This is a genomic window from Pseudomonas antarctica (assembly GCF_001647715.1).
Classification (GTDB): Bacteria; Pseudomonadota; Gammaproteobacteria; order Pseudomonadales; family Pseudomonadaceae; genus Aquipseudomonas; species Aquipseudomonas antarctica_A.
In genome coordinates this window covers 2,674,305-2,904,990 of sequence record NZ_CP015600.1, presented here as the reverse complement: position 1 = coordinate 2,904,990, position 230,686 = coordinate 2,674,305, and the positions used below count along the sequence as shown (strand labels likewise).

196 protein-coding genes and 2 pseudogenes (2 of these 198 only partly in view) are annotated in these 230,686 nt (G+C 59.4%); 79 read left to right on the top strand and 119 right to left on the bottom strand.

Annotation, left to right across the window (positions count from 1 at the left end; translation table 11 throughout):
* The 3 genes from glgB to A7J50_RS13190 form a co-directional block, all read right to left on the bottom strand.
* A protein-coding gene (gene glgB, locus A7J50_RS13200) for a 1,4-alpha-glucan branching protein GlgB (protein ID WP_064452194.1) crosses the window boundary here: on the bottom strand, positions 1–1,678 show its 5' portion. The gene continues 560 nt to the left of window position 1, outside the view; 1,678 of the gene's 2,238 nt are visible here — the first part of the coding sequence; the start codon lies at positions 1,676–1,678; the stop codon falls past the left edge of the window.
* Positions 1,675–5,022: a maltose alpha-D-glucosyltransferase gene (treS, locus tag A7J50_RS13195; RefSeq protein WP_064452193.1), complete on the bottom strand. Its 3,348-nt coding sequence runs from the start codon at positions 5,020–5,022 to the stop codon at positions 1,675–1,677. The genes glgB and treS overlap by 4 nt, the downstream gene beginning before the upstream one ends.
* Positions 5,023–5,182: 160 nt before the next feature.
* Positions 5,183–7,171 (bottom strand): alpha-1,4-glucan--maltose-1-phosphate maltosyltransferase, encoded by a 1,989-nt coding sequence (locus A7J50_RS13190; RefSeq protein WP_064452192.1) that lies wholly within the window; start codon positions 7,169–7,171, stop codon positions 5,183–5,185.
* 204 nt (positions 7,172–7,375) lie between these two features.
* Between A7J50_RS13190 and A7J50_RS31615 the strand changes: the two genes are divergently transcribed.
* Together A7J50_RS31615 and A7J50_RS13180 are read left to right on the top strand one after the other, a co-directional pair.
* Positions 7,376–7,534 (top strand): hypothetical protein, encoded by a 159-nt coding sequence (locus A7J50_RS31615; RefSeq protein ID WP_167353696.1) that lies wholly within the window; start codon positions 7,376–7,378, stop codon positions 7,532–7,534.
* Positions 7,535–7,766: 232 nt separating this feature from the next.
* Entirely contained in the window at positions 7,767–9,158 is a 1,392-nt protein-coding gene (locus A7J50_RS13180) for a M10 family metallopeptidase C-terminal domain-containing protein (protein ID WP_167353695.1), read from the top strand.
* Between the two features lie 7 nt (positions 9,159–9,165).
* On the opposite strand, the gene A7J50_RS13175 is transcribed toward A7J50_RS13180, so the two are convergent.
* On the bottom strand, positions 9,166–9,663 hold the full coding sequence (locus tag A7J50_RS13175; RefSeq protein ID WP_064452189.1) for an MgtC/SapB family protein: 498 nt from the start codon (positions 9,661–9,663) through the stop codon (positions 9,166–9,168).
* A gap of 134 nt (positions 9,664–9,797) precedes the next feature.
* On the opposite strand from A7J50_RS13175, the gene A7J50_RS13170 reads away from it, so the two are divergent.
* The 4 genes from A7J50_RS13170 (at position 9,798) to A7J50_RS13155 (ending at position 13,684) form a co-directional block, all read left to right on the top strand.
* Positions 9,798–10,037 (top strand): DUF3203 family protein, encoded by a 240-nt coding sequence (locus A7J50_RS13170; RefSeq protein WP_064452188.1) that lies wholly within the window; start codon positions 9,798–9,800, stop codon positions 10,035–10,037.
* A 184-nt stretch (positions 10,038–10,221) separates the two neighbouring features.
* Entirely contained in the window at positions 10,222–11,631 is a 1,410-nt protein-coding gene (gene ccoG / locus A7J50_RS13165; protein WP_064452187.1) for a cytochrome c oxidase accessory protein CcoG, read from the top strand.
* 80 nt (positions 11,632–11,711) lie between these two features.
* On the top strand, positions 11,712–13,121 hold the full coding sequence (mapR, locus tag A7J50_RS13160; RefSeq protein ID WP_064452186.1) for a GntR family transcriptional regulator MpaR: 1,410 nt from the start codon (positions 11,712–11,714) through the stop codon (positions 13,119–13,121).
* A 185-nt stretch (positions 13,122–13,306) separates the two neighbouring features.
* Positions 13,307–13,684, top strand: a complete 378-nt coding sequence (locus A7J50_RS13155; protein WP_064452185.1) for a hypothetical protein — start codon at positions 13,307–13,309, stop codon at positions 13,682–13,684.
* A gap of 12 nt (positions 13,685–13,696) precedes the next feature.
* On the opposite strand, the gene A7J50_RS13150 is transcribed toward A7J50_RS13155, so the two are convergent.
* The 7 genes from A7J50_RS13150 to tpx all read right to left on the bottom strand — a co-directional run bounded on the left by A7J50_RS13150 (position 13,697) and on the right by tpx (position 26,513).
* Positions 13,697–14,443, bottom strand: a complete 747-nt coding sequence (locus tag A7J50_RS13150; RefSeq protein WP_064452184.1) for an SDR family oxidoreductase — start codon at positions 14,441–14,443, stop codon at positions 13,697–13,699.
* Positions 14,444–14,497: 54 nt separating this feature from the next.
* On the bottom strand, positions 14,498–16,594 hold the full coding sequence (locus tag A7J50_RS13145; RefSeq protein WP_064452183.1) for a putative bifunctional diguanylate cyclase/phosphodiesterase: 2,097 nt from the start codon (positions 16,592–16,594) through the stop codon (positions 14,498–14,500).
* A gap of 208 nt (positions 16,595–16,802) precedes the next feature.
* The gene (locus tag A7J50_RS13140; RefSeq protein ID WP_064452182.1) at positions 16,803–18,278 is read right to left on the bottom strand and encodes an efflux transporter outer membrane subunit; all 1,476 of its coding nucleotides are present in this window, start codon (positions 18,276–18,278) and stop codon (positions 16,803–16,805) included.
* Positions 18,275–21,382, bottom strand: a complete 3,108-nt coding sequence (locus A7J50_RS13135) for an efflux RND transporter permease subunit (RefSeq protein ID WP_064452181.1) — start codon at positions 21,380–21,382, stop codon at positions 18,275–18,277. Before A7J50_RS13135 ends, A7J50_RS13140 begins: the two co-directional genes overlap by 4 nt.
* On the bottom strand, positions 21,379–24,480 hold the full coding sequence (locus tag A7J50_RS13130) for an MdtB/MuxB family multidrug efflux RND transporter permease subunit (RefSeq protein ID WP_064452180.1): 3,102 nt from the start codon (positions 24,478–24,480) through the stop codon (positions 21,379–21,381). Before A7J50_RS13130 ends, A7J50_RS13135 begins: the two co-directional genes overlap by 4 nt.
* A complete protein-coding gene (locus tag A7J50_RS13125) occupies positions 24,477–25,781 on the bottom strand; it encodes an MdtA/MuxA family multidrug efflux RND transporter periplasmic adaptor subunit (protein WP_064452179.1) in 1,305 nt (434 codons plus the stop codon). Before A7J50_RS13125 ends, A7J50_RS13130 begins: the two co-directional genes overlap by 4 nt.
* Before the next feature lie 231 nt (positions 25,782–26,012).
* Entirely contained in the window at positions 26,013–26,513 is a 501-nt protein-coding gene (gene tpx, locus A7J50_RS13120) for a thiol peroxidase (protein WP_064452178.1), read from the bottom strand.
* Positions 26,514–26,682: 169 nt separating this feature from the next.
* Here tpx and A7J50_RS13115 point away from each other — a divergent pair, with 169 nt between their 5' ends.
* The 12 genes from A7J50_RS13115 (at position 26,683) to A7J50_RS13060 (ending at position 43,567) form a co-directional block, all read left to right on the top strand.
* Positions 26,683–27,972, top strand: coding sequence for a glycosyltransferase (locus A7J50_RS13115; RefSeq protein WP_064452177.1), 1,290 nt, complete (start codon positions 26,683–26,685; stop codon positions 27,970–27,972).
* A gap of 72 nt (positions 27,973–28,044) precedes the next feature.
* Entirely contained in the window at positions 28,045–28,950 is a 906-nt protein-coding gene (locus A7J50_RS13110; RefSeq protein WP_064452176.1) for an AraC family transcriptional regulator, read from the top strand.
* 220 nt (positions 28,951–29,170) lie between these two features.
* Positions 29,171–33,835 (top strand): DUF6543 domain-containing protein, encoded by a 4,665-nt coding sequence (locus tag A7J50_RS13105; RefSeq protein WP_156526279.1) that lies wholly within the window; start codon positions 29,171–29,173, stop codon positions 33,833–33,835.
* A gap of 258 nt (positions 33,836–34,093) precedes the next feature.
* A complete protein-coding gene (locus tag A7J50_RS13100; protein WP_420492089.1) occupies positions 34,094–35,377 on the top strand; it encodes an ABC transporter substrate-binding protein in 1,284 nt (427 codons plus the stop codon).
* Positions 35,378–35,584: 207 nt separating this feature from the next.
* A complete protein-coding gene (locus A7J50_RS13095; RefSeq protein WP_064452173.1) occupies positions 35,585–36,511 on the top strand; it encodes a carbohydrate ABC transporter permease in 927 nt (308 codons plus the stop codon).
* A 10-nt stretch (positions 36,512–36,521) separates the two neighbouring features.
* A complete protein-coding gene (locus A7J50_RS13090) occupies positions 36,522–37,352 on the top strand; it encodes a carbohydrate ABC transporter permease (RefSeq protein ID WP_016968929.1) in 831 nt (276 codons plus the stop codon).
* A 46-nt stretch (positions 37,353–37,398) separates the two neighbouring features.
* Complete coding sequence (locus A7J50_RS13085) at positions 37,399–38,502, top strand: ABC transporter ATP-binding protein (protein WP_064452172.1); 1,104 nt, start codon at positions 37,399–37,401, stop codon at positions 38,500–38,502.
* 16 nt (positions 38,503–38,518) lie between these two features.
* Positions 38,519–40,000, top strand: a complete 1,482-nt coding sequence (locus tag A7J50_RS13080) for a mannitol dehydrogenase family protein (RefSeq protein WP_064452171.1) — start codon at positions 38,519–38,521, stop codon at positions 39,998–40,000.
* 148 nt (positions 40,001–40,148) lie between these two features.
* Positions 40,149–41,630 carry a xylulokinase gene (xylB, locus tag A7J50_RS13075; protein WP_064452170.1) on the top strand — a complete coding sequence of 494 codons (1,482 nt, stop codon included), beginning with the start codon at positions 40,149–40,151 and terminating at the stop codon, positions 41,628–41,630.
* Between the two features lie 12 nt (positions 41,631–41,642).
* Positions 41,643–42,581: a carbohydrate kinase family protein gene (locus A7J50_RS13070; RefSeq protein WP_064452169.1), complete on the top strand. Its 939-nt coding sequence runs from the start codon at positions 41,643–41,645 to the stop codon at positions 42,579–42,581.
* A 157-nt stretch (positions 42,582–42,738) separates the two neighbouring features.
* Positions 42,739–43,008: a DUF2790 domain-containing protein gene (locus A7J50_RS13065; RefSeq protein WP_064452168.1), complete on the top strand. Its 270-nt coding sequence runs from the start codon at positions 42,739–42,741 to the stop codon at positions 43,006–43,008.
* A gap of 301 nt (positions 43,009–43,309) precedes the next feature.
* Entirely contained in the window at positions 43,310–43,567 is a 258-nt protein-coding gene (locus tag A7J50_RS13060; protein WP_064452167.1) for a DUF2790 domain-containing protein, read from the top strand.
* 80 nt (positions 43,568–43,647) lie between these two features.
* On the opposite strand, the gene A7J50_RS13055 is transcribed toward A7J50_RS13060, so the two are convergent.
* Both A7J50_RS13055 and ilvA read right to left on the bottom strand, forming a co-directional pair.
* Complete coding sequence (locus A7J50_RS13055; protein WP_064452166.1) at positions 43,648–43,917, bottom strand: DUF1652 domain-containing protein; 270 nt, start codon at positions 43,915–43,917, stop codon at positions 43,648–43,650.
* A 222-nt stretch (positions 43,918–44,139) separates the two neighbouring features.
* The gene (gene ilvA, locus A7J50_RS13050; protein ID WP_082895879.1) at positions 44,140–45,162 is read right to left on the bottom strand and encodes a threonine ammonia-lyase, biosynthetic; all 1,023 of its coding nucleotides are present in this window, start codon (positions 45,160–45,162) and stop codon (positions 44,140–44,142) included.
* A 273-nt stretch (positions 45,163–45,435) separates the two neighbouring features.
* On the opposite strand from ilvA, the gene A7J50_RS13045 reads away from it, so the two are divergent.
* The 6 genes from A7J50_RS13045 to A7J50_RS13025 all read left to right on the top strand — a co-directional run bounded on the left by A7J50_RS13045 (position 45,436) and on the right by A7J50_RS13025 (position 49,988).
* Positions 45,436–45,636 carry a ParD-like family protein gene (locus A7J50_RS13045; RefSeq protein WP_053256343.1) on the top strand — a complete coding sequence of 67 codons (201 nt, stop codon included), beginning with the start codon at positions 45,436–45,438 and terminating at the stop codon, positions 45,634–45,636.
* On the top strand, positions 45,636–46,391 hold the full coding sequence (map, locus tag A7J50_RS13040) for a type I methionyl aminopeptidase (RefSeq protein WP_064452165.1): 756 nt from the start codon (positions 45,636–45,638) through the stop codon (positions 46,389–46,391). Before A7J50_RS13045 ends, map begins: the two co-directional genes overlap by 1 nt.
* Before the next feature lie 998 nt (positions 46,392–47,389).
* Positions 47,390–47,683 carry a transposase gene (locus tag A7J50_RS13035; protein ID WP_064452164.1) on the top strand — a complete coding sequence of 98 codons (294 nt, stop codon included), beginning with the start codon at positions 47,390–47,392 and terminating at the stop codon, positions 47,681–47,683.
* Entirely contained in the window at positions 47,680–48,387 is a 708-nt protein-coding gene (locus tag A7J50_RS30645; protein ID WP_156526278.1) for an IS3 family transposase, read from the top strand. Before A7J50_RS13035 ends, A7J50_RS30645 begins: the two co-directional genes overlap by 4 nt.
* Positions 48,329–49,705, top strand: coding sequence for an IS30 family transposase (locus tag A7J50_RS13030; protein WP_082895877.1), 1,377 nt, complete (start codon positions 48,329–48,331; stop codon positions 49,703–49,705). The genes A7J50_RS30645 and A7J50_RS13030 overlap by 59 nt, the downstream gene beginning before the upstream one ends.
* A gap of 34 nt (positions 49,706–49,739) precedes the next feature.
* The gene (locus tag A7J50_RS13025; protein ID WP_064452162.1) at positions 49,740–49,988 is read left to right on the top strand and encodes an integrase core domain-containing protein; all 249 of its coding nucleotides are present in this window, start codon (positions 49,740–49,742) and stop codon (positions 49,986–49,988) included.
* A 952-nt stretch (positions 49,989–50,940) separates the two neighbouring features.
* On the opposite strand, the gene A7J50_RS13020 is transcribed toward A7J50_RS13025, so the two are convergent.
* Positions 50,941–51,879, bottom strand: a complete 939-nt coding sequence (locus A7J50_RS13020) for a magnesium transporter CorA family protein (protein ID WP_064452161.1) — start codon at positions 51,877–51,879, stop codon at positions 50,941–50,943.
* 6 nt (positions 51,880–51,885) lie between these two features.
* Entirely contained in the window at positions 51,886–53,472 is a 1,587-nt protein-coding gene (locus tag A7J50_RS13015; protein ID WP_064452160.1) for a RimK family protein, read from the bottom strand.
* Between the two features lie 94 nt (positions 53,473–53,566).
* Between A7J50_RS13015 and A7J50_RS13010 the strand changes: the two genes are divergently transcribed.
* On the top strand, positions 53,567–54,667 hold the full coding sequence (locus A7J50_RS13010) for a GNAT family N-acetyltransferase/peptidase C39 family protein (protein ID WP_064452159.1): 1,101 nt from the start codon (positions 53,567–53,569) through the stop codon (positions 54,665–54,667).
* On the opposite strand, the gene sfnG is transcribed toward A7J50_RS13010, so the two are convergent.
* Positions 54,651–55,736 (bottom strand): dimethylsulfone monooxygenase SfnG, encoded by a 1,086-nt coding sequence (sfnG, locus tag A7J50_RS13005; protein WP_064452158.1) that lies wholly within the window; start codon positions 55,734–55,736, stop codon positions 54,651–54,653. The genes A7J50_RS13010 and sfnG overlap by 17 nt on opposite strands.
* Positions 55,737–56,004: 268 nt before the next feature.
* Here sfnG and A7J50_RS13000 point away from each other — a divergent pair, with 268 nt between their 5' ends.
* Positions 56,005–57,243: an acyl-CoA dehydrogenase family protein gene (locus A7J50_RS13000; protein ID WP_064452157.1), complete on the top strand. Its 1,239-nt coding sequence runs from the start codon at positions 56,005–56,007 to the stop codon at positions 57,241–57,243.
* 52 nt (positions 57,244–57,295) lie between these two features.
* Here A7J50_RS13000 and A7J50_RS12995 read toward each other — a convergent pair whose 3' ends face one another.
* Both A7J50_RS12995 and A7J50_RS12990 read right to left on the bottom strand, forming a co-directional pair.
* Entirely contained in the window at positions 57,296–58,081 is a 786-nt protein-coding gene (locus tag A7J50_RS12995) for a sulfite exporter TauE/SafE family protein (RefSeq protein ID WP_064452156.1), read from the bottom strand.
* A gap of 82 nt (positions 58,082–58,163) precedes the next feature.
* Positions 58,164–58,943: a class I SAM-dependent methyltransferase gene (locus A7J50_RS12990; protein ID WP_064452155.1), complete on the bottom strand. Its 780-nt coding sequence runs from the start codon at positions 58,941–58,943 to the stop codon at positions 58,164–58,166.
* A 137-nt stretch (positions 58,944–59,080) separates the two neighbouring features.
* Between A7J50_RS12990 and A7J50_RS12985 the strand changes: the two genes are divergently transcribed.
* The 3 genes from A7J50_RS12985 (at position 59,081) to A7J50_RS12975 (ending at position 60,891) form a co-directional block, all read left to right on the top strand.
* Positions 59,081–59,602 (top strand): DUF3455 domain-containing protein, encoded by a 522-nt coding sequence (locus A7J50_RS12985; RefSeq protein ID WP_064452154.1) that lies wholly within the window; start codon positions 59,081–59,083, stop codon positions 59,600–59,602.
* An 84-nt stretch (positions 59,603–59,686) separates the two neighbouring features.
* A complete protein-coding gene (locus A7J50_RS12980; RefSeq protein ID WP_064454926.1) occupies positions 59,687–60,220 on the top strand; it encodes a sigma-70 family RNA polymerase sigma factor in 534 nt (177 codons plus the stop codon).
* Complete coding sequence (locus A7J50_RS12975; RefSeq protein WP_064452153.1) at positions 60,217–60,891, top strand: anti-sigma factor; 675 nt, start codon at positions 60,217–60,219, stop codon at positions 60,889–60,891. The genes A7J50_RS12980 and A7J50_RS12975 overlap by 4 nt, the downstream gene beginning before the upstream one ends.
* Here the strand turns inward: A7J50_RS12975 and A7J50_RS12970 are convergent, their stop codons facing one another.
* Complete coding sequence (locus A7J50_RS12970) at positions 60,892–62,193, bottom strand: ATP-binding protein (protein WP_064452152.1); 1,302 nt, start codon at positions 62,191–62,193, stop codon at positions 60,892–60,894.
* Between the two features lie 3 nt (positions 62,194–62,196).
* On the bottom strand, positions 62,197–62,898 hold the full coding sequence (locus A7J50_RS12965) for a response regulator transcription factor (protein ID WP_053256356.1): 702 nt from the start codon (positions 62,896–62,898) through the stop codon (positions 62,197–62,199).
* 171 nt (positions 62,899–63,069) lie between these two features.
* On the opposite strand from A7J50_RS12965, the gene A7J50_RS12960 reads away from it, so the two are divergent.
* The 4 genes from A7J50_RS12960 to A7J50_RS12945 all read left to right on the top strand — a co-directional run bounded on the left by A7J50_RS12960 (position 63,070) and on the right by A7J50_RS12945 (position 68,802).
* Positions 63,070–64,224, top strand: a complete 1,155-nt coding sequence (locus A7J50_RS12960; protein ID WP_064454925.1) for an efflux RND transporter periplasmic adaptor subunit — start codon at positions 63,070–63,072, stop codon at positions 64,222–64,224.
* A gap of 6 nt (positions 64,225–64,230) precedes the next feature.
* The gene (locus tag A7J50_RS12955) at positions 64,231–67,320 is read left to right on the top strand and encodes an efflux RND transporter permease subunit (protein WP_064452151.1); all 3,090 of its coding nucleotides are present in this window, start codon (positions 64,231–64,233) and stop codon (positions 67,318–67,320) included.
* A 52-nt stretch (positions 67,321–67,372) separates the two neighbouring features.
* The gene (locus A7J50_RS12950) at positions 67,373–68,014 is read left to right on the top strand and encodes a DUF1345 domain-containing protein (protein ID WP_064452150.1); all 642 of its coding nucleotides are present in this window, start codon (positions 67,373–67,375) and stop codon (positions 68,012–68,014) included.
* 320 nt (positions 68,015–68,334) lie between these two features.
* The gene (locus tag A7J50_RS12945) at positions 68,335–68,802 is read left to right on the top strand and encodes a hypothetical protein (RefSeq protein WP_064452149.1); all 468 of its coding nucleotides are present in this window, start codon (positions 68,335–68,337) and stop codon (positions 68,800–68,802) included.
* Between the two features lie 58 nt (positions 68,803–68,860).
* Here A7J50_RS12945 and A7J50_RS12940 read toward each other — a convergent pair whose 3' ends face one another.
* The 3 genes from A7J50_RS12940 to A7J50_RS12930 form a co-directional block, all read right to left on the bottom strand.
* A complete protein-coding gene (locus tag A7J50_RS12940) occupies positions 68,861–71,125 on the bottom strand; it encodes an autotransporter outer membrane beta-barrel domain-containing protein (protein WP_064452148.1) in 2,265 nt (754 codons plus the stop codon).
* Between the two features lie 240 nt (positions 71,126–71,365).
* Complete coding sequence (locus A7J50_RS12935; protein ID WP_064452147.1) at positions 71,366–73,387, bottom strand: hypothetical protein; 2,022 nt, start codon at positions 73,385–73,387, stop codon at positions 71,366–71,368.
* A 189-nt stretch (positions 73,388–73,576) separates the two neighbouring features.
* Positions 73,577–75,550, bottom strand: a complete 1,974-nt coding sequence (locus A7J50_RS12930; protein WP_237140903.1) for a hypothetical protein — start codon at positions 75,548–75,550, stop codon at positions 73,577–73,579.
* Positions 75,551–75,785: 235 nt separating this feature from the next.
* On the opposite strand from A7J50_RS12930, the gene A7J50_RS12925 reads away from it, so the two are divergent.
* From A7J50_RS12925 to A7J50_RS12905, 5 genes are all read left to right on the top strand, one after another.
* The gene (locus A7J50_RS12925) at positions 75,786–76,844 is read left to right on the top strand and encodes a LacI family DNA-binding transcriptional regulator (protein ID WP_064452146.1); all 1,059 of its coding nucleotides are present in this window, start codon (positions 75,786–75,788) and stop codon (positions 76,842–76,844) included.
* 87 nt (positions 76,845–76,931) lie between these two features.
* Complete coding sequence (locus A7J50_RS12920) at positions 76,932–77,714, top strand: sugar phosphate isomerase/epimerase family protein (RefSeq protein ID WP_064452145.1); 783 nt, start codon at positions 76,932–76,934, stop codon at positions 77,712–77,714.
* Positions 77,707–78,648 carry a sugar kinase gene (locus A7J50_RS12915; RefSeq protein ID WP_064452144.1) on the top strand — a complete coding sequence of 314 codons (942 nt, stop codon included), beginning with the start codon at positions 77,707–77,709 and terminating at the stop codon, positions 78,646–78,648. The genes A7J50_RS12920 and A7J50_RS12915 overlap by 8 nt, the downstream gene beginning before the upstream one ends.
* A gap of 45 nt (positions 78,649–78,693) precedes the next feature.
* The gene (locus A7J50_RS12910; RefSeq protein WP_064452143.1) at positions 78,694–79,992 is read left to right on the top strand and encodes an MFS transporter; all 1,299 of its coding nucleotides are present in this window, start codon (positions 78,694–78,696) and stop codon (positions 79,990–79,992) included.
* Positions 79,989–80,966: an NAD(P)-dependent oxidoreductase gene (locus A7J50_RS12905; RefSeq protein ID WP_064452142.1), complete on the top strand. Its 978-nt coding sequence runs from the start codon at positions 79,989–79,991 to the stop codon at positions 80,964–80,966. Before A7J50_RS12910 ends, A7J50_RS12905 begins: the two co-directional genes overlap by 4 nt.
* 1,556 nt (positions 80,967–82,522) lie before the next feature.
* Here A7J50_RS12905 and A7J50_RS12900 read toward each other — a convergent pair.
* From A7J50_RS12900 to A7J50_RS12855, 10 genes are all read right to left on the bottom strand, one after another.
* Complete coding sequence (locus A7J50_RS12900) at positions 82,523–84,226, bottom strand: AMP-binding protein (RefSeq protein WP_064452141.1); 1,704 nt, start codon at positions 84,224–84,226, stop codon at positions 82,523–82,525.
* Positions 84,227–84,257: 31 nt separating this feature from the next.
* Positions 84,258–85,556 (bottom strand): acetyl-CoA C-acetyltransferase, encoded by a 1,299-nt coding sequence (locus A7J50_RS12895; RefSeq protein WP_064452140.1) that lies wholly within the window; start codon positions 85,554–85,556, stop codon positions 84,258–84,260.
* Positions 85,553–86,455, bottom strand: coding sequence for a MaoC/PaaZ C-terminal domain-containing protein (locus tag A7J50_RS12890; protein WP_064452139.1), 903 nt, complete (start codon positions 86,453–86,455; stop codon positions 85,553–85,555). Before A7J50_RS12890 ends, A7J50_RS12895 begins: the two co-directional genes overlap by 4 nt.
* A gap of 3 nt (positions 86,456–86,458) precedes the next feature.
* Positions 86,459–87,802, bottom strand: a complete 1,344-nt coding sequence (locus tag A7J50_RS12885) for a 3-oxoacyl-ACP reductase (RefSeq protein WP_064452138.1) — start codon at positions 87,800–87,802, stop codon at positions 86,459–86,461.
* 133 nt (positions 87,803–87,935) lie between these two features.
* Positions 87,936–90,461 (bottom strand): acyl-CoA dehydrogenase, encoded by a 2,526-nt coding sequence (locus tag A7J50_RS12880; protein ID WP_064452137.1) that lies wholly within the window; start codon positions 90,459–90,461, stop codon positions 87,936–87,938.
* Positions 90,462–90,696: 235 nt separating this feature from the next.
* Positions 90,697–92,148: an outer membrane protein transport protein gene (locus tag A7J50_RS12875; protein ID WP_064452136.1), complete on the bottom strand. Its 1,452-nt coding sequence runs from the start codon at positions 92,146–92,148 to the stop codon at positions 90,697–90,699.
* A 120-nt stretch (positions 92,149–92,268) separates the two neighbouring features.
* Positions 92,269–92,772: an alkane oxidation protein activator PraB gene (praB, locus tag A7J50_RS12870; RefSeq protein WP_064452135.1), complete on the bottom strand. Its 504-nt coding sequence runs from the start codon at positions 92,770–92,772 to the stop codon at positions 92,269–92,271.
* 134 nt (positions 92,773–92,906) lie between these two features.
* A complete protein-coding gene (gene praA / locus A7J50_RS12865) occupies positions 92,907–93,401 on the bottom strand; it encodes an alkane oxidation protein activator PraA (RefSeq protein ID WP_064452134.1) in 495 nt (164 codons plus the stop codon).
* A gap of 134 nt (positions 93,402–93,535) precedes the next feature.
* Complete coding sequence (locus A7J50_RS12860; protein WP_064452133.1) at positions 93,536–94,816, bottom strand: alkane 1-monooxygenase; 1,281 nt, start codon at positions 94,814–94,816, stop codon at positions 93,536–93,538.
* Between the two features lie 318 nt (positions 94,817–95,134).
* A complete protein-coding gene (locus A7J50_RS12855) occupies positions 95,135–96,133 on the bottom strand; it encodes an alpha/beta fold hydrolase (protein ID WP_064452132.1) in 999 nt (332 codons plus the stop codon).
* Between the two features lie 294 nt (positions 96,134–96,427).
* Between A7J50_RS12855 and A7J50_RS12850 the strand changes: the two genes are divergently transcribed.
* Genes A7J50_RS12850 through A7J50_RS12840 form a run of 3 tightly spaced genes read left to right on the top strand, consistent with a single transcriptional unit; the run spans position 96,428 to position 99,717 of the window.
* Positions 96,428–97,966, top strand: a complete 1,539-nt coding sequence (locus A7J50_RS12850) for a flavin-containing monooxygenase (protein WP_064452131.1) — start codon at positions 96,428–96,430, stop codon at positions 97,964–97,966.
* Positions 97,963–98,853, top strand: coding sequence for an SDR family NAD(P)-dependent oxidoreductase (locus tag A7J50_RS12845; protein WP_064452130.1), 891 nt, complete (start codon positions 97,963–97,965; stop codon positions 98,851–98,853). Before A7J50_RS12850 ends, A7J50_RS12845 begins: the two co-directional genes overlap by 4 nt.
* A gap of 15 nt (positions 98,854–98,868) precedes the next feature.
* Positions 98,869–99,717, top strand: coding sequence for a metal-dependent hydrolase (locus tag A7J50_RS12840; protein ID WP_064452129.1), 849 nt, complete (start codon positions 98,869–98,871; stop codon positions 99,715–99,717).
* Here A7J50_RS12840 and A7J50_RS12835 read toward each other — a convergent pair.
* On the bottom strand, positions 99,714–101,786 hold the full coding sequence (locus A7J50_RS12835) for an EAL domain-containing protein (protein ID WP_064452128.1): 2,073 nt from the start codon (positions 101,784–101,786) through the stop codon (positions 99,714–99,716). The two genes, A7J50_RS12840 and A7J50_RS12835, sit on opposite strands and share 4 nt — an antisense overlap.
* A 501-nt stretch (positions 101,787–102,287) precedes the next feature.
* Between A7J50_RS12835 and A7J50_RS12830 the strand changes: the two genes are divergently transcribed.
* Positions 102,288–102,617 carry a DUF6388 family protein gene (locus tag A7J50_RS12830; RefSeq protein WP_064452127.1) on the top strand — a complete coding sequence of 110 codons (330 nt, stop codon included), beginning with the start codon at positions 102,288–102,290 and terminating at the stop codon, positions 102,615–102,617.
* A gap of 10 nt (positions 102,618–102,627) precedes the next feature.
* Here A7J50_RS12830 and A7J50_RS12825 read toward each other — a convergent pair whose 3' ends face one another.
* The 21 genes from A7J50_RS12825 to tssB all read right to left on the bottom strand — a co-directional run bounded on the left by A7J50_RS12825 (position 102,628) and on the right by tssB (position 130,676).
* Complete coding sequence (locus tag A7J50_RS12825; RefSeq protein ID WP_064452126.1) at positions 102,628–103,782, bottom strand: OmpA family protein; 1,155 nt, start codon at positions 103,780–103,782, stop codon at positions 102,628–102,630.
* A 23-nt stretch (positions 103,783–103,805) separates the two neighbouring features.
* Positions 103,806–104,246 carry a type VI secretion system baseplate subunit TssE gene (tssE, locus tag A7J50_RS12820; protein ID WP_064452125.1) on the bottom strand — a complete coding sequence of 147 codons (441 nt, stop codon included), beginning with the start codon at positions 104,244–104,246 and terminating at the stop codon, positions 103,806–103,808.
* Positions 104,247–104,249: 3 nt separating this feature from the next.
* Positions 104,250–104,786, bottom strand: coding sequence for a type VI secretion system lipoprotein TssJ (gene tssJ, locus A7J50_RS12815; RefSeq protein ID WP_064452124.1), 537 nt, complete (start codon positions 104,784–104,786; stop codon positions 104,250–104,252).
* Complete coding sequence (gene tssG, locus A7J50_RS12810) at positions 104,767–105,864, bottom strand: type VI secretion system baseplate subunit TssG (RefSeq protein WP_064452123.1); 1,098 nt, start codon at positions 105,862–105,864, stop codon at positions 104,767–104,769. The genes tssJ and tssG overlap by 20 nt, the downstream gene beginning before the upstream one ends.
* Entirely contained in the window at positions 105,828–107,597 is a 1,770-nt protein-coding gene (gene tssF, locus A7J50_RS12805) for a type VI secretion system baseplate subunit TssF (protein WP_064452122.1), read from the bottom strand. Before tssF ends, tssG begins: the two co-directional genes overlap by 37 nt.
* Positions 107,598–107,621: 24 nt before the next feature.
* On the bottom strand, positions 107,622–109,208 hold the full coding sequence (gene tssA, locus A7J50_RS12800) for a type VI secretion system protein TssA (protein ID WP_064452121.1): 1,587 nt from the start codon (positions 109,206–109,208) through the stop codon (positions 107,622–107,624).
* Positions 109,205–112,249, bottom strand: a complete 3,045-nt coding sequence (locus A7J50_RS12795) for an ImcF-related family protein (protein WP_237140919.1) — start codon at positions 112,247–112,249, stop codon at positions 109,205–109,207. The genes tssA and A7J50_RS12795 overlap by 4 nt, the downstream gene beginning before the upstream one ends.
* A 333-nt stretch (positions 112,250–112,582) precedes the next feature.
* Positions 112,583–113,698 carry a hypothetical protein gene (locus A7J50_RS12790; RefSeq protein ID WP_335711411.1) on the bottom strand — a complete coding sequence of 372 codons (1,116 nt, stop codon included), beginning with the start codon at positions 113,696–113,698 and terminating at the stop codon, positions 112,583–112,585.
* A 122-nt stretch (positions 113,699–113,820) separates the two neighbouring features.
* On the bottom strand, positions 113,821–114,084 hold the full coding sequence (locus A7J50_RS30635; RefSeq protein ID WP_082895875.1) for a PAAR domain-containing protein: 264 nt from the start codon (positions 114,082–114,084) through the stop codon (positions 113,821–113,823).
* Between the two features lie 231 nt (positions 114,085–114,315).
* Positions 114,316–114,657 carry a tetratricopeptide repeat protein gene (locus A7J50_RS12785; RefSeq protein ID WP_064452119.1) on the bottom strand — a complete coding sequence of 114 codons (342 nt, stop codon included), beginning with the start codon at positions 114,655–114,657 and terminating at the stop codon, positions 114,316–114,318.
* Positions 114,644–115,201 carry a hypothetical protein gene (locus A7J50_RS12780; protein WP_064452118.1) on the bottom strand — a complete coding sequence of 186 codons (558 nt, stop codon included), beginning with the start codon at positions 115,199–115,201 and terminating at the stop codon, positions 114,644–114,646. The genes A7J50_RS12785 and A7J50_RS12780 overlap by 14 nt, the downstream gene beginning before the upstream one ends.
* A 488-nt stretch (positions 115,202–115,689) precedes the next feature.
* Positions 115,690–116,409: a hypothetical protein gene (locus A7J50_RS31390; RefSeq protein WP_156526276.1), complete on the bottom strand. Its 720-nt coding sequence runs from the start codon at positions 116,407–116,409 to the stop codon at positions 115,690–115,692.
* A gap of 1 nt (position 116,410) precedes the next feature.
* Positions 116,411–119,095 (bottom strand): hypothetical protein, encoded by a 2,685-nt coding sequence (locus tag A7J50_RS12770; protein ID WP_064452116.1) that lies wholly within the window; start codon positions 119,093–119,095, stop codon positions 116,411–116,413.
* A 31-nt stretch (positions 119,096–119,126) separates the two neighbouring features.
* A complete protein-coding gene (locus tag A7J50_RS12765; protein WP_064452115.1) occupies positions 119,127–121,502 on the bottom strand; it encodes a type VI secretion system Vgr family protein in 2,376 nt (791 codons plus the stop codon).
* 2 nt (positions 121,503–121,504) lie between these two features.
* The gene (tssH, locus tag A7J50_RS12760; RefSeq protein WP_064452114.1) at positions 121,505–124,153 is read right to left on the bottom strand and encodes a type VI secretion system ATPase TssH; all 2,649 of its coding nucleotides are present in this window, start codon (positions 124,151–124,153) and stop codon (positions 121,505–121,507) included.
* A 143-nt stretch (positions 124,154–124,296) separates the two neighbouring features.
* A complete protein-coding gene (locus A7J50_RS12755) occupies positions 124,297–124,788 on the bottom strand; it encodes an Hcp family type VI secretion system effector (protein WP_064452113.1) in 492 nt (163 codons plus the stop codon).
* Positions 124,789–124,803: 15 nt separating this feature from the next.
* Complete coding sequence (locus A7J50_RS12750) at positions 124,804–126,435, bottom strand: OmpA family protein (RefSeq protein WP_237140902.1); 1,632 nt, start codon at positions 126,433–126,435, stop codon at positions 124,804–124,806.
* A gap of 104 nt (positions 126,436–126,539) precedes the next feature.
* Positions 126,540–127,220 (bottom strand): type VI secretion system protein TssL, short form, encoded by a 681-nt coding sequence (tssL, locus tag A7J50_RS12745; RefSeq protein WP_064452111.1) that lies wholly within the window; start codon positions 127,218–127,220, stop codon positions 126,540–126,542.
* On the bottom strand, positions 127,217–128,572 hold the full coding sequence (gene tssK, locus A7J50_RS12740) for a type VI secretion system baseplate subunit TssK (RefSeq protein ID WP_064452110.1): 1,356 nt from the start codon (positions 128,570–128,572) through the stop codon (positions 127,217–127,219). The genes tssL and tssK overlap by 4 nt, the downstream gene beginning before the upstream one ends.
* Positions 128,573–128,596: 24 nt before the next feature.
* Positions 128,597–130,138, bottom strand: a complete 1,542-nt coding sequence (gene tssC / locus A7J50_RS12735; protein ID WP_064452109.1) for a type VI secretion system contractile sheath large subunit — start codon at positions 130,136–130,138, stop codon at positions 128,597–128,599.
* Positions 130,139–130,172: 34 nt separating this feature from the next.
* Positions 130,173–130,676, bottom strand: coding sequence for a type VI secretion system contractile sheath small subunit (tssB, locus tag A7J50_RS12730; RefSeq protein WP_064452108.1), 504 nt, complete (start codon positions 130,674–130,676; stop codon positions 130,173–130,175).
* Between the two features lie 319 nt (positions 130,677–130,995).
* On the opposite strand from tssB, the pseudogene tssD reads away from it, so the two are divergent.
* A pseudogene (gene tssD, locus A7J50_RS12725) lies at positions 130,996–131,316 on the top strand (type VI secretion system tube protein TssD); the annotation flags it as partial.
* Between the two features lie 57 nt (positions 131,317–131,373).
* On the opposite strand, the gene A7J50_RS12720 reads toward tssD, so the two are convergent.
* A complete protein-coding gene (locus tag A7J50_RS12720) occupies positions 131,374–132,195 on the bottom strand; it encodes an aldo/keto reductase (protein ID WP_064452107.1) in 822 nt (273 codons plus the stop codon).
* Positions 132,196–132,301: 106 nt separating this feature from the next.
* Here A7J50_RS12720 and A7J50_RS12715 point away from each other — a divergent pair, with 106 nt between their 5' ends.
* Positions 132,302–132,796 (top strand): DUF1543 domain-containing protein, encoded by a 495-nt coding sequence (locus A7J50_RS12715; protein WP_064452106.1) that lies wholly within the window; start codon positions 132,302–132,304, stop codon positions 132,794–132,796.
* 4 nt (positions 132,797–132,800) lie between these two features.
* Here the strand turns inward: A7J50_RS12715 and A7J50_RS12710 are convergent, their stop codons facing one another.
* Positions 132,801–133,346 (bottom strand): GNAT family N-acetyltransferase, encoded by a 546-nt coding sequence (locus A7J50_RS12710; RefSeq protein ID WP_064452105.1) that lies wholly within the window; start codon positions 133,344–133,346, stop codon positions 132,801–132,803.
* A gap of 122 nt (positions 133,347–133,468) precedes the next feature.
* Here A7J50_RS12710 and A7J50_RS12705 point away from each other — a divergent pair.
* Positions 133,469–133,882, top strand: a pseudogene (locus A7J50_RS12705) (hypothetical protein).
* Positions 133,883–133,887: 5 nt separating this feature from the next.
* Here the strand turns inward: A7J50_RS12705 and A7J50_RS12700 are convergent.
* Positions 133,888–135,096 carry a TPM domain-containing protein gene (locus A7J50_RS12700; RefSeq protein ID WP_064452104.1) on the bottom strand — a complete coding sequence of 403 codons (1,209 nt, stop codon included), beginning with the start codon at positions 135,094–135,096 and terminating at the stop codon, positions 133,888–133,890.
* 133 nt (positions 135,097–135,229) lie between these two features.
* Here A7J50_RS12700 and A7J50_RS12695 point away from each other — a divergent pair, with 133 nt between their 5' ends.
* Both A7J50_RS12695 and A7J50_RS12690 read left to right on the top strand, forming a co-directional pair.
* Positions 135,230–136,042 carry an alpha/beta fold hydrolase gene (locus A7J50_RS12695; RefSeq protein WP_064452103.1) on the top strand — a complete coding sequence of 271 codons (813 nt, stop codon included), beginning with the start codon at positions 135,230–135,232 and terminating at the stop codon, positions 136,040–136,042.
* Positions 136,032–137,165 (top strand): PAS domain-containing sensor histidine kinase, encoded by a 1,134-nt coding sequence (locus tag A7J50_RS12690; RefSeq protein ID WP_064452102.1) that lies wholly within the window; start codon positions 136,032–136,034, stop codon positions 137,163–137,165. Before A7J50_RS12695 ends, A7J50_RS12690 begins: the two co-directional genes overlap by 11 nt.
* Here A7J50_RS12690 and dapF read toward each other — a convergent pair.
* Entirely contained in the window at positions 137,162–137,965 is an 804-nt protein-coding gene (gene dapF, locus A7J50_RS12685) for a diaminopimelate epimerase (RefSeq protein WP_064452101.1), read from the bottom strand. The genes A7J50_RS12690 and dapF overlap by 4 nt on opposite strands.
* 109 nt (positions 137,966–138,074) lie before the next feature.
* Here dapF and A7J50_RS12680 point away from each other — a divergent pair, with 109 nt between their 5' ends.
* Both A7J50_RS12680 and A7J50_RS12675 read left to right on the top strand, forming a co-directional pair.
* Positions 138,075–139,115, top strand: a complete 1,041-nt coding sequence (locus A7J50_RS12680; RefSeq protein WP_064452100.1) for an alginate lyase family protein — start codon at positions 138,075–138,077, stop codon at positions 139,113–139,115.
* A gap of 42 nt (positions 139,116–139,157) precedes the next feature.
* On the top strand, positions 139,158–139,655 hold the full coding sequence (locus tag A7J50_RS12675; protein ID WP_064452099.1) for an AAA family ATPase: 498 nt from the start codon (positions 139,158–139,160) through the stop codon (positions 139,653–139,655).
* Here A7J50_RS12675 and A7J50_RS12670 read toward each other — a convergent pair.
* Complete coding sequence (locus tag A7J50_RS12670; protein WP_064452098.1) at positions 139,652–141,238, bottom strand: L,D-transpeptidase family protein; 1,587 nt, start codon at positions 141,236–141,238, stop codon at positions 139,652–139,654. The two genes, A7J50_RS12675 and A7J50_RS12670, sit on opposite strands and share 4 nt — an antisense overlap.
* A gap of 40 nt (positions 141,239–141,278) precedes the next feature.
* On the opposite strand from A7J50_RS12670, the gene A7J50_RS12665 reads away from it, so the two are divergent.
* The gene (locus tag A7J50_RS12665) at positions 141,279–141,992 is read left to right on the top strand and encodes a murein L,D-transpeptidase catalytic domain family protein (RefSeq protein WP_064452097.1); all 714 of its coding nucleotides are present in this window, start codon (positions 141,279–141,281) and stop codon (positions 141,990–141,992) included.
* A 30-nt stretch (positions 141,993–142,022) separates the two neighbouring features.
* Entirely contained in the window at positions 142,023–142,769 is a 747-nt protein-coding gene (locus tag A7J50_RS12660) for a creatininase family protein (RefSeq protein ID WP_064452096.1), read from the top strand.
* 66 nt (positions 142,770–142,835) lie between these two features.
* Here the strand turns inward: A7J50_RS12660 and A7J50_RS12655 are convergent, their stop codons facing one another.
* Together A7J50_RS12655 and A7J50_RS12650 are read right to left on the bottom strand one after the other, a co-directional pair.
* On the bottom strand, positions 142,836–143,177 hold the full coding sequence (locus A7J50_RS12655; RefSeq protein ID WP_064452095.1) for a hypothetical protein: 342 nt from the start codon (positions 143,175–143,177) through the stop codon (positions 142,836–142,838).
* Between the two features lie 45 nt (positions 143,178–143,222).
* The gene (locus A7J50_RS12650) at positions 143,223–143,867 is read right to left on the bottom strand and encodes a hypothetical protein (protein WP_064452094.1); all 645 of its coding nucleotides are present in this window, start codon (positions 143,865–143,867) and stop codon (positions 143,223–143,225) included.
* A 143-nt stretch (positions 143,868–144,010) separates the two neighbouring features.
* Here A7J50_RS12650 and A7J50_RS12645 point away from each other — a divergent pair, with 143 nt between their 5' ends.
* Positions 144,011–144,286: a hypothetical protein gene (locus A7J50_RS12645; protein WP_064452093.1), complete on the top strand. Its 276-nt coding sequence runs from the start codon at positions 144,011–144,013 to the stop codon at positions 144,284–144,286.
* Here the strand turns inward: A7J50_RS12645 and yfcF are convergent.
* Positions 144,261–144,893: a glutathione transferase gene (yfcF, locus tag A7J50_RS12640; RefSeq protein ID WP_064452092.1), complete on the bottom strand. Its 633-nt coding sequence runs from the start codon at positions 144,891–144,893 to the stop codon at positions 144,261–144,263. The genes A7J50_RS12645 and yfcF overlap by 26 nt on opposite strands.
* A 176-nt stretch (positions 144,894–145,069) precedes the next feature.
* On the opposite strand from yfcF, the gene A7J50_RS12635 reads away from it, so the two are divergent.
* Positions 145,070–146,509 (top strand): hypothetical protein, encoded by a 1,440-nt coding sequence (locus tag A7J50_RS12635; protein WP_064452091.1) that lies wholly within the window; start codon positions 145,070–145,072, stop codon positions 146,507–146,509.
* Here A7J50_RS12635 and A7J50_RS12630 read toward each other — a convergent pair.
* Entirely contained in the window at positions 146,506–147,048 is a 543-nt protein-coding gene (locus tag A7J50_RS12630) for a DUF924 family protein (RefSeq protein ID WP_064454922.1), read from the bottom strand. The two genes, A7J50_RS12635 and A7J50_RS12630, sit on opposite strands and share 4 nt — an antisense overlap.
* A gap of 128 nt (positions 147,049–147,176) precedes the next feature.
* Here A7J50_RS12630 and A7J50_RS31610 point away from each other — a divergent pair, with 128 nt between their 5' ends.
* On the top strand, positions 147,177–147,332 hold the full coding sequence (locus tag A7J50_RS31610; RefSeq protein ID WP_167353693.1) for a hypothetical protein: 156 nt from the start codon (positions 147,177–147,179) through the stop codon (positions 147,330–147,332).
* 28 nt (positions 147,333–147,360) lie between these two features.
* Here the strand turns inward: A7J50_RS31610 and metE are convergent, their stop codons facing one another.
* The 3 genes from metE to A7J50_RS12615 all read right to left on the bottom strand — a co-directional run bounded on the left by metE (position 147,361) and on the right by A7J50_RS12615 (position 151,300).
* The gene (metE, locus tag A7J50_RS12625; RefSeq protein ID WP_064452090.1) at positions 147,361–149,649 is read right to left on the bottom strand and encodes a 5-methyltetrahydropteroyltriglutamate--homocysteine S-methyltransferase; all 2,289 of its coding nucleotides are present in this window, start codon (positions 149,647–149,649) and stop codon (positions 147,361–147,363) included.
* 103 nt (positions 149,650–149,752) lie between these two features.
* The gene (locus A7J50_RS12620) at positions 149,753–150,352 is read right to left on the bottom strand and encodes a LysE family translocator (protein ID WP_064452089.1); all 600 of its coding nucleotides are present in this window, start codon (positions 150,350–150,352) and stop codon (positions 149,753–149,755) included.
* Between the two features lie 72 nt (positions 150,353–150,424).
* Positions 150,425–151,300, bottom strand: a complete 876-nt coding sequence (locus A7J50_RS12615; protein ID WP_064452088.1) for a LysR substrate-binding domain-containing protein — start codon at positions 151,298–151,300, stop codon at positions 150,425–150,427.
* A 116-nt stretch (positions 151,301–151,416) separates the two neighbouring features.
* Here A7J50_RS12615 and A7J50_RS12610 point away from each other — a divergent pair, with 116 nt between their 5' ends.
* From A7J50_RS12610 to A7J50_RS30630, 4 genes are all read left to right on the top strand, one after another.
* Positions 151,417–152,706, top strand: a complete 1,290-nt coding sequence (locus A7J50_RS12610; protein ID WP_064454921.1) for an NAD(P)/FAD-dependent oxidoreductase — start codon at positions 151,417–151,419, stop codon at positions 152,704–152,706.
* Positions 152,707–152,725: 19 nt separating this feature from the next.
* Positions 152,726–153,814: a polyamine ABC transporter substrate-binding protein gene (locus A7J50_RS12605; RefSeq protein ID WP_064452087.1), complete on the top strand. Its 1,089-nt coding sequence runs from the start codon at positions 152,726–152,728 to the stop codon at positions 153,812–153,814.
* A gap of 75 nt (positions 153,815–153,889) precedes the next feature.
* On the top strand, positions 153,890–155,533 hold the full coding sequence (locus tag A7J50_RS12600; protein ID WP_064452086.1) for a sensor domain-containing diguanylate cyclase: 1,644 nt from the start codon (positions 153,890–153,892) through the stop codon (positions 155,531–155,533).
* A 94-nt stretch (positions 155,534–155,627) separates the two neighbouring features.
* Complete coding sequence (locus A7J50_RS30630; protein ID WP_082895874.1) at positions 155,628–156,110, top strand: GNAT family N-acetyltransferase; 483 nt, start codon at positions 155,628–155,630, stop codon at positions 156,108–156,110.
* Positions 156,111–156,129: 19 nt separating this feature from the next.
* Here A7J50_RS30630 and A7J50_RS12590 read toward each other — a convergent pair whose 3' ends face one another.
* From A7J50_RS12590 to A7J50_RS30625, 8 genes are all read right to left on the bottom strand, one after another.
* A complete protein-coding gene (locus A7J50_RS12590) occupies positions 156,130–157,449 on the bottom strand; it encodes an OprD family porin (protein ID WP_064452084.1) in 1,320 nt (439 codons plus the stop codon).
* Positions 157,450–157,586: 137 nt separating this feature from the next.
* A complete protein-coding gene (locus tag A7J50_RS12585) occupies positions 157,587–158,420 on the bottom strand; it encodes a phosphodiesterase (protein ID WP_064452083.1) in 834 nt (277 codons plus the stop codon).
* Between the two features lie 9 nt (positions 158,421–158,429).
* Positions 158,430–159,461 carry an ABC transporter ATP-binding protein gene (locus A7J50_RS12580; RefSeq protein ID WP_064452082.1) on the bottom strand — a complete coding sequence of 344 codons (1,032 nt, stop codon included), beginning with the start codon at positions 159,459–159,461 and terminating at the stop codon, positions 158,430–158,432.
* Positions 159,458–160,252, bottom strand: coding sequence for an ABC transporter permease (locus A7J50_RS12575; protein WP_064452081.1), 795 nt, complete (start codon positions 160,250–160,252; stop codon positions 159,458–159,460). Before A7J50_RS12575 ends, A7J50_RS12580 begins: the two co-directional genes overlap by 4 nt.
* The gene (locus tag A7J50_RS12570; RefSeq protein WP_064452080.1) at positions 160,249–161,067 is read right to left on the bottom strand and encodes an ABC transporter permease; all 819 of its coding nucleotides are present in this window, start codon (positions 161,065–161,067) and stop codon (positions 160,249–160,251) included. The genes A7J50_RS12575 and A7J50_RS12570 overlap by 4 nt, the downstream gene beginning before the upstream one ends.
* Complete coding sequence (locus A7J50_RS12565) at positions 161,068–162,072, bottom strand: ABC transporter substrate-binding protein (RefSeq protein WP_064452079.1); 1,005 nt, start codon at positions 162,070–162,072, stop codon at positions 161,068–161,070. It lies immediately after the preceding gene.
* Positions 162,056–163,075: a LacI family DNA-binding transcriptional regulator gene (locus A7J50_RS12560; RefSeq protein WP_064452078.1), complete on the bottom strand. Its 1,020-nt coding sequence runs from the start codon at positions 163,073–163,075 to the stop codon at positions 162,056–162,058. Before A7J50_RS12560 ends, A7J50_RS12565 begins: the two co-directional genes overlap by 17 nt.
* A gap of 164 nt (positions 163,076–163,239) precedes the next feature.
* Positions 163,240–163,623, bottom strand: a complete 384-nt coding sequence (locus tag A7J50_RS30625; RefSeq protein WP_082895873.1) for a c-type cytochrome — start codon at positions 163,621–163,623, stop codon at positions 163,240–163,242.
* Between the two features lie 489 nt (positions 163,624–164,112).
* Between A7J50_RS30625 and A7J50_RS12555 the strand changes: the two genes are divergently transcribed.
* Both A7J50_RS12555 and A7J50_RS12550 read left to right on the top strand, forming a co-directional pair.
* Positions 164,113–165,210, top strand: coding sequence for a carboxynorspermidine decarboxylase (locus tag A7J50_RS12555; protein WP_064452077.1), 1,098 nt, complete (start codon positions 164,113–164,115; stop codon positions 165,208–165,210).
* Positions 165,211–165,238: 28 nt separating this feature from the next.
* A complete protein-coding gene (locus A7J50_RS12550) occupies positions 165,239–166,483 on the top strand; it encodes a saccharopine dehydrogenase family protein (RefSeq protein ID WP_064452076.1) in 1,245 nt (414 codons plus the stop codon).
* A gap of 416 nt (positions 166,484–166,899) precedes the next feature.
* On the opposite strand, the gene A7J50_RS30620 is transcribed toward A7J50_RS12550, so the two are convergent.
* Positions 166,900–167,592: a M24 family metallopeptidase gene (locus tag A7J50_RS30620; RefSeq protein WP_082895872.1), complete on the bottom strand. Its 693-nt coding sequence runs from the start codon at positions 167,590–167,592 to the stop codon at positions 166,900–166,902.
* A 368-nt stretch (positions 167,593–167,960) separates the two neighbouring features.
* Here A7J50_RS30620 and A7J50_RS12540 point away from each other — a divergent pair, with 368 nt between their 5' ends.
* Both A7J50_RS12540 and A7J50_RS12535 read left to right on the top strand, forming a co-directional pair.
* Complete coding sequence (locus tag A7J50_RS12540) at positions 167,961–168,296, top strand: DUF6124 family protein (RefSeq protein ID WP_064452075.1); 336 nt, start codon at positions 167,961–167,963, stop codon at positions 168,294–168,296.
* A 70-nt stretch (positions 168,297–168,366) separates the two neighbouring features.
* Complete coding sequence (locus tag A7J50_RS12535) at positions 168,367–168,870, top strand: signal peptidase II (protein ID WP_064452074.1); 504 nt, start codon at positions 168,367–168,369, stop codon at positions 168,868–168,870.
* 44 nt (positions 168,871–168,914) lie between these two features.
* On the opposite strand, the gene glsB is transcribed toward A7J50_RS12535, so the two are convergent.
* Positions 168,915–169,823 carry a glutaminase B gene (gene glsB, locus A7J50_RS12530; protein ID WP_064452073.1) on the bottom strand — a complete coding sequence of 303 codons (909 nt, stop codon included), beginning with the start codon at positions 169,821–169,823 and terminating at the stop codon, positions 168,915–168,917.
* A gap of 54 nt (positions 169,824–169,877) precedes the next feature.
* Positions 169,878–170,222, bottom strand: a complete 345-nt coding sequence (locus tag A7J50_RS12525; protein ID WP_064452072.1) for a hypothetical protein — start codon at positions 170,220–170,222, stop codon at positions 169,878–169,880.
* Between the two features lie 91 nt (positions 170,223–170,313).
* Here A7J50_RS12525 and A7J50_RS12520 point away from each other — a divergent pair, with 91 nt between their 5' ends.
* The gene (locus tag A7J50_RS12520) at positions 170,314–170,661 is read left to right on the top strand and encodes a hypothetical protein (RefSeq protein ID WP_064452071.1); all 348 of its coding nucleotides are present in this window, start codon (positions 170,314–170,316) and stop codon (positions 170,659–170,661) included.
* Positions 170,662–171,331: 670 nt separating this feature from the next.
* Here A7J50_RS12520 and A7J50_RS12515 read toward each other — a convergent pair.
* Entirely contained in the window at positions 171,332–171,742 is a 411-nt protein-coding gene (locus A7J50_RS12515; protein ID WP_064452070.1) for a hypothetical protein, read from the bottom strand.
* Positions 171,743–171,851: 109 nt separating this feature from the next.
* On the opposite strand from A7J50_RS12515, the gene A7J50_RS12510 reads away from it, so the two are divergent.
* On the top strand, positions 171,852–172,703 hold the full coding sequence (locus A7J50_RS12510; protein WP_064452069.1) for an AraC family transcriptional regulator: 852 nt from the start codon (positions 171,852–171,854) through the stop codon (positions 172,701–172,703).
* Here the strand turns inward: A7J50_RS12510 and A7J50_RS12505 are convergent, their stop codons facing one another.
* Entirely contained in the window at positions 172,704–173,345 is a 642-nt protein-coding gene (locus A7J50_RS12505) for a ribonuclease T2 family protein (RefSeq protein WP_064452068.1), read from the bottom strand.
* An 89-nt stretch (positions 173,346–173,434) separates the two neighbouring features.
* The gene (locus A7J50_RS12500; protein ID WP_064452067.1) at positions 173,435–174,415 is read right to left on the bottom strand and encodes a Gfo/Idh/MocA family protein; all 981 of its coding nucleotides are present in this window, start codon (positions 174,413–174,415) and stop codon (positions 173,435–173,437) included.
* A gap of 126 nt (positions 174,416–174,541) precedes the next feature.
* On the opposite strand from A7J50_RS12500, the gene A7J50_RS12495 reads away from it, so the two are divergent.
* On the top strand, positions 174,542–174,904 hold the full coding sequence (locus tag A7J50_RS12495; RefSeq protein ID WP_064452066.1) for an NUDIX hydrolase: 363 nt from the start codon (positions 174,542–174,544) through the stop codon (positions 174,902–174,904).
* A 302-nt stretch (positions 174,905–175,206) separates the two neighbouring features.
* Here the strand turns inward: A7J50_RS12495 and A7J50_RS12490 are convergent, their stop codons facing one another.
* The 4 genes from A7J50_RS12490 to A7J50_RS12475 are packed head-to-tail and all read right to left on the bottom strand — an operon-like array spanning position 175,207 to position 177,053.
* Complete coding sequence (locus A7J50_RS12490) at positions 175,207–175,701, bottom strand: periplasmic heavy metal sensor (protein WP_064452065.1); 495 nt, start codon at positions 175,699–175,701, stop codon at positions 175,207–175,209.
* Positions 175,698–176,129: a hypothetical protein gene (locus A7J50_RS12485; RefSeq protein ID WP_064452064.1), complete on the bottom strand. Its 432-nt coding sequence runs from the start codon at positions 176,127–176,129 to the stop codon at positions 175,698–175,700. Before A7J50_RS12485 ends, A7J50_RS12490 begins: the two co-directional genes overlap by 4 nt.
* Complete coding sequence (locus A7J50_RS12480; RefSeq protein WP_064452063.1) at positions 176,126–176,704, bottom strand: RNA polymerase sigma factor; 579 nt, start codon at positions 176,702–176,704, stop codon at positions 176,126–176,128. Before A7J50_RS12480 ends, A7J50_RS12485 begins: the two co-directional genes overlap by 4 nt.
* 37 nt (positions 176,705–176,741) lie before the next feature.
* Positions 176,742–177,053 (bottom strand): YXWGXW repeat-containing protein, encoded by a 312-nt coding sequence (locus tag A7J50_RS12475; RefSeq protein WP_064452062.1) that lies wholly within the window; start codon positions 177,051–177,053, stop codon positions 176,742–176,744.
* Between the two features lie 225 nt (positions 177,054–177,278).
* On the opposite strand from A7J50_RS12475, the gene A7J50_RS31605 reads away from it, so the two are divergent.
* On the top strand, positions 177,279–177,419 hold the full coding sequence (locus tag A7J50_RS31605; protein ID WP_167353692.1) for a hypothetical protein: 141 nt from the start codon (positions 177,279–177,281) through the stop codon (positions 177,417–177,419).
* On the opposite strand, the gene A7J50_RS12470 is transcribed toward A7J50_RS31605, so the two are convergent.
* On the bottom strand, positions 177,416–177,664 hold the full coding sequence (locus A7J50_RS12470; protein ID WP_064452061.1) for a DUF1652 domain-containing protein: 249 nt from the start codon (positions 177,662–177,664) through the stop codon (positions 177,416–177,418). The genes A7J50_RS31605 and A7J50_RS12470 overlap by 4 nt on opposite strands.
* A gap of 245 nt (positions 177,665–177,909) precedes the next feature.
* Here A7J50_RS12470 and A7J50_RS12465 point away from each other — a divergent pair, with 245 nt between their 5' ends.
* Complete coding sequence (locus tag A7J50_RS12465; RefSeq protein ID WP_064452060.1) at positions 177,910–178,854, top strand: sensor domain-containing diguanylate cyclase; 945 nt, start codon at positions 177,910–177,912, stop codon at positions 178,852–178,854.
* A 553-nt stretch (positions 178,855–179,407) separates the two neighbouring features.
* Here A7J50_RS12465 and A7J50_RS12460 read toward each other — a convergent pair.
* From A7J50_RS12460 to A7J50_RS12445, 4 genes are all read right to left on the bottom strand, one after another.
* Positions 179,408–179,854, bottom strand: a complete 447-nt coding sequence (locus A7J50_RS12460; RefSeq protein WP_064452059.1) for a GNAT family N-acetyltransferase — start codon at positions 179,852–179,854, stop codon at positions 179,408–179,410.
* Positions 179,855–179,937: 83 nt separating this feature from the next.
* The gene (locus A7J50_RS12455) at positions 179,938–180,846 is read right to left on the bottom strand and encodes a helix-turn-helix transcriptional regulator (RefSeq protein ID WP_064452058.1); all 909 of its coding nucleotides are present in this window, start codon (positions 180,844–180,846) and stop codon (positions 179,938–179,940) included.
* 36 nt (positions 180,847–180,882) lie between these two features.
* A complete protein-coding gene (locus tag A7J50_RS12450; RefSeq protein ID WP_064452057.1) occupies positions 180,883–181,578 on the bottom strand; it encodes a fumarylacetoacetate hydrolase family protein in 696 nt (231 codons plus the stop codon).
* Between the two features lie 107 nt (positions 181,579–181,685).
* Entirely contained in the window at positions 181,686–182,015 is a 330-nt protein-coding gene (locus A7J50_RS12445) for a hypothetical protein (protein WP_064454919.1), read from the bottom strand.
* 331 nt (positions 182,016–182,346) lie between these two features.
* On the opposite strand from A7J50_RS12445, the gene A7J50_RS12440 reads away from it, so the two are divergent.
* Both A7J50_RS12440 and A7J50_RS12435 read left to right on the top strand, forming a co-directional pair.
* Complete coding sequence (locus A7J50_RS12440) at positions 182,347–186,981, top strand: RHS repeat-associated core domain-containing protein (protein ID WP_064452056.1); 4,635 nt, start codon at positions 182,347–182,349, stop codon at positions 186,979–186,981.
* Entirely contained in the window at positions 186,938–187,363 is a 426-nt protein-coding gene (locus tag A7J50_RS12435) for a hypothetical protein (RefSeq protein WP_064452055.1), read from the top strand. The genes A7J50_RS12440 and A7J50_RS12435 overlap by 44 nt, the downstream gene beginning before the upstream one ends.
* 667 nt (positions 187,364–188,030) lie before the next feature.
* Here the strand turns inward: A7J50_RS12435 and A7J50_RS12430 are convergent.
* Complete coding sequence (locus A7J50_RS12430; RefSeq protein ID WP_064452054.1) at positions 188,031–188,468, bottom strand: DUF3995 domain-containing protein; 438 nt, start codon at positions 188,466–188,468, stop codon at positions 188,031–188,033.
* Between the two features lie 92 nt (positions 188,469–188,560).
* Between A7J50_RS12430 and A7J50_RS12425 the strand changes: the two genes are divergently transcribed.
* Positions 188,561–188,950 carry a DUF2946 domain-containing protein gene (locus tag A7J50_RS12425; protein ID WP_064452053.1) on the top strand — a complete coding sequence of 130 codons (390 nt, stop codon included), beginning with the start codon at positions 188,561–188,563 and terminating at the stop codon, positions 188,948–188,950.
* Positions 188,951–189,045: 95 nt separating this feature from the next.
* A complete protein-coding gene (locus A7J50_RS12420; RefSeq protein WP_064452052.1) occupies positions 189,046–191,172 on the top strand; it encodes a TonB-dependent receptor in 2,127 nt (708 codons plus the stop codon).
* A 149-nt stretch (positions 191,173–191,321) separates the two neighbouring features.
* Here A7J50_RS12420 and A7J50_RS12415 read toward each other — a convergent pair whose 3' ends face one another.
* Both A7J50_RS12415 and A7J50_RS12410 read right to left on the bottom strand, forming a co-directional pair.
* Complete coding sequence (locus A7J50_RS12415; protein WP_064452051.1) at positions 191,322–192,338, bottom strand: ABC transporter substrate-binding protein; 1,017 nt, start codon at positions 192,336–192,338, stop codon at positions 191,322–191,324.
* 131 nt (positions 192,339–192,469) lie between these two features.
* A complete protein-coding gene (locus tag A7J50_RS12410; RefSeq protein ID WP_064452050.1) occupies positions 192,470–192,919 on the bottom strand; it encodes a hypothetical protein in 450 nt (149 codons plus the stop codon).
* 813 nt (positions 192,920–193,732) lie between these two features.
* On the opposite strand from A7J50_RS12410, the gene A7J50_RS12405 reads away from it, so the two are divergent.
* Positions 193,733–193,963 (top strand): hypothetical protein, encoded by a 231-nt coding sequence (locus A7J50_RS12405; protein WP_064452049.1) that lies wholly within the window; start codon positions 193,733–193,735, stop codon positions 193,961–193,963.
* A gap of 60 nt (positions 193,964–194,023) precedes the next feature.
* On the top strand, positions 194,024–194,260 hold the full coding sequence (locus A7J50_RS12400; RefSeq protein ID WP_053256456.1) for a DUF2789 domain-containing protein: 237 nt from the start codon (positions 194,024–194,026) through the stop codon (positions 194,258–194,260).
* Between the two features lie 6 nt (positions 194,261–194,266).
* On the opposite strand, the gene A7J50_RS12395 is transcribed toward A7J50_RS12400, so the two are convergent.
* From A7J50_RS12395 to A7J50_RS12335, 14 genes are all read right to left on the bottom strand, one after another.
* Entirely contained in the window at positions 194,267–194,470 is a 204-nt protein-coding gene (locus A7J50_RS12395; protein ID WP_053256457.1) for a hypothetical protein, read from the bottom strand.
* Positions 194,471–194,584: 114 nt separating this feature from the next.
* The gene (locus tag A7J50_RS12390; protein ID WP_420492095.1) at positions 194,585–195,817 is read right to left on the bottom strand and encodes a methyl-accepting chemotaxis protein; all 1,233 of its coding nucleotides are present in this window, start codon (positions 195,815–195,817) and stop codon (positions 194,585–194,587) included.
* A 558-nt stretch (positions 195,818–196,375) separates the two neighbouring features.
* On the bottom strand, positions 196,376–196,780 hold the full coding sequence (locus A7J50_RS12385; protein WP_058411639.1) for a TraR/DksA family transcriptional regulator: 405 nt from the start codon (positions 196,778–196,780) through the stop codon (positions 196,376–196,378).
* A gap of 424 nt (positions 196,781–197,204) precedes the next feature.
* Positions 197,205–198,227 carry an ABC transporter permease gene (locus tag A7J50_RS12380; RefSeq protein WP_064452047.1) on the bottom strand — a complete coding sequence of 341 codons (1,023 nt, stop codon included), beginning with the start codon at positions 198,225–198,227 and terminating at the stop codon, positions 197,205–197,207.
* Between the two features lie 31 nt (positions 198,228–198,258).
* Positions 198,259–199,812 carry a sugar ABC transporter ATP-binding protein gene (locus tag A7J50_RS12375; protein ID WP_064452046.1) on the bottom strand — a complete coding sequence of 518 codons (1,554 nt, stop codon included), beginning with the start codon at positions 199,810–199,812 and terminating at the stop codon, positions 198,259–198,261.
* 63 nt (positions 199,813–199,875) lie between these two features.
* Entirely contained in the window at positions 199,876–200,811 is a 936-nt protein-coding gene (locus tag A7J50_RS12370; protein WP_064452045.1) for a sugar ABC transporter substrate-binding protein, read from the bottom strand.
* A gap of 48 nt (positions 200,812–200,859) precedes the next feature.
* Positions 200,860–201,045, bottom strand: coding sequence for a hypothetical protein (locus A7J50_RS30605; RefSeq protein ID WP_082895868.1), 186 nt, complete (start codon positions 201,043–201,045; stop codon positions 200,860–200,862).
* Positions 201,046–201,173: 128 nt separating this feature from the next.
* Complete coding sequence (locus tag A7J50_RS12365; protein ID WP_064452044.1) at positions 201,174–202,202, bottom strand: Gfo/Idh/MocA family oxidoreductase; 1,029 nt, start codon at positions 202,200–202,202, stop codon at positions 201,174–201,176.
* A 156-nt stretch (positions 202,203–202,358) separates the two neighbouring features.
* A complete protein-coding gene (locus A7J50_RS12360; protein WP_064452043.1) occupies positions 202,359–203,369 on the bottom strand; it encodes a Gfo/Idh/MocA family protein in 1,011 nt (336 codons plus the stop codon).
* A gap of 18 nt (positions 203,370–203,387) precedes the next feature.
* Positions 203,388–205,319, bottom strand: coding sequence for a 3D-(3,5/4)-trihydroxycyclohexane-1,2-dione acylhydrolase (decyclizing) (gene iolD, locus A7J50_RS12355; RefSeq protein WP_064452042.1), 1,932 nt, complete (start codon positions 205,317–205,319; stop codon positions 203,388–203,390).
* Positions 205,320–205,376: 57 nt separating this feature from the next.
* Positions 205,377–206,198, bottom strand: a complete 822-nt coding sequence (locus A7J50_RS12350; protein ID WP_064452041.1) for a TIM barrel protein — start codon at positions 206,196–206,198, stop codon at positions 205,377–205,379.
* Between the two features lie 25 nt (positions 206,199–206,223).
* Positions 206,224–207,012: a 5-deoxy-glucuronate isomerase gene (gene iolB, locus A7J50_RS12345; RefSeq protein WP_064452040.1), complete on the bottom strand. Its 789-nt coding sequence runs from the start codon at positions 207,010–207,012 to the stop codon at positions 206,224–206,226.
* Positions 207,012–207,902: a myo-inosose-2 dehydratase gene (gene iolE, locus A7J50_RS12340; RefSeq protein WP_064454918.1), complete on the bottom strand. Its 891-nt coding sequence runs from the start codon at positions 207,900–207,902 to the stop codon at positions 207,012–207,014. Before iolE ends, iolB begins: the two co-directional genes overlap by 1 nt.
* A gap of 115 nt (positions 207,903–208,017) precedes the next feature.
* On the bottom strand, positions 208,018–209,955 hold the full coding sequence (locus tag A7J50_RS12335; RefSeq protein ID WP_064452039.1) for a bifunctional 5-dehydro-2-deoxygluconokinase/5-dehydro-2-deoxyphosphogluconate aldolase: 1,938 nt from the start codon (positions 209,953–209,955) through the stop codon (positions 208,018–208,020).
* Between A7J50_RS12335 and A7J50_RS31385 the strand changes: the two genes are divergently transcribed.
* Together A7J50_RS31385 and A7J50_RS12330 are read left to right on the top strand one after the other, a co-directional pair.
* Positions 209,954–210,148 (top strand): hypothetical protein, encoded by a 195-nt coding sequence (locus A7J50_RS31385; RefSeq protein WP_156526274.1) that lies wholly within the window; start codon positions 209,954–209,956, stop codon positions 210,146–210,148. The genes A7J50_RS12335 and A7J50_RS31385 overlap by 2 nt on opposite strands.
* A gap of 92 nt (positions 210,149–210,240) precedes the next feature.
* Complete coding sequence (locus tag A7J50_RS12330) at positions 210,241–211,161, top strand: MurR/RpiR family transcriptional regulator (protein WP_053256468.1); 921 nt, start codon at positions 210,241–210,243, stop codon at positions 211,159–211,161.
* Positions 211,162–212,302: 1,141 nt separating this feature from the next.
* Here A7J50_RS12330 and A7J50_RS12325 read toward each other — a convergent pair.
* From A7J50_RS12325 to A7J50_RS12305, 5 genes are all read right to left on the bottom strand, one after another.
* Complete coding sequence (locus tag A7J50_RS12325; protein WP_064452038.1) at positions 212,303–215,413, bottom strand: efflux RND transporter permease subunit; 3,111 nt, start codon at positions 215,411–215,413, stop codon at positions 212,303–212,305.
* Positions 215,410–216,648 carry an efflux RND transporter periplasmic adaptor subunit gene (locus A7J50_RS12320; RefSeq protein WP_064452037.1) on the bottom strand — a complete coding sequence of 413 codons (1,239 nt, stop codon included), beginning with the start codon at positions 216,646–216,648 and terminating at the stop codon, positions 215,410–215,412. The genes A7J50_RS12325 and A7J50_RS12320 overlap by 4 nt, the downstream gene beginning before the upstream one ends.
* Entirely contained in the window at positions 216,641–217,879 is a 1,239-nt protein-coding gene (locus tag A7J50_RS12315; protein WP_064452036.1) for a TolC family protein, read from the bottom strand. The genes A7J50_RS12320 and A7J50_RS12315 overlap by 8 nt, the downstream gene beginning before the upstream one ends.
* A 95-nt stretch (positions 217,880–217,974) precedes the next feature.
* Complete coding sequence (locus tag A7J50_RS12310) at positions 217,975–218,313, bottom strand: hypothetical protein (protein ID WP_064452035.1); 339 nt, start codon at positions 218,311–218,313, stop codon at positions 217,975–217,977.
* 26 nt (positions 218,314–218,339) lie between these two features.
* Positions 218,340–219,761, bottom strand: a complete 1,422-nt coding sequence (locus A7J50_RS12305; protein ID WP_064452034.1) for a PLP-dependent aminotransferase family protein — start codon at positions 219,759–219,761, stop codon at positions 218,340–218,342.
* A gap of 92 nt (positions 219,762–219,853) precedes the next feature.
* On the opposite strand from A7J50_RS12305, the gene A7J50_RS12300 reads away from it, so the two are divergent.
* Entirely contained in the window at positions 219,854–221,083 is a 1,230-nt protein-coding gene (locus tag A7J50_RS12300; RefSeq protein ID WP_064452033.1) for a multidrug effflux MFS transporter, read from the top strand.
* A gap of 152 nt (positions 221,084–221,235) precedes the next feature.
* Here A7J50_RS12300 and A7J50_RS12295 read toward each other — a convergent pair whose 3' ends face one another.
* Complete coding sequence (locus A7J50_RS12295) at positions 221,236–222,141, bottom strand: hypothetical protein (protein ID WP_064452032.1); 906 nt, start codon at positions 222,139–222,141, stop codon at positions 221,236–221,238.
* A gap of 410 nt (positions 222,142–222,551) precedes the next feature.
* Between A7J50_RS12295 and A7J50_RS12290 the strand changes: the two genes are divergently transcribed.
* Both A7J50_RS12290 and A7J50_RS12285 read left to right on the top strand, forming a co-directional pair.
* Entirely contained in the window at positions 222,552–223,235 is a 684-nt protein-coding gene (locus A7J50_RS12290) for a response regulator transcription factor (RefSeq protein ID WP_003219726.1), read from the top strand.
* A complete protein-coding gene (locus A7J50_RS12285) occupies positions 223,213–224,607 on the top strand; it encodes a sensor histidine kinase (protein ID WP_064452031.1) in 1,395 nt (464 codons plus the stop codon). Before A7J50_RS12290 ends, A7J50_RS12285 begins: the two co-directional genes overlap by 23 nt.
* A 127-nt stretch (positions 224,608–224,734) precedes the next feature.
* Here A7J50_RS12285 and A7J50_RS12280 read toward each other — a convergent pair whose 3' ends face one another.
* From A7J50_RS12280 to A7J50_RS12270, 3 genes are read right to left on the bottom strand one after another with little or no spacing between them, the layout of a single operon-like run.
* Positions 224,735–225,145: an SRPBCC family protein gene (locus A7J50_RS12280; RefSeq protein ID WP_064452030.1), complete on the bottom strand. Its 411-nt coding sequence runs from the start codon at positions 225,143–225,145 to the stop codon at positions 224,735–224,737.
* A 27-nt stretch (positions 225,146–225,172) separates the two neighbouring features.
* Positions 225,173–225,970, bottom strand: coding sequence for an SDR family NAD(P)-dependent oxidoreductase (locus A7J50_RS12275; RefSeq protein ID WP_064452029.1), 798 nt, complete (start codon positions 225,968–225,970; stop codon positions 225,173–225,175).
* Between the two features lie 15 nt (positions 225,971–225,985).
* A complete protein-coding gene (locus tag A7J50_RS12270) occupies positions 225,986–226,990 on the bottom strand; it encodes an aldo/keto reductase (protein ID WP_064452028.1) in 1,005 nt (334 codons plus the stop codon).
* Between the two features lie 113 nt (positions 226,991–227,103).
* Between A7J50_RS12270 and A7J50_RS12265 the strand changes: the two genes are divergently transcribed.
* Complete coding sequence (locus tag A7J50_RS12265) at positions 227,104–227,997, top strand: LysR substrate-binding domain-containing protein (RefSeq protein ID WP_064452027.1); 894 nt, start codon at positions 227,104–227,106, stop codon at positions 227,995–227,997.
* A gap of 118 nt (positions 227,998–228,115) precedes the next feature.
* Here A7J50_RS12265 and A7J50_RS12260 read toward each other — a convergent pair whose 3' ends face one another.
* The 3 genes in view from A7J50_RS12260 to A7J50_RS12250 are tightly spaced (at most 22 nt apart) and all read right to left on the bottom strand, a layout consistent with a single transcriptional unit that may run on beyond the window.
* Entirely contained in the window at positions 228,116–229,411 is a 1,296-nt protein-coding gene (locus tag A7J50_RS12260) for an NAD(P)/FAD-dependent oxidoreductase (RefSeq protein WP_064452026.1), read from the bottom strand.
* The gene (locus tag A7J50_RS12255; RefSeq protein WP_064452025.1) at positions 229,408–230,496 is read right to left on the bottom strand and encodes a polyamine ABC transporter substrate-binding protein; all 1,089 of its coding nucleotides are present in this window, start codon (positions 230,494–230,496) and stop codon (positions 229,408–229,410) included. The genes A7J50_RS12260 and A7J50_RS12255 overlap by 4 nt, the downstream gene beginning before the upstream one ends.
* A 22-nt stretch (positions 230,497–230,518) precedes the next feature.
* Positions 230,519–230,686 carry the final stretch of a glutamine synthetase family protein gene (locus A7J50_RS12250; protein WP_064452024.1) on the bottom strand. It continues 1,191 nt past the right edge of the window, so only the last 168 of its 1,359 coding nucleotides appear in the window; the start codon falls outside the window, past its right edge — the gene reads right to left on this strand; the stop codon is at positions 230,519–230,521.

The window sequence follows — 230,686 nt, the reverse complement described above, 5'->3', positions numbered from 1 at the left end:
CGGGCATCTTGTCGATCAACGAGTGTTTGCCGTGCACCACTTCATCGTGAGAGATCGGCAGGATAAAACGCTCGGACCAGGCATAGACCAGGCCGAAACTCAGTTCATTGTGATGATGAGCGCGATACACCGGGTCTTGCTGGATGTAATGCAGCGAGTCGTGCATCCAGCCCATGTTCCACTTGTAGTTGAAGCCCAGGCCACCTTGCTGGGTGCTCTGGCTGACACCCGGCCACGCCGTGGATTCTTCGGCAATCACCAACGCACCCGGTGCTTCCAGCGCGACCACATCGTTCAAATGGCGCAGGAAGTCGATGGCTTCGAGGTTCTCACGTCCGCCATAGCGATTGGGCACCCACTCGCCGGCCTTGCGCGAATAGTCGCGATACAGCATCGAAGCCACCGCATCCACACGCAAGCCATCGATATGGAAGTGTTTGAGCCAGTGCAACGCCGAGGCCAGCATAAAACCGTGAACTTCCGTGCGGCCAAGGTTGTAAATCAGTGTGTCCCAATCCTGGTGGAAGCCTTCCAGCGGGTTGGCATACTCGTACAACGCGGTGCCGTCGAACTGCGCAAGGCCGTGGGTATCGGTAGGAAAATGCGCCGGGACCCAATCGAGAATGATGCCAATGTCAGCCTGATGCAGGGCGTTGACGAAAAACCCGAAATCCTCCGGTGAGCCAAAGCGTGCACTCGGTGCGAACTGCGACAACGCCTGGTAGCCCCATGAGCCGCCGAACGGGTGTTCCATGATCGGCATCAGTTCAACATGGGTGAAGCCCAATTGCTGCACATAGGGAATCAAGCGTTCAGCGAGTTCGCGCCAGCCGTACTGACGGGACACTTCACCGGCCTCATCCAGCTCGCACTGCCAGGAGCCAACGTGTAACTCATAGATCGACAACGGCGCCGTGGACTTTTGCTTATCGGCACGCGCCTGCATCCACTCGTGGTCTTGCCAGTCCACCTGCAACGGCGCGGCGACTTTCGAGGCGGTGTCGGGCGGCAATTGGGTCGCGAGTGCCATGGGGTCGGCCTTGAGCGGCAAAATCCCGTTGGCGCCAAGAATTTCATACTTGTAGGCGGCACCTGGTTGCAGGCGCGGGATAAAGATTTCCCACACGCCCGATGGGTGACGCAATCGCATCGGATGGCGGCGGCCGTCCCAGATATTGAAATCGCCTACTACCGACACACGCCGGGCATTCGGTGCCCAAACGGCGAAGCGCACACCCTGTATGCCATCGACGCTGGTTACCTGTGCGCCCAAGCAGCTGCTGAGGTCACGGTGATTACCTTCGGCAAACAGGTACAGGTCCATTTCGCCCAGGAGCAATTGGTTGAAGCTGTAAGGGTCTTCGGTGATCTGTTCACCGCCGGCCCACTGGATTTTCAGCAGGTAGCCCTGGCGAGTGTTGAAATGCCCGACGAACAAGCCCGGCACCTGGGTCGCGTCCAGGCTGCCGATCGGCTCACCGCTGTCGCGCGCCAGTACCTGGACGCTCAAGGCCTCCGGCAGAAAGGCGCGGATAAACTGGCCATCCTGCTCATCGTCGTGCGGCCCCAGAATCGAGAATGGGTCGTGGTGCTCGGCACGTACCAAGGCTTCAATGTCCTTGGGCGCCGGCATTGCGGTCACTTTTGGTTGCAGCGGTTCTCTCTGTGTAAAACTCATGACGTCTCCCCACCGCGTGCAGTTTTCGATATAGGTGTAAGCCCGCTGAGCAGGCCGTGTAAACCTTGTAACGGCACCGGCAACCAGGTCGGGCGATTTTCCGCTTCGTAAGCCACTTCGTACGCGGCCTTCTCCAGGCTGAACAACGTCAGCGCGGCGTCCTGGCCGTTGGCATCCTGCCAGTCATGCGCCAGTGTAGACGTAGCCTGATGATAAGCCTGAGTAAAAGCCGCACGCGCTTCACTCAGGTATCGATCAGTCACACGCTTGCGGGCAATGTCCGCATCGGGCGAGTGATCCACTCCTTGCACATTCAGGGCCATGGCCGCTGCATAATCAAACGAGCGCAACACGCCACTCACATCTTTATACGGGCTGTGTTTGCCGCGTCGTTCATGCAGCGGCCGCGCCGGTTCCCCTTCAAAGTCGATCAGGTAGGCATCGCCTTTCACCACCAGTACCTGGCCCAGGTGCAAGTCACCGTGGACACGAATCCGCAGCCCGCCCGCCGTGGCTTTCGCCAGGGCCTGCACGTGACTGCCAATGGCTTTTTTATGGGCCAGCAAATCACTGACCAGCGCCTGATCGGCAGGGTTCAATTGGCTTTGATGAAGCTTGAGCAATTGCAGCGCGCGGTCGATCTGCGCCCCGACATCCTTGGCCCAGGCCTGGGTATCCTTGGCCGTAGTGACTTCAGGCTTGAAGTCTTTATTGGCAGTTTTCGCCGCCAGTACCACGTGCATTTCACCCAGGCGCCGGCCGAGCAATGCGGCGAAATCGGCCAGTTCACCCAACGCGTTGTAATGCTGTTCCTGTTCGGAAATCGCTTCTGCGAGTTCGTCGCGAATCGCGCGTTCGAGGTTGTTCTGGGTCCAGCCCCAGGCATCGCCCTGGTTGCTCAGATAGCCTTGGGCGATCATCAGCAGGTTGTCTTGCCCCGCGGTGTCGTGGCGAATCATCGAGCCCAACAGCGGCGAAATATTCGGGTAACCGGCTTCGGTCAGGTAAGCGCTCATTTCCAGTTCCGGATGCACCCCGGCGCTGACTTTACGGATGAGTTTGAGCACCAGACTCTCGCCCACCACGACCGAACTGTTGGACTGCTCGGCCGCCAGGTAACGCACCTGCGGCTCCTCGCTCAATTGCAGCTTGGCCAGCTGCGACGTGGCCTCGAAGCGCAAATCGCCTTCGTGAGTATTCAATACCGTGCCGGCCTGCAGGCCGTGGATCACCGCGCGGATAAAGTGCTCAAGACTGAACGCATCGGTCACCAGGCCAACCTGACGTGCTCGCCGTACCCGGGCCAGGGCCAATTGCTGCGGCAACGCGCTGGTGAGCTGGTCTTCACCCAGAAAGCCGAACGGCAGCTGATAGCGGCTGACCTGGCCGCCGCTGCTCACCTCGATTTCACTGAGCAATACCGGATGCTCTGGGTCGCCGAAGCGCACGCCGTAGGCAATATGCACACTGTCGATGGCCGTGTCCTTACCGGCGAACCAGCGCCGCTTGGGCAGCCAGGCCGGCAGCGAAGTGTGCTCCAGGGTGGTGCGGCACGGTTCGTCGAGCAACTCTTCCATGCGTTGTTTCAACACCAGGGTGGTGAAGTCCGGGATGCTCTGGGCCGGCTCTACATGCCAGCTCGGCATCTGGTTTTCCGCTGCGAGCACGAACCAGTAGAAACCGTACGGCGCCAGGGTCAGCAAGTAATTCAGCTGGCCAATGGGCGGAAACGCGTTACCGCCCAGCATCTCCACCGGCACCATGCCCGCAAAGGCTGACAAATCCAGCTCCGCCGCCTGGGCACTGCGTGACACGTTGGCCACGCACAGGATGAGCTCATTACGCCCGTCTGCCCCGGTGTATTCGCGGGTATACGCCAGAATGCGGCGGTTGCTCGGCGAGAGCATTTTCAAGCTGCCCCGGCCAAAGGCCTTGGACTGTTTGCGCACCGCCAACATGCGGCGCGTCCAGTTCAGCAGCGAATGCGGGTCCTGGGCCTGGGTTTCGACGTTAACCGACAGGTAGCCGTACTGCGGGTCCATGATCGGTGGCAGCACCAGGCTGGCCGGATCGGCGCGGGAGAAACCGCCGTTACGGTCGATGGACCATTGCATCGGCGTGCGCACGCCGTCGCGGTCGCCCAGGTAAATGTTATCGCCCATGCCGATTTCATCGCCGTAATACAACGTCGGCGTGCCGGGCATGGACAGCAGCAGGCTGTTGAGCAGTTCAATGCGGCGGCGATCGCGCTCCATCAGCGGCGCCAGGCGCCGGCGAATGCCGAGGTTGATGCGCGCGCGGCGATCAGCGGCGTAGTAGTTCCACAGGTAGTCGCGCTCTTTGTCGGTGACCATTTCCAGGGTCAGTTCATCGTGGTTGCGCAGGAAGATCGCCCACTGGCAATTGGCGGGAATCTCCGGGGTCTGGCGCAGAATATCGGTGATGGGGAAGCGATCTTCCTGGGCCAGCGCCATGTACATGCGCGGCATCAGCGGGAAGTGAAAAGCCATATGGCACTCGTCGCCGTCATCGCCTTTTTTGTCACCAAAATACAACTGCGTGTCTTCCGGCCATTGGTTGGCTTCGGCGAGCAGCATGCGGTCGGGGTAGTGAGCGTCGATCTCGGCGCGGATCTGCTTGAGGACGTCGTGGGTTTCCGGCAGGTTTTCGTTGTTGGTGCCATCGCGTTCGATCAGGTACGGAATGGCGTCCAGACGCAGGCCGTCGATGCCCATGTCCAGCCAGTAACGCATCACCGACAGCACGGCTTTCATGACTTGCGGGTTGTCGAAGTTGAGGTCCGGCTGATGAGAATAGAAACGGTGCCAGAAGTACTGGCCGGCCACGGGGTCCCAGGTCCAGTTGGACTTTTCGGTGTCGAGGAAAATGATGCGCGTGCCATCGTATTTCTGATCGTCATCCGACCACACATAGAAGTCCCGCGCGGCCGAACCCGGCTTGGCCTTGCGCGCCCGCTGGAACCAGGGATGCTGGTCGGAGGTGTGGTTGATCACCAGTTCGGTGATAACCCGCAGCCCACGTTTGTGCGCCTCGCTGATAAAGCGTTTGGCGTCGGCCATGGTGCCGTAGTCGCTATGCACGCCACGGTACTCGGCGATGTCATAGCCGTCGTCGCGGCGTGGCGAGGGGTAAAACGGCAAGAGCCAAATGGTGTTCACGCCGAGGTCGGCGATGTAATCGAGTTTGGCAATCAGGCCGGGAAAGTCGCCGATACCGTCGTTATTGGAGTCGAAATAGGATTTGACGTGAACCTGATAGATCACCGCGTCCTTGTACCAGAGCGGGTCTTTGATAAAGGTGGCAGCCTTGGGTTTCTTCGCCATTGGAAACTCCTGAAATGCTTGAACATTTACCTGAAGGGGCGGGTTCGAGGTGGGCGCTGGCGTGCTTGCGATAGCAGATAAATGTGTGACTGATAGAACGCTATCGCAGGCAAGCCGGCTGCCACATTTGAGCTTCATCGATGTGAAGATCAGGCTCAGTTCAGGATGTGGTGATTCTCCAGATACCAAACGGCATCTGCGGGTCAAGCCGCATCCACTGGGTCTTGCCGTACCAGCTCCAGCGGTGGCCGCTCATCAAGTCTTCGCCTTGGGTCTGGGCATCGTCCGGCAAGCCCATTTCCCATAACGGCAACTCAAAATGCGCCTCTTGGGCGTTGAAGGGGTCGAGGTTGACCGCGACCAGAATGAAATTGCTGCCGTCGTCACTGCGCTTGCCGAAGTACAGGATGTTGTCGTTCCACGCGTTGTACAGCTTCAGGCCCAAGTGGGTCTGCAACGCGGGGTTCTGCCGGCGAATACGGTTGAGCTGTGCAATTTCGGCAATGATATTTCCGGGCGCCGTGTAGTCCCGTGGGCGGATCTCGTATTTCTCTGAATCCAGATACTCTTCCTTGCCCGGTACCGGCGCCGCCTCGCACAGTTCAAAGCCCGAATACATACCCCACAGGCCCGAGCCCATGGTGGCCAGCGCCGCGCGGATCAAAAAGCCCGGGCGACCGGACTCATGCAGGAAGCCTGGGTTGATGTCCGGTGTGTTGACAAAGAAGTTTGGCCGGTAGCATTCACGCCACGGCGACTCGTTCAACTGCGCGAAGTATTCGCTCAGCTCGGCCTTGGTGTTGCGCCAGGTGAAATAGGTGTAGCTCTGGGAGTAACCGACCTTGCCCAAGCGCGCCATCATCGCCGGCGTGGTGAATGCCTCGGCCAGGAAGATCACGTCAGGGTGCTTGGCGCGCACGTCGCTGATCAACCATTGCCAGAACGGCAGCGGCTTGGTGTGGGGGTTGTCGACACGGAACGTCTTCACACCCTCCTCCACCCAGCCCACCACAACGTCGCGCAACTCGGTCCACAGGCTGGGAATCGAGTCGGCCGCGTAGAAGTCGACGTTGACGATGTCCTGATACTTTTTCGGCGGGTTTTCCGCGTATTTGATCGTGCCGTCCGGACGCCAGTTGAACCAGCCCGGATGTTCTTTGAGCCACGGGTGGTCCTGGGAACACTGGATGGCAAAATCGAGCGCGATTTCCAGGCCATGGTCGGCGGCGGCCTTGACCAGGCGACGGAAGTCATCACGGCTGCCCAATTGCGGGTGGATGGCGTCGTGTCCGCCCTCCTCGCTGCCAATGGCGTAGGGGCTGCCGGGATCATCCGGGCCCGCCGTCAGGGCGTTGTTCCTGCCCTTGCGATGGCTGCGGCCAATGGGATGAATCGGCGGAAAATAGAGGACGTCGAACCCCATGTCATGGATCATCGACAACCGTGAGTGCACATCGTTGAAGGTGCCGTGGCGCGCCGGGTCGTCGGTGATCGAGCGGGGGAACAACTCGTACCAGCTGGCAAACTGTGCGGCGGTGCGCTCAACGTCAATCGGGTAGGCGGGGCTGATGCTCAAGTAGGCGCGGTGGTCGGCCTGGGTCATCAAGTGTGCACTTTCTTCGTGCAGGAACTGCGCGACCTGCTCGGTTTCCAGCCTGCCTGCGAGCTCGTGGTGCAACAACATCAGGCGATCGCGCAGCTCGTTGTCGCTGCGTTCGGCCGCCTGCAACACCAGGCTGCGACCCTCCTGCAACTCCAGGCTTACCGGTACCCCGGCCTCATGTTTCTTGCGCAGTTCGTAACAGAAGCTGGCGAAGGTATCGATCCAGGCTTCGATGCAGTATTCGTGGGGGCCTTGCTGAGTGACGGTAAACGCGCCTTCCCAGCCATTGTTACCCACATCGGTCATGACCACGCTGTGCCAGCTTTCATCCTGCAGCGGGCGCCAGCGGATCAGTACGGCGAGCTTGTCATGGCCGTCGGCGAACACCTTGCTGGTGACGGTTACCCGTTGGCCAACCACCGCTTTTACGGCGAACTCGCCGCCGTCGATAACCGGCGTGGTGCTTTCGATAGCGATCCTGGGCAACAGCAACGCCTGGGACAGCGGCAATATTGAATGGTCTGGAGCCAGTGTTTCAGCAGTCATCGAGCATCTTCCCCTTACGCCCTGTGGACGCTCTTTGCTTGATCCGAATTCTGATACGGCGGCGCTCTCCCTGAGCAGGGCCGTACTAGGTCCGAGCCTGTGCCCAGGTGAAAAGTTCAGGTGGATATGCCGCCATTGGGCGGGGAATCAATTCTCCCCTGCGGTTGTCCACCGATAGAGCAAAGCACAAAGGAGGCCACACCGATGAATATCCCGATCCCGGCTGAAACCCCTGACCCGAATATCGACAACCCGACCCTGCCGCCCAGCGAACCGCAACCGATTCCGGAGAAAGAACCACCGGAAAATGAACCGCCACCGGTGGAAGAACCGCCAACGACCCTGCCGCCGGTGATTGTTTGAAATAAACCTGGCGAACGTGCATTTGCCCGCAATCCAGCAGATTGCGGGCAAGCACTACAGAAACTTCCTACCAGCGGTAAAGAGAGCTCTTAACTCTTTCCCCTTCCTCGTTATCAGAAAATTCGCTCGCGTGGACCCAGGCCAGACAGCTGTTTTGGCTTTGGCGCGGTCCGCTTCAATCACAACGCGAGTGCTGATCATGTCGATAACATCGTTGTCCCACCAAGCTCCCATGCCCATGCTGTCAAACTCCTTCCAGGCGGGCTCGAATGATCCCTCGCAAAAGAAGCAACCCGAAGGGCTTCCCCGCGACAGCCTCGAACCACCAAAACAGCTACAAGATGAGGCGCCCGACAGCGCCTTTACCGCCGAGGCTGCAGCAACCTCTCAACCCTCGCCAGACGTCATCGCAAAGTGGAACAGAGTCGCCCAATTGTTAACTGCGGACAGCCTCATCCAGATGCTGCGCAAGCCATACTCCAAGGACACCGCGCAGAGCCTCAAGGACCTGCGTGCGCTGTTGAGCGAGGACTCACTTAACACCCTGACCAGTGATCCGGCCGTTATGTCACAACTGCGGGATAATATCGGCCGGACATTAAGCGAGAAAAACATCAAGGCCGGACAGGCTGAAGCCGCATGGATTCCAAACCCAGACCTGACCCCTGAAAGGATCCAGGAGCGCACTAGCCAGGTCGATCCCGCAGAAAGCTACGTAGCTATCAAGCAGATCGAAATCGAACGACAACAGGAGAAAGCCAATACGCTGCAGCGCACTCGCCTGAGCACCCCCCTCAGCAAAAACCTGATAGCTATTGGCAAGCCGTTTCAGCCGGCCGAGGCCGATACAACGCCCGAAAGTACACCTGCCGAGCCAGACAGCAACCCATTGGCAACGTCGAAACCTCTCCAATCTGAGGGTACCAAAAAGCCCTCCAATATCGACGAAAGCCAGGCTGATTCAAATACCGGAGCCTCAGCCGAAGCCACCGCAAAGAAGGACAGACTTGAGCAGTTGTTAAGCCGAGACAGCCTCATCCAGATGATGCGCGAACCGAATTCCAAGGAAACCGCACAGCGAGCACAAGAGCTCCGTGAACTCTTGAGCGAAGACTCACTTAAAACCCTGGAGCCTGATCCAGCAAAGCGGGAAAAGATTCAGAATATAATCCGCCAAATATTTAGTCCGGCCAACCTGGAAGCGCTGCAACGCGAAGCCGAGGCCATTCCAGAGCCAGGGAAACCGCTTGAAGACGCCCACAAGGACCAGCCCGCGCCCGACTCACCGCCCGACCGTGCGCCCACCGCGCCCGGCAATACCCCTTTGCCCCCCGCTGAAGGCACCCCGCAAATTTTCAGCTATAACGACATCAACGCGGCGCCCGGCGAGGTGATGAACTTTTCGTCAGGTACCGACAAGATCGATTTGACCGGCATTCGCACGCAACTGGGCCAACAGCCGTTGTCATTGGTCGAACGTTTCTCCGGCGTCAGTGGCGAAATGACGATTAACTACTATGCAGGCAGCAACACCAGTTTCGTGACGATTTCCCGCAACCCGGGAGAGCCGCCGTTCGAACTGAAAGTGTCTGGCGAAGTGCGATACCGAGACATCAAGGCCTGATAGGCACTCACTCGTTTTTCTCCAGCCGCTTGACGATCATCGGCATCACGCTGAAGACCGCCAGCGCCAGCAATGTACTGAGCACCGCCGTCGATTCACGCCCCATCCCCGCCGCCACACCAATGGCGGCGGTCATCCATAAGCCAGCGGCGGTGGTCAGGCCTTTGACGTGCTGGCCCTGCTCATCTTCCTTGCCCTTGAGAATGGTCCCCGCCCCGAGGAAACCAATCCCCGCAATGACGCCCTGCAGCACCCGGCTCATGGCATCCGCCTGGCTACCGGACATCTGCGGCACCAACACAAATAATGCGGCCCCCATTGCCACCAGCATATGAGTGCGCACGCCGGCCGCCTTGCCCTTCTGTTCTCGCTCAAAACCGAGGATGCCGCCCAGGATCGCGGCGATCAGCAGGCGCACGGTAATCTGGGTGAGCTGCCGTGCGTCACCGATATCGGCGAACTCGGCTTGCAGCGTTTGCAGGACTTCTTGCCACCAGGCGTCCATGGATGCGGTCCTTTGTAGGGGTTGGTAAAGATTGCCGTCAAAGCATGGACAGCAGCGACCGCCAGTCAGTTGCCTGGAACGCCTGGCAACGCACCTCACCCTAACGATCACCAGCCTTTGAAAAGGAGATCACCATGCCAGTCCGTATCGAAAATCAGACGTGCTATTTCAAAGTCAACGACGACGGCCAGGAACAGATCCTACCGGCACGTGATGTAACGGTCAGCACCGACATTGCCAAGGCCATGTCCTACGTGGCGCTGAACGGCGAGCAGATCTACATCACCGAAGCGGAGGCCGATGCGCTCACAGTGGCCGGTGCAACGGATGGGCGCCAGCACAAGAAAGTCACTGAACCTGGTTCGGCGATTTAATTGATCTGTATCAGCTCACACTCAATACTGCTGCACCCTATGTGTTACGGAGTGCAGCAGATTGTCGCAGCACCGTGTAAAAAGCCCATCTGATCCGCTTTTTATCGCCATACCTGAGTCTGTTATGCAAACAGTACGACGCTCATAGTTCATCGGCCTGATGGAGGCTGATGAGCGAACGACCATGAGCGAAAGAATCCCAACCGTGGAAACCTTTGAGCCCCTGCACCCAAAGAAGGTGAAGGCCAAATCCAGCGACAACTTGATTCATACCCGCAGCTTCACCGGCCTGTTCCGTACCTTGCGTGTGAGCGGCGCCGCTTTGCTGTTCCTGGCGTTTTTCGGCACCGTGTGGCTGAATTGGGGTGGGCGCCAAGCCGTACTCTGGGACTTGGCTGAAAGCAAATTCCACATCTTCGGCGCCACTTTCTGGCCCCAGGATTTCATCCTGCTGTCGGCGCTGCTGATCATCTGCGCTTTCGGCCTGTTTGCGATAACCGTGTTTGCCGGTCGCGTGTGGTGCGGCTACACCTGCCCGCAAAGCTCGTTTACCTGGCTGTTCATGTGGTGCGAAAAGGTCACCGAAGGCGAGCGTAACCAACGCATCAAGCTGCAAGCGGCGCCGTGGAGCCTGGCCAAGCTCGCCCGGCGTTCGGCCAAACACACGATGTGGCTGAGCATCAGCGTACTGACAGGGTTGACCTTTGTCGGCTATTTCACCCCCATCCGGCCCTTGGCCACAGAGCTGCTGACCTGGCAAATGGGCGGCGTGAGTCTGTTCTGGGTGCTGTTTTTCACCGCCGCCACTTACCTCAATGCCGGCTGGCTGCGCGAAGCGGTGTGCATGCACATGTGCCCGTATGCGCGGTTCCAAAGCGTGATGTTCGACAAGGACACCCTGACCATTTCCTACGACACGGCACGCGGCGAACAGCGCGGGCCACGCAAGCGCGAGGCCTGGCCAGCCGACGTCGGCCTGGGCGATTGCATCGACTGCCAGCTGTGTGTGCAAGTGTGTCCCACCGGTATCGATATCCGTGACGGCCTGCAAATGGAGTGCATCGGCTGCGCGGCGTGCATCGACGCCTGCGATTCGATCATGGATAAGATGGGCTACGCCCGTGGCCTGGTGAGTTATACCTCCGAACACCAACTGCAAGGTGGCAAGACGCACCTGCTCAGGCCACGGCTGATCGGCTACAGTGCCGTGCTGTTGGTGATGATCGCGGCATTGGTGGTGGCTCTGGTGCAACGTCCAATGGTGTCACTGGACGTCACCAAAGACCGAGGCATGTTCCGCGAAAACAGCCAGGGCTTGATCGAGAACATCTACAGCCTCAAGGTCATCAACAAGACCCAGCAGCGCCAGGACTATCGTCTGGAGCTGGTAGACGCCGACGGCTTCCAGTTGCAAGGCAAAACCGAGATCAGCCTGGCGCCGGGGGAAATCAGCGATGTACCGGTGTCGGTCGCCTTGCTGTCCGACCAGCCGACGAGCAGCTCGCAAACCCTGCGATTCAAGGTGACGGATGTGGATGAGCCCTGGATCTACAGTGCGGCCGATAGCCGCTTTGTAGCGCCGATTAACCGCTGATGTGTGGCTGAATATGCCGAGATCCAAAAGCGTGAGCGGGCTTGTTCGGTGTACCTACTGAAAAATTGTTTAAGGTTCCAATGAAACGCTACGAAAAATTCGCCGATGACATCGCAGAACTGATCCGCTCCGGCGTCCTCGGGCCCGGCCAGCGGGTGCCGTCGGTGCGCTATGCCAGCCAGACCTACGGCGTCAGCCCGTCCACGGTGTTCCAGGCCTACTACCTGCTGGAGCGCCGTGGCCTGATCCGCGCGCGGCCGCGTTCCGGTTACTTCGTCAACACCCATGCACCGAGCCCGTTTTCCGAGCCCGTGGTGAGTGAGCACGTGCATGAGTCCACCGAAGTGGATGTGAGTGAGTTGGTGTTTTCGGTACTCGACTCCATCAAGGACCCCAATACCGTACCTTTCGGCTCGGCCTTCCCCAGCCCGATGCTGTTCCCGCTGCCACGCCTGGCCCGTTCCCTGGCCAGCGCCAGCCGTGAGATGGACCCGCGCCTGGTGGTCACTGACATGTCGCCGGGCAACCCCCAATTGCGGCGACAGATTGCCCTGCGCTATATGGTCGGCGGCCTGATGCTGCCCATGGAGGAGCTGCTGATCACTAACGGCGCCCTGGAGGCGCTGAACTTGTGCCTGCAGGCGGTGACGGAACCGGGCGACCTGGTGGCCATTGAAGCACCGGCGTTTTATGCCTGCCTGCAAGTGCTGGAGCGCCTGAAGCTCAAGGCGGTGGAAATCCCCGTGCACCCGCGCGACGGCATCGACCTGAGCGCCTTGGCGAAAAGCCTGGAACGCTACCCGATCAAGGCTTGCTGGACCATGACCAGCTTTCAGAACCCCATGGGTGCCACCCTGCCGGAGGCGAAAAAACAGGCACTGGTGGAACTGCTGCGCAGCCATCAGGTGCCGCTGATCGAAGACGATGTGTACGCCGAGTTATACTACGGGCAACACGCGCCAAAACCGGCGAAAGCCTTCGACACCGAGGGGCTGGTGATGCATTGCGGTTCCTTCGCCAAAAGTTTGGCCCCAGGCTACCGCGTAGGCTGGGTGGCGGCCGGGCGCTTTGCGCAGAAGGTCGAGCGCTTGAAGCTGATGACCTCGTTATGCCCGTCGATGCCAGCCCAGGCGGCCATTGCCGACTACCTGCAACACGGTGGCTATGACCGGCACTTGCGCAAATTGCGCTACGCCCTGGAAGAACAGCAAAGCGCCATGCTGGCAGCAATCGCCCGCTACTTTCCGGCGCAAACACGGGTCAGCCAGCCGGCCGGAGGCTATTTCCTTTGGCTGGAATTGCCGGCGCAAACGGACTCGTTGAAGTTATTCCAGATGGCCCTGGCTCAGGGCATCAGCATTGCGCCAGGGCCGATCTTCTCGGCGACCCAGCGCTTCAGGAATTGTATTCGCTTGAACTACGGAAGCCCCTGGACCGAGGCATCGGAAAAGGCCATGGAGACATTGGGGCGGATTGTGCGCTCGTTTTAAGCCGGAACCGAGATGAAGGAAGAGCCACATACAAAGGTGCACACTTTTCCATCGAAATGTGTGTTTCCTTTGGTTCAACCTACAGGTTTCTTTCCATGTGCACGTCTGTCACTTCCGCAGTCCTGAGGCTGCCCCCCATCCCGCCCCACTACATACGCGCAGCGGAACAAAAACAAGTACGCGAGATGACGGGGCCTGTTAGCCGCCCTGCCGGAGATCATCGCTCGGCACAAAGAATCATCGAACAAAGCCTGATAACGCGGCGTTTCCTGGATGGCCGCGATCATTACCAGGTAGGCGATGACCTCAAGTTGCAGGTGGGCGACTGGACTAACGCGAATCCAGACCCGGAAGCAAGGGCCGATGCAGCCTACAATCTGGACAAAGTATTACGCTTTATCGATAACGTAGACGACCAAACCCTGCACGCGAGCGTCAGCCGCAATGGCTATATCGACGGGTTCTCCGACAGCGGTTACGCCCGCGTGGAAAACTCCGAGGCCAGCCTGCTCAGACGGTTTTCCTGGTACGGATATGAAGAGCTGCGCAACCAGCCAACCTGACGAGCCGGGACGTTAACGCCCACCGGCCAAATCCAGGAATGTTCCGGTCGTGTAGGAAGCCTTATCCGACAACAACCAGATAATCGCTTCCGCCACCTCATCCGGGCGCCCACCCCGGGCCATGGGGATGCCGGACTCGAGCTTGCTGACCCGATCCGGGTCACCGCTCAAGGCGTGGAAGTCGGTAAAGATATAGCCAGGGCGCACGGCGTTGACGCGAATCCCCTCACCCGCCACCTCTTTGGACAGGCCAATGGTGAAGCTATCCAATGCGCCCTTGGAAGCGGCATAGTCGACATATTCACCCGGCGAACCCAGGCGCGCCGCCACCGACGACACATTGACGATACTGCCGCCCTGCCCGCCATGCCTGGGCGACATGCGCAGCACCGCGTGCTTGGCACACAGGATCGGCCCCAGCACGTTGGTCTTCATGATTTTCAGGATGCGAAATTCAGACATCTCATCCACCCGCGACTTATGCCCGACAGTGCCGGCGTTGTTGACCAGCGCGGTGACACGGCCCAGTTCGGCATCCACACGGGCGAACAACGCGATCACTTCATCTTCGATGCTCACATCGGCACGCACAGCAATCGCCTGCGCACCCAGGGCACGGACCTGCTCCAGCACACGCTGGGCAGCCGCTTCATCGGACTGGTAGTTGAGGCAAATGCGATAGCCCTGGCGAGCGGCCAGCAACGCGGTCTGGGCGCCGATGCCACGACTGCCCCCGGTGATGATGACGACTTTGTCCATGCGTGCGGTCTCCTGAGTCAACCTGATGTATAGGGTTGGATCCAAGAATACCCGTCACCCACCGCGTTTGTCAGGCGTTAACGCCTCTTCGGCGCGCTGGATGTCGGCCATGAAACTGTCAGCCGGCAACGGGTGGCCCAACAAATAGCCTTGCAGCGAGTTACAACCCAGTCGAGTCAGGAAACTCTGCTGCATATCGGTCTCCACACCTTCGGCGACGATTCGCAGCCCCAGCGCCTGGCCGAGGGCAACGATGGCCGAAACGATAGCGGCATCATCACTGTCGTGTTCCAGGTCGCGCACAAAACCGCGGTCGATCTTCAGCTCGTTGGCGGGCAGGCGCTTGAGGTACATCAGGCTCGAATAACCGGTGCCGAAGTCATCAATGGACAGGTCAACGCCCATGTCCGACAGCTGCTGCAACACCGTCATGCTTGCATCGGCATCGCTCATGGCGGTGGTTTCGGTGATTTCCAGGGTCAGGCTGTTGGCCGGCAACTGGTGACGGTCCAGGGCCGCGGCGACACTTTTTACCAACCCGGCATGGCAGAACTGTAACGCCGACAGGTTCACCGCAATGCGCCAGTCTTCGTAACCCTGGACGTACCACAGGCGCATCTGGCGACAGGCTTCGTTCAGCACCCACTCACCGATGGGAATAATCAAGCCGGTCTTTTCCGCCAGTTCGATAAAGGTCGCCGGCAGCATCAACCCCTGCTGCGGATGCTCCCAGCGCAGCAAGGCTTCGGCGCCAATCGCAATACCGCTGACCGCATCGAACTTGGGCTGGTAATACAGCCGAAACTGCTCGTGCTCAACGGCGCTGCGCAGGTCCTGCAACAACTGCAGTTGCTTGCGCGCGTTCGTGTTCATCGACACATCAAAGAAGCTGTAGCCATTCTTGCCCATGCCCTTGGCGTGGTACATCGCGGCGTCGGCGTTCATCAACAGTTCTTGAGGGGTGTTGCCGTTGCCAGGGAACAGGGCAATGCCGATGCTCGCGGAAATATTCAGCTCATGTTCGGCGACCTTGAACGCACGATTGATCAGTCCGACCTGGCGTTCGGCCAGGCCCATCGCATCATCCGGCTGCATCAATTGCACCAGCAGCACAAACTCATCGCCGCCGATACGGGCCAGGGTGTCCTGACTGCGCAGGTCCTCGCGCAGACGCAGGCCCACCTCCCGCAGCAACTGGTCGCCCATGTGGTGGCCGAAGGCATCGTTGACGGGTTTGAAGCCATCCAGGTCGATAAACATCAGGGCAAAGCAACCGCCCTGCTCCGTCACTGTCTGGATGGCTTGTTGAATACGGTCGGCGAGCAAGGTGCGATTGGGCAGGCCGGTAAGCATGTCATGCAGGGCCAGGTGGGTCAGTTCCTGGTTGGCCAGGGTCAGGGAGTCCGCCAGGACGGCGGTGCGCGCTTCGAGGCGTGCATCCAGCAGCGAGGTCAGCAATGCGATGATCAACACCGCCAATGAGGTGACCAGCACCAGGTTATCCAGGCCCTTGCCGCTCAACCCGGTCAGCACGGCACCACAAAAACTGTCGTCGGCAAAGCGCGCAGCGGCCATGCCGGTGTAGTGCATGCCGACGATTGCAATGCCCATGACCACTGCCGCGCCCCCGCGTGCCAGGCGAACATAAGGGGTGTTGCGCCGCAGGTTGAAGGCGATCCACAGGGCAGCCCCCGAAGCCACCACCGCAATCAACAACGAAGCGCCAAACAAGGTAGGGTCGTAGTCGATCCCGGGAGTCATGCGCATCGCCGCCATGCCGGTGTAGTGCATGCTGCTGATGCCCGCCCCCATGATCAACGCGCCAAACGCCAGTTGCCACGCAGGCAAACGGGGTTGGCTGACCAGCCATAATGCGAAGCCGCTGGATAACACGGCGATCAGCAGCGATAGCGCGGTAATGCCCAGGTCAAACCCGAGGGCAAACGGCAGGCGCAAGGCCAACATGCCGATAAAGTGCATGGACCAGACGCCTGTGCCCATCGCCAATGCGCCACCCGCCATCCACACGTATGCGGCGCGGCCTTGGGCGGTCGCAAGGCGGCCGGCCAGGTCCAGCGCCGTGTAGGACGCCAGGATCGCGACGAACAGGGAGATCACGACCAAGGAGGGGGAATAACTACCGATCAGCATGGGGTTTCTCAAGACTGACGGGCGTGGGACGCCCGTGCCAGGTGGCAAAGCGGGCGATTGTAGCGAGAAAAAATCTTGGCGCGTTGATTAATTATCAGAATGCCAGCATCGACGTTTTGACGCCAATCCACTGGCTTTAAAGTGCCGGGCTTAATGGCGCTGGAGTCGTGTGCCTATGCGTTACCGCAAGAACGCACAGGCACCCCGGTCACTCCTTATCGGCTACCGAGGTCACCCCATCCCACCCGCCGCCCAACGCAGCAATCAACTGCACGCTCGCCACCAACCGCGTTTGCAACAGTGTCAGCACCGTGCGCTCGTTACTCAACGCCGTCGCCTGCACGGTCACCACATCCAGATAGGCAATCAACCCGGCTTTGTACTGGTTTTGCGTCAACCGCAACGATTCCCGCGCCGCGTCCAAGGCTTCATTACTGACGACGGCCTCGTCCTCCAGCACTTTCAACTGCACCATGTAGTTTTCCACTTCGCGGAAACCATCCAGCACCGTCTGGCGGTACTTCGCCACAGTCTCATCATACGAGGCCACCGTTCGGTCGACTTCCGCCGAGCGCTGCCCCCCGTCAAACAGGGTCATCGCCAACTTAGGCCCAACCGACCAGAAACGGTTCGGCAGGCTGATCCAGTTGGCGTAGGTGCTGCTGGAATAACCGCCCGCCAGACTCAAGGTCAGGTCTGGATAATAAGCAGCCTTGGCCACGCCAATATTGGCGTTGGCGGCGATTACGGAGCGTTCGGCCGAGGCGATATCCGGGCGACGTTCCAGCAATTGCGACGGCAGGCTGACTGGAATTTGCGGCAGTGTGGGAATGTCTTTGCTGACCGCCAGGTTGAAGTTGGCCGGCGCCTCGCCGATCAATACGGCGATGGCGTTTTCCAACTGGGCGCGCTGCCAGATCAGGTCGATCAAGCTGGCCTGGGTGGTCTTGAGCTGGGTTTGCGCCTGAGCGATCGCATCCTTGCCGGACACACCGGCACGGTACTGGTTTTCGGTCATTTGCAGCGAGCGCTGGTAGGTGTCCAGCGTGGCTTGCAACAGGCGGGTCTGTTCGTCCATGACGCGCAGTTGCAAGTAGTCTTGCACCAGCTCGGACTGCTGGCTCAGGCGCATCGCCGCCAGGTCCGCCGAGCTGGCCTCGGCCGTGGCTTCATTGGCTTCCAGGCCGCGGCGCAACTTGCCCCAGACATCCGCCTCCCAACTCACGCCCAATTGCGTGTTGAGGGTGTCGCGGATACCGCTGCTGGAGCTGCTCAGGCTGGCATTACTGCTGCCGGTACCCTGGCTGGCGCGGGTCTTGCCGACGCTCAGGTCCACCGTCGGGAAAAACGCCCCCCGAGCGCTGCGCACCTGGGCCTGCGCCTGACGGAAGCGCGCTTCGGCCTGGGCGACGGTCTGGTTGGCATTGTTGAGGCGTGTCACCAGATCATTGAGCTGGCGGTCGCCATACAACTCCCACCAGGCACCGCGAGCGAGGGAGTCGCTGGGCATGGCCTGACGCCAGCCCTGGGCTTCCTTGAATTGCACCGGTTCGATGACCGCCGGGCGCTTGTAATCCGGGCCGATGGCGCACGCGCTGAGCAGCGCGCCGCACAGCACCAGGCTGGCGACGCGGGAACCACGGGGCATACTCATGGCCAATTTGGCAAACGTTGAATCGGTCATAGCGCAGTGTCCAAGGCAGCATCAGTACGCACACCGCGCCAGGCATTGAAGCGGTGGCGCGCGCGGTCAAGATAGAGGTAAACCACCGGAGTGGTGTAAAGGGTCAGGATCTGGCTGAACACCAGGCCGCCAATGATGGTCAGGCCCAGCGGCTTGCGCATTTCCGCGCCATCACCGGCGCCGAGCAGCAAAGGCAAGGCGCCGAGGATGGCGGCAAGCGTGGTCATCAGGATCGGTCGCAAGCGCAACAGGCAGGCGCTGCGAATCGACTCCAGCGGGCTCATGCCCTCATGACGCTCCAGTTGCAAGGCCAGGTCGATCATCAGGATCGCGTTTTTCTTCACCACCCCGATCAGCAGGAACAGCCCCAGCAGCGAAATCAGGCTGAATTCCCCCCCCAGCAGGTAGATCGACAGCAATGCCCCTACACCGGCCGAAGGCAAGGTCGAGAGGATGGTCAGCGGGTGAATGTAGCTTTCATACAAAATGCCCAGCACCAGGTAAACCGCCACCAACGCCCCAAGGATCATGAACGGCTGGCCTTTCTGGGTCGCCGCAAACGCATCGGCGGTACCGGCCATCTTGGCGATCACATCTTCGGGCAAGCCCACCTTGGCAATGGCGCGCTCAATGGCGGCGGTGCCCTGCTCCACGGTCACCCCGGGAGACATGTCGAAGGCAATGTTTTCCGAGGCGAACTGGCCTTCATGGCTGACGCGGTCGTCTGCCAGGCTGTTTTCGTAATGGGCAATGGTCGACAACGGGACCCGCGCGCCGGTGGACGTAATCACCTGCATCTGGTTCAGGGTAATCGGGTCCTGGGCGTATTTCGGGTTGACCTCCATCACCACCTGGTACTGGTTGAGGCTGTCGTAGATGGTCGAGATCTGCCGCTGGCTGTAGGCGTTGTTCAGCACTGCCGTGACCATGTTCATGTCGATACCCAGGCGCTTGGCCTGGTCGCGGTCGACCACCAGCGTCACCTGCGCCGCACCCCGCCCTTCGCGGGCGTCGATGGCGGTCAGCTCCGGCAACTCGCGCAAGGCGGCGACCACTTTCGGGTACCACAGGCGCAGCGCGGCCAGGTCACCGCTTTGCAGGATGTAGGAGTATTGCGCACTGGTCTGATCGCGACTGCCGCCAAATTGCAGGTCCTGGTCGGCCATGAGGAACAGGCGCCCGCCCGGCACCAGCGGCACGTCCTTGCGCAAACGCTCGATCACCGCCTGGGCCGAGATCTTGCGTTCGGCGATAGGCTTGAGGCGCACCAGCATCACCGCGTTGTTGGTGCCGTTGTTGCCGCCGATAAAGCCGGCCACGCTGAGCACTGCCGGATCCTTGAGGACCGCCTTGCGGAAGGTCTCCATCTTCGGCTGCATCACATTGAATGACAGCCCATCATCGCCGCGCACAAAGCCGATCAACTGGCCGGTGTCCTGCTGAGGCATAAAGGTTTTCGGCACCACCACGTACAACGCGACGTTAACGCCCACGGTGACAAACAGGCTGAGCAGGGTCAGGCGCCGGTGGCGCAGCACCCAGTCCAGGCTGGTGGCATAGGCGGCCACCATACGGTCGTTGACCTGCTGGCTCCAGCGCTGCAAGCCGGTCATGTGGCCTTTGATATGGGGCTTGAGCCAACGGGCACAGAGCATCGGGGTCAAGGTCAGCGAAACGATCAACGAGACAATGATCGCTGCCGACAAGGTGATGGAAAACTCACGGAACAGGTTGGTGACAATGCCGCCCATAAACAGGATGGACAGGAACACCGCCACCAGCGAGACGTTCATCGACAGCAAGGTAAAGCCGACTTCCTCGGCGCCCAGGTAGGCCGCCTTCATCGGCGGCACACCGTCATCGATATGCCGGGAAATGTTCTCCAGCACCACGATGGCATCGTCCACCACCAGGCCGGTGGCCAGAATCAGCGCCATCAGCGAGAAGTTGTTCAACGAGAAGCCGAACAGGTACATCACCGCAAAGGTGCCCACCAGCGATACCGGCACCGCCAGGGTCGGAATCAACGAGGCGCGGAAGTTACCCAGGAACAGGTACACCACCAGCACCACCAGGGCCACGGCAATCAGCAAGGTCATCTCGGCTTCATGCAAGGTCGCGGTGATGACCGGCGAGCGGTCCATGGCCAGGTTGAGTTTGACGCTGGACGGCAGCACCGCCTGCAAGGCCGGCAACTGTGCCTTGATTTGCCGGACCGTCTCGATGATGTTGGCGCCGGATTGGCGGTTGATCACCAGCAGCACCGCCGAATCATTGTTGAAAAAGCCACTGTTGTAGCGGTCTTCCACACCGTCACTGATCTTGGCCACGTCGCCCAGGCGCAGGGCCGCACCGTTCTGGTAGCGAATCAGCAGCGGCTCGTAGTCCTTGGCCTTTTCCAATTGGTCGTTGGCCTGGATCTGCCAGTTGCGCTCGCTGTCTTCCAGGGAGCCCTTGGGCCGACGCTGGTTGGCATTGGCGATGGTGTTGCGCACATCGTCCAGGGCCACGCCGTACTGGTCGAGGGCCTTGGGTTCAAGTTCGATGCGCACCGCCGGCAAGGAACTGCCGCCAATCTGCACTTCACCCACACCCGGCACCTGGGACAGGCTTTGCGAGAGGATGGTCGAAGCCAGGTCGTACAACTCGCCCTTTTTCAGCACGTCGGAGGTCAGCGAGAGCACCATGATCGGTGCCTGGGACGGGTTGATCTTCTTGTAGGTCGGCATGCTGCGCATGCCGCTGGGCAACAGGTTGCGCGACGCGTTGATCGCCGCCTGCACTTCCCGTGCGGCGCCGTTGATATCACGGTCGGAATCAAACGCGAGGATCACCCGGGTGGAACCCTGGCTCGACGAACTGCTCATGGTGGTAATGCCGGCAATCGCGCCGAATGAGCGCTCCAGCGGCGTGGCCACGGTGGAGGCCATCACCTCGGGGCTGGCGCCGGGCAAGCTGGCCGACACCACGATCACCGGGAAGTCGATCTGCGGCAGCGGCGACACCGGCAGCAAGTTGAAGCTGACGCCGCCGAGCAACAGGATCGCCAGGCTCAGCAGCATGGTGGCTACCGGCCGGCGAATAAACGGTCCGGAGAGGTTCATGACTCAACCGGCTCCAGGCTTTGCGGCTCTTTGCGCCAGCGACGGCCAAGACGGTCGAAGTACAGGTAGATCACCGGCGTGGTAAACAAGGTCAAGACCTGGCTCACCAACAAGCCGCCCACCATTACCAGGCCCAGCGGCTGGCGCAGTTCAGCGCCCGAACCGGTGGCCAGCATCAAGGGCACTGCACCAAACAACGCTGCCAGCGTGGTCATCAGGATCGGCCGGAAACGCAGCAGCGCCGCTTGATAGATCGCCGTCTGCGGGTCCAGGCCCTGGTTACGTTCGGCGTCGAGGGCGAAGTCGATCATCATGATCGCGTTCTTTTTCACGATACCAATCAGCAGAATGATGCCGATGATCGCGATCATGCCCAGGTCATTGCCGCTGAGCAGCAACGCCAGCAAGGCCCCCACCGCCGCCGACGGCAAGGTCGACAGGATGGTGATCGGATGGATGTAGCTCTCGTACAGCACACCCAGCACGATATACATGGTGACCACCGCCGCCAGGATCAGCAGCAAGGTGCTCGACAGCGAGGCCTCGAATGCTTGGGCCGCACCCTGGAACTGGGTCTGCACGCCCACCGGCATGCCGATGTCTTTCTGGGTCTGGTTGATCAGTTCCACACCTTTGCCCAGCGCGACGCCGGGGGCCAGGTTGAAGGACATCATCACCGCCGGGAACTGGCCGATATGCGCGATGGCCAACTGCGCCTGGCGCTGCTCAACGTGGGCCAGGCTCGACAAGCGCACCTGGCCGCCGTCGGTGGTCTTCACATGGATCTGGTTCAACGCGGCGGGCCCGAGGGTTTCACCGGATTGAGCCTGCAGCACCACGCGGTATTGGCTGGCCTGGGTGTAGATAGTGGAAATCTGTCGCTGGCCGAAGGCGTCGTACAGCGCGTCGGTGATGGTCGATACACTCACCCCGAGGCGCGAAGCCGCATCGCGGTCGATCACCAGGTACACCTGTAAGCCTTTGTCCTGCAGGTCGCTGGCGACGTCGGTCAGTTCCGGCAACTGGCTGAGGGCGTGCACCAGCTTGTCGCTCCACAACGCCAACAGCTCGGCGTCGGGCGACGACATGCTGAACTGGTACTGGGTGCGGCTCACGCGGTCTTCGATGGTCAGGTCCTGCACCGGCTGCATGAACAGGCGGATACCCACCAGCTTGTCGATTTCAGGCTGCAAGCGCGTAATCACCTGGGCTGCGCTCAAGTCGCGCTGGCCGTGGGCCTTGAGGTTGATCAACAGGCGCCCGCTGTTGAGGGTGGCATTATCGCCATCCACACCGATGTAGGAGGACAGGCTTTCAACGGCCGGATCGGCCAGGATGACCTTCGCCAGCTGCTGTTGGCGCTGGCTCATGGCGGCAAACGAAATCGACTGTGGCGCTTCAGAAATACCCTGAATCACCCCGGTGTCCTGCACCGGGAAAAACCCCTTGGGCACCACCAGATACAGCACCACGGTCAGGCCCAGGGTGGCGATGGCCACCAGCAAGGTCAGCGGCTGGTGCTTGAGCACCCACTGCAACTTGCGGCCGTAGGCCTCGATCAACCAATCGATCCAGGCGCCGCTGGCCTTGTAGAAACGGCCTTGCTCTTCTTCCTTGGGTTCACGCTTGAGCAGACGCGCGCACATCATTGGCGTCAGGGTCAGCGAAACCACCAGGGAAATCAGGATCGCCACCGCCAGGGTGATGGCGAACTCGCGAAACAGCCGCCCGACCACATCGGCCATGAACAGCAGCGGGATCAATACCGCGATCAACGACAAGGTCAGGGAAATCAGGGTAAAGCCGATCTGTTTGGCGCCCTTGAGAGCCGCTGCCAGCGGCGTCTCGCCCTCCTCGATATAACGCGAGATGTTCTCCAGCATCACGATGGCATCGTCCACCACAAAACCGGTGGCGATGGTCAAGGCCATCAGCGTCAGGTTATTGATGGAGAACCCCGCCAGGTACATCACGCCGAAGGTGCCCACCAGCGACAGCGGAACGGCAATCGACGGAATAATGGTCGCGCTGACACGGCGCAGGAACAGGAAGGTCACCATCACCACCAGCGCAATGGCGATCAGCAATTCGTGCTGTACGTCCTTCACCGACGCGCGAATGGTTTGGGTGCGGTCGGTGAGTACCGTCACGTCCAGGCCGGCCGGCAGGTTGTCGGTGATGCTCGGCAGCAACGCCTTGATACGGTCGACCACCTCGATCACGTTGGCACCCGGCTGACGCTGGATATTGAGCAGCACCGCCTGGTTTTCGTTGGCCCAGGCGGCAAGGCGTTCGTTTTCCGCGCCGTCGACGATTTGTGCCACGTCTTTAAGGCGCAACGGTGCGCCATTGTTATAGGCCAGGATCAATTCGGCATATTGCTGGGGCGAGACCAACTGGTCGTTGGCGTCGAGCATCGACACCCGGGTCGGGCCGTCGAAGTTGCCCTTGGGCTGGTTGACGTTGGAGGCGGCGATCAGGGTGCGCACGTCCGACAGGTTCAAGCCATTGGCGGCCAAGGCCTCGGGGTTGACTTTGATACGCACGGCCTGGCGCTGGCCACCGGCGATGCTGACCATGCCGACGCCGCTGATCTGCGCAATCTTTTGCGCCATACGCGTGTCGACCAGGTCATTGAGCTTGGGCAGCAGCATGGTCTTGGAGGTAATGGCCAGGGTCAGCACCGGGGTATCCGCCGGGTTGACCTTGTTGTACACCGGCGGCGCCGGCAAATCCTTGGGCAGCAGGTTGGTGGCGGCGTTGATTGCGGCCTGCACCTGTTGCTCGGCGACATCCATATTGATGTCGAGGTTGAAGCGCAGGGTCAGCACCGACGCACCGCCGGAACTGGTGGACGCCATCTGGGTCAGGCCGGGCATTTGCCCGAACTGACGCTCCAGCGGTGCCGTGACCGCGCTGGTCATTACGTCCGGGCTGGCGCCGGGGTACAGGGTCATCACCCGGATGGTCGGGTAATCCACTTGAGGCAAGGCCGATACCGGCAGTAGTCGATACGAGATGATACCGGCCAGGACAATCGCCAGCATGCTCAGCGTGGTGGCAACCGGGCGTAGAATAAACAGCCGCGACAGGTTCATGAACCGACCTTTTGCGCCTTGCCCGTCTTATCGCCGGTCTCCCCTTTTGCTGCGGGTTTGCCTTGCAAGTGTTCGGTCGGCGTGGTCTCTACTTCGCTGCTGTCGTTGACCACTTCGATTTCGCTGCCGTCTTTCAAGCGGTCGGTGCCTTCCAGCACCACACGGTCGCCAGCCCCCAGGCCTTCCTTGATCACCGTGTTGTCGCCATCGGTGTCGCCAATCACGAGGGGCTGAACCTTGACCTTCTTGTCGCCATCGAGCTTGTAGACGAAGGTGCCATTATTGCCGAACTGAATCGCCGCGGATGGCGCCAGCACGACGTTATGCAGGGTATCGGCCAGCAGGTGCACGTTAACGAACTGGTTGGGGAAGAGTGCCTGGTCCTTGTTATCGAAACGGCCCTTGAATTTCAGGGTGCCGGTGGTGACGTCGATCTGGTTGTCCAGGCTCTGCAACACGCCGACAGCCTGCTTTTTCACATCGCCACGGTCCCAGGCTTCCACGGGCAGCTTGTTGCCGGCGTGATAACGGCTGAGGACGGTGTCCAGGGTGTTTTCCGGCAAGGTGAAGGCCACGTTGATCGGCTGGGTCTGGGTGATCACCGCGAGGAACGTGGTGTCGTTGGCGGCGACCAGGTTGCCTACGTCGACCTGACGCAAGCCGACGCGGCCGCTGATCGGTGCGCGAATCTTGGTGAATTCGAGGTTCAGCTTGGCGTCATCCACCGCGCCCTGGTTGGTCTTGACCGTGCCCTGGTACTGCATGACCAACGCTTCGGCGGTGTCCAGGGTCTGTTTGGCGATGCTGTCCTGGGCATACAGGTCGCGGTAACGCTGTACATCTACTTGCGCGTTTTTCAGCTGGGCCTGGTTCTGCAACAGCGTGCCCTGGGCCTGCAGCAAGGCGTTCTGGTAACTGCGCGGGTCGATTTCCGCCAGCAAGTCACCGGCCTTGACCATCTGCCCTTCTTCAAAGGCGATCTTCACCAACTCACCGCCCACCCGGCTGCGCACATTAATGGTATTGAGCGCAGTCACCGTGCCCAAGGCCTTGTAGTACACCGGAAACTCCCCCAGCACCGCCGGCGCCACGCGCACCGGAATCGGGCCGGTGGAACCCCCGAAGCCCGGGCGCATCATCCCCGACTTGCCGGCATGCCCGGCCGGCTTTTTCTCGGCGGCATCCTTGGTGCTGCCGGGCCAGAATTTCCAGCACAGGCCGGCGATAACCAGCAGCACGAGCAGGCCAAACAGCCAGCGGCGGGAGTTGCGGGGGGAGGATTGCATGGATTGATCAACCATTGGGCGCGAGAGCTTCTTCTTTGGGAGGCTGAAAGATAAGCACTGGAGCGCATTAAGAAAAGCGCCTTTACCGGCTATTTACCTTGGACTTACAACTTTTAACTTCTGGCCTTAGTCCGTTCGCTATTTCACTAAACTGCTGACGGGCAAATAAAAACGGCCTGGACTAGGCCAGGCCGCAAGCATGCATCAAGCGTGTTACTGCAAAACGACAGTAATGCGCTGAAACAGTTACTTCAAAACAGCCAGGGCTGCTTCGTAGTTCGGCTCTTGACCGATTTCGCTGACCAGCTCGCTGTGCAGCACGTTGTTGTTTTCATCCAGCACGACAACTGCGCGGGCGGTCAGACCTTGCAGCGGGCCGTCGGCCAGGGACACACCGTAGTCAACGGCAAAGTGGGCGTCGCGGAAATCCGACAGGCTCAGCACGTTGTCCAGGCCTTCAGTGCCGCAGAAACGCTTCTGGGCAAACGGCAGGTCAGAGGAGATGCACAGCACAACCGTGTTGCTCAGGGTGTTGGCCTCGGCATTGAACTTGCGCACCGAGGTGGCGCAGGTCGGGGTGTCGACGCTTGGGAAGATGTTCAGCACTTTGCGCTTGCCGGCGAACGTTTCCAGGGTTGCCTGCGACAGGTCAACGGCGGTCAGGCTGAACGCTGGAGCGGCGGAACCGGTTTGCGGCAATTCGCCTTCAACCTGGACAGGGTTACCACGAAGGGTGACTTGAGCCATGAACGGAATCCTTATACTGGGTTTGATTGAACGAATTCGAGAGCCCGAAGTTAACCACAAACTGAGGTGGCTACCTACCGCCAGACATAAATTCTCATGGCGCGCCAAGTACACGGGCCTATGGTTTAATTGCGCGCTTTTCGCACGCCCCTCAAGGAATCCGTTGTCGATGAATCAGCCCGCCACCAAAGTCCTGGTCATTGGTTATGTCTGGCCGGAGCCGCGCTCCTCGGCGGCCGGCGGGCATATGATGCAGATTCTGCAAAGCTTCCTGGACCAGGGCTGGGACATTACATTCAGCAGCCCGGCCACCGTAGGCGAGCACAAGGCAGACTTGCCGGCGCTGGGTATTACCGAATGCGCGATCGAACTCAATAACAGCAGTTTCGATGATTTTGTCAGCGCGTTGTCCCCGGACATCGTACTGTTCGACCGCTTCATGATGGAGGAACAGTTCGGCTGGCGCGTCGAAAAGTGTTGCCCCGATGCCCTGCGCGTATTGGAAACCTCCGACCTGCAAAGCCTGCGGGATGCCCGCCACCAGCGTCTCAAGGACCACCTCAAGGCCCACCCCGACAGCGATGATTTCAGCGCGCTGTTTGCACCGGCGCTGACGGAAGAATTCCAGTTGATGGCCAACACGGATGTCGCCAAGCGCGAGATCGCGGCCATTTACCGCTGTGATATCAGCCTGATGATTTCCGACGTGGAAATCCGCCTGCTCACCGAACAATTCAAGGTGCCCGCCGCCCTGCTCCACTGGTGCCCGTTGATGCTGCAGCCGCCGACCGAGGCCTTTGTACCGTTCGCAGACCGCGCGCACTTCCTTAGCATCGGCAACTTCCGCCACGCGCCCAATTGGGATGCGGTGCTGTGGATGAAGAACAGCCTCTGGCCCTTGATCCGCCAGCAATTGCCCGGCGCCCAACTGCATATCTATGGTTCCTACACACCGCCCAAGGCCACCGCATTGCACAACCCGGCGCAGGGTTTTCATGTGATGAACTGGGCTGAAGACGCCCTGCAAGTGATGACGGCCGCACGTATCTGCCTGGCACCATTGCGCTTTGGCGCCGGCATCAAGGGCAAACTGGCGGATGCCATGCTCTGCGGGACGCCGAATATCACCACGCCGATTGGCGCCGAGGCCATGGGGGATGAACAGCCGTGGCCGGGCGCGATTGAGCAAAGCGCGACGGGCCTGGCCGCTGCGGCCGTGGCGCTGTACCAAGACCTCGAGCGCTGGACCCAAGCCCAGGAAGACGGCCGCCAATTGCTGGCCCGTCGCTACGACCAAACCCTCCATGGCCCCGCACTGGTGGACTGCCTGGAGCGTTGCCGCAGCCAACTTGCCAGCCATCGCCGGGACAACTTCACCGGCAGCATGCTGCGCCACCACGCGCATAAAAGTACGCAGTACATGTCCCAGTGGATCGAGGCAAAAAACCGCACCGTATAAACACCGACGCTGGCGAGGTCACGCGCAAGGGGGCATTATCCCAAGCAGCAACCACAATAAAGCGACGGCAGCATGACCCGAGCAACGCGAATCACCGACCCTTCCTACGAGCTGATGGACGATCACAACGGTCTGTCCATCATCTATCGCCAACACGGCTTCCCCTGCCCGCTGGTGCGCTGGCATTTCCACAAGGAGTACGAGCTGCACCTGATCGTGGCCAGCTCCGGCAAAGTGTTTATCGGCGACTACATCGGTAATTTCTACCCGGAAAGCCTGTTCCTCACCGGCCCCAACCTGCCCCATAACTGGATCAGCCAGGTGGATGAAGACGAGGTAGTGCCCAAGCGCGACATGCTGGTGAATTTCACCGATGAACTGTTTGAGGGCGGCAGCCAGATCTTCACCGAACTCAAGACCCTGGCACCGCTGCTCGAAAGGGCGCAGTGCGGCATCGAATTTCGCTGCAAAAAGACCATCGCCCAGGCCATGACCTTGATGCAACGCATCGAGGAGGCCCAAGGCATGGCGCGCCTGGGGCACTTCTTTATCTTGCTGGAAGTGCTGAGCGCGTGTGAGGACTATCAATTGTTGTCCGGCGTGACCACGCCGCAACTGGCGGATGAGCACAGCATCGACCGCACGAACCGCGCGGTGGACTACATTTTCGCGCATTACGCCCGCGAGTTATCGCTGGAAGAAGTGGCGGACTACCTGGGAATGAAGCCCACCTATTTCTCCAGGGTATTCAAACAGGCGACGGGGCGAACGTTTATCGAGTTTGTGAACCGCCTGCGCATCAGCAAGTCCTGCGAGTTGCTGGCGGACGGCGATAAAGCCGTGACGGACGTGTGCTTTGAGTCGGGTTTCAACAACATCTCCAACTTTAACCGACGCTTCCAGCAGCTCAAGGGCATGACCCCTTCCCACTACCGCCGGCTGGCGGTGCAGCGCTTGACGGAGCAGAACCTGGGGTAGTTATTCATGTGATGAGCCCAATCCCTGCACCGCTGTGTGCCCTTCGTAAACATTGGCTGTACCGCCTCACATCCGGCAACACTGGAAGGTGAACTTCCGCTCGCTTACGACCAATAAACCTACGGTTCAAAGGTAAGTTTCCACGAGACTTATCCGCGATGTACGCATTAAATAACTACTGCGTATACCTTAGCTCTCGCACCGTTAGGAAAACGCGCTCATGAGAATCGAGCCCTTTCGCTCCAGCCTGCATCCCTCGTCTGTAACCCTCACCCCATCCCAATCCGAAGCCACCTCTACTCATCCTGCACGGATTAAGCGTTCCGGCCCAGTGGTGGACCTGACCACCACAAAGATCGCAACCCAATTGATCAGAGCAGGCGATGCAGCCCTCTCCTCCCTGCATAGCGCTGCATTGATGGATCAAGTCATTGCCGATCCCGCTGGAAAGAAGCGCTCGCGGGAGGCTACGGTGATTGCCGATATTCCTCCCTTCTCAACGTTCGGTAGAGCCTGGGCTCAACTTACCCATGCCATTCAAAGCGAACCGTTTGCAAGTTTCGCAAGCAAACACAAAATTGATACCTCAACCCTCAAACTGAACACGCAATCAGGATGGGCTATTGATTGCATTGCAAACGGCAAACTTGCCACGTTCAGTAAATATGATACTGGCTATGAGCAGGCCACCGCAGCCGTTACGGCCGCCGCTCGAGCGTTCGCCTCGCCGCCTAAAGAATTGATCAGGTATACCGGCGCACACCGTGCCTCTACCGAGGTAATAGGCGACTTCTACGCCGCGCGCCATGACGGCAGACCAGCGGACATGCTCCGATTGATCACCCTGCAGCAACACCACCACTCCTTCGACGCGCTGCGTGAGCCTGACTCAAAAGCCCGAGGGCTCAACCCGGTTTATTCGCGCATTCAAGAGCAACAACGTGAAGCGATAGAAGATTTTGCTGGGGAAATCGCATTGAAGCCCGAGCTTCTCTCCCCTTTTCAGCGCACGCTCAAGCCGTCAGTTGAGGAAGCTGACTTGGAAATGGCGAGACTGTATAGCAGCGCCTTGTTAAGTATCAGGCCGGAAATGGCGCGTTACGACAAAGGCCCGCGCACCGGCTTTTCGGTTTCTGAGATACCTGAATACTCAACCCTCGGGCAAACCCTGCGCAACACAAGCGTGCCGCCCGGCAAAGACGTGCAGATCAGCCTCTCCTGGATCAGTAAATTTTACGGCGAGCCAAACAATGACGGCACGTTGACGAGCGTACTCAAACAAGCCTCAACGCTCAGTCGCAACGGCTTTCACGCATTGAGCAAAGACACCCCTGCGACAGACACACGCTCCAGCGCAGCTCAGGCACGGCAACGCGCCGCCATCCAGAAGCTCGCAAACCCAAGCGCAACTCAACCTGAGGGGGTTGCACCAGCGGTTGAAAAGCCCATCCCGGCCCTCGACCCGGCGGCCGCGATTGCACGCCGTCAGTTTGCCGGTGAGCCCAACGTGTACTCGGTGGTCGCACGATTGCTCAGCGAGCGGATAAAGCAGGCGGCCCCGTCACTGGACGTCGACGTCAACCAGATCGCCATTGAAACATCCGTCGCGGACACCCCTGGAAAAGTTAAGCAAACACAATTGATGACATTTGCCTGGGACTACCTGGCCGGCGGTGAGGCCCCGAACTTCACCAGCACCGATAGAGCGTTTGACACTCGCCCTGACTTGCTGGCCCGCACGGGCAACGCTGCCGACGTCCCGCTCGGCCTGGATTTGACGGCCCTAAGCGATGTCATAGGTGAGCTACCGGGCCGACTCAACCAAGCCTTCGCGACTGATTCGCGCGAATACTGGAACAAGCAAGCCTTCAGCACTGCGACCCATGCCAACACCGCCTTCACCGGCAGCCGACGTACGTTGGTCAGTCATATTCTGCGCAGCAACCTGCAACTGGCCAGCATGAAACAACCCGGCCTGGATGACGAGCAACGTAAAACCGTGGACATGGTCGTGAGGCACCCCCAAGGATCGACGCGCCCCGCACCACTTGATCCCAATTCATCGGACGCTACCGTCTATACCCTGGCCGGTTCCACGCCGGGTTCCACGCCGAATTGGGTGATTCATCGCTACCTGTCGCAATCAGATCGTCAAATCCTCTTGCTGGTGGAGCCCAGTGGAAAAATCACACCGTATAACGCCTGGGACGACATCGAAAAGGCCGGGGATACCCTGGAGAAGCTCTCCGGCAATATGTTCGACGCCCAGGCCGATACCCTTATCAAACAGCATCAGAGCGACAGCCTGTTCAAACAGTTACCACCGACTGACGCAAAGGCCCCGTCGCACGCAAAAACCCGGTTGCCCGACTGGATGAGCAATGCCGGTGAAGCGGAACGTTTTGTAATGCATGAACTCAGCCAGGGGCTGGCAAGCTTCATACAGCGCAATAAAGGCGCTGCGTACAACAGCGACATCAAGGACATCCGCGCTTTTGCACAGCAGCAATTTGACCTATTGCCCGAAAGCCAAAAGCTCACGCAGCACGCCGCCGCGAATCTGGAGGTGGTCTTCAAAGTGGCTTACGGGACACTGGGTTCTGGCTTTATCGATCGCCAAACCATGAGCCTGACGGACATGCTGCTCAATAACCTGTCGGGGCTGCCTGATGGCCAAATAGAGGTCTTCTTCAAGTCAGGGCTCAAGGATGAAAACGGCGTAGAAATCAAAGTCCGGGTGCCCGCACTTGAGCAAGAGGGTGTGCTTAAAAAACTGGTTACCGACCTTGATATCGGCAAGACCTACCCCGCCTTGCTCAAGGAAAAACTCCTCGACGACCCCGCCAAAATGGCGGAACGCCGGTCACTGTTTGTCCAGCAAGTGCCCATCGAACTACAACTCAAAGCGCTGGAACTGAGCATCAAGGGAGAAGCCGGTTTCAACAACACGGGGTTCCGGTATGTCCAGGAGATACTCAAGCCGGGGCCAGGCCCCAGGACCCTGGACGGGAAGAACATCGTTATTCGACCACTGGCCTTTGACAATAAGGCGCAAGGTAAAACCGATGTGGTCGAAGGTGCCTACCTGATCGAACCCAAAGACAGCACAACCGGCCCGCATATTCTCTATCGCCCGCTGGTTGCCGATGCCCCGCTCCTGCAATTTCCTTCTCACCAGGCACTGCTGGAAGCCATACAGCAGCCAGGCAAGCTGCAAAACGATACCCTCGCCTGGTTACCCGACGAAAATACCCGACAGCTCTACCGCGGCAACGGTTTTAAACACCCCAACCTGGTGATATTCGGCTACAGCCTGGGGTCCGTTTCCGCCAACGAGACAATCCCCTTGGCCGTGGACACCCGACTGCAGCAAACGCTGCAAGACGGAAAATTGATGGAATACCTGTACGAGGCCAACGCCCACAGCTTGATCACCCTGGCCGAACAACAATCGACATCCGATGCACAAAACCGGTGGGTGTCTCTGAAAACTGGGGGTTTCCTGCTACTCAATGCAGTACTGCCAGCACTGCGCGGACCCGGCGCCGTACTCGGTTTGCTGCTGCAGGCTGAAGGCATCATCAAGGACCTGGAGGTTCTGGGTGATGAGGGCTCGAAGGGGAAAGAAGCGGCGCTGACAGATCTGCTGGTCAACCTTGCGACACTGTTGATCCATTTCAAAGCGCGATCATTGCCTGAACAATCCACCGCCCTCTCAGCAAGGCCGGCCAGCGGCACCAGCCTGTTGGTCGATGACGTGGCACCGCCCGCCTCCCCGTCGAAAAACCGCATCGTCCTGGGCGGTGCGCAGGAGATCAAACCGCTTACCGGCGACATTCAAGTCTTCGAGGACACGTACAACGGCAAGCAACGCCTCAACATCATGGGCCATGGTGAGAAACCCATAGGCGAAGAGCCTGCGTACATCTTTGGGGAAGAGGGCAAGCGTTACGCAGCGGTAGATATAGACCGCGAATTGTTGGCGCGCGGCATAGACATCCGAGACTATAGCGACGTGCGGTTATTAGCGTGCTACTCCGGTAACGGGGCTGAACAGTCCCTCGCGGCGCAACTTCATGCACTCACAGGCGTGCGCGTAAAGGGTTTTGAGCAGGAAATCATTACAGACTACCTGGGCATTGACGGTGAAGATCCATTCAAGATCTACGAAGATGCATCGGCGGGTTACCGCAGACACTATCCAACCCTCAGTGACAATGACATCCACCTCATGGCCCAAACGGAAATGAACCGCAAGCTCGCTGGGCGCGATATCGAATTTAACGTCATGAAAGATAATGGCACGGAGATTGAACTTAATATTGGCAGTGATGAAAAGCCGGTGATTTACACAACCAAGGTCGATTATCAACCGCGCACCTTTGGGGCCCCGAAGATCAAACCTCCCGTTGAAGTGCTGATGGGTTACTCGCATACCGCGGAAGACCCGCACACCCAATTGTCGACTCGCAGTCTCACAGACTGCTCTGCACTCGCCGTGCTGACTGACCTGAAGGACGGCGTGTATCAAAAACGCACATTGATGCATCTGACCGGCAGTAATCTGGAATTCGGCTTATTCGATAAAGATACTTATCACGTACTGGATGAACTGAACACGTCATTGGCGAATGGCGGCAAAGTCATATTTGTAGGCGGCATCGACTCCCAATCTGCGGTGGGCATGGGGGTTGTATTGGGACAAGAGTCCAACGGAAAAAAACCACTGCTGGCTATCCTGAAAAAGCCGGGCGTGGACACCACAATAGCCAGCTCACTGGGCGTTGATATCAACCCGGATGGCACCTTCACGTTGATCGAGGGGACTGGCAAGGGCGTTTTCAGTAAGCCCATGATCAACGATGTCTTCGACTTCGCCGATTAATCCAGGCAGCCGTCTTGCCCGCATTCGCTGCTGTGGTCGGTGCGGGAGGCGCGCTGCCTCAGGCAGTGCAAAAAAGTATCAGTCCCAGTGCGCCCAAGGATTTGTCATATCCCCATTTGAAGGCTGTAATCAACGCACACTCTTCCTGACTGCTTGTAGGAAGACACAACAACAATAACTGTCCTTCCGTAGCCCTTGGGCGCGGAAATGGAGTGCGCGATGAAGTTCACAGCAAAAGCTCTGCTTACCTGTTCTTGCATGACTGTATGCATGACCCTCAGCGCCGTCAGTCTTGGCGCGCAAACCCTGACCATTGCCACCGTCAACAACAGCGACATGATTCGCATGCAAAAGCTCTCGAAAACTTTCGAGACCGAGCATCCGGACATCAAGCTGAACTGGGTGGTGCTCGAAGAAAACGTGCTGCGCCAGCGCCTGACCACCGACATCGCCACCCAGGGCGGACAGTTCGATGTATTGACCATCGGCATGTACGAAGCTGCACTCTGGGGCGCCAAGGGCTGGCTGGAGCCGATGAAAGACCTGCCGGCGTCCTACGAACTCGACGATGTATTCCCTTCTGTGCGTGACGGCTTGTCTGAAAAAGGTTCGCTGTACGCCCTGCCGTTCTATGCCGAGAGCTCGATCACCTACTACCGCACCGACCTGTTCAAGGACGCCGGGCTGACCATGCCTGAGCACCCGACCTGGACTCAGATCGGTGAATTCGCGGCAAAACTCACCGACAAGACCAAAGAGCAATACGGCCTGTGCCTGCGCGGTAAAGCCGGTTGGGGCGAGAACATGGCGCTGATCACCACCCTGGCCAACGGCTACGGTGCGCGCTGGTTCGATGAGAAGTGGCAGCCGGAATTCAACGGCCCAGAGTGGAAGGACGCGCTGAACTTCTACGTCGACAACATGAAGAAATCCGGCCCACCGGGGGCTTCCAGCAACGGTTTCAACGAAAACCTGGCGCTGTTCAACAGCGGCAAGTGCGCGATCTGGGTCGATGCCAGCGTGGCCGGCTCGTTCGTGACCGACAAAACCCAGAGCAAGGTGTCCGACCATGTCGGCTTCACCTTCGCCCCACACGAGAAAACCGACAAGGGCACGTCGTGGCTGTACTCCTGGTCCCTGGCTATTCCGACCAGTTCCAAAGCCAAGGACGCCGCCAAGGTGTTCACCAGTTGGGCCACTTCCAAGGAATACAGCCAACTGGTCGCCAAGACCGACGGCATTGCCAACGTACCGCCAGGTACGCGCAAGTCGACCTACAGCGACGAGTACATGAAGGCGGCGCCGTTCGCCAAAGTGACCCTCGAATCGCTGAAAGTCGCCGACCCGACCAAACCGACCCTCAAGCCAGTGCCGTATATCGGTATCCAGTTGGTGACCATTCCTGAATTCCAGGCGATTGGTACCCAGGTCGGCAAGTTCTTCTCGGGCGCGCTGACCGGTCAGCAAACGGTGGATCAAGCCTTGACCGCCGCGCAGACCACCACCGAGCGTGAAATGAAGCGGGCGGGTTATCCCAAGTAAAGCAGGCTAGCCACTGTCAATGTGGGGACCCGTTTCATGTGGGAGCTGCTTTAGGTGGGCGCTGGCTTGCCTGCGATGCAGACACCTCGGTCTGTCAGTTAAGCCGAGTGGATGCCATCGCAGGCAAGCCAGCTCCCACAAAAGCCCGCTCCCACATTGACCGCGCTTCGACTCTCGTTCTGCATGTACCTGACTGGTTCTGACCCTATGAATACCAACACTGCCCAAGTGCAAACCACCACGCAGGAAAAGCCGCGCAAAAGCCGCCTGGCCAACCCCGGCTGGTTCCTCGTCAGCCCCTCGGTGGCCTTGCTGCTGCTGTGGATGATCGTGCCGCTGGGCATGACGCTGTACTTTTCGCTGATCCGCTACAACCTGCTCTACCCCGGCGAAAACCAATTCGTGGGGCTGGAGAACTTCACCTACTTCATCACCGACTCGGGCTTCCTGCCCGGCGCCACCAATACCCTGTTGCTGGTTGGCAGCGTGCTGCTGATCAGCGTGGTGTTCGGCGTGCTGATCAGTGCCCTGCTCGAGGCCAGTGAGTTTTTTGGTCGCGGGGTGGTGCGGGTGTTGTTGATTTCGCCGTTCTTCATCATGCCCACCGTCGGTGCGCTGATCTGGAAGAACCTGATTTTCCACCCGGTGTCGGGCGTGCTCGCCGCCGTGTGGAAGTTGTTCGGCGCCGAGCCCGTGGACTGGCTGGCGCACTACCCGTTGCTGTCGATCATCATCATTGTGTCGTGGCAATGGCTGCCCTTCGCCATTCTGCTGTTGATGACCGCCATGCAGTCCCTCGACCAGGAACAAAAGGAAGCCGCACGCCTGGACGGTGCCGGTGCCATCGCGATCTTCTGGCACCTGACCTTGCCCCACCTGGCCCGCCCGATTGCCGTGGTGGTGATGATCGAAACCATCTTCCTGCTCTCGGTGTTCGCCGAAATTTTCACCACCACCAACGGTGGCCCCGGCTACGCCTCGACCAACCTCGCCTACCTGATCTACAACCAGGCGCTGGTGCAGTTCGACGTGGGAATGGCCTCGGCCGGCGGCTTGATTGCCGTGGTCATCGCCAATATCGCGGCGATCATCCTGGTGCGGATGATCGGCAAAAACCTGACTGACAAGCCTTGAGGGCCGCGCCATGACGCTTCAACAATCCCGCCGCCTGCAAAGCCTGCTGCTCGGCACCCTGGCCTGGGCCATTGCGATCCTGATTTTCTTCCCGATCTTCTGGATGGTACTGACCAGCTTCAAGACCGAAATCGACGCGTTCGCCACGCCGCCGCAGTTCATCTTCACGCCGACGCTGGAGAACTACCTGCACATCAACGAGCGCAGCAACTACTTCGCCTACGCCTGGAACTCGGTGGTGATTTCGTTCAGCGCCACTGCCCTGTGCCTGCTGATCTCGGTGCCGGCCGCCTACTCCATGGCGTTCTACGAAACCCAGCGCACCAAGGGCACGCTGCTGTGGATGCTGTCGACCAAGATGCTGCCGCCGGTGGGCGTACTGATGCCGATCTACCTGCTGGCCAAGAGCTTTGGCCTGCTCGATACGCGCATTGCGCTGATCATCATCTACACCCTGATCAACCTGCCGATTGTGGTGTGGATGGTTTACACCTACTTCAAGGACATCCCCAAAGACATCCTCGAAGCCGCCCGCCTGGATGGTGCCACGCTGTGGCAGGAAATGGTCCGCGTGCTGCTGCCGATTGCCAAGGGTGGCCTGGCTTCCACCGTGTTGCTGTCGCTGATCCTGTGCTGGAACGAGGCGTTCTGGTCGTTGAACCTGACCTCGTCCAACGCCGCGCCACTGACCGCACTGATCGCCTCCTACTCCAGCCCCGAAGGTTTGTTCTGGGCCAAATTGTCTGCCGTCTCGACCCTGGCCTGTGCGCCGATCCTGATTTTTGGCTGGATCAGCCAGAAACAGCTGGTGCGCGGTTTGTCCTTCGGCGCCGTGAAATAACGGCTGCTCTCTAACAAAAACGAATTTAGACGTGGAGGCCCATCCCATGGCCAACCTGAAAATCAAGAATCTGCAAAAAGGCTTCGAAGGCTTTTCCATCATCAAGGGCATTGACCTGGAAGTGAACGACAAGGAATTCGTGGTGTTCGTCGGCCCGTCGGGCTGCGGTAAATCCACCCTGCTGCGTTTGATCGCGGGCCTTGAAGAAGTCACCGAAGGCACCATCGAACTCGATGGCCGCGACATCACCGAAGTTACCCCGGCCAAGCGCGACCTGGCGATGGTGTTCCAGACCTATGCCTTGTATCCGCATATGAGCGTGCGCAAGAACATGTCGTTTGCCCTTGACCTGGCCGGCGTCGACAAGAAGCTGGTGGAAAGCAAAGTCAGCGAAGCGGCGCGCATCCTCGAACTCGGCCCGTTGCTGGAGCGCAAGCCCAAGCAGCTGTCCGGCGGCCAGCGTCAGCGGGTGGCCATCGGCCGCGCGATTGTGCGTAACCCGAAGATCTTTCTGTTCGACGAACCGCTGTCCAACCTCGACGCCGCCCTGCGCGTGCAGATGCGCCTGGAACTGGCGCGCCTGCATAAAGAACTGCAGGCGACCATGATCTACGTGACCCACGACCAGGTCGAGGCCATGACCCTGGCGGACAAAGTCGTTGTGCTGAACAGTGGCCGTATCGAACAAGTCGGCTCGCCGCTGGAGCTGTACCACCAGCCGGCCAACCTGTTTGTGGCGGGTTTTCTCGGCACGCCGAAAATGGGCTTCCTCAAGGGCAAGGTCACCCGCGTTGAGGGCCAGGGCTGCGAAGTACAGCTGGACGCCGGCACCCGGATCAGCCTGCCGCTCAGTGGTGCCAGCTTGAGTGTGGGCAGCGCGGTGACCCTGGGCATTCGCCCGGAACACCTGGAAATTGCCTCGCCCGGCCAAACCACGCTGACCGTCACTGCCGACGTCGGCGAACGCCTGGGCAGCGACACTTTCTGCCACGTCATCACTGCCAACGGCGAGCCGTTGACGATGCGGATTCGCGGCGACATGGCCAGCCAATATGGCGAAACGCTGCACCTGCACCTGGACCCGGCGCACTGCCATCTGTTCGACACCGACGGCGTGGCCGTGGCCCGACCACTGCGCGCTGCCGCCTGATTTCGCGAGATTTGTGATGAAACTGAATAAACAGAACCTCACCCAACTGGCGCCGGAAGTGAAAATTCCGGCGTACGCGATTGCCAGCACTACGCAGGGTATCGCGCATATCGGCGTCGGTGGTTTCCACCGCGCACACCAGGCGTATTACACCGATGCCTTGATGAATACCGGCGCTGGCCTCGACTGGAGCATCTGCGGCGTCGGCCTGCGTGCCGAGGACCGCAAGGCCCGCGACGACCTGGCCGGCCAGGATTACCTGTTCACCTTGTATGAGCTGGGCGATACCGACGACACCGAGGTGCGCGTGATCGGCGCCATCAGCGACATGCTGCTGGCCGAAGACGGCGCTCAAGCACTGATCGACAAGCTGGCCAGCCCCGAGATTCGCATCGTTTCGCTGACCATCACCGAAGGCGGCTACTGCATCGACGACAGCAACGGCGAATTCATGGCCCACCTGCCGCAGATCCAGCACGACCTGGCGCACCCTGAGTCACCGAAAACCGTGTTCGGCTTTATCTGCGCGGCGCTGACCCAGCGCCGTGCGGCCGGCACTGCGGCGTTCACCGTAATGTCCTGCGATAACCTGCCGCACAATGGCGGCGTCACGCGCAAGGCACTGCTGGCCTTTGCTGCCCTGCACAACGCTGAGCTGCATGACTGGATCAAGGCCAACGTGAGCTTCCCGAACGCCATGGTCGACCGCATCACGCCCATGACCAGCACCGCCCACCGTCTGCAGTTGCATGATGACCACGGCATCGACGATGCCTGGCCAGTGGTATGCGAACCCTTTGTGCAGTGGGTGCTGGAAGACAAATTCGTCAACGGTCGCCCGGCCTGGGAAACGGTTGGCGTGCAATTCACCGACGACGTCACGCCCTACGAAGAGATGAAGATCGGCCTGCTCAATGGCAGCCACCTGGCCCTGACCTACCTGGGTTTTCTGAAGGGTTACCGGTTTGTTCACGAAACCATGAATGACCCGGTGTTTGTCGCCTACATGCGTGCCTACATGGACCTGGACGTCACACCGAACCTGGCGCCGGTGCCGGGCATCGACCTGACGGCGTACAAGCAAACCCTGGTGGATCGTTTCTCCAACCAGGCAATTGCCGACCAGTTGGAGCGCGTGTGTTCCGATGGCTCGTCGAAGTTTCCGAAATTCACTGTGCCAACCATCAATCGTTTGATCGCGGACGGGCGCGAGACGGAGCGTGCCGCACTGGTTGTGGCCGCTTGGGCGTTGTACCTCAAAGGTGTCGATGAGAATGGCGTGGCCTACACGATTCCGGACCCGCGCGCGCAGTTCTGCCAGGGCCTGGTAAGTGATGAGGCACTGATCAGCCAACGGTTACTGGGTGTTGAGGAGATTTTTGGCACGGCTATTCCCAAGTCAGCGGAGTTTGTGGCAGCGTTCGAGCGGTGTTATCAAAGCCTTCGAGATCAGGGCGTGACGAAGACCTTGGAAGGTCTGCTCGCCAAGATTAACTGACTGAACCGGATCAAAATGTGGGAGCGGGCTTGCTCGCGAATGCGGTGTTTCAGTCAATTTATTCTTCACTGACTCACCGCTTTCGCGAGCAAGCCCGCTCCCACATTGATCACATTTTCAATCCAACAATACTGCTGAGCACTCCACCATGACCCAGCAAAACCTCTACCTCGGCATCGACTGTGGCACCCAAGGTACCAAGGCCATCGTCCTCGACGCTTCCAGCGGCAAGGTGCTGGGCCTGGGCGCCGCCGCGCATACGCTGATCAGCGGCGCCAATGGCCGTCGCGAACAGCACACCCAGGAATGGCTGGACGCCTTCACCGAGGCCACTCACCGCGCCCTGCAACAGGCAGGTGTGGATGGCCCGGACATCCTCGGCATCGGCGTCTCCGGCCAGCAACACGGCCTGGTTTTGCTGGATGACCAAGGCCAGGTGCTGCGCCCGGCCAAACTCTGGTGCGATACCGAAAGCGCGCCGGAAAACGACCGCCTGCTGGCGTATTTGGGTGGCGAGAATGGCTCGCTGGAACGCCTCGGCGTGGCGATTGCACCGGGTTACACGGTGTCGAAACTGCTCTGGACCCGCGAACAACACCCGGACGTGTTCGCCCGCATCGCCCATGTCCTGCTGCCCCACGACTACCTCAACTACTGGCTGACCGGCCGTGCCGTCGCGGAGTACGGCGATGCATCAGGCACCGGCTACTTCAACGTGCGCACCCGTGAATGGGATGTGGCACTGCTCAAGCACATCGACCCGAGCGGCCGCCTGGAAGCGGCGCTGCCGGCCTTGATCGAAGCACATCAAGCGGTGGGCACGATTCTGCCCGCCATTGCCGAACGCCTGGGCATCAACCCCAACGCCGTCGTCTCCAGCGGTGGCGGCGACAATATGATGGGCGCCATCGGCACGGGCAATATCGCCCCCGGTGTCATCACTATGAGCCTGGGCTCATCCGGCACCGTGTATGCGTTTGCCGACCAGCCGAATGTGAGCCCGCAAGCCTCGGTCGCGACCTTCTGCTCCTCCAGCGGCGGTTGGCTGCCCTTGATCTGCACCATGAACCTGACCAACGCTACCGGGGTGATTCGCGAGCTGTTCGAACTGGACCTGGCGGCGTTCAACGCCTTGGTCGCCCAAGCCCCGATCGGCGCCGATGGCGTGAGCATGCTGCCCTTCCTCAACGGCGAACGTGTGCCCGCCCTGCCCCACGCCACCGGCAGTGTGCACGGCCTGACCATGACCAATCTGACCCGCCCCAACCTGTGCCGCGCGGTGGTCGAGGGCACTACCTTTGGCCTGCGTTATGGCCTGGACCTGCTGCGCCAGACCGGCGTGCAAGGCCAGAGCATCCGCCTGATCGGCGGCGGCTCGAAAAGCCCGGTGTGGCGCCAGATGGTTGCCGATATCATGAACACCGAAGTGGTCTGCACTGAACAAAGTGAAGCGGCGGCCCTGGGCGCGGCGATCCAGGCAGCCTGGAGCCAGTCCGGCGAGCCCCTGGCCAGCCTGTGCGACAAATGCGTAAGCGTCGATCCGGCCAGCCGTACGCTGCCGTCGGCCGGCAATGTAAGCGCCTATCAACACGCCTACGAGCGCTATCAACAGCTCGTGGCAACCCTTTAAGAGCGAACGACTATGTATCTGGTGTGTGGCGAAGCGCTGTTCGATTTTTTCAGTGAAGAGGATGCCAGCGGGCAGGCCTCCAAGGTCAATTACAAAGCGATTGCCGGCGGTTCGCCGTTCAACGTGGCCGTGGGTTTGCGCCGCCTGGGTATCGAGGCCGGGCTGTTCGGCGGTTTGTCCACCGACTTCCTCGGGCGCCGCTTGCTGCAAGTGCTCAGGGACGAAGGGGTGAGTGAGCAATTCCTGGTGGAGTTCGCCGCGCCGACCACACTGGCGATGGTCGCCGTGGGTGCCAATGGCACGCCGCAATACAGCTTTCGCGGCGAAGGCTGCGCTGACCGCCAGCTGGAGGTCGCGCACCTGCCCACACTAGGCGACGAGATTCGCGGGGTGCATATCGGCTCGTTTTCGCTGGTGGTGCAGCCGATTGGTGACACGTTGCTGAGCCTGGTCAAGCGCGAAAGCGGCAAGCGCCTGATCAGCCTCGATCCCAACGTACGGCTGAACCCGCAGCCGGATATCCAGCTGTGGCGTGACCGCGTGGCCGAACTGGTCAAGCACGCCGACCTGATCAAAGTCAGCGATGAAGACTTGCACCTGCTCTACCCCGATCAATCGCCGGAAAGTGTCCTGCAAGGTTGGCTGCAACACCGCTGCCAACTGGTGTTCCTCACCCGTGGCGGCGAAGGCGCTACGGTGTTCAGCCGCCAGCACGGCACATGGTCTGCGCCGGCGGTCAACGTGGTGATGGCCGATACGGTCGGGGCCGGGGACACCTTCCAGGCGGCGTTGATTGCCTGGTTGACCGAGCAGCAGCTGGATTCGGTGCAAGGCCTGCACCAGCTCACACGTGCGCAGATCGACAGTATGCTGGGCTTCGCGATCCGCGCCGCGGCGCTGACCTGCAGCAAGACCGGGCCGGATTTGCCGTATCGAAAGCAGCTCGGCTGAACACACGTTCATGAAGGTTTTGTCAGTTAGGCCACAATTAATCCAAGGTTAATCCCGCCAGCCGATCGTGAAGTTGACCGCACTCACCGCCCCCGGGCCCGTGCGGCCGCCGGTGCATCGTGTTGATGCGCCCGCGAACGACTTGCGGAGAACCCTCATGAAACTGCGTACTTTAGTTTTTACCGGCACCTTGGCCCTGGCAGCGGTCTCGGGCATGGCCCAGGCCGACACCCAGACGGCTGCCAGCAAGCCAGTGCCTTATCAATACGGCATGCCCTTGAACATCGACAAAGTGATTGCCATGCACGAGACCGACACTAATGTGTGCAAGGTCATCAACGCTGATATCAAGTTCGTCGATAAAGCCGGCAAAGTCGAAGATGTGGGCTATCGGAAGATGTCCGAAGCCTGCGATTTTCAGAATTGAGACGGTAGCGACGCTCTCCTTCAATGGCGCTCCGCCACCCGGCCCCTGAAAAGAGCCGGGGCGGGCCTGCGCCACTTCACTAAAACGAGCATATCTCCTACAAATACGTGGGTATTTTCGGCTATCCGCCAAGAAAAAACCGAATGGCATGTAGGACCTGTCTGCCAATCGTTACGTTAATCCATAGTTAATATCGGTAAACAACAGTGCGTCCTACCGCCCCTGGCAGCCTCTGCTGTTACCCGGGTCGGGCCTCCCGTTCATCACGTCGATGAACAGACCACTGTGGAAGAGAACACTGATGAAAACACAAACCCTGGTTACCCTCGCCAGCACCTTGGCGCTGGCCGCCGTATCGGCGTTCACCCAAGCCAATGAGCAACCGGTGCCTTATCACTACGGCAAGACCATGGACGTTCAAAAAGTAATTGCCATGACCGAGCCTCAGGTCACTGAATGCCAGGTGATCAATGCATCAATCAAGTTCGTGGACAAGGCCGGCGAAGTGCACTACGTGAGCTACCCGAAGATGTCCCAGGCTTGCCTGTTTCAGAGCTGAAATGCGGCGAAAAAACCCGTATTGGGCCTGGCGTTTATCCAGGCCCACAGGTCTTCGGTGACTCAACCTCAAACTACCACCTAGTAATAGCCGCGCGCTCCGACTCTTTGCAGAGCGGGTGCATGGGTGTGCTTGAGGTCTTCGCGCAACCCGCTGATGAGGTTGCAAATGGCTCGACTGCTGTCGAGTTTATCGGCGTTTATGCCTTTGACTTCCAAATCCACTCGGTCGCGGTCACGGTCGTCATAGACCCTGATCGTCAGCGAAGCATCTTCGGCTTTGGTGCATTCGCACCGTTTGGGCAGGAAACTTCCTTCAATAATGCTGCGAAGTTCTAATTCCGAAAGCATGGCCAACCTCTCCTTTTATGAGACTGCCAACAGATTATTGTGTATCCGGCAGACGCTTGCCTGCCGCGCCTTACCGACCCTGGAAGGCGCTTACCTTCATCAGCCTACTCGGCAAAATCGACTCTTGTTGTAACTTTTCCTCATAAGCGGCAGGCCCATTTATATAACTCTGTTTACGCAGCGCGAATCATCGCCGAACAGCGTCGATTAAACGTTTATGCACTAACTTGCACCTTGCGCCGCCACTCTTTCAGCAACATGTCGCAAACTATCAAAGTTGATATTGGCCCCGGAATTCACCGCCACCAGGGTCTGCCCGCGCACGCCTTTTTGGCCGACATAGCGGCGAATGCCTGCTACCGCCAGCGCGCCAGAGGGCTCGGTGATGGAGCGCGTGTCGTCGTAGATCAATTTGATGGCACTGCACAATTCGTCGTTGCTGACGGTGACGACCTCATCCACCCAGTCACGGCAGATTTCAAAACCAAAGGCGCCGATCTGCGCCACTGCGGTGCCATCGGCAAACCCGTCGACACTCGGCAGCACCACTCGCTCACCGGCGCGCAGGGCCGCCAACAGGCAACTGGAGCCTTCGGGCTCGACGCCGATGATGCGCACCTCCGGGCGCAGGTATTTCACGTAAGCGGCAATCCCGGCGATCAGGCCACCGCCGCCCACCGGCACAAAGATCGCGTCCAGCGGCCCCTGTTGCTGGCGCAAGATTTCCATTGCCACGGTGCCTTGGCCAGCGATCACGTCCGGGTCGTCAAAAGGCGAGACAAACGTGCACCCCGAGCTCTCGGCCAATTGCAACGCATGCGCCAGGGCAAACGGAAAGCTCTCCCCATACAACACCGCTTCGGCGCCCCGCGAGCGTACGCCCAGCACCTTCAACTCCGGTGTGCTGCACGGCATGACGATACGGGCCTTGATCCCCAACTCCCGCGCCGCCAGCGCCACACCTTGCGCATGGTTACCGGCCGATGCCGTCACGACACCGCGGGCTTTTTGCTCAGGCGTAAGCTGCACGAGCTTGTTGTAGGCGCCACGAATCTTGAAGGAAAAAGTCGGTTGCAGGTCTTCGCGCTTGAGCAATACCTGGTTGCCGAGCAACATCGACAGCGCAGGAGCCAGTTGCAGCGGGGTACGCACCGCCAGGTCATAGACCGGGGCGGCGAGGATCTTTTTCACGTAGTGCTCAAGCAGTCCAGGGTCGGCGGAGTGGGTCGCTGTGCAGGTGCTCATGGGTGTCTCCTGGCATTTTGTAAAGGGCACTGGAGACGGAAAAACAAAACCCGCCTCTAGGGCGGGTTTGGGTGCAGCCGTGCGCTATCCCGCCAAATGAGGAATGGCGGTAATAATGCTTGGCTGGCTGCGGAAGGCTTGAAAAGTCATGCAACGAAATTAACCGGCGATTACCGGGCAAGTCAATGCTCAACCACCTTTCAGCGCGTCGGGGTTTACGATGGACATACGAAACGTATACGCTTTGTATATCCACACAGCACAGTGAACCTCATGGGCATCGTCAAGATCACCGACCAACTGCACGAACAGCTGCGCCTGGCCAGCGCCGCCATGGACCGCTCCATCAACGCCCAGGCCGAGTTCTGGATCAAGATTGGCCTGCTCGCCGAACTCAACCCGCAGCTGCCCTACAACGAGCTGATCAACAAGCTGTTGCTGGACAAACCCGACCTGATCCGGGGGCGCGGCTGATGATCAAGACTGCCGCTCAACTGGCCGTCATGCGCGAATCCGGGCGCCTGCTGGCCCAGGTGTTCACCATGCTCGACGGGTTTGTCGCCGCCGGACGCTCCACTTTGGAGCTGGACAGCGCTGTCGAAGCCTTCATCCGCAATGACTTGAACGCCCGCCCGGCGAGCCTCGGGCAATACGACTACCCGTTTTGCATCAACACCTCGATCAATGAGGTAGTGTGCCATGGCATGCCGAGCGCCAAGGAAATCCTCAAGGACGGCGATATCATCAACATCGACATTACCCTGGAAAAAGGCGGCTTTATCGCCGACTCCAGCAAGATGTACATGATCGGCAACGTGGCGCCCAAAGCGCAGCGGCTGGTGGAAAAGACCTTCGAGGCGATGTGGGCCGGCATTCGCCAGGTTCGGCCCGGCGCGCGCCTGGGAGATATCGGCCATGCGATCCAGAGCCATGCGCAGGCCAACGGCTACAGCGTCGTGCGTGAATATTGCGGCCATGGTATCGGCCGTGAAATGCACGAAGAACCGCAGATCCTGCACTTCGGTCGGCCTGGCACCGGGCTCGAACTGCGCGAAGGCATGGTCTTTACCATTGAGCCCATGCTCAACCAGGGCAGCGCCAAAGTGCGCAGCCTCAAAGACGGCTGGACAGTGGTGACCAAGGACAACAGTCTCTCAGCGCAGTGGGAACACACGGTCGCGGTGACAGCCTCGGGATTCGAAATACTGACCCTGCAGCCAGCCGTCTGAACGGCACACACGTGTGAGAGCTGGCTTGCCTGCGATACAGGCGGCGCGGTGTTTCAGACGTTCTGCGGTGATGCCATCGCAGCCTAGGTATCTACCTATCTTTTTTACGGGTTGAGTGCTGTGGTTGTCGGGGGGCGCTGAGTGCATATCCGTTGTTTGGGTAACGGCTGATATGGGTTCCGCCCTTACGGCGGGTCACTTTGGAAAAGCCCCAAAGTAACCAAAGGGCTCTTGCCCCACCACTCGGCACCTCGCCTAGGCTCGGTGTGCCCTCACGCAGGCTTTGGACCGTGGGCCGCCGCCATGGGCCATCCTTGGCCCATCGCGGCTAACCCGGCGTCCTGCCGGGTTACCCACGCTCCAAAGCCTGCGTTCGGCCAGCGTGGTTAACGGGGCGCCTAAGATCAAAATCAACAGCAGATCAAAATCAAAAGCAAAGCACGGCGGCCTGGTAGCCGACCTGAGTGGTTAGATCAAAAGCAAAACCGAGGCGGCCTGACAGCCGACCTGATCTTGGAAACTGAACTCAATCAACTGTGGGAGCGGGCTTGCTCGCGAAAGCGGTGTGTCAGTTACAAATAAGTTGACTGACACACCGCTTTCGCGAGCAAGCCCGCTCCCACAGTGGATCTCATTACATCAGGTAGCAGTAGTGTCGCTCTGCCCAGCTATTGATCTGCTTTTGCTTCAACCACTCAGGTCGGCTACCAGGCCGCCGTGCTCTGCTTTTGATCTGCTGTTGATCTTGATCTGACAGGCCCCGTTAACCACGCTGGCCGAACGCAGGCTTGAATCCGTGGGTAACCCGGCAGGACGCCGGGTTAGCCGCGATGGGCCAAGGATGGCCCATGGCGGCGGCCCACGGTCCAAAGCCTGCGTGAGGGCACACCGAGCCTAAGCGAGGTGCCGAGTGGTGGGGCAAGAGCCCTTTTGGTGGACTTGCTCCCTCGCAGCGGACGCCAAGAAGCGATATTTTAATCGCAACCTTGGAGGCACCTATGTCACAGCAAACCCGCCGCAGTTACACCGACGACTTCAAAGCCCAAGCAGTGACACTTGCTGAAAGCATTGGTCGAGGAGAAGCTGCGCGACAGTTGGATATCTCGGTCAAAACCCTAGGGAATTGGCTGGACGCCGCACGCAACGGGCGTCCTCTCAGTTCTCCCGCTCGGCACCCGGTCTCTGACTTGGAAAGCGAACTGGCCCGGCTTCGAGCTGAAAATGCCACGCTCAAAATGGAGCGAGAAATCCTAAAAAAAGCGACGGCGTTCTTTGCCAGAGAGTCCAACTGAGATACGCCTTTGTCGCCCGTGAACGGACTCACTTTCCGGTCAGGCTGTTATGTCGAGTGATGGAGGTCTCGGTGTCGGGCTTTCACGGCTATTTGAAGCGCCAGGAGCGCCCTGATCCAGATGCGGTGATTCGCCTGGAAATTCGTGCGATTCATCATGCCAGTCGCGGCACTTATGGGCGTCCACGCATGGTTAAGGCGCTTCATAGCCGGTCATATGCGATTGGTCACAAGCGAGTAGCCCGGCTGATGCGAGAAGAAATGTTGCGAGGGAAGATCAAGGCTCGGTTCAAACACTCGACGGATAACCGGTATATCCAACCAATTTCTGACAACGTATTGAAAAGACGCTTTTCTGTGACAAGCCCAACACCCGCATGGGTGGGAGATATCACCTATATTTCGACGCGTCAGGGGTGGTTGTACTTGGCTGTGGTGCTCAGCATCCAGACGCGTCAGGTACTCGGTTATAGCCTATCGGAGCGTATGCCTGAGGGTTTGGTACAGCAGGCATTCCTGAATGCCTGGACGAAAACGCCGGTTGATCAAGGTGTGATTTTTCACTCCGATCGAGGCCGGCAGGGCGGATTCAACCGGTCGTCGCAACACCTTGATCGAGGTGTTTATGGGACGACCTGCAGGATGGATGCAAAAATTGACGGGCCGGGGAGCGATGCGTTCTCCAGGTGCACCCTCACTTCGTAATGAGATCGAACGGCTATTTTGGCTGCAGATTGCAACAGGCATCACAAGCGAAAAGGCAGCACATGCCGTTGGCGTATCAACCGCGGTAGGTACACGCTGGTTCCGTCATCGAGGCGGGATGCCATTATTCATGTCGAATCACATATCAGGACGATACTTATCGTTTGCAGAGAGAGAAGAGATTGGGCTGCTTCGAGCGCAAAGTGTTGGCGTTCGTGAGATCGCTCGTCGCCTTGGACGAAGCCCATCGACAATTTCACGGGAGCTGACACGAAATGCTGCTACCCGTTGCGGTCGGCTTGAATATCGAGCGTCAGTAGCGCAATGGAAGGCAGAACTGGTGGCCAAGAGGCCGAAACCAGCAAAACTGGTCACTAACCCGCGACTGCACCAGTACGTACGCGACCGCCTTGAGGGCAAGGTTCAAGACGCCGATGGTCGTGAGATTTCTGGGCCTCGGCAAGCACCCTTCAAAGGCCGAAATAAACCGCATCGCAGTGACCGTAAATGGGTCAATGGCTGGTCGCCTGAACAAATTGCCAACCGGCTCCAGATCGATTTTCCGGATGATGAATCCATGCGCATCTCTCATGAAGCCATATATCAGGCGCTCTACATTCAGGGTCGAGGAGCTCTCAAGCGCGAACTGGTGAGTTGCCTGCGCTCAGGACGAGCGTTACGCGTACCGAGAGCCCGATCGCAGGCCAAAGTGTGGGCACACGTCAGCGAGGACGTGATGATCTCCAGTCGTCCTGCTGAGGTAGAAGATCGGGCTGTACCCGGGCATTGGGAGGGCGACCTGATCATCGGTCTGAACCGTTCTGCGATTGGAACTCTGGTCGAGCGCTCAACTCGATTTACCATGCTCGTCCATCTGCCTCGCGAGAAAGGTTATGGGCTAATCCCCCGCACGAAGAACGGCCCGGCGCTGGCTGGCTATGGGGCTGTTAGTATGGCCAACGCATTGAAGAAGACGGTGACTGATCTTCCCATCGAGCTGTGGCGATCCTTGACCTGGGATCGTGGAAAGGAGTTGTCGGATCACGCTCGGTTTACCATCGAGTCCGGAGTAAAGGTTTTCTTTGCTGATCCACATAGTCCATGGCAGCGCGGCACAAACGAAAATACGAACGGCCTTCTACGGCAATACTTCCCGAAAGGGACTGACCTCTCTCGTTGGAGTGCCCAAGAAATACAGGCGGTAGCTCACGTACTCAATACTAGACCTCGAAAAACACTAGGCTGGAAAACACCTGCCGAAGCACTGAATGAGTATTTAAAGTCTGTACAACAATCCAGTGTTGCGACGACCGGTTGAATCCGCCCAGTACACAGGCAGCGGTTTTCGCAGCATGATCATGGAAAGAGGCTTCGTACAAAGCATGAGTCGCAAGGGTAACTGCTGGGATAACGCCGTAGCAGAGAGCTTTTTTGCCACACTTAAAAAGGAGGAAGCCACCGGTGTGTATCCCAGCAAAGCACAGGCTCACGCATCTATCGCGAGCTACATCCATGGTTTTTACAACCCGACACGGCTGCACTCGGCGCTGGGATACAGCTCACCTAATGACTACGCAAAGCAACTGAAGCAGACTGCATAACGCTCGCTTTATGGCGTACGTTTTGAGGGAGCAAGTCCACCAAAGGGCTCTTGCCCCACCACTCGGCACCTCGCCTAGGCTCGGTGTGCCCTCACGCAGGCTTTGGACCGTGGGCCGCCGCCATGGGCCATCCTTGGCCCATCGCGGCTAACCCGGCGTCCTGCCGGGTTACCCACGCTCCAAAGCCTGCGTTCGGCCAGCGTGGTTAACGGGGCGCCTAATATCAAAATCAACAGCAGATCAAAATCAAAAGCAAAGCACGGCGGCCTAGTAGCCGACCTGAGTGGTTAGATCAAAAGCAAAACCGAGGCGGCCTGACAGCCGACCTGATCTTGGAAACTGAACTCAATCAACTGTGGGAGCGGCGGTGCGACGATTCGACTTGCTCGCGAAAGCGGTGTGTCAGTTACAAATAAGTTGACTGACACACCGCTTTCGCGAGCAATCCCGCTCCCACAGTGGATCTCATTACATCAGGTAGCAGTAGTGTCGCTCTGCCCAGCTATTGATCTGCTTTTGCTTCAACCACTCAGGTCGGCTACCAGGCCGCCGTGCTCTGCTTTTGATCTGCTGTTGATCTTGATCTGACAGGCCCCGTTAACCACGCTGGCCGAACGCAGGCTTGAATCCGTGGGTAACCCGGCAGGACGCCGGGTTAGCCGCGATGGGCCAAGGATGGCCCATGGCGGCGGCCCACGGATTCAAGCCGGAGTGAGGGCATGCCGAGCCTGGGCGAGGCACCGAGTGGTGGGGCAAAGCGTTTTTTGGTTACTTTTTTAGGCGCTTTGTAAAAAAGTGACCCGCCGTAAGGGCGGAACCCTAAGCCGCCGTTACCGCAGCAACGGACATGTACTCAATCTCCCTAACCCCTCACAGGCTTAAAGCAACACAAAGAGTTGCGTAGACACCTATGGCCATCGCAGGCAAGCCAGCGCCCACAGGTGTTCAGTGCTCACACCACATTTGCGCCACCCGCGATGCGCTTGAGCCCCACCACCATCAACCCCGCCCCAACGCCCATCGCCACCATCAACAGCGGGTACGACACCCACCACGGTGTACCCGCCGTCATCATGCTGAACTCCGACATGCCGCCCACACTGGCAATCAGGTTAAGCGGCAGGAACACCACGTTGATCAACGTCAGCTTGCGCAGCAGGTTGTTCATGCTGTTGTTCATCAGGTTGCCGCGCGCGTCGATCAACCCGGAAAACACATTGGAGTAGATCTCCGCCTGCTTGTAGCACTGGTGGTTTTCAATGATCAGGTCATCGATCAGCCCCAGGATCTCGGCGCTGAAATGTTCCTTTTCCCCATGATTACGCAACCGCGACAGCACCGCGCCGTTGCTGTGCAGCGCGTTGATGTAATAGATCAGGCTCTCGCTGAGGTTGAACATTTGCATCAGGTGATGGTTGCTCATCGACGCGTTGAACTGTTGCTGCAACTCCCGCGCAACCAACTTGATCACCTTGAGGTGGCCCAAGTAGTGATGGATGTTGTTGAGCAACAGATCGAGCAGCACATCCAATGGCGTGTGCAGCGGCCGGCGAGCGCCGAGGCCGGACAGCGGGGTTTCATCGGTAGCAATCACCAGCAGGCGACCCGGCGAAAACAACAGGCCGCAGGACGCCACTTCAAACATCAGGTTGCCACCACCGGAGTATTTCTCCGGGCGTTTCCAGATCAGGAACAGGTAGTCGGGGTGAAATTCAATACGTGAGACTTCGTCCGGGTCGAGTGCCGAGGCCAGGGCGTGTTCGTCGAGTTTATGGTGGTCGCGCAGCCATTCGCGTTCGGCAACATCCGGGTTATTGAACAGCATGATCGGAGCGTCGTCCCTGTCCCCTTTGCGCAGCTTTCCGTCGGTCAGTTCAAAACGCTGGATCATGGCGCGTCACCAGACCTGGCCTTGGCGTTTCAATTCCAGGCGCCGTACAAACTCCTCCAGCACCAGCGCATACAGGTCGTCTTGCAAATAGGCATCTTCGATACCGGCATCCATATTGGGGTTGTCGTTGACCTCGATCACCACCACCTTGTCGCCGGATTGCTTGAGGTCGACGCCGTACAGGCCGTCGCCGATCAGGTTGGCGGTCTTGACCGCCAGTTCCACCACCGCCTTGGGCGCTTCGTGGACCGCCAGGGTGCGGCATTCGCCGTTGATGTCCTGGCCGATGGCCTTGTGGTTGTAGATCTGCCAATGGCCCTTGGACATGAAGTACTGGCAGGCAAAGATCGGCTTGCGGTTGAGTACGCCGATGCGCCAGTCGTACTCGGTGTAGAAAAACTCCTGGGCCAGTAACAGCACCGAGTGTTCAAACAACTCGGCGGTGGCCTTGAGCAAGGCTTCCTGGCTTTCAACCTTGATCACGCCCCGGGAGAAACAACCGTCGGGGATCTTCAACACCAGCGGGAAGCCGAGGCGTTCGCCGACCCGCTCGAAATCTTCCGGTCGCTCCTTGTAGAGAATCTCGGTGGCGGGCATACCCAGTTGGTGACTGTTGAGCAGGTCGGTGAGGTAGACCTTGTTGGTACAGCGCAGGATCGACGCCGGGTCATCCATCACCACCAGGCCTTCGCTTTCGGCTTTCTTGGCAAAACGGTAGGTGTGGTTGTCGACGCTGGTGGTCTCACGGATCAGCAAGGCGTCGTACTCGGCGAGGCGCGAGTAATCCTTGCGCTCGATCAGTTCCACATCAATGCCCAGGCCCTTGCCGACGCGCACGAAGTTCTCCAGCGCCTTGGCATTCGACGGCGGCAATTGCTCCTGGGGATCATGGAGGATGGCCAGGTCATAGCGGGCCAATCGACGTGAGCGCGGTTGGCGCCAGATCTTGCGGCTGAAGTTGTCGAGGGCGTGGGCGAACTGGTCTTCCTGGTCGTCGCGTAACTTGTGCAATACGCCGGATTTCACGCCCTCGATATGCCAGCCGTTGTTCTTGCGAAATTCAACTAACAAGATCGGACACGGGAAGGTTTCAAACAGCTGACGGGCCAACTCCTGCAACGGTTCTATATTGGTTCGGCCAAAGTACAGCGTCAGGGTAAACCCTTCGGTATTGCTGTAGAGGTGATGACTCAAGGCTTTATCGAGGGTTTTATCCAAGTCATCCAGGGACAAGCCATACAGCGACTTTTTGGTCAGTTCGCTGATGGTACGCACCGATGGAATCACCTTGTGCCCTCGTGCTTCGGCCAGCAACGAGCAGTAGTAACCGTGCCCCAGGTACTTGTAGCTACGGCACAGGTTGATGACCTGCACGCGCTTGCCCGTTTCGTTCTCGCGGGTTTGCTCGAGGTACTCCTGGGCCGTCACGATGTCTTCGCTGGGGAAGTAGGAGGCCCAATCTTCCTTGCGCTCGACAATAATCACGACTTGACTGGAACCTTTAAGAGGCGCGGAAAAATAACCGTTGGAAGTTATTGTCGCCGCGACGGTTTGCTCGGATACTTCACGCCAATGACTTTGTACCGCCGACATAATATTTGATCCGCTTTAGAGAACTCGACCTTTTCTATTAAGCACGATCTTTTAGAGAAGTCCCGTTTCGTTACGCAACTTTTACGGCGGTCATATGGCTCTTTCCTTTCGCGTTGCAACCCCCGCTGATGTGCCCGAATTGGTGGCGCTGGAACAGCATTGTTTCACCACTGACCGGCTCTCGCCGCGCAGTTTCCAGTGGATGGTCAGCCGCGCCCATGGCCAGTTGCTGGTCGCGGAAAATGAGCAGCAATTGCTCGGTTATGCGCTGGTGTTGTTCCATCGCGGCACCTCGCTGGCGCGGCTCTACTCCATCGCGATCGCCGAGCATGCACGGGGCACGGGCCTGGGCAAGCAGTTGCTGACGCGCATTGAGGCCTGCGCCGTAGCGCATGATTGCGCTTACCTGCGCCTGGAGGTGCGCACCGACAACCCCGGCGCCCTCGCCCTGTATGAACGCAATGGCTACCGCCGCTTTGCCCTGATCAACGACTATTACGAAGACCACACCGCCGCCATCCGCCTGGAAAAACGCATTCTCCAGCATCAGGTCGCGCGCCCGCAGAGCGTGCCGTACTACCAGCAGACCACCGACTTCACCTGCGGCGCCGCCTGCCTGCTGATGGCCATGGGCGCGCTGGTACCGCATCGCCTCGCCCAGCGCCGCGAAGAGCTGCAAATCTGGCGCGAGGCGACCACCGTGTTCATGACCGCAGGCCATGGCGGCTGCAGCCCGCAAGGCTTGGCCCTGGCGGCCTGGCGTCGGGGGTTCAGGGTGCGAATGCAGGTGAATGTGCGCGGGCCGCTGTTTCTCGACGGCGTGCGTGACCAGCATAAAAAGGACGTCATGCGCCTGGTCCACGAGGCGTTTGAGGAAGAGCTGGCAGGCAGCGATGTTGAGCAGGTGCTCGGCGGCGCGCTGGATTTACCTCAAGTATTGCAGGACGGCGGACAGCCGCTGGTGTTGATCAGCAGCTACCGCCTCACCCGCTCCAAATCGCCCCATTGGGTGATGGTCACCGATTGCGACGAGGACTTCGTTTACCTGCACGACCCCGATGTAGACCACAGCCAGCATCGCCAGCCCCTGGACTGCCAGCACCTGCCGGTCAGCCATGGGGAGTTCGAGCGAATGTGCCGGTTCGGCAATAACAAATTGCGTGCGGCGGTTGTGCTTTTCAAGCCACTTGCTTGATCCCGGCTTTGGCTTCCAGCTCGCGAACCAGCGGCAACACGCGTTTGCCGAAGTACTCGACTTCCTCCTGGAAGTGCAGGAAGCCGGCCAGCACCAGGTCAACGCCCACGGCCTTGAGCGCAACGATGCGCTCGGCAATCTGCTGCGGGGTGCCGATCAGGTTGGTCTTGAAGCCGTCGTTGTATTGCACCAGGTCTTCGAAGCTGGACTTGGCCCAGTTGCCCTCACCTTCCGGCGAGGCCTTGCCTGCCTGCTTGGCGGCATCACCAAACGCATTCACCGCCTCGGGGTCGGCCTTGTCGATGATTTCTGCGAGCACGGCGCGGGCTTCTTCCTCGGTGTCGCGGGCGATCACAAAGGCATTCACGCCGACTTTGACCGAATGGTTATTCGCGGCAGCCTTGGTACGAATGTCATCCACCTGGGCCTTGATGCCTTCCGGCGTGTTGCCGTTGGTGAAGTACCAGTCCGACACGCGTGCGGCCATGTCCCGCGCCGCCCGCGAGCTGCCGCCCTGGAAGACTTCCGGCTGGCCCAGCGGCTTGGGCTTGAGGGTGTAGTTGTTGAAACGGTAGAAGTCGCCCTTGAAGGTGAAATCGTCCTGGCTCCAGATGCCCTTCAGCGCGCGGATAAATTCCTCGGAGCGGCGATAGCGCTCATCGTGCTCCAGCCACGGCTCACCGATGGCCTGGAATTCGCCCTTGAACCAGCCACTGACGATATTCACCGCGATACGGCCGTTGGTGAGCTGGTCGATAGTCGCCAGTTGCTTGGCCGCCAGCGCCGGCTGCCATGGGCCGGGCAAGATCGCGGCGATGACCTTGAGCGTGGTGGTGGCCGCCAGCAGCGCATGGCTGAACGCCACGGATTCATGCTGGTTTTCGGCGCCGTAGCCTGCGGTGAAGCGAATTTGCGTCAGGCCATATTCAAAGCCTGCCGCTTCGGCCAACTGCGCCAGTTTGCGGTTGTAGTCAATACCCCAATGGGTGCGTTGTTCAATCTTGCTCACCACCAACCCACCGCTCACGTTGGGCACCCAGTAGGCAAATTTCACGGCTTGCTGACTCATCTAGCGATACCTCGCACAAAGGAATGTACCGAAGGGTTGAGCAGCAAGCGTGCCAGGCCTTGGCAAACGCCCGGGCCATGGGCATCGCGGCAAGAAACACAGCGCTGGGTCGCTGGGCGACGAATGTCAGGGATCGCGCCGGTTTGTCGAAACACTGTTGCTGGAGCAACAGTGAATTGCACCCTTTGCCCCTGAATACGGGCTGAAGAACCCGGCACGGACTGTGCAATCACCGTAACACTTGATCACTGCCCAGGAGCCGTACCCCATGACCGAGCAACACGTCATCAACCCGCTGTCCACCGGCGTCGATTACCCCACCCTGGCCGCACGTTTTCGGCCGATATTCCAGCGTATCGCCGACGGCGCACTGGCGCGTGAACAAAGCCGTACCCTGCCCCATGAGCCGATTCAATGGCTCAAGGAGGCCGGCTTTGGCGCGGTGCGGGTGCCGGTGGAATACGGCGGTGGTGGTGCGTCCCTGCCGCAGTTGTTCGAACTGCTGATTGAATTGGCCGCCGCCGACTCCAACGTGCCCCAGGCCCTGCGCGGCCACTTCGCCTTTGCCGAAGACCGCCTGAATGCACCACCGAGCGCGGGTCGCGACCTGTGGTTCAAGCGTTTTGTCGATGGCGATATCGTCGGCTGCGCCTGGACTGAAATCGGCAATGTCGCGATCGGCGACGTCGTCACCCAGGTCAGCCCCGACGGTGACCAATGGAAACTCAACGGCGAAAAGTTCTACAGCACCGGCAGCATTTTCTCCGACTGGATCGACGTATATGCCCAGCGCAGCGACACCGGTGGCGACGTGATTGCCGCCACCCGCACGCGCCAACCCGGCGTGGTGCAAAGCGATGACTGGGACGGCTTCGGCCAGCGCACCACCGGCAGCGGCACCACGCGCTTTACCGACGCCATCGTCGAAACGGAAAACCTCATCGATTTTGCCACCCGTTTCAAATACCAGACGGCGTTTTACCAGTTGGTGCTGCTGGCGAGCCTGGCCGGCATTGGTCGCGCCGCGCTCAACGACGTGGCGCATCAGGTGCGCAGTCGCAAACGCATTTACAGCCATGGCAATGCCGCCCACGTCAGCCAGGATGCGCAGGTTCAACAAGTCGTCGGTGAGGTGGCAGCACTGATCTACGCCGCCGAGGCCAGCGCGCTTAAAGCTGCAGTGCCGGCGCAACAGGCTTACTTGGCGCGATTTGCCGGGGATGACGCCGCAGAACGTGCAGCTAATGTGGCTGCCGAGATTGAATCAGCGACGGCGCAGGTGGTGGTGTCAGCGCTGATCCAGCGTGCCACCAGCGAATTGTTCAACGCACTGGGGGCCTCGGACGTGCGCCAGGGTAAAGCCCTCGACCGCCACTGGCGCAATGCGCGCACCGTGTCATCCCACAACCCGGTGATCTACAAGGCGCGCATCGTGGGTGATTGGGTGATCAACGGCACCGAGCCACCGTTTGTATGGCAGATCGGCAACGGCCCGGCCAAAATCTGACGCGGAAAACAGGTGGGAGCAGGCCCGCTCCCACACTTGAATGGCGTACGCCTTAGAACGCCAGCTTGTAGCCGATGGTCATCAACATGATCGCCAGGCATGGGCGTAATACGCCGTCCGGGACTTTGCCGGTCATGTGGCTGCCGAGGTAAATCCCCGGCAGCGACCCCATCAGCAAAAAGCCCAGCAGGTGCCAGTCCATATTACCCATGCTGGCGTGGCCCAGGCCCGCCACCAGGGTCAACGGCACGGCATGGGCGATCTCGGTGCCGACTAAACGTCGCGTCGCCAGAAACGGGTACAGGATAAACAGCGCGACGGTGCCCAGGGCGCCGGCGCCGATAGAGGTCAAGGCTACCATGGTGCCCAGGATTGCGCCGGTGACCACCGTCAGCGCGTTCAGGTTACGCGGGCTCATGTGGTAGTCATCGCCGGCATGGCGCTGGGCGAAGGCCAACAGGCTTTTCTTGAACAGGATCGCCAGGGCGGTCAACAGCAGCACCACGCCAAGGGCTTGCTTGATCACCGCGTTCATCGCGCTGGGGTCGGTGTGCAGGCTGGCGAGGAACCACAAGGTCAGCAGCACGGCGGGCACACTGCCCAGGGTCAGCCAGCCGGTGATGGTCCAGTCGATGTTCTTGTTCTTGCTGTGTACCAGCACACCACCGGACTTGGTGATGGCGGCGTACAACAGGTCGGTGCCCACGGCGGTGGCCGGGTTAATGCCGAACCACAACAGGATCGGGGTCATCAAAGAGCCCCCACCTACACCCGTCATGCCCACGATAAAACCAACGATCAGGCCAGCGATTACAAAACCAATATTACCTACATCCATTGCAGCTACCCGCGGCCTTATAAATTTCTGGCCGCAGGATAGCGATTTTTCTTATAACGACTTATATCAATATGATCTGACTTTATGCTTTTTCTGTCAGCCGATGGCAGACGTAGGCTTGAGTCTGGTACTGAAAAGCTACCGTATCGCGCCCGCGCAAAGCAGGATGGGTGTCGATCAGCGTGAGCAATTGCGCAGTCACCGTGGCCTTTTGCGCGGCAGGCAGCGCCGCGATGAAGCTCACCGACAGAAAGCGATCCATGATCACTTCCTGAGGGCTGCCCACATGTTGATAGGGAAAGCAGGTGATTTCGGGCGCGGAAAAATACTTGCCGGTGAAGGCTTCGCGCCAACGGCCGCTGTGAAAGCGCGGCGTGTCACCTTCGTATGGCGTGATGATTTCAGTCATGGCGGCGACCCAATCCACCGACTCGTCGCGCACATTCCACACCAATCCCAGGCGTCCATCCGGTTTGAGTACCCGGTGGATTTCCGCCACGGCCGCCTCGGTGGCAAACCAGTGGAAGGCTTGTGCGCACACCACCGCATCCGCAACGGCGCTTTCCAGCGGAATCGCTTCGGCGGTGCCATTGACCAGGTGCACATCCGGCAGCAGCTTGCTCAACTGCGCGCCCATTGCCGGCACCGGCTCCACGGCAATCAGCGTGGGCGCCAGGGTATTGAGCAAGCGGGTGAACTTGCCGGTGCCGGCGCCCAGGTCGATGACCGTCGACTGCGCGCTAATACCCAGTGTGTCGCTCAACCAGCCGGTGAGTTGCCGTGGATAGTCCGGTCGACCGTGGGCGTAAGCGACGGCCTGGGTAGAAAACCCTTGTTGAGCAGACGCGTGAATACCAGTCATTGCCAATCTCTCCTCGGGTAAAGCGGGTGCACAGTGTGCGCCCTTCGCATTTTATTTTCTAACCGGTGCATCCAATCAGGCGGCTCATGGGTAGTACCCACAGCAACCCTGCTGTTCTACTCAATGGAGAAGTCCCGATGAACGCTAAAGCATTGCTCTGCCTGACTGGTTTGCTCCTCGGCGCCCCCACCGCCTTTGCCCAAACCGGTTTACCCGACAGCATCAAGGTGCCGGATGGCCACAAGGTGGCGCTGGAGACCACCGGCGTCGGCGAAATCACCTACGAATGCCGCGACAAAGCTAACGCTGCCGGCCAGACCGAATGGACCTTCGTCGGCCCCAAAGCGGTACTGAATGACCGCAGCGGCAAGCCAGTGGGCACCTACTTCGGCCCGCCGGCCACCTGGCAAGCCAAGGACGGTTCAAAGGTCACCGGCACCCAATTGGCGGTGGCGCCGTCGGGTGCGGGCAACCTGCCCTATCAGTTGGTCAAGGCCAACCCGGCCGAGGGCAAGGGTGCGATGACTGGCGTAAGTTATATCCAGCGGGTCGCTCTTAAAGGGGGCGTGGCGCCGAGTACCGCGTGCACCGCCGCCAACAAGGGCAAGCAGGAAGTGGTGAAATACCAGGCCGACTACATATTCTGGGCAGCCAACTGAGCACATTCAGCTAGGCTAATGCGCTGGCGCCCCGACCTTTGGGTCGGGGCATTGATCATGTTCTTGCGGCGGAAACCCCGGTCCTTGCCTGAAGCCCCTTTTGACTACGAAGCCTGCCTTCTGGCCTGCGCGCGTGGCGATCAACGCGCCCTGCGTCGGCTGTATGAGCAGGACAGCAGCCGTCTGCTCGGCGTGGCCTTGCGCATTGCCCGCGACAAAGCCCTGGCCGAGGACATCGTGCACGACGCGTTTATCAAGATCTGGCGCGGCGCCGCCAGCTTCGACCCCGACCGCGGTTCGGCGCGTGGCTGGGTATTCAGCGTGACCCGGCACCTGGCCTTGAATTTCGTGCGCAATCATCACCGCGAGGTGCCGTTAGGCGAGGAACATGACGACCTCGCCGCCGCCGACGACGACGCCGTTGAGTTCAGCGCACGCAGCGGGCAGATTCACCATTGCCTGGAACAGCTAGACCCGGCCCGCCGCCGTTGCATCCTCCACGCCTATGTCGACGGCTATTCCCAGAGTGAAATCGCGCAGAAACTGGACACCCCGCTGGGGACCGTCAAAGCCTGGATCAAACGTAGCCTCGCCGCGCTGCGGGAGTGCATGGCATGAGTAACCCATTGGACGAACTGGCCAGCGAATACGTGCTGGGCACCCTGCCCTTTGAACAGCGCGCCGAGGTTGAACGACGCCTGCAACACGACGCCGCGTTGCGCACGGCGGTGGACGCCTGGGAACAACGCCTGTTGCCCCTGACGGCATTGGCCGAACCGGTCCCCCCGTCCGCACAGCTATGGCGGCGCATCGAACGCACTGTTGGGCGCGCCGATACCCGCGAGCCCTGGTGGAACCTGCTTGCACTCTGGCGCGGTTTGGCCGGTGCGGGGCTGGTCACCACACTGGTACTGGCCGCGCTGCTGCTGACCCGCCCGCCCAGCGCTGAACCGACCTTTGTGGTGGTGCTGGTGGCGCCTCAAAGCCAGGCACCGGGTTGGGTCATCCAGGCCAGCAATACTCAACAGATCCAGTTGATTCCGTTGGGCGTGATGGACGTGCCGGCCGACAAGGCCCTGCAATTCTGGACCAAAGGCGATGGCTGGCAAGGCCCCGTATCACTGGGCCTGGTCAAACCGGGGCAGACCCTGTCGGTGCCCTTGGACAAACTGCCACCCCTCACGCCAAACCAGCTGTTCGAGCTGACCCTGGAAGACCCGCGTGGTTCGCAGACCGGCAAGCCGACCGGGCCGATCCAGGCCATCGGCCGCGCCGTCAAGGTGCTCTGATCAGCCGACGCTGGGCAACCACACGCGAAACCGCGCACCGCCCAGCGGCGATGCCAGCGCCGTTAACGTGCCGCCCTGGGCTTCCATCGCACGCCGACTGATCGCCAAGCCCAGGCCGAAGCCGCCAGTGGCGCGGTCGCGGCTACGGTCCAGGCGGTAAAACGGCTCGAAAATACGCTCACGCTGGTCCACGGGAATGCCGATGCCATCGTCATCCACCCAGATTTCACAGCCATTGGCACAGACCTTGACGCCTACCTGGATGCGCTTGTCGCAATACCGCGTGGCATTGCGCAGCAGGTTCTGCAGGGCGCGGGCCGTGAGGCGCGGGTCGAGGCTGACGCGCTCCACGGCACAGTCGAGCGCCACATCGATGACAATCTCGGGGTTTTCCAACTCGTCATCGACGCTGCCCAGCACGCTGTCGATAAACTCGTCGAGCACCACTTCCACACGCTCCGGCAACTGCGCCGGGTTTTGCAGGCGGCTGTAGGAGAGCAATTCCAGCACTAATTCGTCCAGCTCGCGGATGTGCGCAACGAGGCTTTGCAGACGCTCGCGACTGGCCTGGGGCAAGTCTTCCGACAGGGCCAGGGCCAGGCCGAAGTCCAGGCGCGTCAGCGGTGTGCGCAGTTCGTGGGAGACCGCATTGAGCAGGTCACGCTGCTGGTTGAGCAGGCGCTCGATATCGTCGGCCATGGTGTCAAACACCGTGGCCAGGCTGCCGATGTTGGACCTGGCGGGAATGTGCGTACGCTCAGCCAGGTTGCCCCTGCCCAACTGGACGGCGGTGGTCTTCAGGCGCTCCAGGTCGCGCCAATGCGGGCGCAGCCAAAACAGCAGGCACGCCAGCAGCGCAGCACCGATCAACACGTTCATCGACCAGTACAGCAGGTTCATGTCCAGCGGGTCGGGCGGGATCGTCAGCTTGACCACAAATTGATCGTTGACCGGTGAACTGATTTGATCCATCCAGCCCCACTCTCCCAGGCGGATCACCGGTTTGCCTTGCTCCAGCAGGTGCTCTTCTTCAGGGGTGTAACTCGCGTCCTGGCGCAGCAGCAGTTGCACTTTCAGCGGCGCAAAGTCACGGCCCAGTTGCGCGGTGACCTCTGACCAGTGCTCCACCGGCACGCGCAGATAGTGTTCAACGATCAGCTTTTGCTGACCGCCACTCTGCTCGACGTTGTAGTTCATGTAGCGATGTTCGAACACCTTGATCACCAGTTTGGGAATCAGGTAGATCGCCGCACTGTAGGTGACGATGGTGATCAGGTAGAGGCGTAGCAGCGCACGAAACATGGATCAGCATTCCCACTCGGAACGGCTGAACAAGTAACCCTTGCCCCACACGGTCTTGATCTTGCGCGCTTCGCCGGCATGGTCGTCGAACTTACGGCGCAGCTTGGAAATGGCCACGTCCACCGAGCGGTCGGTACCGTTGAACTCGATACCGCGCAGGCGTTGCAGAATCTGGTCGCGGCTGAGCACTTCACCGGCATGCCGGGCCAGCACCACCAGCAGGTTGTATTCACCGCTGGACAGCTCCACCGCTTGCTCGCGCCACGTCACCGTGCGTTCGGACAGGTCGATACACAGGTTGCCCATGATGATCTGGTCGTTGGCAACCTGGGGGTCGGACAGGCTGCTGCGGCGCAACAAGGTGCGCACTCGCGCCAGCAATACGCGCGGCTCGCAGGGCTTGGTGACATAGTCGTCAGCGCCCATTTCCAGGCCCAGCACCTGATCGTGGCTGTCGTCTCGCGCGGTGAGCATCAGGATCGGCAAGCCCGCCGAGTCGGCACGCAGCAAGCGACACACCTGCAGGCCGTCAAGCCCCGGCAACATCAGGTCGAGGATCACCAGGTCCGGCGGGTTAAGGCGTGCGCGCTCGCGAACGTGATCGCCACGGCTGAGTACGCTGACGTGGTAGCCATTACGTTCCAGGTAACTGGCAATCAGCTCGGAGAGCGCGGCGTCATCTTCCACCAGAAGGATGTTGGGCATGGTGTTTCCAAATAATGCGGTTTGTTGGTGTGTTGCAGGATTGTGCAAGGATATACGCCCCCGGCGCTCAGCGCGCCGCACCTTACATTTCTTCACAGACGGGCTACAGAGCTTCACAGCACCGCGGCGCAGGTGACTTTAGGATGCGCCAGTCAATATTGGGATATGAGCATGTCGAAGAATCTGTTTGCGCCGTTTTGCCTGCTGGCCTTGACGCTGGCACTGAGTGCTTGTGGCAAGTCGGCCGATGACGCGCCGGAAATGCCCTTGGCCAAAGTCCGCATCGAAACCCTGCAGGCCAAACCCCTCTCCATCACCAGCGAACTGAGCGGGCGAATCGCCGCACCGCGCATTGCCGAAGTGCGTGCACGGGTCGCTGGCGTGGTCATGCAGCGCGTGTTCAAGGAAGGCCACGACGTGAAACAGGGCGATGTGCTGTTTCGCATTGACCCGGCCCCGTTCAAGGCTGACCTGGACAGCGCTCGGGCCAACCTGGACAAGGCCCAGGCCAATGCCTTCCAGGCACGCCTGCAAGAACAGCGCTACAGCCAGTTGGTAGAAGGCAATGCCATCAGCGGCCAGGACTACGACAATGCCCGCGCCGCCGTGCGCCAGACCAACGCCGAAGTCGCCGCTAATAAGGCTGCCGTCGAGCGTGCGAAGCTGAACCTGGGCTACGCCACCGTCACTGCGCCGATCTCCGGCCGAATCGGCCGCGCGCTGGTGACCGAGGGTGCACTGGTGGGCCAGAACGAAGCCACGCCACTGGCGATCATCCAGCAACTGGACCCGATTCACGCTGACCTGACCCAGTCGACCCGCGAGCTGAATGACCTGCGCCGCGCCTTCCGTGCCGGCAGCTTGAAGCAGGTCGGCCAGGACCAGGCCAAGGCCACGCTGATCCAGGACGACGGCAGCCTGTACCCGCTGCCGGGCAAATTGCTGTTTGCCGAGATCAGCGTCGACCCGGGCACCGGGCAGATCATCCTGCGCAGCGAGTTCCCCAACCCGGACCTCGACCTGCTGCCCGGCAGTTTTGTGCGCGTGCGCCTGGAACAAGCGGTTGATAAGCAAGGCATCAGCGTGCCGCAACGCGCCATTACGCGCGACAGCGCCGGCATCCCGATGGTGCTGCTGTTGGACGCCGAGCAGACCGTCAGCCAACAGCCGGTGGAGCTGGGCGCGGTCGTCGAGGATCGCTGGATCGTCAGCAGCGGCCTCAAGCCCGGTGATCGCATCATCGTCGAAGGCCTGCAACACGCGCGCCCCGGTGAAAAAGTCGAAGTGGACGACAGCCCGGCCCCTGGCCAGCTCGTAAAGGAATAACCCGCCATGCCGCAGTTCTTTATTGACCGCCCGATTTTCGCCTGGGTGGTCGCCCTGTTTATCTTGCTGGCCGGCGCGCTCGCCATCCCGCAGTTGCCAGTCGCGCAGTACCCCAACGTGGCGCCGCCAAAGGTGGAAATCTACGCGGTGTACCCGGGCGCTTCGGCCCAGACCCTGGATGAAAGCGTAGTCAGCCTGATTGAGCAGGAGCTCAACGGCGCCGATCACCTGCTGTATTTCGAATCCCAGAGCAGCCTGGGTTCGGCCACGATCACCGCCACCTTCCAGCCGGGCACCAACCCGGAAATGGCCCAGGTTGATGTGCAAAACCGCCTTAAAGCGGTAGAGCCGCGCTTGCCGCAAGCGGTGACCCAGCAAGGCTTGCAGGTGGAAAAGGTTTCCGCTGGCTTCCTGCTGCTGGTCACCCTGACCTCCAACGACGGCAAGCTCGATGACGTCGCGCTCAGCGATTACCTGGCACGCAACGTGATGAACGAGCTCAAGCGCCTGGACGGTGTGGGCAAAGCCCAGCTGTATGGCGCCGAGCGCGCCATGCGTATCTGGATCGACCCGCAGAAGTTGATTGGCTTCAACCTCACCCCGGCCGACGTGAACGCTGCAATCAGCGCGCAGAACGCCCAGGTCTCGGCGGGCAGCATCGGTGATTTGCCGGGTACCAAGACCCAGGAAATCACCGCCGCCATCCTGGTCAAGGGCCAACTGTCGACGCCGGCGGAATTCGCCGACATCGTGCTCAAAGCCAACCCTGACGGCTCCACCGTGCGTATCGGCGACGTGGCGCGGGTGGAGATCGGCAGCCAGGAATACCAGTTCTCCACACGCCTGAACGGCAAGCCATCCACCGCCGTCAGTGTGCAGCTGTCGCCGGGCGCCAACGCGCTGAAAACGGCGACCCTGGTGCGGGCGAAGATGGACGAGCTGTCGCGCTACTTCCCGGCCAACGTGGAGTACAAGATCCCGTACGACACCTCGCCCTTCGTCAAGGTCTCGATTACCAAAGTGGTCTACACCTTGCTCGAGGCGATGGCGCTGGTGTTTGCGGTGATGTACCTGTTCCTGCAGAACGTGCGCTATACCTTGATCCCGACGCTGGTGGTGCCCATTGCACTGATGGGCACCTTCGCCACCATGTTGTTGCTGGGCTTCTCGATCAACGTGCTGACCATGTTCGGCATGGTGCTGGCGATCGGCATCCTGGTGGACGATGCGATTGTGGTAGTGGAGAACGTCGAGCGCATCATGGTCACCGAGGGCTTGTCGCCCAAAGAGGCAACGCGCAAGGCCATGGGCCAGATTACCGGGGCCATCGTCGGTATCACCCTGGTGTTGGTCGCGGTGTTTCTGCCAATGGCGTTCATGCCGGGTTCGGTCGGGGTGATCTACCAGCAGTTCTCGCTGTCGATGGCAACCTCGATCCTGTTCTCGGCGTTCCTCGCCCTGACGTTGACCCCGGCCTTATGCGCTACCTTGCTTAAACCGATTGCCAAGGGCGAGCACCACGCCAAAAGCGGCTTTTTCGGCTGGTTCAACAAACGTTTTGAAAGCTTCACGGACCGTTATGAAGGCTGGGTGGCCTATGCCCTCAAGCGCAGCGGCCGTTACCTGCTGATCTACCTGGTATTGCTGGTGGGCCTGGGGTGGATGTTCAGCCGCCTGCCCTCTTCGTTCCTGCCGGTGGAGGACCAGGGTTACACCATTACCGATATCCAGTTGCCGCCGGGTGCGAGCAAGAACCGCACGGTGCAGGTGGCCGAGCAGATCGAAGCGCATAACGCCGAGGAGCCTGGGGTGGGCGATACCACCATGATCATGGGCTTCAGTTTTTCCGGTTCCGGGCAGAACGCGGCGCTGGCGTTTACCACGCTCAAGGATTGGTCGAAACGCAGCAGCGAGGATTCGGCCTCGGCCATTGCCGACCGCGCCAACGCCGCTTTCGGCGAGCTTAAGGATGCGATTGCCTTTGCGATCCTGCCACCGCCCGTGGACGGCCTTGGCACCTCCAGCGGTTTCGAGTTCCGCTTGCAGGACCGTGGCGGTGTCGGCCATGCCGCGTTGATGCAGGCACGTACCGAGTTGCTGGCGGCCGCCGAGAAAAGCCCGATCCTGGCCAACGTGCGCGAAAGCGCCCTGGCTGAAGCGCCGCAAGTGCAGTTGCAGGTTGACCGCAAGCAGGCCAACGCCCTTGGGGTCTCCTTCGCGGACGTGGGTAATGTGCTGTCCTCGGCCATCGGCTCAGCCTATGTCAACGACTTCCCCAACCAGGGCCGCATGCAGCGGGTGGTCGTGCAGGCCGAAGGCGACCAGCGCAGCCAGGTGGCGGACTTGATGAAGATCAACGTGCGCAACAACGCCGGGAAGATGGTGCCGTTGTCGGCATTCGTCGAAGCCAAATGGACCCAGGGCCCTGCGCAGTTGACGCGTTACAACGGCTACCCGGCCATCGCCATCAGCGGTGAAGCAGCACCGGGGCACAGCACCGGTGAGGCGATGGAAGAAATTCAGCGCCTGGTCAGCCAACTGCCGGCGGGCCTGGGCCAGGAATGGACCGGTTTGTCGTTGCAGGAACGCTTGTCCGGGTCCCAGGCGCCATTGCTGTTGGGCCTGTCGCTGTTGATCGTGTTCCTGTGCCTGGCCGCGCTGTATGAAAGCTGGTCGATTCCAACGTCGGTATTGTTGGTGGTGCCGCTGGGTGTGCTCGGCGCCGTATTGGCGGTGAGCTTGCGCGGCATGCCTAACGATGTGTTCTTCAAGGTCGGCCTGATCACCATCATTGGCTTGTCGGCGAAGAACGCGATCCTGATCATCGAGTTCGCCAAGGACTTGTATGAGCAGGGCGAAGACTTGATCGACGCCACCTTGAAAGCCGCGCGCCTGCGTTTACGGCCCATCATCATGACGTCGCTCGCCTTTATCCTCGGCGTGGTGCCGTTGGCCATTGCCACCGGTGCCAGCTCGGCCAGCCAGCAGGCGATCGGCACGGGCGTGATAGGCGGGATGATCACCGCAACACTGGCGGTGGTGTTTGTGCCGGTGTTCTTTGTGGTCGTCATGAAGCTGGTGCGCAAGCGTTCATAACCCGTTTGAAAATGCGCTATGGTGCTCACAACCTCCCCTGTTGTGAGCACCTATGGCCTTCCTCGCCCGCACCCACCCTCGCCTCTCCGCCGCCGCCGTCCTGGGCCTTGCCGTGGGCATCCTGGCGCCCGCCGACACGATCATCAGCAAAATCCTCATCGGCTGGAACGCCGGCGTCTGGACCTACCTGATACTGATGCTGTGGCTGACCAGCCGCTCGCGTGCCGACGACGTCAAACGCTTCGCCGAGATTGAGGATGAAAACGCAGGGTTGGTGCTGTTCATGGTGTGCATCGCGGCGATTGCCAGCCTGGCGACCATCACGCTGAACCTGGTGGGCAGCAAAGACCTGGACAGCACCGCGCGCCTGCTGCATTACGGTTTTACCGGTATGACGGTGATCGGTTCATGGTTGCTGACCGGCGTGATTTTCAGCGTGCATTACGCGCGGCTTTTTTATACGTGGGAAGGTGACGAGCCGGCGCTGCGCTTTGCCGAAGGTTTGCGTAACCCCAACTATTGGGACTTCCTGTACTTCTCGTTCACCATTGGCGTGGCGGTGCAGACGGCCGATGTAGGCGTTGCCACGCGCAGCATGCGTAAAGTGGTGTTGGGCCAATCGTTGATCGGCTTCTTGTTCAATACCGCCATCCTTGGCTTCTCGATCAATATCGCCGCGGGTCTGTTCAGCTGAGCTTGGCTGGCCAGACCCCTGGCCTTGTCGCCTGCACACTTAGATGAAAAAGCTATTAAAAGTCTTTTATTAGACTGTCAACTATGACAGTAGACAAGTGTGAGGAAAGGCCTCTAATAGCGTGAGCTATTCAAACATAGCGCTGTACGGGCACAGTTGAATACTGCCTTCACAAGCGGCGTAACGAAGAAGATAGACACGCATTTGTAAACTGTGAATTCTGACAGTTACATAAATATTTTATTTGTCGCTTGATACCTGCAGTCAGAAGCATCAGCGCTTCTGAATCTTGCAAAAACATCATTGATGGAGAGGCGATCATGGCAGCGACACTGAAATTGGCAACTGAAAAACCAGCCCCCCGCGACGCAACTGGCGAGGTAAAAGGAACGATTGGTGATCACTCATTTAAAACCGATATCGGTAAATGGAGCATCCATCAAGGCATTGTCAGCATGAACCTTATTCACAAACATGAAGACGGCAACGTGGCAGAAGATGTATTCATCCAATTCCCGAGCGATGTCGAATTCGGCAAAGAACTGCAACTGCGAACGCACAATCCTCCAATGGCCTGGGTTTCCTACAAGGCCGAAGACCCTGTTTTGGTCGCCCAGTGCATCAGCAGTCGCAGCGGAGATCCAGAAAACAAGCCTGGTAAAGCGATCCTGGTTATTGAAAAGCTGTCACTCAGTCCTTTTGAAGTCACCGGCAAGCTCCAGTCAACGACTAATGAGATTCGCATAGAATACGTCACCCTCAATTTTCACTTGAAACAGAGTAATTAACCAACGACAAAAAAGCCCTGATCGAAAGATCAGGGCTTTTTAATGACCGGCGCTTTAGTTAGAAGGAATAACGTACGCCAACGTTGGCACCCAGTACCTGATCGATTTTATTACTGGAGCTGGTTTCAAGGTCCGCGTGCATTTGCAGGTTCTGCGAGAGTTTCACCGCTACGCCGGCACCAAACTTGGCGCGCGAACCTGACAGGTCATTGTTGAAGGTCTGGTTGTTGACCGCAACCTTATTATTGTTGGCGAACTCGTGAACCATGGCCGCACGCAGGTACGGCTGGATAATGGTGCCACTGTCGAGCTGGATATCACGCCCTACTGTCGCGCCGGCTTCAGCGATACGTGAACGGGTACGTTCACCGTCGACTTTCAAGCCATTTTTCAGACTGTAGTTTCCACCCTGGACCACAATCGTCGACAGTCGACCATAAGGTTCAACGTACCAGCCATCATCGAGTTTGATATTGCGACCGAACTCAGCCGACAGGCTGCCACCCACGTTGTTGTAATTACCTTTGGTCGATGTAGCGTCGCTGAGGCTTACTTTGGCTTCGTTCTGGAAACGGTTGGCCTTGGCTACCGTATCAAAGTAGAACCCGCTTTCCTGGTCCATCCAGGTTGCATAAGCGCCCACGAAGTAGCTCTTGACGGTACCCGAGGAGCCGCGCGCAGGGTTAAGGTCGGAGGTACTATGACCAGCCATCACACCCACCAGCCATTGGCTGTCTACCAGCGGCATGTCCGCACCGATGGAGAAGCCGCGCTGGTTTTGCGTATACGCGGTACCCGAACTTTCGGACACGTTGTACTTGTTACCAAAACCACGAACCCAAAGACCCGCCTGGCCTGGCTCGAAACGCAACTCACCCATGCGGGCGCGCAACGAGGCCTCTTCGCCGTACATCACCGTCGGCGCGGTGTTGAAGAGTGCCGTTACCACACGGGTGCCACGGCTTTTCGTACGGGTTTCCGGGTCGAGATACCAATCAGTGCCTTCTTTTTTCAGATCGTAGGCAAAAGCACCTGCATCCACCGGGCCATTAATCAGGGAGAACTGCGCATCCCCACCGCCGGTATGGACCACGCGAACCTGATCGGGGTTGACCGGCTCAGCGCCACTGGCCGACAGCAACAGGTTGTGATTACCCGTAGCTTCGCCGGTGACATTGATGAAGTCCGTCTTGCCTTGCGCGAAATCGGTGCCCATAACAAACGTGTCATCACCGGCAAGCGTATTCAGGTTCAGTTGATAGAACGCATCCCCGGCGCCCATGGTAACCGTACCACCGGTCATGTTCAGTACACCGACCTGGCTGTCGCCCGTCATGTTCCAGTTGGAAGCATTGCCCACGTTCAAGCTGGACACATTCTGCAACTGGCCAGTCAACTCGGCGTTGTTCTGCAGGGTCAAATGGGCGGTGCTGGTGCCATCGACCACCACATTGCCGGTCAAACGGCTGTTATCAACCGTCATCGTCGCTGAACTGCCGCCCGTGACAGACAGCAGATTACCGTTACCCCCCGTGAGCGTGGAGCCGTTGCGCACCTCTATTTCTACCACCGGGGCCAGGCCTTGCGAGGCCCTGACCGAAATGGCGGAACCGGTTTTGCCCTCAACAACGGATTGGTCCAATACCAACTTGCCATCGGTCGTATCAAAACGTCCGCGGGTAAACGATACCCCGCTGCCCTGGCCGACGATCGTGGCCTGGGTGGCCGTTGCCGTGGCACCCCGCAGGGAAAGGCCAAAACTGTTCACGCCAGTACCTTGTACCAAGGTGCCTTGCTTGAAGTCCATCTGGCTACCGCTGCTGGCTTCCGCCCCGCCGGCAGTACCGCTGATAATGCTGTTGCTTACTTGTGTTGACGAGCCATCGTCGGAACTTACAGCACCAACGGCTTGCAAACCCACGCCGTTGTTGTTGGTAATCGTACTGCTATTGATAAACGCAGCGCTTTGTTCCAGGCGCACTGCGCCGAACACCGGGTTGTTCGAAGTTACATGCGCTGATTCGAGATGAACCACGGACCCGTTAGTCGCACGAACATCATTGGCCTGACTGCCGGCATTCATGTTCAGCGTAGAGGCTGCGAGTGCAATGCTGGTGGCCGTTGCGTTGTTTATGTCCAGGGTGGACTGGTTAAACAATTGCCAATCCGTAGTTTGCTCAGTGGCGTCAATGGTTTTTTGCTCACCGTTCAACTGAGCGGCTTGCGCTTGCCCATGTACCGCAGCAAACAGGCAGAACGTAATGGTTGGGACTTTCATCATCTTACTCAAGGGCTTGAGTTCGAATATATTCAGTGCCGACATGGTCAATCACTCTTTGGCAAAGCCTACGAAAACGGTTTGGCTGGTCTATAAAAAGCGAGCCTAACCTCTGAGGCACACAGACTAAGGAGTAAAAGCCCGACATTCTGTAGGAACAATCCCTTAAGTCCTTGGTAAAAACCTGTGTCTCAAGTGGCTGATTAACAGAAAAAAGTCAGTGACTTGCGTCCCCCTCCAAAAGAGGGAGACGTAGTCATACCGACTGCTTACCTACGTGGTGCCCTAAGGGTTTGTTACCAGGACAAAATCACAATATGTGTTCGCCAACGTTGTGCGCCCGGTGATGGTGTTATTGCCGCGCCCGCTGACGTTGCCTACGAGTGGTGCGATGCTGGTCACCTGTACGAGCCCCGATCGAAGCGGCCTGAGGAATGAGAACGGTACGGGGAACGTAAAGCCACTGGCTCTAACCTGAGGTGTAATAAGCTCTTCGAGGATTATGAAAGCGTCTGCCGTGGGTGACGTAATCCGGACAACCAACTGCAGCATCTGATTCAACACAAACCTCTGGTCCCCAGGCACGAAAATCCGGCCGTCATAATTAGCAGGGTTTACTTGCGGCCTTGGCCCCATCGAATCACAGGTCCAAACCCTTTTACCGACTGGGCCCTTCGCATTGACAAACTCAGGCGGTTCCAGGGAAACCATCACAGCGTCTGTCACAGTAATCTCTGTATCCGGCGCTCTATTGATGTTGTCGGTGGGCGCCGGCGTTGCCGAGGACGCGATAAAATAGTGAATGTTCTGAACACCATTAAACTTGATTAAACCTGAGTCCCATTGGATATCAAAACTGACCGTGTCACCCGGCAATTGATTGGTGATTTCATAAGGAGGCAACACTGCAATGCCATCGCTGCCTACAACGTGGATCCACTGATTGGGTCCGGGTATGTCCTCGGCCGTCCACAATACAATCTCCACGGTAATAGGTTTATTGGCATGCTCGGCTGTCAACTCATCCGCCACCAGCGAACCTTGGCCATATATATGCGCTGGATTCAAATTGGGGTTCCGGCTTCCAGGCTCGCCTGGGTTTTCCGGGCCCGGTACACTCAAGTCGACCTTGACGATCTTAGGAGGAGAATCGGTAATTGCGCCGTTTTGATTTACCCGAAATTGCATGGGGGTCGGCACAGGCCCCCTCTGCTTCCCGTATTCGATCTTTAGCAAATCGTTAAGTACTGTTCCCGAGATGACCACCGGTAAGGTGGTGAACGTAGCAGATAACGAAGTCCACGGTTGTGAGCCCACCTTCCACTGAATTTTATCCAGATTAAACTGCGGGTCCGTGTAGGTCCCCTGGAACTCGATACGTGCCAAATAGTCCGCAATATTGAGCAGATCATCGACACTGCCCCCTACCGGTGCCGGTGCCAACGGAATGAAAATATCCAGTTGCGTGGGCGTCGGCAACAGCGACACATTGAAGCGATTAACGATCGATGGCCGGCTGACGTTCCCCGCAGCGTCGGTGCAGGTGTAGAAGTAATACCAGACACCGCTGCCGGTGATAAAACGGGCAGGCACGGTAAATGTGTTGCCGGTTTGCAGCGCCAGCGTCGTCCCTACCACAAACGCAGCCAGTGGAACCGTATCTTGGCTCCAGTAATGTGTGTAGGTATCGCCGAGTGCCCATTGCCCGGCCGGATACGGGTAGGTATTGTTGGCAAGGTTGAAGGGTGCCCCCCCGTCATTGTTAATAATAGCCTGTGTCAGCGGCTGCGCCGGATCCCCAGTCCCTGTGTAAGTTGAGACAGGGGGTTGAACGCTATTTATCTGACTGGACCAGGGAGCAAACCGGTCAACCGTGAAATTCCCGGACGTTGAAAAGTTAAACTCTTCCTGCGGTCTTGCTACGTCATTCTCATCGTAATCATTCACAAACACCCTGTACTGGAACTGATACCGACCGTCCCTTATCCCTCCATCGTTTATTTCTGACTGAGTAAAAGGGACGGTCACATCAAGCGTGGCGTCTGTCGACGTTATTTCAAATTGGGCAGGGCCATACCGCGTTACCCAATTGGGCAACGGCTGGGAGAGGTCTTGCATGAGTATTTCGATCCAGTCATCGCTCAGCGTTTCACTCCCCAATTCACACCTCAGCGTGGAGGGCAGCTTGGCGGCTTCTGCTGAAATAAGGCCCGTCGCAGGATTGAGTGCGCCCAAGACCTCAGGTGCACGCAGCGTGGGCCCAGCGGCAAGTATGGCGGCAACTTTTGCAGACACAGGGGTGCTCATATATATTCTCCATCTTCATTTGATATGAATGCCGAACAAACACAGACAGTCAACGTGCATTAATGCCCTGCTGACCCTTTAGAGCGTTACTTCTTTCCGCGCCCGCCAATACAATTATTAGAGACGAAGAAGTTCGTGATGAAGAGTGCCTGTCGCCCTCTCCACCGCAACCTTATAAAACAGCCGTTCTTATTTTTCCCCAGGCCCTACACCGTTCGGCCCGCAGTATTTACCCGTGCTGTACTTACGATCAATCGGCACGTAGGCGGTTGCTGATGTCCCTTGTAAGATACCCTCACGGAATACACTGTAACGAGCGGCTCCCCCTGCATAGTCACTCAATGGCCTGATCAGCGCTTCGTAAGGCTCAATGATATATTCATGCGTCGTATCGCCCGCCACCCAAACATATTCAAAGGTGTCGGCGGTTGCAGGAAGCGGATTGCGATCCGGGTAGTTTAGATAGCCCTGCCATGACAACACGACCTGGTCTCCCGGTTGCAGAACATTCGGTGCGGGGTTGACCACCACTTTAATGCCTTCCCACACTTTCGCATCACACGCCAACCATTTATGAGGGTGTGGCGCCGTCTGGGGAAAGCTGGGTTTTGGGTAACTGATGGGCGGAGTAAGACTGACAAAAACCGTTTGATCAGGCGATAACTGTTGGTTCACACCATTATCGGTCTGGTAACTCACAAGCGTGTTCGCATTACTGCCGCCGGCCTGAATCACCTGCCAATCAATTCGATTGTCAAAGTCGACGATCTTCCCGCCGACGTCACCCGGCTTAACCAGATAAGTCGCGACCGGTGTCGCCTGGCCTGGCCAGAAAAGCAAGGCGCGCTCACCCTGCACCGGGTTGTCGAACAAGGTAAACGACGCTCTCACCGGCTGGTTGGCATCACTGCTGTCCAGACGGTTGGGAATCTGGGAGACCGCGCCATGGATGTTAACCAGGGCCAATTGACGGTTCAGCAGCGCAGGCGCCTGAGGGTTTTCCTGGCCTGCAATCGTCATGTCCACAGTGACCCGTTTCACTGGGGAGCTGATGCCTGGGCCCACCGTATCGCCTGCGCGGAGAATGGCGTAGCGCACGGGTAAGTTAATGATTCGGCGCAGGTTCGCGCCTTTGGCGATCAACACGCTCCACTCCACGCTGACCGAGAATGGCAACGCGCTGACTGGCACCGGCGGGAGCTTAATACCGTCCCACTCGACCACACACTGATCATCTGCCAACAGGTTGTCGTAGTGACGCACCCTGACCGAGACAATACGACGTGCGTCCTCCCGATTAACCAGCAAATCGGAATCATACGCCGGCACTTCAGGTACCGACAGGTTGGCGGGCGGGGCATTCAACTGCAGGCCGGTACTCGCAACGAATGAGTATTGAGCAGAGATATTCCCCGCACGGTCACGCAGACGATAAAAGAAATACAGCAGGGGCGCGCCGGCAAACTTGCGAATCTCCGCCATCGGAATATTCACACGCATAGGGCCACTCACAGCAGCAAATGATTGCTCATGGATGGCCGGGCGTGTAGGCAGTGTGTCTCGGTCACTTAAATAACATAAAACCGTGTCGAACGCTTTTCGATCAAGGTAATCGCCGGGCACGTCGACCTCAGCCGTGGCATTGCTTGAATCGTACTCTGTAATAGGATCGAGTAGAAACCTGGCGGCGTTAAGCACTTGGCCGCCCCCCGGCGCAACTCTGTCGATAATAATTGTCCTGTCGGACGAAACTTCAAAAACCTCGCTGTCAACAAACAAGTTATTAACACGGTAAGAAACACGCACCTTCGCACTGTTGAGAAAATAAGCCTGAGGTATCGTTACCTCAACAGGAAAATCATCCGCGGTAATAGGCCCTACCAACTCAATCGGTTCAAGATCAAACGCGACGCTGCCCTCGACGTGCCATATGAAGGTCACAAAGTCGCTCTCGCCGAGTTGGGGCAAAAATTGCCAAGGCTTGGTTAACTTAACGACCAAATCGTCAAATAGATATTTTATTAGAATTAATCCATCGGGCTCTACGTTGCTTATGTCAGGTGCAGGCAATGTCGGAACAGTCGCCACCCCGGCAGCCTCAGCAGCGGCAAAACCTGCGGCATTTTCTTTGTTGATAGCATCATCTGCTGAACTGTTGCCCATGGTGTTCTCCGACGCATGTGTGAATGGCTATTACCAACTACGTTAGACAGGATTGAATACTTAACGCTGCTGTTCGGATACTGTCAGAACTAACAGGTAGCGCCGCCACTCGTCGGGCCGAGCCACCGGCTGATTGCACATTTGCACTGAAATACACTTGACGTACTTTCGTTGTTGAGGTCTCCTGAAACCGGTTTCAAAGCTCCACAACCTCCAATAAGAAAGGCCTGCAACCGTGACTTCTTTTTCCGCCGCCCAGCGCAGCCGCGTGACCATGCTCGACGTCGCCGAGCGCGCCGGTGTGTCCAAAGCCAGCGTCTCGCGCTTTATCGGTGATGACCGCGCCTTGCTCTCCGACGCCATTGCCCTGCGCATCGAACAGGCGATCAGCGAACTCGGCTACCGCCCTAACCAAATGGCGCGGGGCTTGAAACGTGGGCGCACTCGCCTGATCGGCATGCTGGTGGCCGATATCCGCAACCCCTATTCCATTGCCGTGATGCACGGCGTCGAAACCGCCTGCCGTCAGCACGGCTACAGCCTGGTGGTGTGCAACACCGACCGCGATGACGAGCAGGAGCGCCAGCATCTGGCAGCATTGCGTTCGTACAACATCGAAGGGTTGATCGTGAACACCCTTGGCCATCACCTCGACCAGTTGCTGGAGTTGCAACAGGAAATGCCGCTGGTGCTGGTCGACCGCAAGGTCGAGCCGCTGCACAGCGACATGGTGGGTTTGGATAACTTCGCGGCGGTACGCATGGCCGTGGAGCATCTCGAACAGCAGGGTTATCGCGATGTGTTGCTGGTGAGCGAAGCGGCCGATGGCACCAGTTCGCGACTGGAACGCCAAACCAGCTTCAAGGCAGAGATAGCCAGTCGCCCAGGATTGACCGGCGCCGTGCTGGAACTCGATGGCGAGCTGGAAAATCGTCTGCAGGCCTTTCTTGCCAAGCCCGACCCCAAAGCCTTGTTCTGCGCCAACGGTATCGCCACGCTGGCCTGTACCCGCGCGCTCAAGTCTTTAGGCTGCAACCTGTTTAATGAGGTCGGCCTGATCGCCCTGGATGACCTGGACTGGTACCCGCTGGTAGGCAACGGCATCACCGCCCTCGCCCAGCCGACCGAAGCGATAGGCGCGAGCGCCTTCGACTGCCTGCTCAAACGCCTGCGTGGCGATGACGCACCGACGCGCACCCTGGGCTTTTTGCCGCAACTGATCATTCGGGGCTCAACTCAACCCCCTGTGGGCGCTGGCTTGCCTGCGATCGCGGGTTCTCAGCCGAAGCAGTAATCGACTGATTCACCGCCATCGCAGGCAAGCCAGCTCCCACCCCTGTTTTGTGTATAAAAATGAAACCGGTTTCAGAGGTAAACAACAATGCATAAGTACCCCGTCTCCATCAGCCTTTCCAGCTACGGCGCTGATCTGATACGCCAGCAGGGCCAATTGAGTTTTGTCTCGTTGCTCAATGCTGCCGGCGCCCAGCGCATCGAATGGCGTGAAGAATTGCTGACCACCGAACAACCCGCCGTCCTCGCCCAGGCAGCCGCTGAGCATGGCCTGGAATCGGTGTTTTCGTCGCCGCTGGAACTCTGGGTCGCCGGGCGCGCCCAGCCGAATGCCGAACTCGCCGCCACCCTGGACCGCGCGCAGGCATTCGGCGCACGCTGGCTGAAAGTCTCCCTCGGTTACTTCACCGACACCAACGACCTGCAAAGCCTGCACGCCCTGCTCAACCGCCACCCGGTCCAATTGCTGGTGGAAAACGACCAGACCCTGCACGGCGGGCGCATCGAGCCGATGCAACGGTTCTTTACCGAGGTTGAACGCCTGGGTGTGCCGGTCAAAATGACCTTCGACATCGGCAACTGGCAGTGGCAAGACCAATCCGCCCTCACCGCCGCACGCCTGCTGGGCCGGCACGTGGATTACCTGCACTGCAAGGCCGTGGCGCGTCGCCAGGACGGCAAGCTGGTGGCCTTGCCGCCCAGCGCCACCGACCTGCATCTGTGGGAACAACTGCTCAAGCATATGACTCAAGGTATTACCAGGGCCGTGGAATTCCCGTTGCAAGGTGATGACTTGACCGAAATCACCGCGCAACAGGTCGCCGCCCTCGCCCTCCTTGGCCAGCCCCGTGCGGAGAATGCCCATGTCTGAGATCGATATCCTGTCGTTTGGTGAAACCATGGCGATGTTTGTCGCCGAACAGACCGGCGACTTGGCCGAGGTGGCCCAGTTCCACAAACGCATTGCCGGGGCCGACAGCAATGTGGCTATTGGTCTGTCGCGCCTGGGTTTCAATGTCGCCTGGCTGAGCCGGGTCGGGGCTGATTCCCTCGGCCGGTTTGTCATCGACACCCTGCAAAAAGAAGGCCTGGATTGTCGCCATGTGGCGGTCGATCCGCTGCACCCCACCGGTTTTCAGTTCAAATCCCGCGAAGAGACTGGCGCAGACCCTCAAGTGGAATATTTCCGCAAAGGCTCGGCCGCCAGTCATTTGTCGATTGCCGACATTCGTCCCGCCCTGCTGCAAGCGCGGCACCTGCATGCCACCGGTATTCCGCCGGCCTTGTCCGAGGCCACCCGCGAGCTGTCCGTGACGCTGATGACGCAGATGCGCAAGGCCGGGCGCAGCGTGTCATTCGACCCGAACCTGCGCCCGTCTCTGTGGGCCAATCAGCAGCAGATGATTCGCCAGATAAACGCCCTCGCAAGCCTGGCTGACTGGGTCTTGCCCGGCTTGAGCGAGGGCCGCTTGCTCACCGGCTTCGACGACCCGGCCGACATCGCCGCCTTCTACCTCGACCAGGGTGCCGAAGCCGTGGCCATCAAGCTTGGGCCGGATGGTGCCTACTACCGCACCCAGATGGACCAGGGCTTTGTCGCCGCCGTGCCGGTGGAAAAAGTCGTGGACACCGTCGGCGCCGGTGATGGCTTTGCCGTCGGCATGATCAGCGCCTTGCTCGACAACCTCAGCTTCCCCGAGGCCGTACAGCGCGGCAACTGGATCGGCAGCCGCGCCGTGCAAAGCCGCGGAGATATGGAAGGCCTGCCCACCCGTGCGGAGTTACCCACTCGATCCATTGCATGACCCACACCCTGTTGCCACAACTACAACAAGCTCAGGAGCAACCCCATGGACACCTTGAAACTCGCCACCCGCCGCTGGTGGTACATCATGCCCATCGTGTTTATCACGTATAGCCTGGCGTACCTGGACCGCGCCAACTACGGCTTCGCCGCCGCCTCCGGGATGGCCGAAGACTTGATGATCACCCCCGGCATGTCGTCGCTGCTGGGGGCGCTGTTCTTTCTCGGCTACTTTTTTTTCCAGGTACCGGGGGCTATCTACGCGCAGAAACGCAGCGTTAAAAAACTGATTTTCGTCAGCCTGATCCTGTGGGGCGGCTTGGCCACCCTGACCGGCGTGGTGTCCAACGCCTATATGTTGATCGCGATTCGCTTCATGCTTGGGGTGGTGGAAGCGGCGGTGATGCCGGCGATGCTGGTCTACCTGTGCCACTGGTTTACCCGTGCCGAACGCTCGCGGGCCAACACGTTCCTGATCCTCGGCAACCCGGTGACCATGCTTTGGATGTCGGTGGTGTCGGGCTATCTGGTGCAGCATTTCAGTTGGCGCTGGATGTTTATCGTTGAAGGCCTGCCGGCGGTGATCTGGGCGTTTATCTGGTGGCGCCTGGCTGACGAACGGCCCAAGGATGCCAAGTGGCTGAGCGACGCACAGAAGCAGGACTTGGAAACGGCCCTGGCTGCCGAGCAAGTCGGCATCAAGGCGGTGAAAAACTACGCCGAAGCCTTTCGCTCGCCCAAGGTGATCATCCTGGCCCTGCAGTTTTTCTGCTGGAGCATCGGCGTGTACGGCTTTGTGCTGTGGCTGCCATCGATTCTCAAGGCCGGTTTGCAGATGGACATGGTCGAAGCGGGCTGGCTGTCCGCGCTGCCTTACCTGGCAGCCGTCATCGGTATGCTCGCGGTGTCCTGGGGCTCGGACAAGCTGCAAAAACGTAAACGTTTTGTGTGGCCGCCGTTGCTGATTGCGTCCATCGCTTTCTACGCGTCCTACGCCCTGGGCGCCGAGCACTTCTGGTGGTCCTACACCCTGTTGGTGATCGCCGGGGCCTGCATGTATGCGCCTTATGGCCCGTTCTTCGCCATTGTCCCGGAGATCCTGCCGGCCAACGTTGCCGGTGGCGCCATGGCGCTGATCAACAGCATGGGCGCGCTCGGCTCGTTCGGTGGTTCGTACCTGGTGGGTTACCTCAATAGCAGCACCGGTTCGCCCGGCGCCTCCTACCTGCTGATGAGCGGCGCATTGATGTTCGCGGTGGTGCTGACGATTTTCCTCAAGCCCGGCGCCAGCGACCGTAAACGCGCGCCGTCGCCTACTTTTGATTTGAAGGTTAAAACCCGATGAAGAAATCTGTCGTTTTATACAAAAAACTCTCGGCGCCATTGATGGCCCGCCTGCACGAGCACGCCGACGTCACGTTGATCGACGCGCTGGACGAACCCGGCCTGGCCAAACTGCGTGACGCCCTGCCCAGCGCCCACGGCCTGCTGGGTGCCAGCCTGCGCCTGGACGCCACGCTGCTCGATCTGGCGCCCAAACTGGAAGCGGTGGCCAGCGTCTCGGTCGGTGTCGACAACTACGACATCGACTACCTGACCCAACGCGGCATTCTGCTCAGCAACACCCCGGACGTACTCACCGAAACCACGGCGGACACCGGCTTTGCGTTGATCCTGGCCACCGCCCGCCGCGTGGTCGAACTCGCCGATATGGTGCGCGCCGGCCAATGGAACAAGAACATCGGCCCCTCGCATTTCGGCAGCGACGTGCACGGCAAGACCCTGGGCATTATCGGCATGGGCCGCATCGGTGAAGCCCTGGCCCAACGCGGGCATTTCGGTTTCGGCATGCCGGTGATCTACCACAGCCACTCGCCCAAGCCGCTGGTAGAAGAGCGCTTCGGCGCGCAGTACCGCAGCCTGGTGGCGTTGCTCAAGGAGGCCGACTTTGTCTGCCTGACACTGCCGCTCACGGCTGAAACCGAGAAATTGATTGGTGCTGAGGAATTTGCACAGATGGGCCCCGAGACGATTTTTATCAATATTTCTCGGGGCAAAGTCGTCGATGAAGCCGCGCTGGTCGAGGCACTGCAGCAACGCACGATTCGGGCGGCGGGGCTGGATGTGTTTGAGCGTGAGCCGCTGAATCACGACTCGCCGTTGTTGCGCTTGAATAACGTGGTGGCCACGCCGCATATCGGTTCGGCGACCCACGAAACGCGGGAAGCGATGGCACGCTGTGCGGTGGATAATCTGCTGGCGGCATTGTCGGGTGAACGGCCGAAAAACCTGGTGAATCCGGCGGCCTGGAAACCCTGAATCCCGAGCGCTGAATAGCTCCCACAGAAAAGCAGAGCACTGCGGTGCTGGCAGCTAAACTCAGTCAAAATTGTGGGAGCGGGCTTGCTCGCGAATGCGGTGGGTCAGGCAGCTTATTTGTAACTGACCCTACCGCATTCGCGAGCAAGTCGAATCGTCGCACCGCCGCTCCCACATTTGGAACTCATTTCATCAGGTAGAAGTGGTGTTGCCCTGCTTCTGCCCTGCTTCTGCCCTGCTTTTGCTTCAACCACTCAGGTCGGCTACCAGGCCGCCGTGCTCTGCTTTTGATCTACTGTTGATCTTGATCTGACAGGCCCCGTTAACCACATTTTGAACTCAGTACATCAGGCAGAGGGTATGCGACTCTTCAGGCTGTACTCGGTCAATGTGGGAGCTGGCTTGTCGGACCGCCGAACCGCTGCGATGGCATCAATTGGGTATGCCTGATGTACCGAGGTGTTTGCATCGCAGGCAAGCCAGCTCCCACAGAAAAGCAGTTCTGCTTCTGCTGTGCTTTTGCCCTGCTTTTGCTTCTACCACTCAGGTCGGCTACCAGGCCGCCGTGCTCTGCTTTTGATCTGCTGTTGATCTTGATCTGACAGGCCCCGTTAACCACATTTTGAACTCAGTACATCAGGCAGAGGGTATGCGACTCTTCAAGCTGTACTCGGTCAATGTGGGAGCTGGCTTGTCGGACCGCCGAACCGCTGCGATGACATCAGCTGGGTATGCCTGATGTACCGAGGTGTTTGCATCGCAGGCAAGCCAGCTCCCACAGAAAAGCAGTTCTGCTTCCGCTGTGCTTTTGCCCTGCTTTTGCTTCAACCACTCAGGTCGGCTACCAGGCCGCCGTGCTCTGCTTTTGATCTGCTGTTGATCTTGATCTGACAGGCCCTGTTAATCACATTTTGAACTCAGTACATCAGGCAGAGGGTATGCGACTCTTCAGGCTGTACTCGGTCAATGTGGGAGCTGGCTTGTCGGACCGCCGAACCGCTGCGATGGCATCAATTGGGTATGCCTGATGTACCGAGGTGCCTGCATCGCAGGCAAGCCAGCTCCCACAGAAAAGCAGTTCTGCTTCCGCTGTGCTTTTGCCCTGCTTTTGCTTCAACCACTCAGGTCGGCTACCAGGCCGCCGTGCTCTGCTTTTGATCTGCTGTTGATCTTGATCTGACAGGCCCCGTTAACCACGATGGCCGAACGCAGGCTTGAATCCGTGGGTAACCCGGCAGGACGCCGGGTTAGCCGCGATGGGCCAAGGATGGCCCATGGCGGCGGCCCACGGATTCAAGCCGGAGTGCGGGCATGCCGAGCCTAGGCGAGGCACCGAGTGGTGGGGCAAAGCGTTTTTTGGTTACTTTTTTAGGCGTTTTGTAAAAAAGTGACCCGCCGTAAGGGCGGAACCAATAGCAGCCGTTACCGCAGCAACGGATATGTACTCAATCTACTCAACCCCCTCACAGACTTAAATCGACACAAAGAGTTGCGTAGATACCTATGGTCATCGCAGGCAAGCCCGCTCCCACATTTAGATCATCAACGCTTTCCAATCAGCGCAACGCCCGGCGCAATACTTTGCCGACGGTCGTCTTGGGCAACTCGTTGCTGCGAAACTCCACATACCGCGGCACCTTGTACCCCGTCAGGTATTCCCGGCAATGGGCAAGTATCTGTTCCTGAGTAAGGTTCGGGTCTTTGCGCACCACAATGATCTTCACCTTCTCCCCTGTCACAGCATCCTCAACACCGATTGCCGCCACCTCGCCCACGCCTGGGTGCAGCGCCACCACGTCTTCGATTTCATTGGGGTACACGTTGAAACCCGAGACCAGGATCATGTCTTTTTTGCGGTCGACCAGGCGAATATAGCCACGCTCGTCCATCACGCCGATATCACCGGTCGACAACCACCCTTCGGCATCCAGCACCTCGGCGGTTTCCTTCGGGCGTTTCCAGTAGCCCTGCATCACCTGCGGGCCGCGCACTTGCAGTTCGCCCTGCTCACCGATGTCGGCCAGCTCGCCATCTTCACGAATAAAGCGCACCCAGGTCGACGGCAACGGCACGCCGATGCTGCCGGTGAACGCCATCTCGCGCATGCGTGAAATGTCGATGGGGCTGATGCTCACCACCGGCGAGCACTCGGTCAGCCCATAACCCTCGACGATCGGCAGCCCGGTGACTTCCTTCCAACGCTTGGCCACCGCCGTGTGCGTGGCCATGCCGCCAGCAATCACCATGCGCAAATCCGAGAAGTCCCGCGCGCAGAATGCCTTGTTCTCCAGCAAGCCGTTAAACAGCGTGTTGACCCCGGCAATCCCATTGAAGCGCTCCTTGCGCAGGATCATCTGCACCCGCTTCACGTCCCGAGGGTTGGCGATCAAGATATTGCGCCCGCCCAGGCACATGAACATCAGGCAGTTCACCGTGAGCGAAAAGATGTGGTACAGCGGCAGCAAGGTGACGTTGGTTTCCTGTTTGTGCTGATCGAGCTGATCACCGACCCAGGCCTTGGCTTGCAGCAGGTTGGCGATGATATTGCGGTGGCTGAGCATCACGCCCTTGGCGTCCCCCGTGGTGCCGCCGGTGTATTGCAAAAAGGCCAGCTCATCGAGGCCCATGGTGACCGGAAAGTGATGCTGCGCCCGCCCCTGTTTCAGCACCTGGTTGAAGCGTACCGAGCCCGGCAGATTAAAGACGGGCACCTGCTTTTGCACACGGCGCAGGATGAAGTTCATCGCTGCCCCCTTGAAGGTGCCCAGCAAATCGCCGATGGCCGCCACTACCACGCGCTTGACGTTGCTGCCGGCCACCACCTTTTCGAGGGTGTGGGCGAAATTTTCGAAGATCACCACGGTTTCAGCGCCGCTGTCCTTGAGCAGATGCTTGAGCTCATGGGAGGTGTACAGCGGGTTAACGTTCACCACCACCGCACCGGCCAGGATCGTGCCCAGCAGGCAAATCGGGTACTGCAAGCAGTTGGGCATCATCAGCGCCACGCGGTCGCCCTTTTTCACGCCCTGGCCCTGCAGCCACGCGGCAAACGCAATGCCTTGCACTTGCCAGTCGGCATAGGTCATTTCGGTACCGATACTGACGTAGGCAACCCGCTCGCGAAATTTCTCCAGGTGTTCCAGGAACACTTCGCGCAACGACGGGTAGGCCTCGATACCGGCCTCAATGTCCGCCGGGACGCCGGGCAGGTAAGCGTTCAACCAGATCCGTTCAGTGCGTTCCAGGCTTACAGCGTTCATGGCAGTCTCCTTGTTGTTGTTTTTGATAGCGCTACTTTTCGACGATGGCGGTGATGCCCAGCCCGCCCGCCGCACAGATCGAAATCAAGCCGCGTCCGCCGCCGTTTTCGTGAATGGTCTTGGCCAGTGCCGCCAGTTGTCGCCCACCGGTTGCGGCGAACGGGTGACCACAGCCGAGGGAGCCGCCGTTGACGTTCATCTTGCTGCGTTCGATAGCACCCAGCGGGGCATCCAAGCCGAGTCGCTCGCGGCAATAATCGGCGTCCTCCCAAGCCTTGAGGGTGCACAGTACCTGAGCGGCAAAGGCTTCGTGGATCTCGAAGAAATCAAAGTCGGCAACGCTCAGGCCTTCGCGCTTGAGCATGCGTGGTACCGCATAGGCCGGCGCCATCAACAGGCCTTCGGTACCGTCGACAAAATTCACCGCTGCCGTCTCGCCGGTGCGCAGGTAGGCCAGCACCGGTAAGCCCTGTTCAGCGGCCCAGGCTTCACTGGCCAACAGCACCACCGACGCGCCATCGGTCAACGGCGTGGAGTTGCCTGCCGTGAGGGTGCCATTTTGGCGGTCGTAGGCAGGAGCCAGGCCCGCGAGTTTTTCCAGGCTGGCATCGGCGCGCAGGTTGTTGTCGCGGGCCAGGCCGCGATGAGGGCTGATCAGGTCATCGAAAAAGCCGCGTTGGTAGGCAGCCTCCAGGCGCTGGTGACTGGTCAGGGTCAGCTCATCCTGGGCCAGGCGTTTGATCTGCCAGCGCTTGGCCATTTCTTCACAGTGTTCGCCCATGGACAGGCCGGTGCGCGGTTCGCCATTGCGCGGCAGCAACGGCTTGAAAAACATCGACGGACGCACCTTCAGTAACGCCTTCAACTTGTCGCCCATACCCTTGGCCCGATTGGCCGCCAGCAAGGTGTGGCGCAAGGCTTCGTTGATGCCGATGGGCGCGTCGGAGGTGGTGTCGGCCCCACCGGCAATGCCCACTTCGATCTGGCCCAGGGCGATTTTATTCGCCACCAGCAAGGCAGCTTCCAGGCCGGTGCCGCAGGCTTGCTGCACGTCGTACGCGGGTGTTTCGGGTGACAGCGTAGTGGAGAGCAGCGATTCACGCGCCAGGTTGAAGTCCCGCGAGTGCTTGATCACCGCGCCAGCGGCAAACTCGCCCAGGCGCTGGCCGTGCAGGTTGTAGCGGTCCACCAGGCCTTGCAAGGCGGCGACCAGCAAGTCCAGATTGCTGTCGTGGGCATACACGGTGTTCGAGCGGGCAAAGGGGATACGGTTGCCACCGATGATCGCCACGCGGCGGGTCGGGGCCGGGTTGAAGCTGTAGTCATTCATTGATGGCGCTCTTCAAAATTGGGCTGCCAAATAAAAAGCCCACGCATATGGGGTTTGTCGCCCGCGACATTGCGCACTTCGAACTCACGCCGTGGGCCGGTTACAGGGCGGTTCCACAGGGCGACCTGACCGGGCAGGAAGATGGGCAACTTGAAGTCACAATGGGCTTGCGCCTGATCCAGGCCGCCCGGCGGTTGCTGGGCGGCCAACGCGCGGCCCAGGGTCCACATGCCATGAGCGATGGCACGGCGAAAGCCAAAGATTCTGGCGCCGATCAGCGAGGTATGAATCGGGTTGAAGTCTCCCGAAACCTTGGCAAATCGTCGGCCCAGATCGGCAGGCAACACCCAGCGCTGGGTGCGTAACAGGCCCTCTTCCTGCAATGCCAGCACGTCGTCCCACGGTTCGCCCACCGGGTTATTCACGTCACGGCGCAAGTACAGGCTGTCGCTCTCCCACACCAGCCTGTCCGCGCCGTAAGCCCGGGTGGCAATGCTCAGCGCCTGGCCCTTGGGATGCGCCACCCAGCGCTCGCAAAACACCTCAAGGCGCAAGGCCTGACCTTCCTGCAAGCGTTGGTGCTGACGAATACGATTAGCCAGATGCACCATGCCGCTGGCCGGGTATGGGAAGCTGGGCCGAGTCAGCAGCATCAGGTGCAATGGGAACGCCAGCACGTGTGGATAGGACAGCGGCACGCCCTGCTCGCGCCGGAAACCACACGCGCGGCCATACGCGGCAATGCCGCTGGCCGACAGCTGCGCCGCCGAGCGCACCAGAAGCGCCGTGGGCAAGGGTGGCGCACCGTCGAGCTTGGGTTTACGCAGCGCGCGCACGCCGTCCAGCAACAACTGAGTGCGCGACGGCGGCGGGTCGATAATCTGCGTCACGTAGTCCATTCCTCAGGCTCCCAGCAGGCTTTGGCCGCACACGCGTACGACTTGGCCGTTAACCCCGCCGGATGCAGGGTGCGCCAGCCAGGCGATGGTCTCGGCCACGTCGATGGGCTGTCCGCCCTGGGACAGTGAGTTCATGCGCCGCCCCGCCTCGCGAATCATCAGCGGGATTTTTGCGGTCATCTGGGTTTCGATAAACCCGGGCGCCACCGCATTCACCGTGACCTGCTGCGCCGCCGCCAGCGGTGCAAGGCTCTGCACCAGGCCAATCACCCCGGCCTTGGAGGTGGCGTAGTTGCTTTGCCCCAGGTTGCCGGCGATGCCGGAAATCGACGACACACACACAATCCGCCCACCGGGGTTCAGCCCCTGGCCGCTGAGCAATGCCGTGCTCAACTGCAATGGCGCTTCGAGGTTGACCGCCAGCACACTGCGCCAGGCGGCTTCGGTCATCTTGGCGATGGTCTTGTCGCGGGTGATGCCGGCGTTATGGACCACCACGTCAAAAGCACCGTATTGGCTGACATGCGCCTGCAACAGCGAGGCCGCATCCGCTGCGGTGATGTCCAGCGGCAAGGCTGAGCCGTTCACACTGCTGGCGGCTTGCAGCAGCGCGTCCTGGGCCTGGGGCACATCCACGCAAACCAAATGGGCGCCGTCGCGGGCCAGCACTTGGGCGATCGCCAAACCAATGCCACGGGAAGCGCCGGTTACCAGGGCGCGCCGACCCGCGAAGGGTTTGTCCCAGTTGACGGCAACGTTGCCGTCCACCGGCGTTTCCAGGCGCACCACTTGCCCCGACACATAGGCCGAACGGCGCGACAGGAAGAACCGCAGGCTGCTGTCCAGCGCGTCTTCGGCACCCGGCGCCACATAAATCAATTGCACGGTAATTGCCCGGCGCAGCTCCTTGGCCAACGAACGTACCAGGCCTTCGAGGGCACGTTGGGCGATGGCCTGGGGCAAGTCCTGGCAATGTTCCGGCGCCGTGCCGAGCACCACCACGCGGCCGTGGTGGCCAAGGCGTTTGGCATTGGCGTGGAAGAACACGTAAAGCTCGTCGAGCTGCTGCAAATCGAGCACGCCACTGGCGTCGAACACGGCGCCCTGCACCTTGACGGTGGACGGCGCCTTGGGTGTCGCCGGGGTGGCGGCGACCGTGTCGGTGGCGGCGAAAATCGCGTGTAGCCGCGCGCAAAGCCGCCCTGCCCCGGCGACAATCACCGGGTTGACCAGGCCGTGTTGGCCACTGCGGTGACGTTGCAACGGCAAGGGTTGCGGCAGGCCGATGGCCTGGGCCAGGCGGCGGCCCCAGGGGGAATTGACGAAGGATAGGTAGCTGTCACTCATAGATAGATCCACTTACAACGCTGCGTTGCCGTGTAAACCCGATCAAATGTGGGAGCTGGCTTGCCTGCGATGGCGGTGTGTCAGGCAGACCGCTATCGCGGGCAAGCCCGCTCCCACACTGAGCGCGTTTTCCCTAGTTGACCGAGGCGTTTTCGCTTTGGCTGCTGCGGCGCTTGGCCACGGGCTCCAACGCTTGCTGACGCCGCTGCAAGGCCTCCAGCAAACCGAAATCCTGCGGGAAGTCGTCGACCTGAATACCGTGGTCGGCATATTCCACATAGCGCCCCAGCAGGCGGTCTTCGTCATCGCTGATCAGGTCCAGCGCCCGCGCCTTGACGCGCCAACCGGTAAAGGCCGTGGCGGAGATCGGCATGGGCTCGATCAAGCCTTGCTTGACCGCAGACTTGAGCCGGGCGTCGATCAATTCCACCTGCGGCAACAGACGGAAGCCCAATTCGCCATAAGCCAGCTTGTCGATTTCCGGACGCGGAATGTAGGAATTGGCCAGCAAGCGGTCGCGGGTTTCGCCCGGGGTTTGCACCACCTCGGCCACCTGGGCCAGCAAGCGGTCCGACGGTTTACGCAGGGCAATACCGAACGGGAAACTCAAGCCACGCAGCACTCGCGCAGCGGCTTTCGAAGGGTAATTATCGAGCACTTCGGCCAGGGCTTCATGGGCGCGCAATAACGCGTCCTGGGCCGACCAGTGCACCAGCGGCAGGTCCGCCTGGGGCCGACCGTCATCTTCAAAGCGCTTGAGCACGCAAGAGAGGATGTAGAGCTGCGACAGAATATCGCCCAGGCGCCCGGTGATGCTTTCCTTGCGCTTGAGGGCGCCGCCCAGCACGCCCATGGAAATATCCGAGATCAACGCCAGCACCACCGACAGCCGATTGGCCTGGCGGTAGTAGGACGCCAGCGCCGGCTCGGTCTTGGCCGGGACAGAAATCAGCCGCCCGCCCATCAGCGAATGCACGGCGGCGCGCACGGTATTGGCCAGCACAAAACTCAGATGGCCGAACATCGCGCTGTCGAAGGCTTCCAGCGCCTTGCGCCGATCCGGGTTGCGCGCCGCTTCCATCTCGCGGAACACATAGGGATGGCAACGAATCAGCCCCTGGCCAAAGATAATCAGGCAACGGGTCATGATGTTCGCGCCTTCTACCGTGATGGCAATCGGGCTTTGCTGATAGGCGCGGGCCAGGAAGTTATTGGGCCCCATACAGATGCCCTTACCCGCGACGATGTCCATGCCGTCGTTGACGATGATTCGCGCGCGCTCGGTGACGTGGTATTTGGCGATGGCGGAAATCACCGAGGGCTTTTCACCGGCATCCAGGGACGCCACCGACACCTTGCGCACCGCATCGCAGGCATACAAGTGCCCGGCCATGCGCGCCAATGGCGCCTGCACGCCTTCGAACTTGCCGATGGGCAGGCCGAACTGTTTACGCATCGCGGCATAGGCGGTGGTGCCGCGTACCGCCACTTTGCCCAGGCCGACGTTGGCCGATGGCAAGGAAATCGCCCGCCCCGCAGCCAGGCATTCCATCAACATGCGCCAGCCGTTGCCGACTTGCTCGCGGCCGCCGATGACCCACTCCAGGGGAATGAATACATCCTTGCCGGTTGTAGGGCCGTTCTGGAATACGGCATTCAGCGGCCAGTGACGGCGACCACTGTTCACACCGGGATGAGACGTCGGAATCAGCGCACAGGTAATGCCCAGCGAACCAGCCTTGCCGAGTAAACCCTGCGGGTCTTCGGCGCGAAACGCCAGGCCCAGCACCGTGGCGATCGGGCCAAGGGTGATGTAGCGCTTGTCCCAGGTCACCTTGAAGCCGAGCACTTCCTCACCCTCGTGCACGCCTTTGCAGACGATGCCCAGGTCCGGAATCGCCCCGGCGTCGGAGCCGGCATACGGGCTGGTCAGCGCAAAGCACGGAATGTCTTCACCCCGCGCCAAGCGCGGCAAGTAGTAATTACGCTGGGCATCGGTGCCGTAATGCAGCAGCAATTCTGCCGGGCCCAGGGAGTTGGGCACCATCACCGAAATCGCCGCCGCCGAGCAACGTGTCGACAACTTCATCACCACTTGCGAATGCGCATAGTGGGAGAAACCTTTGCCGCCGTACTGCTTGGGAATGATCATGCCGAGGAACCCGGCGTCTTTGGTGTACTGCCAACCTTCGGGGGACATGTCTTGCCAGACCTGAGTAGTTTCCCAATCGTTGGACATGTCGCACAGCGTCTCGACCTCATTGTCGAGGAAGGCCTGCTCTTCGGCACTGAGGCTCGCCGGAGCGGCTTTGAGCAACCGATCCCAGTTGGGTTTGCCGCTGAACAGCTCGGCGTCCCACCACACGGTGCCGGATTCGATGGCGGCGCGCTCGGTGTCGGACATCGCCGGCATGATCGTACGAAACAGGCCCAGGGCCTTGCTGGTCAACAGCGCGCGACGCAGGGGTTTGATCGTCAGCAGCAAGGCCGGCAATACCACCAACACCGCCGCGACGGTGATACCCAGGCCCGCCACCCCATTGAGCAGGTAACCAAGCGCCAGCCAGATCAGGCCAGCGCCCAACCAAAGGGCTGCGGCGGCCTGTCGATACGCCAGGGCAATCGCTGCTGCGAGACCCACCAATAACCAGATAACCATGGGGATACCTCTACTTGATTCAGGGCACGGCCAATGCGCAGGCAGATCAAAATGAACTGCGGCGTAAGGCCACACTACAAACTTGAAAAGACAAATTCAAATTTTGTTTTGAAATTTTTATTTAATGCGTTCGCGCAACAATAAAGGGCTGAACGAGTCAGCCTGCTAAAGCAGCAATTGAGGCAATTTCAGGCGCGAGCACCAAGATGCGCTGGGTGCTCGTGCCGTCGTGGTGTTAGAACTTGTAGGTGGCTGACAAGCTGACGATGTCGCCTGAAGACTCAGCCGTACCGTCGAGACGACCGCCGCCAAGACGATCAACGTTCTGGGTTCTGATGTTGACCTTCTGAACAAACTGGTGCGAATACGCGGCGTCCAGCGACAAGCCCGGTATGGCCTTGATATCGTAACCCGCACCCAGTGATGCAAAGTAACGGTCGCCGTCCGGGATACGTGGATCGCGCGTCGAGTCGCGCGTCGGGGTTTGGTCATACGCCACACCGGCCCGCAGGGTCAGTTCATCCGTGGCCCTGAAATCGCCACCCACGGAGTACATCCATGCATCCCGATAGTTGTAAGGAATGGCAACGATCGTCGAGCCCTCGGACTTGAGTGTCAGGTCCTTGAAGGACGACCATTGCGTCCACATGGCGCTGAGACCCAAGGTCCAACGGTCGTTGAACTGATGCACCCAGTCGATCGCGGCAGTCGCCGGAATATCCAGCTGAGTGCTGGCATTGGCGCCGTTGGGGTACAACTTCAGCCCAGGGTACGCCGTTTCAACCAGCGTCTTGCCGGTACCGAAGACGGTGTCGTCGGTCATCAAACCGTTGTTCAGCGCATCAGCCCGGATGTTGTATTTACCGGTCATCTTGTTTTTGATTTTGGCGTGGTAGTTAAGGCCCAACGAGTCCTGGTCAGTCGGTTTCCAGACAACGCCGGTAAACCAGCCAACGGAGACATTATCGACCTTGACGCGCATCAGTGCGGTGCCGACGCCCGACGGAAACGCCCCATTGCCCAAACCGGGAGAGACCGACGCAGCCGAAAACAGATCGATGTTCTGGCTGACAAAGCCTTGGCTGCGCTGGACGATCATGCCACCACCGATGGAGAAGTCGTCACGTACCTTGAACGATAACGACCCCGTCAGGCCGACGGTTTCGATTTTGGTGTCCACGGCAAAGTCGCGAAACTTGGAGTTTTCATTCCAGGTGGTGCGCATCCCTTGTGGCACGACCTGGCTGAGGCCGAATGCAAAACGGTCACCCATCGGGATGACCAGAAAACCGGTCGGCAACCAGGCGGTGAAACCGCCCTGGCCACCGTCATTGTTGTTGACGACTGCCGTGCTCGGATCAAAGCTGCCATCGGGCATCACGGCGGTATTGGAGACTGGATTACCGGCGTAATCGTAAGCCTGGCCGCTGTACTTAATCTTCACACGCGCATAGTCGACGGTCTGTTGAACCACGGCCTGGTCGACAAATGCCATGGCCGCCGGGTTGTTGTAAGCAGAACTTGGGTCGTTCTTGAACAGAGAACCGCCGCCGAACGCCCGCCCCCACCCAGGGGCGCCGTATGTCGGCGTGGAGAAACCACCCGCCTGCACGGGCGCTGTCGTCATCAGCCCCCCCAGTAATGCCAGCCCCAGCAGTGTTTGAGCCTGTTGTTTCTTAGTGATCATGCGGCACTCCTTATTATTATGCGCTCCCGGCATTGCCGGCTTTCCACGTCAGCCGGCACCTCTTGCGAGGCACCGGTTTTTCAACGGGTGATCAACCCTTCGTTCTGCAATGCACGCCCGTTATGGGTTAACCGTCAGGCCGGCGGCAGTCGTGGTCAGCGAGACAATGTTGCAGCCGCCGCTCAGCGCCTGGTTGGCAGCTGTCAGCGTGTGAGTCGCAGCGTTCCAGGCCACGCTGATGGTGGACGGGCCGCAGTCAGTGCCTGGAAGTACGATGGTTTTTTTGATGGTGTAACCCACGTTCTCCACTTGGCCTGCAGCGCCCGACAATGCGGTCAGCTTCCAGCCTGGCGACGGGATGCTTTTAAGGGTTGGCAACGAGCACAGGCCGCCACCGGTCAGGGCAGCATTGTTGATTGTGGCAACACCGCCACTGACATTACCGCTGAAGGTAATGCCGCAGGTCACAGAGCCCCCGAATGAAGACGGTGACTGCACGACGATGGAGCCTGCGGTGGTGGTGAAAGGACCTTCCGGGCTGATCGAAGCCGCAGTGGCCATCGAAGCAGCGCCCATGCAAACAGCCAGAGCAGTCAACGACACGAGAGTTTTCAAGCTTTTCATTGTTTTTCCTCACATGTTATGGCGAGTCATTTCGCCAGGGGTAATGGCCATGAACGAGAAGTCACGGTGAAACTGCAGAACGTCCCTTTCCAGCCAAATTTCAATTCAATTACCGCTGTAGTATTCGGGTTCTTTTATTCGACCACTTTGAAGGTGGGCGGCATCTTGATCGACACCGTCTTGATCGTGCAGTCTTCGCCAATCGGTACATTGGCGGCTTCCAACTTGCCGGTGGCGTTATCCCATGTACCGTTGGCCGTGGACGGACCACACTTGCCGCCCAGGCCAAACGCGTGAACATCCACACTGATCTTCGACATGGAGCCGCTCTTGGTATCCTTGGCAACTAACACCCAAGGCAAGTTGATTGCCTCGACACGGCTGCACTTGAGGCCGCCATCGAATTCAACTTTATCGACATTCACCGATGCCCCATCGGCGGCAACTTTGCCGGCCACCTTGATGGTGCAGTCGGCGCTGATCAGCGCGCCTTTGGAAAAGCTGATGGGGCCTTGTGCCGTAAAGGCGCTGCCGGCCGGCTCGATACGCGCCGCCTGGGCCTGTTGGTAAACAATCAGGCCCAGGGCGGCCAATACGACATGCGCGGTGAACGTGGCAGGGCTTTGCATAATGTACGTCCTTCCCTTGAAATTATTGTTGTCGGGTCAAACAACTTACTGACCACTCAATCCGTAAAACCTGGGCGATGAAAACCCGCGCGATACACAGATCCCGAGTGACACAACCCCTGTGTTACTTCACGTTAGAATGGCGTCGCACTGTGACTGTACTTCTCCAGGTACTTCAACCGTTGGGAAGGTTGAAGATTGGTCAGGGTAATATCCCCGGCATAATGATTGAGTACCCGATGGTCCATGCAGCGCCGCCACAAGTACGGTACATAGGCCCAGACAATCATGCTCGCGTACCCATAAGGCAGTTGCGGTGATTCATCGAAGTGGCGCAACGACTGATAACTACGCGTCGGGTTGGCATGGTGATCGGAATGCCGCTGAAGTTGGAACAGAAAGATATTGGTGACAATTCGGTTGCTGTTCCACGAGTGCCGCGGCGAACAACGTTCATAACGACCGTTGGGCAACTTCTGGCGTTGAAGCCCGTAGTGCTCGACGTAGTTCACCACTTCCAGCAATGAAAACCCGTAGATACCCTGGATAATCAGGAACGGAATCACGGCCGCCCCCAACCAGACAATCATCACACCCCATAACACCACGCTGTACATCCAGGCGCTGAGCACGGCGTTCTTCCAGTGCAAGGCCGGCAGGCCGAGTTTGCGCAAGCGCTCGCGCTCCAGGTTCCACGCCGACACGGCGCTGAACCACACCGAACGCGGCAGGAAAGCCCAGAAACTCTCACCCAGGCGTGAGCTGGCCGGGTCTTCCGGTGTCGCGACGCGTACGTGATGGCCACGGTTATGTTCGGTGTAGAAGTGCCCGTAGAACGTCGGCGCGAGGGTGACCTTGGCCAGGAACACTTCCAGCGGCTTGGGTTTGTGCCCCAGCTCATGCGCGGTGTTGATCGCGATGCCAGTGGCTGCCCCCGTGGACATCGCCATGCCCAAATAAGTGAACCAGCTGACCTCGCCGTGCAACTCAGTGCGCGCGGTAATGAATGCCGCGGTTTTTGCCAAGCCGCTTGCAGGGTCAAGGGTTGCGGTGGCGTGCAGCAGGCCGCCGTTGATGATCCATTCAATACCACCGGCGGCCAGCCAGCCGGTCATCACCACCGAAGTGATAACAAACAGCACACCGGTGTAGACGATCCAGCGGTAATAGCTTTGAGATTCGAGGTTGCTGACGGCGGATTCGGGTGGGTTGCTGACGTCTTCACCGAGCAGGCCGTCGATCAACGGGATCAAGCCGAAGATCACCAGTACGCCGACCCACCACAGTTGCTGTACACCGGTGGTAATTGCCAGGGCGCCGGACAGCAACGGCGTTGCCAGGGGCAGGATGCCGAGCCACCACAGGTGGCGCTTGCCGTCGGTCCAGACGTGTGGGGTTGCCAGGGTCTGATTCATGGCAGCCTCCGCACGCAGCGGCTTGGCAGGGAAAGATTCGCGGCACTCAACAGCGGCACGGAGCGCTGACGGCTCCGAGAATTCAACGATGCGATAAAAGGCGTTTTTTTCATTATTTTATTCGCTCTTAGGCATTTCAAAAACTGTTTCAAATTAGACATTGAAATAATTTTTTTAAATAAATAGCGCGGAATCGTTAGGTCGTCAACTAGTTTCTTGGACCCATCGCCACGTGACCGGGCAGTCTCTTTTTCAGCCGTTTGGTCAGGTGTCTAGGGCAAGCTTTAACGCCATTGAACCGCGAGTCGGGTAGCACAATCATTTGCTCGCCAAGGCAAAGGAAGGGCGCAGCACCGTGGCACTCAGGGCTGGCGTGGCCCGCTTGGCGACCTGATCCACCAGCGCCGCCACGCGCTCGGTGGCGGTAATCGGCAGCATATGGCCACGGCCCTCCACCACCTGCAATTTCAGCCCGGGCACCTTGCTCGCCAAGGCTTGGCCGTGCTTCTGGAAGTCCAGCACGTTGTCGCGCGCGCCATAAATCAGCCCGATCGGCAGGGTCAATTGGGGGTAGCGCTTGACCATGTCCGGCAGGTCGTCATTGACGAGATTGATCTCACTGGAGGCTGCGTAGAAGTTGTCAGGACGCATACCGAGCAGCCCGCCGCCGCGCGTGGCGAAGTCAGGCGGCGCGGCGTCTGGGGCGAATACACCTTTCACCACCGACCCTTGGGTGAGCAGGCCGACAGGCAAAGTCAGCGTGTGCGAGATCCAGCGCCGCAACCACGCCGGGCGCACCGCCAGCGACAGAAAGACCAGCGGCAACATGCGCTGGGGATGGGTCAGCGGCGCCACCAGGATCAACCCGGACACCGCATGGGGATGATCAAGCGCCAGCGCCAGGGATATCGCCCCGCCGAGGGAATGCCCCAGCACCAGCGGTTTATCCAGGTCGAGCGTCTTGATAAAGGCGGCGATTTGTCGGGCCTGGGCCGGCAGATCTGCCGCGGTGCCTGCGTGGCGGCTGGAATAGCCCGATCCCGGACGATCAACCGTGATGACGCGAAAGCGCTCACGCAACTGGCTGGACAAGGCATAGGTCAAATTGCGACTACTGCCCATCAGCCCGTGAATCATCACCAACGGTGGACCCTTACCTTCCTCTACATAGTGAAAGCGCTCGCCATCAACCTCCACGAAGCGCCCGTTGATCGGAACGGCCGCTTCAATGCGCCGCGTCATCCAGGCACTGAAACCCCACAACACAACGCTTGCGGCCACAAGCACACCCGCAGCGACAACCCATTCGACAGCCATAGCTCGGTCCTCTGCTTCCCTGCTGCTGGCGACCCGACCGTTATTGATCAAGGCCTCAGCCATCGTCCACACCCTGGACCTAAACTTCATGCATACCGTGCTCGTCCGTCGGACAAGTCGCACATGCGGAACAAGGTCCTAGCGTAGGCGATATTTTCAGGTAGATTATTTAAAATCTTTTTTAAAATAATTAATTCATTTTTCCTTTGCAATGGTGTTCTATCTAAAAGACACAACAAAAAAGACAGGAGCACACCCGATGCCCGCCCAGCGCTCCCTCTATGAGGCCTGCCTATGAATGCCCACAGTGATTCAATCGACATCGCCATTATCGGTTCAGGTTTCGCCGGCCTGTGCATGGCGATCAAACTCAAGGAAGCCGGGTTCACCGACTTCTTCATCGCCGAGCAGGCCGACACCCTCGGTGGCACGTGGCGCGACAACCATTACCCGGGTTGCGCCTGCGACGTGCAGTCCCATGTGTATTCGTTTTCGTTTGCGCCGAACCCGGACTGGACGCGGCAATTCGCCCCGCAGGCAGAGATCCGCGCGTACCTTGAGCAATGCGCACGGCGTTTCGAGCTGGCGCCTCATCTGCGCTTCGGCATGGGCCTGCAACGTGCGGTCTTTGATGATCAACAGCAACGCTGGCAACTGAGCTTCAACAATGGCCGACAGGTCAGCGCGCGGGTGCTGGTGTCGGGCATGGGCGGCTTGTCGCGCCCGGCACTGCCGGATATTCCGGGGCTGGACAGCTTCAAGGGCAAGCGCTTCCATTCCCAGCAGTGGGACCACGCCTATTCATTGAAGGGCAAACGCGTCGCCGTGATCGGCACCGGCGCGAGTGCCATCCAGTTCGTACCGCAGATCGCGCCGCAGGTGGCGCACCTGGACCTGTTCCAGCGCACGCCGCCGTGGATCATGCCCAAGCCCGACCGGGACATTTCGCGCATCGAGCGCTGGGCCTTCAAGCACTTGCCGTTCACGCAGCGCTTGGTACGCGGCGCGTTTTACTGGGCACTGGAAGGCCGCGTCGTAGGCTTTGCCCTGCACCCAAAACTGATGAAGATGGTGCAGAAAATCGCCCTGCGGCACCTGCATAAGCAAGTGGCCCGCCCTTCCCTGCGCAAAACACTTACGCCGGACTACACCATCGGCTGCAAGCGCGTGCTGATCTCCAATGACTATTACCCGGCGCTGTCGCGCAGCAATGTCGAGGTGGTAACCGACCACATACTGCGCATCGAAGCCGACGGCGTTATCACGGCCGATGGCAACAAACACCCGGCCGACTGCCTGATTTTCGGCACCGGTTTCCAGGCCACCGATCCCCTGCCCCGCGACTGTATCATCGGCCGCGACGGCATTGACCTGATGGACGCATGGCGCGACGGCGCCCATGCGTACAAAGGCACCACGGTGCCGGGGTATCCGAACCTGTTTCTGATCGTCGGGCCCAACACCGGCCTTGGGCATAACTCGATGATTCTGATGATCGAGGCCCAGGTCACCTACATCCTTGATGCGCTCCAGCACATGCAGCGCCAACGTATCGCCACGGTTGACGTCAAACCCGACGTGGAGCAGGCCTACAACCTGCAACTGCAGGACAAACTCAAACGCACCATCTGGAGTACCGGCGGTTGCCAGAGCTGGTACCTCGACCCGCGCACCGGCAAGAACACCACGTTGTGGCCCGGCTCGACCTGGCGCTTCAAGCAAGTCACCCGGCATTTCGCGCTCAAGGACTATGTGGTTGCAATGGCACCGACCCACGCCATCCCCCACGTGATAACAGCGCCAAACGCCACTGCTGAAGGAAGCCTGTCATGAAGTCATTCAACGGCCGCGTGGCGGCTATCACCGGCGCGGCGTCCGGCATGGGCCGCGCGTTGGCCCTGGCGCTGGCACGGGAAGGTTGCCACTTGGCCCTGGCGGATAAAAACAGCCAAGGGCTGGATCAAACCTTGGCGCTGATCAAAACCTCGACCCTGTCGCCGGTGAAGATCACCACGCATGTAGTGGATGTGGCAGACCGCCAGGCCATGGAAGCCTGGGCCGCACGCTGCGTGAGCGACCACGGCCAGGTCAACCTGATCTTCAACAATGCCGGCGTGGCGCTGTCGAGCACGGTCGAAGGTGTGGACTATGCCGACCTGGAATGGATCGTCGGTATCAACTTCTGGGGCGTGGTACACGGCACCAAGGCGTTTTTGCCGTACCTGAAAGCCAGCGGCAATGGGCATGTGGTCAACACCTCCAGCGTATTCGGCCTGTTTGCCCAACCGGGCATGAGCGGCTACAACGCGACCAAGTTTGCCGTACGCGGCTTTACCGAATCCCTGCGCCAGGAACTCGACCTGCAACGTTGCGGCGTGTCCGCCACCTGCGTGCACCCAGGCGGCATTCGCACCGATATCTGCCGCAGCAGCCGCATCGACGCGAACATGACCGGCTTTCTGATCCACAGTGAGCAACAGGCTCGCGCTGACTTTGAAAAGCTGTTCATCACCGATGCCGACCACGCCGCCAAAGTGATTCTGCAAGGCGTACGCAAGAACAAACGCCGTGTGCTGATCGGTCGCGACGCGTACTTCCTCGACCTGCTCGCCCGCTGCCTGCCTGCGGCTTATCAAGCCCTGGTGGTGTTCGCCAGCAAGCGCATGGCGCCCAAACAGCGCACGCCGGTGTTTGAACCCAACGACGAACCCCGTCTCTGAACAGGAGCACGCACCATGCTACCCATCCGTCGCGATATCCGTTTTGCCTTGCCCGCCGGGCGCATCAAGGACTGGCACGAACAAGGCCCGTTCATCACGCATTTCTTTAATGCGTTGTCGCTGCTGTTTCCCCAGGGCGAGCTGTTTTTCATGGACAGCGTGCGCCATTACCGCCAGCGCATTGACGACCCGGAACTGAAAAAAGAGATACAGGGTTTTATCGGGCAGGAAGCCATGCACAGCCGCGAACACGTGGCCTACAACAATCTGCTGCAAGCGGCAGGTCTGCCGGCGGATACCCTGGACCGGCGGCTTAAATTCATCCTCGACCTGCAAAAAAAACACCTGCCTGCCTCCTTCAATCTGGCGGTGACCATTGCCCTTGAACACTACACGGCGATGCTTGCGGAAATCCTGCTCAGCGATCCCACGCGCTTTGGCGACTCACTCAAGGGCTACCAGCAAATGTGGTACTGGCACGCCCTCGAAGAAACTGAACACAAAGCCGTCGCGTTCGATGTGTGGAACACCGTGATCAAGCCCGGGCCCGGGCGCTATCTGCTGCGCACCGGCACCATGCTGACCGTTACCGTGTTTTTCTGGCTGGTAGTGTTGGATTTCCACCTGCGCCTGCTGATTGCCGACCGCAAGGCCGGTGGGCACCTGAAGGGCTTCTGGCGCATGCTCAAGTTTCTGTACGGACCCAAGGGAGTTTTCCCACGCATGCTGCGGCCTTGGCTGCACTATTTCAAACCGGGCTTTCACCCCTGGGACCACGACAACCGCAAGCGCCTGGCAAGGATCGACGGGCTGGTCGAAGAGATCGAGCAGACCCAACGCGAATACGCGTCAGCCTCGGTTTAAACCTGAGTTGAGGCGCGCTCGCGGACAAAGCGTTGCAACTGATCGCCGGGCAGCGCCTTGCTGAAATACCAGCCCTGGATAAACAATTCGGGGCCGGTGCTCAGGAACGCCAACTGCTCGGCGGTCTCCACGCCTTCCACCACCACGCCGAGCTTGAGCGCCTCACAGAAACGCAGCATGCCGGTCAGCACCTGCGCCCCCTTGGGGTCGCGCTGGGCGACCACAAAACTGCGGTCGATCTTGATGAAGTCCACCGGAAACTGGTGCAGATAACTCAACGCAGAAAACCCGGTACCGAAGTCATCGATATACACCTTGGCGCCGATCGCTTGCAGTTTCTGGATGGTTTGGCGGGTCACCTGGATATCACCGACCAATGCGTCTTCGGTGATTTCCACCGACACCTGCCCATGGGCCTGCGCGAGAATTTCCACCAGGCGCTCGCCGTAGGCGGCGTCCGTCAGGGTGGAGCTCGATATGTTGATGGTCATGGGCAAGGCGAAACCGTTTTTCTTCCACTTCTGGTACTGGCGCACCGCCTGGGATGCCACCCACACATCCACATCCGGCATCAACCGCGCCTGGGCGAGCCATTGCAGGAATTCCCAGGGTGAGTGCACCGTGCCCTTGCTGTCGCGCGCGCGCATCAGCGCCTCACAGCCGGTACACAGGCCGGTGCGTGTGGAGACCTGGGGCTGGTATTCGAGATAGAACTCGTAGTCGCTGATCTGCTGGATGCGGCTCAGTTCGACGGCCTGACGGGCCAGGGTCCGGTGGGACGCCAGCACAGGGTCCAACTCCAGCAGGCGGCCCTTCTCCTCGAGGCCGCGGAAGGTCATGTCCAACGACTTGAGATACACCGTGCCGCCTTCGCTGGCCTGACGATGAATCGCGCGTACATACGGCGCATACACCAGGGTGCCCAGACACAGCAGCAGCACCTGCAACACCACGGCCGCTACGTCACCGTGCGTGCTGAGGTAGGCATTGAGCAACACCGGCGCAGTAAACGGCACGCTGGCCACCGCCGGTGACACCCAACCCAGGTGTACCACCGTCAATGCCACCATGGTGTTGAGCGCCGGCACCAGCAGAAACGGGATAAACAAGCGCGGGTTCAGGATGATCGGCAAGCCGAACAGCAAGACCTCGCTGACATTGAATAACGACAGCGGCAAACTGGCCATTGCCAGCAAACGCATGGACTTGCTTTTGGAGAACAGCAGAATCGCCAACAACAGGCATAACGCCCCGCCAGACCCGCCGATAAACGCGAAAGAACCCAGCAAGCCATTGTTGAGCAGGTACTTGATCGGCTCACCCGCCGCGAGTGCGGTGCCATTGAGCACTACGGCCTGATCCAAGACATCGAACAGCGGCTGCATGGCATACACACCGTGAATGCCGAAAAACCACAGCAGCGAATTCATCAGGGTCACAAACAACCCGCTGCCATAAGGCGATTGCAGCGCATCGAGCACCTGCGGCCCCTGGAGTTGCGCCACATAGGGAATCAGTAGCAGCAACGACAACACCACCACCAATAACAGCGCGGTAATGGCGCCCGGCACCACCATATTGATGGCACCCCGCAGGTTATGGCCGACCAGGTCCTCGTTGACCAGGCGGGTCCAACGGAAACGGTGCAGCCAGGCTATCGCCGGCACATTGAGCAGCGGCGAGGCGATGGCGATGAACAATACGAAGGTGGCCGACGCTCGGGGGTATTCCCGCAAGACAAACGTGGCGACCACCACGTGAGCCAGGCATAAAAAAGCGACAGGCAATTGTGGCAAGCGGTGCTGGATCGCCAGCATGTAACCAATGGAGGCCGCCACCAGCAGCGGAATGACCGAACTGATCTGGTTGTGCAGCCCAGACAGAAAGCCCACCACCTGCGGATCGAACCCCAGCACCCTGGCGCATTCGGACAGGATCAGGAAACCAGCCGACACCAGCAGGCACGGCAGAATCCACAGGAGCCCTTCACGTATGGCGCGCAATGATTCGGTACTGGCCAAGGCCGCCAGGCGTTGAGTAAGGAAAAGTTTGAACAGCGTTTGCACCATGCCCCGCCCCTCCGCCCATCGCCTTCTGCCGCTAGTGGCAGCCCGGAATTCTCGTGTAACGCTACACGGCCAGCTACCGAGAGCGAAAGGTTTTTGCCGCGCCACCCGCAATTATTCAGAATTAATTTCGGCCCTTGATGCTTGTCGCCGACGGTGAGTGAGCCCATGCTTTGAATGGTTACTCTCGAACGGACTCGAGCCCAGGCCTTGCTCCGTGTGTCTTACCCGACATCCAGGTGCCTGCCCATGCGACGAATACTGCCCCTTATGACCTGTGCGCTGCTGGGGTTTTCCTGCGCCGCCATCAACGCAAGCGAAGCGAGTTTTCCCGACGCCCACGCCAGCGGTCCGGCCCGCCTCCAATGGAGGGTCGTCGCCCCGACGCCACCGGACCGAACCGTGCGTGTTGAGGCGTGCGTTTTGAGACGATTGCCCGCGACCTGATTGCAAAACCAGCGGCATGCCCCCATCTAGTGACCTCACCTAATCAGGAGTAAGCCCTTGTCAGAACCCGGTGATAATCACCAGCGCGCCCTGGACCGTTTCTTGAACGAACACCCGCTGGTGGCCGCAGAACTGGACACCCTCAACCCCTTGGCGGCGCAGGCCAAAGGCGAAACCGTGGCGCAGTACCGCGCCGAACGCCTGCATGAAGCGTTCGAGGCAGAGGCGGAACGTCAGAACCTGTTTGCCTGGGAGCTGACCCTCAAACTGACGGCCGAATCCCATGCAGCCTTCGAAGCCCAGCGCCTCGAAGTGCACAAGGAGGTTGCGCAGATGGCGGGGTTGAGTTGGGATGAGTATTGTCGGCTGCATGATTTGGCGGGTTGAGCTGATGGGTCTAGGCACTCTTACTCAACGGTTCTGTAGCGACCAGCGCACACGCTTCCACTTGCGGCACCAATTGGATATCCACCCTACGGTTCGCTGCCCGTCCGGATGCAGTGTCATTGCTGGCGATCGCCTGAGCGCCAGCCGCACCATGGACGGCGAAGCAGTTATCAGGAAGGTCGCCCATGCGCTGCATCCAGTCGCGCACTGCCGAAGCACGTGCATATGACAATTGAAGATTTTGTTCGGCGTCGCCGGTAGTGTCGGTATGCCCAACGATCACAATCAGCCAGCCCGGCTGTGCTTTGATATTGACCAGAGCATTGATCAGCACCTTGGTCGAGCCCGGCTTAAGTTCGGTACTGCCAGCATCGAATAGCGACAGGCTGTCCAACCGCACCGGATCAGGCATGGCCTGTTTCGGCTGGACGCTTTGGCCAGCCATATGACTCCACCACAACAAAAACCCACTTAAAGCTAAGGTGGCGGCCAGCGCAAACAGCCACAGAGCACTACGACGCTTGCGAGTTTCGAAGGCCACAGGCGGTAGTTCCGGCATCGGATGAGATGGCAGAACAACCACCGGCATAACGAATGCCGGCTCCGGAACCCTGATCAGTATCGGCAACATTTCACCCGAAACAACATTGCTTTGCAGTCGTTGCATCAGGCTAACAACTTGGTGACGTAAAGCCTGCAAGGTGATCAAAGGTGCTTCCCCATGGCGATCCAATTGCATGGCTAGCCGCTCCAGCTCACTACTGAGGTGGTTCAGGGCAGGCAACGTTTGCGTCGTAGTGTGCTGACTACGAAGCAACGGCTGCCATTGGGCAAACAGCCAGGCCAAGATGCCCAAGCGCACCGGTGCCATCGGCGGCCACACAGTTGACCATTCGCTGCACAGCGTCTCGATCAGCGTCACACCTTGCGTCATGCCCTCCACGCCATTACGTTGGCTGCGCGCCAGCGCAAAAGAGGCTGCGGTTTGCAACTCCGCTCCGTTGTTCTGGAACAATGTCAGGCACAACTGTTCAACCTTTGCCCAGTCGACATCTGGACACGCCGGATGGCTCAGCTTGGCCAACTCGTCACGCAACATTTTAAATTCGCTAAAGCCGCGCGGATCACCACCAACTCGAATCCGCATTTCCAATAACGCTGTCATTCAGCTTCCCTTCAGTTACAGGTTTAAGGCTGCGACAGATAGTTCTGCCGCTTAAGATGACGTACCAACACTTTGCCCTCGGGTGCCAGAGTCGTGCCGAAGCTCACCCGCTCGCCGTTTTTCAGTTGCGCATCCAGGGCATATTCCAAATGACCTGGCCGGGTCTGCGGCAACAGTTCAATAGTCACTGCCTTAAGGCGCGGCTCATACTTGAGCAGAGTATTAGTCAGCGTGCCCATCAGCCCATGCGCTGAAGCGGGCAGTCCTTGCAGAATCAAGCCCATGTCCGGCAAGCCATAGTCTGGTAAATGACTAAGCGATCCCGCCCGGCTATTGAGGATGCGTTGCAGATTGTCCAGCACGGACAGTGTGTGCTGGTCCTCTTCCAATACTCGGTAAAGGTCCAGCTCGCCGTTGAAGTTCTGCAGGAGCATTTCGTACAGCGAAGGGTTCAGCTCGCTCACGGATTAGTCCTGTGCCAACGGTTGCAGGGTCAGCCGATTGTTGCCCAGTTCCATCACCCTTGCCCGGTCCGGGTCCAGGTCATCGCGGGGCAACGTCAGGCGCCAGGTATTCATTTGGGTATCGGGTGTTCGGAATAACGCCACCACCGTTACAAACTGAGCGTCTTGATCCAGCGGCACGTTCAGCTGCGCGCCCTCTCCGGGCTTGATCACCATCGCTTGCTGGTCCAGTAGGTCGGCGCGTAGCAAGTTGTCGGCCTCATTAAGCACACTGTCGTAGGTAGCTTTATCCATGATTTTGTTGTCGCGCAGTTGATACACACGCACCACCGTCGGCACCGACAAGCCACGCATGTCCGACATGTCGGTGTTCATCGCTGCCCGACCGGTGAAGTCCAAGTGCAAGGTTTTCACTTTTTTATAGAAGATGGCCTTGGCCGTGGACGAGGTTGCGTCACTCACAGTCTGAGTCAATCCACACCCGCTCAGCAGTGCTCCAAGAACCACCACTTTCAATAAATTAAAAACGGTACGCGACATGCTGTGCCTCTCTGAATAGGGGGTTGCTGTGCAGGCCTTGGTATCGGCCCAGGTTGATACTGATAGTTTCGTGCTCGCGGGCCTGCCAAGCGTCGCTGCCCAAGCCCAGAACACCGGTCATGCCCAGCAATACCGGCGTACTGCCTAGCACTGGTTTAGGCAGGCTGTGTATCGGCAGCGACAGTTGCAATTTCGCGGTGCAACGCCAGCCCAAATACACCCGCAGCAATACCAACAAGTCGTTGTGCAGCTGGTTGCCCGGCAACCAGCCACGCGCTTCGTCCAGGTCCTCGGTGAACAGCGCCAGGTGCAACTGACTGTTGGCATCAAGGCCGACACTGCCCAACGGCGTACCCTGGGACAAGCTCACCGGTCGAGTACTCGACAGGCTGGCCGGCTGAGCCAAGGACACTTTCTGCGGCCAGTGCGGCGTTACTCGGACCTGGGTGTTAGGGGCCAGCAGCTTGACCAGTGCGGTAATACCTTCGGCGTTGCGAGTGGGCAGGCGCATTACGCCGAGCAGTGCCAGAAAGCGTGAAATCGGCGTGGCAATATGCTTGGCAGGGCCCGGAACCCCGAGGCCGATCAACCCCAGCAGACATTGTGAAGTCGCATCGCTGCCGCCCGCCGCAAATGTCGCTGGGTAGGAGTACTTGCGCCAGACGCGATAAAACTGCGTAAAGATCCTGTGATTGAAAATATCAAGGAATGCCTCAAGGGCTTCATGGCCTTCACGACGCTGGGCGATATCGTCCAGGAAGGCCGTCGGCATCGGCGAGTCGACACCATAAAGACCCAGCAGGCGTGTGCGTACCGTCGCCGGACGTTCGGGATGGTCCTCGCAGGTTTCAATGGCTTTCAATTCCCCCGCAGGAAAACCCATGCCGGGGTCGGGCCGAAACCGCACCGGGTCATCCGCCGGGTGCGCGGTGCTCCCCAGCGGCGGGTGATCGGGCAACGTCTGCTCCAGCAACTGGCAGAACCGGTAGAGGTTGGCCTCGGCGATCCGCCCGTCCAGCGCTTCCAGCAACCCAACGGCTTTCAGCCGGGAATACGCTGACTGTGGTTCTCGTTCCATCGCAGGCACTTTCCAGTAGGTTGCAAGATCAGCGTGAGCTGGTTGAATAAATGAATGTCGGCGTACAGGCCAAAGAAACGATGGAGCATCTCGCCAAACAGGCTGATATCGCCCTCCCCTGAAAAACCATTGGCATCCAAGGTGATTTCGATATCCACACCCCGTAGCAGGAAGCCCTTCTCGAAGCGCTGCACCAGATGATGGCGAACCTCGACAATCGCCTCCAGGCGACGGCGGTTCAGTTCGCTGCCAGTCCAGTCGTACAGCGCAAGGGTGCCGCGCAGCACCTCGGCGCTGTCGAGCATCGGCAAGAAATTCGAGCCTAGATGGCTGAGCACTCGCCAGTGAAAACGGTCACGATTGGGTGGGTAGCACGGCAAGCTGGGGGCACACAGGTTGCGTACTCGCAACCCGGTCTGGGTAGATTGCACCACGGTGTCAAGCAAGGTGCTTTGCAAAGCCTTGCGCGGTAACAATCCGTTGGTGCCGGTCAAGCGTAACGACAGGCTTTCGCTGTTGCGCAACCGATCCTTATCGAAGCCGTCACCGCCCAGGATCAGCCAGGTATCATGCAGCCCTTTGGCAGAGCGTTTTAAACGGGTATGGAAATATCGCTCGGGAGCATCGTCGCGCAGCATGCCGCCCTTATGGCGAAAGCTGCTGAACGGCACGTAGTCATGGCGCACAGCATTTTTTGACGAGGTGACCTGGTCGACTGAGTAAATCTCAGTATGACCGTCCTGCAACCGCATAGGCCGCAGTAGGTAGTCGGTTTCTAAAGGCGCCAGCGTCAGTGGATCGGCCTCCAGCGCAAACAGATTGATCACCGGCACGGCATGCAAGCGAATGTGTTCGCTGCTCACACTGAATTCCTTTGGCCATGCTTCACGCAGCACCACGTCCAGTTCGAACCAAGGCGTACCGGCACTGAGGCTCAGGTGTTCCAGACCACAGAGGGTCACGAACATGAATTTCTCGCGAAAGGTGAAGTATTCCAGCAGCAACTGATACCCGCTGAACGCACTGTCGCCCTTGGGCCACAGACGATCCTCGTCAGCAAACCCCTTGGGCGCAAAATGGCCTTCCATTGCCTGGCGCTCCTGCTGGCCGGGCAGACGCACGTAAAGCGCCTGGGTATTGAGCGTCAGCGCCTGGTGCAAGGCGCTGGCTAGCGGCGCATCGGCACTCAGGTACAGCGGCAAGCTGCTCAGGTCGATCTGATTCCAGTCCGTCAACGCGCCGCAGGCAAAGCGCAGTCGTAATAGCGAGCGACCGTCTGGCTCGTAGGCCAGTCGCACCGACTCCAAGGCCAGCGGCTGCAACGTGAGGTCCTGAGTCGTGGTGTAACGGCAACGAGTGCGCTGTGGGCCAATGGGTTGGGATAACACCTCGAAACCCTTACCGACCAACTCGCTACGTTTCATCTGCGCAAGTTCGGGGGCCAGTTCAACAACCGACAGCGACGGAATGGTGCGTAAATAGTGAGGCCACAACAGGCTGACCAGCCCTTCGGTCAACTCCGGTAAATCATCATCGAGCTTCTCGCGCAGGCGCCCCATCAAGAACGCAAAGCCTTCGAACAGGCGCTCCACATACGGGTCTTGCGCACCCGGTTTGTCCAGGTTGAGGTGGGCCGCCCGATCCGGGAACGCTTCGGCGAACTCCTTGCCGGCTTCGCGCAGGTAACGCATTTCGGCGTCGTAATAGCGCAGGGTTAAATTGTCCATGCTCACAGATAAATTCCTGATAAATGAGGGTTAACCGCAGAGCACGGCAGCGCGTACTGGGTCAATCGCGACCAACGACGCCAACAGCGCCTCGGTGCGCCGGGCCAGGGCGGGTTTGTCGGCGTCAGTGCGCTGCGCTTTCAGACGCAACAGCTTGAGCAGGCGTGCCTTGACCTCAAAATTCAGCTCTGGCTCCCAGTCCGCCAGCGCGTGGTGCTGTGCGGTAGCGTCCAGCTCTGCCAATACGTGCATGGCCAAGTCGCCTTTGCCGTATTGCTCGGCTACTCGTGCCATCAGCAGGCGCAGTAGCCAGCGCTTGCGCCCGGTCAGCACACCCGGCCGGGCCGCCAGCCAGCCGAGCGCCACGTCCACGCCGTCTTTGTCGGCCTGCGCCAGCGCCTCGTCCTCCAGCGACAGAATCTCGGCATCGCTCGTGCTCAACACCGCCTTCGGTGCCGGGAGCCATTGCTGCGGGCGGTTGCCACTGACGTGCTGGGTGATCCAGTCGCGGGTGGTTTCGTCGGCGAAGGGCGTGCCGTCGTTCCAGTTCAACAGTTCCAGGCCCGGTAAGCGCTCGAGGAACATACCCAGGTCACGCTTGACGATGTCTGCCCAGCCGTCTTGTGGCGCGGGTTGTTTACTCAGCGCCTGGTACACGTACCACTGCAAATCCAGCCAGAAGTGGTTCACGCTCTCGGCGTACATACGCTCGACCTGATCGAGTAATTCAGTCCAGCTTTGTTGCTGGTAAAGACGCTTGAGCTGCGCCCGATAATCCCCACGGGGAGACGCCAGCCGCGTATTGCCGCTGGCTTCCTCAGGCGGCACCTGGTGCACCGTGTCCCAGCGCAAACTTTTCATCAGCCGATGCCCCGCCAGCCAGCCAAGGGGCTGTTCGCGTAAATAGCCCGCTAACGCCCTACCGCTGTCCAGCAAGTCGCGCCCAGACTTGATGGCCGCGGCGGTCGGCGCCGCCGTCTGCACATTCGATTCGTGCCGGGCACTGTGCTGCGGCACCAGCGCATCCACCCCACCAGACTGCGACAACCGAACGGACAACGCGCCGTACAGCGCACCGAGTGCCGGGCGCTGATCTTGCGGCCAGGCTTCAAGCCCACGCTCCAGCCAGGCCAGTGCCGCCACCGTGCGCTCGGCTTCGCTGCGGACCACTTCGGGGTACAGCGACAGGCTGTCCAGCACCTTGCCGCTCGCCAGCCATTCCAGCGCCATCTTGCGACTATTGGGCCGCAACGGCAGCACATCAACGGCGAAACGGTCCACCAACGAGGCGAGCAAAGTGAGGCCATCGGCCAACCCGGCCTCCCCGTCCTTCTGCACGCGCGCCCACAGGTAATACGTAGCGACGCGCAGGTCTTTACAGGTGTGGATCAGCAGCTTTTCTGCCAGTTGAGCCACACGCTCGGCATCCGCACCCGAGAGCTTGTTGACCTCCTCGCGCAGGCGTTGGAAGTCATCGTCGTAGCCTGGGTCTTCGCCTACAGGCGAGTCTTCACTGATCGGTTGAAGCCACGCTTGCCAGCACTCAGCGTGGCTGCGGGCCAGGGCCGAAGGGTCGCGCTTGCCCAGGCAATGGGTAATCAAGGTGTGCAGGCTCATTCAAAGACTCCGTTCTGCGCATACGGCACTTCTGCCGCAACCTCGTTGAGGAATATCTGTGGCGGCAACGCGAAGTTTCGTAGCTTGAGCAAGGCCAATGGCCCTGCACCCAGTTCGGTGCGCAGGTTCCAAGTCAGGTTCAAACCATCGGGGGCCTTGAGGACCATGCGGTAGCGGCTATCGCCGTCGTCCAAGGGGGTGATTCGTGCTTTTTCTAACAAGCGGATCAGGCCCCAAGTGCCTTGGTAGTCACCGAAAAGGCGCTCGCCGGTATGGATACTGGTCCAGCTCAGGCTGGCGCCGGGATGATCACTGCGCCCCGGCCAATTGAAACGCTGCCAAAGCTCTTTCTGGTTGAAGTACTGATGTTGTTCACCATTGAGGATGAAGGTGGTTTGCACCACATCGCGTACCGGTTTGCCTTGCAGCTCAAAACTCAGTCCCATGCCGCCGTCGGTGTAGATCACGTCGGCCAGATGGCTCAGTTGATTAATCGCCGCCAGAAACTGCGGATTGATGCGCAGCCCCTGGCTATGGCTTGGGTCAGCTACCCAACGGCTGCCTTCTTTACGCAACACACCGCTTAGTTGGCTGCGTAAAAATTGCTCGATACGCCCGGAGTCGGCGCGGATCATCTGCCCCAGCATCGGGAACGAGGAGTCGCTGGCGGTTTCCGCAAACGGATAGCGGCCGGCGAAAGCACTCTGCCACTCACGAACGATTGAGCGCTGCCACTGACTATTGAGTCCCGCGGCCGAGGGTTGCAAAACCCGTTGCCACGCTTCATCTAACGGCTGCACAAAAAGCGTATGGCCGACGCCATTCCACTCTGCGCCCAAGCTGGCCGCGATCAGGCTTCCGTAGGACTGAGTGTCTGTGAGATCGACGCTCTTGCCCTGAAACACCGTCTGCGCCAAAGCTTGGGTCATTTCCCTCGGATCGGGTGCATTGCTGACTTGCTGTAATTTCAGGCGCAGCCGGGTGACACGGGTCAGGAACGCTTGCAGGCTCAACCTGTCGTTATCGGCCTTGCCCTCAGGGTCTTTGCCGAGCAGGGTCAATAGCGGCCCGAAAGTGGCATCCAGCGGACTGCGCGGTGCTTGTGCCAGTTGATCAATCATTGGCACTTTGTCCTTGGCGATGAGCTTTTGCGCGGACTGTATCAACGAGTCGGCCAGGGCCTGGCTGCGAGCGCCAGCCTGCCCTTGATAAGCCAGCGTATTCATCATGGCAATCAGCGGCGATTGGCGTACATCGGTCATCAAAGTCAGTTGGTCGATCACATCGCCCAAGCTATTGGCTGGGTTCCACCGCAGGCTGTTGAGAAAGTCCAGCCAGGCACTGGCGTAGTCCTGAAAGTAACGCTCGGTCAGGCGTTCTCTGAGTTCATCCGGGGTCAACTCGGCGGCGATATCGGTGTGGTTGTCGCTGAGCACCCAGTCAATTTCTTCGCGGCGTGCCTCGGCGATATCATCAATCGCCTGGCGTACCTGACCTTCCCAGGCCTGGCGGGTGAACACGCCCGGTACACTGGCTTCGGTGTAGAACAGCGCCAGCACATCAGTTTCACCCACCATGTTCTGCACGCTCAGCTCACGGTATTGATTGGCCGCTGTGTCGAGGACCTGCTGGTACAGACTGGTTTCTGCATTGCGCTGGCCCAGTTGCCCAAGTAGAACCTGTCGGGCCTGAGCAACCAGCCTCGGGTCAGCTTTGATGGCCCAGGCCGGGTGCGCCGCCAAGTGTTCGCCATAGAACTGCCACAGGTTAGGCGCCAGACCTTGCCAGAGCCCCGGAGATACACCGTCGCGCACCGGCTCGACATTGCCCAGGGCTTTGGTCAGGAAGGTGGCGTCGGCTTTTTGCGGGCGCGCCATCATCAGGTAAGCCTTCAACTGCTCGTAGGCATCCTGGGCTCGCGCTGCTCGTTGCTCGCTGCCCGCAGGCAAACTGATCAACGCGTTTAGCTGTCGTCGCAAACTGGCCGCCGCTGGGTCACGGATCAAGCGGTTGTTGGCTTCAACATAGCGTGGCCACAACGCATCAAGCAGGCCCAGATTCTGATTCAAGCCGAAGCGCTGATACCAAAGCGCACCGTGTTCGGCGCGGTATTCCAGACGTCCCAGTTCGCGCACCAAGTCGTTGAGTGCACTCAGTTGCTCGTCACTACTGCCCGACTGCTGCAATGCCGCCAACGAAGTTTGCACTTGGGCAATTTGCACACGGTTGCTGACAAACGACCCCAACAACCCAGCGCCCAATAACGTCGCCAACCCCAGCACCAGCGCATAGCCGACTCGCGGCAAGCTCCAGCCCAGCCGACGCCCATTGGCATTATCGCTGAGCACGCCGTGCCACACCGGGGCAACCGGCCAGTCATTTTTCAAATCATATTGCGTGCGCTGCACAGGCAGGCTGAACCACAACCCACGCAATGGCACGCCACGGGAAAACTCACCGGCAAGGGGCGCCAGTGTGTGACGCCAACGGGCAATACCTTCACCGCTTAAATCGCGGGACAGGCGCAGTAGGAAGTCATGCTTCATCTCGGCGTTCATCTGCGCCAAGCCCTCGCGACGCAGAGGCTCCAGCAAGCGCGCTAGGGAGGTTTCCAATGCCGCCGCCGTGAAGCACTCGGGCAACTGGCAGCCCACCGGCTGCGCTTTGCGAGAGTCCTGCGACCATGCACTGTCGCAAACCTGCCACAGGTACAACGGCAACTGCCAGTGCAGGTCACGGGCAAGGCGCTGCACTTGGCGTACACCTTTGCCCATCGCCGCGTCATCGGCGGCCTGGGTTTTGTTCAACGCCCAAACCACCCCGTCCAGCGCATGCCAGCGGCTCAGCCCATCCCATTGGGTAGGGAATGATTGGTCCAGCGCAGCCTGGGCACTACCGCCCCACAGCAGGACTGTGCCTTGGCCTTCAAGCCAGAATTGCCCGGCCAGGGTTGGGGCGATGGCTTCGATTTCGGCAGGCTCGCCGACGACTAGCAGTAGGCGGACTTTGCGGCGCCAGAAGATACCGTGGCGGTCGCGCATATGGCTTCGAACCAAGCTCACTCGTGTTACAGCTTGAGCATCATGGGATTCAGGACGGGCAGACTGCTCCGACCGATCATCTGCCCCTATTCGCGGATAAGCCTTATACCCGAACTGATGCCCCAACAAATGGTAACCCGCGACGCACATCAACAAAACCAAGGTTGCAGCCGCTATCACCCACAACATCGTAGATTGGCGATCATCGCCGGACCGAAATCCAAACAGCTCGGGGTATTGCCAGACCAATACACCCAGGATCGTGCCGATCAGCAACAGCACGATGATCAGAACTGTCAACCACACTAAACGTCCAAACTGCATTCTAAAGTCCTACTTGGAAAGCGATAGCACAGGCGTCAAGACGGTGCTCCAGAGCCCTGCATCAACACAGTCGCCCCCGCTGAAAATGAATTGCGGCCCAGCGCCGCTCTGAATGGTCTGCGTCGCTGCGGCAATCGCCAGCCACGGTGATGCTTTGCCCGGGTGGCCAAGCACAGTGTCTAGGTTGCAAACCCCTTGGTTGTGCTTCGACTGGAGCGACACGTCAACCAAGACCTTGGTCAGCGCTGCAACACGTTGCACATCAATCCCGACCCGCCATATTTGCTCGATTGATTGCGCGTCGATTGGTACCCAGTCCAAGGCCTGCCGAGCTGCATAGAGCAAAGCCTCTGTCGTTGGCTCGCGCTCCTGCTCCGGGCGATGCAGGTAGGCCTTAGGGGGCAAGACGGTTTGCGTCAATCGGTTACCCAACAGCAATCCGACCGCAACTTCAGCCGTCCCTTCTGGCTGCTGCGGCGCAAACTGTATCGCCACTACCAACAGCAACGCCTCATCAAAAATGCGGTGATCGAGCCACTGATCCAACGCCTTTAGCCCAAAGCCCTCAATAGGCACTGTCGACTGACGGATTCCGGACTCGCTCCATGCCTGCCGCCATATCTGCTGCAACACGTTCTGCGGCAAAGCGCTATCAACTTCCAGTAGTAATGCCAACGGTCTATCGTCGGGAGCCTGTTCGAGAATTGGGACTAAATCGGCCAGTACTTGCATCACCACGCGTCGTAACGCCTGCTCAGTTTCTTCATCCGCAACGCCCGCTATACGGCTGTGACGAAACGTAGTTTGGCCGTGCCTGGGAGGTTGAGCCTTGAGCGCCTTAACGCCGCCGAGCAAAGCATTAAGTTGTGTTACTGACGGCGCCTCCGGCTCCCGCACGGCCGAGAGCAGAGCCACACCCAACACCTGCTGTACGCGCCGACCACGACGGAACTTTTGGATCAAATCCTCTTCACGTGCCTTATCCCAACCGTCAGCAACCTGCTGTTGACCGCAATACAACAAAGCACGCACGCAGGCCAACAGGCACCAACCCAGTAGCGGAACGCCCAACGCCAGCCCCCAGAAACTTACTGGTTGTTGGCGCAACGTTTGGGTGCCGAACAAAAAAGTTCCGCACAGACCCAGCAGCAGTAGCAGCAGTGGCAGTACACCTAGCCAGAGCCAAGCCCTCGGTCGTACGGGTCGTAGCGCCAGTGCTGGCACTTGATCCAATCTGACCGACATGGCTAGCTCGCGCTCGCTTGAGGCAGCGACGAAATCAGGATGCAGTTGCAAGCGCAGCGATGCCCGTGAAACGCAACTGGAATGCCATGGTCGTTAAACGTTGAGTGCCCCTCGGCAATTTCTGTTCGGCCATGGCCAGGAACGGGGCAATCAACTGGGTCGCCCTTGCGTGCCACACCAATTCCCCTGAAAACCATAACAATGGAGCCTGATAGAACAGTGCCCCCGCCGGTCGATTTGTCGCCGATACGAATGATATCTTTCATGACTTACCTAGGATTAATACCGACACAGTTATCTACGCCCCTGAGACGCGCTCTTGTCATGTGATGGACTTTCACTATCCAGCCAGACTTTATAGCGCGCACGACACCGGTGCGCGCAAACAACCTACGAGATCAGCGCCATAATTTTTATTAACTTAAGCTACGCAAAAAAAAAGCTCTAACTAGCACACCCCATGATGCGCCACGGGATTCTCTTTCCTCACATACTGATTAGTGAGAAGTTATTTTTTCAAACACACTCACCGGGACTAACTTTTCCTTTCCGGCCTTCCTCATCAGACTAATGTACTCCTCATAGTAAACTATTGCCTTTTCTTTATCGCCCCCCCATAAAACATCCGCAATATTTAGCTTTAGAACAACTCTACCCGGAGACGCTCCCTCAACGGCTCTCAGCAATTTATAGGCCCCAACTTCCTCACCCGCTTGCCATAATGCATAACCCAAATCATTGTAAGCGGCAACGGTAGAATTACTAATCGGAAATTCTTGAAGTAATTCTTCAACACGCCCAGAACCTAAATAAGATTTGATTGCCTCACCCCCCGTCATTCAAACGACTTAGAACAATAAGCTGCGCCAACTTAAGAAAATCTACGGACCTTCCACGCTCAAGTTCTAGTATTTTTTCACTCGCAATCTTACGTGATACATACCAAGCGTAGTTGCTACTTCCCTCCGACAACTTCCCCTCATAACCAGACAAAATTCTGGACAACTCCTTTTCTTTGCCGACTGAGGCCAGGTTTTTTTCGATATAAATAAAAGTCTCATACTGGACGCCACTGAGACCAATACCAGAATGCTGAACAGGCCAAGCACAAGTAAACAAAAAATAGCTTCTTTTTCCTTTTACCGTATATGCATCAGTTAGTTCAGCGTCGCCACCTTCTGGCTCGCACACATCGGGGATAGTGTAGCGAACGCCACTTTTACCTGTCAGATAGCCACTTATAGTTTGTCCACGCGCTCCGCTCGCCGACAAGAACTCAGCAACATCCACCTCATTAAAAACCGGACTCAAATTATAAAGTTTACTTTCCGCACAAACAAACATCGAATTCCCAAGCAACAGAACCAAACTCGTCCATTTCATCAACGTCTAACTCCCGCTTGACCACACCGCTCAATCAATTAAAAACAGAGTACTCCTGTGTATATTTACAGCTGTGCCTTAGTCATTTACCAGCACAACCGTACGACCTGCCTCGAAAATAAAAATATCAAAAAACAATCACCACCGTCACAAAAAACAAAATTCGCAATACTTAATCAACACCACATTAGCACTGCAAGCCTATGTCCTAAAACTTATTACACCTCCAATATCGTTGCACATCAATCACCCTCCCGTAACAGTCTTTCCTGAAAATCTAAATTCCACCCAAACTTCTTCGCGTGTCATATCGACACCAAGGAGTGCAACTTCTTATGCCCGTGTCAATTTTGTTGTCGATTTAGTCGTACCAAGAGTGGGAAAAATTCAGACCCTTAGAGACTCCAACTCGGCCTCACATACTGAACATGATCAAAGCTAACGTTATCAGGCACTAACGACCTAATTATGCATTGCCATGTTAATTATCATGAATCACACTTCTCCACAGCGATTCTTTTTAAATCCTGCTCTTGCAATCGTTGAAAAACCATAGGGCTTTCCGAACGAAGTATATCAACATATCGCGGCACTAGTTTATCCCCATGCATAAAAACCAGAAACCCTACACCCTCTCCAAAATTATAACACCCAACTCGACTTTTAATTAGTTTCTGAGGGGACGAGTTCTCTACCGACCTAATTGAAGAGTATCGATCAAAAACCTCAATCTCACCAATTTTCCCAAGTAAAAAATCATTCCCAACCCCACCTTCAAGTACCGACCTGGTATCAAAAGAGAAAACTGAGGAATTCCATTCATTTGAATAGCCCTGCGCGATCTCGTCGTAATCCTCCTTGAGTTCCATATTTAATCCACACATTCCAGCAGTCGCCCTGGCACCATTGTAATTATTCCGAACATCAGAATAAGCACAATCTATCAGCATTTCGCCTCTATTAGCCAGTAGGGTATAATAAAAATCAAACCTACCGCTCACTTGAAGTGCGGGACGGCCATCGACACTTATCAATCGCCGAGAAAAACCATCCTTACTACCAATTATATTTTGATAAATTTTCTCACCACCATTATCTAGCAATACTATACTGCCCGAACTTCTACCGACCGCTATTTCTTCGGCAGTCGCATTCGAACAAGCCAAAAGCAATAAAAACGAACCCAGTACGAGCCTCCCTTTGAACATATTAAAACCCCGCAGGCAATTGAGATGCTTGCTTTAAAATATTTTCAAATCTTTCCGCGTAGGAAGCAATCAAGGCTTGTTCGTCGATACCATTTATAATTCTTCTTGCCGACATATAGTTCACACCATTAGCATTAATATAGTTAGCTAGCTTCTTTCCAGTAAACATCCCTTCTGTCATACCTATAATCATAATAGGGATAGAGTACTCAAACTTGGCCGCTGCGTCCGGATTAGAAACAAAATCAACAGATAACAAGGCGGAAAATTTTCGATAATTATTTTTCCATGTCAGGTGGACACAACCTCGACCTCTATACTTATACCCATCTCCTCTCTCAGTATTACCATTCTCCCTAGCCCTCGTTCTATGCTCGGGGGTGGAAGCAAGAACCGGGTCGTACTTATTGAAATATGCAGCATTACCTACCTCTGGCTCCTCACTAAAAAACTCCCCGGCCGGGAAGTAGTATGCTTCATGCCTGACAGTTGCCAACATATAAGCCACTTCGTAGAGATTAGCCTTCGTTAAACTTGAATCGTAGTACAAATTTATAGATGTTACTATTTTTCTTAGATTCTCCTTTGAACCTTGACTTAGAGCCCGAGTACCAGACGAAAACAGTGCATGTTGTTGCTCGTACAACATCAGAAAATCGTCCACATTGATTAGCCCAGCCAACTTGGCGAACCACCCCCCAAGCCCCATAAAATGCAAGTGATACACCTGCCCATGCGCCGGCAACCCAAGTTTCGGCGCCACCTCCCCCCACCAACTCACCTGCTTGATCCGCTCTTTCTCCGCCAACCAGTTCAGGTGCGGTGTCGAACCGCTATGGCCAAGCACTTCGTCCAGTGCGTCCCACTTATGAGGTTCGTGGCGCCACTCACTTTCGTTGTGGATGATTAGTTTCGACAGAGATTGCGCGTGTGCCGGTAGGCTAATCGCGGCTTGCAACTCTTCAGCCGTCATTTTTCCATCATGGTCACGGTCGATGATGTCGTACAGCCGACTCTTTAGCGGTCCGTTGTCCGATATGTCGGCCAAGGCACCGTGGCGTTCAATTTGTTCCTCACTGAAGCGGTTTGCCGCCCGAAGAAAGGAAGCCAGGGTTTGCCGAGGGGAATCATAGTTGAAGATTACGTCGTAGCCCTCCCATGACCAGGGATCGAACCACTGAGTGACCCCGACTTCTTCAAGAACCCAACCATCGAGTAACACGCTGTTCGCGTCGTGGAGCAGCCCTTCAAGGCGATACCAGTTGCAGGCTTTTCGTTCGGCTGTTGCCGAGATGACTATTTTCTTGTCGGCAGGTAGGCCGTCGAGCAGGCTTTTCGGCACCAAGAGATCGGCGTCACTGGGTGTGCTGGCTGCGTTCAAGGTGGGTGGTTGTATGGCGCTGAAATGCTCCTGATGTGTTACCACAGCAGTGCCCTTGGCAAGTTTTAGCCAGGTTTTGCCTGTGGCAGGCAGCCGCTGTGCCCAGGCACGACTCACTTCGATGAACGTTTCGACGTCATCATCGCTGAAGACTTCCAGGTGCAACTTCTTTTCCGGGTGCTCAGCACCGCCGTCTTGGTATTCGCCAATGTGACCGATTAAGTCGCCAGCCTTGATCGCTATTGGTTGATCGAGAACCACGATGCGGTTCGCTATCGGTTCTAAAGCGCCCTCCAGCGAATTGAAATGAACGTACTGGTTCACCCGCTCCAGTTTCCCAAACTCCCCCTCACCGCTGACGACTACCTCGCTGCCGTGTGGTAGTTCCATAATGGCTTCGGTTCCGAGTCTGGCATTCGGCTCAGCGCGAACTTTGAGTGACGAAGCCTTGACCCTGTACTCCCCACCCGCGATGGGTACTAAATATTCATATGAAAGGTAGCCCCGCAAAGAACCATCGGCACTTATCAGAGCATCTGGTCCGTTAGTGTTTTCTAGCTTGCGATATTCCCCCTCACCGCTGACGGTCACCTGCGCGCCCCGTGGCAAAAGAGTCAACACCTTGCCCCCTTGCGCTTGGTTACGAACGTTCAGGCCCAACTGCGCAGGATGGCCGGGGAGTGCGTCTCTAGTCGTCGCCTTGACCCAACGGGCCTGCCCTTCGGACCAAAACGCCGGCCGGGCGACAGAAGCATCATCCCGGTACACCGCCCAATCCTGCAGGTGCATATACAAGCTGTAAAAGATCAGGCTGGGCGGAGCATCCGTACAGCCCTCAATCTTTGGAGCCTCAAGACAGTGGCGTACCAGAACAAAATTACGTGAAAAGGGCTTTAGCGCACACAGCTCATTGACGAAATAAGTCGAGGTTGGTGAGTACTCGTCGATGCGGTAAGCCACAACCTCACCGTCCGCCAGACAATGCACGCTTGTTTGATCCAAGGTTCCGGCGGTGCCACTATCGAAATGCACGCCACCGTGCCAAAGACCATTACGTCCCAGCGGGTAATAACCTGACGCTGCTTTGGCCAGTTGGGTTAATTGATCCAGTGGGGATTTTTTGTCCTTGAAGGGATGGTTCCAGCTAACCAGTGGCTGCAATGTCACGGCGCTGGCAGGTGTCGGCGCGTGAGGCTCCGCAGAAGGTGTCTGTGGCGTCGGCAAGACAGGCTCGTCTGGCGGGTCAATCGGAGCCTTTCGCTCACGACCAAAAAGATCAAAAAACTGAAATATCAAGCTGCCCATGGTGTACTCCGCTCCTGTTTTTGCAAAAGGATTAGCCAGAGAAATCCATAAGCCCCAGGGACTTGGATTTATGCTCGGTCAATTGAGGTGGCTGTGGCATATCCAGCACTTGTTGGGCCGGACCCAGGTAATCGAAGTGCGCCGATTTGATGTAGTAGTCTCCCTGCGTACCAGACTCGATGCTGCTCTGATCAAGGGTGATGTAGCTGCCACCAGCATTCAGGGTAATTTTCTTCTTGGCGACGATGCGGATTTCATCTTCGGTGCTGATGATCTCCAAGCCATGGCGGGCCATCAGTTCCAGCGTGTCGTTCTGTGCCTGGATGTTTACCGGACCTTGGTTCGCAATCAACTTGATGCCCAGCTTGCGCACAAATAGACTTAACCCCTGCCCTACACCGATAAACAGTCGCTTGACCACACTGATATCCGCCTCGGCCCCGGCATTGATCATCAGGTTGTCCTGCGCCGCTAGTTGCAGGTGTTTGCCGCTGGTCAGGGCGATACCTTCGGGAGCGCTGAGCAGCACCACCGCCTCTTTGAGTCCATCAAGCTGTTCACGCATGAGCGTCAGTTGTGCCTGCACATCCGCTGGTTCAGCATTGGCGGCCTGGGCATCGACAGACAGCCCGTCCAACTGATCGCCCGCCTTCTGTAAACGGCCTAACACTGCACTCATTTCAAGCATCTGCCCTTGAGCTTTGGGCTGAACGTCAGCACTGATGAAAATCCCACTGCCTGCGCGGATGGCGGCATGACCATCGGTGCGTAACTCCGCCCCCTGGCCTCGTGGTTGCCGCTCGGCATCTACTAGATGCCCCAGGTTGAGCTGACTCTTGCCACTGTGCTCTGTACTGACCTTGGTATGCTCCTGCCCCCGCGTGTCGTCCATGCGCAGTTTGTTGTTGGCCGGAGTGCGCAGCACGTTGCGTTTGTAGTTGCGCAAGGTCACATGGTCTACGTGTTGGCTGTCGTGCAGGGCGTGGGCGATGTAGGGCCGGTCCGGGTCGCCTTGTTCGAAGGCGATGGCGACTTCGGTGCCGGGAATCAACGGCAAGTGCAGGCCGTGGGTGTCGCCGGCGTACGGGCGGGCCAGGCGAAGCCATAGGCTTTCTTCGCCCGCCTTCCAGGTGTCGCGGTCAAATAGAAAGTTGACCTTGTAGCGGCCTTCGATGTCGATGTGGCCGTAAGGGTCATGCTCCTGCGGGCTGGTGACGCGCGCCGGGACGGTGCCGGCGATTTGCGGTTTATCTTTCAGCGCTGGGCGAAAGCACACGGTTTCCGAGTAGGGAATTGCCTCGAAAGTAACTTCGTAACTGCTGTCGCGGGCGGCGTGGCTGATCAATTGGGTGATCACCGCACCAGGGGCAAAAGCCTGTGGGGCACCGCCAGAGATTTTAAGTACCTGCCCAGGAGCCAAGGTGGCGCTGCTGCTGATGCCGCTGAGTTGAGTGTGACCGTTGAGATAACGCTCGTGACGCAGGTGAGCGTAGAAATAACCGCTCTCACTTTGCAGGTCTTCGTCTTGGGCATAGGCGTCACCCAGCCCGGTGTAGGGTTCGGCGTAGTGATAAGCCTCGCCGTAGGTTGTGCTCGCGCCACGGGTTTGATCGACATTGCCGTCTTGCGAAGTGTTGGCAACGCGGTGATGGTAGGCACGAATGTTAACGTGCTGTTCCACCACTTGGTGGCTGGATTGCAGGGCCCACGCACCGTCATTTCCGCTGCTGCTAAGTCCCGATTGCGGGCGGTACGCCAGCTCCACATCGAACTGGTAATGACGCTGGTCATCATGGAATTCAATTACGTCGATGTTCAGGCGTTCGTCGCAGGTGAAGCAATACCAGATGCCAACGTCGGCCAGCAGGCGGGAGATGAAGGCCAGGTCGCTTTCGCCGTACTGCATGACCTGTTCACGTTTGGGGTATTCGCGCACCAAGTTGAAGAGAAAGTCTTGGCCTTCAAAGTTGTGGCGGCTGCGCAGGATGCTTTCGACGATTTCAGGTACTGATTGATGTTGGTAAATGCGAAATTGCCGACCTCGACCAAGCAGGGCAAAGCGTGGTTCCAGGGTTATTTCGTAGCGGGCTTCGTCGTTGGAACCGGATAGGCGCTTGAAACCAGTGATTACTCCATGAAGCGTACGCAACGGACCGCTAGGCGGGGCGTTAAAGCTACCCATAGAACGACTTTGGGGTGCGCCACTCAAGCTCAAACTGGCGTCTTGGCCGAGCATTTTTTCGGCGGCGATATCGCCGTCGGTGCTGGTCAGTTCCACACGATAATTAAATGGCTGACTCAAACCCTCTCTGCCTTTAAAGGCCAGGACATCGAGAACTGCGTCAACGTCGCGAACAGTGAGTTTGTGCCGGCTGTGGTCGAAGAAGCTGCGCCGTTCATTGAGCATGTTCAGGCCTCCACGGCGACAAGTGATGCCGCGTCATGAGCGTCGATGAAGTTCAGGACGATACCTTCTTCAGCGCTGTAGCCCAGAATCACGCTTCGCGTTTTCTTCCGTGCGGCTTGGCGTTGCAGTAACTGCTGACTAAGCACAGGCAGGATCTGCTGGTTGAGCAGGCTGTCGATGTTACGCGCACCCGTGTCGGGCAACAGGCAGGCAGCTACCAGCGCCGCGTTGAGGTCCGCTTCGATCTGACACTCCAACCCGTAATGACACTGCAAGCGCTTGGCAACCTGGGCTAGCTTGATAGCGACGATGCGCTGCAGGGCGTCGGCTTGAAGTGGGCGGTAAATCAGGGTCTGAAAACGAGCCAATAGGGCTGGCTGGAAGTGGTCGCGCAGTATCGGGCGCAGCAACTCTTGCAAGGTGCTATCAGGTGCGTCGGGGAACTCTTGCAGACAAGCTTGAAGTTGATCACTGCCAAGGTTGGAAGTCATGAGAATGACGGTGTTACGGAAGTCGATCTCTCGGCCTTCGCCATCGCGCATACAGCCCCGATCAAAGACCTGGTAAAAAATATTGAGAACGTCGCGGTGCGCTTTCTCCACTTCATCAAGCAGCACAACGCTGTAGGGGCGTTGGCGCACAGCTTCAGTGAGCACGCCGCCCTGGCCGTAGCCGACGTAGCCGGGAGGTGAGCCTTTAAGCTGGCTGACGGTGTGGGCTTCCTGATATTCCGAGAGATTGATGGTGATCAACGATTTTTCGCCACCGAACAGCTTATCGACCAGGGCCAGAGCGGTTTCGGTTTTGCCGACGCCACTAGTGCCCACCAACAAAAATACGCCCAGTGGCACTTTATCGTCTGTCAGTCCGGTCTTGGCTGCGCGTAGGCGCTGAGCCAAAGCGCCGAGCGCAAGATCCTGGCCGATCACTTGTTCACTCAGTTGGTATTCCAGCTCAAGCAGGTTGGCTTGTTCGTCCTTAAGCAAGCTGCCCAACGGGACGCCGGTCCAATCAGCAATGACTTCGGCCACACTGCGCGCATCGACGTCGAGGGAAAGAAGTGGCTGATTGCCCTGGGCATTGCTCAGTTGTTGTTGCAGCTGCAGACAGACAGCGATTTGTGAAGGTTCTGCTTGGCGGGCATCGCGCAATTGCTGCGTTAGGTTAAGTTCGTTGCGGTATTGCTCCTCAAGCTCGATTAGCTGGTTGTACAACTCGGCGTGCTGCGCGGCGATTATCGCCAGGCGCTCGCTGGCGGGGCTACCGCTCAGTTGCTGGTCTTCTTCCAGGGCTTGGCGCTCCAGGTCCAATGCCGTCTGCCGAGCCTTAAGGCGCACCAGCGCTTGTGGTTCGCAGTCCAAGCTCATGCGTACGCGTGCACTGGCGGTGTCGAGGAGGTCGATGGCTTTGTCGGGGAGTTGGCGGCCCGTCAGGTAGCGCCGTGAAAGCGTGACCGCAGCCTGTACCGCCGCGTCCTGAATGTGTACGCCATGGTGGCTGGCGTATCGCGCTTTGAGGCCACGCAGCATCAGGCAGGCATTGGCGTCGTCAGGCTCGTCAACTTTGACCATCTGAAAGCGTCGTTCCAAGGCAGCGTCGCGCTCGAAATACTGCTTGTATTCACTCCAGGTGGTGGCGGCGATGGTGCGCAACTCGCCACGCGCCAAGGCCGGCTTGAGCAAGTTGGCGGCGTCCGCACCGCCAGCCTGGTTACCAGCGCCAATCAGAGTGTGGGCTTCGTCGATAAACAACAGCACCGGGTCAGGCGCTAGCTGCACGGCCTCAATGACGTTTTTCAGACGCTGTTCGAATTCGCCTTTTACCCCGGCGCCAGCTTGCAACAAACCCAAGTCAAGGATGCGTACGCTGACCTGCTTGAGGCTGTCGGGAACATTGCCCTCAACGATGCGTAATGCAAGACCTTCAACCAAAGCGGTTTTGCCCACGCCGGGCTCCCCCACCAAAATCGGATTGTTCTTGCGCCGACGGCTGAGAATATCGATGACCTGGCGAATCTCATCGTCACGGCCAAACACCGGGTCGATCTGCCCCGCCCAAGCCTTGGCAGTAACGTCGTGGGTGAATTTGTCCAGGATGACCTTCAAGGCATCCGGTTTATCGGTGCCGGATAAAGCTGGCAACGCGGTATTGTCCAGTGCCGCTTCTTGCTGTACTTGCGGACGCTCTTCGGAGTGCTGGTCAAGCAACACATATAATCGCTGTAACTGGGCCGCGCTGATACTGAGCAGCGGCCAGGTAGCATCACAGACGAGCAGACTTGGAGTCTCCAACAGTGCACCGAGCAAATGGGCTGAACGCAGAATGTCGTTGTTGCCATCCAGGGATGCCAGTAGCCAGGCATTCTTGATCAGTTGTTGCAGCCTGCCGCACAACTGCGGCTTGCTTTGCACACTGCGCGGCAGGGTGTCGAGGTGGTCGATCAGGCCGCGCCAGAGTGCATCCATGTCCCATTCGTAGCGGCGGGCGATCAGGGTCAGGTCGCCCTCGCCTTGTTCAAGCAACTTGAGCAGCCAGTGCTCGATGGTGATCAGCCCATGGGTGCGGCTTTGGCACAAGGTTGCCGCTGCACTCAGTGCCTGAGCGCAATAGGGGTTGAGGCGGCGAAGCAAACGAGTGGAATTTTGAGCCATGGGGTACATCCCTGTTCTGGATTCTCGGCGTGCGGTCAAAGGAACATGCAGCGCGATGTATTTGGCTGAGCCCCCGCGAACGGAGGCTCAACCCTGCACACCGCGAACCAACAGACGGAATAACGTCTGCTGGTCCTCTTGCATCAGGCGCTTTGGCGTTCGTTCCAGGAATCGGAGTGAATGATGTTGCCGTCTTTGTAGGTCCAGGTGACCTTCTCGTAGCGCAGCTCAATCTGCTCCAGATGGTTGTGTTTTTCTTTGCTCGCATCTTTGACGTCGTGCATTTTCGGCGCGACTTTTACGACCTTGACGTTTTCCAACTTGGTGATGAAGTACTCGACTTCCTGGCCGGCGTCATCGATGCGGAACCATTTGAACTCGGCGCTTTTGAGCGTCTGACCTGTGGTCACGGCCTTGTACAGATAAGGGCTGGAGGCATCGATTTCCTTGGAGAATAGGAACGGGGTGTGAACCCGCGTGCCGGTCAGCTTGCCGGTATTGTTGTCGGTTGGGATGTACAGGCTGTGGTCTTGGGCGATGACCTCGATGCTGCCCACACGCTTCTCTACATCAACGGACCCTTTAATTTCAGCGCCGCCGTCATCTTGCAGCCATAGGTAAACGGGAATAGCCATGTGAAGCTCCTTTTCTCAGGGTTGTATGTCGCTGAATGCGACAGAGGGGTCTGCGCCCGGCACCGGAATGGCCGGCGCACAGGCCCCCACTTCCGGTACCAGACGAATATCGACTCGACGGTTGGCTGAACGCCCACCCTCGGTATCATTACTTGCCACTGGCTGGTTGGCGCCAAAACCCTGAACAGCGAAGCAGCTGTCGGGGATATCACCCATGCGCTGCATCCAGTCGCGTACCGACGCAGCACGAGCGCGGGACAGTTCAAGGTTCTGCATAGGGCTGCCAGTGACGTCGGTGTGCCCGGCGATGACGATCAGCCAGCCTGACTGGGCTTTAATGTTGACCAACGCGTTGATCAGCACCTTGGTGGCGTCCGGTTTGAGTTCGGCGCTCCCAGTTCCGAACAGAGACAGGCTGTCCAGTCGCACCGGATTGGAAATTTTCGCGACCGTCGGGGACTCATAGGGATTCCGATGACCGGCGATAGTCGCCAGCAACGGCTGTCGCAACAACTCGCCGCGATACAAGCCCAGGCCCAACCTCAATGGCTCGCCCTGCCGGTAGTACTCATCCAGGCGCAGGGCGTCCTTGCGCAGTACTGCCATAGCATTTTCGCGCAAGGCGAATTGGGGCTCGTCACGCTGTGACACAGAAGGAATAGTGGTGTAGCGCCGTAGATCATCACTGACCTGACGCAACAGCAGGTTGTTCTGCCAGGCCGAGCTGGCAAAGGCCACAACACCAGCTGCCGCGAACAACCACAGCGCCGCAACCCTCGCCCCACGGGCCGGAGAGTGCCGGGCTTGAAGCGGCAGTAGATTCAACAGCGGGTCAGGAAACGGTAAGGCTGAACTCGATCCCGGCAGCGGTTGCCCTACGCCACTCAACCCGGTCTTTTCTCGTAACCATTGTTGCCATAAATTGCCGGCGATGCTCTGTGACAGCGACGGCACCAGGGTAACGGCGAAGGCCACTGGATGATCAGCAGCACGAGGCTCAAAGTGCGGGAGTATTGTTTCCTTCAACCACGTCGCTGCACTGCTCACCTGTACGCTACTGCGCAAACGTGCGGCGTACGTTGTGCTGTCGGTGGACTGTCGCTGCCAGTCGAGCAAACTGGTACAGGCACCGGACTCGCGCACGTAAGGACTCGTTTGGCCGGACTCCCAATTGAACCAGGCACCCTCGCCTTTAGCCGCTTGCAAATAGCTCACCAGCATCAGCGGCAATGCAACGCCACGCTTACGTACCAGAGCGATCTGATTGCGGAAGGCACGCACCCGGCCAGCTAACTCTGCCGAGTCGGAGTGTTCGCCCGGGTTGGCAATGAACATCACGCTCAGTTGCCCACTCCAGTTCGGGCGCTGGGCCTGTATACCGGTGGTCACAGTCAGTAGCTGATCTGGATTGGGTACTCGCACATAGCAACCCTGCAAGGTGGTGCGCAGGGTGATTTGCTCGGCAGGCACCGATCCAAACAGACCGGCTAGCCCATCGCCACAGACCAACACCACGGGCTGACGGTAGGCGAACGAAGGCAGAGATTTATCGCCCGCCAACACCAGTTGCTGGCCCTTCAGTGAGAAATGGCGCCCCCCGCGGACCCAGGCCCAGGCGAACACGATTACAACGACCAAGGCAGCCACTGTGCTAATCCAGCCAGCAAATGGTAGTACCCACAGAACGACCAAGGCCAAAACTGCGGCCCACAACCAAAGACTTCGCGTCAGCTTGAGTGTCATCACAACCCTCACGCCTGACCAGGTACGAGCGTAGCGATCAGGCCGGCCAACCAATGATCCAGGCCCCACCAGACTCCAACCAACAAAAGTCCCGCCGCCAGAACATGAACCAATGGCGAACGCGCCCAGCGCAGCGAATGCTTACGGTGACCGATGCTTTGCGTTGTCAGTGCCTGGTTGAGTTCCAATGGCGCAACCCGTGCATTCAAGGCTGCCAGCAGTTGTTCGCGCTCTGGATCGTTCACGTCACGGTATCTGCCTTGAAAACCAAGCATCAGCACGCGCTGGAATACCGTCAGTACCTGCACATCCGTCGTTGGGGTACGCAGTGCTTCTCGTATGTTTTCATACAGAAATTCACCGGCTTGATGGGTGCTGAAAAATCGTGCCTGCAAGGGCTGGCTTGCCCATTTGGCGTGGGCATCACCCTTTGCGCAGCTAAGGGCTGTCTCGTCCAGCAACGCGCATTGGGCGTGACTGATCAACTCGATGCTGCGAGCGTTTATGCCTGCATCCTTGAGGCTCTGTTGAGTCTGCTCGACCTGCTTCTCACAACGACTCCATAGATTCGAGCCATTTTGCACTGATGCACCTTGGCGCAGCTCGACCACCAATAGGTAGCTGTCTTGCAGCAGCACGTCGAGATCCAACGCGGCGTTAGGATGTTTTTTCGAGGCCGTCAGACTCATGCGCGCAGTACCGCAAACAGTTCAAGCTTGATGTCGAGCAACGTGCTCGGTACGTAAAAGGCGCAGGTGCCTTCGGCCAGCATCGCTTGCCCCTTGGCATGACCTAGATCAAGAGCGAAATATTGGTTTTCCAAGCGCAACGGAATGGCCGCAGGCACATGACTTAGCGGCTGCAACGGGACACCATCGAGCGCTGCGTTGACCAAGTGATCAACGTCGTCCGGCGTGCCCACCTTGCACAGGCGCGAGAATTGGCTTTGCAACTGTGCCGCGGGCATGCGGCAGCGCACCGACAGGTAGAAGTCGGCACCGTCCTGCTCACGCAGTCGCGCATCGTTGAGCGTGACTTGCCAGCGATTGGCACTCACTTCTTCCAGCTCCAGCGCAACAACCCGCGATGGCAGACTGGCTTCCAGCAAGGTAGAAATTGTGCGCATCAAGGGTGGGAATACGCTTTCCAACTGTTCATGCCGATAGGCAGGAATCTTGTCGATATCGTGTTCCAGGGAAAAAGTCAGCAGGCTACCTGCCAGTTTAATCAGATCCAGATACACCTGTTCGGGATGCCGTGCAGGCTGTGCCTTGAGGTCAGCCAGTACCGGCTGATAAGTGTTCAACGCGTTGAGCAGCCAGAACAACGACACATCGGCCACCGCAAAGTCAGCCATGCGCTGGTTGCTCTCACGACGCATGCCCATCAGCCGTTGCCGCTTAGCGGATAGCTGGGTCAATAAATTATCGAGTTGGGTCAGCAGCCCCGAATGGGCCGAGAAACTGAGCAACGGTGGCACATACTCAGGATCAAGATTCCAGGCGCCCTGCCCGTCACGTACCAAACGTGCGACCGGGCATGTCAGGTAATCTGCATTCTCGTCGTCAGCCAGTCGCAGGGTCAGGGCGTTTTCCAGCACACCGATCGATTGCACCTCGTCTGCGTAAACATCCTGCACTTGCCGCCAATCCTGGCGATAGCGAGTTGGCCGGTGGGCCTTCGCGCCATCGAACAAACAGTTGTTGCCATTGGCTTGCTCCAGCGGCAATGCCAATAACAACTTAGCGTTTTGAGCTTCGTCGGGTAGCAAACCTGCCAACTCCAGTGCGGGCGGCAAACGATCCACGTGGTCGGTGTCAACCAGCGTGCCATCGGGCATGCGTACACGCACTTGAGTAGCCTTGAGCTTGCCCAGCCGCAGGGCCTGCATGTCGAACGCCACCCCCAAGACACCCCAGGGGTGCACAAGCGACAAATGGGCCAGACTCTCGTTAGTCCAGGCTTCCCAGCGTGCCTGCTGCTGGAATTGTTGCGGGGACAGCAACGCCCCCGCAGCCCAAAGGGGGCGGTCGATCTTCATCACATCATTTCCCTGCGAAGTGGCTTAGGCTTTTGCCTTGGGCATCTGCGAAACCAATGACAAACTGACGTCCATGCCTTCGACCTGGAAGTGCGGTACCGCATACAGCTTGACGAGGAAGAAACCGGGGTTGTCCTCAATGTCCTCTACCGTCACCTTGGCATCGCGCAGCGGGTGGGAGGCTTGCAAATCGTCGCCCGGATCGGTCATTTCAGTGACGAGGCCGCCGATCCACTTGTTTAGCTCCAACTCCAGCAAGCGACGATCCTTGGTGGTACCGATGTTCTCGCGCTGGATCAGCTTCAGGTAATGGGCAATACGCGACAGGAGGAAAATGTATGGCAGGCGGGCATTGATTCGGCTATTGGCAGTGGCGTCGGCGGTGTCATACAGAGCCGGCTTTTGAGCTGAGTTGGCCGAGAAGAAACAAGCATAATCGCGGTTTTTGTAATACGACAACGGGATAAAACCGAGATTGGCGAATTCAAACTCACGGGTCTCCGGAATCATCACTTCGGATGGAATCTTTACCTGGTTGCCAGTGCCCAGGTCATATAGGTGAATCGGTAGTTCCGTGACCGCGCCACCCGATTGCGGACCGCGAATCTGCACGCACCAACCGTTGGTGATAAAGCTTTTCACCATATTTGCCGCGAAGGCGAACGAAGCGTTAGTCCACAGGTATTTCTCGTGGTCCGGCCCCTTCACACTTTCGATGTAGTTGAAGCTGCGGATCGGCACTGTGTCCGGACCGTAAGGAAGGCGACCCAGGACACGTGGCATGGTCAGACCGATGTAACGTGCATCGTCGCTGTCACGGAACGCCTTCCACTTGATGTATTCAGCACGGTCAAAATAGTTGCCGATATCCTTGATAGCAGCCACTTCTTCCATCGACTTCTTGCCAAAGAACGCCGGACCGACAGATCCAATGAACGGCATGTGGGCTGCCGCTGACACTTTGGAAATATTGCGCAACAGGGCAATATCTTGCGGACTGCGACTAAACTCATAGTTGGAGATAGCTGCTGCAATCGGTTCTCCACCTGGGGTGTCGTACTCCTGAGTATAAGTGTGCAAATACAAGCCGCTCTGGGCAATTTCCGGAGCGTCTTCGAAGTCTTGCACCAGATGCTCTTTGCTTATATCCAGTAGTTCGATACGCACGTTCTGACGAAAATCGGTCTGATCTATCAACGACTTCACACCACGCCAAGTTGACTCTACGCGCTGAAAATCGGGGTGATGCATGACCGCATCAAGTTGGCGACTAATCTGCTCATCCAGGGAAGCGATGTGTTCATCCAACAAGGCTTTATCTAAGCGCTCTACTTTATGCGACGACTGCTTTAGCAAATCCAGAAAGACTCTTACACCCGCAGTTACCCGCTCGTCAGCAGAAGCATCGGATAGGGCTTCGGAGTTTTGAAAAACCTCAATACCACTTAACGCAGCAACAGGACTGAGATTAATCTTGGCAAACAAGGTGCCATAGACACCCTGGTCACTGCCTGCATAATAAGTCTTATTGGACAGTGTGGTTGCGGATGATTGCTCTAGTGACATGACGCGAACTTCCTTATTAACGAGGCGACGACAATTAACGATCTTCTTGGGGAGCCAATGCGGCCAATTCAGCTCGCAGCTCGTCGCTCAGCGCGTCGTCCTTGAGGATACGTTCCAGCTCATTGCGAAAGGTGGCGTTATCCAAAAGATTGGATTTAAGATCGCGCAGCAGATTACGCATCGCCAGTAGGGCTCGTAGCTGCGGAATTTGCCGCGCTATCTTCTCAGGCTCAAAGTCCTTCATGCTCTGAAAATTCAGCTCAACAGAAGTATCGGACGCATCGTCAGCCAAGGTGTTGCTTACTGCAAGTTTCAGCCTAGGCGAGAACTCACCAAGAACGCTGTCAAAGTTATTTTTATTTATATCAACTTTGCCCCGCTCAGAGAGCGAACGCTTTTCCTCCCCATTACTGTAATCCCCCATCAGCATCAACTTCAGCGGCAACTCTACTTTTTTCTGAGCACCGCCGGTATGCAGGTCAAGCTTAATATTGACCCGTGCTTTAGGTACTTCATTTTGAAAGCTATTTGTAGTCATTATCGAATCCTCCAATATGCTTTGTCAGCTACAGCGCTGGAATTCACACTTCCAACCTACGCACCATAAAATCCACCAACCACAGCATATAAACTCCATGCTCTTAAGAAAAAAACGCCACACAACTTTCAACAATTTCCTTCTGCCATAGGATGATGTATCGCAACTAGCCTTTACTAGCCCCCACATCACAACAGAGATCTTTCCGCAGAGCTTTGACGAACCGTCCTACAAGCGACACTAATTAACCGCATGCTGAAATAAAAACTGCATAGCTTTCGAATTAGTCTTCGCGGGTTTTGCCCTGCGAAAAATCAAAAAACAGCTGATGATCAGCAAGGTCTTCGATAAATCATCACCTCTGCTGTTCAGCGCGTTGACCAGCGGCGAAGAAGTCAAATGCCGACTGGAGTGGTTCCGTACCTCTTCGGCTGGAACCCAGGAGCACTACTTCACCATCGAGCTCGAAGGGGCGACCATCGTGGATATTCAGTCGCGCATGCCCAACTGCCAGGCGCCTGAAAACGCGCACTTCACGCATTTGGAAGACGTGCACTTCACCTATCGCAAGATCATCTGGACTCACGAGGTGGCAGGTACTTCCGGCTCTGATGACTGGCGTAGCCCGGTCGCCGGCTAACCCTGGGGGATGCTGGAATCGGCGCCATGGAGGGCGCCGGTTCTGCCAGGCTGGCTGTTACACCATCGACAGCGGATGCTTGCGCTTGGGTGCGCCAAACACACGGTCGATTGCGTCCAGATCGTGCTCGTCCAGCACCAGTTTCGCGGCGCTGGCGTTGAGCCGCACATGCTCGGGACTCACTGCCTTGGGGATCGCAATCACGCCCTCCTGGCGCAGTACCCAGGCCAGGGCGATTTGTGCGGGTGTGGCCTCATGTCGATGGGCAATCTGCTTGAGCGTCGGGCTGGACAGTAGCTCACCGCCCTGGGCGATTGGGCAGTACGCCATCAACGGCAAATGGTGCTGTTGCCACCATGGCAGGAGGTCGAACTCGATACCACGCTCTTCGATGTTGTAGAGCACCTGGTTGGTGGCACAGGCTGGGGAGGCGAGTTCCTGCAGGTCGGCGACGTCAAAGTTGGAAACACCCCAACGGCCGATCTTGCCCGCCTCGCGCAGACGCTCGAAAGCTTCGACGGTTTCCTCAAGCGGGTACTGGCCGCGCCAATGCAACAGGTATAAGTCAATGTAGTCGGTGCCAAGGCGCTGAAGGCTGGCGTCACAGGCACGGGGAACGCCCTTGTGGCTGGCATTGTGAGGGTAGATTTTACTGACCAGGAACACCTGATCGCGCTTGCCGCGAATGGCCTCGCCGACCACTTGCTCGGCGCCGCCTTCACCATACATTTCGGCGGTGTCGATCAAGGTCATGCCCTCATCGATACCCAGTTGTAACGCGGCGACTTCGGCGCTGCGCTTGTCCGGGTTTTCGCCCATTCGCCAGGTTCCCTGGCCGATGACAGGGACGGGAACACCGGCCAGATCAATGGTACGCATAACAACCTCCTGATGAGTTCGCGGATTAACAGTGTGGCACTGACCGGACAAAAGGGTTCAATCGAAGTATGGTTAGCCTTTTCCAAGTCGCCAGGACGGACCTGCAATGCTGTTTGTCGTCATGCTCGGGGGCAAGCACCCACGGGCTAAAATCGAAGTTCACGATGTGGTATTCGCAGTCGCGGATACACTGCAACACACCTACGCACAATTACGCGACGGCTGGTTCGGCAGCCCGAAAGGTGTGCACATTGATGCGTGGATGGCCGTCGATGGCGTCGACGGCTGGAAAGTCGAACTCAGCCAGATGGCGCCACCTGCCGGTGCGCAGCACCTGTACTTCATCAACCTCGGCGGCTATGAAACCCACGCTTTTGGCGAGGCTCATCATTACCTGCTGGTGGTCGCCCGTGACAAGCAGGAAGCCAAGCGCAAGGGGCAGCGGCAGATGTTGCAGCACTGGTCCCAGGCCCACACCGATGGCGTGATGGACATTGACGACTGCCTGCCCATTGATCTGGTGGACGGTCGCTATGTTCACCTGGTGCAAGGCTCGCACCAGCCGATCATCCAGCAGAACGCCTACATCATCCTGCCGTGAGCCCTCACGCGTTGGGCATCAGGGCTTTACCAAACAGGCGATTCCCATGGGTTTCCCCCTGAAAGGTATACGTCGGTGAACCCAGCACCTCATAACCGCGCCGAGGGTAAAAACCCAACGCGCGTTCATTGCCCACCCACACGGTCGCCCACAATAACGAGGCGCCGCCAAGCTTGGCGCGGTGCTCTGCCGCTTGCAGCAACTGATAGCCAATACCCAGGCCGGTAAATCGCTCCTGGATATACAGGCGTTGCAGTTCGGCAACGTCAGACGCCTTGATCATCGAATGGCTGGCGGTGAGTTTGACCTGAGCAAAGCCCACGAGATGGCCGTTCGACTCAGCCACCACCAGCGAGATGTCTGGCTGCGCCATCAGTTGGGCGATGGTCTGCGGCGCAAAGGCCTGCAGCGCTTCATTGGCAATCGAGCTGCGAATACCCTGTGTCGCGTAGGTATCCAGAAAGACCTGCATACCCAGCACGCCAATGCATAAGGCGTCCTCGGGAATGGCATTACGAAGCGTGATTTCTGGGGTGATGGCAGCAGCCATTGAGCCTCCGTGCTGTGGGGTCCTGAAGATCGACGTTTTACCATGAATACAGGTGACTGCAATTGCCACTGCCAAATTGCCACAGTAGCGTTTATCCCTCGCCCAACCCGCAGGAACCCTGCATGAGCTTTTTTTCCAACCCCGATGCCGTCGCTCGCTACGCCGAGGGGCCTGTGCGCCTGGTGCGGGGTTTCGATGGCTTGCAACGCATGACCACCGTGCTGCTGCGCGAACAGGTTCCCGCCACAGGCAATGGGCTAGTGCTGGGCGCTGGGGGCGGCTTGGAGTTGAAACGGTTTGCCGACGCAGAACCGAGCTGGCGTTTTGTAGGCGTTGAAGCGCTATGCGGCGTTTGCAGTGGACTCGGGGGTGCCGGCGGCGGATGCCGAACGGCGATTACGGCGATCAGTGCGCAACTGCCGGTGCGGTCACCCGAGCAGAATGCAGCCCTGATGCAGGACGCCGGGTTCGAAGGCGTGGAACTGCTCTACGCAGGCTTCAGTTTCAACGGATGGGTAGGCTACAAACCATGCTAGCCGCGTTACCAACTGCCCGACGCCCCGCCGCCGCCACTGGAACCGCCGCCACCGGACGAACTGCTGTCGGAACTTGAGCTACTGGAACTTGAGCTGCTGTCGCTCGAACCGCTACCGCCGCCTGAGCCTGAACTTGCAATGCTCTGCACAAAGAGAATAAACGCTGCGAAAGAGGCCACCGGTATCGCGACTATCCAGCCCTGGTAACCGCGCCCCAATAGCCAACCGGCCATCACATAAATCGCCACGACCACCAAGGCACGTACGAGAAAGAAGCGCGGGCTGTTTTTCCAGGACGCCTTGATGACGAAAAACAGCCCCGCGTACAGACCCAGAATCAAAGCGCCGCCTAATGGCCATACCAGCCAATGGATCAAGCTGACGTCCATTAACCGATCCGCCACCAATACCCCGACGATGTAAGCCAGCAGCCCGATTACGCTGTAAAACACCGCGCGCGCCATCCACAGCGCACCGAAGGTCGCACCACCAATCAGCAGGGTCAGCGGCAAGACCAACAGGTAGATCGGCCAGTCCCGGCCGCCACCATAAATCGCCAGTAGCACCGTCACCACCAGCGTGGCAATCAACGCCAGTCGCCAGTGCAGTTTGCCGGCAGCGATCAGCACACCGCCAACGGCACCGGCGATGAACGCCAGCAACACCGCGATCGCTTGATGATTAATCCCCGGCTCGGCCACGTTGGGCAGGTCGCCTCCGTCTACCAGCACCGTCAGATCGTTGACCGCCTGTTGAATCCCGCCCACGTAGTCGCCCTGGCGAAACGCCGGGGTAATGTGTTCTTCGATAATGCGATGCGCCAGCAGGTCAGTGACGGTGCCTTCCAGGCCGTAGCCCACTTCGATGCGCACCTTGTGGTCACTCTTGGCGACCACCAGCAGGATGCCGTCATTGACGTCCTTGCGCCCCAGTTTCCAAGCGCGGAACAGTTGATTGGCGAAGTCTTCGATGCTCGCGCCGCCGGTGGTGGGCACCAGCAGCACGGCAACTTGCGCACCTTTGCGTTGCTCCAGGGCAGCGAGCTGAGATTTCAGGCGATCGGTGGTGCCGGTGTCCAGCGTATTGGTAAGGTCGATCACCCGCTGGTCGAGGGTCACCTTGATTGGCGAGGTGTCGGCCAGGGCCGTGTTGAACAGGCCAACAACGAGTAAGGCCAGCAGACTCAAAACAGATTGCCGCAAAAACAGCCTCATACTTTGTTACCTAAAATTTCTTCCTGAAGGCACTGACTTTACCTTATCGGCGCTATAACGCGTGACCCCGCGCCTGTGACTATTTAAACTGCTCATTACGCCAACATAGCAAAATGCCACCTATGAGAACGCCATGAACCTGAAACATCGCAACAACGTCAGTGTGATGGGCAGCGGGTCGGCGACCCTGGTGTTCTCCCATGGTTTCGGCTGCAATCAGGCGATGTGGAATTACCTCGCGCCGCCATTTATCAACCGCTTTCGCGTGGTGCTTTACGACCTCGTCGGCGCCGGGTTGTCGGATGTCAGTGCGTTCGACAAGGCCAAATACAGTGCGCTGGATGGCTACGCCCACGACTTGAACGAGATTATCGACGCCTTCGCCAGCGGCCCGGTGATTCTGGTCAGCCATTCGGTCAGCGCCATGATTGGCACCCTCGCCGACCGCCTCGCGCCCGGCCGTATCGCCGCCCATGTGATGATCGGCCCTTCGCCACGCTACATTGATGACGTGGATTATGTCGGTGGTTTCAAGCGCAGTGATATCGACGACCTGCTCGACACCCTCGACAGCAACTACCTCGGCTGGTCCAGCGCCATGGCCCCGGTGATCATGGGCGCACACGGACAACCAGGGTTGAGCGCCGAACTCAGCGACAGTTTCTGCCGCACCGAACCCGATATCGCCAAGCAATTTGCGCGAGTGACCTTCATGTCCGATAACCGTCAGGACGTGGCCGGCCTGACCACACCCGTATTGATCCTGCAATCGAGCGACGATCTGATCGCCCCGGTAGTCGTGGGTGAGTACCTGCACAGCGTGCTCCCCAACAGCACCTTTTGCCTGGTAGACAACGTCGGCCATTGCCCGCACATGAGCGCGCCGCAGGCCTGCGCGGCGGCAATGGAAAATTTCCTGGGGCCGTGGGTGGCCCATGCCGGCTGATTTGTTCGACAGCGCCGCCTGTGCCCTGGCCGTCACCGCTGAGGACGGCACGATCCTGCGTGCCAACGCACGACTCGGGGAATGGCTGGGGTTGAGCAACGCCGAGTTGCATGGGCGGCGTTTCCAGGACCTGCTGACCATGGGCGGGCGGATTTTCCACCAGACCCACCTGGCGCCGATGTTGCGCATGCATGGCAGTGTCAGCGAGGTAAAGCTCGACATGCTGCACCACGACGGGCACAAGGTGACCGTCCTGCTTAACGCCAGCAAGCGCGATCAGGCAGATGCCGTGGTGCATGACCTGGCGTTGTTCGGCACCACCGACCGCGACAAGTACGAACGCGAGCTGCTCAATGCGCGCAAGCTCGCCGAAGCCTTGCTGCAACAAAGAACCACTGCCGAAATGGCGCTGCAGCAGGCCCAGGCCGAGCTGAGCGAAGCCTACGCAGTCGCCCAGCGCCGTGCCTTGTTTGCCGAGCAGATGATGGCGATTGTCAGCCACGACTTGAAGAACCCCCTCACGGCCATCCGTATGGCGTCCGACTTTCTCAGCCGTAGCGAGCGCACGTCCAAGGAACGCCAGTTGCTGGGCCATATCTCCCAGTCGTCCGAGCGCGCGCAACGGATGATCGCCGACTTGCTGGACTTCACCCAGGCCAGGGTCGGCCACGGCATCAGCATCAAGACCACCTCGTTGGACCTGCACGCGGTGATTCAACACGCCGTCGATGAACTGCGCATGGCTTTCCCCAATGCCACGTTGAAGCACCACACCGAAGGCACGGGAGTTGCGTGCCTGGATGCCGACCGTGTGCAGCAGGTCATCGGCAATCTGGTCGCCAACAGCGTGGCGTATGGCGACTTACTCCTGCCGATCACCATCACCTCGCGCCTGGCCGACAAGGGCTGCGAAGTGGCGGTGCACAACTACGGTGCGGTAATTCCTGAAACCCTGCTGGCCGGGCTGTTCGAGCCCATGACCCGTGGCACCGACCAGGGCAGCGAGGTGCGCAGCGTGGGCTTGGGCCTGTATATCGTGCGCGAACTGGCCAAGGCGCACGGTGGCGATGTGGCAGTGAGTTCCTGCGAGAACACCGGTACAACCTTTACCGTGACGTTCTAGAGCACGTAGGCCGCGCCCTGCATGATCGGCTCCACGCTGCCGGTCAGGATCACGCCGCCCTGCCCGTCCCACTGCACGGTGACCGCCCCGCCGTCGCACTGCACGTGCACCGTATCATCGAGCAACCCGCGCCGGATCCCATTGACCACCGCCCCGCAGCAGCACGAACCGGAGCCCAGCGGCACGCCACCGCCACGCTCCCAGATGCGCAGGCGGATATGCCGACGGTCCAGCACCTGCACGAAATGCACATTGGTCTTGGCCGGGAACAACGGATGAGTTTCCAGCGCTGCGCCCTGGGCCGCCACATCAAAGGCGGTGAGGTCATCCACGAAATACGTGCAGTGCGGGTTGCCCATGCTGCACGCCGCAGGCGCGCCGTCGATGGGCAAGGTGCGGGTGTCCATTGCCTCGGCCAGCGGCACTGCCGACCAGTCCAGTGAAGGGGCGCCCATATTCACTGACACCTGCTGCCCCGCCGCCCGCACACAGGTCAACAAGCCCCGGTCGGTGCGCAATACCACCGACTGACAGCCGGTTTCATGCATCAAGCGGTCGGCCACGCCCCGGGTGGCGCTGCCGCAGGTTTGCAGCGGTGTGCCATTGGGGTTCCAGAACTTGATACGCGCGGCGGCGTCGGTGCAGTCGAGTACCACAGCCAGTTGGTTGAAACCGATGCCGGTATGGCGGTCACCCAGGCGACGGGCGACCTGCGCGGTAATCGGGTCGTCCTGACCGCGGCGGTCGATGATGATGAAATCGTCGCCATGGGCATGCATCTTCACGAAGGGCAAGGTCATGGGCTGTTTTGGATTCGAGCAGGGTTGGCAGGCAAGCATACGGGAGTTTCATCAACCCCGATTCGGCTGCGTGCTAGCGTGGGCGCGATCCCGTCCGGCAGAGCCCGCCATGAAAACCACCACCGTCGCCTTAACCGCACTGCTGGCCGTGCTTTCCCACGCGGCCATGGCGGCTGCGCAAACACCGAACCTGTGCCAGCCGGCCGCTTCGAACTCGACGGCCAAAGCGCTGCTGGCCGCCGCCCAACGGCACCTGGCCGACCCGCCCGCGCCGTTGCCCCATTTACACACCGAAGGCACGCTGCCAAACCAGGGCATCCGCGCGCAAAGCATCGCCGCCGAGAAAGACTGGCCGGTGATGCGCCAGGCGGCGCTGGCCTGGCGGTTGAGCGGCGACCCGCGTTACCTCAAACAAGTCGACGACTACCTCGCCGCATGGGCCGACGTGTATCAGCCGGACTTCAACCCCATCGACGAAACCAACCTCGATATGCTGATCAATGCCTACGCGCTGACTGCCGATCACTTGCGCCTGGAAACCCGCGCGGCCAGCCGCCGCTTGATCAGCACGCTGGGCAACGGCTATATCGCGCATATCCAGCAATTCCACGGGCAGAAAAAAGGTACCCAGACCAATAACTGGCAGAGCCATCGCGTCAAGTTGGTCACCGTGGCCGCCGCCGCCCTCGGCGACCAGGCCATGCTCGAGCAAGCCCATCAATTATTTAAACAGCAGGTTGCCGACAACATCCTGCCCGACGGTTCGGTCACCGACTTCCAGGACCGTGACGCCCTGCATTACGTGGTCTACGACCTTGAGCCCCTGGTGCAAGCCGCGCTGGCGGCCAAGCCCTACGGTGGCGACTGGCTGAACCTCAAGGCCAATGGTGCTTCCCTGGGCGCCGCGCTGGACTGGCTGGTGCCCTATGCCAATGGTCAACGCAGCCATCAGGAGTTCGTGCACACCCACGTGCAGTTCGACAAAGACCGCGCCGCCGTGGGCGAAGCCGGTTACAGCGGCACCTGGGAACCCAAAAGCAGCGCGACGCTGTTCTGGCTGGCCGCGCAACTGGACAAGCGCTATCTGCCCACGGCGACGCAATTGTCAGCGCACCCGGCGGACTGGATCAGCGCCTGCTATTTGCAGTAAGCGCGGCTAGACTGGCCGGGTTCTCTCTTCAAAGGATGGACCATGCTAATTGTATTCAGCGGCCTGCCTGGCACCGGCAAAACCACGATTGCCCGTGAACTGGCGCGGCGCACCCGCGCGGTGTACCTGCGCATCGATGTGATCGAGCAGGCGCTGCGGGAGTCGGCGGTACTGGCCGGCGATGTCGGCGCCAGCGGCTACAGCGTGGCGAATGCGCTGGCGCTGAGCAATTTGCGCTTGGGGCAGACGGTGATTGCGGACGGCGTGAACCCGGTCAAGGAAAGCCGGGATGCGTGGAAAGCCGTGGCGGCGGCAGCCGATGTTGAGTGGGTGAATATCCAGGTGGTGTGTTCTGATCAACACGAACACCAACGCCGGGTGGAAAGCCGCGCTGGGGATATTCCCGGGCTGGTACCTCCCACTTGGCAATCCGTCTCAGCGCATGAGTACGAGGCCTGGGAAGAACAGCCGTTGACGCTCGACACCGCGCTGATGACAGCGGATCAGGCTGTCACCCGGATCTTGGCGCATATTGCTTAGAGCAATGCCCCCATTGCCTTCATCAACACCGGGTCACGCCCATAAATATCCGGCGCGTACAGCAGCCCGCCCTGGCGGTCGACCTCCACTGTCCAGTAACCCAACAGCACCGGCACGGGCGTGGCCAGCCGGAATTCATGGGTCACGCCGGTAGCCAGCAACTCATCGGTGCGCGTGCGTTCGGCCGGGGTTACCAGTAAGTCGCGCAGCAGCATGGGCTGCTCAACCCGCACACACCCCGAACTGAACGCGCGCGGGCCTTTGGTGAACAATGGCTGGCTCGGCGTGTCATGCAGGTAGACCGAGTACGGGTTGGGAAAGCGCATCACGATCTTGCCCAGCGGGTTGCGCGGGCCGGCTTCCTGGCGCAGGAGAATATTGCCGGGGCGCGACCAATCCACCTGGTCGGCCGTGAGTGGGTGACCTTGGGCATCGAGCACTTGCAGGTTTTGTTGGCGCAGGTATTCGGGGTTGAGGCGGATGGCCGGGAGCTTGTCCTCACGCATGATGGTAGGCGGGATGGTCCAGGTGGGGTTGAGCGTCAGCCGGGTAATCCGTGACTTGAGCAACGGCGTCTGACGCTCGGCCCGCCCGACTTGCAAGCGGGTTTGCCACACCGGGATACCGCTCTGATAAACGCTCAGTTGTGCGGCCGCGACGTTGACCACCACCCCTTCGGGCTCCAGGTCCTGGGCCAGCCAACGGAAACGTTCGAGGTTGATGCGCAGCTGGTCGCGGCGCATCGCCGGGCTGATGTTGAGCTCGGCCACGGTGCCGGCACCAATCACACCGTCTGCCTGCAACGAGTGGCTGAGCTGGAAGGCCTTGACCGCCTTGACCAGCTCGTCACGGTATTGCGTGCCGTTGCCGGCTGGCACTTTGGCCAGGTACCCGCCGTTGTAAAGACGCCGCGCCAGTTCGGGCACACGCGGGTCTTCCATGCCGGGACGCAGCAACGGGCCGCCGGCGACCGGGTCCCAATGGGGCAAAGGTTGCAGGCGCACGGTGGCATACGTACTGCGCAAACTGCGGTAGAGATCGGCGCTGGGGCGCGCCTGGTCAAACGCCTGGGCCAGGTCGTGCAGGCCAGTCGCGGCGAAGGCCAGCACTTCGGCATTGGGGTCATGGAGCGGTGGTTGGGAATGCCACAGTGGCTCGAATCGCGACTGCTGCAAACGCCCGTAGTGCAAGTCCTGCAGGGCTTGCAGGTATTGCTGGCTGGTGCCGATGTCGCTGCACAGCACGTTGGCCGTGGCGTCTGTTGCGGGCAGGCTATAGTGGGTGGGGTCCAGGCCATCGTCAGCCAGCATCCGCAATTGGGCTTGCAAGGCTTGGCGGCGATCATCGGCTGACCACAGCGGACTATCACCCTGCTGCTGGTAAAACGCTTGCAGGCGCAATTGGGCCGCTGCGTCTATTTGTGGGGCAAGGCCTGGGCACACGCTGGGTAACTGCGCGAGGGCCTGTTGCATCGGGCTGATTGAAACGGGCGGCACAGCGTCCACCGGCAGCTCATCAGCTGTCGCGACCAGTGGTGCAACGAGCAGGCAAATGCTCAAGTAACATGCGTGTTTTTTGAACAATTGACTTAACTCCAACCCACAGCGGGGGGATGTACTGTAGATGCTGACTTTTATAGGCCGCTTCGGTTTAATCACCGTGACCCTGGCTACGCTGAGCAATGTTGCGCTCGCCGCCAATCCCACGTCTCCTTCTTTGTATAGCAGCCTGGCGCGCTCGGCTCCAGAACTCAATCCCACCGTACTGAAAAGCGCCTTGAGCGCGGTGCAGTGCGCAGTCAATAACGGCGAGGAACGCTCGGATCGCCTGGCCGTTATTGACTACTCCCAGCCCTCTACCGCTCGTCGGCTATGGATCTTCGATTTACGCAAAAAAACCCTGGTACTGCGCGATCTGGTGGCTCACGGCGCCAAATCCGGGGAAAACTTCGCCACCCAGTTCTCTAACCTCGAAGGCAGCCACCAATCCAGCCTGGGCTTGTTCCGCACCCAGGAAAGTTACCTCGGCGCCCACGGTTACTCGTTGCGCATGGACGGCCTGGAGCCGGGTTTCAATGACCAGGCCCGCGACCGCGCGCTGGTGATTCATGCCGCCGACTACGTCAACTCGGCGTGGAGCAAGCGCGAAGGCCGTATCGGCCGCAGCCAGGGTTGCCCGGCCGTGCGCCCGCAGGTGGCGCGCCAGGTGGTAGACAAACTCAAGGATGGGCAGTTCATGTTCTCCTGGTACCCGGACCAGCGCTGGTTGAAGTCGTCGACCTACCTCAACTGCAAGCCCCAACAAGTGGCGAGTAGTCGTACAATCCGTGGTGGTTAGCCTGTCCCCACCGATAAAAGAGAGCGTCGCATGCTTCTACATAAATCCACCTGGATCGAGATCGGCCAGTTTCTGGAGCGCAGCCGCACGGTGGTGATCCCCATCGGCTCCAACGAGCAGCACGGCCCCACCGGCCTGTTGGGCACTGACTGGATGTGCCCGGAGATCATCGCCCATGAGGCGCAGCAGAATGCCGACATCCTGATCGCCCCGACCTTCAATATCGGCATGGCCCAGCACCACCTGGGCTTTCCCGGCACCATTTCCCTGCGCCCGTCCACGTTTATTGCCGCGATTGGCGACTGGGTTCGGTCGCTGGCCGGGCACGGTTTCGAGAAGATCCTGTTTCTGAACGGCCACGGCGGCAACATCGCCACCATCGAGGCCGCCTTTTCCGAGCTGTACGCCGAAGCCAGCTATGCCCGCCGCCCGGCCGGGTTCGCGCTGAAACTGGTGAACTGGTGGGATCTGGAAGGCGTCAATGACCTGGCCCACCGCCAATTCCCGGTAGGCCACGGCAGCCATGCCACGCCGTCGGAGATTGCGGTGACGCAGTGGGCCTACCCGGAATCGATCAAGTCCGCCGAGTATTCCCCGCAAATCGCCAACACCGGCCCGATTCGCGAAGCGCTGGACTTCCGCGCACGCTTCCCCGATGGTCGCATGGGCTCGGACCCGGCCCTGGCGACGGTGGAAAAAGGCGGTGAGTTGGTGGCGTTGGCGGCTCAAGGGCTGGTCAAGGTTGTCGACAGCTTCAGCAGCGAAGCAAAACCTTAGGCCGAGCGCAAAAAAATGTGGGGGCGGGCTTGCCCGCTCCCACACTGGGTTCTGTGGGGTGTGGCGTTACTTGCAGTCCTGCGCCGCCAACTCAAGCCGCGACGGCTTGAGCGCCGAAGCCAGCGGCTTGCGCTCGTACACGAACACCTTGCTGCCCTCTTGGGACTTGTAGGCTTCCAACACATCATCAGCCGCAAATTTGCTGGTCAACACGACTTTGGCGTGGCGCGAATTCTGGGTCACGGTCGAGGTGATGCCGTATTTTTCAAGCTTGGGCAAGACGCACTGCAGATAGCCTTCAGGGTTCTTATCGGTTTGCAACGTCAAGGTCGGAGCATTGGGAGCGGTGATACAACCGGTCAGCAACAAGGAAGCAAAAGCCAGGGCCGGGACGAAAAAAGAGCGCATAAACATTCCTGAAAATAACCAATAGGGTTCACATCAATCCACGCGTCAACCTGCGCGAACCAGGGCCTTGAGCGACACATCAAACTGCTTCAAGGCGTCAAGCTGTACATCACGCTGCTGTTCAATCTGCGCGGCTATCTCGGGCGCCGCCTTGTCCAGCACCCACACCGACGGCACCTGCTTGAGCACCGAGCCTTCGGCCTTGGCGATGTATTGCAGGTTCGCATCATAAAACCGCGCCACAAAACGCGCTTCGACCACGTCGTTGCGCTGGGTCAGCAGTTGGTTATGGGTATCGAGCACCACCACCACGTCCGGGTGAGCCTGCACCAGCTCATCCAGGCTGCTATAGACAGTCACGATACGAAAAGTGCCCTGCAGCGAGCTCATCAACCAATCAATCGCCAATTCCGGGTCGGAACTGGTGACGAACGCCTCGCGGATACGCCCGTCGAGGGCATCCTTGGCGCCGTTCATGGCCATGGCGTGGTAGCGTTCAAGGTAGTTGAGGTTGTCGCGGGTGTTTTCGCTGTACAACACACCCACCGATTGCGCGTGCTGCAGGGAGTCTACGCTACCGACGAGTGGCAGCAAATGGCCCGCATGCACATCATCGGCAATGGCCGGGTTGGCCAGCAGCGCTGTGCCGAGCATCAGCATGATTAAACCCAACTGGATCATCGTCCTCATCGCGCATTTCCTTGAACAGCGTCTCGATGGCGTGATTGTCCGCTTTTCGCGTAAAAACAGAACTTGCGTTCCTTGATGGTGACTATCATTTGAACCGATAGTGTCGCCTACTCCGACCGCTCTAAAACTATAAGGACCACGCCATGAAGCCCCACCAGAAAACCTTCGACCGCATCCGCGACGCCGTACTGCCGGAGTTTCGCGAGCGGGTCGCCGATTACCTGGTCGATTATGAACACGTGTTGCAGGACGAAGCGGCGGACGCCGAAAAGCGCTATGCCAGCGCCCAGCAACTGCGCGGTTACCTGCGCGGCTTGAACACGACGCGGGTGCTGGGCATGGCGGATTGGGAAGACCTGGACCGGCGCGTGACCCAGGAATGGCAAGAAACCGCTACAGCGCCGGGCGTTGCAGGTTGACCCATTCCTGCACCGATGGCCGCTGCCACTGGTGCCGGGCGTAGGCGACCAGCTCGTCAGGCACGCTGTCACCGCCCAGGATCAAGCGATTGAGCATCACGGCCAAGTCCACGTCAGCAATGGACCACGCGCCGAACAGGTTCGTCGGGTTGCCCGCCAACAGCGCCTGCGCCGCATCGATCAACTTGCGCGCCGCCGCTTGCGCCGCGGGCGACAACGGCGGGGCCTTTTGCCCGTAAAACACCACCAAGGTCGAGCGCTCCTGGCGAATCGGCAACAGGTCGCTGCGCAACCACGCCTGGACCTGTCGCGCCCTCGCCCGCTGTCTTGGATCTGCCGGGTACACCGCTGTTTCAGGGTAGGCCTGATCCAGGTACTCACAGATCGCCGAAGACTCCGACAGCGCGAAGTCTCCCTCCACTAACGTCGGTACGCGTTGGGTCATCGACAGCCGGGCAAACTCCGCGGTCTGGTTGTGCGCCGCTTCAAGATCAAGGCTGACGGTCTCGAAGGCCAGGCCCTTTTCCCGCAGGGTGACGAACACCGACATCGCGTAAGGGCTGGTGAACATTGAATCAACGTAAAGGCGCAGCGGGCCATGGCTCATGAGCAATCTCCTGGGGTGAGCCCTCACGCTACGAGATCTGCGCCGATAAAGACAATGCAGGGATTTTATGGGGGCATTCCTGGCGGGAATAGCAGCAATGATGGCAAGATCATAGCGATTAGCTACTCTGCGAAATCGGCCCTGCCTTTCGTAGTTCTTCAAGGAATGATCAGCTTATGAAACAAGCAGTTGTCGTCATCCACGGCATCGGCGAACAGCGCCCGATGGACACTTTACGCGGCTTCGTGGAAGCCATGATCCCGACGGACACGCCCGGCGGCACTCCGTTCTACTGGAGCAAGCCGGACCGGCTCTCGCGCAATTTCGACCTGCGTGTTCTGAAGTCGTCGGGGCGCACCAGCACGGATTTCTACGAGTATTACTGGGCTCACAAGATGCAAGGCACCAAGGTCGGCCATCTGCTGGGCTGGCTGTGGGATATTTTCAAGCGCCCGCGCCGCGACATTCCCGACGCCATCGTGCCGATCTGGCGCACCACCCGCTGGACGGTGATGGTGCTCTTGCTGCTGGTCGCTACCGGCACCCTGGCCACGGCCTGGGGCCAGTTCGATCACAGCGACAACCCCTTCGCACTGGTTCCACTGCTGGTCGGCGCCATCGGCCTGGGGTTGCGCTATTCCGCGCTGTCCTATTTGGGTGACGCGGCCCGCTACCTCAGCCCCAACCCGCAGAACGTAGTGGTGCGCGAACAGATCCGTGCCGATGGCGTGGAGTTGCTGCGCGCCCTGCACAAAAAGGGCGACTATGACCGCATCATCGTCGTCGGCCACAGCTTGGGCAGTGTGATTGCCTACGATATCGTCGGCTACCTGTGGCATGAACATCACGACCAACTGACCCAAGTCATCCCCAGCAACCGCGAGCTGGCCAGCCGTTATGCCGACCACGCAGCCCTGCAACCGGTGATCAAGGAAGCGCTGCCCAACGCCGGCGCGGCCCTCGACGGCAGCCTGGGCCGTACTTTGAGTTTTCGCGAGCAGCAGGCCGAAGCGTTTATCGAGCAGCGCGGCCTGGGCAACCCGTGGCGCATCACCGACCTGGTCACCGTCGGCAGCCCGATGGCGCATGCCAGCCTGCTGCTGGGCCGCAGTGTGAGTGACTTCAAAAAACGCATTGAGCGCCGCGAAGCCCCGGCCTGCCCGCCCACCGAGGACACCAAGGGCTACGGCTACAACGCCCGCCAGCCAGTGATGCTCGGCCAAAAACCGTTCACCCCGCAGTACCTGCATCATGCAGCGGTATTTGCCGTGACGCGCTGGACCAATCTCTACTTCCCGGCGCCCTTCGGCCTGTTTGGTGATGTCGTCGGCGGCCCGGTCAAGCCAGTGATGGGCGCAGGCGTGCTGGACCTGCCGGTAACCGTGGGCAAATGGAAAGGCTGGCTCGCCCGCTCCTGGCTGAGCCACACCCATTACTGGAGCGAGCGCGGCGGCGCCCAGGGCTACCTCGGCACGCTGGGCGAGGATGACAACGCAATCAGCCACGGCCCGCGTCCTTCGGCCACCGAAGCGTTGCGCTGGGCGGTCGACCTCAAGGGCCTGCGGCGCTTTCGTCCAGCGCCCGCCAAGGTACCCCTGGCGCAGGCCGAAGCCTAGCCTGCGAAGCCGCCGGCCTGGAGAAATGCCTGTTCCTGTGGCGTGGTTACCCTGGCCAGCACCGCATTGCGATGGGGGAAACGCCCGAACCGTTGGATGATGTTCGCGTGCTCATTGGCCCAGTGGCGGGTGCTGGCATCCAGGTGCTGGTTCAACGCCACCGAACGCTGCTGATCCGCCGGGTCTTCCGAATGCTCAAACGGCAAATAACAGAACGCGCGTAGTTCGGGCTCGACAAGCTGGTCGAGCCCGCCCTCGACCATGCGGTGTGCGTACAAACGCGCCAGCGGGTCGGTGGCAAACATATGCGCGGTACCGCGAAACGCATTGCGTGGGTATTGATCCAGCAGGATCAGCAACGCCAGCGCGCCATGGGCTGAACCCAGCCAGCCTTCCAACTCGCGCCGTGCCGCCTGCATGTGGGTCGCGTGAAACCCGTCGCGAAAGGCCGCGTCAAATTCGTCGTCCTTGGCGAACCAGCGCTTGGGCCCGGCCTGCTTCCAGAACTGAATCACCGCCTCGATAGACTGCCCATTCATGCCTGCCATCTTTCTCTCCACTCAACCTGCCTATTTCATTATCGACGCCGACAGAATCGATTAAGTTTCTCAACCTGAAGCCTTAACCGCTTCGAAACGACCGCGCCACTGCCCATAGGGTGTACCTGATGATCCACCGTCTTGCCCAGGTTTTCAGTGATTCCAATAGCCATGTGCGTGCCAAACTGTTTGGCATCTACGGGATCTTTATCGCCAGTTGGGCCCTCTCGGTGATGCTGTATCGCTGGAAGGGGTTTGACCGCATCGAGGTCAACCCCAAGTAAGGTTGGCCCCGTCGGTCAGAGGTTTAGATCACGCCAGTTCAGCGCGTAGTTGACGCGCCGCCGCGACCATGTGGATCAGCGCCGCTTCAGTCTCCGGCCAGGCACGGGTCTTCAAACCGCAATCCGGGTTGACCCACAGACGCTCGGCCGGAATCCGTTTGGCCGCCTTGCGCAGCAAGTTAACCATTTGTGCAACATCCGGCACGCGTGGCGAGTGGATGTCGTAGACACCCGGGCCGATTTCGTTCGGGTAAGCGAAGGCTTCGAACGCGTCCAGCAACTCCATGTCCGAGCGCGACGTCTCGATGGTGATGACGTCGGCATCCATGGCCGCAATGGACTCGATCACATCGTTGAACTCGCTGTAGCACATGTGGGTGTGGATCTGGGTTTCATCGCGCACCCCGCAGGCGCACAGACGGAACACTTCGGTCGCCCAGTCCAGGTAGTGCTGCCACTGCGCCTGGCGCAACGGCAGCCCTTCACGGAACGCGGCTTCGTCGATTTGGACGATCTTGATGCCGGCGGCTTCCAGGTCGACCACCTCGTCACGGATGGCCAAGGCCAGTTGACGCGCCTGCACTTCGCGGCTCACGTCTTCCCGTGGGAAAGACCACATCAGCAAGGTCACCGGGCCGGTCAGCATGCCCTTCATGACCTTGCTGGTCAGGCCCTGGGCGTAGCGGATCCACTCCACCGTCATGGCTTTGGGGCGGCTCAGGTCGCCGAAGATCACCGCCGGTTTCACGCAGCGCGAACCGTAGCTCTGGACCCAGCCGAAGCGGGTGAACACGTAGCCGTCCAGTTGCTCGGCGAAGTATTCAACCATGTCGTTGCGCTCGGCTTCACCGTGCACCAGCACATCCAGGCCCAGGTTTTCCTGCACTTCAACGGCGTGTTTGATCTCGCTGTGCATGGCTTCGACGTATTCGGCTTCACTCAGCTTGCCGGTTTTGAAGGACTGGCGCGCCAGGCGGATCGAGGCGGTTTGCGGGAATGAACCGATGGTGGTGGTCGGGAACAGCGGCAGGTTCAGGCCGGCACGCTGTTTGTTGATACGCTGCGCGAACAGCGACTGGCGCTGCGTGTCCTTGGCGGTGATTGCCGCCACACGGGCTTGCACGGCCGGCTTGTGAATGCGTGGCGAAGCGGCGCGGGCCGCTTGTACCGCGCGGCTTTGCGCCAGGGCGGCGAGCACGTTCGGTGCTTCGGGCTCAGTGACAGCCTGGGCCAGCACCGCGACTTCCGAGCACTTCTGCAGGGCGAACGCCAACCAGCTTTTCAGTTCGGCATCCAGCGTGTCTTCACGGTTCAAGTCAACCGGGCTGTGCAGCAGCGAGCAGGACGGTGCCACCCACAGGCGATCACCCAATTTCTCATGCGCGTGTTGCAAAGTCGCCAGGGCTTTTTCCAGGTCGCAACGCCAGACGTTACGGCCGTTGACGACCCCCAACGACAACACTTTATAAGCCGGCAAGCGGTCGAGGATCGTCGGGTATTGGTCCGGCGCACGCACCAGGTCGATGTGCAGGCCGTCGACCGGCAGGTTAGCGGCCAGGCCCAGGTTCTCTTCGAGGCCGCCGAAGTAAGTGGCCACCAGCTTTTTCAGCGGGTCACGCTGGATCAGGTTGTAGGCACGCTCAAAAGCGTTTTTCCACGCTTGTGGCAGGTCCAGCACCAGGATTGGCTCGTCAATCTGCACCCACTCAACGCCCAGGTCAGCCAGGCGCTGGAAGATCTGGCCGTACAGCGGCAGCAGGCGCTCGAGCAGGTCGAGCTTGTCGAAGTCGCCGCCCTTGGCCTTGCCCAGCCACAGGTAAGTCAGCGGGCCGATGACGACCGGCTTGACGGTGTGGCCCAGGTCACGGGCTTCCTGCACTTCTTCAAACAACTCATCCCAACCCAGGTGGAACTGCTGATCGGCGCTGAATTCGGGTACCAGATAGTGGTAGTTGGTGTCGAACCACTTGGTCATTTCCTGAGCGTGGGCACCGCCGCAGCAGCTGTCACTGACGCCACGGGCCATGCCGAACAGGGTATGCAACGTGGCTTTGCCATCCGCCGGGCGGAAACGCTCAGGGATCACGCCGAACATCAGCGAATGTGTCAGTACCTGGTCATACCAGGCGAAGTCACCGGCGGGCAGCAATTCGATACCGGCCTTTTTCTGCAGGTCCCAGTGGGTCTTGCGCAGGTCACGGCCGACGGCACGCAGGCCCGCTTCGTCGAGTTCACCCTTCCAAAACGCTTCCTGCGCTTTTTTCAGTTCACGATCGCGTCCAATGCGCGGAAATCCAAGGGAATGAGCGACTGCCATGACATACAACTCCAACGTAGGTATTTATGGCAGCCATTGTCGACAGATGCTGATAGTGAGACAAACTCATTTTATTTCAGACGAACACAAGATTTGCTCATGTTTAAATCAGGTGCAGGTAGAACGCGTGAAACATGAAATACGCACACGCGGCCAGTGCTATCCCCATGCAGCGGTTGAAGACGGTAAACGCCGACGTCCCGCTGATTCGCCGTCCCAGCACCGCCCCAAGCAACGCGTAGACCCAAGGCGCGCCGAACGCACCGCACGCCAGTAATGCCGACACTCCAGCAATGGACGCACCGCTGATATGCGCCGCCGGCAACATCACGCTGGTGATCGGCAGTACCGCCATGATGCCTTTGGGATTAAGCAACTGAATCACCAGGCCGTTCCAGAACGTGAGGGTTTTGCCCGGTTCACGGGAAGCGTCCTCGACAACCGTGCGCGCGGTGAACACCTGATAGGCCAGATACAGTGTGTAAACGCCGCCGACCAGCGAGATATACGGTAGTGCCGCTTGGGAAATGATCGCCTCGCCGGTGTAACCAAACAGTACGAACAGCAACAGCATCGCGCAGCCTACGCCGATGAAGAAACCGGTGGAGCGGCGGAATTTGCCGGTGAGCCCGGCATTCAAGCCCATGAAATTTACCGGACCCGGGCTGTACATGACGCTGAAGGCGTAGAGAAAGATGTCCATGGAGAACCTGCCGTAGAAGAAGTGCGGCGAGTCTACCGAGGCGGTTTGCGCTGAATCTTGTACGTTTGTGGTTCACCGCTGCGCCTGTCGTGCAAACCACTCCATGACCACTGCACAACCGGGGTGAGACGCCGCCATGGGTTGCAGGCACAGCGCATACACCCCGCCGGTCTCCAAAGGTTCGCCCAACGGCACCACCAGCACGCCCCGCTCGATGGATTCGACGGCCAGCGTCAGGTCGGTCATCGCCACACCCAACCCACGGGCGGCGGCGTCCAGCGCCAGTTCATCGAGGTTAAACGGAATATGGCGGTAGTCCTCCAGCGCGCCGGCGCCGTTGGCGGCCAGCCACACGCGCCAGTCCTGCTTGTCCACCGAACGGTGCAGCAGCGCCATGTGGCGCAGGTCGTCCAGTGTGGTCAGCGGCCCCAGCCCGGGAGCGCACACCGGCACCAATTTTTCCTCGAACAACGTCAGGCTCGCCGGATCGCTCGGCGGCTTGGGCAGGTACTGGATGTAAGCATCACTGTCGCCGGCAGGCTCGACCGCTTCGGTGGCGACGGTCTCGATGGCCAGCGAAATGTCCGGGTGCAGCCGATAGAAATCACTCAGCTTCGGCAGCAGCCAACGCACGGCCAGCGACACGTGCAGGCGAATCCGAAACGGGCGTTTCTGCGGCGAAATCCGGTCCTCCAGCACCTTGAGCTGCGCGAGGATACTGCGAGCACATGCCAGCACTTGCTCGCCTTCGACAGTAACGCGCAGGCTGCGACTGGTGCGGGTGAACAGCGCCACGCCGAAATGGCTTTCCAATTGCTGGATTTGGCGACTGACCGCGCTTTGGGTCAGGCACAGCGTATGCGCGGCCTGAGTGAAGCTGGCGCTGTCACTGACTTCCACCAGCGCCTGCAGGCCTTGCAAGGACGGCACGTGACGAATCTTATCCATGCGCTTTCCGAATAACTGGATGATTTTATAACGTTGGTTGTATCACCCAACCCCCTATAAATTCCAGCCATCGACTTAAATCATCCATGCAATCAACGCATGCAGCCGAGGCAAACGTGGACAATACCTGTGGCTGGATAGCCCAAACCGCCCCCCTACCCGCCCGCGACGCCTTGAAGGGCGCGCAACAGGCCGATTGGCTGGTGATCGGCGCCGGCATCACCGGGCTGTGTGCCGCCCACAGCCTCGCGGCCCTGCACCCTGAAGCACGCATCGTGATCGTCGACCGTCAATACGCCGCCCAAGGCGCCTCGGCGCGGAACTCGGGGTTTGTGGTGGCCCATGAACACCCGGCTGAAAACGAGTTGTTGGGCCGCCCAGGGTTCGCAGGATTCGAGGTGGACACTGCCATCTCTCGGGCCGCCAGCGACGAGGTGCGCCAGCGCATCACACGCCATGGCATCGACTGCGACTTTCGCGACAATGGCTACTTCTTTGCCGTGCATGACGCCGACAAACTCAACCAGGTCGACGACAAACTTGCCACCCTGCACGCCCTCGGTGCCTCTGCACAAGGCCTGCAAGGTGACGCACTGCACCAGAAGCTCGGCACCGCGCATTACCAGGCCGGAATCTGGTGCGGCAACGGCAACGCCCTGCTGCAACCGGCCAAATATGTGAAGGGTTTGCTGGCGGCGTTACCTGCATCGGTCAGTCTGTTTGAAAACACCGATATCACCGGTATGGAACGCATGAGCAACGGCGCCATTCGCGCGACCAGCCGGGCCGGGAGTATCGAAGCACGGCACGTGCTGGTGTGCCTGAACGCCTTTATCCCCCGCGTCGGCCTGGACCACAGCGCCACCTTCCCCATGGAACTGAGCGCGAGCCTCACCCGCCCGCTGACGGAAAAAGAATGCGCCGCCGAACCCTGGGGCGTGCTGTCAACGCGGCCACTCGGCGCCACCGTGCGTTTGACGCCGGACCGGCGCGTGATGATCCGCAACACGGCCGAGTACCGCACGCGTGACTTGTCCAATGGCGACTTACTGCAACGGCGCCACCACCATGTGCGTGGCTTGCAACGACGCTTCCCGTGGCTCACCGAGCAAGACATCCACTACACCTGGACCGGCCACCTCAGCGCGTCGCGGTCCGGCCAGCCTTACTTCGCCAAGGTCGAAAACAACCTGTTTGCCATCGCCGGCTGCAACGGTTCCGGCGTGGCGCGCGGCACGTTGTGGGGGCGACTGATGGCGGAGTGGGCATCGGGCGCAAGCTCACCCTTGCTGCAATCGGTCATACAGCGTGCGCAGCCCGGCTGGCTGCCGCCCCGCCCGCTGTTTGACCTCGGTGCCCTGCTGCGCATGCGTATTGAAGCGGTACGTGCCCGTTCCGAAATCTAAAACAAAAAAGGTGAATGCAATGCACATCAAGCAATTGTCCGTGGCCGTGATGTTCGGTGCGTTTTCGGCGGCCGGCTATGCCGCCGAAGAGGTCAATATCTCCAACTGGAACGGCTATATCGCCGACGACACCCTCACCCGCTTTACCCAGGCCACCGGTATCAAGGCCACCTACGACATTCATGACAGCAACGAAGTGCTCGAATCCAAGTTGATGACCGGCAATACCGGCTATGACGTGGTCAGCCCTTCCAACCATTTCCTGTCGAGGTTGATCAAGGCCGCAGCGATCCAGAAGCTGGACCGCAGCCAGTTACCCAACTGGAAAAACCTCGACCCGCTGCTGATGAAAAAACTTGAGGTCAACGACCCGGGCAACCAGTACGGTTTCCCGTATATGTGGGGCACCGCCGGCATCGGCTACAACGTCGAGAAGATCAAGGCGATCTTTGGCAACACCGACGTCACCCACTCGTGGAAGATGTTTTTTGATGTCGACACGATCAAAAAACTCAGCACCTGCGGGGTAGCGATCATCGACAACCCCACGCAGATACTGCCCATCACCCTCAACTACCTCGGGCTGCCCCACCACAGCCATGAACCCGGCGACTATAAACAGGCCGAGCAGGCATTGTTAAAGATCCGTCCTTACATCCAGTACTTCCACGCCTCCAAGTACATCAGCGACCTGGCCAACGGCAATATCTGCGCGGTGATCGGTTTCAACGGCGACATCGTGCAAGCGGCCACCAGCGCGAAGGAAGCCAAAAACGGTATCGAGATCGCCTACTCCATCCCTGAGGAAGGCTCGACGCTCTGGATGGACATGGTGGTGATGCCCAAAGCCGCCCCCCATGAAAAGAACGCCTACACTTATATGAATTATCTGCTCGACCCCAAGGTGATCGCCAACATCAGCAACAGCATCCACTACGCCAACCCCAATAGCGCGGCAGATGAATTTCTGACGCCTGCGGTGAAGCAGGACCTGGCGATCTATCCGCCGAAAGGTGTGATGGACAAGTTGTTTATCGTCGAAGACTTGCCCCCGGCGATTGCACGATTGGCTACGCGTTTGTGGACCAAATTGAAGACCAACACATAAGCGCATCCACCGCTGGTCGTAACCCTTGCATTGGGCATAACATGAGTCAAAACAAACACTAAAAAATGAGCCCCCATGATCAAAGCCAGCCTGCGCAGTCATCTGACCCTTTGGTTTGCCGGCTTGTCATTGCTCACGCTGCTCAGCGTGGGCTTCTATGTCGGTCAAATCGCCACAGAGCAGATGAAGCAGGCCAGTGGCAATACGCTGCTCAGCACGGCCCGCTCGACGGCCGCGCTATTGGCTGTGCAACTGCGCGAACGCCAGCTGGAAGTGTCGTTGTTGAGTAAGGCACCGATCATGCGCAGGGGCAACCTGGACGCGCCGGATATCCTGACCTTGATGGAGCTGCGCACCCAATCGCGCGCGGAGTATGCGTGGATGGGCGTTGCAGACGCCGACGGGCGTGTGCGACAGGCGGTCAACGGGCTGCTGGTCAATCAATCGGTGCAACAGCGGCCGTGGTTTCAGGCAGGCATGCACGCCGAGTACACCGGCGACCCCCACGAAGCCGTCTTGCTCGCCAAGCTACTACCCGGTGCTGCGAATGGCGAGCCGCTGCGCTTTATCGATTTCGCTGCGCCGATTCGCAATGCTGAAGGTGAAACGATAGCCGTGCTGGGCGCCCATGCCCACTGGAGCTGGGTTACCCAGATCGTCGATTCCGCCGTGATGCAAAAGGATGCCATCCCCGATATCGAGGCGCTGATTGTCGACGTCGATGGCAAGGTGCTTTACCCCGAATTGCTCGCAGGCGAGCACATGCCGCCCGACTCATTGCTCACGACCTCCGGCTGGTCCACGGGCAACGGCTATGTCACCGCCTCGGTCGCGGTCCCAAGCCCGACGAATGCCAAAATGACCTGGTACATCATGGTGCGCCAACCGTTGGACGTCGCGCTGCAACCGGCGCACACCCTGCTCTACAAATTGCTGCTACTGGGGTTACTCGCAGCAATTATCTTCGTACTTGCCGCTTACTACATCGCATCATCACTCAGCCGTCCCATCGAGCGCCTGGCCAAGTCAGCCAAGCAAGTGCAGGACCAACAGCCCGGCGCCGTCTTCCCGCAGGAACATTCGGTGCTGGAAATCGCCCAACTGGGCCGGTCCATCAGCAGCATGACCCAATCGCTGCTCGCCAAAGAGCGCGAACTGCAGGAAGCCAACGCCTCCCTGGAGGCCACGGTCGCCCAGCGCACCGCCGACCTCACCCAAGCCAATGCCGACCTCTTGAGCCTGGCCACACACGACGCGCTCACCGGTGTCTACAACCGCCGCCGCTTCGATGAGAAACTCGCCGAGAACAGCCTGCTGTTCCAACGCACCGGCCGCACCTTCGCCCTGCTGCTGATCGACGCAGACTACTTCAAGCGCGTCAACGACACCTACGGCCACGCGGTAGGCGATGACGTGTTATGCCAACTGGCGACGCTGATCGAGAGCAACACCCGCGCCACCGACTTTGTCGCGCGCTACGGCGGTGAAGAATTCGCGGTATTGCTGCCGGAAGTTGAAGAGCCCGACAGCCCGGACGTCGTCGCCGAGAAAATCCGGGCCGCCGTGGCTGCGGCGAAATTTCCGTCGGTGGGCCAAGTCACAGTGAGTATTGGCGTGAGCATCGCCCAGCCTTCGGACCGGGATTCTTTAGCCCTGCTCAAGCGCGCGGATATGCAGCTGTATGAGGCCAAGGCTGCGGGCAGAAATCGGGTGGCGTGAACGGGAATAATCAATCCACTGTGGCGAGCGGTTGACTCACCACAGTTTCCTGTTGCGCTGAGCCCAAGGCCGTCTGATTTAGCGGGGAATATGAGTGATACAGGCCAGCGAAGACGTTGCGATACACACGCTGGGCGAACTCCCCCAGCAGATCCACGTACTGGAAGCGCAGGCCGTTGCCGAAGGTTTCCGGTTCCTGACGCGGCTTATCACCGAATGGGAAAACCGCTCCAATCGATTTGATCAACCCGGTGAGTGCCTGTTGGGCGTCTTTCGTCACGGCCAGTTGATTGCCGTCGGCGGCATGTCCTGCGACCCATACGCCGGCCCGGGAATCGGTCGACTGCGCCGGGTATACGTGGCGCCCGCGATGCGAGGCCGTCGTATCGCAAAGGCCCTGGTAGAACAGCTGCTGGACGACGCAGCGGTTCATTTTCAGGCCGTGCGCCTGTTCACCGATACACCAAAGGCCACGCAGTTTTATCTGCGCTGCGGTTTTCAACCCATCGAGGATGACAAGGCGACGCACGTAAAATCACTCACGCCCTTGAAAGCACGCGCCTCAAAAGAGCCTTGAGGCGCGGTGCGTCTGTCACCTACATCAACGGAATCGAATAACTCACAAACACCCGATTCTGATCCTGGTCGCGCGCCACGTCGCTGCGCGACATACCATTGCGCCAGCCGAACCCGACGTTCTTGAATGTACCGCTTTGCACCACGTAATCCAGGGAGATATCCCGCTCCCACTCGCTGGCATTGTTGCCGGTGGTGGTGAGGATATGGTCGCCCTTCAAATACATCACCGACGCCTTCAGGCCTGGCAGGCCCAGCGCGACGAAGTCGTAGGCATATTGCGCGAAGGCAGTACGCTCACCGGCCTGGATGAAGGTCTGCACCGTACGGTCGGTGTACAGGTACAGGCTGGAACCACCCTCCCCTTTGTTCACCAGGCCACCCTGGTTGAGTTGGGCAAAGTTGCTGTCGTCGGAGACTTGCTGGTAACCGGCGGTGATCGCATGGGGCCCCAGGGAGTAAATGAAGGCGGCACTCCAGGTGTTGTTGTCGATTTCGCCGTCGCCGTTCTTGGTATAGCCGCCGAACTTATAACCTTCGGCGCGCCCGGCAGCGCTGCTGTTTTTGCCGTCGGAGGTGGTCTTGAAGTAACGCAGGTCGGTTTTCAGTGAGCCGTAGTCGCCCAGCGGCAACACATGGATCAAACCGGCGAAGTGCTGTTGGTAATAGTCTTCGAGGTTGGCGTAGTAATACTGGACCAGCAGGTCCTTGTTCACTTGGTAGTCGGCACCGGCGTAGTTGAATTTATTGCTTTCCCGAGTGCCGCCCGCCGCTGCCAGGCCGCTGCTGTCGCTGGAGCCACGGCCGGTGGTGTGTTGCAGTTGACCGCCGATCAGGGTCAGGTTGTCGATGTCTTTACTGGTGACCTGCCCACCTTCGAAGGATTGCGGTAACAGGCGGCCATCGTTGCTCACCAGGATCGGCAGGTTCGGGCGCAGGTAGCCGTAGCGCAACTCGGTCTTGGCGAAACGCGCCTTGGCCGTCGCGCCAGCACGTGCCCAGCTGTCCGCCGCTTTGCCGTCATCGTTGGGGATCATCGAGCTGCCCACGTGGCGGCCGGCACCGCTGTCGAGGGTCACGCCGAGCATGCCGACGGCGTCAAGGCCAAAGCCGACGGTGCCTTCGGTAAAGCCCGACTGGTAGTTGAGGATAAACGCCTGGCCCCACTCTTCGGTCTTCGACGGGGCGGCGGCGCCGTCACGGTTGTCGTTATTGAAGTAGAAGTTGCGCATGCTCAAGTTGGCTTTACTGTCGCTCAGGAAATCAGCGCTCGCCAAAGGGCTCAGGGCAATGCCCAGACCGCCGGTCAATACGCTTAATACATTCAACGTGGCTTTCATCAGGACGAACTCCGGCGCGGAATCCAGGTTCCGGGCGCAAAAAAAGGCAGCAGGAAGCACGCGGCCCCACTTGAGTGGGCCGGTGCACTAACGAGCGTTTAAGTACTTAGTTGAGTGAAGTGAACCTCCGTAAAACCTCAGTCAATCAATCCATGAGCGTCATAAAACGGATACGGCCCCGGGTAATCCCCGAACACGCCGTTGTGGCTGATCAACCCCTGCTGTTCATCCCAGCGGTGCAGCAGGTAACCCGCCGGCTCCAGGTTGAAATGCGCGGGCGCGGCGTCTTGCAGGTCGAGCACGATCTGGTGGGAAGTGCCGGGGCACACACAACTCAAGCTACCGCCAAAACGCCGTTGCATGGGCCGATGTAAATGCCCGCACAACAGGCGCTCCACCTGAGGGTGGCGGGCAACGACGCGCTCCAAAGCGGCGGCGTTGATAAAGGCTTCGCGGTCCATATGGCCAATGCCGCTCATAAACGGCGGGTGATGCAGGATCAGCAAGGTCGGTGCAGCGGGGCGCAGCGCCAACTGTTCGTCGAGCCACTGCAACTGGCTGTCCAGCAACTGGCCGCCATGGCCACCGGGAATGGTCGAGTCGAGGCCGATCAGACGCAGCGGATGTTCGTCCACTACCCAATCCAAAGGGCCCTCTGCCGAAGCGGGTAAATAACCATGATCGCGGAAGGCATCCAGCAACGGACCGCGCGTGTCATGGTTGCCGGGCACCAGGTAGCAAGGCATCTGCAGGCGCGCCAGCTCAGGGTGCAGCACGGCGTATTCGTCGGCGCGACCGAAGTCCACCAGATCGCCGCTGACCACCACAATATCGGGCCTGGGGTAGCTGGCGTTCAGATGGTCGACGGCACGGCGCAGCGCGCCCAGGGTATCGACAACGTCATAGGTCAAGCGATTGCCGGCTTTAAGGTGCAAATCGCTGATCTGCGCAACAACAAACGGACGGTTCAAAATAAGCTCTCACGCATTCAGGGTGAACAACATGTGCGGCGCAATGGCCAGGGCAATCGGCGCGCCGACGCTGTGCAACTGGTTGTCGCTGCTGTCCACCAGCAGCGGTTGTGGGCCGCCGACATCCACCAACAGGCGGCTTTGTGCCCCCTGGAAGAACTGCGCCAACAGGTGGCCGTGCAAGTGCCCCTCGCCCTCCATCACGCGCAGGTGTTCGGGGCGGCAGTACACGGTGCCGGGGCGGTCGGCGGCGTGCCACGGCAGCTCACCGCCGCAGACTTTCAGGCCATGGGCGGTGCGGTCGAGTACCACGAAGGCATTGAGATTGCCGACGAAACCGGCGACGAAGGCGTTGGCCGGTTGCTGATAGATCTGCCGTGGGCTGGCCAGTTGCGCTACACGCCCCTGCTCCATCACCAGGATGCGGTCGCCCAGGGCCATGGCTTCGCCCTGATCGTGGGTGACAAATACCGAGGTGATGCCGAGCCCGCGCAGCAGTTGGTCCAACTCACTGCGCAACCGCTCGCGCAATTGCGCATCGAGGGCGGCCAGGGGTTCATCCAGCAACAGCACTTTAGGCCGCGGAGCCAGCGCCCGAGCCAGGGCCACGCGCTGACGCTGCCCCCCCGAGAGTTCATGGATGCTGCGCTTGCCGTGGTGCTGCAAGCCCACCAGTTCCAGCAACTCTTCACAGCGCTTGTTGCGCGCCGGCGCCGACACACCGCGAATCTTCAAGCCGTAGACGATGTTGCCGGCCACATCCAGGTTAGGAAACAGCGCGTAGTTCTGGAACACCATGCCCACATCGCGACGCTCGATGGGCAGGCGGGTGACGTCTTGATCGCCGAAAAACACCTGGCCCACGTCCGGGCGCTCCAGGCCGGCAATCAGGCGCAGGGTCGTGGTTTTGCCACAGCCGGACGGGCCGAGAATGGCCAGGGTTTCACCGCCCTCGACAGTCAAATTCAGGTCATGCACGGCCACGGTGCCGTCGGCGAATGCCTTGCGACAGCCCTGTAACCGGATAGTGATAGCGGTCATCGACGCTCTCCACGGGACAAACGAGCACTGATGGCCTGCAGCGCAATCAGCAGCGGCACGATCATCAGCAAAAAGATAAGGGTGTAGGCGCTGGCGATTTCCAGGCGGGCCGAGGCGTAGCTGTCGGCCAGGCCTACGGGCAGCGTTTTGGTCATGGGTGTATGCAGCATCCACGTCAGGTTGAATTCACCCAGGCTCAGGGTCACCACCATCAGCACGCCGGCGAGAATCCCCGCCCGGCAGTTCGGTACTACCACGCTGAAGAAGCGCTTGATCGGCCCTGCGCCGAGGCTCGCCGCCGCCTCCTCCAGCACCGGCAGTTGCTGGCGTTGCATCACGGCCATCACCGGGCGCACCAGAAACGGCAAGGTGAACAGCACGTGGCCGACGAGGATGAACAACCAACTGCTGCGAAACGTGCCGAACTGGCCGTAGGTCAGCAGCAACGCCAACGCACTGGCCAACCCCGGCATTGCCACCGGCAGCACCATCAGTTCTTCGAAGGCGCGACTGAAGCGGTTGTTCATCCGCACAAGGGCATAGGCCGCAGGTACGCCGATCACGCAGACGCATACCGCGCAGGCCAGGGCCAATTGCAGTGACAGCCACACGGTCGGCGAATAGGCCTGCCACACCTGGATCAGCCAGTCGAAGGTCAACCCACTGGACAGGCCGACAAAGAAGTTGCGCGTCAACCCGGCCAACAATGACATCACCACCGGCACCAACATGAAGGCGCACACCAGCAGGGTAAACAGCAGTTGAATCACAAACAGCGAAGAGCGCTTCACAGGACTGTCCCCGCGTTTTTCACCAGCCGCCGTGTCAACAGCAACACGGCCCAGGTCACCGCCCCCAGCACCACCGACAGCGCAGCGGCGACGGCAAAGTTGGCGTAGTTGGTGAACACGTTGTAGATCGCCACCGGGGTGACGTTCAGTCGCGTGCCCAAGGTAAAGGCTGTACCAAATGCGCCCATTGAGGTGGCAAAGCAGATCGCCCCGCAGGAGGCGAGCGCGGGTGCCAAGCCCGGCACGATGACGTCGCACACCACGCGCCAATGGCCCGCCCCCAATGAATGAGCGGCTTCTTCGAGGCTACGGTCGAGGCTTTCGCACGCCGCCATCACCGTGAGAATCACCCGTGGAATCGAGAAGTACAGGTAGCCCACGAACAGCCCAGCCAACGAATACGCAAAGATCCAGCGCTCACCGGCCAGTTGCAGACCCAAGGCAGCGAACAGGCCTTGGCGCCCGGCCAACAGGATCACCAGAAAGCCCACCACCACCCCGGGAAACGCCAGCGGAAAGGTCAAGAGCGCCACCAGCGCCGAGCGCCCGAAGAAATGCTGGCGCGCGAGAAAGACGCCGCTGATGCCGCCGATCAGTAACGCGACCAACGTCACCACCAGCGCAAGGATCACGGTTTGCCCCAGGCTGCCCAGGTACTGCGCACTGCTGAGCACCTGCCAATAACCGCTGCCTTGGCTGTCGCGGCTTTGCGCGCCGAGCACCACCAGGTGCGCCAGCGGCAACAGCCAGAACGCGAGCAGCACCGCAAAGGCCGGGGCCAATGCCCAGGCGGCGTGTTTTGCCGATGCGGCCACTTACTTGACCTCGTTCAGGTAACGGGCGGCGAAGGCTTCCTGCACAGCGGCCATTTTTTCGTAATCGACCACGCCGGCACGCGCGTAGTCGCTGTCCGGCAGGAACTGCGCGGCCACATCGGCCGGCATTTTCATCGGCCGTACAGGGCGCAGGTAGGCCTTGGCCCAGAGCGCCTGGCCTGCGTCGGACAGCACGAAGTCGAGGACCTTTTCGGCATTCGCGCGATGCGGCGCGTTAGCCACCAGGCTCATCACGTACGGCACGCTGATGCTGCCCTCTTTGGGGATCACGAAGGCGACATTGGCGTTGTCCTTGTAACGCGCGCGGTAGGCGTTGAAGTCGTAGTCCACCAGGATCGGCAGCTCGCCGGACAGCACCCGCGCATAGGCCGTCTGCTTGGGCACGATGGGCGCGTTTTTCGCGAGCTTCTGGAAGTAGTCGATGGCTGGGGCGAAGTTATCCAGGTCACCGCCCAGCGCGCGGTTGATCGCCACGGCGGAGACGTAGCCCACAAACGCACTGGACGGGTCCAGGTAACCGACCATGCCTTTGTACTCAGGTTTGAGCAGGTCGGCCCAGCCTTGCGGCACGGGCAAGCCGCCCAGCGCGTCGACGTTGACCATGATGCCCAAGGTGCCGGAGTGAATCGCAAACCAGTGGCCGGCCGGGTCCTTCAAGCCGGCAGGGATCTGCTCCCAGCCTTTGGGTGTGTAGGTGTCGACCACCTGGGCTTTTTGCGCCTGCAGGCCGAAGGTCACGCCGTAATACACCACGTCCGCCACCGGCGCGGCTTTCTCGGCCACCAACTGCGCCAGGGACTGGCCGGAGTTCTTGTTGTCCAGCGGCACCTGCACGCCGGTGCTGGCGGCGATGGCCTTGAGTTGGCTGCCCCAGTCCGCCCAATCGGGCGGGCAGTTGTAGCAAATCGCGGTTTCGGCGGCGTGGGCCAGGCTGGCCGCGCCGCACAGCAGCAAGGCTGCCAAGGTTTTACTGAACGCGCGCATCAAGCGTCTCCTCATGGGGTTGAGTGCTTTCGCCGGGCCGGATATGGCAAGGCAGGCAATGGGAAATCGGGGAGTTACCGGCGATCTGCGCCAGCAGTTGATCGATCACGGTGCTGGCGAGCAGCGCGATGGGTTGCACCACGCTGCACAGGGTCGGGTGCATCTGGGTGCCAAGCGATATGCCATCAAAGCCCATGACCGAGAGTTGCTCAGGCACATTCCAGGCGTTGCGGCGCAACTCGGCGATCAGGCTGATGGCAAGAAAATCGTTGGAGCACACCAGCGCGGTCGGTGCCTGGGGGCCTTGCAGAAAGGGCTCGATGGCCGCGAACTCGGCCTGGGTGTGGGCTGGCATCTCGATGACCGGGCGGCTGTCGAGCCCGTACGCTTTCATCGCGTCGCAATAACCGGCGTAACGCAGGCGAGCGCGATCCGACTGCAATGCGGGGCCGGCGACCATGCTGATGCGTCGGTGCCCCGCTTCCAGCAAATAACGCGTGGCCAGGGCCATACCCGCGCGGTTATCGACCGACACCGCGCTGTAGCCGGGATTGCTCGGTTGGTGATACGCCAGCACGAACGGCGTTTGTTCGGTGGCGAGGCTGTTGAGCACGCTGTTGCTTTCGGCGTCGGTCACCGTCAGCACCAGGCCGTCGACGCGTTGGCGCAACAACTCTTCCACCACCACGCTTTCGCGTTCGCTGCTGTAGTCGGTGGTCGCCAGCAACAGGCTGTAGCCGCGCAACCGTGCCGCACGCTCCATGGCCTGGAACTGTTCGGCGAACACCGGGTTGAGCAGGTTGGGCACCACTACGCCAATCAGCTGGGTGGTTTGCAGGCGCAATTGGCGGCCGAGCAAATTGGGCCGAAAGCCCAGCTCACGAGCGGCGGCGAACACCTGCTCACGGGTGGCCGGGCGCACCTGGTCGGGTGAGGCAAAGGTGCGGGCGGCGGTGGCGCGGGATACGCCAGCCAGCCGTGCAACGTCTTTCAAGTCAGTCATTGTCACTCGCTTGAGATCGATCTCATTGGCGAGGACAGTAGCGAGGGAATGTGGCAGGAAGGTGGTGGGCAGATTACGGTTTGATGTCAGTGCTATCCGCTTCAGTTGAGGCGGCTTTTAACCGAGAGTGTTCATTAACGATGTACCCACCTCACTTCTCACCCTCATCGAGTGTTTGAAATCACACCCCGCATGTATTGATTTAAATCGCGAAAATCCTGAACCTTCCAGGCAAAGGGCGAGAGCTTTACTCCGTTCTCTTGCAACGTCCTTGGGATCAAGTCTCCATTGGGACGAAGTATTATCGATGACACAATAACGCCCGGATAATCGTTGAGCCGTTTCTTGAAAGCAGACGTTGTAAGGTCAGGTGTAGGCGGATTGCTCTTATGCGCCAAGGGCCCTGTTCCCTTGAGGTCTGTTCCGTGGCACATCACACACCGCTGCGAATAGAGGTTTTTACCATTGGTGTTATCTGCGGCGGAGGGTGAAGTTTGAATGAGCGATAACATGCCCAGCGACGCGATGAGTACTATTTTTGTTTTCATGTTTTATGGGGCCTTGTTGTAAAAATAAGCGCTGAACCAAGGGCAAAAGCCGCAAGGCTATTGCAACACTTAATATCCTCGATAACGTTTGAACTGCGGCTCCCAGGCGCTGACTTCGCGGGACGTGACGTTCAACTCAAACGGTGTTTCGCCTGGCCTGCCCAGCGCGAAAACAAAACCATAAGCTATTGATTCAAATCAGAAATAACTTTTAAGCTGGTGAGAGATCCGTCATTCTCCATTGCGTTGCCCTTGCTGGCAAGGATCGCCCAGAGAGGCTTATGAGCAATCTCGGCTCAACGTGATGTGTGCGCTTCATCAAGGCAGTTGCGCTCACCGTCGGTCGGTGTCATACCCCTGGACAGTCATATTCAGGCGCTATCCTTGGAAACCCGGCGCGCAAAATCCGCCCGCTAACCTTTCGATTCGATCCAAGTGCGGGCACAATGCGTGTCCTTTTTTGGCAGGCACCGCCGCAGGCTCTCAAAAATGATCAAAACGCCGTACTACCTCATCGATAAACAGAAGCTTCTGGTCAACATGCAGAAGATTGCTTACGTGCGCGAACAGTCCGGCGCCAAGGCCCTGCTGGCGCTCAAGTGCTTTGCCACCTGGTCGGTGTTCGACTTGATGCAGGAATACATGGACGGCACCACCTCGTCGTCGCTGTACGAGTTGAAGCTCGGCCGCCAGAAGTTCGAAGGCGAGGCGCACGCCTACAGCGTGGCCTGGGCCGACGATGAAATCGAGGAGATGCTGGATAACTGCGACAAGATCATCTTCAACTCCATCAGCCAGCTGCAGCGCTTTGCCGAGCGTTCCGAAGGCAAGACCCGCGGCCTGCGTGTGAACCCGCAGGTGAGCAGTTCCGACTACCTGCTGGCCGACCCGGCGCGCCCGTTCAGCCGTCTGGGCGAATGGGACCCGGTGAAGATCGAAGGCGTCATCGAGCAGATCTCCGGCTTCATGTTCCACAACAACTGCGAGAACGGTGACTTCAACCTGTTCGACCAGATGCTCAACACCATCGAAGAACGCTTCGGCGCGCTCCTGCACAAGGTCAACTGGGTCAGCCTCGGCGGCGGCATCCACTTCACCGGTGAAGGCTATGCCATCGACGCCTTCTGCCAGCGCCTCAAGGCGTTCTCGCAGAAGTACGACGTGCAGGTGTACCTGGAACCCGGCGAAGCGGCGATCACCAACAGCGCCTCGCTGGAAGTGACCGTGCTCGACACCCTCTACAACGGCAAGAACCTCGCCGTGGTAGACAGCTCCATCGAAGCCCACCTGCTGGACCTGCTGATCTACCGCCTCAACGCCAAGCTGGCGCCGAGCGAAGGTGAACACACCGTCATGGTGTGCGGCAAATCCTGCCTGGCCGGGGACATCTTCGGCGAGTATCAATTTGATCGTCCGCTGGCCATCGGCGATCGGCTGTCGTTCATCGACACCGCAGGCTACACCATGGTCAAGAAAAACTGGTTCAACGGCCTGAAAATGCCGTCCATCGTAGTGAAACAACTCGACGGTACAGTCGAGGTGGTTCGTGAATTTGGTTACGACGACTACCTGTCCAGCCTTTCGTAAGCTGGCGGATAAAGGAGAGATAAAGCAATTGAAAAAGAACGTTCTTATCATTGGTGCAGGAGGTGTCGCCAAGGTGGTGGCCCACAAGTGCGCGCAGCACAACGACGAACTCGGTCGTATTGCTATCGCGTCGCGCAACATCTCCAAATGCCAGGCCATCATCGACAGCGTCAAGGCCAAGGGTAGCCTCAAGGTTCCCGCCGAGATCCAAGCCTTCGCGCTGAACGCCCTGGACGTGGAAGCGACCAAGGCCCTGATCCGCGAGACTGACTCGCAGATCGTCATCAACGTAGGTTCCGCGTTCCTCAACATGTCGGTGCTGCGCGCCTGCATCGATACGGGCGTTGCGTACCTCGATACCGCCATCCACGAAGAGCCGGGCAAGGTCTGCGAGACCCCGCCGTGGTACGGCAACTACGAATGGAACCACCTGGAAGAGTGCAAACAGAAGAACATCACCGCCATCCTTGGCGTGGGCTTCGACCCGGGTGTCGTCAACGCGTATGCCGCGCTGGCGCAGCAACAGCATTTTGACCGCATTGATTCGATCGACATTCTCGACGTCAATGCCGGCAGCCATGGCAAATACTTCGCCACCAACTTCGACCCGGAAATCAACTTCCGCGAATTCACCGGGCAGGTGTGGAGCTGGCAGAACAGCCAGTGGACCAGCAACACCATGTTCGAAGTCAAACGCACCGACGACCTGCCGGTGGTCGGTTCGCAGAACCTGTACCTGACCGGCCACGATGAAGTGCACTCGCTGTCGAAAAACCTCGACGTGCCCAACGTGCGTTTCTGGATGAGCTTCGGCGAACACTACATCAACGTGTTCACCGTACTGAAAAACCTCGGCCTGCTCTCCGAAAAGCCGGTCACAACCGCCGAAGGCCTGGAAGTGGTGCCGTTGAAAGTGGTCAAGGCCGTGCTGCCCGACCCGTCTTCGCTCGCCCCTGGCTACACCGGCAAGACCTGCATCGGCGACCTGGTCAAAGGCACCAAGGACGGCCAGCCGCGTGAGATGTTCATCTACAACGTGGCGTGCCATGAAGAAGCCTTCGCTGAAACCGACAGCCAGGGCATCTCCTACACCGCTGGCGTGCCACCGGTAGCCGCTGCGTTGCTGGTTGCGCGTGGCGAGTGGGATGTAAAACACATGGCCAACGTCGAGGAGCTGCCGGCTGAGCCGTTCCTCAAGGCGCTGGATGTGATGGGGTTGCCGACTCGGATTAAAGACGAGAACGGTGACCGTGCTTGGGATGCGACTGCTTGAATAGGCGTTAGCTGACTGAACAAAAAAATGCGCCCCACGGGGCGCATTTTTTGTTTGGGTAAATGGGTATCCAGAAACCAATGACGATCCAAATGTGGGAGGGGGCTTGCTCCCGATGACGGTGTGCCAGTTGAAAATTCTGTAACTGACCCACTGCAATCGGGAGCAAGCCCCCTCCCACATTTTGATTTGCGGCGCGCCTGGTACTCCTGAGTTGCTCAGCGCCCGCAAGCATTGCCACCACCGACCGATCATTCAAAGCCAATGAAGATCAGAATGTGGGAGCTGGCTTGCCTGCGATGGCGATGGGTCTGCCAACACATCCATCACTGAAAGACCGCTATCGCAGGCAAGCCAACTCCCACAGTACATTTACACCTCCAGGATTTTCGCACCGCTTCACGACCGCGTTTAGCTCACAACTCGCAGGCGTCACCCTTGTCATTGAAGAAATAGATATTCTCGTGCTTGTAACCCCACCGCCCGCCCCGTTCGCGGACATGCGGCTCGAAGGTAAAACACGCCACCTCATCAAGACGCCGCTGATTGCCCGCTTCAATGTAAAGCCGCTGATCACGCCGCTCGCAGAGGCTGTGGCCAACATTGGCGGCAAAATCCAGGTTCTCGAAACCGGCCGTCTCGATCAAATCATTGGCAAATTCATACAGCGCATTGAAGGTGGTTTCAGGCCGCACAAACCGCCGCATGCGCTCATGCAATTCGCGTTCAGTCGCATGGCCACGGCTGAATTCAACACCGATCGGCACCGCCCGGCAAACGCCCTCTTCCATGTAAAACGACCGAGCACAATCGCCCCAAAGGCTGCCTGACCTTGGGCTCAGGTCCACCGTTATCAGGTTGTGGGTTCCCACCGGTTCCTCTGCAGGCCGATAGTCACGGCCAGACACGGAAAGCAGGCTGCGCGAACCGAGCAATACAAAGGCCGGGCAGTCGTAATACCAAGTGTCCGGGTAGCCGGCTTCGGTGAGTAACTGTGTGGCATTGCGGGCGATGGAGCTTTCTGTAGAGTCGGGCGTGATGCACGCGATGAGCTGCTGCAACACCTTCTTTGCTGCGGTTTGGACGACATCATTCAGCGGTTTGGGCATGGTCGGCATCTTCCTTGAGCCGGTGCAGTTTACGCGATTGCAGAATCGTTCGACGCCAGATGCTCTCGGACGTTTCCCACGGGGATTTCAGGTTGTCGGTCGGAAGTGCGCTGACTAACCTCTGTGCCGTCGCTGCCAGCTCAGTGACCGGACTTGACCGTCCGATTAATTAGAGGACTGCTACAGCCAGAACCTATTTCAGGCGTTTTTTTTACGCCTGAGGTATCGTGTTGCGGTAGCTGTGCGCGGGATACCTTCGGGTATGCCGGATTTCCTTTGATTGCCGGTCGGTCAACCCGCGTACGGCTGCCACCCTCTTCGCTTGACCGCGAATGTTGGCAGCGCCACTTAATCTTAGGAAGTTCACCATGATTAAAGACAGCCCAAATCCCCCCGGCCATCCAGACTTCGACACCAGCACCCTGCACGAAGTGGCCTACCGCGCGATCAACCATTACCTCAACCCCGGCAAGCCCATTCCCGAACCCAGCGATGGCCTCTTCACCGTGCGTGCCGACCTGGGCACCGAAACCTTGCTGGTCAACGCATCACAAGACCTGGCGTCCATCAGCGACATTGCCAACCACCTGGCCTTCGAAATCGACGGCTCCCAACGCAATGTCGCGCTGGGCATCTGCCGAATGCTCGAAGGTGTGCAACTGCTGGTCGACAAAGCACTGAATGTAGCCCACCCGACGGCTTGAGATGGACGAGGTAGAGCGCCTGAGCTATCTTCGGGCGCTCTATCGAAAGCCCGGAACAGGAAGTTACCGCTTGAGCACGTCGCCCCTACTGCGAGGCCGCACCTTCGCCCTCCTCGCCGGCCTCGCCTTTATTGCCGTCGACCAGCTAGTCAAACTGCTGGCCCTGGTTTCACTACCAACCAACAGTTTCAAACTCGGCTCCAACCCTATCAACCTGGTGCTGGAACTGAGCCTTAACCCCGGCGCCTTTCTCAGCCTGGGCGCGGCGCTGCCGCCGCAGGTCAAACAACTGATTTTTATCGTCGGTGTGGCCGTCGTGGTTGCGTGGGCAATGGGGTGGTCGCTGTCCAACTGGAGCCTGCCGCTTCGCAAGGTCCTGCCGCTTTATGCGATCGCCTTGGGCGGTATCGGCAACCTGATCGACCGGGTATTTCGGGACGGCCATGTTGTTGATTACATGGTGCTGAACGTGGGGCCGACGCATACCGGCGTGTTCAATATTGCCGATATCGCGATTACTGCCGGGGCGTTGTTCTTGATGCTCGATCTGTTCGTGAAGCCGCGCAAAGCTTAGGCATAAATGGGGATTTACGGCCACCGCCGTAAACCCCCAGGCCCTCAAAACACCGACCACCCAATCCGTTCACTCAACAACTCCAACGCCTTCATCCCCGCCAGCGAGTTGCCCGCCGCATTCAGCTCCGGCGACCACACGCACACCGTAAACTGCCCCGGCACGACCGCGACAATCCCGCCGCCGACCCCACTCTTGCCCGGCAGACCGACGCGATAAGCAAAATTGCCCGCCTCGTCATACAGCCCGCTGGTGGCCATGATCGAGTTGACTTGCTTGGTCTGACGCGCGGTCAGGATTTGCTCGCCGCTGTGGGCGCTCGTGCCTTCGTTGGCGAGGAAGCTGAACGCCTTGGCCAAATCCAGGCAGCTCATCTGCAATGCGCAATAGTTGAAATAGCTGTGCAGCACCGCGTCCACGTCGTTGTGGAAGTTGCCGAAGGACTTCATCAGGTACGCCATGGCCGCGTTGCGCGCGCCGTGTTGGGCTTCGGATTCGGCGACGACGCTGTTGACCAGAATCTGCGGGTTACCCGACAGGCGCCGCACAAAGTCGCGCATCGAGAGGATCGGCACGGCAAAGCGCGACTGGTTGATATCGCAGATCACCAAGGCACCGGCGTTGATAAACGGATTGCGCGGGCGGCCGCGTTCGAATTCCAGCTGCACCATGGAATTGAACGGTTGCCCCGAAGGCTCGTGGCCCAAGCGTTCCCAGATGGTTTCGCCGCCGTGGTCGATGGCCTGCACCAGGCTGAACACCTTGGAGATACTCTGCACCGAGAACAGGGTGTCGGCATCACCGGCGCAGTAGGCGGAGCCGTCGTTGCCATACACGGCAATGCCGAGTTGATTGGCGGGCACATCGGCCAGCGCGGGGATGTAGTCGGCGACTTTGCCCTGGCCGATCAGTGGACGAACTTCGTCGAGGATCGACTCGAGCAGTGCCTGCATGTCTTGTCCGGTCATGTTTCTTTGAATCAGTGATAGCGGGGCGCGGAGGATACTTCAATGCGCCCGAAAGCCCCACACTATCTCTACCACCCGCTCGGCAATCACCAGGTAAACCAGGATCAGCAACAGCTGCAACGCCAGGTGATAACGCAGCTTGGCGAGCCGGCGAATGCCATCGCTGATGTTCAATAACATCAACACGGCCGACAGGATAATCAGGCCCCAGCCGGCCACACTGGAGGCGAACATCCCAATAAATAACTCACGTTGTCCGAGCAACGTATTGGTCCCCGCCGCAAACAGCAGCGCGCACACCAACAGGTTCTTCACGTTGTCGAAGATCTGCGTGCTCAAGTCGTTTTCCAGCCAGCTCAAATAGCGTTTCCATAACGTTTGCATGCGTCAGTTCCGGGTAGGGTTTGCTCGTCAATCAAAGTAGCTTAATAGCCCGTACACTGCACCGCTGCGCTGACTCCTCGAGGACTTTTGCATGAAGTTGATAATTGGCCTGACCGCCCTGCTGCTGGTATCGGCTTGCACGACAACCGCTCACACCCGGCCACCCGCACAGGACGCCACCGCCTCCACCTGCCTGGCGGGCGGTGGCGCGATGAAGCAAGTCGGCAAGTTGCAGCGCTGGACGTGCATCACGCCCTACAAAGACGCGGGCAAGGCGTGCACCGATTCAAGCCAGTGCGACGGTGAGTGCCAGACCAACGTGACCACGCACGCCGGCAACGGGCCTGTCACGGGCGCCTGCCAGGTGGATAACAGTCACTTCGGCTGCTCGGCAACGGTCGAGAAAGGCCAACTGGGCCGGGCGATTTGCGTGGACTAATGCGCACCACTTAACCCCCTGTGGGAGCTGGCTTGCCTGCGATGGGGCCGTGTCAGCCACCATCGAGGTGCTGACCCACCGCCATCGCAGGCAAGCCAGCTCCCACAAGGTTTGTGCGGTGCAGCTTAGAAATGCGCCACATCCGATAGCATCACGCCATACCAAGACAGGGGCGAGGCGTGTACCGGCGCCTGCCAGGTGGATAACAGTCACTTCGGCTGCTCGGCAACGGTCGAGAAAGGCCGACTGGGCCGGGCGATTTGCGTGGACTAATGCGCGCCACTTAACCCCTGTGGGAGCTGGCTTGCCTGCGATGGGGCCGTGTCAGCCGCCATCGAGGTGGCTGACCCACCGCCATCGCAGGCAAGCCAGCTCCCACAGGGTTTGTGCGGTGCAGCTTAGAAATGCGCCACATCCGATAGCATCACGCCATACAGAGACAGGGGCGAGGCGTGTACCGGCGCCTGCCAGATGGATAACAGTCACTTCGGCTGCTCGGCAACGGTCGAGAAAGGCCGACTGGGCCGGGCGATTTGCGTGGACTGATGCGCGCCACTTGGCCCTGTGGGAGCTGGCTTGCCTGCGATGGGGCCGTGTCAGCCACCATCGAGGTGGCTGACCTACCGCCATCGCAGGCAAGCCAGCTCCCACAGGGTTTGTGCGGCGGCGTTTAGAAATGCGCCACATCCGACACCTGTTCATCCAGCACATCCCGCGCCAGCGCCCAGGCGCGGTCCCTGGACTCGACCACCAGCAATGGGTAGCCCCAGGCTTTGCCGAACGTAACGGCAAACGGCTTGAGTGCCAGGCGCTTGGCCGCGCTCGGCTCGACCTGGATCATGCCTTTGACGTACGTGCGCAAGGCCTGTTTGTTTTTCTTCATCCAGATCGAGGCGTGTTTGCGCTCTTCGTGGGAGTGTTCATGGTTGCTTTCGTCGACGGCTTTTTCGTGCAGCAGTACGAATGATTGCTCGCGTGCCAGCAGGCGTTCAAAAATCACGAATGTGTCATCCGGGCCGCCTTCGTTGGGGGCGTCAAACACGATTTTCACCACAGGGAACGTCGAACTGTCGAGTCGCATGGCAGAGTTCCTAAATGAGAGTAGATCTCACTATAGAGCTCATCCCCCTGGACGGCATTGCATAAAATAGCCAATATATTTCGCAATTCAGCCAAGCAGCGAACCCGCCATGCAACGCCATCGCCTTGATCAGCACGACCCTGCCAGGGCCAGAGACGCCGACGTGATCCCGCGCGCGGTCGTGGCGGTGGGCGCCACCAGCACGTCCGAGAGCTGGGAACACGCCGCGCACGCTCATCGCAAGGGCCAGTTGATCTACACGCTGCGCGGGGTCATTCATTGCCAGATCGAGGCCGGAATCTGGATCGTGCCGCCGCAGTGCGCGCTTTGGATTCCCGGTGGTCTGTCGCATGCCGCACGGGGCTCCGGGGAGGCGGAAGTGTATTGCCTGTTGATCGATCCGGATGCCGCCGGCGCCCTGCCCGCGCAGTGCTGCACCCTGGCGGTGTCCGGCTTGTTGCATGAGCTGATCAGCAAGGCGGTCAGCTTCCCGCACTTGTATGAAGAAGACAGTGCGCAGGGGCGCCTGATCAGCACGCTGCTGGACGAACTGGCGCAGGCCCCGGTTGAAGCCCTGCACCTGCCCATGCCCCGGGACCTGCGGCTGCGGCGCCTGGCCGACAGCCTGCTGGCCGCCCCGGCAGATAAAGCCACGCTCGGCCAGTGGGCCGTGCGCATTGGCATGAGCGAGCGCAGCATGACGCGCCTGCTGTTAGAGGAGTTAGGCTTGAGTTTCGGGCGCTGGCGCCGGCAGTTGCATGTGATCCTGTCACTGCAACGCCTGGCCAAGGGTGAAAGTGTGCAGCGGGTCGCGCTGGACCTGGGTTATGAGAACGCCAGCGGCTTTATCACGATGTTCCGCAAAACGGTGGGTCAGCCGCCGGCACGTTACCTGGCGGATCGGGCCGGGGCGTCGAGCGCAACGGCGCCTGCCGCCATCGCATTGCACCCCGGTACGTGATCAACGCTGAACCGGAATCCGAATGTCCCCACCCTTGCACTGGGTCTTCACACTCTTTGGGCAGCCGGCGAAGCGCAGTTCCTTGCTCAGGCACACCCGCACTTCGGACAACACCTTACCCTTGCAGATGACGGCCATGCCATGGTCGCCCATGGCCGGGTTGCTCTGGCGGAACAGGCTTTCAATCGCCTGCGCATCCAGGTAATTCGGCACGTTGAACGGCTGCAATTGCTGCGGAATCTGCACCGCTGCCAGGGCCGTATCGGTCGCGTCCAGATAGCGCGAAGCCTCCAGCCCGCTGCAGGTGCCGTGCTTGGCCCACTCATGCTTGAGCAGGGCCTGTGTCGGGAAGATCAACGCCCCTTTGGCCAACTCCTCGGCCGACAACCGCGATTGCGCATCACACGAAGCCGGCCAACCACCTTTGGCGTACTGCGGCCACAGCCCATGCAGTACAAACCCATAGCCTTTGCCTGAACATTGCTCGTTACCCGGGTGCGTCCGGCAGAACGTTGGTGACCATGATAATGACAGCACATAAAAATCAAAATCCCCCGCCGGCCGTTGCTCCCGTGGTGCCGCTTGCGTCGCCATACTGGCCAGCACCAGCCCCAGCGCCATTAAGGCTGCCTTGTAGTTCATCGATCCATTCCTTGAAAAAGTAAGCGACTAGTGTCGGTCCTGGCCAGTGCCAACCGACAGTCGCAAAAGCAACGCCCGCCATAGGAAAATCAATCAGGACGGCGCGGATTGCGTAGCAATACTTTATCCAGAATTCGATCCGTCTTCAGCGCCTCGATCGCCAGTGAAGGATGCTCGGCTTCCCCACGAATGTGCGCGTTCATGGACTGCACGTGATGCCATTGGATATGTTCATGGCAAGGCACTTCCAACACTTCGTCAACCTCACCTTCAAGACGCAACGGCTCGTCCTCGAACACCGCAAACGTGATGCGGCCAGCGCTGCCGATCAGCTCCACCCGGTCTTCGCGGCGATCCGCGACAAAGTTCCAGCAGCCCATGCCCAGCGCGCCCGAACTGAAGGTCCAGCAGGCCGTCACCGCATCCTCAGCCGCATACTGCCCCGCTTGTCGTGCAGTAAAACCGGTGACTTCGACGATATCGCCCGCCAGGTACTGGAACAGGTCAAACCCATGGCTGGCGAGGTCGGCAAAGTAGCCGCCGCCGGCGATGGCCGGGTCGGTACGCCAATTGGCAGGGCTGGCGTCGGCGGGCGCTGGCGGCTTGCACAGCGACCAGGTCACATGGCGCAACTCACCGATGCGCCCGTCCCGCAGCCAGTCGCGCACTTGCTGAAAGCGTGGCAGCGAACGGCGGTAGTAGGACACAAACAAGTACAGCCCGGCGCGCTCGAAGGTGCGCTGCATCAGCGCGCTTTGCTCGGCGTTGATGGCCATGGGCTTCTCGACGCAGCAATGCTTGCCCGCCGCAGCCACCATCAGGCTGTATTCAAGGTGGCTGTCGGGTGGGGTGGCGATGTACACCGCGTCGACTTCAGGGTCGTCAATCAGTGCCTGGGCGTCGGTATAGAAACGGGCAATGCCGTGGCGTGCCGCATAATCGCGCACAGCGGCTTCGCGGCGCCCCATCACGGCCACCAGCGCAGAACCTGGCACTTTGTAGAAGGCGGGTCCACTCTTTAACTCAGTGACACTGCCACAGCCAATCATGCCCCAACGTACGGTATTCATCAGTTGTCCTCGTCCGTTTTATCAAGGGGGAAGTATCCACATCACCACCCGTGCGCGCCACCGCCGATTAGCATGACAATTGCATTACACTTTCATGACAGTCATTCAACTAGGGAGGTGTAGACCTTGAAAATACGTGCAACCGTCATTTGCAAACATGAGGAGCGCATCCTCTTCGTGCGCAAGGCCAGGTCAAAATGGGCATTGCCGGGCGGCAAGGTCGAGCGTGACGAGCGCCCGGTCGGGGCAGCCGCACGCGAGCTGCAAGAAGAAACCGGGTTGAACGTGGACGGCCTGCTGTACTTGCAGGAATTGAAAGCCCGCGACACGGTGCATCATGTGTTCGAAGCCTCGGTGGTGAACATTGCCGAGGCGCACCCACGCAACGAGATCATTGATTGCCGGTGGCACGCTTATAGTGCCATGGACGAGCTGGACACCACCGACGCCACCCGGCACATCGTCAAATCCTTCCTGCGTCGCCTCTGACTCCCCGCCTCACCCCGCCTTCCGTTTTCTGCCGTTCGACAAAGGATTTGACGAACGCGGCAGCGGCTGTACGTCTTGCCTCGGCCATCCAACCGCTTTAATCCGCTGATTGTCGTGCGCACGGGTCTGCACCGGACGTCACGAATGTTGGGGATTTCGGTGTTGCATCAAGTGGGTATGGCGAGGTTGCAGGTGGACAGTGCGCTTAGATCGCAAAGACCGAGTCGCCTGCATCGCAGGCAAGCCAGCCCCCACAGCTGACCGGGCCTGACTCAGGAGCCAGGTCGTCACCTGCATACAGATCAAGAACGCGGTTTATTCCCCGCGACCTGGGGGAGTTTCTCCTTGGTTTTGCCCTGCCCGCGCTGGTACAGCGCCTCGACCAGTTTCTGCCGTTCATCCTGGGGCAAGTTGCTTGCGAACTGCGCCAGTGTGGCATCCACCAGCGCCCTGAGCGCGACATCCGCTTCGCGGGCCTTGGCCAGTTCGGCCACCAGTACATCGTGGTCCAGCGTCGGCGCTTCGAGTTGTTTGATCACACCCAGGCGCGCTTCGCGACCGGCCATGATCAGCGGTTGGCTGTCAGCACGGTTATGCCGCAGCAGTTGGCGCAACTCTTTGCGGCGCTCTGCCGGCAACTTGATCATCGCCTGGCGCAGGCCGTGCTGGTTGACCACCGCTTCGGCGGGCTTGGCAGTGGCCATCCAGTGATACAGGCCGCCACCTACACCGCCGATCAGGAACACGTTGAGCAACACCGAGACGACCAGCCAGGGTTTAAGGGATTTTACGGTCATTGCTCGGTTTCCTCGGCGTTGACAGTGAAGACGACGTCGGCATCGCCCTGATCGAAGACACTGGGCAGCACTTCGGATGACAACATGGGCAATGGCACACTCAACGACGCCACCAGCACCCCGGCGGCGATACCTGCAATCCCCACACCGACCAGGCCGGCGGGCGATAACCAGTTGGCATAGCGCGACCAGAAAGAGGCGCGTCGCGGGGCGGATTGGCGAATCTGCCGTGCCAGTGCCGGATCTGCGCAGGCCAGTTGATGGTTGTCCAACTGCCCATCCAGCCAGCCCGCATCGCACAACGCCTCGCGCGCGCTGGCGTTACCGCTGTCGAGCAAGGCCTGGGCCGCGGCCTGTTCAGCGATGGGCCAGCGGTGCAAGCTGGCTCCATAGGCATCAGCCAAGTGCGCAAATCGTTCAGGTGTCATGATTTTCCCCTTCCTGGGCGGGCAAGCCCGGGTGTGTCGGCAAGTTGGCTGCGCAACTGGCGGCGGGCCCTCGACAGCAGGCTCTCCAGTGCCTCGACGCTGATATTCATCAGAGCCGCGGCGTCGATGTTCGACAGCTCCTGATAGTACTGCAGCACAATGGCTTCGCGCTGGCGCTCGGGTAACCTGGCCAATGCAGCGGCCATTCGGGCACTGCGGTCGGCTGTTTCCAACTGTTCATCCGGGGACGGCGCGCTGTCCGCCAGTGTCAGCGCCTCCTCCTCGTTCAACGGGCGTTCCTTGCGCCGGCGCAGACGGTCATGGCACAGGTTGAGCGCCACCCGGTGCAGCCAGGTGTCAAAACGCGCTTCGCCGGCGCGCCAGTTGGCCGCCTGGCGCCAGATCCGCAGAAAACTTTCCTGGGCGACGTCCTTGGCTTCGTCGGCATCCCCCAGGATCCGACTGGCGAGCGCGAGCAAACGCGGCAACTTGCGCGTTACCATTTCGTTGACGGCGGCAGGCTCGTTGTTGCTGATACGCGCCAGTAGCTCAACGTCCGGATCAGTGTCTTTCAATCGGGTAACTCTCGGTCCGCAGGCTAAGTATCAAATTTCAGCGGACCCAATGGCCTTCGCGCCAATACCAGTTCGGGCCACGGGATTCCCAGTGCCCAGGCTCCCAGCGGGCATTGCGCATCACCGGCTGCCAATGGCCCGGCACCCATGCATAGGCACCGCGTTCCCATTTCCAGTGGCCACGGTCCCACGCGTAGCCCGGGCGTTCGGCAGGGATCACTTCAACCCGTTCTGCCGGAGGCGCCTGGCGGATGATCACTTCGGTCTGGGCAAAGGTCGGGGTACTGACAAGCGCGGCAAAGGCCATCGGGATCAACAGGGCATAGCGCAATTTGGCCAGTGTTCTCATGGCAACTCCTCCATATGGCGAACGAAAATGCTCGCTGCTGATGAGTTCAACGGCGTGCGCCGAAAAATCCGTCGCACGTCGCGCAGCTTTTTTTCAAGGCCGAGATTGAAAGGAGTATTGCTCAGGGGATGAGGGGGCTTGATGAAATGTGTGCAGGCATCGCGACGGATTTGCGCAGGTGGCGGCGTTCAAGAGGTAACGCAGAACACACAATGAGGAAATATCATGTCCCGTCGACTCTATATGCTGGTTGCCGCCCTGTTGATCGTCAGCCTCAGCGGCTGCGTGATCCTGCCGGAACACCGGCATTGCTGCTGGCGCTACTACGGCGCAGTGTCCACGCCCACCAGCACCGTCAACAGCTAGCCCACCGCAGCAAAGCCACGGCGCCCGGCCTTGATCTCGGTGCGCAATTCGCCAATCAGGTTTGAGATGGAACGGATGCTGTCCAGGCCTTGGGGCGACACCCGGGTCAGCAGCAAGTCGACACGACCGGACGCCGGCTCGAACACGCTGATGCGCAGCGAGCCGTCGCTGTTGAGGCTGCAATCACAGGAAAGCGGGAGGAAGCCCACGGCCATGATGCGGTTGAGTTCGATGATCGAAATCATGCTGAGCCCCCGTCCCTGGGTTCTACCCTGTTGGTGTGATGCACCCAGCATAGATAAGGTTTTGCCTGCTACTGAACAATTAATTCAAAAGTGATACCTGTGCCGCATTTTGCCCTGTAAATGCTGGTGCGCTGACGCCAGAAACCCAGCACACGACCTCTCGTCCGTCACTTTGGCGAAGGCTTGACTCGCGGCGTGGTTCAAAAGACGCTCTTGGCTTTTCGCCATCACTCGAGCAGCCCGCCATGAGCATCAATCCACCGAGCCAGCCTGATAGTGACGTGTACAGGACGCTGCTGGAGTCGACCAAGGCCATCCCCTGGCGCATTGACTGGCAGACCATGACCTTCAGCTATATCGGACCGCAGATCGAAACGTTGTTGGGCTGGACCCCGCAAAGTTGGGTCAGCGTGGATGACTGGGTAGAACGGATGCACCCGGACGACCGCGAATACGTGGTGAATTTCTGCGTGTCGCAATCACGCGCCGGCGTGGACCATGAAGCCGATTACCGCGCGCTGACAGTGAACGGCGACTATGTGTGGATTCGCGACGTGGTGCATGTGGTGCGCAAGGACGATGAAGTCCAGGCATTGATTGGCTTTATGTTCGATATCAGCGAGCGCAAGAAGACCGAAGAACACCTGATCCGCCTGCAAAAACAACTGGAGGAGTATTCTTTTCAGGACGGCCTCACCGGCATCGCCAACCGCCGGATGTTCGACACCGTACTCGAACGGGAATGGGCCAGCGCGCAGCGAAGCCAGCTGCCGTTGTCGTTGATCATTCTCGATATTGATTTTTTCAAGCAGTACAACGACCACTACGGCCATCTCAAGGGCGATGAATGCCTGCGCCAGGTGGCTCGTACCTTGTCGCTGGCGGCCAACCGGCCACGGGATTTCATCGCACGTATCGGCGGCGAGGAGTTTGTGTGGTTGCTGCCGGAGACCGACGCGGCATCAGCCAGGCAGGTGGCCCGACGCTGCCTGCATCTCATCTGCCAGCAGCAGATCGAGCACGAATTTTCAGCGGTTTCCCAGTTACTGACGCTGAGCCTGGGAGTCGGCACCCATGTCGTTACACCGAACAGCGCGATGCTGGGGTTTGTCGAATCCGTCGACAAGTTGCTGTACCAGGCCAAACGTAATGGACGGATGCGAGCGGAGTTTGCCGATATTGAAACTTGACGTCGAAGTCAAACTCCGGGCAAAAAAAATCCCAAGTAGCTGATGGAAACTTGGGATTTAAAAATGCATAAACCGTGGGAGGTGAACGCCCGGCAATACTACCGACTGGATAAACCTGTCACAAGATTATTTTAATCCTTTCGTCGGATTAAAAGCGTCGTAAGTCATTCAATAACCACACAATTTTCAGGGTGTCGAAGACTAAAAGTGCCACTTTTTGGTGCAATTAAGCGTTATAACCCTAACGACTTCTCGGCTGTATTTCCGCTATTAAAATGGGGTTATTGCCTACAACGGCGCGACACTGTCGGAATACCGCTGTCTTAATTGTTTGCAGGCTTCGGGCGACTCAAAGCCTGCGGGCGATGCCGCGCGAGCAACGTTTTCTATACGTTGGCAGAGGGCCAGGCGCTCTGCTGCCTCTTGCCGATCACGGTCTACCTGGGCGTTAAACCGTATAAAACAGACGCCGAGCAGCACCGCCACGCACAGAACCCCGATCGAAAAATAGCGAAAGCTGTTGGCCGGAGAGGGTTCTGGTAGGTTCATTGCTTTAAGGCGCCCTGCTCTTTTCATAACGGACATCGTCGCCATCGACCTGTCCCACCTTCGACCAACCCAGTCGTTGGTAAAACCCATTGGCCCTTATCTCATCACGTCCATCCGTGACCAGAAACAACCTGTCGTGGCGTTCGAACAACGCGGCTTCAGCCACCGCCATCAGTCGGCGGCCCAAGCCACGGCCCTCGTAGGCAGGGTGCACGAACATCGCAAACACCTCGCCTTCGGCCACGTCGACCATGGAAAACGCGGCGGGTTGGCCATTCACGTGCGCGACCCATACACACGGCGCTTCGCGGATGCTGTCTGCCAACACCTGCGGCGTAATGCCAAGGTCGGCCAGCTGTGCACGACTCAAGTGGTTTTGCAGCACCGCGGTGCGGATGGCAAACAAGCTGTCGATATCCGCAAGCGTCGCCAATCGTACGAGGTTTTCCATGAACGCCTCCTCCCCTACAACATGCGATTGTATGCAAATAGAAACATATACATTGTGGTGGATTTGTAAGAGAAAGCGCGCGACTACAAGGATTCTGTCTGCTGCCGACGGCGAAACTGCCCTGGGGTCAAGCCGTGGGCCTTACGAAAACACCGGGAGAAATACGCTTGATCCATAAACCCGCAGCGCTGGGCGATCACACCGATCATTTGCGCGCTGTTGAGCAATAAGGTGCGCGCCAACTGCATGCGACGGTCAAGCACCCATTGGGAAAAGGGTTTGCCGGTTTCTTTGCGTAGCAGATGAGTGAGGTAGTTGGGCGACAGGAACGCAGCGGCCGCCGCGTCGGTCAGGTTGAGCGTCGGTTCGTGCAGATGCTCGCGAATATAGCCCTGCAGCCTTGCCAGGGCGTCTTTGCGACCGCGCCGCGTGGCGTTATTGGCGGCAAATGCCTGCAAGGGTTCGGCGTACTGTTCGCAGACGAGGCCGACCAGTTGGAATAGATAGCCTTTTAGTCGCTCACGGGCGCCGAACGTGCGATGGGCGTCCAGGGTGCGCATATGCGCGAGCCAGGTTTTCACTTCGTCGAAGGCCGCGTCGTCGAGAATGAAATCCAGTTGCTCCTGAAAGCGAAACGGCGACAACTCCGGCGCCTGGCCGATGGGGATGTCCTCCAAATCCAACGGATCGCAGGTCAATTGCGGCAGGAAAAACGCCTGGCTGAAGTTGATCAGCATGAACTCGCCGTCTTGCGGGTGGGGAATCACATGCAGGCGATGGGGCAGGATAAACGCCAGGGCTTTGTGCGGAAACGGTCGCACCGCGCCGCCGATATGTTGCACGGTGTCGCCGCCCAGGTTGATCTGGATCTGGAAGTATTCATGCCGATGCGGGCTGGTCAGCGCCGCCCGCCCGCGTCTATCGCGGATATAGAAGTCGGGGCGGTCGCTGCGTTGCTCCATGCCATAGGTGGTGACGCGGGTGCCTGGCATAACAGTCTCTCGGGTGGCCTGGGCACCACTTTAGCCTCAACCTTGGCCGAGGGTGAAACTCAACTCGCCAACGCCGTCGATGCCGGCGGTGACCACATCCCCCGGCTGCAACGCGCCGACGCCCGCCGGGGTGCCGGTAAAGATCAGGTCACCGGCCTTGAGTGCTACCGATTTGGAGGCGTGGCTGATTACTTCACTGACCGACCAAATCTGATCGGCCAGGTCGCCGAGCTGGCGTTGCTCACCATTGACCTTGAGCCAGATTTTGCCGCTCGACGGGTGCCCTACCGCACTCACAGGCTGCAACGCGGTACTGGGCGCCGACTCATCGAAAGCCTTGGCCCATTCCCACGGACGGGAGAGCTTTTTCGCCTGGGCCTGCAGGTCTCGGCGAGTCAGGTCAATGCCGACGCCATAACCCCATATATGCGAAAAAGCCTGTTCCGGGCTGATATCCACCCCGTCTTTGCCGATGGCCACCACCAGTTCCACTTCGTGGTGCAGGTCAGCGGTCAACGGCGGGTAAGCAATCACCCCTTTGGCCGGCACTACCGTATCCGCCGGCTTCATGAAGAAAAACGGCGGCTCGCGATCCGGGTCATGCCCCATTTCGCGGGCGTGCTCGCTGTAGTTGCGGCCTACGCAGAAGACGCGACGCAGCGGGAAACGCGCGTCGCTGCCTTGTATGGCCAGGGATGGGGTTGGCGCGGGGGTGAATACGTAATCAGTCATGGCCTGTGCCTCTTGGTTTACCTGGCGCCAGTATGGCGAGGCACGCCAGGGCAAAGTTGGACAGGTTTACGCAAATTTTGCACTGGCCAGTGCAAATCGCCGGTGGATCATTTGCGCGCCACTTTGTAACGCAGGCAATCCTGATAAAAACTCTGACGAATCACCTCAGGTTTGAGACGTGAAGGGCTGTCATAAGTCTGCTCGGTGATGCCCATCGCCATCATGCGCATCCACGATTTGCTGAACTTGATGGTCTGGATCTTCTGCCGCGCGGCATACAGCGACACGCCCGACAGTTTGAGTTCCTGAGCCCTGGCGGCGGTGCCTGCGCCCCAGCTGCACATGTACTTGTCACCTTCGCGCAGCTCCCGTGCCTGCACGGCAGCCGCGCCGCCGGCCAGGGAGCAGGCGATCAGCATCATTCCAACAGTGCGCATTTGCATCCCCACCTAACCACCTGAAAATAAAAGCGATTCTGGCGAGAATTTTGTTACAAAGGGGCCATTAAATTGCCTTATCGACGACTTATCGCTCCTGCTAGGTCGCACTCGCGCGGTTATCCAAGTAGGCATAGGCCGCCGTGGTGTCGAGGTTGTCGTCAAGGCTGGCGCAATGAGCTGAATCGCTTTTTTGTGTAGGCCTTCGGGTTAGTTTTTTGCGGTTTTTACCCGCTTAAAGTCATCTATTTCTGATTTTTCCAACCACTCGTCCAGCCGCTTTTTCCTGCAGCAGACTCCGACGCCTTGCCATCTTGCCGAGACGTCACGGATGACCAACGCTGCCCACATTGCCTTTATCGAACATGAACTGAATGGCTTTCATCAGAGCCTGGCGGAGTATCGCCAGCAGATGGGGGCCTGGTATGCGCGGGCATTGGATTCGCTCAGCCACGCAACGGATATGCCGTCGTTGCTGGGGATGGATCGGGTACTGAGGGCGGGGGATTCGCAACAATCAGTCAGTATTTCCGATACGCGTTTTTCCACCGTCGCCCGCTGCCCGGCGGGCGGTGTGCTGAAGATCGAAAGCACGTTCGAGTCGGTGTACGACGTGCCGATCGGCGACATCCCGGTTGAGGTTATTCGACTGGATGACGGCAGTTCCACCGTGATCATGCTGGATGAACACGGCAAAGGCTCACACACCTGCGTGGCAGGCGGGCGATATGAGGTGCGGGTGCAGGGCGGCGTTTCTGCGCACCAGGTGGACGCGTTGTTTGCGTCCTACGCCGGGCTGACGGCGGACCTGGAGCAATGGCTGCGCGAGCAATGGAAAGACTTCAAACCCTATTGGCAGCAATCGACCGCCAGCGCGATTGGCAGCGGCGTGCTGGCGGGCAGTTGGGCGGCGATCCGGGACGTGTGGGACAGCATCAAGCTGGTGCAGGCGATTCTTGAAGACCCGTTGAAATACGTCGAGCAGCTCGGCACCGAGGCCGCCAAGTTGGCGCAGTTGGCCACCGATGCGCCCAAGGTCATGGAACAGGCGATGTTGCTGGCCAGTGATGAGGCGGCGCTGTACCTGATAGTGCGCACGGCCATGCTGTGGCTGGACGCGCTGCCGCCGGGCGAGATAGCCGAGGTGGCGGCCGGGTTTGTGGTGTCCTTGTTGATTGACCTGGTGATTGGCGCGGTGTTGATGATCGCGCTGCCGGCGGCGGGAGTGGCGTATCTGAGTGTACGGTTGGTCAAGTATGGCGCACAGATTCTTGAAGCCGCCGTTGGTTTTGTCAGGAGCCTGCTCACGATTCTGACCAGGTTTATGCAGGCGGTGGATCGCTACAAGGCGGTGGCGGTTCGCGGCGTGGTCGGCGGGCTCAAGCAAGGCACGATGCAGATGCGCTGGCGGGCGCGGCAGAACGCGGTTCTCAAGCAGAAAGAGTCGGTTAATGATGTGCCTGCGTCGGCTAAAAACCCGAACGGGGATGCGGCGGCGGCTGCGGATAAGACGGCTACTAATGGATGCCCGGTGTCGATGGTGACCGGGGAAGAATTGCTGACCCTCACCGACGGCACCTTGGATGGGGTTTTGCCGTTTGAGTGGACGCGGCTGTATCGCACCAGTGCGGTGGACGTGGATTGCGGCTTGGGGTTTGGCTGGAGTCATGCGCTGGCCCAGCGGTTGGTGGTTACGGGTGATTCGGTGGTGTGGACGGATCATGAGAACCGGTCGACTGCCCTACCCTTGCCTACGGTGGCTCGGCCGGCGATTACCAACAGCCTGGCCGAAGCGGCGATCTACTTGGGCGCTTTGCCCGATGAGTTAGTGCTGGCTCAGGCGTCGCGTTTCTACCATTTCCGCGACGGTGTGCTGACGGCCATCAGCGATACGTATGAAAACCGGCTGCGCATCAGCCGTGATCGTTTGGGGCGAATCGAACGACTGGATAACGGTGCAGGTCGCTCGCTGTTTTTGCGCTATGAGTTCGGCCGAATCGTGGCCGTGGACTACCAGGTTCATCGCGCCAAAGGGCATGAACCCTTTGAATGGGTGACTGAACAGAACGTCGTTTCCTACGCCTATGACGATATTGGCCGACTGGTGTCGGCGACCAATGCTGTCGGTGAAAGCGAGATTTATCGGTACGACGATCAGCACGTCATTCTTGAGCGGCAGTTGGCCGGTGGGGCGAGTTTCTTTTGGGCATGGGAACGGGCTGGCAAGGCGGCACGCTGTGTCCGGCACTGGGCCAGCTTTTCGCAGATGGACACGCGGTATGCGTGGGATGACAACGGCCGGGTCACGGTTCAGAACGCTGATGGCAGTCGGGAAGTTTACGTCCACGATCAGCGGGCGCGGCTGGTGCAGCGCATTGATCCCGACGGTGCCGAGCACTTCAAGTCCTATGACGACAAAGGCCGGCTGACGGTCGAGCAGGACCCGTTGGGCGCGGTGACGGCGTATCAGTACGACGACGCCGGACGTTTGGTGGCGTTGTTTCCTGGGGAGGATGAGCCGACTTCCTACGAGCACGATAACGGGCTCGTACGGGTTGTACGGCGTGGTGAGGCGGTCTGGAAGTATGAGCGCAACGACCAGGGCGACGTCATTCGTAAGACCGATCCCGACGGCCACATTACGGACTACAGCTACAACAAATACGGGCAACTGACCGGGATTTGGTATCCGGATAACAGTTGTCACCGGCTGGTCTGGAATGAACGTGGTCAGTTGCTTGAGGAGCAGCTGCCGAATGGCGGTATCAAGCGCTATCGCTATGACGATCTTGGGCGCAAGGTTGCGCACGAGGATGAACAGGGCGCGCTGACTCAGTATCAATGGGACAGCGTGGGTCGGTTGACTCGTGTTGTGTTGCCAGGCGGCGCGACGCGGGAATACAGCTACAACCCCTACGGAAAAATCACCGCCGAACGCGATGAACGGGGCCACGTCACCCGCTACGAGTACGCCGACGGTCTGCACCTGATCAGCCGCCGCATCAATGCCGACGGCAGCCAGGTCAACTACCGCTACGACAACGTGCGGTTGCTGCTGACCGCCATCGAAAACGAAGTCGGCGAAACCTACCAGCTCGATTACCACCCCAATGGCCTGATCCAGCAGGAAATCGGTTTTGACGGCCAGCGCACCGCCTACGTTTACGACCTCAACGGCAACCTGGCGGAAAAGACCGAATATGGTGATGACGGTAGTCAGCTCGTCACCGGCTACGAGCGAGACCACGCTGGCCGCCTTGTACGAAAAACCCTGCCCGACGGCAACCTTGTTGACTACGCCTACGACCGCCAAGGCAACCTTCTCAGCGTCGACGACGGCCACTGGGCGCTAGCCTACGAATACGACAGCCAAAACCGCCTCACCGCCGACCACCAAGGCTGGGGCACCTTGCGCTACGGTTACGACGCCTGCGGCCAGCTGCAAAACCTGCGTCTGCCGGACAACAACCGCCTCACCTTCAACCACGACAAAGGCGGCCACCTTTCCACCGTTGAACTGAATGATGAAACGCTCACGTCTCACCTGTTCAAAACCGGTCGCGAGCACCAGCGCCAACAAGGCCAGCTCCTCAGCAACTACCACTACGACGAGCAAAACCGCCTGCACACCCATGCTGTCAGCCAACAGCAACACACCCTCTACCAGCGCCAATACGACTACGACAAAACCGGCAACCTCACCCGCCTGCTCGATACCCGTAAAGGCCAACACGACTACCACTACGATCCCCTCGCCCGCCTGACCCGGGCCGATCACTCGCAAGGCGTGCAAGAACGCTTCGGCCACGACCCGGCAGGCAACCTGCTAATGCAGGATCGACCCGGCCCGGACATCGTGGCGGGGAATCGGTTGATGATCCAGGGCGATCATCATTACGACTATGACGCCTTCGGCAACCTGATCCGTCAGCGACGTGGCAAGGGCCATCAACTCGTTACTGAATACCGCTACGACTGCCAGCATCGGCTGATCGGCATTACCCAGCCGAACGGGAAAACCGCCAGCTATCGTTATGACCCGTTTGGGCGACGGATCAGCAAAACCGTCGACGACATAACGACAGAGTTTTTTTGGCAAGGCGACAAGCTGATTGCCGAGCATCACGCGGATCGCCATCGCAGCTACATCTACGAACCGGACAGTTTTAGGCCTCTGGCAATGCTGGAAGGCTTTGGTCCAAAAGACACCCAGCCCTTCCACTACCAACTCGATCATCTAGGCACACCGCAGGAGCTGACCGCGCCTGACGGTGAAATCGTCTGGTCGGCGCACTACCGCGCCTACGGTGAGATTGCCCGACTCGACATAGATAAAGTCGACAACCCGCTGCGCTTTCAGGGCCAATATTTCGATGCGGAAAGCGGGCTGCACTACAACCGCCATCGCTACTACAATCCGGATAGTGGTCGTTACCTGACGCCTGACCCGGTGAAGTTGGCGGGAGGGATCAACACCTACCAGTACGTACCCAACCCAACCGGATGGGTAGACCCGCTGGGATTGAGCACCTGCCCAGGAGGAAAAGGATGCAATCCGGATGCTGAAGTTGAGGAGCCATCAGAAAAAGCTAAGGCTCATAAAGACGAGCCCTCCACGCCTTCGACCTCACGACGCCTCACTGAGTTTGGATCCGAAGAAAAACTGATCGCCCATTACGAGAAGCATGGAGCAGAATTCAACTCCAAAAATAGCCACGAGTACTTACTCACCGCACGGCATGTGATGGATAACGGCACCCCAGTCAACTATCCTTACAAAGGCGGCCAAAGAACAGGATATGTTTTACTCTTAGGCTTAAATAGATCAGGCCAAGCAAAGTTTGCTTTTGTGGGAACCAACCAGGACAGACAGATTACAACGCTCCACACTAAAAGCGGAAAAGATTTCTGGAGGACAATAAATGGCAACGCCTATGACAAAACCATCACACCTCACACCGAGTAAGTTTAAGAAAGCACAGGTCGTAGCGCTCAATGAACTGATAGAGGAAGAGGTGACACTACTCATTGATAAAACCGTAGTCACTTGCTTCGCTAGCTTCTGCCCTTACGAAATTGAGGTAGGGAAAAATTATGATGTAGAGCTAAACTTAAACCTAGCTGATTATTATCACGCTCAAAAAGTCGATTCGATTAATATTTTTGCCGAGCGCATAGAGAATGGTTTCTCTTACATACTTTACGGGATGCTACATAATGACACTTTTCAAACTTTTACTTTACTGAGCGATGAGGGCGTGCACTACGACCACCCGGATCTGAACGATTCGTTTATAAAATTAAATGTCGACAGGATTGACGTGGCCTTTTCAACAAAAGACGAATAATTATTTTAGATAAACATTGGCTCAGGATTATAATCAGTGTTTTCATATAGTCCTGCTACCGAAAGGGCAAATGAAATAAAGTTCATGACGCCTTAGAAAATCAGCGACAACCCCCATATTTACTTCAAGATACAGAAATGAAACCGATCCACCACATATAAATTTTTAATCAAACTATGAGAAGATAAAGACCAAGTAGAATAGCTAACCAGGCGAACTTAAAGCAGTGATTTTCTTCAAAAAAACTCAGCAATGTCTATTCCAATATCAAAAGTCGATCGCGTAACCCGAGTCAAATCGCCCCTCAGACCCTGGAAGGCTCCCAAGACGTTTTTATGATATTTCAAAAACCAGCGCGAAAATATGTGGCCTCTGGAGCAGCATGACAATCTTTGAAGACTGCATCACTGCCATAAAAATCCGCGATTACCTCAGGGCAAATCCAGCAGTAATTCTATGTAGATTTTATGACAGCGAAACACATGCAGCGCCCAACTCTTATTCTCGACCGATTATACGAAGTCACTTCAGCGCCACACAAAACATTATTCGAAATAATAATCCCTGAAGATGTTCATTGCTTCATCAATACTTAACTTGCGAGCTCCCCAAAAAAAGCAACCAACCTGAGTCAAATGAGCGCCACATTATTATCGCACCGCCCCACTCACCCCCACGCCACCACCAACAACCCCACCCCCAACACCAAACACAACGGCGAATAAAAATACGTGTCCAACCTTGCAAACCTGGACCCACCCACCTTCTTGAAAAACCCCACCAACTCCGAATCCCCAATCGCCCTGGCAAACATGACCAAGGCTATCGCGCTGATCCCCCACTGCAGCGCTCCATGGGGCACGGGCGAGAAATACAGCCCAGCTCGCAGGCAAACCAGCAAAGCAATTGCCACCAACCCCATCGCGACGAGGAACGTGCCCAGTGCCGAGGGCTTGAATGCCGGCCTTGGCCCGCGGGCGAATTCGCCGGGCAGCTGGGGAATGGCCGCAACGCTGCCGAGTTTGCCACCGGCGGCCCAGTACAGGTGCACCATGCTGATGCAGGTAAAAACCCCGACGATCCACCGCGCGATGACAAAGCTCATGACTGGCTCTCCCTGAAAGGTGCGAATTAGGATAGTCGCCCTGAGATTTTTTGTAGGCATTTCGTCGGCGGCTGATGGTAAAGTGCCGCCCCATGAAAATCGCCCGTGCCGACCGCTCGCTCATTGCCTGGATGCTTTACTGCTGCGTCCTGTTCAATGTGTTCGCGTGCAGTATTGGTCATGGGCAGATGCTGGGGATGCAACTCAACGGCATCGGTGGCCAGTTCTGTACGGTTGACCCGCGTACCCAGGCGCCGGCGCAGACTAACTCCACGGATGAGAACCTGCCGACGCTGTCCAAGGCGTTCGGCTGCCCGCTTTGTTCGACCGGCGGCATGGGCCCGGCACTGAGCTCCAGCCTGAATGTGGCGGTGTTGCCACAACCTCACGCGCCACCACCGGCCGTGGTTCTCGCCGCCGACATCCCTGCCCGCTTCACCTGGCCCACGGCCAACCCTCGCGCGCCACCCGCTTTCGCCTGATTCCTTCGCTTTCCGATCTGCACCGGCCACCGTTCCCATTGGGGAATACGGGCGGCTGTGCGTTGTTTTCAAGCCAAGTTTTTCAGGATTCAACCATGAAACATTTACCCTTGTTGGCGGGCCTGTTCGGCTGCCTGCCTGTCTGTGCCTGGGCGCTGGAATTAGCCCCCACCACCATTGATGGCGAACAATCCACTGAGCCGGGGCTGGCCCTGGATCAATCCAGCGGCACGGCTTCCCGGCTGGGCTTAAGCGTGCGGGAAACCCCGGCGTCGGTGGCCATCGCCACTCGCAATGACATCGAGCGCCATGGCGCCAAGACCTTTCGCGATGCTGCCAACACTCTGCCAGGCGTCAACGCCAGTGCGCCACCCGGGTTTGGCGGGTTTGTGTCCTATCGTGGCTTTACCAGCAGCCAGATCACCCAAATGTTCAACGGCATCAATGTCGCCACCGGCTTGGCACGGCCGGTCGATGCGTGGATTTACGACCGCGTGGAATTGGTCGGTGGCCCCTCCTCCTTGATCAACGGCGCCGGCTCCGTGGGCGGCTCGCTGAACTACGTGACGAAGCTCGCAACCCGTGAGGAACAGGCCGCCGAAGGCCAGCTCACTTATGGCAGCTACGACACCGCCGGCATAGCCTTTGGCCTCAATCACGCTCTGACCGAACCGGGCGCCGAGGTGCAGCATTACGCGCGCCTGGACGTCAGCCGCAACACCAACCACAGCTACATCGACCGCGACCAGCGTGATGCCTGGAGCGTGGCGTTTTCCCTGCTCAGCGACCTCACGCCCAACCTGTCCCACACCCTGGCCCTGGAATACCAGGATGAACACGAAGACAGCCCGTATTGGGGCACACCGGTGCTCAATCCCAAGGCCGGCGAGTTGAAGATCGACAAGCACAACCGCTTCAACAACTACAACGTCGCCGACGGCCGTTACGAACAACGCACCCTCTGGGCGCGCTCGATCATCGACTACCGGATCAACGACAGTACCACGCTGAAAAACACCCTTTATCACCTCGACAGCCAACGCGACTATCGCAACCTGGAGACCTACCAATACAACGCCGACAATAGCGCGGTGAACCGCTCGACCGCTTATCAAGTCCGTCATCAGGGCGAGCAGAACGGCAACCAATTCGAGCTGCGCCATGACGACACGTTCTTCGGCCTTTCGACAACGTGGTCGGGCGGCTTTGAGTACAAAGTCAACAGCACTACCAACAACCCGCTGAACGTGCCGGGTAACAGCACGGTGGACCCGAACGACTACAACCCTGGGCATTTCTACGCTATCCCAGGCACCAAGCCTGGCTTCGTCAAAGACAAGACCAACCAAGTCACAACCAAGGCACTGTTCGTAGAAAATCGCCTGGGCCTCACCGATAAACTCTCGCTCTTGACGGGCTTGCGTTACGACGCTATCGATCTGGACGTCACCAATCACCGCACCATCACCGCCACCAACCCACGGCATTTCAGGCGCAGTTGGGAGCCGGTAACCGGCCGCGTGGGCCTGACCTACCAGTTCATTCCATCGGCCAATGTGTATGTGCAATACAGCACGGCGGCTGAGCAGCCATCGACCACCACCCAAGTATTCGACGTGTCGACTGGCAAGCAGTGGGAAGTAGGCAGCAAGTTCGATTACCTGGACGGTCGCGGTTCGGCCACCCTCGCGGCGTACAAGATCGAGCGCAAGGATTTTGCCGTCACCGACCCGTTGGACCCGAACAACAGCATCCCGGTGGGTGCCCAGACATCCAAGGGGATCGAGTTGGCCAGTTCATTGCGCATCACGCCAAGGCTGCTGGCCGAAGGCAACTTTGCCTGGGTGGATGCCGAGTACGATGATTTCAACGAGAAAATCGCCAGCGGCGCGGTGGTCTCGCGCAAAGGCAACACACCCACCAACGTGCCCAAGCGCGTGGGCAACGTGTGGCTGACCTATGACTTTTCTGAGGATTGGCAAGGCGGTGTGGATGCGCGGTATGTCGCAGAGGTGTTTGCGGATAATGCCAACACTCAGACGGTGCCGGCCTACACGCTGTTCGGGACTTTCCTGCGCTACAAAGTGGACTCGCACACGTCGGTGACCGGGCGGGTGCGTAATCTGACGAATGAGGTGTACGCCGAGTTCGCGCATGTGTCGCCGGCGTACTACCTGGGTTCACCAAGGACCTTGGAGGTCGCGGTGCAAACCAGGTTCTAACGCTGGAATGCAATCAAGTGTGGGAGCTGGCTTGCCTGCGATGCCGTCACCTCGGTATATCCGTTACACCGCGGCGATGCTATCGCGGGCAAGCCCGACTCCCACACAAGCCCCACATTTGGATATCCATTCAATAGAAGGACCGTCGGTTACTTCAGGCTCGCTTCCACTTTCTGCGCCACATCTTCCGTCAACCAAGCCTTCCACACCTCAGGGTGCTCTTTCAGAAACACCTGAGCCACATCCCGTGGCGGCGTGTGTTTCTCGCTCATCGATGCCAGCGATTTATTAAGCGGCTCGATAGGAAACTGAACCTTAGTAAAAAACTCAGCAATCTGCGGGTGGTCCTTTTGGAACGGCGTCGACACACCAATGCTCAACTTGGACGCCAACGACCGAGTCGGCCTCGGATTCGGATTATCCGCGTCGGTGAGCGTCTTCCAGGCATCGGCGTCAAACGGTGGCTCTTGCAACTGGATCAATTTGTAACGCCCCATCAAGGGCGTTGGTGACCAGTAGTAGAACAATACCGGTTTGCCTCGACGGATCGACGACGCAATTTCAGCATCCAGTGCCGCACCGGAGCCGCTGCGAAAGTTCACGTAGCTGTCGCTCAGGCCGTAAGCCTTGAGCTTCTGCGCGTTCACCACTTCCGACGTCCAGCCGATCGGGCTGTTCAGAAAGCGCCCTTTGCCAGGCGACTCGGGGTCCTTGAACACGTCCTTGTAACGCGCCAGGTCCTGCACAGTTTTGAGGTCCGGCGCCAACGGCTTAAGGCCTTTGGCAGCGTCGCCCTTGACCACATATTCCGGCACCCACCAACCCTCGGTGGCTCCCTTGACCGTATCGCCCAGACCGACCACTTTGCCTTCGGCTTCTGCCTTGATCCAGACCGGGCTACGGCCGGCCCATTCTTCGCCGATCACCTGGATGTCGTTTTTCGCCAAGGCGGTTTCCAGGGTGATCGTGGTACCGGGCAAGGTGTCGGTGGGCAGGTCATAGCCCTTCTCGACGATAAACCGCAGCACCTCGGTGATGAGGCTGCCGCTTTCCCAGTTCAGGTCGGCGAAATGCACCGGTGCCTGGGCGGCCGATATCGGCAGTGAGGCCACCGACAACCCCAGGGTCGTCAGGGACGCCGCCAACAGCGATCTCAATCCTTTCATGCCTTGCACCTCGCGTTTTCACAACCATAGCGGAAGGCTTTGCTGCGGATGCGCGAAGCCTCTGAATAGTTAAGTCAACTCAACTGTAGTAGAGGTTCCGGGAGAGCAAAAATACACACAGTGTTTGGCGACTACTCGCTGGCCTTGAAGGTCACCAGTTCGCCCTTGCGCCACTTGGCCGCCTTACCGGTCACCGCCTTGAGGGTTTTGGTCAGGCCTTCCTGCAGCTGTTCATTGGCGGCAAACACCAGCATCACGCTGTGGCCTTCCTTGAATACGATGCCCTGGCCTTCGGCCGAAGAAACGAAGGCGTAATCGCCCAGGCCATACACCGTCAACTTGATGTCGCGGAACTTCAGTTCGAACTTGCCACCTTCACGACTCGGCAACACGGCCGCGCGAAAGTGGTCACCCACCTTGAGTTCCAGGCGTGGTTTGTCATCCACGACCAACGCCGTTTCGGTATCGATCTCGGCGATGTAGATACCTTCCGGCGTCTGCTCTGTGATGTAAACGAAACGGGATTGAAACTGCTTGACCAACTTTGCGCGCAAATCACCCAGCACGAATAACGCGTGCATATCCAGATTACTGACTGCCAAGGAAACGCCCCCACATCAAAAATAACGCCGACCGCCGGAGCGGGCAGCACAAAAAAACGACCCGTAGCCACAAAAAATAGCGCGTAGCCACGATTACACATTCGAAAAAAAACTGAAGAGAACCCGCTTCTACGTCATGAGACTAGTACAGGCGTGCGCGATGGACCTCATGTAAGGTCATCTGGCGCCACAGAAAATCACAGGTTCAACGGCCCGAGAATACGCGCCGACCAGCTTCAGAGAATAACCCAGTTAAAAACGCAGTTTCCGACAACCTACACATAACAAATTACCTGGCGTGGAACCAAGCATGGGCTGCCGACGACAATACTAAAACAGCAACACGGGTCAAAACCAGCCGAAACGCTGCTGGTGAGTCAACACGATTGATCGACAGGCGCTGGCCATGCACCCGCGCCAACACGACGTTACGCCTTCCGGCGCTCGTTCATCATGTCAAGACGAGCGCCAATACTACTGCTTAGATTACCCCAACGGGTACTCCAATTCCGTTCTTTACCCAGTTGTACCGGCCGGCCGCAATTTCTTACATATCCTGGAAGTGACCAGCGGCAGAATCAGAGGTTTTCGCAGTACGCACGCCCAGGCCTGCGAGTTGGCCAAATAGCTCGACGCCAGCTTGCACGCCGCTTACGGCGGGTTTGTTTCGTCGTCTGGATGACTTTACTGCGCCGTCGCCCCTCAACAACTGCCATACTGCTCCGTCCATTGAAGTTTGCCCCCTGCGGGTCAGGTTTCATCAGTGCAGTTACCTTGAAGGGAAGGCTATACGTGACGGAATTTGATATTGGCGAATTTTTCATCCATGGCGATGCGAGGGAAGTAGACGGTGAGTTTCAAGCGGTGATCATCATGCGGGCCAAACCACCGCTGACCACGATCACCACGCATCAGGTAGAAAAAGATCGTTGGTTCAAAACTGTCGACGCCGCCGCAGTTGCAGCAAAGGATGCCGCCAAGGCCCTGAAAACCGCCGTGGATTCGGGGGCACTTAATTCCTGAACTCTGACACGCCCTGAGCCTCACATGCACAACGACCATCACCTTGCATGGAGAACGACCATGGACGCGCCAATCCCGACACTTGAAACTCTGTTTGAACAACTCGGCCTGGATTCAAGCCCCGAAGCCATCGACGCATTCATCGGCGCACACACGCTGGATGAAGACGTTAAGCTGATCGATGCACCTTTCTGGACGCCGCAACAAGCGGCGTTTCTCAAGGAAGAATTGCGCGAAGACGCCGAATGGGCCATCCCGGTGGATGAACTGAACCAGCGTCTGCATCAACCGCACTAACCCCCGTCAATGCAGGCTGTCTGACTGTTCCAGGCGCATCAGCGCCTCCCAGGCAGCCCTGCACTCCTCGGCTTCATCGCGGCTGGCGAACGCAGTGCCGCGTTGCTCACCATTGAGCAACACCACCCAGCAAGCTTTCTGACCCAGCGCACGCAGGGCTTGTGGTACGCCACTGCCGATCATCACGGCCACATCAACCTTATTTTGCATGGAGAATCTCCGCAACATTAGTTAGCTGCCTAACAATGTTGGCCATGCTACGGTTTTATTCCAGTTGGAAAAAGCTATCCCCGGAATAGCTCCATTGCATAAACAGCAACAATCCTAACGCGCGGCTTTAGCCCCTTCCGGTTTATAGCCCAGGCGCAAGCCCCCCCAATGCCTGCCCCTGACCATAATCGGCACCGACAAATCGTGCATCAACTCGCCGGTGTCGCGGGTGTAGGTCTGCAACAACACCGCTTGTTGATGGCTGCCGCAACGAATGCCGGTGCGGTCTTCAAATTTGCGCTTGGTACGGTTCTGCAGTGCATCGACCTGCGCGTCACCGGTGAGGGCGTGGGAGAACGCCTTGTTGTGCGTCGGCACGTAGCCCTGAGGTGTGCAGGCGATAGCGAATACCAACCCTTCATGGCGCGGCAGCAACGCCTCCTGGATCGCCGGTAAGACTTGGTCGGTGTAGCCATCAAAACGCGTGTGGTATTTGCTCGGGCGGGTATTCGGAATGGGCGTGTAGCTGCGGTCAAACAAGTCCTCCAGGCTGATACGGTTTTGCAAGACATCGGCCTCAAACTGTTCGGCAATACGGCTGGCGCCTTCACGGGCCAGGTCGTAGATGCGCTGGTGATAGTCGTCCAGGCCGACCTCAGCCAGGCGTTCGCTGATGGTTTCCGCCTGCCCCTCCATTTGCACGGCGACGTCGGCCAGTTGCCGAGTTTGCTCGTCGCTCACCGTCAAGTCGCTGCGCATTTGCTCCACGGCGTGGAACAGACTATCGAGTTGCGCGCGGTTAGTGTCGGTGCCCTGCGCAATCTCGTGGACTTGCCCTTCCACATCCGCCGCCAGGCTGGCGATGTTTTCCAGTTGCTCGCCCGCATGTTCCACTTGCTCGACGCCGATGTGCAGGTCCGCCGACAGTTGACGAATCTGCTCAACCACTTGAGCGGTACGTTGTTGGATATCAGCGACCATCACCCCAACCTCGTCGGTGGCCGTGGCTGTGCGCCCGGCGAGGCCACGCACTTCATCGGCGACCACGGCAAAGCCGCGCCCGTGCTCACCCGCACGCGCCGCTTCGATGGCGGCGTTCAATGCAAGCAAGTTGGTCTGACTGGCGATGGATTGGATCACCAGGGTCACGCGCTGGATTTCCTCACTGCGCTGGCTCAAGGCTTCGATCAGTTCACGGCTGGCATTGGCGCGCTGGCTGAGCTGGCGCATGCGGATGATCGACTGCGCCAGCACTTCACGCCCTTGCGTGCTGCACTGATGGGCCTGGCTGGCCGCGCCCAGGGCTTGGCGGCTGAGCTGGGAGGTGACCTGTTCGGTACCGATCATCACTTCGGCACTGCTGACAATCTGCTTGGCTGCGCTCAGTTGCGACTGCACCCGAGCCGCCAGTTGCTTGACCGAATAGGCCACGCCGGCAGCGGAAAGCGCGTTATGGCTGGTGGTATAGGAAAGATCACGGGTCAGTTCGCCCACCGTGTCGACGGCCGGGGATGGCTGCACGCGGGGCGCACGGGTTTTGAGGGCGGGCAGCCAGATCACCAACAAGGCCAGTGGCACGCAGACGTACAACGGCAAGCCGGCAAAGGCCAGACCCAGCAATACCAGCACCAGGGCGGCGCTCTGCACAAGCTGCGTCGGCCAGCCGGGCAGCACGCGCGCCACCGTGTGCGGTGGCACCGCTGCGCCCATCAGAGATCCGTCTCCAGCCATCGTCGTTACCCCACTGCTTGTCGTTATTGTTTACGCATTAAACGCCAGTATTGGGCCATTATCCATGGGCCTTTAGTGGAGTTACTTGCAGCAAATCAACAGACAGGGGTGTAAACGGTATTTCTGGACACCGCATGCACGGCGTCCAATTTCAGCACAGCAGCCTTCAGCGTATCAGGCTTGACGCTGGTGCTTGTCGATCTGCTCGTGACGTTCTTGCGCTTCGATGCAGTATTTGGTGGTTGGGCTGATCAGCAGGCGCTTGAGGCCGATAGGCTCGCCGCTGTCATCGCACCAGCCAAAAGAATCTTCCTTGATGCGCTCCAGAGCGCGCTCAAGCTGCGGCAGCATACGCTGGTCGCGGTCGATGGCATTCACCAGCCAAGTGCGCTCTTCTTCCACAGAAGCGGCGTCAGCCGGGTCAGCCGGGGTATCCAGGCTTTCGATGGCGATGCGGTTCTGTTCAATGCGCGCGTGGTGTTCCACCTTCATGTCTTGCAGCAACTGCTCGAAAAAAGCGTGCTGTTCGGCATTCATGTAGTCATCCGCCGGCATGGCCAGCAACTTTTCCTTTGTCATTGATTTCTCTATAAAAAATACGTGCATTAAGGCGAATAAGGGAGCTTCCCGGAAGGCCTGTGCCGGTCTCGGAAAGGCGCCATCCATTTCAAGCGCCACCCGGCACTCAATTTACGAGGGGCGGCAGTCTAAGGCCGACTTGAGGGCTCAGCAACTGAAAAGACAGGCATTTTTTCCCAATTAACCCCCAAAGGCACCAGGACGGGCTTGGCGAATGGTCATCGGAGTGCGTTTATAGCAAGAAATTCAGTCTTGTGGAGCTATATAGAAGACAAACGGTTAGAACTCATTGGCGCAGATCCAAATGTGGGAGCGGGCTTGCTCGCGAATGCTGAGTGTCAGGCAGCGCATTGGGCACTGATACACCGCTTTCGCGAGCAAGCCCGCTCCCACACTTTGGTTCTGCGCCAGCTGCAAATCTGCGTTAGCGCTTGAGTTTGCGCTTGTTGCGATATTGGTCGATTACCACCGCCACCACGATGATCAGGCCCTTGATGATGTCCTGGATATACGCATCCACCCCGACAAAGGTAAACCCGCTCGCCATCACCCCGAGGATCAACGCGCCGATCACGGTGCCGGTGATGCGCCCTACCCCGCCCGCCAGGCTGGTGCCGCCGATCACCGCCGCAGCAATCGCGTCCAGTTCATAGGACATGCCCATACCGGCCTGGCCGGTAGCGGCACGCGCCGAAGCGACAACACCGGCCAGGCCCGCCAGCAACCCGGCAATGCTGTAGACGATGATCAGATGGCGCTTGACGTTGATCCCCGACGTGCGCGCCGCCTGCATGTTGCCGCCGATGGCGTAGGTGTACTTGCCGTACTTGGTGTAGCGCAGGGCGATATGGAAGATCACCGCCACCACCAGAAAGATGATCACCGGCATCGCACCATGACCAATCGCCGTGTAGGAGTCCGACAGCATGCTCACCGGCTGGCCTTCGGTGTAGTAACGCGCCAGGCCACGCGCCGAGACCATCATGCCCAAGGTGGCAATAAACGGCGGGATACCGGTAACGGCGATGATACTGCCGTTAATCGCTCCCGCCAGCAGCCCGACCCCCAGGCCCATCGCCACGGGAATCCACACCGGCAAGTCAGTCAGGCTGGGGAACACCGCGCGGGAAAAGTCCGAGGTCTGCGCCAGACTGGCGGCGATCATCGCCGATAACGCCAACACAGAGCCGGAGGACAGGTCGATACCGGTGGTGATGATCACTTGGGTCACACCGATCGCCAGCAGGCCGATGATCGACACTTGCAGGATCATCAGCACCAGGCGCTGGGAGTTCATCAGGAAGCTCTGGTCACGCACGATCCAGCCGAACAGTTCAAATACCAGGCCGATGCCGATCAGCACCAGGAAGATGCTCAGCTCGGTGGGTAAACGCCGACGGCGCTTGACCGGTGCCGTGGCAGGCTTGTTGTCTGTTATTGCGTTCATAGCCAATCACCTTCTTATTCTGTGCTGTTCGTCAGTGGACTACGGTCATACCGGAAGCCAACTGCATGACTTTTTCCTGGGTTGCATCTGCGCGATCCAGGGTGCCCATCAGTTCGCCTTCGTGCATCACCATCACCCGGTCGCTCATGCCCAGCACTTCCGGCAGTTCGGAGGAAATCATGATCACCGCCATACCTTCGCTGGCGAGGAAGGAAATCAAGCGATAGATCTCGGCCTTGGCGCCGACATCGATGCCACGGGTCGGCTCATCGAGAATCAACAGGCGTGGGTTGGTCATCAGCCAACGCGCCAGCAGGGCTTTTTGCTGGTTGCCGCCGGACAACGTGTCGATGCACTGTTCTAGGGATGGGGTTTTCACCCGCAGCTTCTTGCACATGTCTTCGCACAAGGCGCGCAGGGCCTTCTGCTGGATAAACCCGTTGCCCGAGTAAAGCGGCAGCACGGCCATCTCCATGTTTTCCAGGACCGACAGGCACGGGAACAGGCCGCTGAGCTTGCGGTCTTCGGTCAACAGCGCAAAACCCTTCTCGATGGCCATGTGCGGGTCGCTGATGCGCACCGGCTTGCCGTCGAGAGTGATCTGCCCTCCGGAGCTTGGGGTGATGCCGAAGATCGTTTCCGCCACGTTGGTGCGGCCCGAGCCCATCAACCCGGCGATGCCGAGGATTTCACCGGCGTGCAGATCGAATGACACGTCCTTGAACACACCGTCCAGGCGCAGGTCACGCACCGACAACAGCAGTTCGCCAATGGGCGTCTCGCGCACCGGGAACAACTGGCTCAGTTCACGGCCGACCATCATCGAAATCAGGCTGTCGCTGTTCATGCTGTCGGCGCGCTGCAGACCGATGTAGTGGCCGTCACGAAACACCGCCACTTCGTCGGCAATGGCGAACACTTCGTTCATTTTATGCGTGATATAGACGATGCCTTTGCCTTGGGACTTGAGGTCGGCAATGATCGAAAACAGGTGGGCCACTTCCTTCTCGGTAATGGCTGAGGTCGGTTCATCCATGATCAGGATGTCGGAGTCGTAGGACACCGCCTTGGCAATCTCGACCATCTGCCGCTCGGCGATGCTGAGGTTGCCGACATGTTCTTCGGGGTCAAGGTTGATGCGCAGGCGTGCCAGCAATTCGGCAGTGCAGCGGTGCATTTCACGGTGGTTGACCATGTGCAGGCTGTTGAGCTGCTCGCGACCGATCCAGATATTTTCGGCGATGCTCATGTGCGGCATCAGGTTGAGTTCCTGGTGGATCATCGCGATCCCGGCCTTCTGCGCCGCCAGCGGTGTTTCAAACACAATCGGCTTGCCACGTAGGCGAATTTCCCCCGCGTCAGGCTGGTAGATACCGGCGATGATTTTCATCAGCGTCGATTTACCCGCACCGTTCTCGCCCATCAGCGCCAGCACTGAACCCGGGCGTACCCGCAATTGCACATCGGCCAGGGCCACGACGCCGGGAAAGCCTTTGCTGATGTTGAGGATTTCCAGCAGGTAGGGTTCTTCCTGCAGCACGGGCTGGATGCCGGGAGGCTGCGAGACGGTGGCTTGAGCAAGCATATCGGGTACTCCATCAGCAGAGCGACCGTGGCCGCCCTGCTTGCTTATTGTTGTTATGAAGGGCTACTTGAAGTCTTTGACGTTGTCCGGTGTGATCAGCTTGAACGGGATGATTACGTTCTGCTCGACCGGCTCCTTCTTCGCCATCTTGCGCGCCGCCTCCACCGAACCGACCGCCTGGCCCTTGGCGTCCTGGAAGGCCGACGCCGCCATGTCGCCCTTGGTAATTGCGTTCAAACCGTCCGGCGTGCCATCAACCCCCGCAATTAACACGGTGCCCGGCTTGGTACCCGCCGACTTCAGCGCCATGGACGCGCCAATGGCCATCTCATCATTGTTGGCCAGAACCGCATTGAATTCGCGACCTTGGGTCAGCCAGTCGTTGACCAGGGTCATGCCCTTGTCACGCAGCCAGATGCCGGTCTGTTCTTGCTCGATGGTAATGCCGGGGTATTTGGCCAGGATTTCCTTCACACCTTTGGTACGGTTGGTGGTGGAGTTGTTCGCCAGGTCACCCAGCAGGATGACGATCTTGCCCTTGCCGCCGAGCTTGTCGGCGATGTACTGCATTTGCAGACGACCGGCCTCGACGTCATCGGACGTCACCGCGACGACATCCTTGGGCAACTCTTTTTGGTCAGGACGACGGTTGACGAAGACCAGCGGGATGCCCGCCTTGGTAGCGGCACTGATGATGTTCTTGGTCGAGGCGGTATCGACCGGGTTGACGATAATCGCGTCGACTTTCTGGCTGATAAAGTTCTCGACCTGGCTCAGTTGCTTGACCACGTCGGCCCGGGCGTCTTCGAACTGCAGCTGTACGCCGTCACCCTTGGGATAGGACTTGGCTTGCTTGTCCATGTCTTCGCGCAGGTAGGTCAGGAACGTGTCATCGAAAGCGGACATGGTCACGCCCACCTTGATATCGGCGGCCGCGGCAAAACCGCTGGCAAGCAGCATGGACAAGGCCAGCGCGGTAAAACGGATCGGGGTCTTCATGAACGGTCTGTCTCCAATTTCTTGTTGGTTTTTTGGACGTTGCGTTTATCAGAGCGTGGCTGGCGAAGACGGCAGTTGAACCACCGGTGCGCCGGGAATGCAGCACACCAGCGCGCCTTTGTTTTCGACGCACAGCACATTAAGGAAGGAGAAATAAAACGGCCGCGCGCGGGGCAGACCGCGGGGCGCAAGGGCGGGGCGTAAAACTCGCAGTACAGCGTTGAAGATTTTCATCTGACGGTACCTGGTTGTTTTTGATCTTGTTTTTGTCGAGTCGCCCGAATCGAGTCCGAGACGTACTTTATGCAACCTGGAAAAGACTTTATTAGAAAATAATTTCCATATCAACCTGTTTTAGAATTTTATTCTATTTTTGTTGAAACCACCTGCTGGCGCTCGTTGCTAAGGCGTGCAGCGTCCAATATACGGGTGGTTTCCAATGCGTCATTGGCATCCACCGGCAGCGGCCCAAGCCCTTGGACAGCACTTTGCAACTGGCGATAGAACTGCGTCCAGCAGCCTTTCTCCGACGGCACCCGCTCACGCTCCTCGCCCTGTTCAAACCACCCCCAACGCCGATGCTCTTCCGCGCCCCAGTGCTCGCCCTCGGTTTTCGGCGACTTGCCCGCCATCAGTGCGGCTTCCTGACCGTCCAGCCCCTCCACGGTGTAACACCCCAAGGTGCCACTGACGCGAAAACGCGGGGCCTGGCTGTTTTGCAGCGCACTGCCCCACAGGTGGGAAATCACCCCATTGGCGTGAGTCAGGGAAACGAAAAAGCCGTGATCGAGGGTCGGATGTTGCGGGCTGAATTGCAGTTGGGCGAACACCCGGTCCACCGGGCCGAACAATTGCAGCGCCTGGTCCACCAGATGGCTGCCCAGGTCGCGCAACCAACCGCCGCCGCTGACATTGCCCACCGCGTCCGGGCTATAACGTTCGACGCGCGACTCAAAGCGCGTGATTGCGCCCAGAGCGCCGGCGTCAATCAGTTTACGCAGGGTCAGGAAATCCGAATCCCAACGCCGGTTCTGGTAGACGCTGAGCAATACACCCTGGCGTTCGGCGGCCGTGATCAGTGCCTGAGCCTGTTCGGCATTGGCGGCGAAGGGCTTGTCGCTGACCACCGCAACCCCGTGTTCGATGGCTTCCAGCACCAGGGCGGGGCGTCCTTTGAGGGTGGTGGAAATCACTAAAGCATCAACACCCGCCTCGACGATCTGGCCAATGGAGTCGAAGGCCTTGAGGCCTGGATGGTCGCTCGCCAGCTGTAGGCGACGCTCGGGGGAACGTGTCACTACGCCCACAAAGGTTGCGCCGGGCAGGGTTGCAATCAACGGTGCGTGAAAATAACGGCCGCCGTGGCCGTAGCCGACAAGTCCGATTCGCATATATGCGCTCCTTCATGAAGTGGAAACCCGATCTAAATGTGGGAGCTGGCTTACCTGCGAAAGCGGTGTATCAGGCGGCATCAATGTTGAATGTGCCGCCGTCATCGCAGGCAAGCCAGCTCCCACACCGACCAAGTGCGTTCAGTGGAGTGGGGCTTAGCCGTAGAAAGGTGGGCGCGGTGGCAAGCTGACCTTAATGATCTGCTCGCTGCTCTGCGCTTCGATACACGCATCCGCCGCCACTGCCGCCGCAAACCCATCCCACGCCGACGGCCCGCCGACTTGCCCGGCGCGCACGCTGTCGATGAAGGCCTGCAACTCGACGTCGTAGGCGCCGATAAAGCGGTCTTTCCAATCCATCAGAATCGCATTCGACAGCTTCGCGCCACTGCGCAACTGCACCTGGGACGGTTCCGGCAGCTTGGCGATACCGGTCTCCCCCACCACTTCGCACTGGATGTCGTAGCCGTATTGGCAGTTCACAAACACTTCCACGTCGATGCGCGTGCCCTTGGCGGTTTCCAGCAGCACAATCTGCGGGTCGCGCAGGTGGGCCAGGGCCTTGCTGGTCTTGCGCGGGAACACCACCTGCACCGACACGTAGTCGTCGTTGAGCAACCAGCGCAACACATCCAACTCGTGGATCAACGTGTCGGTGATGGCCATGTCGGTCTTGTAGTTCTCACCCACCGTTGGGTTGCGGTGCGCGCAATGCAGCATCAACGGCTCGCCGATCTGGCCGCTGTCGATCACGGCCTTGAGGGCGCGATAGCCTTCGTCGTACGGGCGCATGAAGCCCACTTGCACCAGGCGCTTGCCATAGGCGACTTCAGCATCAACGATCTTGCGGCAGCCTTCGGCCGTCACGGCCAGGGGTTTTTCGCAGAACACGGGTTTGCCGGCGGCGATGGCGGCGAGCACGAATTCTTCGTGGCTCGGGCCCCAGGAGGTCACCAGAATCGCCTCGACGTGCGGCGAATTGATCAGCGCATGGCCGTCGGCGTATACCTCGGCGTCCAGCTTCAAATCAGCCACAACCTTGGCAGCTTGCTCAAGGTTGATGTCGGTCACCGCAACTACCTGGCTGTTAAGCAAGGTCTGGCTGCAACGACGAATGTGGTCCCGGCCGATGGCGCCCGTACCGATTACACCTAGCTTCAAAGACATACCAAACTCCTCTTGTTATTAGTACTGCCGGGCCTTGGCCAGCTGTTCATTGAGTTTTTTCGCCGCCGCATTCGTGCGTTCGCTGGTGGACACCTGGGCAACACCCACACGCCACCACGACAAGTAGCCGTGGATCATGGTCTTGGGCAGTACCTTGATATCAATCAACGTCGATACCGTTTGTGTGCGCGCATCGGCCAGCGCCGATTCGAGCTGTTCCACGGTGCTGACCTTATAGGTCTTGCAGCCATAAGCCGCCGCGCTCATGGCGAAATCCACCGGCACCAGGCCGCCGTCGAGCTTGCCGCTCTCGGGGTTGCGGAAGCGAAATTCCGTGCCGAAGCTGTCCATGCCGTTGCCGATCTGCAGGTTGTTGATGCAACCGAACGCCATGTTGTCCAGCAGCACCACGTTGATCTTGCGCCGCTCCTGGATCGAGGTGGCAAGCTCCGAGTGCAGCATCATGTAAGAGCCATCGCCGACCAGCGCGTACACCTCCTTTGTCGGTTCAGCCAGCTTCACGCCGAGGGCCGCGTTGATCTCGTAGCCCATGCATGAATAGCCATACTCGACGTGGTAGGTGTTGACGCCTTTGCTGCGCCAGCTGCGCTGCAAGTCGCCGGGCAGGCTACCGGCGGCGGCGACGATGATGGCGTCATCGGCCAGGGTGTCATTGAGCACACCGAGTACACGGCTCTGAGTCAGGCACGAGCCGGTCAATTCGATGAATTCGCGCAGCACCGCGCGATCCAGGTGGTCATCAACCTGCGGAACAAAATCATCACCGCTGTATTCCACGTGATGCACACGGTCCACTTCCGCCTCCAGCTGCGCCTTGGCGTCGCAGACCTGCTCGCCCCAACCGGCGCGGTAGTCGCCCAAGGCGTCAGCCAGTGCCTCAAGGCCAACCTTCGCGTCCGCCAGCACTTGTACGCCGTCGAGCTTCAAGGCATCGCAGGGGCTGATATTGAGGTTGAGAAACTTCACCTCGGGATGCTTGAACAGCGATTTGGATGAGGTCGTGAAATCGGTATAACGCGTGCCGATGCCGATAATCAGATCGGCCTCGGGCGCCAGCAGGTTAGCCGCCAGGCAGCCGGTTTCACCGATGCCGCCGAGGTTCAGCGGGTGGTTGGACACCACCGCACTCTTGCCCGCCTGGGTTTCGGCGAAAGGAATATCAAAGCGCTCGGCAAAGGCTTGCAACGCGGCATTTGCCCCGGCGTACTTCACACCACCGCCGCAGATGATCAGCGGCTTGCGTTTGCCCCGAAAGGCGGCCACAGCGTCAGCGATCATCGCGTGGGTGGCTGGACGACGCTCGATACGGTGCACACGTTTTTGCAGGAAATAGTCGGGATAGTCCCAGGCTTCGGCCTGCACATCCTGAGGCAGCGCCAGGGTCACAGCGCCGGTTTCGGCGGGGTCGGTGAGCACGCGCATGGCGTGGATCGCGGCGGTCATCAACTGTTCGGGACGGTTGATGCGGTCCCAGTATTTGCTCACCGAACGGAACGCATCGTTGGTGCTGATGCTCAGGTCGTGGAATTGCTCGATTTGCTGCAGCACCGGGTCAGGTTGGCGGCTGGCATACACATCGCCCGGCAGCAGTAGCAACGGAATACGGTTGGCCGTGGCGGTCGCCGCAGCGGTCAGCATATTGGCCGCGCCCGGGCCCACGGATGCGGTGCACGCGTAGATCTTGCGGCGCAGGTGCTGCTTGGCAAAACCGATGGCGGCGTGGGCCATGCCCTGCTCGTTGCGGCCCTGGTGCACCACCAGGTCGCCGCTGTCCTGCTCCAGGGCCTGGCCCAGGCCCAGCACGTTGCCGTGACCAAAAATGGTGAACACACCGGCGACAAACTTGCTCTGCACGCCATCGACTTCGACGTATTGGTTATCCAGAAACTTCACCAGGGCCTGGGCCATGGTCAATCGTGTTGTGGTCATGTTCGCACCTTGTATGAATGCAAATCTGTCGATCAACAGTGATGTTATGAGGGAGCGTCAGGGCCGGGCGTTTTGCAGGTGGGCGATGCTTGCCCCAATGGCCTGCTGAATATCCACCAGCCCATGCACGCTTTCAGCAAACGGCTCGAACGACAGATAGCCGCCATACCCGGTGCTGAGCAAGGTGTCGATCTGCGCAGCATTGCCGAGGATATCGCCCTCGCCGACCAGCACGCGGTGGCCGTCGCGAATCGAATTCAGTGGTGCGTCTGCATCTTCCACGCCGGAGATATGCACCAGCCCGGTCAGTTCCGGGAAGAACTCATGCTCGCTGGCCAGGTGATGATGAAAGGTGTCGTGCACCAGGCGGAACACATCCAACCCGCCAATCGACTGGATCGCGTCCACCGCCACGCGCTTGCGGCGCAGAGCACATTCCTCAAACCCCAGGGGCTCGATAAAACCCAGAATCGCGTATTCACGCAGGATCGGCGCCAGCTCGCTCAACGCCGTGCGCAAACCGGCGGCACGCTGGGCTTCGCTGCGTGCATCGCCGCGCTCATTCAGCGGGCACATCACCAGGCCTTGCGCGCCGCATTCGCGGGCATAGGTGGCGAGGGCGATCGCCTGGGCGCGACGTTCATCGTTCCATACATCAAACGGGTACAGCGCGTTGATCGACAGCACCGCAATGCCCTGCCCTGCGCACAACTCGCGCACGCGGCTGGCCGGCGTGCCGAATTCGATTTCGTGCCCCTTGAGGTCGTTGCGAATCTCGATGGCATCGCATTTGAGGGCCGCAGCCAACTGGATGAAGTCCGGCAGGGAAAGGTTGGGCGCGACCATACGGTTTAGGGCAAAACGCAGAGACGACTGCATTGTTATTGTTCTCCGTCCAAACCGATTAAAGGTCCAGCAGCCAGCTGTGCTGTGGGTCGTTATGGAAATGCCAGGCGCGCTTGGGGCCGGCCATCACGTTCAGGTAGTACGACTCGTAGCCATACGGCACGCTGACCGGGTGATAACCCTTGGGCACGACCACCAAGTCGCTGTTTTCCACGGCCATGGCCTGGTCGATACTGCGGTCGTCGGTGTACACCCGCTGGAACACGAAGCCTTGGGGCGGATTAATCTGGTGGTAGTAGGTTTCTTCGAGAAAACTCTGGTGCGGCAGGTCGTCGGTGTCGTGTTTGTGTGGCGGGTAGCTCGACGAATGCCCGGAGGGCGTGCGCACTTCCACCACCAGCAGCGAATGGGCCGGCTCGCTGTCAGGCAGGATGTCACACACATAACGGGTATTGGCGCCTTTGCCGCGCACGCTGCGTTTGCACTGTTCAGGACGGATCAGACGCGGTTCAAACCCCTCTGCACCGGGCGCGGCGCAGACGGCGATTTGCACATCGCTCAAGGCGGTAATCTGCGCTTCGGTGCCCGGCGGCAGGTAGGCGGCGAAGGGTGATTTGTCTTCGAATACCGACTGACGATCACCGAGGTTCTGCCAGTTGAACCCCTCGCCCTCGATATTCACCCGGCCACTGAGCAGTACCAGGCACACCTCTTTATCGCCAGCGCTGACCGGCAGGCTTTCACCGAGGCTCAGGCGGTAGGCGGCAAAGCCCACGTACTCCAGGCGCCCCTCTTCCAGCGCGACCATGGTTTGCCCGCGTTTGCTGCTTTTAACCAACAAGCTCATCACTCAGTCCTCTCGTTGAGAAGCGCGCGCAACGTGTCATAGCCCTTTTTCGCATAGATATAGCTGGGCGCCACGGCCGGGTCCTGCTCGGCTTCAACTACCAGCCAGCCCTCGTAGTGGGCGGCCAGCAATACATCGAGCAGCTCGGCAAAGTCGATATCGCCATCGCCGGGCACGGTGAAGGTGCCATTGACGATGCAGTCCGGAAAGCTCCACATCTGATTGCGCGCCAGTTGCACCACCGGCTTGCGTACGTCCTTGAAGTGCACGTGGCAGACGCGGTCGATGTGTTTGCGCAGTACCTCGATGGGTTCGCCACCGCCCATGTAACAGTGGCCCGAATCGAACAGCAGGCCGACTTCCGGGCCGGTTCGGCGCATCAGCTGGTCGATGTCCTCCGGCGACTCGACGTAGGCGCCCATATGGTGGTGGTAAGCCAGGCGCACGCCCTGGGACAGGGTGAAGCGCGCCAACTCGGTGAGTTTGTCGGCATAGTCCTGCCAGGCCTGTTCGCTGTGCAAACGCGGGCGTTCGATCAGGCGGACTTTCGAGCCCTGGATAGAATCAGCCACTTCGCCGTAGACCAACACCGTGGCACCGTTCTGTTTCAGCAGCTCGACGTGACCGGCGATGGCCTCGATTTCCTCTGCCACCGAACGCCGCGCCAGGCGGCTGGAGTACCAGCCAGAGACCAGCGCCAGGTCATAGGGGCGCAACACATCGCCCACCCCTTTTGCGTTCTTGGGGAATTTGCCGTTGAGCTCAAAACCCTCGTAGCCGATTTCCTTGCCTTCGCTCAGGGCGGTGCTCAGGGGCGTTTCGCCACCCAGCGCCGGCAGGTCGTCGTTGCTCCAGGAGATCGGGTTGATGCCAATTCGGATTGCGGGCATGGCTGCACCTTTATTGTTTTTCAGCTTCACTGATATCTGGTGTGTGTGGAAGCTGGCTTGTCGAATCGACAAGCCAGCTTCCACATTTGAATGCCTTTCAGGTTAAAGACTGTGTTCAGGTGCGCGAACTGCGCCAGGCGTTGATGAGCTGTTCGAAGGTTTGCTGCACCTGCTCAATCAACGTCTCATCATTAATCTCCCCCGCCATCCACGCGCGGCTCGGTTCCTGGAAGATCGTGCGGCCCACCGCAAACCCACGGCAGGTGGTGCTTTGGCTGGCTTGCTGGAAGCCATCGGCGAGGCATTCAGCCGATGCGTTAAGGCCCAGCAGCACCACGCCGCGGCAGTACGGGTCGCGTTCCTGGATCAGCTCATCGAGCTTTTTCCAGTCTGCGGCCGATTGCGCCTCGATCTTCCACCATGCCGGGTAGATGCCCAGGTTGTACAAGCGCTTGAGGCTGCGATAGAGCACGTCGGGATAGGTCGACGGGTGGTCTTTGGGCGGGATGACTTCCAGCAACAGCTCATGGCCGCTGACCAGGGAGGCCTCGTACACGGCCTTGAGTTGCGCTTCCTGTTCCAGGCGCAGCATCGGCTCGTCGTCAGGGTGGAATTGCACCAGGCACTTGATGATTTGCTCCTGCGGCCAGGCGATCAGATTGCTGCCTACCGAGCGACCGTGCTCAAACGCCAGGGGCCGCGAGTTCTGCACTTCCACCGGGCGGGCGATCCACCAGCCGCGACCGCTGGCGGCATTGAGCGCATCCTGCCCGAAGCGTTGGTCGGCCAGCAGGCCCACATCAGCCTCGACACCTTGCTCGCGTAGCTTATGTTCCACACGTTCAATGGCCTGGATAAACAGCTGCTTGATGTCGCTGATACGCGTCAGGTCCTGGCCGCCTTTTTGCGCCAGGTCCACCAATTGCCAGCGATGGTCGAACGCAAACACGAACAGCTGCTTCCAGGCTTTACGCGGCACGGTGACCCGGTGCAGGCGCTGGAGGGTGACGTCCTGGTCAGGGCGGGTGATGGGCACCGGGCTATTGAACAGGTAATCCAGTTCGGCAGGCGTTGGCATGGCCGGCGCGCAAGCGTGGCGGGACACGACGAGACCACCGCAGGCGTTGGCCAACTGGCTGCAGCGCTCATCGCTGGCATCGTTTATCCAGCCGCTGAGGAAGCCCGACATAAACGCATCGCCGGCCCCCAGCACATTCAGCACTTCAACCCGCACGCCCGGGTAAATTGCGCCATCCTCCAGCCGCGCTGGCACCGCGCCGTGGATCACCGTGCAACCTTGCGGGCCGAGTTTGACCACCAGGGTCGCCGGGGTCAGTTCACGTACGGTACGCAAAGCGGTGAGCAAATCTTCACTGCCGCCCGCGATCAAAAACTCTTCTTCCGTGCCGACGATCAAGTCGAAACGTGGCAGGATTTTCTGCACATGCTGGCTGACATTCTGGTCGGCGACAAACCGGGTTTCACCATCCGCCTTGCCCGCCAGGCCCCACAGCACGGGGCGGTAGTCAATATCCAGCACGCGCTTGACGTTGTGTTTAGCGGCGTAGTCCAGGGCCTGGATGCTGGCCTTGTACACGCCATCGGTGGAGAAATGTGTGCCGGTGATCAGCAAGGCTTTGCTGGAGGCAATAAAGGCTTCGCTGATGTCCTCAGCGCGCAGCGCCATGTCGGCGCAGTTTTCGCGGTAGAACACCAAGGGGAAGGTTTCGCGGTCCTTGAGGCCCAGCAGGACCAGGGCGGTAAGGCGCTCCGCGTCGACCTTGATGCCGCTGACATCACAGCCTTCACGGGCCAGGGATTCCACCAGGAAGCGGCCCATGTGGTCGTCCCCTACCCGGCTCAGCATCGCCGACTTGAGCCCCAGCCTCGCGGTGCCGAACGCGATATTGGCGGACGACCCGCCGAGGTATTTGGCGAAGCTGGACACGTCCTCAAGCCGCGCACCCACTTGCTGTGCGTAGAGGTCGACGCCCAGGCGCCCGAGGCAAATCAGATCCAATTGACGCCCACTGGCAAAACGAGTCTGGCCCATGCTGGCTCCTGTTATTTTTATCAGCCTGCGTGGTGCCGCCGTGGTGACGGCACACGCTCTTGGTGCAAGCAGACTAGAACGTTCAGCGGCCTCAATCAATATTTATTCCATAATTATTTTTAGTGGAATATTTTTTCCAATAAGCCAGCATAATGGCATGCCAGCCCTCCTGCGCCGTTTCAGCCGCCCATAGGCGCCGTGATGCCGGGGTATTTTTTTGCGCCTACCCTGTAGACTTGCGCACACCCATCAGCGCATCAGAAGAACAAGCCAAAAGGATTGCCCATGTCCCGCACCGATCAGCCGGCCACGCCCGAGACTCCTTCGCAAGACCCTCTCGCCAGCCCCCCGATCAATGCCGAGCGCCTGTTGCAGCTGATCACCGACGAATATGAAAGTCTGCCGCGCCAGCTCAAACGCATCGCCAGCTACATGAGCCAGCAAAGCGACCGGATCATGGTTGACCGCATCAGCGACATCGCCCGCGAATGTGAAGTGCACCCGTCGGCCATCGTGCGGTTTTCCCAGCGCTTCGGCTTCAGTGGGTTCAGTGAGATGCAGGCGCTGTTTCGCGAGGCCTACACCCACAAGACCACGCCGGTGCAGAACTACCAGCAGCGCATTCGCAGCATGATCGCGAACAAATCGCAGAAGGCCAGCGGCGGCGACCTGGCGCGTGAATGTGTGAACGCCACCCTGTCCGGCATCGAGCGCCTGGGGCTGGAACTGGACGATGTGGCGTTTGAGAAGGCCGTGGACCTGGTGGTCAATGCCGACAATATCTACGTGGTCGGTGTGCGCCGCTCCTTTGCGGTGGCCGATTACCTGGTCTACAACCTGCAACACACCAACAAGCGCATTCACCTGATTTCAGGCCTGGGCGGCAGCTACCGCGAACAGATGCGCAGCGTGCGCGCCAATGACCTGGTGATTGCCATCAGCTTTACGCCCTACGGCAAAGAGACCCAGCACTGCCTGCGCATTGCCCAACATCACCAGGCCAAGACCCTGATCATCACCGACAGCAACCTATCGCCCCTGGCCAAACGGGCGAACGCGGTGCTGTTGGTGAATGAAGGGTCATCGTTTGCCTTCCGCTCGTTGAGCGCCACCTTGTGCCTGTGCCAGGCGTTGTTTATTGCCGTGGCGTACCGGTTGGAATTGAAGGTGGATGAGATTCACGAGCAGGTCGGCTTCGACGACTGATCCTGTGGCATTGGATATCCCCTGTGGGAGCGGGCTCGCCCGCGATGGCCATAGGTATCTACACATCTTTTTTTACGGGTTGAGTGCTGTGGTTGTCGGGGGGGCGTTGAGTACATATCCGTTGTTTGGGTAACGGCTGACATGGGTTCCGCCCTTACGGCGGGTCACTTTTGAAAGGAGCCCAAAAGTAACCAAAAGGCTCTTGCCCCACCACTCGGCACCTCGCCTGGGCTCGGTGTGCCCTCACTCCGGCATCACGAAGCGGGCCGCCGCGACGGGCCGTCCCTGCCCCGTCGCGGCTAAACCGGCGTCCTGCCGGTTTACCCGCTCCGTAATACCTACGTTCGGCCAGCGTGGTTAACGGGGCGCCTAAGATCAACAGCAGATCAAGATCAAAAGCAGAGCACGGCGGCCTGGTAGCCGACCTGAGTGGTTAGATCAAAAGCAAAACCGAGGCGGCCTTACAGCCGACCTGATCTTGGAAGCTGAACCCAATCAAATGTGGGAGCGGGCTTGCTCGCGAATGCGGTGTGTCAGTTACAAATAAGTTGACTGACACACCGCATTCGCGAGCAAGTCGAATCGTCGCACCGCCGCTCCCACAGTTGGAACTCATTTCATCCGGTAAAAGTGGTGTTGCTGTGCTGTTGCCCTGCTTTTGCTTCAACCACTCAGGTCGGCTACCAGGCCGCCGTGCTCTGCTTTTGATCTTGATCTGACAGGCCCCGTTAACCACGATGGCCGAACGCAGGCTTGAATCCGTGGGTAACCCGGCAGGACGCCGGGTTAGCCGCACTGGGCCAAGGATGGCCCATTGCGGCGGCCCACGGATTCAAGCCGGAGTGCGGGCATGCCGAGCCCAGGCGAGGCACCGAGTGGTGGGGCAAAGCGTTTTTTGGTTACTTTTTTAGGCGCTTTGTAAAAAAGTGACCCGCCGTAAGGGCGGAACCCTAAGCAGCCGTTACCGCAGCAACGGATATGTACTCAACCTACCTAACCCCCTCACAGGCCTAAAGCGACACAAATAGTTGCGTAGATACCTATGCCGCGATGGCGGTGGGTCCGTCAATGTATCTGGCGACTGACACAACGTATTCGCGAGCAAGCCCGCTCCCACACGAGCCCCCTCCCCCATGTTTGCTCAGCGTTTGGCCTTGGCACGGCGCATCAGGTGATACGCGGCCGGGATCACGAACAGCGACAACAACGGCGCCGTTAGCATGCCGCCGATCATCGGCGCGGCGATGCGGCTCATGACCTCACTGCCCGTGCCGCCGCCCAGCAGGATCGGCAACAACCCGGCGATGATCACCGCAACGGTCATCGCCTTGGGCCTCACCCGCAGCACTGCGCCTTCGGTGATGGCCGCCAGCAGGTCACCGTCCTTGCGCTCGGCCCAGGCGTTTTTCAGGTAGAGCAGCATAATCACGCCAAACTCGGCCGACACGCCCGCCAACGCGATAAAGCCCACGCCCGTGGCCACCGACAGGTTGAAGCCCAGCCAGTAGAGCAACCAGACGCCACCGGTCAGTGCGAACGGCAATGTACCGAGGATCAGCAACGCCTCGTCCACACGGCGGAAGGTCAGGTACAGCAACACAAAGATGATCAGCAAGGTCGCCGGCACGACCAGCTTCAAACGCTGATTGGCCCGCTCCAGAAACTCGAACTGCCCCGAATAGCTGAGGCTCATGCCCGGTTGCAGGTGCACCTGCTGGTTGATGGCCTCACGGAGGTCCTTGACCACGGACGCCAAGTCGCGATCACGCACGTCGATATACACCCAGCCGGAAGGCCGTGCATTTTCACTTTTGAGCATCGGCGGGCCTTCACTGACCTTGAGCCTGGCCACCGTACCGAGGGTGATCTGGCTGCGCTGTGGCGTATAGATCGGCAGATTGCGTAGCGACTCCACCGAGTCGCGCCAGGCCTTGGGGTAACGCAGGCTGATGGGGAAGCGCGCCAGACCTTCTACAGTTTCGCCAATGGTTTCCCCGCCAATGGCCCCCGACACAATCGACTGCACATCAGCGATGTTCAGACCGTATTGCGCGGCTGCCGCGCGGTCGATATCCACATCGATATAGCGCCCGCCGGTCAGGCGCTCGGCCAATGCCGAACTCACGCCGGGCACACCCTTGGCGACCTTCTCCACGGCCTGGGTCACCGCGTCGATCTGCATCAGGCTGGTGCCCGCCACCTTCACGCCGATCGGGCTTTTGACGCCGGTGGCGAGCATGTCGATACGGTTGCGGATGGGGGGAATCCAGATATTGGTCAGGCCCGGCACCTGCACCACACGGTCCAGCTCCTTCACCAATGATTGCGGGGTCATGCCGGGGCGCCATTGGTCCCGGGGCTTGAACTCGATCGTGGTCTCGAACATCTCCAGCGGCGCCGGGTCGGTGGCGGTTTCGGCGCGGCCGGCCTTGCCAAACACATGGGCCACTTCCGGCACACTCTTGATCAGGCGGTCCGTGCGTTGCAGCAGTTCACCTGCGGTCTGCGTCGACAGCCCCGGCAATGCCGACGGCATGTAGAGCAAGTCGCCCTCGTCCAGCGGCGGCAGGAACTCGCCACCGAGTTCCGCCACCGGCCACAGCACGCTGGCGACCATCAGCAGCGCCACCAGCAAGGTCACGCGCGGCCAACGCAGCACGGCATCCAGGGCCGGTTGATAGAGTTTGATCAGGCCGCGATTGAGCGGGTTACGCTGCTCGTCGGGAATGCGCCCGCGAATCCAATAGCCCATCAGCACCGGGATCAACGTCACCGACAACCCGGCCGCTGCCGCCATGGCGTAGGTCTTGGTGTAAGCCAGCGGGCCGAACAAGCGGCCTTCCTGGGCCTGCAAGGTGAACACCGGGATAAACGACAGGGTGATGATCAGCAAACAGAAAAACAGCGCCGGCCCGACCTCCACCGCCGCATCGGTCACCACCTTCCAGTGCTCATCACCCTCAAGGGTTTTGCCGGGATGGGCGTGGTGCCAGGCTTCGATCTTCTTGTGGGCGTTTTCAATCATCACCACCGCCGCGTCCACCATCGCACCAATGGCAATCGCGATGCCGCCCAGGGACATGATATTGGCGTTGAGCCCCTGGAAACGCATGACGATAAACGCGATCAACACGCCCACCGGCAACGAGATGATCGCCACCAGCGATGAGCGCAGATGCCAGAGGAAAATCCCGCACACCAGCGCCACCACCAGGAACTCTTCCAGCAGCTTGTGGCTCAGGTTGTCGACGGCACGGTCGATCAATTTGCTGCGGTCGTAGGTCGTGACGATGTCCACACCGGGCGGCAGGCTGCTCTTCAATTGCTCCAGCCTGGTTTTGACCGCAGCGATGGCTTCACGCGCATTTTTACCGCTGCGCAGAATCACCACGCCGCCGACCGCTTCGCCTTCGCCGTCGAGCTCGCCGATGCCACGGCGCAGGTCCGGGCCTAGTTGGACCGTTGCCACATCGCCGAGCGTCACCGGCACATTGTTGCTGTCGAGGCGCAATGGAATGGCGCGAAAATCAGCCAGGCTTTTCAGGTAACCGGACGCTCGCACCATGTACTCGGACTCGCCCATATTCAGCACCGAGCCGCCGGTTTCCTGATTGGCCTTGCCGATAGCCTGCGCAACTTGAGCCTGGGTGATGCCGTGACTGGCCATGGCCGGTGGGTCGAGCTGCACTTGGTACTGCTTGACCTGGCCGCCGATGGTCGCGACTTCCGCCACATTCGGCAGGGTCTTGAGTTCGAATTTAAGAAACCAGTCCTGCAAGGCACGCAACTGCGCCAGGTCGTGTTGGCCCGTGCGGTCCACCAATGCGTATTGGTAGATCCAGCCGACCCCGGTGGCGTCCGGCCCCAGCGAGGGTTTGGCCGAGGCCGGCAAGCGTGCCTGCAATTGGCTGAGGTATTCCAACACCCGCGAACGGGCCCAATACAGGTCGGTACCTTCGTCGAACAGCACGTAAACGTAGCTGTCACCGAAGAACGAAAACCCGCGTACAGTCTTGGCACCCGGTACCGACAACATGGTGGTGGTCATCGGGTAGGTGACCTGGTTTTCCACGATCTGCGGCGCCTGGCCCGGGAACGGCGTGCGGATAATCACCTGCACATCCGAGAGATCCGGCAAGGCATCGACCGGGGTGTTTTGCACCGCCCAAACGCCCCATGCCGTGATGAATAGCGTGGCAAGCAACACCAGAAAACGGTTAGCCACCGCCCCACGAATCAGCAGGGCGATCATGGCTGGGCTCCCGGTTGCATACCCATTTCAGGCATGCCGGACGGTGGCGCGGTAATTCCCCTCAAACTGGCTTCCGAGTCCAGCAGAAATTGCCCGGAAGCGACCACCTGCTGGCCTTCCTGCAAACCGCTGCGGATCACCGTCTGGTCCCGGTTTTCCGCGCCGGCTTCGACTTCGACCGGCCGATAATGCCCGCCCTCCTCGGCCAGCATCACCAGCACGCGTTTGCCGGTGCGGATCAAGGCTTCGCTGGGCACTTGCAGCACCGCTTGCCCGCTGGTTTGCGCCAGGCGCACTTGAGCGGTCATGCCCGGGCGCAAGGTGCCATCGGGGTTGGGCAATTCCACACGTACCTGCACGGTGCGACTGTCCATGGCGGTGGCCGGCAAGATCGCGCTGACGGTGCCGGAGACGCGCTTGCCGGGTAAACCGACAAACCGGCTCTGCACGGTTTGCCCCACCGCCAATGTCGCCCCTTGGGCCTCCGGTACGGCGATCTGCAACCACACCTGATCCAACCCGTTGATCCGCGCCAGGGTCTGCCCCGCCGCCAGCGTCATGCCTTCGCGCACCTCCAGGGTTTGCAATGCGCCGCTCAACGGGCTGGTGACCGTCAACACCGACTGCACCCGGCCACTGCGCTCCATTTGCTGGATCAAACCGGTAGGCATGCCGCTCAGTCGCAAGCGTTGCCGGGCCGCCGCGATCAACCCGCTGTCACCGCTGTGACGCAGTGCGAGGAATTCTTCCTGGGCCGCCGCCCACTCGGGGATCAGGAGGTCCGCCAAGGGCGCGCCGGCTTTTAGCACATCCCCCGGCGCGCGCGCATACACCCGCTCGACAAACCCGGCGGCCCGCGCCTGGACCACCGCCACCTCACGCTCGTTGAAGGCAAGGATGCCCGACAGGTCCAGCGTAGAGGTCATCACGCCACGGGTCACGCTCGCCAGGCGCACGCCGATATTCTGGGTTTGCCGTGGGTCGATCTGTACCGCTGGCATAGTTGCAGCAGCACCTTCAGCTTCGGCGTAGCGCGGAACCAATTGCATATCCATGAAGGGCGACTTGCCGGGTTTGTCGAACTTCTGCTGCGGGTACATCGGGTCGTACCAGTACAACGCCTGCTTATCGTCTTTCGATGCAGGCGCAACCGAGGTTTGCGGATGCAACTGCGCCAACCCGTAGCCCGCCCCCAGCCCCAGCAGCACCAGTAATGCGACGATTCGATTATTCATTGCTGGGCTCCCCATAGGCGAAATACAACTGGGCACCGATCAAGGCGCGCTGCTCGATGGCATCCATCTGTTTGAAGCGGGCCTGGACCAGCTCGCGACGGGCACTGACCACATTCAACAAGTCGCCCTTGCCCGCGCGATAACCGGCCAGGCTCAACGCCACCTTCTCTTCGGCCAGCGGCACCAGGCTGTCCTGGCTGCGCAGCACGGCGCGGTCCAGGCGCTGATACACCGCGAGGTCGTCATCGAGCATCTGGGTATGTTCACGGGTAGCGGCTTCGCGCTCGGCATCCAGTTGATCCACCTCGGCCTGCTTGGCAGCGATACCCGGGTTTTGTCGGCGGCCAGGGAAAATCGGCAGGTCAAAACTCAATTGCAGGCTGACCATATCGCCGTATTCCCGGCCCCGGTGCTGGTAGTCGACCTCCCAACTCCAGTCCGAGGTCTTTTGCGCCCTGGCTTCCTGCAAGCGCGCCTGCGCCTCGCGAGTGCGCGGTACAAAGGCTTGCAGCTCAGGGTGTTGATGCAGGTTGTGGCTGTAGCCGAGACTGTCGATGGTCCATTTGGGTAACTGGCCGCTGGGCGCCTCATTGGCGGCCGCGCCGATCCAGCGCTTGAGGGCGGCGCGCGCCTGGGCGCGTTGTTGGGTCAACTCGTCCTCGCGCTCCGCCAACTCGGCGGCTTCCTGCTTGGGAATAACGGCATCAGAAGCCTGGCCACGTCCCGCGGCCAACTGCGCACGCACGCTGTCTTGCAACAGGCGATTCTGCCGATAAAAGTCTTTGAACAAGGCCTCTTTGCGCTCCACGGCGTAGGCGCGAATCCACGCCTGGGCCGTGGCCTGGCGCACGCTCAGCCGCTCGATCCGGCCTTCAGCCGCCGTGCGTTCTATCGTTGCATCCGCCAGCTCCACGCGGGCCTTGCGCTTGTCGCGGCTGGGCACCTGTTGCTGGATTCCGATCATCTGGTCGGTCATGTCATCGCCATACAATGTGCCGCGATTGGGCCCGCCGATGGGGAAGTTTTGCAGGCCTACCACCAGTTTCGGGTCGGGCAATTCACCGGCCGCAATTGCCACCTGTGAGGCGGCTTGCAGCTTGGCCGACTCTGCGGTCAGTGAGGGCGCGTTGTTTTGCGCCAGGCGCAGGGCGTCATCCAGGGTCAGCGCAGAGGCCAGCGCCGGCCACACCAGCACGCCCACCACCAGGGCGCGCATGTAGAGGGAATTCATGTTGAAGATTCCTGATCTGTTCCGCTGCGTCGCGCTTTAAGCGGCCCACAGCAAGGTCATCCCGGGTCGGGATGAGTCTTCAGGTGCAACAGGAATCAGCGACGGGGCGGGCGCCAGACGCCGGGCGGCGTGCGGTCGGGGATGAAGTCCGAGGAGAGGCTGGCGGTTAAAGGGTGTGCCAGGGTCAGTGGGGCCTTGAGCACCGGCATCGACAGTTGCAGCAAGCCACCGCTCTTGCACTCCTGGCCGGGCTTGCAGGCCTTGCCATGGTCGACGCCGTCCTGGCAGCAATCGGGGGGCATGTCCGTCATCATTTGCATGTCCGACATCTGCATCGGGCAAGGCTCGGTGCTCGACGGCACACCCGCCATCCCGGTCAGGGGAAGCGTGAGGCTTAACAGCATGACCAGGATTAAACGCAGGAGGCGGCTCATGGGGCGCGAGTCTAGCCAAGCGGGCGTTAAGTCGCCATTAACAATTTCGTGAGCACTCGCCCGTGAAAACGGATCTGCGCCAGGGTCAACGCGGTGTAGCCAATGATCACTGCCGGCGCCAAGCTCGCTTCGACGCAGAACTTGCCCAACGGCTGCAACGTCAGCCCCACAGCGGCGGCACGCGTGCAGAAATCCGCCTCATCGCCGCCGGCCGGCAACCACAGCACAAAGTGCAACCCGGCCTGCTGGCCGCTGACCGCGCAGCCTTGCGGGAGACAGGCCAGCAAGGCATCGCGCCGGGCCTGATACGCCTGACGCGAGGCGCGCAGATGGCGCACAAAGGCCCCGCTGCCCAGGAACTCCACCAACCCCACTTGATCCGTGGCGCCCACTGAATGCCCGGTCAGTTGCAAGGTACGCAGCAACGCGGGTCGCAGCGTCCTGGGCACGACCATGAAGCCCACGCGCAAGCCGGGGAACAGGTTCTTGTTGAAGCTGCCGCAGTAAATCACCCGATCGCCGGAATCCAGGGATTTGAGCGCCGCCAGGGGCGCACTGTTGTAGTTGTATTCGCTGTCGTAATCGTCTTCGACCACCCAGGCATCCGTGCGCGCGGCCCAGTCCAACAGCGCCAGGCGGTGCGAGACCGACAGGGTCATGCCCAACGGCGCCTGGTGTGCAGGCGTGACATACGCCAAGCGTGCAGCACCCGGGAGTTGCGCGGTGTCGAGGCCTTCGGCCGTGACCGGGATCGGCACAACCTGCGCGCCTGCCAGCGTGAACAGGCGACGCGCCGGTGTATAGCCGGGGTCTTCGACACACGCCGTGTCGCCCGGTTTAAGCAAGGTGCGGGCAATCAGGTCGAGGCCATGGCGAATGCCGGTGGTGACGATCACCTCGTCCGCCTCGCAGTGCATGCCGCGATAGCTGCGCAAGTAATCGGCAATTTGCGCGCGCAACGCCGGCAATCCGGCCGGGTGGGAAGCTTCCAGCGCACCCGGCCCTGCCGACAGTAGCCCGCGGGAGATGCAGCGTGCCCAGGCTTTCAGATCGAACAGGCCGGCATCCGGGCGCCGCGCAACGAAGGGCACGTGACTTTGCACGCCCGCATCAGGCTGATCGGGCACGGCCATACGGCGTGGGCTTTCGGTGGGCGCCAAGGCCGCAATAAATTGCTCGGGGATCACCGCGCACACCCGCGTGCCGGAGCCCGCCACGCGCTGCACGTAGCCTTCGCTGTGCAATCGCTCGAACGCCGCTTCAAGCGTACCGCGCGACAGCAGCCAGCGTTCGGCCAGGCTGCGGGTGGACGGCAATCGGCTGCCGGCCGGCAATTGGCGGTTCAAGATCGCCGCACGCAAGGCCTCGTAGGCGCCCTGCTGCTTGCCGGCCTCCAATGTATCGGGGCGCGGCAGGTCCAGGGCGGATGCGGCTTTTCCTCGGCTCATAGTGGTCCAATCACTCTATGCATAAGTGGCCCTGAGGATTAAACCACAGAGCCGTTAGAGTTCGGGTTCAATGCATTGCGAAGAAGCTTCCCATGACTCAACGCGCCCTCTCCTCCTGCTTCTGGCTGGTACTGCTGACCGTACTGATCGGCCTGCCACGTATCACCCTGGACATGCACCTGCCGGCCCTGCCCGCCATGGCCGATTACTTCCACACCAGCGACAGCCAACTGCAACTGACCCTCACGCTGTACACCTTGGGTTCGGCGATTTCCCTGCTAGTCAGCGGCCCACTGACGGACCGCTTCGGGCGTCGCCCGATTTTGTTGGCCGGGCTGTTTCTGTATGTGCTCGCGACCGTGGCCTGTGCGCTGGCCAACAGCCTTGAGGTGCTGATCGTCGCCCGCCTGTTCCAGGCCCTGGGCGGTTGCTGCACCACGGTGATCGGTCGGGTAATCGTGCGTGATTACTTCGACCGTCATGAACAGGCGCGCCTGCTCGGCCTGATCTCCATGGCCATGGCGATCTCGCCGATGGCCGCGCCGGTGCTGGGCAGCCTGATGCTGCCCTTTATCAACTGGCGTGGCCTGTTTGTGGTGCTCGGCGTCATCGGCGCGGGGCTGTACCTGGTGGTGTATCGCCGCTTGCCAGAAACCCGCCCGCCGGAAGTCGCCGCGGCGCCGCCAGGCAACCTGCTGCGCCTCTACGGCCAGCTCCTGCGCGACCGCTACTTCCTGCGTTACTCCATCGCCATCGGCTGCGTGTACAGCACCTATTTCCCGTTTATCAGCGAATCTTCGGCCTTGTTGCAACGGGGCTTCCACCTGTCCGCCACGGCCTACGCGCTGGTGTTTGCTGCAACCATCAGCGGTTATATGCTCGGGGCAAACCTGTTCCGGCGCCTGGTGCTGCGTTTCGAACCCGACGCTTTGATCAGCGCCGCAATCGGCCTGAACGTGCTGGGTAGCCTGATGCTCGCGGGGGCTACGGCCCTGCTGCCGGGTGATTGGCTGGCAATTGTGCTGCCGATGGTGGTGATCATGGTGTCGGTGGGGATGGTGATTCCGGCCTGCCAGCTCTCGGTATTGCAGCCTTACGGCGCGATTGCGGGGACGGCATCGGGGTTGTTCTTTTTTACCCAAATGTTCCTCACGGCGGTCAGCAGTTGGGCGACCGGGCTGCTGTCGGACGGTACTTCAGAACCGTTGGTGATCATGACCCTGGTCGCCAGTGCATTGCTGGTCACAGGCTGGCTGACCCTGCGCCAAACCAAAAGTGGGAACGGGCTTGCTCACGAAAGCGGTGTATCCGTCAGCTCATGAGTCGCTGAAAGACCGCTTCGCAAGCAAGCCCGCTCCCACTGGGGACCGAGCCAGGCTCAGGTTTAGTGCATGAAGATCGCGATCAGAATAATGACCGGGATAGGCACGCCGAGGAACCACAGAAGTAATGAGCGCATGATGTTCTCCTTGAATTAACGGACAAAGTGTTCGGTTTCGACATACACCACGGCATCCCGACGACGGCCGCCGAAGGTAGCGGCGAAGCTGGCGAAGAAGGCACCGATCAACAGCGCAACAAAGGTCCACAGCGACGTGTAGGCAGCGACTTTCGCAGCGGTATCGGCAGCTTGCTTGGCCTTGAGCTTGGCGTCTTCGATGGCTTTACGGGCTTCGCCGTAGACCTTGTCGATCCGCGCTTCGGCGTCGGCCTGGCTGAGGTTGGTGCGCTGGCTGATCAACTGGGCGAGGTAGGTACGGTCTTCCGGCGCCAGTTGGCCGTCGTTGCTCAGTGTGCGGGTGAGGATGCGGGCTACCACGCCGTGTACGGCGTCGTCGCTGACGGCAGCCGGGCGGTCATCGCGGAACAGGCTATCGACGTAATAGTCGAAGTCGCCGCTGTTGGCGCCTTTGGCTGCGCTGCCGGCTGCCTGGCTCATGCCGCTGGCGGCACCCGCTGCAACACTGGCACCGGCTTTAACGCCACCGCTGACCACGCTGCTGACCGAACCGACTACCAGCACCGCAGTGACCAGCGTCGCAACCGCCCAAGCGAGGAAACCATGGGCCGTGTCGCGAAAGTACACTTCATCGCCGTGCATATTGGCCCACTTCACGCGCAACCGACCGGCGATATAACCGCCCAGGCCCGAGGCAACGATCTGGGTAAATGCCAGCCAGACAATCGTGGAAATGCCGAGCCCCTTGGCGCTAATGCCGCTGTCGGCCCACGGCGACACTGCCGAAAAGCCCAGGCCGAAGCCCAACAACACGAGGATTAGGGACAGTGCAGCCGCCGCAGCGGCCCCGGCAAAAATTGCGCCCCAGGAAACCCCGGAGCGCGAACTCGACTCTTGCAGCGTGGATGAGGATGTGATCATTGTTGTTTTGCTCCCGGCAGGAAAAATAGTGTTACAAGTCTCAAAAGGGACAGTGCAGGCAGCGTGCCAGTCGGCGCAAAATTTAAAATCCTTATATTTCAATACGTTAACTAAATTGAACTTCGTTAAACCATGCAAGTTGCAAGAAAAGCCTGTTCGGGGCGGGCGTTCTGCAATCTCCCCACAAACGCGGTGCCTGTGGGAGCTGGCTTGCCTGCGGTAGCGGTGTACCAATGACAAAACGGTTGCCGGCACACTGCCATCGCCGGCAACCCAGCGCGCACACCGGACCGGCTCAGTGATTAAATTTGTGGTGGTTTTGCCAACATGAAGTTTAATTTAGGAAACATTCAGCTGGTTCTTGGCAAAATGGCCCCACTTCTAGTGTGAATCGCTCACCAGGTAATCCTATGACCCGTATTTTGACCATCGAGGATGACGCCGTAACGGCCCGCGAGATCGTCGCCGAGCTGAGTAGCCATGGACTGGACGTGGATTGGGTGGACAACGGCCGCGAAGGCCTGGTCCGCGCTGTGAGTGGTGATTACGATCTGATCACCCTCGACCGTATGCTGCCGGAGCTGGATGGCCTGGCCATCGTCACGACCCTGCGCACCATCGGGGTGTCGACGCCGATCCTGATGATCAGCGCCCTCTCCGATGTCGACGAGCGTGTGCGTGGCTTGCGTGCCGGCGGTGACGACTACCTGACCAAACCGTTCGCTTCTGACGAAATGGCCGCCCGCGTCGAAGTGCTGCTGCGCCGCAAAAGCACGGTCAAGGAATTCGAAACCGCCCTGCGCGTGGCCGACCTTGAACTGAACCTGATCAGCCGCGAAGCCAGCCGCGCCGAACAACCGCTGAGCTTGCTGCCGACCGAATACAAACTGCTCGAGTTCCTGATGCGCAACACCGGGCAGATTTTGTCGCGGATGATGATTTTCGAGGAAGTCTGGGGCTATCACTTTGACCCGGGCACCAACCTGATCGACGTGCACATCGGTCGCCTGCGCAAAAAAATCGATCCACCGGGCCTCACGCCGTTGATCCGCACGGTACGAGGTTCCGGTTATGTCATTGCTGAACCCCTCTAAGGGCTGGCGCTCCTCCAGCAGCCGCTTGCTGGCGCTTTACAGCTCGCTGTTTGTGGCCTGGAGTTGCATCCTCATGGGGGTGCTGTACTACGAGGTGTCAGGGTACCTCGGCGACTTGTCGCGCCACTCCCTGATGCAGCGTCAGCATTTGTTCCAGCGTTTCGACGGCGAAGAATTGGTGGAAGCCCTGACCACCAGCATGACCTTCGACATGAAGGGCGTGGACGCCTACGGCCTGTTCGATGAGCAATTTCGCCCCTTGAGCGGCCCAATCCGCGCCGTGCCACCGGACCTGCCGCTGGACGGCAAGATCCACGCCCTGGCCAATTGCGTCGACTCCGACGACCCAAAACTCCCCAAGGACAGCTGCGACGCCGTGGCCACCCACACCGAAGACGGTCGCTGGCTGGTGCTGGTACGCGCCAACGGTTCGCTGTTCGGCGTTACACGGATCATCTGGCATGCACTGCTGTGGGCGCTGTCGCTGACGATTATTCCCGGCGCGGCCGGCTGGCATTTGTTGCGCCGGCGCCCGCTACGACGCATTCGCGGGATCCAGGCCAGCGCCGAAGCTATCGTCGCCGGCGACCTGACCCACCGTTTGCCGCTGTCGAACCGGCGTGACGAACTGGACATGCTTGCCGCCATCGTCAATGCCATGCTCGACCGTATCGAGAAGCTGATGAACGAGGTCAAGGGCGTGTGCGACAACATCGCCCATGACCTGCGCACCCCACTGACACGCTTGCGTGCGCAGCTCTACCGCATCAAACAAGAGGCAGAGCAAGATTCGGGCTACGCGGTGAAACTGGACGACGCGATTGCCGAAACCGACACCCTGATGGCGCGCTTTCGTGGGCTGCTGCGGATCTCGGAGCTGGAAGACCACCAGCGCCGCTCAGGCTTCCTGGTAATGGACCCATTACCACTGCTGCGCGAGTTGCATGACTTCTATCTACCGCTGGCCGAAGAAGGCGAATTGCAGCTGCGGCTCGAAGTGCCGGAGTCACTGCCGTGGATTACCGGCGACCGCGCATTGTTGTTCGAGGCCTTGGCCAACCTGTTGAGCAACTCGATCAAGTTCTCGCCACCGGGCGGTGAAGTGATATTGCGCGGGGTCAACGACAGCGGCAGCACGCGCATCGAAGTACACGATTCCGGCCCGGGCATTCCGGCGGCGGAACGCGATGCGGTATTCCAGCGCTTCTATCGCGTGGATGAAAGCGACCAGCAAGGCGGGTTCGGCCTGGGCTTGTCGATTGTCGCGGCGATCATCAACTTGCACGGGTTCAAGCTGGACGTCGGCAGCAGCCAGAGTGGCGGTGCGCGGTTGGTGTTGGAGTGTCGGCGGCAGCTGATGCCCGAAGCCTGAACATCACAGCGGTAAAAAATGTGGGAGCGGGCTTGCTCGCGAATGCGGAGTATCAGCCACCGAAAATATCGACTGACTCACCGCTTTCGCGAGCAAGCCCGCTCCCACATCAGGCCTACTTTGCCTGTTAGAAGTTAGCGCGCAGCGCCTCAAGCCCGCCGCTGTAAACACCAGCAAACAAGGCCTCCACCTCCGCATCGGTGGTCCCGGCAGCCGGGGTAAATACGCCGGACCAGGTCACTTTCGCCGACGCCTCGGTCAACGCTTCAACCTGCAAGGTCGCCAGGTAAGCACTCACCGGAAACGGCGACTGCTCAATGGTGTAGCTGTAGGTGCGCGCCACGTTATCAAAGCTCTGCATACGCTCGACCACCACGCCGCCATCTGCGGTTTCCAGGTGACGCACACGCCCGCCTTCACTCGCCTCACTCTTGACGATCAGGGGCAGCCAATCCGGCAGCGCGTTGAAGCCACCGACCAATTGCCAAACCTGATCGGCCGAGACCGGAATTTCAATAACAGAAGAAGCTGTCGCCACAATAAATACTCCAGAAAAAATAAGACTTCAGATCGCCATGCTGTCGACAACGCCGCCGTCGACCCGCAACGCGGCACCTGTGGTTGCAGAAGACAGGGGTGAAGCAATGTACGCCACCAGGTTGGCCACTTCATCCACATTTGCCGCACGCTGGATGATCGAAGTAGGCCGCGCATTACGCACAAATACATCCGCCTCGTCCCGCGCACTGCGCCCGGACTTCGCCGTGGCGTCCTTGAGCATATGCTCCAGGCCGTCGGTAAAGGTTGGCCCCGGCAGCACCGCGTTGACGGTCACGCCCGTACCGGCCAGACGCTTGGCCAGGCCGTGGGACACGGCCAAATTGGCGCTTTTGGTCACGCCGTAGTTGATCATGTCCGCCGGTGTCGCCACGCCGGACTCCGACGACAGGAAGATCACCCGCCCCCAGCCCTGCTCGACCATACCCGGCACATAATGCCGCGCCAGGCGCACGCCAGCGATCACATTGACCTCGTAGAAGCGCGTCCACTCACTGTCTGGCGCTTCAAAGAAATCCACATCATTGAAGATGCCCAGGTTGTTGACCAGGATGTCGGCGCGCGGTTCGGCGGCGAACAGTGTCGCTGCGCCCTCAGCCGTACCGAGATCCGCCACCCAGCCACGCAGATCAGCGCCCGGTACCGCCTGGCGAATGCTCGCCAGGGCGTCATCGACCTTCCCTGCTTCACGCCCGATCACCACCACGGTCGCACCGGACTCTGCCAGCGCCTGGCTGATGCCCAGGCCAATGCCTGCGGTGCTGCCGCTGACGATGGCTACTTTGCCGCTTACATCGATGTTCATATCAGACTCCTGAAATTAAAGCGGCAACGGCGCACGGGTCGAGACCAGGCCGGCATCGCGCAGCGCCTGCCAGAAGGCCGCCGGAATATTCTCTGACAACGCTGCGACGTCTTCGGCAATCCGCCCCGGACGACTGGCACCCGGAATCACTGCGGCCACCGCCGGGTGGGCCAGGGAAAATTGCAGGGCGGCCGCTTTCACGCTGACGCCAAACGCCTGGGCAATGGCCTTGATCTGCTCGACCTTGTGGATGATCGCAGGGCTGGCGGGCTGGTATTCAAAGTGCGCGCCGCCGGCCAGGATGCCCGAACTGTAAGGGCCGCCAACGACAATCTCGACGTTCTGCGCCAGGGCTGCGTCCATCAAACGTTGCAGCGCACGCTCATGGTCGAGCAACGTGTAGCGGCCGGCCAGCAGGAAGCCATCGGGCTGGGCCTCGCTGAGGTCCAGGGTCAGCTCGCAGGGCTCAACGCGGTTCACGCCCAAGCCCCAGGCCTTGATCACGCCTTCTTCGCGCAAGCGGGTCAATACCTTGAAGGCGCCGGTGCGCGCCTGGTTGAAGTAGTCCAGCCACTGGTCGCCGTAGAAGTCCTGGGCGATGTCGTGAATCCAGACGATGTCCAGGCGATCGGTTTGCAGGCGTTCAAGGCTGTCTTCGATGGAACGCAAGGTAGCGTCGGCGCTGTAGTCGTTGAGCATCTTGTTCGGTCGACCGTGTTCAAACACGCCGCTTTTTTCGCCCAGGTCGCGGGTGCTGTGTTCGACTTCATCGAGAATCACTCGTCCGACTTTGGTGCTGAGCACGAAATCATCGCGGTTGTACTGCGACAGGGCCTGGCCCAATCGAATTTCCGCAAGGCCCGAGCCGTAGAACGGCGCGGTATCGAAGTAGCGCACGCCCGCATTCCATGCGGCTGCGACAGTGGCCTGGGCTTCGTCTTCAGGAATGGCGCGGAACATATTGCCCAACGGGGCGGTGCCGAAGCCCAATGGGCCGGGCAATTTGTCTTTCAAGCTCATGGTGGATCCTTAATCGGGTTCAGGGTCGCTGTGACCGTTGAGCAGATCCTAGATTGCGCAGATCAGACCGTCCAAGACATACTACGACCAACTTGAGTCCTTGCAGGTCTAACATGATTGACCTCCGCCAACTGCGCTACTTTGAAGTGGTCGCAGAAGAAGAACACGTGGGCCGCGCTGCCGAACGCCTGCACATATCCCAGTCACCCCTGAGCCGGCAGATCGCCCAGCTCGAAGAACGCCTGGGCCTGACCCTGTTCGAACGCAGCCAGCAACGCATCCGACTGACCCGCGATGGCCAGACCTTTCTTGCCGAAACCAAGGCGCTGCTGACCCATGCCAATCGCCTGGAATCGTTGGGCAAGCGCCTGGGTCGCGGCGAAGAAGGCGGCCTGTGCATCGGCTATATCGAAAACGCCATGCATGCCGGCGTGCTGCCCAATGCCTTGCGTGTATTGCGGGGCGACCGGCCGACCGTGCATATCAAGCTGTACAACTTGCCCTCCCTGGAGCAGCTCGAGGGCCTGCGCCAACGCAGCCTCGATATTGCCCTGGTCAGCGAACCACCGGCCGCTGATGACCCGGACCTGATCGCCCTGCAAGTGCTGGACGACCCGATGCTGCTGGCCCTGCCGGAGCATCATCCATTGGCCCGCCAAAGCGAGCTGTTACCCGAACATATGGCCGATCAGGAGTGGATCGGCGTCCAGCGCAAACCCGGCGCCAACCCGGCCGATGACTTCGTCGCCGCCTGCATTCGCGCCGGTTTCACGCCGCAAATCCCCATGGAAGCCAGCGAGCCGTTTACCGCACTCGGCCTGGTTGCCTCGGGATTGGGCGTGGCAATGGTGCAAAAAGGCCTGAGCCGCAATGCCCCGCCCGGCGTGGTGTTGCGCGAATTACCATGGCTGACTTACACCACCCCGCTGTGGGCCGCGTGGCATCGGATCAACCTGCGACCCTTGGTCGAAACCTTCCGTAAGGTGCTCACCGAACCTGAAGGCTGACGATGCATTAAATGTGGGAGCGGGCTTGCTCGCGAAGGCGGTGAATCAGTCACCGAATGCATCGCCTGACACCCTGCTTTCGCGGGCAAGCCCGCTCCCACACTCAGACCGCGGCGCATCAGCTAACCCACTCGCGCAGCCGAAACCACAACATCCCTAACGCCAACAGCGGCGAGCGCAAGGCCTTGCCGCCCGGAAAAGTCATGTGCGGCACCTGGCTGAAAATATCCAGGCCCTGGCTGTGGCCGGCATGAATGGCTTCGGCTAAAAGCTTCGCGCACCAATGCGTCACGTTGAGCCCATGCCCGGAGTAGCCCTGGGCGTAGAACACATTCGGGTATTGCTTGAGTCGCCCGACCTGAGGAAAACGGTTGGCGGTGATGCCAATTTTGCCGCCCCACTGAAACTCGATGGCCGTGTTTGCCAACTGCGGAAACACCTTGAGCAGCTTCGGTTGCATATACGCGGCGATGTCCGCCGGGTCACGCCCCGAATAATGGCAGGCACCGCCGAACAACAGGCGTCGATCAGCGGAAAGCCGGTAGTAATCCAGGCCGACTTTCTGGTCGCACAGCGCGAAGTTTTGCGGGATCAATTGCTTGGCCAGCGTCTCGGATAATGGCGCGGTGGCGATGATGTAACTGCCGGCCGGCAGGACTTTGCCGCTTAAGCGCGGCTCCAACTCGTCCAAATGTGCATTGCACGCCAACACCAGGCTGGCGGCACGCACGGTGCCGCCGGCGCAACGCACCTGCACCGCGTCGCCGTGGATCAGTTCAAGCACCTGGGTGTGCTCGAAAATCCGCACCCCGAGGGACTCGGCCACCTGCGCCTCGCCCAGCACCAGGTTCAACGGATGCAAGTGACCGGAGCCCATATCGACCAGGCCACCGGCATAGGCCACCGAGCCGACGACCTGTGGCATATCCTGCGGGCCGACCAGACGGGTTTGATGGGCATACCCCATCGCCGCCAGGCTGTCCTGCTCGCCTTTGAACGCGGCGAACTGCGCCGGGGTATTCGCCAATTCGCAAAAGCCCCAACGCAGGTCGCAATCGATGGCGTGTTCGCGGATACGCTCGCCCACCAGCGCGACTGAATCAATTCCGGCCCGCTCCAGGTAGCGAACGCCCTCCTCGCCTACATACTTGGCAAACCCCGACACATCGTGGCCAATACCGCGGATCAACTGCCCGCCGTTGCGCCCGCTGGCGCCCCAGCCAATGCGCCGGGCCTCCAGCAGGATCACCGAAAGCCCGCGCTGAGCCAGTTCAATGGCGGTGTTGACCCCGGTGAAACCACCACCGATCACGCACACATCGGCGCTCAGGTCGGTGCCCAGCGACGGACGCTCAGGCATGGCATTGGCCGAAGCCAGGTAATAGGACTGGGCGTGGTCGCTGGCGTGCTTCATTTGTTGGTCTTCACTTTGCTCCAGGCGCGGGTCATCAGGCGCATGGTCGCCGGGGTCGGCGTGGTGGAAATATAGAGTTTGTCGAGCACTTCCTGAGACGGGTACACCTCAGGGTTATTCACCAGTTCCGGCGCCATAAAGGGCTTGGCCGCCGGGTTGGCGTTGGCATAACCGACCGAGGCACTGACCTTGGCGATCACCTCAGGGTCGAGCAGGTAGTTGATAAAGGCGTGGGCTTCTTTCGGGTTGGTGGCGTCCGCGGGAATGGCCAGCAGGTCGAACCACAGGTTGGAGCCTTCCTTGGGAATCGCGTACGCGATATTCACGCCGTTCTTGGCTTCCTTGGCGCGGTTGGCGGCCTGGAATACGTCGCCGGAATAACCGAAGGCCACGCAGATATCACCGTTGGCCAAGTCCGAAATGTACTTGGAGGAGTGGAAATAAGTGATGTACGGCCGCAGCGTCAACAGCTTGGCCTCAGCCTGTTTGTAGTCCTCGGGGTTCTCGCTGCGCGGGTCTTTGCCCATGTAGTTGAGGATCGCCGGGAACAGCTCGTCCGCCGAATCGAGGAAGGCCACGCCGCACTCGTGCAGTTTTTTGATGTTCTCGGGTTCGAACAGCACCGCCCACGAATCGATATGGTCGACGCCCAGCACCTGCTTGACCTTGTCGACGTTATAGCCGATGCCGTTGGTGCCCCACAGGTACGGCACCGAATGGGCGTTGCCCGGATCGTTTTGCTCCAGCAGCTTGAGCAACTTGGGGTCGAGGTTCTTGAAGTTCGGCAACTGCGAGCGGTCCAGCTTGAGGAACGCGCCGGCTTTCACCTGGCGCGCCAGAAAGTGGTTGGACGGCACCACCACGTCATAACCCGTGCGCCCCGCGAGAAGCTTGCCTTCCAGGGTTTCGTTGGAGTCGAACACGTCGTAGACCACTTTTATACCGGTCTTGGCCTGGAAATCGGCCAGGGTGGTATCACCGATATAATCGGTCCAGTTGTAGACGCTGACCGTCGGCGCGGCCTGGCTTGCACTGCTGAACGCCGCCACCAGAGCCAGCGGGAGAAGCTTTTTCACAAGACGCATATCGACACCCCTTTTAGTTTTTTTAGACGCTCAACAGCAGGAACTCACGCTCCCAGGAACTGATCACCCGCTTGAAATTCTCATGCTCGGCGCGTTTGACCGCGACGTAGCCGCGCACGAACTTGTCGCCCAGGTACTGCTTGACCGTGTCGCAGTCCTCCATCCGTGCCAGCGCATCTTCGAGGGTGAA

Bases quoted from the DNA above. Each gene is read 5' to 3' on its own strand.
- A7J50_RS12700 (WP_064452104.1), bottom strand. From the start codon at position 135,096: ATGAGGCTGTTTTTGCGGCAATCTGTTTTGAGTCTGCTGGCCTTACTC.
- A7J50_RS12470 (WP_064452061.1), bottom strand. From the start codon at position 177,664: ATGATTTCGATCATCGAACTCAACCGCATCATGGCCGTGGGCTTCCTC.
- A7J50_RS12590 (WP_064452084.1), bottom strand. From the start codon at position 157,449: ATGAAAGCCACGTTGAATGTATTAAGCGTATTGACCGGCGGTCTGGGC.
- A7J50_RS13010 (WP_064452159.1), top strand. From the start codon at position 53,567: ATGGCTCTTTCCTTTCGCGTTGCAACCCCCGCTGATGTGCCCGAATTG.
- A7J50_RS13140 (WP_064452182.1), bottom strand. From the start codon at position 18,278: ATGACCGATTCAACGTTTGCCAAATTGGCCATGAGTATGCCCCGTGGT.
- A7J50_RS12410 (WP_064452050.1), bottom strand. From the start codon at position 192,919: ATGCACGCGTTATTCGTGCTGGGTGATTTGCGCGCAAAGTTGGTCAAG.
- A7J50_RS12490 (WP_064452065.1), bottom strand. From the start codon at position 175,701: ATGACCGTAAAATCCCTTAAACCCTGGCTGGTCGTCTCGGTGTTGCTC.
- A7J50_RS12765 (WP_064452115.1), bottom strand. From the start codon at position 121,502: ATGCTCAATGAACGGCGCAGCTTCTTCGACCACAGCCGGCACAAACTC.
- A7J50_RS13025 (WP_064452162.1), top strand. From the start codon at position 49,740: ATGATCATGGAAAGAGGCTTCGTACAAAGCATGAGTCGCAAGGGTAAC.
- A7J50_RS12995 (WP_064452156.1), bottom strand. From the start codon at position 58,081: ATGGATGTAGGTAATATTGGTTTTGTAATCGCTGGCCTGATCGTTGGT.
- map (WP_064452165.1), top strand. From the start codon at position 45,636: ATGATCAAGACTGCCGCTCAACTGGCCGTCATGCGCGAATCCGGGCGC.
- A7J50_RS12885 (WP_064452138.1), bottom strand. From the start codon at position 87,802: ATGAGTGACAGCTACCTATCCTTCGTCAATTCCCCCTGGGGCCGCCGC.
- A7J50_RS12510 (WP_064452069.1), top strand. From the start codon at position 171,852: ATGCAACGCCATCGCCTTGATCAGCACGACCCTGCCAGGGCCAGAGAC.
- A7J50_RS12615 (WP_064452088.1), bottom strand. From the start codon at position 151,300: ATGGATAAGATTCGTCACGTGCCGTCCTTGCAAGGCCTGCAGGCGCTG.
- A7J50_RS12330 (WP_053256468.1), top strand. From the start codon at position 210,241: ATGTCCCGCACCGATCAGCCGGCCACGCCCGAGACTCCTTCGCAAGAC.
- A7J50_RS12540 (WP_064452075.1), top strand. From the start codon at position 167,961: ATGATTAAAGACAGCCCAAATCCCCCCGGCCATCCAGACTTCGACACC.
- A7J50_RS13065 (WP_064452168.1), top strand. From the start codon at position 42,739: ATGAAACTGCGTACTTTAGTTTTTACCGGCACCTTGGCCCTGGCAGCG.
- A7J50_RS30605 (WP_082895868.1), bottom strand. From the start codon at position 201,045: ATGAAAATCTTCAACGCTGTACTGCGAGTTTTACGCCCCGCCCTTGCG.
- A7J50_RS12845 (WP_064452130.1), top strand. From the start codon at position 97,963: ATGAAGTCATTCAACGGCCGCGTGGCGGCTATCACCGGCGCGGCGTCC.
- tssB (WP_064452108.1), bottom strand. From the start codon at position 130,676: ATGACTACAAATAGCTTTCAAAATGAAGTACCTAAAGCACGGGTCAAT.
- A7J50_RS12835 (WP_064452128.1), bottom strand. From the start codon at position 101,786: ATGGTGCAAACGCTGTTCAAACTTTTCCTTACTCAACGCCTGGCGGCC.
- A7J50_RS12860 (WP_064452133.1), bottom strand. From the start codon at position 94,816: ATGAATCAGACCCTGGCAACCCCACACGTCTGGACCGACGGCAAGCGC.
- A7J50_RS31385 (WP_156526274.1), top strand. From the start codon at position 209,954: ATGCTGGCTCCTGTTATTTTTATCAGCCTGCGTGGTGCCGCCGTGGTG.
- A7J50_RS30620 (WP_082895872.1), bottom strand. From the start codon at position 167,592: ATGCCCAAACCGCTGAATGATGTCGTCCAAACCGCAGCAAAGAAGGTG.
- A7J50_RS31390 (WP_156526276.1), bottom strand. From the start codon at position 116,409: ATGTTCAAAGGGAGGCTCGTACTGGGTTCGTTTTTATTGCTTTTGGCT.
- A7J50_RS12260 (WP_064452026.1), bottom strand. From the start codon at position 229,411: ATGAAGCACGCCAGCGACCACGCCCAGTCCTATTACCTGGCTTCGGCC.
- A7J50_RS12305 (WP_064452034.1), bottom strand. From the start codon at position 219,761: ATGAGCCGAGGAAAAGCCGCATCCGCCCTGGACCTGCCGCGCCCCGAT.
- A7J50_RS12910 (WP_064452143.1), top strand. From the start codon at position 78,694: ATGGACACCTTGAAACTCGCCACCCGCCGCTGGTGGTACATCATGCCC.
- A7J50_RS13090 (WP_016968929.1), top strand. From the start codon at position 36,522: ATGACGCTTCAACAATCCCGCCGCCTGCAAAGCCTGCTGCTCGGCACC.
- A7J50_RS12315 (WP_064452036.1), bottom strand. From the start codon at position 217,879: ATGAATTCCCTCTACATGCGCGCCCTGGTGGTGGGCGTGCTGGTGTGG.
- A7J50_RS13105 (WP_156526279.1), top strand. From the start codon at position 29,171: ATGAGAATCGAGCCCTTTCGCTCCAGCCTGCATCCCTCGTCTGTAACC.
- A7J50_RS12950 (WP_064452150.1), top strand. From the start codon at position 67,373: ATGGCCTTCCTCGCCCGCACCCACCCTCGCCTCTCCGCCGCCGCCGTC.
- A7J50_RS12435 (WP_064452055.1), top strand. From the start codon at position 186,938: ATGGCAACGCCTATGACAAAACCATCACACCTCACACCGAGTAAGTTT.
- tssG (WP_064452123.1), bottom strand. From the start codon at position 105,864: ATGGAACGAGAACCACAGTCAGCGTATTCCCGGCTGAAAGCCGTTGGG.
- A7J50_RS12930 (WP_237140903.1), bottom strand. From the start codon at position 75,550: ATGGGCAACAGTTCAGCAGATGATGCTATCAACAAAGAAAATGCCGCA.
- A7J50_RS13100 (WP_420492089.1), top strand. From the start codon at position 34,094: ATGACTGTATGCATGACCCTCAGCGCCGTCAGTCTTGGCGCGCAAACC.
- A7J50_RS12770 (WP_064452116.1), bottom strand. From the start codon at position 119,095: ATGGGCAGCTTGATATTTCAGTTTTTTGATCTTTTTGGTCGTGAGCGA.
- A7J50_RS12380 (WP_064452047.1), bottom strand. From the start codon at position 198,227: ATGAACGCAATAACAGACAACAAGCCTGCCACGGCACCGGTCAAGCGC.
- A7J50_RS13060 (WP_064452167.1), top strand. From the start codon at position 43,310: ATGAAAACACAAACCCTGGTTACCCTCGCCAGCACCTTGGCGCTGGCC.
- tssH (WP_064452114.1), bottom strand. From the start codon at position 124,153: ATGGCTCAAAATTCCACTCGTTTGCTTCGCCGCCTCAACCCCTATTGC.
- A7J50_RS12300 (WP_064452033.1), top strand. From the start codon at position 219,854: ATGACTCAACGCGCCCTCTCCTCCTGCTTCTGGCTGGTACTGCTGACC.
- A7J50_RS12335 (WP_064452039.1), bottom strand. From the start codon at position 209,955: ATGGGCCAGACTCGTTTTGCCAGTGGGCGTCAATTGGATCTGATTTGC.
- A7J50_RS12415 (WP_064452051.1), bottom strand. From the start codon at position 192,338: ATGAAAGGATTGAGATCGCTGTTGGCGGCGTCCCTGACGACCCTGGGG.
- A7J50_RS30625 (WP_082895873.1), bottom strand. From the start codon at position 163,623: ATGAAAACAAAAATAGTACTCATCGCGTCGCTGGGCATGTTATCGCTC.
- A7J50_RS13125 (WP_064452179.1), bottom strand. From the start codon at position 25,781: ATGGTTGATCAATCCATGCAATCCTCCCCCCGCAACTCCCGCCGCTGG.
- A7J50_RS12720 (WP_064452107.1), bottom strand. From the start codon at position 132,195: ATGCGTACCATTGATCTGGCCGGTGTTCCCGTCCCTGTCATCGGCCAG.
- A7J50_RS12940 (WP_064452148.1), bottom strand. From the start codon at position 71,125: ATGTCGGCACTGAATATATTCGAACTCAAGCCCTTGAGTAAGATGATG.
- A7J50_RS12440 (WP_064452056.1), top strand. From the start codon at position 182,347: ATGACCAACGCTGCCCACATTGCCTTTATCGAACATGAACTGAATGGC.
- A7J50_RS12605 (WP_064452087.1), top strand. From the start codon at position 152,726: ATGCACATCAAGCAATTGTCCGTGGCCGTGATGTTCGGTGCGTTTTCG.
- A7J50_RS12425 (WP_064452053.1), top strand. From the start codon at position 188,561: ATGAAAATCGCCCGTGCCGACCGCTCGCTCATTGCCTGGATGCTTTAC.
- A7J50_RS12560 (WP_064452078.1), bottom strand. From the start codon at position 163,075: ATGACTGACTTGAAAGACGTTGCACGGCTGGCTGGCGTATCCCGCGCC.
- A7J50_RS12390 (WP_420492095.1), bottom strand. From the start codon at position 195,817: ATGATCGGTACCGAACAGGTCACCTCCCAGCTCAGCCGCCAAGCCCTG.
- A7J50_RS12350 (WP_064452041.1), bottom strand. From the start codon at position 206,198: ATGCAGTCGTCTCTGCGTTTTGCCCTAAACCGTATGGTCGCGCCCAAC.
- A7J50_RS12555 (WP_064452077.1), top strand. From the start codon at position 164,113: ATGATCAAAACGCCGTACTACCTCATCGATAAACAGAAGCTTCTGGTC.
- A7J50_RS12955 (WP_064452151.1), top strand. From the start codon at position 64,231: ATGCCGCAGTTCTTTATTGACCGCCCGATTTTCGCCTGGGTGGTCGCC.
- A7J50_RS12825 (WP_064452126.1), bottom strand. From the start codon at position 103,782: ATGACAGCGTTATTGGAAATGCGGATTCGAGTTGGTGGTGATCCGCGC.
- A7J50_RS12370 (WP_064452045.1), bottom strand. From the start codon at position 200,811: ATGAAGACCCCGATCCGTTTTACCGCGCTGGCCTTGTCCATGCTGCTT.
- A7J50_RS12600 (WP_064452086.1), top strand. From the start codon at position 153,890: ATGATCAAAGCCAGCCTGCGCAGTCATCTGACCCTTTGGTTTGCCGGC.
- A7J50_RS12285 (WP_064452031.1), top strand. From the start codon at position 223,213: ATGTCATTGCTGAACCCCTCTAAGGGCTGGCGCTCCTCCAGCAGCCGC.
- A7J50_RS12520 (WP_064452071.1), top strand. From the start codon at position 170,314: ATGAAGTTGATAATTGGCCTGACCGCCCTGCTGCTGGTATCGGCTTGC.
- A7J50_RS12320 (WP_064452037.1), bottom strand. From the start codon at position 216,648: ATGAATAATCGAATCGTCGCATTACTGGTGCTGCTGGGGCTGGGGGCG.
- A7J50_RS12375 (WP_064452046.1), bottom strand. From the start codon at position 199,812: ATGCTTGCTCAAGCCACCGTCTCGCAGCCTCCCGGCATCCAGCCCGTG.
- A7J50_RS12360 (WP_064452043.1), bottom strand. From the start codon at position 203,369: ATGTCTTTGAAGCTAGGTGTAATCGGTACGGGCGCCATCGGCCGGGAC.
- A7J50_RS12990 (WP_064452155.1), bottom strand. From the start codon at position 58,943: ATGACTGGTATTCACGCGTCTGCTCAACAAGGGTTTTCTACCCAGGCC.
- A7J50_RS12785 (WP_064452119.1), bottom strand. From the start codon at position 114,657: ATGACGGGGGGTGAGGCAATCAAATCTTATTTAGGTTCTGGGCGTGTT.
- A7J50_RS12295 (WP_064452032.1), bottom strand. From the start codon at position 222,141: ATGATCACATCCTCATCCACGCTGCAAGAGTCGAGTTCGCGCTCCGGG.
- A7J50_RS13020 (WP_064452161.1), bottom strand. From the start codon at position 51,879: ATGATCCAGCGTTTTGAACTGACCGACGGAAAGCTGCGCAAAGGGGAC.
- A7J50_RS13045 (WP_053256343.1), top strand. From the start codon at position 45,436: ATGGGCATCGTCAAGATCACCGACCAACTGCACGAACAGCTGCGCCTG.
- A7J50_RS12620 (WP_064452089.1), bottom strand. From the start codon at position 150,352: ATGGACATCTTTCTCTACGCCTTCAGCGTCATGTACAGCCCGGGTCCG.
- A7J50_RS12935 (WP_064452147.1), bottom strand. From the start codon at position 73,387: ATGAGCACCCCTGTGTCTGCAAAAGTTGCCGCCATACTTGCCGCTGGG.
- A7J50_RS13190 (WP_064452192.1), bottom strand. From the start codon at position 7,171: ATGACTGCTGAAACACTGGCTCCAGACCATTCAATATTGCCGCTGTCC.
- A7J50_RS12675 (WP_064452099.1), top strand. From the start codon at position 139,158: ATGCTAATTGTATTCAGCGGCCTGCCTGGCACCGGCAAAACCACGATT.
- A7J50_RS12840 (WP_064452129.1), top strand. From the start codon at position 98,869: ATGCTACCCATCCGTCGCGATATCCGTTTTGCCTTGCCCGCCGGGCGC.
- A7J50_RS12690 (WP_064452102.1), top strand. From the start codon at position 136,032: ATGCCGGCTGATTTGTTCGACAGCGCCGCCTGTGCCCTGGCCGTCACC.
- A7J50_RS13055 (WP_064452166.1), bottom strand. From the start codon at position 43,917: ATGCTTTCGGAATTAGAACTTCGCAGCATTATTGAAGGAAGTTTCCTG.
- A7J50_RS12660 (WP_064452096.1), top strand. From the start codon at position 142,023: ATGCTTCTACATAAATCCACCTGGATCGAGATCGGCCAGTTTCTGGAG.
- A7J50_RS13175 (WP_064452189.1), bottom strand. From the start codon at position 9,663: ATGGACGCCTGGTGGCAAGAAGTCCTGCAAACGCTGCAAGCCGAGTTC.
- yfcF (WP_064452092.1), bottom strand. From the start codon at position 144,893: ATGAGCCATGGCCCGCTGCGCCTTTACGTTGATTCAATGTTCACCAGC.
- A7J50_RS12635 (WP_064452091.1), top strand. From the start codon at position 145,070: ATGAAACAAGCAGTTGTCGTCATCCACGGCATCGGCGAACAGCGCCCG.
- A7J50_RS12890 (WP_064452139.1), bottom strand. From the start codon at position 86,455: ATGGACTACGTGACGCAGATTATCGACCCGCCGCCGTCGCGCACTCAG.
- A7J50_RS12975 (WP_064452153.1), top strand. From the start codon at position 60,217: ATGAGTAACCCATTGGACGAACTGGCCAGCGAATACGTGCTGGGCACC.
- iolE (WP_064454918.1), bottom strand. From the start codon at position 207,902: ATGCCCGCAATCCGAATTGGCATCAACCCGATCTCCTGGAGCAACGAC.
- A7J50_RS31615 (WP_167353696.1), top strand. From the start codon at position 7,376: ATGAATATCCCGATCCCGGCTGAAACCCCTGACCCGAATATCGACAAC.
- A7J50_RS13095 (WP_064452173.1), top strand. From the start codon at position 35,585: ATGAATACCAACACTGCCCAAGTGCAAACCACCACGCAGGAAAAGCCG.
- A7J50_RS12255 (WP_064452025.1), bottom strand. From the start codon at position 230,496: ATGCGTCTTGTGAAAAAGCTTCTCCCGCTGGCTCTGGTGGCGGCGTTC.
- praB (WP_064452135.1), bottom strand. From the start codon at position 92,772: ATGAAAAGCTTGAAAACTCTCGTGTCGTTGACTGCTCTGGCTGTTTGC.
- A7J50_RS12485 (WP_064452064.1), bottom strand. From the start codon at position 176,129: ATGACACCTGAACGATTTGCGCACTTGGCTGATGCCTATGGAGCCAGC.
- A7J50_RS12580 (WP_064452082.1), bottom strand. From the start codon at position 159,461: ATGACCGCTATCACTATCCGGTTACAGGGCTGTCGCAAGGCATTCGCC.
- A7J50_RS12465 (WP_064452060.1), top strand. From the start codon at position 177,910: ATGAGCATCAATCCACCGAGCCAGCCTGATAGTGACGTGTACAGGACG.
- tpx (WP_064452178.1), bottom strand. From the start codon at position 26,513: ATGGCTCAAGTCACCCTTCGTGGTAACCCTGTCCAGGTTGAAGGCGAA.
- A7J50_RS12310 (WP_064452035.1), bottom strand. From the start codon at position 218,313: ATGAGCCGCCTCCTGCGTTTAATCCTGGTCATGCTGTTAAGCCTCACG.
- treS (WP_064452193.1), bottom strand. From the start codon at position 5,022: ATGGCGAAGAAACCCAAGGCTGCCACCTTTATCAAAGACCCGCTCTGG.
- A7J50_RS13080 (WP_064452171.1), top strand. From the start codon at position 38,519: ATGAAACTGAATAAACAGAACCTCACCCAACTGGCGCCGGAAGTGAAA.
- praA (WP_064452134.1), bottom strand. From the start codon at position 93,401: ATGCAAAGCCCTGCCACGTTCACCGCGCATGTCGTATTGGCCGCCCTG.
- A7J50_RS12695 (WP_064452103.1), top strand. From the start codon at position 135,230: ATGAACCTGAAACATCGCAACAACGTCAGTGTGATGGGCAGCGGGTCG.
- A7J50_RS12920 (WP_064452145.1), top strand. From the start codon at position 76,932: ATGCATAAGTACCCCGTCTCCATCAGCCTTTCCAGCTACGGCGCTGAT.
- A7J50_RS12905 (WP_064452142.1), top strand. From the start codon at position 79,989: ATGAAGAAATCTGTCGTTTTATACAAAAAACTCTCGGCGCCATTGATG.
- A7J50_RS13110 (WP_064452176.1), top strand. From the start codon at position 28,045: ATGACCCGAGCAACGCGAATCACCGACCCTTCCTACGAGCTGATGGAC.
- xylB (WP_064452170.1), top strand. From the start codon at position 40,149: ATGACCCAGCAAAACCTCTACCTCGGCATCGACTGTGGCACCCAAGGT.
- A7J50_RS12915 (WP_064452144.1), top strand. From the start codon at position 77,707: ATGTCTGAGATCGATATCCTGTCGTTTGGTGAAACCATGGCGATGTTT.
- A7J50_RS12445 (WP_064454919.1), bottom strand. From the start codon at position 182,015: ATGCGCACTGTTGGAATGATGCTGATCGCCTGCTCCCTGGCCGGCGGC.
- A7J50_RS12960 (WP_064454925.1), top strand. From the start codon at position 63,070: ATGTCGAAGAATCTGTTTGCGCCGTTTTGCCTGCTGGCCTTGACGCTG.
- A7J50_RS12755 (WP_064452113.1), bottom strand. From the start codon at position 124,788: ATGGCTATTCCCGTTTACCTATGGCTGCAAGATGACGGCGGCGCTGAA.
- A7J50_RS12780 (WP_064452118.1), bottom strand. From the start codon at position 115,201: ATGAAATGGACGAGTTTGGTTCTGTTGCTTGGGAATTCGATGTTTGTT.
- A7J50_RS12855 (WP_064452132.1), bottom strand. From the start codon at position 96,133: ATGGCTGTCGAATGGGTTGTCGCTGCGGGTGTGCTTGTGGCCGCAAGC.
- iolB (WP_064452040.1), bottom strand. From the start codon at position 207,012: ATGAGCTTGTTGGTTAAAAGCAGCAAACGCGGGCAAACCATGGTCGCG.
- A7J50_RS13155 (WP_064452185.1), top strand. From the start codon at position 13,307: ATGACGGGGCCTGTTAGCCGCCCTGCCGGAGATCATCGCTCGGCACAA.
- dapF (WP_064452101.1), bottom strand. From the start codon at position 137,965: ATGACCTTGCCCTTCGTGAAGATGCATGCCCATGGCGACGATTTCATC.
- A7J50_RS13115 (WP_064452177.1), top strand. From the start codon at position 26,683: ATGAATCAGCCCGCCACCAAAGTCCTGGTCATTGGTTATGTCTGGCCG.
- A7J50_RS12875 (WP_064452136.1), bottom strand. From the start codon at position 92,148: ATGATCACTAAGAAACAACAGGCTCAAACACTGCTGGGGCTGGCATTA.
- A7J50_RS13035 (WP_064452164.1), top strand. From the start codon at position 47,390: ATGTCACAGCAAACCCGCCGCAGTTACACCGACGACTTCAAAGCCCAA.
- metE (WP_064452090.1), bottom strand. From the start codon at position 149,649: ATGGCAGTCGCTCATTCCCTTGGATTTCCGCGCATTGGACGCGATCGT.
- A7J50_RS13170 (WP_064452188.1), top strand. From the start codon at position 9,798: ATGCCAGTCCGTATCGAAAATCAGACGTGCTATTTCAAAGTCAACGAC.
- ccoG (WP_064452187.1), top strand. From the start codon at position 10,222: ATGAGCGAAAGAATCCCAACCGTGGAAACCTTTGAGCCCCTGCACCCA.
- A7J50_RS12455 (WP_064452058.1), bottom strand. From the start codon at position 180,846: ATGCCAGGCACCCGCGTCACCACCTATGGCATGGAGCAACGCAGCGAC.
- A7J50_RS13130 (WP_064452180.1), bottom strand. From the start codon at position 24,480: ATGAACCTGTCGCGGCTGTTTATTCTACGCCCGGTTGCCACCACGCTG.
- A7J50_RS12400 (WP_053256456.1), top strand. From the start codon at position 194,024: ATGGACGCGCCAATCCCGACACTTGAAACTCTGTTTGAACAACTCGGC.
- A7J50_RS12500 (WP_064452067.1), bottom strand. From the start codon at position 174,415: ATGAATACCGTACGTTGGGGCATGATTGGCTGTGGCAGTGTCACTGAG.
- A7J50_RS12650 (WP_064452094.1), bottom strand. From the start codon at position 143,867: ATGAGGACGATGATCCAGTTGGGTTTAATCATGCTGATGCTCGGCACA.
- A7J50_RS31605 (WP_167353692.1), top strand. From the start codon at position 177,279: ATGTCCCGTCGACTCTATATGCTGGTTGCCGCCCTGTTGATCGTCAGC.
- A7J50_RS12710 (WP_064452105.1), bottom strand. From the start codon at position 133,346: ATGGCTGCTGCCATCACCCCAGAAATCACGCTTCGTAATGCCATTCCC.
- A7J50_RS12325 (WP_064452038.1), bottom strand. From the start codon at position 215,413: ATGATCGCCCTGCTGATTCGTGGGGCGGTGGCTAACCGTTTTCTGGTG.
- A7J50_RS31610 (WP_167353693.1), top strand. From the start codon at position 147,177: ATGATCCACCGTCTTGCCCAGGTTTTCAGTGATTCCAATAGCCATGTG.
- A7J50_RS12385 (WP_058411639.1), bottom strand. From the start codon at position 196,780: ATGACAAAGGAAAAGTTGCTGGCCATGCCGGCGGATGACTACATGAAT.
- tssC (WP_064452109.1), bottom strand. From the start codon at position 130,138: ATGTCACTAGAGCAATCATCCGCAACCACACTGTCCAATAAGACTTAT.
- A7J50_RS12680 (WP_064452100.1), top strand. From the start codon at position 138,075: ATGAAAACCACCACCGTCGCCTTAACCGCACTGCTGGCCGTGCTTTCC.
- A7J50_RS12475 (WP_064452062.1), bottom strand. From the start codon at position 177,053: ATGAGAACACTGGCCAAATTGCGCTATGCCCTGTTGATCCCGATGGCC.
- A7J50_RS12275 (WP_064452029.1), bottom strand. From the start codon at position 225,970: ATGAACATCGATGTAAGCGGCAAAGTAGCCATCGTCAGCGGCAGCACC.
- A7J50_RS13000 (WP_064452157.1), top strand. From the start codon at position 56,005: ATGACCGAGCAACACGTCATCAACCCGCTGTCCACCGGCGTCGATTAC.
- A7J50_RS13070 (WP_064452169.1), top strand. From the start codon at position 41,643: ATGTATCTGGTGTGTGGCGAAGCGCTGTTCGATTTTTTCAGTGAAGAG.
- ilvA (WP_082895879.1), bottom strand. From the start codon at position 45,162: ATGAGCACCTGCACAGCGACCCACTCCGCCGACCCTGGACTGCTTGAG.
- A7J50_RS12880 (WP_064452137.1), bottom strand. From the start codon at position 90,461: ATGGTTATCTGGTTATTGGTGGGTCTCGCAGCAGCGATTGCCCTGGCG.
- A7J50_RS12365 (WP_064452044.1), bottom strand. From the start codon at position 202,202: ATGCGAATCGGACTTGTCGGCTACGGCCACGGCGGCCGTTATTTTCAC.
- A7J50_RS12450 (WP_064452057.1), bottom strand. From the start codon at position 181,578: ATGACTGATTACGTATTCACCCCCGCGCCAACCCCATCCCTGGCCATA.
- A7J50_RS13015 (WP_064452160.1), bottom strand. From the start codon at position 53,472: ATGTCGGCGGTACAAAGTCATTGGCGTGAAGTATCCGAGCAAACCGTC.
- A7J50_RS12970 (WP_064452152.1), bottom strand. From the start codon at position 62,193: ATGTTTCGTGCGCTGCTACGCCTCTACCTGATCACCATCGTCACCTAC.
- tssA (WP_064452121.1), bottom strand. From the start codon at position 109,208: ATGAGCCTGCACACCTTGATTACCCATTGCCTGGGCAAGCGCGACCCT.
- A7J50_RS12900 (WP_064452141.1), bottom strand. From the start codon at position 84,226: ATGAACGCTGTAAGCCTGGAACGCACTGAACGGATCTGGTTGAACGCT.
- A7J50_RS12630 (WP_064454922.1), bottom strand. From the start codon at position 147,048: ATGAATGGGCAGTCTATCGAGGCGGTGATTCAGTTCTGGAAGCAGGCC.
- A7J50_RS12460 (WP_064452059.1), bottom strand. From the start codon at position 179,854: ATGGAAAACCTCGTACGATTGGCGACGCTTGCGGATATCGACAGCTTG.
- A7J50_RS13135 (WP_064452181.1), bottom strand. From the start codon at position 21,382: ATGAACCTCTCCGGACCGTTTATTCGCCGGCCGGTAGCCACCATGCTG.
- sfnG (WP_064452158.1), bottom strand. From the start codon at position 55,736: ATGAGTCAGCAAGCCGTGAAATTTGCCTACTGGGTGCCCAACGTGAGC.
- glsB (WP_064452073.1), bottom strand. From the start codon at position 169,823: ATGCAGGCACTGCTCGAGTCGATCCTCGACGAAGTTCGTCCACTGATC.
- A7J50_RS12265 (WP_064452027.1), top strand. From the start codon at position 227,104: ATGATTGACCTCCGCCAACTGCGCTACTTTGAAGTGGTCGCAGAAGAA.
- A7J50_RS12850 (WP_064452131.1), top strand. From the start codon at position 96,428: ATGAATGCCCACAGTGATTCAATCGACATCGCCATTATCGGTTCAGGT.
- A7J50_RS12895 (WP_064452140.1), bottom strand. From the start codon at position 85,556: ATGAATGACTACAGCTTCAACCCGGCCCCGACCCGCCGCGTGGCGATC.
- A7J50_RS13030 (WP_082895877.1), top strand. From the start codon at position 48,329: ATGCAAAAATTGACGGGCCGGGGAGCGATGCGTTCTCCAGGTGCACCC.
- A7J50_RS30635 (WP_082895875.1), bottom strand. From the start codon at position 114,084: ATGAAAGATATCATTCGTATCGGCGACAAATCGACCGGCGGGGGCACT.
- A7J50_RS12515 (WP_064452070.1), bottom strand. From the start codon at position 171,742: ATGCGACTCGACAGTTCGACGTTCCCTGTGGTGAAAATCGTGTTTGAC.
- A7J50_RS12565 (WP_064452079.1), bottom strand. From the start codon at position 162,072: ATGCGCGCGTTCAGTAAAACCTTGGCAGCCTTGCTGCTGTGCGGCGCG.
- A7J50_RS12665 (WP_064452097.1), top strand. From the start codon at position 141,279: ATGCTGACTTTTATAGGCCGCTTCGGTTTAATCACCGTGACCCTGGCT.
- A7J50_RS12270 (WP_064452028.1), bottom strand. From the start codon at position 226,990: ATGAGCTTGAAAGACAAATTGCCCGGCCCATTGGGCTTCGGCACCGCC.
- tssL (WP_064452111.1), bottom strand. From the start codon at position 127,220: ATGAGTCTGACGGCCTCGAAAAAACATCCTAACGCCGCGTTGGATCTC.
- A7J50_RS13150 (WP_064452184.1), bottom strand. From the start codon at position 14,443: ATGGACAAAGTCGTCATCATCACCGGGGGCAGTCGTGGCATCGGCGCC.
- tssK (WP_064452110.1), bottom strand. From the start codon at position 128,572: ATGAAGATCGACCGCCCCCTTTGGGCTGCGGGGGCGTTGCTGTCCCCG.
- A7J50_RS12645 (WP_064452093.1), top strand. From the start codon at position 144,011: ATGAAGCCCCACCAGAAAACCTTCGACCGCATCCGCGACGCCGTACTG.
- A7J50_RS12715 (WP_064452106.1), top strand. From the start codon at position 132,302: ATGCTGTTTGTCGTCATGCTCGGGGGCAAGCACCCACGGGCTAAAATC.
- A7J50_RS12985 (WP_064452154.1), top strand. From the start codon at position 59,081: ATGAACGCTAAAGCATTGCTCTGCCTGACTGGTTTGCTCCTCGGCGCC.
- A7J50_RS12965 (WP_053256356.1), bottom strand. From the start codon at position 62,898: ATGCCCAACATCCTTCTGGTGGAAGATGACGCCGCGCTCTCCGAGCTG.
- tssJ (WP_064452124.1), bottom strand. From the start codon at position 104,786: ATGTCGCGTACCGTTTTTAATTTATTGAAAGTGGTGGTTCTTGGAGCA.
- A7J50_RS12420 (WP_064452052.1), top strand. From the start codon at position 189,046: ATGAAACATTTACCCTTGTTGGCGGGCCTGTTCGGCTGCCTGCCTGTC.
- A7J50_RS12395 (WP_053256457.1), bottom strand. From the start codon at position 194,470: ATGCAAAATAAGGTTGATGTGGCCGTGATGATCGGCAGTGGCGTACCA.
- A7J50_RS12795 (WP_237140919.1), bottom strand. From the start codon at position 112,249: ATGCGCGACCGCCACGGTATCTTCTGGCGCCGCAAAGTCCGCCTACTG.
- A7J50_RS12655 (WP_064452095.1), bottom strand. From the start codon at position 143,177: ATGCGCTCTTTTTTCGTCCCGGCCCTGGCTTTTGCTTCCTTGTTGCTG.
- mapR (WP_064452186.1), top strand. From the start codon at position 11,712: ATGAAACGCTACGAAAAATTCGCCGATGACATCGCAGAACTGATCCGC.
- A7J50_RS12505 (WP_064452068.1), bottom strand. From the start codon at position 173,345: ATGAACTACAAGGCAGCCTTAATGGCGCTGGGGCTGGTGCTGGCCAGT.
- A7J50_RS12430 (WP_064452054.1), bottom strand. From the start codon at position 188,468: ATGAGCTTTGTCATCGCGCGGTGGATCGTCGGGGTTTTTACCTGCATC.
- iolD (WP_064452042.1), bottom strand. From the start codon at position 205,319: ATGACCACAACACGATTGACCATGGCCCAGGCCCTGGTGAAGTTTCTG.
- A7J50_RS12945 (WP_064452149.1), top strand. From the start codon at position 68,335: ATGGCAGCGACACTGAAATTGGCAACTGAAAAACCAGCCCCCCGCGAC.
- A7J50_RS13145 (WP_064452183.1), bottom strand. From the start codon at position 16,594: ATGCTGATCGGTAGTTATTCCCCCTCCTTGGTCGTGATCTCCCTGTTC.
- A7J50_RS12525 (WP_064452072.1), bottom strand. From the start codon at position 170,222: ATGCAAACGTTATGGAAACGCTATTTGAGCTGGCTGGAAAACGACTTG.
- A7J50_RS13180 (WP_167353695.1), top strand. From the start codon at position 7,767: ATGCCCATGCTGTCAAACTCCTTCCAGGCGGGCTCGAATGATCCCTCG.
- A7J50_RS13085 (WP_064452172.1), top strand. From the start codon at position 37,399: ATGGCCAACCTGAAAATCAAGAATCTGCAAAAAGGCTTCGAAGGCTTT.
- A7J50_RS12290 (WP_003219726.1), top strand. From the start codon at position 222,552: ATGACCCGTATTTTGACCATCGAGGATGACGCCGTAACGGCCCGCGAG.